This is a genomic window from Hydrogenophaga sp. UC242_53 (assembly GCF_042696965.1).
Taxonomy (GTDB): Bacteria; Pseudomonadota; Gammaproteobacteria; order Burkholderiales; family Burkholderiaceae_C; genus Hydrogenophaga.
In genome coordinates this window covers 2296065-2519822 of sequence record NZ_CP170552.1, presented here as the reverse complement: position 1 = coordinate 2519822, position 223758 = coordinate 2296065, and the positions used below count along the sequence as shown (strand labels likewise).

At 67.2% G+C, this 223758-nt stretch carries 198 protein-coding genes, 5 tRNA genes, 1 other RNA gene and 32 pseudogenes (1 of these 236 cut by a window edge); 130 read left to right on the top strand and 106 right to left on the bottom strand.

The window, feature by feature from the left end; genetic code table 11:
- The first annotated feature begins 65 nt into the window (after positions 1-65).
- On the top strand, positions 66-311 hold the full coding sequence (locus ACFJI0_RS12625; protein WP_382325289.1) for a TIGR04438 family Trp-rich protein: 246 nt from the start codon (positions 66-68) through the stop codon (positions 309-311).
- Positions 312-329: 18 nt separating this feature from the next.
- Here the strand turns inward: ACFJI0_RS12625 and ilvD are convergent.
- A pseudogene (gene ilvD, locus ACFJI0_RS12620) lies at positions 330-2038 on the bottom strand (dihydroxy-acid dehydratase).
- Positions 2039-2143: 105 nt separating this feature from the next.
- On the opposite strand from ilvD, the gene ACFJI0_RS12615 reads away from it, so the two are divergent.
- Positions 2144-3064 (top strand): LysR family transcriptional regulator, encoded by a 921-nt coding sequence (locus ACFJI0_RS12615; RefSeq protein ID WP_382325287.1) that lies wholly within the window; start codon positions 2144-2146, stop codon positions 3062-3064.
- 4 nt (positions 3065-3068) lie between these two features.
- Positions 3069-3872, top strand: a complete 804-nt coding sequence (lgt, locus tag ACFJI0_RS12610; protein WP_382325285.1) for a prolipoprotein diacylglyceryl transferase — start codon at positions 3069-3071, stop codon at positions 3870-3872.
- Positions 3873-3880: 8 nt separating this feature from the next.
- Here the strand turns inward: lgt and ACFJI0_RS12605 are convergent, their stop codons facing one another.
- From ACFJI0_RS12605 to ACFJI0_RS12570, 8 genes are read right to left on the bottom strand one after another with little or no spacing between them, the layout of a single operon-like run.
- Positions 3881-4063: a hypothetical protein gene (locus ACFJI0_RS12605; RefSeq protein ID WP_382325283.1), complete on the bottom strand. Its 183-nt coding sequence runs from the start codon at positions 4061-4063 to the stop codon at positions 3881-3883.
- Between the two features lies 1 nt (position 4064).
- Positions 4065-5057 (bottom strand): hypothetical protein, encoded by a 993-nt coding sequence (locus ACFJI0_RS12600; protein WP_382325281.1) that lies wholly within the window; start codon positions 5055-5057, stop codon positions 4065-4067.
- On the bottom strand, positions 5039-5968 hold the full coding sequence (locus ACFJI0_RS12595; RefSeq protein WP_382325279.1) for a TadG family pilus assembly protein: 930 nt from the start codon (positions 5966-5968) through the stop codon (positions 5039-5041). The genes ACFJI0_RS12600 and ACFJI0_RS12595 overlap by 19 nt, the downstream gene beginning before the upstream one ends.
- 2 nt (positions 5969-5970) lie before the next feature.
- Positions 5971-6435: a TadE/TadG family type IV pilus assembly protein gene (locus ACFJI0_RS12590; protein ID WP_382325277.1), complete on the bottom strand. Its 465-nt coding sequence runs from the start codon at positions 6433-6435 to the stop codon at positions 5971-5973.
- Positions 6432-6926 carry a TadE/TadG family type IV pilus assembly protein gene (locus tag ACFJI0_RS12585; RefSeq protein ID WP_382325275.1) on the bottom strand — a complete coding sequence of 165 codons (495 nt, stop codon included), beginning with the start codon at positions 6924-6926 and terminating at the stop codon, positions 6432-6434. Before ACFJI0_RS12585 ends, ACFJI0_RS12590 begins: the two co-directional genes overlap by 4 nt.
- A gap of 18 nt (positions 6927-6944) precedes the next feature.
- Complete coding sequence (locus tag ACFJI0_RS12580; protein WP_382325273.1) at positions 6945-8072, bottom strand: DUF3613 domain-containing protein; 1128 nt, start codon at positions 8070-8072, stop codon at positions 6945-6947.
- Complete coding sequence (locus tag ACFJI0_RS12575; RefSeq protein WP_382325271.1) at positions 8069-8998, bottom strand: type II secretion system F family protein; 930 nt, start codon at positions 8996-8998, stop codon at positions 8069-8071. Before ACFJI0_RS12575 ends, ACFJI0_RS12580 begins: the two co-directional genes overlap by 4 nt.
- A gap of 16 nt (positions 8999-9014) precedes the next feature.
- Positions 9015-9410, bottom strand: a complete 396-nt coding sequence (locus ACFJI0_RS12570; protein ID WP_382325269.1) for a type II secretion system F family protein — start codon at positions 9408-9410, stop codon at positions 9015-9017.
- On the opposite strand from ACFJI0_RS12570, the gene ACFJI0_RS12565 reads away from it, so the two are divergent.
- On the top strand, positions 9409-9981 hold the full coding sequence (locus ACFJI0_RS12565) for a hypothetical protein (RefSeq protein ID WP_382325268.1): 573 nt from the start codon (positions 9409-9411) through the stop codon (positions 9979-9981). The genes ACFJI0_RS12570 and ACFJI0_RS12565 overlap by 2 nt on opposite strands.
- On the opposite strand, the gene ACFJI0_RS12560 is transcribed toward ACFJI0_RS12565, so the two are convergent.
- The 6 genes from ACFJI0_RS12560 to ACFJI0_RS12535 form a co-directional block, all read right to left on the bottom strand.
- Positions 9959-11275 (bottom strand): CpaF family protein, encoded by a 1317-nt coding sequence (locus ACFJI0_RS12560; protein WP_382325266.1) that lies wholly within the window; start codon positions 11273-11275, stop codon positions 9959-9961. The two genes, ACFJI0_RS12565 and ACFJI0_RS12560, sit on opposite strands and share 23 nt — an antisense overlap.
- Positions 11276-11281: 6 nt before the next feature.
- On the bottom strand, positions 11282-12571 hold the full coding sequence (locus tag ACFJI0_RS12555) for a CpaE family protein (protein ID WP_382325264.1): 1290 nt from the start codon (positions 12569-12571) through the stop codon (positions 11282-11284).
- Positions 12572-12587: 16 nt separating this feature from the next.
- Positions 12588-13964: a type II and III secretion system protein family protein gene (locus ACFJI0_RS12550; protein WP_382325262.1), complete on the bottom strand. Its 1377-nt coding sequence runs from the start codon at positions 13962-13964 to the stop codon at positions 12588-12590.
- Between the two features lie 32 nt (positions 13965-13996).
- Entirely contained in the window at positions 13997-14902 is a 906-nt protein-coding gene (gene cpaB / locus ACFJI0_RS12545) for a Flp pilus assembly protein CpaB (RefSeq protein ID WP_382325260.1), read from the bottom strand.
- A gap of 106 nt (positions 14903-15008) precedes the next feature.
- Positions 15009-15491: a prepilin peptidase gene (locus ACFJI0_RS12540; RefSeq protein WP_382325259.1), complete on the bottom strand. Its 483-nt coding sequence runs from the start codon at positions 15489-15491 to the stop codon at positions 15009-15011.
- On the bottom strand, positions 15488-15712 hold the full coding sequence (locus ACFJI0_RS12535) for a Flp family type IVb pilin (protein WP_382325257.1): 225 nt from the start codon (positions 15710-15712) through the stop codon (positions 15488-15490). Before ACFJI0_RS12535 ends, ACFJI0_RS12540 begins: the two co-directional genes overlap by 4 nt.
- Before the next feature lie 658 nt (positions 15713-16370).
- Here ACFJI0_RS12535 and ACFJI0_RS12530 point away from each other — a divergent pair.
- The 5 genes and pseudogenes from ACFJI0_RS12530 (at position 16371) to ACFJI0_RS12510 (ending at position 21723) form a co-directional block, all read left to right on the top strand.
- Entirely contained in the window at positions 16371-17030 is a 660-nt protein-coding gene (locus tag ACFJI0_RS12530) for a GntR family transcriptional regulator (protein WP_382325255.1), read from the top strand.
- Positions 17027-18358 carry a malonyl-CoA decarboxylase domain-containing protein gene (locus ACFJI0_RS12525; protein ID WP_382157302.1) on the top strand — a complete coding sequence of 444 codons (1332 nt, stop codon included), beginning with the start codon at positions 17027-17029 and terminating at the stop codon, positions 18356-18358. The genes ACFJI0_RS12530 and ACFJI0_RS12525 overlap by 4 nt, the downstream gene beginning before the upstream one ends.
- 32 nt (positions 18359-18390) lie before the next feature.
- The gene (locus tag ACFJI0_RS12520; RefSeq protein ID WP_382325253.1) at positions 18391-19377 is read left to right on the top strand and encodes a Bug family tripartite tricarboxylate transporter substrate binding protein; all 987 of its coding nucleotides are present in this window, start codon (positions 18391-18393) and stop codon (positions 19375-19377) included.
- Positions 19374-20141 (top strand): enoyl-CoA hydratase/isomerase family protein, encoded by a 768-nt coding sequence (locus ACFJI0_RS12515; RefSeq protein ID WP_382325250.1) that lies wholly within the window; start codon positions 19374-19376, stop codon positions 20139-20141. The genes ACFJI0_RS12520 and ACFJI0_RS12515 overlap by 4 nt, the downstream gene beginning before the upstream one ends.
- A gap of 30 nt (positions 20142-20171) precedes the next feature.
- Positions 20172-21723: pseudogene (locus ACFJI0_RS12510) on the top strand (malonyl-CoA synthase).
- A 288-nt stretch (positions 21724-22011) separates the two neighbouring features.
- On the opposite strand, the gene ACFJI0_RS12505 reads toward ACFJI0_RS12510, so the two are convergent.
- Positions 22012-22455: a universal stress protein gene (locus ACFJI0_RS12505; RefSeq protein WP_291118227.1), complete on the bottom strand. Its 444-nt coding sequence runs from the start codon at positions 22453-22455 to the stop codon at positions 22012-22014.
- A 111-nt stretch (positions 22456-22566) separates the two neighbouring features.
- Here ACFJI0_RS12505 and ACFJI0_RS12500 point away from each other — a divergent pair, with 111 nt between their 5' ends.
- The 9 genes from ACFJI0_RS12500 (at position 22567) to ACFJI0_RS12460 (ending at position 30378) form a co-directional block, all read left to right on the top strand.
- Positions 22567-24939, top strand: a complete 2373-nt coding sequence (locus tag ACFJI0_RS12500) for a heavy metal translocating P-type ATPase (RefSeq protein WP_382325248.1) — start codon at positions 22567-22569, stop codon at positions 24937-24939.
- Positions 24940-24948: 9 nt separating this feature from the next.
- Positions 24949-25086, top strand: coding sequence for a cbb3-type cytochrome oxidase assembly protein CcoS (gene ccoS, locus ACFJI0_RS12495; protein WP_204735344.1), 138 nt, complete (start codon positions 24949-24951; stop codon positions 25084-25086).
- 81 nt (positions 25087-25167) lie between these two features.
- Positions 25168-26613 carry a cytochrome-c oxidase, cbb3-type subunit I gene (gene ccoN, locus ACFJI0_RS12490; RefSeq protein WP_382325246.1) on the top strand — a complete coding sequence of 482 codons (1446 nt, stop codon included), beginning with the start codon at positions 25168-25170 and terminating at the stop codon, positions 26611-26613.
- Positions 26614-26625: 12 nt separating this feature from the next.
- A complete protein-coding gene (gene ccoO / locus ACFJI0_RS12485; protein ID WP_291118216.1) occupies positions 26626-27252 on the top strand; it encodes a cytochrome-c oxidase, cbb3-type subunit II in 627 nt (208 codons plus the stop codon).
- A gap of 19 nt (positions 27253-27271) precedes the next feature.
- Positions 27272-27439, top strand: a complete 168-nt coding sequence (locus tag ACFJI0_RS12480) for a cbb3-type cytochrome oxidase subunit 3 (RefSeq protein ID WP_382157313.1) — start codon at positions 27272-27274, stop codon at positions 27437-27439.
- The gene (ccoP, locus tag ACFJI0_RS12475) at positions 27436-28362 is read left to right on the top strand and encodes a cytochrome-c oxidase, cbb3-type subunit III (RefSeq protein ID WP_382325244.1); all 927 of its coding nucleotides are present in this window, start codon (positions 27436-27438) and stop codon (positions 28360-28362) included. The genes ACFJI0_RS12480 and ccoP overlap by 4 nt, the downstream gene beginning before the upstream one ends.
- A gap of 77 nt (positions 28363-28439) precedes the next feature.
- Positions 28440-29813: a cytochrome c oxidase accessory protein CcoG gene (ccoG, locus tag ACFJI0_RS12470; protein ID WP_382325633.1), complete on the top strand. Its 1374-nt coding sequence runs from the start codon at positions 28440-28442 to the stop codon at positions 29811-29813.
- A gap of 30 nt (positions 29814-29843) precedes the next feature.
- Entirely contained in the window at positions 29844-30146 is a 303-nt protein-coding gene (locus tag ACFJI0_RS12465) for a nitrogen fixation protein FixH (protein ID WP_382325242.1), read from the top strand.
- A gap of 19 nt (positions 30147-30165) precedes the next feature.
- Positions 30166-30378, top strand: coding sequence for a hypothetical protein (locus tag ACFJI0_RS12460; RefSeq protein WP_382325631.1), 213 nt, complete (start codon positions 30166-30168; stop codon positions 30376-30378).
- Here ACFJI0_RS12460 and fnr read toward each other — a convergent pair.
- A pseudogene (fnr, locus tag ACFJI0_RS12455) lies at positions 30356-31076 on the bottom strand (fumarate/nitrate reduction transcriptional regulator Fnr). The gene ACFJI0_RS12460 and the pseudogene fnr overlap by 23 nt on opposite strands.
- A 152-nt stretch (positions 31077-31228) precedes the next feature.
- Here fnr and hemN point away from each other — a divergent pair.
- Positions 31229-32608: an oxygen-independent coproporphyrinogen III oxidase gene (gene hemN, locus ACFJI0_RS12450; RefSeq protein ID WP_382325240.1), complete on the top strand. Its 1380-nt coding sequence runs from the start codon at positions 31229-31231 to the stop codon at positions 32606-32608.
- Positions 32609-32695: 87 nt separating this feature from the next.
- Positions 32696-33301, top strand: a complete 606-nt coding sequence (locus tag ACFJI0_RS12445; RefSeq protein ID WP_382325629.1) for a sulfite exporter TauE/SafE family protein — start codon at positions 32696-32698, stop codon at positions 33299-33301.
- A gap of 104 nt (positions 33302-33405) precedes the next feature.
- Here the strand turns inward: ACFJI0_RS12445 and ACFJI0_RS12440 are convergent.
- Positions 33406-34194: pseudogene (locus ACFJI0_RS12440) on the bottom strand (DMT family transporter); the annotation flags it as partial.
- A 364-nt stretch (positions 34195-34558) separates the two neighbouring features.
- On the opposite strand from ACFJI0_RS12440, the gene aceA reads away from it, so the two are divergent.
- Complete coding sequence (gene aceA, locus ACFJI0_RS12435; RefSeq protein WP_382325238.1) at positions 34559-35890, top strand: isocitrate lyase; 1332 nt, start codon at positions 34559-34561, stop codon at positions 35888-35890.
- Positions 35891-36007: 117 nt separating this feature from the next.
- On the opposite strand, the gene ACFJI0_RS12430 is transcribed toward aceA, so the two are convergent.
- Complete coding sequence (locus tag ACFJI0_RS12430) at positions 36008-36820, bottom strand: hypothetical protein (RefSeq protein WP_382325236.1); 813 nt, start codon at positions 36818-36820, stop codon at positions 36008-36010.
- A gap of 535 nt (positions 36821-37355) precedes the next feature.
- Here ACFJI0_RS12430 and ACFJI0_RS12425 point away from each other — a divergent pair.
- The 3 genes from ACFJI0_RS12425 (at position 37356) to ACFJI0_RS12415 (ending at position 39254) form a co-directional block, all read left to right on the top strand.
- Positions 37356-37496, top strand: a complete 141-nt coding sequence (locus ACFJI0_RS12425) for a hypothetical protein (RefSeq protein ID WP_382325234.1) — start codon at positions 37356-37358, stop codon at positions 37494-37496.
- Entirely contained in the window at positions 37475-38296 is an 822-nt protein-coding gene (locus tag ACFJI0_RS12420; RefSeq protein ID WP_382325232.1) for a hypothetical protein, read from the top strand. The genes ACFJI0_RS12425 and ACFJI0_RS12420 overlap by 22 nt, the downstream gene beginning before the upstream one ends.
- 160 nt (positions 38297-38456) lie before the next feature.
- On the top strand, positions 38457-39254 hold the full coding sequence (locus tag ACFJI0_RS12415) for a hypothetical protein (RefSeq protein WP_382325230.1): 798 nt from the start codon (positions 38457-38459) through the stop codon (positions 39252-39254).
- A gap of 7 nt (positions 39255-39261) precedes the next feature.
- Here ACFJI0_RS12415 and ACFJI0_RS12410 read toward each other — a convergent pair whose 3' ends face one another.
- From ACFJI0_RS12410 to ACFJI0_RS12400, 3 genes are all read right to left on the bottom strand, one after another.
- Entirely contained in the window at positions 39262-39555 is a 294-nt protein-coding gene (locus ACFJI0_RS12410) for a hypothetical protein (protein ID WP_382325228.1), read from the bottom strand.
- A gap of 787 nt (positions 39556-40342) precedes the next feature.
- Entirely contained in the window at positions 40343-40582 is a 240-nt protein-coding gene (locus tag ACFJI0_RS12405; RefSeq protein WP_382325226.1) for a helix-turn-helix domain-containing protein, read from the bottom strand.
- Positions 40583-40609: 27 nt separating this feature from the next.
- Positions 40610-40936, bottom strand: coding sequence for a helix-turn-helix domain-containing protein (locus ACFJI0_RS12400; RefSeq protein WP_382325224.1), 327 nt, complete (start codon positions 40934-40936; stop codon positions 40610-40612).
- 94 nt (positions 40937-41030) lie between these two features.
- On the opposite strand from ACFJI0_RS12400, the gene ACFJI0_RS12395 reads away from it, so the two are divergent.
- The 16 genes and pseudogenes from ACFJI0_RS12395 (at position 41031) to ACFJI0_RS12320 (ending at position 54766) form a co-directional block, all read left to right on the top strand.
- Positions 41031-41303, top strand: a complete 273-nt coding sequence (locus ACFJI0_RS12395) for a hypothetical protein (protein WP_382325223.1) — start codon at positions 41031-41033, stop codon at positions 41301-41303.
- A gap of 244 nt (positions 41304-41547) precedes the next feature.
- The gene (gene thrS / locus ACFJI0_RS12390) at positions 41548-43455 is read left to right on the top strand and encodes a threonine--tRNA ligase (protein WP_382325221.1); all 1908 of its coding nucleotides are present in this window, start codon (positions 41548-41550) and stop codon (positions 43453-43455) included.
- Between the two features lie 108 nt (positions 43456-43563).
- The gene (infC, locus tag ACFJI0_RS12385) at positions 43564-44178 is read left to right on the top strand and encodes a translation initiation factor IF-3 (protein ID WP_291112966.1); all 615 of its coding nucleotides are present in this window, start codon (positions 43564-43566) and stop codon (positions 44176-44178) included.
- 185 nt (positions 44179-44363) lie between these two features.
- On the top strand, positions 44364-44567 hold the full coding sequence (rpmI, locus tag ACFJI0_RS12380) for a 50S ribosomal protein L35 (protein ID WP_159596967.1): 204 nt from the start codon (positions 44364-44366) through the stop codon (positions 44565-44567).
- Between the two features lie 25 nt (positions 44568-44592).
- Entirely contained in the window at positions 44593-44952 is a 360-nt protein-coding gene (gene rplT, locus ACFJI0_RS12375; RefSeq protein ID WP_086120609.1) for a 50S ribosomal protein L20, read from the top strand.
- A 120-nt stretch (positions 44953-45072) separates the two neighbouring features.
- The gene (pheS, locus tag ACFJI0_RS12370) at positions 45073-46125 is read left to right on the top strand and encodes a phenylalanine--tRNA ligase subunit alpha (RefSeq protein ID WP_291112888.1); all 1053 of its coding nucleotides are present in this window, start codon (positions 45073-45075) and stop codon (positions 46123-46125) included.
- 9 nt (positions 46126-46134) lie between these two features.
- A pseudogene (pheT, locus tag ACFJI0_RS12365) lies at positions 46135-48569 on the top strand (phenylalanine--tRNA ligase subunit beta).
- 25 nt (positions 48570-48594) lie between these two features.
- Positions 48595-48921 carry an integration host factor subunit alpha gene (locus ACFJI0_RS12360; protein WP_297402608.1) on the top strand — a complete coding sequence of 109 codons (327 nt, stop codon included), beginning with the start codon at positions 48595-48597 and terminating at the stop codon, positions 48919-48921.
- A gap of 191 nt (positions 48922-49112) precedes the next feature.
- Positions 49113-49565: a MerR family transcriptional regulator gene (locus ACFJI0_RS12355; RefSeq protein ID WP_382325218.1), complete on the top strand. Its 453-nt coding sequence runs from the start codon at positions 49113-49115 to the stop codon at positions 49563-49565.
- A gap of 36 nt (positions 49566-49601) precedes the next feature.
- Positions 49602-49678 (top strand) — tRNA-Pro (locus ACFJI0_RS12350).
- 304 nt (positions 49679-49982) lie between these two features.
- The gene (locus ACFJI0_RS12345) at positions 49983-50570 is read left to right on the top strand and encodes a hypothetical protein (protein ID WP_291112896.1); all 588 of its coding nucleotides are present in this window, start codon (positions 49983-49985) and stop codon (positions 50568-50570) included.
- Positions 50567-50860, top strand: coding sequence for an HPr-rel-A system PqqD family peptide chaperone (locus tag ACFJI0_RS12340; protein WP_291112898.1), 294 nt, complete (start codon positions 50567-50569; stop codon positions 50858-50860). Before ACFJI0_RS12345 ends, ACFJI0_RS12340 begins: the two co-directional genes overlap by 4 nt.
- On the top strand, positions 50845-51777 hold the full coding sequence (locus ACFJI0_RS12335) for an HprK-related kinase A (RefSeq protein ID WP_382325215.1): 933 nt from the start codon (positions 50845-50847) through the stop codon (positions 51775-51777). The genes ACFJI0_RS12340 and ACFJI0_RS12335 overlap by 16 nt, the downstream gene beginning before the upstream one ends.
- Positions 51774-52880: a nucleotidyltransferase family protein gene (locus tag ACFJI0_RS12330; RefSeq protein WP_382325213.1), complete on the top strand. Its 1107-nt coding sequence runs from the start codon at positions 51774-51776 to the stop codon at positions 52878-52880. Before ACFJI0_RS12335 ends, ACFJI0_RS12330 begins: the two co-directional genes overlap by 4 nt.
- Before the next feature lie 32 nt (positions 52881-52912).
- The gene (locus ACFJI0_RS12325) at positions 52913-53638 is read left to right on the top strand and encodes a S1C family serine protease (RefSeq protein WP_382157355.1); all 726 of its coding nucleotides are present in this window, start codon (positions 52913-52915) and stop codon (positions 53636-53638) included.
- 9 nt (positions 53639-53647) lie between these two features.
- Complete coding sequence (locus ACFJI0_RS12320) at positions 53648-54766, top strand: NAD(P)/FAD-dependent oxidoreductase (protein ID WP_382325211.1); 1119 nt, start codon at positions 53648-53650, stop codon at positions 54764-54766.
- Here ACFJI0_RS12320 and ACFJI0_RS12315 read toward each other — a convergent pair whose 3' ends face one another.
- Positions 54767-55852, bottom strand: coding sequence for a quinone-dependent dihydroorotate dehydrogenase (locus ACFJI0_RS12315; RefSeq protein WP_382325209.1), 1086 nt, complete (start codon positions 55850-55852; stop codon positions 54767-54769).
- 38 nt (positions 55853-55890) lie between these two features.
- Between ACFJI0_RS12315 and rpiA the strand changes: the two genes are divergently transcribed.
- Positions 55891-56562 (top strand): ribose-5-phosphate isomerase RpiA, encoded by a 672-nt coding sequence (gene rpiA / locus ACFJI0_RS12310; RefSeq protein WP_382325207.1) that lies wholly within the window; start codon positions 55891-55893, stop codon positions 56560-56562.
- A gap of 33 nt (positions 56563-56595) precedes the next feature.
- On the opposite strand, the gene ACFJI0_RS12305 is transcribed toward rpiA, so the two are convergent.
- The 3 genes and pseudogenes from ACFJI0_RS12305 to ACFJI0_RS12295 form a co-directional block, all read right to left on the bottom strand.
- Positions 56596-57255, bottom strand: a complete 660-nt coding sequence (locus tag ACFJI0_RS12305; protein ID WP_382325205.1) for a DUF4124 domain-containing protein — start codon at positions 57253-57255, stop codon at positions 56596-56598.
- Positions 57256-57286: 31 nt separating this feature from the next.
- Positions 57287-59369 (bottom strand): annotated as a pseudogene (locus ACFJI0_RS12300) (M3 family metallopeptidase).
- Positions 59370-59445: 76 nt separating this feature from the next.
- Positions 59446-59922 carry a YhbY family RNA-binding protein gene (locus ACFJI0_RS12295; protein WP_291112915.1) on the bottom strand — a complete coding sequence of 159 codons (477 nt, stop codon included), beginning with the start codon at positions 59920-59922 and terminating at the stop codon, positions 59446-59448.
- A 44-nt stretch (positions 59923-59966) separates the two neighbouring features.
- Here ACFJI0_RS12295 and ACFJI0_RS12290 point away from each other — a divergent pair, with 44 nt between their 5' ends.
- From ACFJI0_RS12290 to ACFJI0_RS12270, 5 genes are all read left to right on the top strand, one after another.
- Positions 59967-60638 (top strand): RlmE family RNA methyltransferase, encoded by a 672-nt coding sequence (locus tag ACFJI0_RS12290; RefSeq protein ID WP_382325203.1) that lies wholly within the window; start codon positions 59967-59969, stop codon positions 60636-60638.
- A 144-nt stretch (positions 60639-60782) separates the two neighbouring features.
- Positions 60783-62702 carry an ATP-dependent zinc metalloprotease FtsH gene (gene ftsH, locus ACFJI0_RS12285; protein WP_382325201.1) on the top strand — a complete coding sequence of 640 codons (1920 nt, stop codon included), beginning with the start codon at positions 60783-60785 and terminating at the stop codon, positions 62700-62702.
- A gap of 71 nt (positions 62703-62773) precedes the next feature.
- Positions 62774-63604, top strand: coding sequence for a dihydropteroate synthase (gene folP, locus ACFJI0_RS12280; RefSeq protein WP_382325199.1), 831 nt, complete (start codon positions 62774-62776; stop codon positions 63602-63604).
- Positions 63605-63670: 66 nt separating this feature from the next.
- Positions 63671-65014, top strand: coding sequence for a phosphoglucosamine mutase (gene glmM / locus ACFJI0_RS12275; protein ID WP_382325197.1), 1344 nt, complete (start codon positions 63671-63673; stop codon positions 65012-65014).
- Positions 65011-65502: a GNAT family N-acetyltransferase gene (locus ACFJI0_RS12270; protein WP_382325195.1), complete on the top strand. Its 492-nt coding sequence runs from the start codon at positions 65011-65013 to the stop codon at positions 65500-65502. Before glmM ends, ACFJI0_RS12270 begins: the two co-directional genes overlap by 4 nt.
- 4 nt (positions 65503-65506) lie before the next feature.
- On the opposite strand, the gene ACFJI0_RS12265 is transcribed toward ACFJI0_RS12270, so the two are convergent.
- Complete coding sequence (locus ACFJI0_RS12265; protein WP_382325193.1) at positions 65507-66709, bottom strand: exo-beta-N-acetylmuramidase NamZ domain-containing protein; 1203 nt, start codon at positions 66707-66709, stop codon at positions 65507-65509.
- A 747-nt stretch (positions 66710-67456) separates the two neighbouring features.
- On the opposite strand from ACFJI0_RS12265, the gene ACFJI0_RS12260 reads away from it, so the two are divergent.
- The 5 genes from ACFJI0_RS12260 (at position 67457) to ACFJI0_RS12240 (ending at position 73001) form a co-directional block, all read left to right on the top strand.
- Positions 67457-68299, top strand: coding sequence for a GNAT family N-acetyltransferase (locus ACFJI0_RS12260; RefSeq protein WP_382157380.1), 843 nt, complete (start codon positions 67457-67459; stop codon positions 68297-68299).
- A complete protein-coding gene (locus ACFJI0_RS12255) occupies positions 68299-69213 on the top strand; it encodes a UDP-2,3-diacylglucosamine diphosphatase (protein ID WP_382157382.1) in 915 nt (304 codons plus the stop codon). The genes ACFJI0_RS12260 and ACFJI0_RS12255 overlap by 1 nt, the downstream gene beginning before the upstream one ends.
- 30 nt (positions 69214-69243) lie before the next feature.
- Positions 69244-70344 carry a glycosyltransferase family 4 protein gene (locus tag ACFJI0_RS12250; protein ID WP_382325191.1) on the top strand — a complete coding sequence of 367 codons (1101 nt, stop codon included), beginning with the start codon at positions 69244-69246 and terminating at the stop codon, positions 70342-70344.
- A gap of 76 nt (positions 70345-70420) precedes the next feature.
- Positions 70421-72499, top strand: coding sequence for a polyphosphate kinase 1 (ppk1, locus tag ACFJI0_RS12245; RefSeq protein WP_382325189.1), 2079 nt, complete (start codon positions 70421-70423; stop codon positions 72497-72499).
- Between the two features lie 19 nt (positions 72500-72518).
- Positions 72519-73001 carry a SixA phosphatase family protein gene (locus tag ACFJI0_RS12240; RefSeq protein ID WP_382325187.1) on the top strand — a complete coding sequence of 161 codons (483 nt, stop codon included), beginning with the start codon at positions 72519-72521 and terminating at the stop codon, positions 72999-73001.
- On the opposite strand, the gene ACFJI0_RS12235 is transcribed toward ACFJI0_RS12240, so the two are convergent.
- Entirely contained in the window at positions 73002-73493 is a 492-nt protein-coding gene (locus ACFJI0_RS12235) for a hypothetical protein (RefSeq protein ID WP_382325186.1), read from the bottom strand.
- A 99-nt stretch (positions 73494-73592) separates the two neighbouring features.
- Positions 73593-75077 (bottom strand): exopolyphosphatase, encoded by a 1485-nt coding sequence (ppx, locus tag ACFJI0_RS12230; protein ID WP_382325184.1) that lies wholly within the window; start codon positions 75075-75077, stop codon positions 73593-73595.
- A gap of 210 nt (positions 75078-75287) precedes the next feature.
- On the opposite strand from ppx, the gene pstS reads away from it, so the two are divergent.
- The 7 genes and pseudogenes from pstS to phoR all read left to right on the top strand — a co-directional run bounded on the left by pstS (position 75288) and on the right by phoR (position 81891).
- Entirely contained in the window at positions 75288-76319 is a 1032-nt protein-coding gene (gene pstS, locus ACFJI0_RS12225; RefSeq protein WP_382157395.1) for a phosphate ABC transporter substrate-binding protein PstS, read from the top strand.
- Positions 76320-76427: 108 nt separating this feature from the next.
- Complete coding sequence (gene pstC / locus ACFJI0_RS12220; protein ID WP_382157397.1) at positions 76428-77408, top strand: phosphate ABC transporter permease subunit PstC; 981 nt, start codon at positions 76428-76430, stop codon at positions 77406-77408.
- A gap of 11 nt (positions 77409-77419) precedes the next feature.
- Positions 77420-78274 (top strand): annotated as a pseudogene (pstA, locus tag ACFJI0_RS12215) (phosphate ABC transporter permease PstA).
- Positions 78275-78316: 42 nt separating this feature from the next.
- On the top strand, positions 78317-79111 hold the full coding sequence (pstB, locus tag ACFJI0_RS12210; protein ID WP_382157401.1) for a phosphate ABC transporter ATP-binding protein PstB: 795 nt from the start codon (positions 78317-78319) through the stop codon (positions 79109-79111).
- A gap of 33 nt (positions 79112-79144) precedes the next feature.
- Positions 79145-79846 carry a phosphate signaling complex protein PhoU gene (gene phoU, locus ACFJI0_RS12205; protein WP_382325182.1) on the top strand — a complete coding sequence of 234 codons (702 nt, stop codon included), beginning with the start codon at positions 79145-79147 and terminating at the stop codon, positions 79844-79846.
- Complete coding sequence (gene phoB, locus ACFJI0_RS12200; protein ID WP_382157405.1) at positions 79843-80574, top strand: phosphate regulon transcriptional regulator PhoB; 732 nt, start codon at positions 79843-79845, stop codon at positions 80572-80574. Before phoU ends, phoB begins: the two co-directional genes overlap by 4 nt.
- Positions 80571-81891, top strand: a pseudogene (gene phoR / locus ACFJI0_RS12195) (phosphate regulon sensor histidine kinase PhoR). Before phoB ends, phoR begins: the two are co-directional and overlap by 4 nt.
- On the opposite strand, the gene ACFJI0_RS12190 reads toward phoR, so the two are convergent.
- The 4 genes from ACFJI0_RS12190 to trxA form a co-directional block, all read right to left on the bottom strand.
- Positions 81881-83614 (bottom strand): ArnT family glycosyltransferase, encoded by a 1734-nt coding sequence (locus ACFJI0_RS12190; protein ID WP_382325180.1) that lies wholly within the window; start codon positions 83612-83614, stop codon positions 81881-81883. The pseudogene phoR and the gene ACFJI0_RS12190 overlap by 11 nt on opposite strands.
- 96 nt (positions 83615-83710) lie before the next feature.
- A complete protein-coding gene (locus ACFJI0_RS12185; RefSeq protein WP_382157412.1) occupies positions 83711-83965 on the bottom strand; it encodes a type B 50S ribosomal protein L31 in 255 nt (84 codons plus the stop codon).
- Positions 83966-84051: 86 nt separating this feature from the next.
- Positions 84052-85314 (bottom strand): transcription termination factor Rho, encoded by a 1263-nt coding sequence (gene rho / locus ACFJI0_RS12180; protein ID WP_159594444.1) that lies wholly within the window; start codon positions 85312-85314, stop codon positions 84052-84054.
- 184 nt (positions 85315-85498) lie between these two features.
- Complete coding sequence (gene trxA / locus ACFJI0_RS12175; protein ID WP_291120781.1) at positions 85499-85831, bottom strand: thioredoxin TrxA; 333 nt, start codon at positions 85829-85831, stop codon at positions 85499-85501.
- A gap of 230 nt (positions 85832-86061) precedes the next feature.
- Here trxA and ACFJI0_RS12170 point away from each other — a divergent pair, with 230 nt between their 5' ends.
- The 3 genes and pseudogenes from ACFJI0_RS12170 to ACFJI0_RS12160 form a co-directional block, all read left to right on the top strand.
- A complete protein-coding gene (locus ACFJI0_RS12170) occupies positions 86062-88584 on the top strand; it encodes a PD-(D/E)XK nuclease family protein (RefSeq protein WP_382325178.1) in 2523 nt (840 codons plus the stop codon).
- Positions 88581-91931 (top strand): UvrD-helicase domain-containing protein, encoded by a 3351-nt coding sequence (locus ACFJI0_RS12165; RefSeq protein WP_382325176.1) that lies wholly within the window; start codon positions 88581-88583, stop codon positions 91929-91931. The genes ACFJI0_RS12170 and ACFJI0_RS12165 overlap by 4 nt, the downstream gene beginning before the upstream one ends.
- Positions 91928-93182, top strand: a pseudogene (locus ACFJI0_RS12160) (TIGR03862 family flavoprotein); the annotation flags it as partial. The gene ACFJI0_RS12165 and the pseudogene ACFJI0_RS12160, both read left to right, overlap by 4 nt.
- Positions 93183-93193: 11 nt before the next feature.
- Here the strand turns inward: ACFJI0_RS12160 and ACFJI0_RS12155 are convergent.
- The 3 genes from ACFJI0_RS12155 to ffs all read right to left on the bottom strand — a co-directional run bounded on the left by ACFJI0_RS12155 (position 93194) and on the right by ffs (position 94003).
- Positions 93194-93526: an SMR family transporter gene (locus tag ACFJI0_RS12155; protein ID WP_382325174.1), complete on the bottom strand. Its 333-nt coding sequence runs from the start codon at positions 93524-93526 to the stop codon at positions 93194-93196.
- A gap of 10 nt (positions 93527-93536) precedes the next feature.
- Positions 93537-93890: a DOPA 4,5-dioxygenase family protein gene (locus tag ACFJI0_RS12150; protein WP_382325172.1), complete on the bottom strand. Its 354-nt coding sequence runs from the start codon at positions 93888-93890 to the stop codon at positions 93537-93539.
- 16 nt (positions 93891-93906) lie between these two features.
- Positions 93907-94003: signal recognition particle sRNA small type (ffs, locus tag ACFJI0_RS12145), an RNA gene on the bottom strand.
- 74 nt (positions 94004-94077) lie between these two features.
- Here ffs and dnaX point away from each other — a divergent pair.
- From dnaX to ACFJI0_RS12115, 6 genes and pseudogenes are all read left to right on the top strand, one after another.
- Positions 94078-95992, top strand: a pseudogene (gene dnaX, locus ACFJI0_RS12140) (DNA polymerase III subunit gamma/tau).
- A 38-nt stretch (positions 95993-96030) separates the two neighbouring features.
- The gene (locus ACFJI0_RS12135; RefSeq protein WP_066266019.1) at positions 96031-96363 is read left to right on the top strand and encodes a YbaB/EbfC family nucleoid-associated protein; all 333 of its coding nucleotides are present in this window, start codon (positions 96031-96033) and stop codon (positions 96361-96363) included.
- Between the two features lie 30 nt (positions 96364-96393).
- Complete coding sequence (gene recR, locus ACFJI0_RS12130) at positions 96394-97005, top strand: recombination mediator RecR (protein ID WP_291120795.1); 612 nt, start codon at positions 96394-96396, stop codon at positions 97003-97005.
- A 32-nt stretch (positions 97006-97037) separates the two neighbouring features.
- Positions 97038-97443: pseudogene (locus ACFJI0_RS12125) on the top strand (MAPEG family protein).
- A 185-nt stretch (positions 97444-97628) separates the two neighbouring features.
- Entirely contained in the window at positions 97629-98174 is a 546-nt protein-coding gene (locus ACFJI0_RS12120; RefSeq protein WP_382325170.1) for an ABC transporter substrate-binding protein, read from the top strand.
- Complete coding sequence (locus ACFJI0_RS12115) at positions 98083-98652, top strand: ABC transporter substrate-binding protein (RefSeq protein WP_382325168.1); 570 nt, start codon at positions 98083-98085, stop codon at positions 98650-98652. The genes ACFJI0_RS12120 and ACFJI0_RS12115 overlap by 92 nt, the downstream gene beginning before the upstream one ends.
- A 23-nt stretch (positions 98653-98675) precedes the next feature.
- Here ACFJI0_RS12115 and ACFJI0_RS12110 read toward each other — a convergent pair whose 3' ends face one another.
- A complete protein-coding gene (locus ACFJI0_RS12110; protein WP_382325166.1) occupies positions 98676-100343 on the bottom strand; it encodes a transglycosylase SLT domain-containing protein in 1668 nt (555 codons plus the stop codon).
- A complete protein-coding gene (gene gloB, locus ACFJI0_RS12105) occupies positions 100340-101113 on the bottom strand; it encodes a hydroxyacylglutathione hydrolase (protein WP_382325164.1) in 774 nt (257 codons plus the stop codon). Before gloB ends, ACFJI0_RS12110 begins: the two co-directional genes overlap by 4 nt.
- Before the next feature lie 102 nt (positions 101114-101215).
- Here gloB and ACFJI0_RS12100 point away from each other — a divergent pair, with 102 nt between their 5' ends.
- The 4 genes from ACFJI0_RS12100 to ACFJI0_RS12085 all read left to right on the top strand — a co-directional run bounded on the left by ACFJI0_RS12100 (position 101216) and on the right by ACFJI0_RS12085 (position 106850).
- Positions 101216-101995, top strand: a complete 780-nt coding sequence (locus ACFJI0_RS12100; protein ID WP_382325162.1) for a class I SAM-dependent methyltransferase — start codon at positions 101216-101218, stop codon at positions 101993-101995.
- 41 nt (positions 101996-102036) lie between these two features.
- A complete protein-coding gene (rnhA, locus tag ACFJI0_RS12095; RefSeq protein WP_382157435.1) occupies positions 102037-102471 on the top strand; it encodes a ribonuclease HI in 435 nt (144 codons plus the stop codon).
- A gap of 115 nt (positions 102472-102586) precedes the next feature.
- Entirely contained in the window at positions 102587-103744 is a 1158-nt protein-coding gene (locus ACFJI0_RS12090; protein ID WP_382325160.1) for an efflux RND transporter periplasmic adaptor subunit, read from the top strand.
- A gap of 16 nt (positions 103745-103760) precedes the next feature.
- On the top strand, positions 103761-106850 hold the full coding sequence (locus ACFJI0_RS12085) for an efflux RND transporter permease subunit (RefSeq protein WP_382325158.1): 3090 nt from the start codon (positions 103761-103763) through the stop codon (positions 106848-106850).
- Between the two features lie 6 nt (positions 106851-106856).
- Here the strand turns inward: ACFJI0_RS12085 and glp are convergent, their stop codons facing one another.
- The 4 genes from glp to ACFJI0_RS12065 all read right to left on the bottom strand — a co-directional run bounded on the left by glp (position 106857) and on the right by ACFJI0_RS12065 (position 110833).
- Positions 106857-108134: a gephyrin-like molybdotransferase Glp gene (gene glp / locus ACFJI0_RS12080; protein WP_382325156.1), complete on the bottom strand. Its 1278-nt coding sequence runs from the start codon at positions 108132-108134 to the stop codon at positions 106857-106859.
- Positions 108135-108160: 26 nt separating this feature from the next.
- Complete coding sequence (gene mobA, locus ACFJI0_RS12075; RefSeq protein ID WP_291118881.1) at positions 108161-108784, bottom strand: molybdenum cofactor guanylyltransferase MobA; 624 nt, start codon at positions 108782-108784, stop codon at positions 108161-108163.
- A gap of 9 nt (positions 108785-108793) precedes the next feature.
- Positions 108794-109909, bottom strand: coding sequence for a GTP 3',8-cyclase MoaA (moaA, locus tag ACFJI0_RS12070; RefSeq protein WP_382325154.1), 1116 nt, complete (start codon positions 109907-109909; stop codon positions 108794-108796).
- 93 nt (positions 109910-110002) lie between these two features.
- Positions 110003-110833 (bottom strand): metal-dependent hydrolase, encoded by an 831-nt coding sequence (locus ACFJI0_RS12065; protein ID WP_382325152.1) that lies wholly within the window; start codon positions 110831-110833, stop codon positions 110003-110005.
- A gap of 119 nt (positions 110834-110952) precedes the next feature.
- On the opposite strand from ACFJI0_RS12065, the gene ACFJI0_RS12060 reads away from it, so the two are divergent.
- Positions 110953-111576, top strand: a complete 624-nt coding sequence (locus tag ACFJI0_RS12060; RefSeq protein WP_382325150.1) for a TetR/AcrR family transcriptional regulator — start codon at positions 110953-110955, stop codon at positions 111574-111576.
- Between the two features lie 16 nt (positions 111577-111592).
- Here ACFJI0_RS12060 and ACFJI0_RS12055 read toward each other — a convergent pair whose 3' ends face one another.
- Complete coding sequence (locus ACFJI0_RS12055; protein WP_382325148.1) at positions 111593-113656, bottom strand: sodium-translocating pyrophosphatase; 2064 nt, start codon at positions 113654-113656, stop codon at positions 111593-111595.
- A 302-nt stretch (positions 113657-113958) separates the two neighbouring features.
- On the opposite strand from ACFJI0_RS12055, the gene ppa reads away from it, so the two are divergent.
- Positions 113959-114498, top strand: a complete 540-nt coding sequence (ppa, locus tag ACFJI0_RS12050) for an inorganic diphosphatase (protein WP_382157451.1) — start codon at positions 113959-113961, stop codon at positions 114496-114498.
- 11 nt (positions 114499-114509) lie between these two features.
- On the opposite strand, the gene ACFJI0_RS12045 is transcribed toward ppa, so the two are convergent.
- The gene (locus tag ACFJI0_RS12045) at positions 114510-115679 is read right to left on the bottom strand and encodes a GNAT family N-acetyltransferase (protein WP_382325146.1); all 1170 of its coding nucleotides are present in this window, start codon (positions 115677-115679) and stop codon (positions 114510-114512) included.
- Positions 115680-115735: 56 nt separating this feature from the next.
- Here ACFJI0_RS12045 and ACFJI0_RS12040 point away from each other — a divergent pair.
- Positions 115736-117416, top strand: a pseudogene (locus tag ACFJI0_RS12040) (NAD+ synthase).
- Here the strand turns inward: ACFJI0_RS12040 and ACFJI0_RS12035 are convergent.
- Complete coding sequence (locus ACFJI0_RS12035) at positions 117413-118435, bottom strand: asparaginase (protein WP_382325144.1); 1023 nt, start codon at positions 118433-118435, stop codon at positions 117413-117415. The pseudogene ACFJI0_RS12040 and the gene ACFJI0_RS12035 overlap by 4 nt on opposite strands.
- 105 nt (positions 118436-118540) lie before the next feature.
- Here ACFJI0_RS12035 and ACFJI0_RS12030 point away from each other — a divergent pair, with 105 nt between their 5' ends.
- Complete coding sequence (locus tag ACFJI0_RS12030; protein ID WP_066265986.1) at positions 118541-118879, top strand: P-II family nitrogen regulator; 339 nt, start codon at positions 118541-118543, stop codon at positions 118877-118879.
- 18 nt (positions 118880-118897) lie between these two features.
- Here ACFJI0_RS12030 and ACFJI0_RS12025 read toward each other — a convergent pair whose 3' ends face one another.
- The 3 genes from ACFJI0_RS12025 to ACFJI0_RS12015 are packed head-to-tail and all read right to left on the bottom strand — an operon-like array spanning position 118898 to position 120462.
- Entirely contained in the window at positions 118898-119485 is a 588-nt protein-coding gene (locus tag ACFJI0_RS12025) for a TIGR00730 family Rossman fold protein (protein ID WP_382325142.1), read from the bottom strand.
- A gap of 19 nt (positions 119486-119504) precedes the next feature.
- Positions 119505-119894: a diacylglycerol kinase gene (locus ACFJI0_RS12020; protein ID WP_382157461.1), complete on the bottom strand. Its 390-nt coding sequence runs from the start codon at positions 119892-119894 to the stop codon at positions 119505-119507.
- Between the two features lie 13 nt (positions 119895-119907).
- Positions 119908-120462 carry an RDD family protein gene (locus ACFJI0_RS12015; RefSeq protein WP_382325140.1) on the bottom strand — a complete coding sequence of 185 codons (555 nt, stop codon included), beginning with the start codon at positions 120460-120462 and terminating at the stop codon, positions 119908-119910.
- A 279-nt stretch (positions 120463-120741) separates the two neighbouring features.
- Here ACFJI0_RS12015 and ACFJI0_RS12010 point away from each other — a divergent pair, with 279 nt between their 5' ends.
- From ACFJI0_RS12010 to ACFJI0_RS11980, 7 genes and pseudogenes are all read left to right on the top strand, one after another.
- On the top strand, positions 120742-122517 hold the full coding sequence (locus tag ACFJI0_RS12010) for an acetolactate synthase 3 catalytic subunit (protein WP_291118916.1): 1776 nt from the start codon (positions 120742-120744) through the stop codon (positions 122515-122517).
- A 117-nt stretch (positions 122518-122634) separates the two neighbouring features.
- Complete coding sequence (ilvN, locus tag ACFJI0_RS12005; protein WP_291118919.1) at positions 122635-123126, top strand: acetolactate synthase small subunit; 492 nt, start codon at positions 122635-122637, stop codon at positions 123124-123126.
- A 142-nt stretch (positions 123127-123268) separates the two neighbouring features.
- On the top strand, positions 123269-124285 hold the full coding sequence (gene ilvC / locus ACFJI0_RS12000) for a ketol-acid reductoisomerase (protein WP_291118923.1): 1017 nt from the start codon (positions 123269-123271) through the stop codon (positions 124283-124285).
- 165 nt (positions 124286-124450) lie between these two features.
- Positions 124451-125264: pseudogene (gene pssA / locus ACFJI0_RS11995) on the top strand (CDP-diacylglycerol--serine O-phosphatidyltransferase).
- 173 nt (positions 125265-125437) lie between these two features.
- Positions 125438-127126, top strand: coding sequence for a 2-isopropylmalate synthase (gene leuA, locus ACFJI0_RS11990; RefSeq protein ID WP_382325139.1), 1689 nt, complete (start codon positions 125438-125440; stop codon positions 127124-127126).
- A 44-nt stretch (positions 127127-127170) separates the two neighbouring features.
- On the top strand, positions 127171-128712 hold the full coding sequence (locus tag ACFJI0_RS11985; protein WP_382157471.1) for a 2-isopropylmalate synthase: 1542 nt from the start codon (positions 127171-127173) through the stop codon (positions 128710-128712).
- Positions 128713-128890: 178 nt separating this feature from the next.
- Complete coding sequence (locus tag ACFJI0_RS11980; RefSeq protein ID WP_382157473.1) at positions 128891-130051, top strand: serine hydrolase; 1161 nt, start codon at positions 128891-128893, stop codon at positions 130049-130051.
- A gap of 61 nt (positions 130052-130112) precedes the next feature.
- On the opposite strand, the gene ACFJI0_RS11975 is transcribed toward ACFJI0_RS11980, so the two are convergent.
- From ACFJI0_RS11975 to ACFJI0_RS11960, 4 genes are all read right to left on the bottom strand, one after another.
- Positions 130113-130913 carry an IclR family transcriptional regulator gene (locus ACFJI0_RS11975; protein ID WP_382157475.1) on the bottom strand — a complete coding sequence of 267 codons (801 nt, stop codon included), beginning with the start codon at positions 130911-130913 and terminating at the stop codon, positions 130113-130115.
- A gap of 103 nt (positions 130914-131016) precedes the next feature.
- On the bottom strand, positions 131017-131754 hold the full coding sequence (locus ACFJI0_RS11970) for an arginyltransferase (RefSeq protein ID WP_382157477.1): 738 nt from the start codon (positions 131752-131754) through the stop codon (positions 131017-131019).
- Entirely contained in the window at positions 131751-132521 is a 771-nt protein-coding gene (aat, locus tag ACFJI0_RS11965; protein ID WP_382325138.1) for a leucyl/phenylalanyl-tRNA--protein transferase, read from the bottom strand. The genes ACFJI0_RS11970 and aat overlap by 4 nt, the downstream gene beginning before the upstream one ends.
- A 30-nt stretch (positions 132522-132551) precedes the next feature.
- Positions 132552-132908 (bottom strand): VanZ family protein, encoded by a 357-nt coding sequence (locus ACFJI0_RS11960; protein WP_382325136.1) that lies wholly within the window; start codon positions 132906-132908, stop codon positions 132552-132554.
- A 38-nt stretch (positions 132909-132946) separates the two neighbouring features.
- Here ACFJI0_RS11960 and ACFJI0_RS11955 point away from each other — a divergent pair.
- A tRNA-Asn gene (locus ACFJI0_RS11955) sits at positions 132947-133022 on the top strand.
- Positions 133023-133101: 79 nt separating this feature from the next.
- Here the strand turns inward: ACFJI0_RS11955 and ACFJI0_RS11950 are convergent.
- From ACFJI0_RS11950 to ACFJI0_RS11915, 8 genes and pseudogenes are all read right to left on the bottom strand, one after another.
- On the bottom strand, positions 133102-134175 hold the full coding sequence (locus tag ACFJI0_RS11950) for an NAD(P)/FAD-dependent oxidoreductase (protein ID WP_382325134.1): 1074 nt from the start codon (positions 134173-134175) through the stop codon (positions 133102-133104).
- 7 nt (positions 134176-134182) lie between these two features.
- Entirely contained in the window at positions 134183-134512 is a 330-nt protein-coding gene (fdxA, locus tag ACFJI0_RS11945) for a ferredoxin FdxA (protein ID WP_382157485.1), read from the bottom strand.
- A 102-nt stretch (positions 134513-134614) separates the two neighbouring features.
- A pseudogene (locus ACFJI0_RS11940) lies at positions 134615-135926 on the bottom strand (sulfate adenylyltransferase subunit 1).
- Positions 135927-136038: 112 nt separating this feature from the next.
- Positions 136039-136998: a sulfate adenylyltransferase subunit CysD gene (gene cysD, locus ACFJI0_RS11935; RefSeq protein ID WP_382325132.1), complete on the bottom strand. Its 960-nt coding sequence runs from the start codon at positions 136996-136998 to the stop codon at positions 136039-136041.
- Complete coding sequence (locus tag ACFJI0_RS11930) at positions 136995-137744, bottom strand: phosphoadenylyl-sulfate reductase (protein ID WP_382325130.1); 750 nt, start codon at positions 137742-137744, stop codon at positions 136995-136997. Before ACFJI0_RS11930 ends, cysD begins: the two co-directional genes overlap by 4 nt.
- A gap of 19 nt (positions 137745-137763) precedes the next feature.
- The gene (locus tag ACFJI0_RS11925; protein ID WP_382325129.1) at positions 137764-138156 is read right to left on the bottom strand and encodes a DUF934 domain-containing protein; all 393 of its coding nucleotides are present in this window, start codon (positions 138154-138156) and stop codon (positions 137764-137766) included.
- Positions 138157-138167: 11 nt separating this feature from the next.
- Positions 138168-139945: pseudogene (locus ACFJI0_RS11920) on the bottom strand (nitrite/sulfite reductase).
- Between the two features lie 22 nt (positions 139946-139967).
- Positions 139968-140761: pseudogene (locus tag ACFJI0_RS11915) on the bottom strand (sulfite exporter TauE/SafE family protein).
- A gap of 166 nt (positions 140762-140927) precedes the next feature.
- Here ACFJI0_RS11915 and ACFJI0_RS11910 point away from each other — a divergent pair.
- On the top strand, positions 140928-141740 hold the full coding sequence (locus ACFJI0_RS11910; protein WP_382325127.1) for a hypothetical protein: 813 nt from the start codon (positions 140928-140930) through the stop codon (positions 141738-141740).
- Position 141741: 1 nt separating this feature from the next.
- Here ACFJI0_RS11910 and ACFJI0_RS11905 read toward each other — a convergent pair whose 3' ends face one another.
- Positions 141742-142875, bottom strand: a complete 1134-nt coding sequence (locus ACFJI0_RS11905) for an FAD-dependent oxidoreductase (RefSeq protein ID WP_382325125.1) — start codon at positions 142873-142875, stop codon at positions 141742-141744.
- A gap of 42 nt (positions 142876-142917) precedes the next feature.
- Positions 142918-143199 carry an oxidative damage protection protein gene (locus tag ACFJI0_RS11900; protein WP_291118974.1) on the bottom strand — a complete coding sequence of 94 codons (282 nt, stop codon included), beginning with the start codon at positions 143197-143199 and terminating at the stop codon, positions 142918-142920.
- A 278-nt stretch (positions 143200-143477) separates the two neighbouring features.
- Here ACFJI0_RS11900 and ACFJI0_RS11895 point away from each other — a divergent pair, with 278 nt between their 5' ends.
- Positions 143478-144248 (top strand): ferredoxin--NADP reductase, encoded by a 771-nt coding sequence (locus ACFJI0_RS11895; protein WP_291118977.1) that lies wholly within the window; start codon positions 143478-143480, stop codon positions 144246-144248.
- 91 nt (positions 144249-144339) lie between these two features.
- The gene (locus ACFJI0_RS11890; RefSeq protein WP_382325626.1) at positions 144340-144855 is read left to right on the top strand and encodes a disulfide bond formation protein B; all 516 of its coding nucleotides are present in this window, start codon (positions 144340-144342) and stop codon (positions 144853-144855) included.
- A gap of 24 nt (positions 144856-144879) precedes the next feature.
- On the opposite strand, the gene argA is transcribed toward ACFJI0_RS11890, so the two are convergent.
- The gene (argA, locus tag ACFJI0_RS11885; RefSeq protein ID WP_382325123.1) at positions 144880-146220 is read right to left on the bottom strand and encodes an amino-acid N-acetyltransferase; all 1341 of its coding nucleotides are present in this window, start codon (positions 146218-146220) and stop codon (positions 144880-144882) included.
- Between the two features lie 10 nt (positions 146221-146230).
- Positions 146231-146455 (bottom strand): hypothetical protein, encoded by a 225-nt coding sequence (locus ACFJI0_RS11880; RefSeq protein ID WP_382325121.1) that lies wholly within the window; start codon positions 146453-146455, stop codon positions 146231-146233.
- A gap of 131 nt (positions 146456-146586) precedes the next feature.
- Between ACFJI0_RS11880 and hrpA the strand changes: the two genes are divergently transcribed.
- The gene (gene hrpA, locus ACFJI0_RS11875) at positions 146587-150174 is read left to right on the top strand and encodes an ATP-dependent RNA helicase HrpA (protein ID WP_382325120.1); all 3588 of its coding nucleotides are present in this window, start codon (positions 146587-146589) and stop codon (positions 150172-150174) included.
- A 22-nt stretch (positions 150175-150196) separates the two neighbouring features.
- Here the strand turns inward: hrpA and ACFJI0_RS11870 are convergent, their stop codons facing one another.
- Complete coding sequence (locus ACFJI0_RS11870) at positions 150197-151138, bottom strand: FecR domain-containing protein (protein ID WP_382325118.1); 942 nt, start codon at positions 151136-151138, stop codon at positions 150197-150199.
- 199 nt (positions 151139-151337) lie between these two features.
- Here ACFJI0_RS11870 and ACFJI0_RS11865 point away from each other — a divergent pair, with 199 nt between their 5' ends.
- Positions 151338-152054 (top strand): (2Fe-2S)-binding protein, encoded by a 717-nt coding sequence (locus ACFJI0_RS11865; RefSeq protein WP_382325116.1) that lies wholly within the window; start codon positions 151338-151340, stop codon positions 152052-152054.
- Between the two features lie 3 nt (positions 152055-152057).
- On the opposite strand, the pseudogene ACFJI0_RS11860 reads toward ACFJI0_RS11865, so the two are convergent.
- From ACFJI0_RS11860 to lptF, 5 genes and pseudogenes are all read right to left on the bottom strand, one after another.
- Positions 152058-153162, bottom strand: a pseudogene (locus ACFJI0_RS11860) (pyridoxal phosphate-dependent aminotransferase).
- Positions 153163-153242: 80 nt separating this feature from the next.
- Positions 153243-154187: a CysB family HTH-type transcriptional regulator gene (locus tag ACFJI0_RS11855; protein ID WP_382325115.1), complete on the bottom strand. Its 945-nt coding sequence runs from the start codon at positions 154185-154187 to the stop codon at positions 153243-153245.
- Positions 154184-154549 carry a sirohydrochlorin chelatase gene (locus tag ACFJI0_RS11850; RefSeq protein WP_382157513.1) on the bottom strand — a complete coding sequence of 122 codons (366 nt, stop codon included), beginning with the start codon at positions 154547-154549 and terminating at the stop codon, positions 154184-154186. The genes ACFJI0_RS11855 and ACFJI0_RS11850 overlap by 4 nt, the downstream gene beginning before the upstream one ends.
- 5 nt (positions 154550-154554) lie before the next feature.
- Complete coding sequence (gene lptG / locus ACFJI0_RS11845; RefSeq protein ID WP_382157515.1) at positions 154555-155673, bottom strand: LPS export ABC transporter permease LptG; 1119 nt, start codon at positions 155671-155673, stop codon at positions 154555-154557.
- A 201-nt stretch (positions 155674-155874) separates the two neighbouring features.
- Positions 155875-156792 (bottom strand): annotated as a pseudogene (lptF, locus tag ACFJI0_RS11840) (LPS export ABC transporter permease LptF); the annotation flags it as partial.
- Positions 156793-156817: 25 nt separating this feature from the next.
- Between lptF and ACFJI0_RS11835 the strand changes: the two are divergent.
- From ACFJI0_RS11835 to ACFJI0_RS11805, 7 genes and pseudogenes are all read left to right on the top strand, one after another.
- Positions 156818-158309 (top strand): annotated as a pseudogene (locus tag ACFJI0_RS11835) (leucyl aminopeptidase).
- 14 nt (positions 158310-158323) lie between these two features.
- Complete coding sequence (locus ACFJI0_RS11830; RefSeq protein WP_382325113.1) at positions 158324-158758, top strand: DNA polymerase III subunit chi; 435 nt, start codon at positions 158324-158326, stop codon at positions 158756-158758.
- A 200-nt stretch (positions 158759-158958) separates the two neighbouring features.
- The gene (locus ACFJI0_RS11825) at positions 158959-160143 is read left to right on the top strand and encodes a branched-chain amino acid ABC transporter substrate-binding protein (protein WP_382157523.1); all 1185 of its coding nucleotides are present in this window, start codon (positions 158959-158961) and stop codon (positions 160141-160143) included.
- Positions 160144-160354: 211 nt separating this feature from the next.
- A complete protein-coding gene (locus tag ACFJI0_RS11820; RefSeq protein WP_291119007.1) occupies positions 160355-160621 on the top strand; it encodes a hypothetical protein in 267 nt (88 codons plus the stop codon).
- Between the two features lie 56 nt (positions 160622-160677).
- A complete protein-coding gene (locus tag ACFJI0_RS11815; RefSeq protein WP_382325111.1) occupies positions 160678-161127 on the top strand; it encodes a hemerythrin domain-containing protein in 450 nt (149 codons plus the stop codon).
- A 60-nt stretch (positions 161128-161187) separates the two neighbouring features.
- Positions 161188-161611, top strand: a pseudogene (locus ACFJI0_RS11810) (MFS transporter); the annotation flags it as partial.
- 107 nt (positions 161612-161718) lie between these two features.
- Positions 161719-161976: pseudogene (locus ACFJI0_RS11805) on the top strand (IS21 family transposase); the annotation flags it as partial.
- A gap of 258 nt (positions 161977-162234) precedes the next feature.
- Here ACFJI0_RS11805 and ACFJI0_RS11800 read toward each other — a convergent pair.
- The 4 genes from ACFJI0_RS11800 to ACFJI0_RS11785 all read right to left on the bottom strand — a co-directional run bounded on the left by ACFJI0_RS11800 (position 162235) and on the right by ACFJI0_RS11785 (position 164193).
- Positions 162235-162324 (bottom strand) — tRNA-Ser (locus tag ACFJI0_RS11800).
- A 35-nt stretch (positions 162325-162359) separates the two neighbouring features.
- Positions 162360-162755 (bottom strand): DUF2237 family protein, encoded by a 396-nt coding sequence (locus ACFJI0_RS11795; protein WP_382325109.1) that lies wholly within the window; start codon positions 162753-162755, stop codon positions 162360-162362.
- 32 nt (positions 162756-162787) lie between these two features.
- Positions 162788-163708, bottom strand: a complete 921-nt coding sequence (locus ACFJI0_RS11790) for an SPFH domain-containing protein (RefSeq protein WP_382325108.1) — start codon at positions 163706-163708, stop codon at positions 162788-162790.
- A 59-nt stretch (positions 163709-163767) separates the two neighbouring features.
- Positions 163768-164193 (bottom strand): NfeD family protein, encoded by a 426-nt coding sequence (locus ACFJI0_RS11785; protein ID WP_382325107.1) that lies wholly within the window; start codon positions 164191-164193, stop codon positions 163768-163770.
- 221 nt (positions 164194-164414) lie between these two features.
- Between ACFJI0_RS11785 and ACFJI0_RS11780 the strand changes: the two genes are divergently transcribed.
- Positions 164415-166691, top strand: a complete 2277-nt coding sequence (locus ACFJI0_RS11780) for an Orn/Lys/Arg decarboxylase N-terminal domain-containing protein (RefSeq protein ID WP_382157553.1) — start codon at positions 164415-164417, stop codon at positions 166689-166691.
- Positions 166692-166755: 64 nt separating this feature from the next.
- Here the strand turns inward: ACFJI0_RS11780 and fabI are convergent, their stop codons facing one another.
- A complete protein-coding gene (gene fabI, locus ACFJI0_RS11775; RefSeq protein ID WP_291115724.1) occupies positions 166756-167553 on the bottom strand; it encodes an enoyl-ACP reductase FabI in 798 nt (265 codons plus the stop codon).
- 38 nt (positions 167554-167591) lie between these two features.
- Between fabI and ACFJI0_RS11770 the strand changes: the two genes are divergently transcribed.
- The 15 genes and pseudogenes from ACFJI0_RS11770 (at position 167592) to ACFJI0_RS11700 (ending at position 184740) form a co-directional block, all read left to right on the top strand.
- Positions 167592-169427 carry an extracellular solute-binding protein gene (locus tag ACFJI0_RS11770; protein ID WP_382325106.1) on the top strand — a complete coding sequence of 612 codons (1836 nt, stop codon included), beginning with the start codon at positions 167592-167594 and terminating at the stop codon, positions 169425-169427.
- A gap of 17 nt (positions 169428-169444) precedes the next feature.
- Positions 169445-170477: pseudogene (locus tag ACFJI0_RS11765) on the top strand (microcin C ABC transporter permease YejB).
- Between the two features lie 15 nt (positions 170478-170492).
- Complete coding sequence (locus tag ACFJI0_RS11760) at positions 170493-171512, top strand: ABC transporter permease (RefSeq protein WP_382325104.1); 1020 nt, start codon at positions 170493-170495, stop codon at positions 171510-171512.
- Positions 171509-173116: an ABC transporter ATP-binding protein gene (locus ACFJI0_RS11755; RefSeq protein WP_382325102.1), complete on the top strand. Its 1608-nt coding sequence runs from the start codon at positions 171509-171511 to the stop codon at positions 173114-173116. Before ACFJI0_RS11760 ends, ACFJI0_RS11755 begins: the two co-directional genes overlap by 4 nt.
- Positions 173117-173178: 62 nt before the next feature.
- Positions 173179-173664, top strand: a pseudogene (locus ACFJI0_RS11750) (DUF2189 domain-containing protein); the annotation flags it as partial.
- A 142-nt stretch (positions 173665-173806) separates the two neighbouring features.
- Positions 173807-173938: a hypothetical protein gene (locus ACFJI0_RS11745; RefSeq protein ID WP_382325100.1), complete on the top strand. Its 132-nt coding sequence runs from the start codon at positions 173807-173809 to the stop codon at positions 173936-173938.
- 3 nt (positions 173939-173941) lie between these two features.
- Positions 173942-174163, top strand: a complete 222-nt coding sequence (locus ACFJI0_RS11740) for a DUF2788 domain-containing protein (RefSeq protein ID WP_382325098.1) — start codon at positions 173942-173944, stop codon at positions 174161-174163.
- A 146-nt stretch (positions 174164-174309) separates the two neighbouring features.
- Positions 174310-174909 (top strand): ribosome maturation factor RimP, encoded by a 600-nt coding sequence (gene rimP, locus ACFJI0_RS11735; protein WP_382325096.1) that lies wholly within the window; start codon positions 174310-174312, stop codon positions 174907-174909.
- A gap of 51 nt (positions 174910-174960) precedes the next feature.
- Positions 174961-176460: a transcription termination factor NusA gene (nusA, locus tag ACFJI0_RS11730; protein ID WP_382325094.1), complete on the top strand. Its 1500-nt coding sequence runs from the start codon at positions 174961-174963 to the stop codon at positions 176458-176460.
- A gap of 31 nt (positions 176461-176491) precedes the next feature.
- Positions 176492-179359 carry a translation initiation factor IF-2 gene (gene infB, locus ACFJI0_RS11725; protein WP_382325092.1) on the top strand — a complete coding sequence of 956 codons (2868 nt, stop codon included), beginning with the start codon at positions 176492-176494 and terminating at the stop codon, positions 179357-179359.
- A gap of 3 nt (positions 179360-179362) precedes the next feature.
- Positions 179363-179734, top strand: a complete 372-nt coding sequence (gene rbfA, locus ACFJI0_RS11720) for a 30S ribosome-binding factor RbfA (protein WP_291115695.1) — start codon at positions 179363-179365, stop codon at positions 179732-179734.
- 2 nt (positions 179735-179736) lie between these two features.
- Complete coding sequence (truB, locus tag ACFJI0_RS11715) at positions 179737-180732, top strand: tRNA pseudouridine(55) synthase TruB (RefSeq protein WP_382325090.1); 996 nt, start codon at positions 179737-179739, stop codon at positions 180730-180732.
- Positions 180729-182555, top strand: a complete 1827-nt coding sequence (gene typA, locus ACFJI0_RS11710) for a translational GTPase TypA (protein ID WP_382157572.1) — start codon at positions 180729-180731, stop codon at positions 182553-182555. Before truB ends, typA begins: the two co-directional genes overlap by 4 nt.
- A gap of 54 nt (positions 182556-182609) precedes the next feature.
- Complete coding sequence (locus tag ACFJI0_RS11705) at positions 182610-183617, top strand: DMT family transporter (protein ID WP_382325088.1); 1008 nt, start codon at positions 182610-182612, stop codon at positions 183615-183617.
- 22 nt (positions 183618-183639) lie between these two features.
- Positions 183640-184740: an enoyl-CoA hydratase/isomerase family protein gene (locus ACFJI0_RS11700; RefSeq protein ID WP_382325086.1), complete on the top strand. Its 1101-nt coding sequence runs from the start codon at positions 183640-183642 to the stop codon at positions 184738-184740.
- Positions 184741-184749: 9 nt separating this feature from the next.
- Here the strand turns inward: ACFJI0_RS11700 and ACFJI0_RS11695 are convergent, their stop codons facing one another.
- From ACFJI0_RS11695 to smpB, 4 genes and pseudogenes are all read right to left on the bottom strand, one after another.
- Positions 184750-185154, bottom strand: a complete 405-nt coding sequence (locus ACFJI0_RS11695; RefSeq protein ID WP_382325084.1) for an anti-sigma factor family protein — start codon at positions 185152-185154, stop codon at positions 184750-184752.
- 428 nt (positions 185155-185582) lie between these two features.
- Positions 185583-186116: a sigma-70 family RNA polymerase sigma factor gene (locus ACFJI0_RS11690; protein ID WP_382325082.1), complete on the bottom strand. Its 534-nt coding sequence runs from the start codon at positions 186114-186116 to the stop codon at positions 185583-185585.
- Between the two features lie 46 nt (positions 186117-186162).
- Positions 186163-186534, bottom strand: a pseudogene (locus tag ACFJI0_RS11685) (hypothetical protein); the annotation flags it as partial.
- A 90-nt stretch (positions 186535-186624) separates the two neighbouring features.
- Positions 186625-187119 carry an SsrA-binding protein SmpB gene (gene smpB, locus ACFJI0_RS11680; protein WP_382325080.1) on the bottom strand — a complete coding sequence of 165 codons (495 nt, stop codon included), beginning with the start codon at positions 187117-187119 and terminating at the stop codon, positions 186625-186627.
- Positions 187120-187167: 48 nt separating this feature from the next.
- Between smpB and ACFJI0_RS11675 the strand changes: the two genes are divergently transcribed.
- Both ACFJI0_RS11675 and ACFJI0_RS11670 read left to right on the top strand, forming a co-directional pair.
- Complete coding sequence (locus ACFJI0_RS11675) at positions 187168-187614, top strand: type II toxin-antitoxin system RatA family toxin (RefSeq protein ID WP_382325078.1); 447 nt, start codon at positions 187168-187170, stop codon at positions 187612-187614.
- Positions 187615-187624: 10 nt separating this feature from the next.
- Complete coding sequence (locus ACFJI0_RS11670) at positions 187625-187954, top strand: RnfH family protein (protein WP_382325076.1); 330 nt, start codon at positions 187625-187627, stop codon at positions 187952-187954.
- Here the strand turns inward: ACFJI0_RS11670 and ACFJI0_RS11665 are convergent.
- A complete protein-coding gene (locus ACFJI0_RS11665; protein WP_382325074.1) occupies positions 187948-188520 on the bottom strand; it encodes a DUF4124 domain-containing protein in 573 nt (190 codons plus the stop codon). The genes ACFJI0_RS11670 and ACFJI0_RS11665 overlap by 7 nt on opposite strands.
- 172 nt (positions 188521-188692) lie before the next feature.
- On the opposite strand from ACFJI0_RS11665, the gene guaB reads away from it, so the two are divergent.
- Together guaB and guaA are read left to right on the top strand one after the other, a co-directional pair.
- A complete protein-coding gene (guaB, locus tag ACFJI0_RS11660; RefSeq protein WP_291115661.1) occupies positions 188693-190162 on the top strand; it encodes an IMP dehydrogenase in 1470 nt (489 codons plus the stop codon).
- Between the two features lie 69 nt (positions 190163-190231).
- The gene (guaA, locus tag ACFJI0_RS11655) at positions 190232-191848 is read left to right on the top strand and encodes a glutamine-hydrolyzing GMP synthase (protein WP_382157590.1); all 1617 of its coding nucleotides are present in this window, start codon (positions 190232-190234) and stop codon (positions 191846-191848) included.
- 54 nt (positions 191849-191902) lie between these two features.
- Here the strand turns inward: guaA and ACFJI0_RS11650 are convergent, their stop codons facing one another.
- Entirely contained in the window at positions 191903-193096 is a 1194-nt protein-coding gene (locus tag ACFJI0_RS11650; RefSeq protein WP_382325072.1) for an FAD-dependent monooxygenase, read from the bottom strand.
- 11 nt (positions 193097-193107) lie between these two features.
- Positions 193108-193992 (bottom strand): tripartite tricarboxylate transporter substrate binding protein, encoded by an 885-nt coding sequence (locus ACFJI0_RS11645; RefSeq protein ID WP_382157593.1) that lies wholly within the window; start codon positions 193990-193992, stop codon positions 193108-193110.
- A 217-nt stretch (positions 193993-194209) separates the two neighbouring features.
- Between ACFJI0_RS11645 and ACFJI0_RS11640 the strand changes: the two genes are divergently transcribed.
- A complete protein-coding gene (locus ACFJI0_RS11640; protein ID WP_382325070.1) occupies positions 194210-194989 on the top strand; it encodes an IclR family transcriptional regulator C-terminal domain-containing protein in 780 nt (259 codons plus the stop codon).
- A gap of 11 nt (positions 194990-195000) precedes the next feature.
- Here the strand turns inward: ACFJI0_RS11640 and ACFJI0_RS11635 are convergent, their stop codons facing one another.
- The 5 genes and pseudogenes from ACFJI0_RS11635 to ACFJI0_RS11615 form a co-directional block, all read right to left on the bottom strand.
- On the bottom strand, positions 195001-195561 hold the full coding sequence (locus ACFJI0_RS11635; RefSeq protein WP_382325068.1) for a TetR/AcrR family transcriptional regulator: 561 nt from the start codon (positions 195559-195561) through the stop codon (positions 195001-195003).
- A pseudogene (locus ACFJI0_RS11630) lies at positions 195558-196095 on the bottom strand (dihydrofolate reductase family protein). The gene ACFJI0_RS11635 and the pseudogene ACFJI0_RS11630 overlap by 4 nt, the downstream one beginning before the upstream one ends.
- Positions 196096-196159: 64 nt before the next feature.
- Positions 196160-197449 carry a hypothetical protein gene (locus tag ACFJI0_RS11625; protein WP_382325066.1) on the bottom strand — a complete coding sequence of 430 codons (1290 nt, stop codon included), beginning with the start codon at positions 197447-197449 and terminating at the stop codon, positions 196160-196162.
- 148 nt (positions 197450-197597) lie between these two features.
- Positions 197598-198044: pseudogene (locus ACFJI0_RS11620) on the bottom strand (tripartite tricarboxylate transporter substrate-binding protein); the annotation flags it as partial.
- A pseudogene (locus ACFJI0_RS11615) lies at positions 198040-198435 on the bottom strand (Bug family tripartite tricarboxylate transporter substrate binding protein); the annotation flags it as partial. The pseudogenes ACFJI0_RS11615 and ACFJI0_RS11620, both read right to left, overlap by 5 nt.
- 131 nt (positions 198436-198566) lie before the next feature.
- Between ACFJI0_RS11615 and ACFJI0_RS11610 the strand changes: the two are divergent.
- The gene (locus ACFJI0_RS11610) at positions 198567-199469 is read left to right on the top strand and encodes a LysR substrate-binding domain-containing protein (RefSeq protein ID WP_382325064.1); all 903 of its coding nucleotides are present in this window, start codon (positions 198567-198569) and stop codon (positions 199467-199469) included.
- Between the two features lie 8 nt (positions 199470-199477).
- On the opposite strand, the gene ACFJI0_RS11605 is transcribed toward ACFJI0_RS11610, so the two are convergent.
- The gene (locus tag ACFJI0_RS11605) at positions 199478-200524 is read right to left on the bottom strand and encodes a LacI family DNA-binding transcriptional regulator (protein ID WP_382325062.1); all 1047 of its coding nucleotides are present in this window, start codon (positions 200522-200524) and stop codon (positions 199478-199480) included.
- A 49-nt stretch (positions 200525-200573) separates the two neighbouring features.
- Between ACFJI0_RS11605 and ACFJI0_RS11600 the strand changes: the two genes are divergently transcribed.
- The 4 genes from ACFJI0_RS11600 (at position 200574) to ACFJI0_RS11585 (ending at position 204054) form a co-directional block, all read left to right on the top strand.
- A complete protein-coding gene (locus ACFJI0_RS11600; protein ID WP_382325060.1) occupies positions 200574-201563 on the top strand; it encodes a Bug family tripartite tricarboxylate transporter substrate binding protein in 990 nt (329 codons plus the stop codon).
- 149 nt (positions 201564-201712) lie between these two features.
- Positions 201713-202243 carry a hypothetical protein gene (locus tag ACFJI0_RS11595; protein ID WP_382325058.1) on the top strand — a complete coding sequence of 177 codons (531 nt, stop codon included), beginning with the start codon at positions 201713-201715 and terminating at the stop codon, positions 202241-202243.
- Positions 202244-202249: 6 nt separating this feature from the next.
- Positions 202250-203299 carry an OmpA family protein gene (locus ACFJI0_RS11590; protein ID WP_291117181.1) on the top strand — a complete coding sequence of 350 codons (1050 nt, stop codon included), beginning with the start codon at positions 202250-202252 and terminating at the stop codon, positions 203297-203299.
- Positions 203296-204054, top strand: coding sequence for an FkbM family methyltransferase (locus tag ACFJI0_RS11585; protein ID WP_382325055.1), 759 nt, complete (start codon positions 203296-203298; stop codon positions 204052-204054). The genes ACFJI0_RS11590 and ACFJI0_RS11585 overlap by 4 nt, the downstream gene beginning before the upstream one ends.
- A 6-nt stretch (positions 204055-204060) precedes the next feature.
- Here the strand turns inward: ACFJI0_RS11585 and ACFJI0_RS11580 are convergent, their stop codons facing one another.
- The 7 genes and pseudogenes from ACFJI0_RS11580 to ACFJI0_RS11550 form a co-directional block, all read right to left on the bottom strand.
- Positions 204061-205731 carry a sulfatase-like hydrolase/transferase gene (locus tag ACFJI0_RS11580; protein WP_382325053.1) on the bottom strand — a complete coding sequence of 557 codons (1671 nt, stop codon included), beginning with the start codon at positions 205729-205731 and terminating at the stop codon, positions 204061-204063.
- A 29-nt stretch (positions 205732-205760) separates the two neighbouring features.
- The gene (locus tag ACFJI0_RS11575) at positions 205761-206378 is read right to left on the bottom strand and encodes a YceI family protein (protein ID WP_291117172.1); all 618 of its coding nucleotides are present in this window, start codon (positions 206376-206378) and stop codon (positions 205761-205763) included.
- A gap of 3 nt (positions 206379-206381) precedes the next feature.
- A complete protein-coding gene (locus tag ACFJI0_RS11570) occupies positions 206382-207161 on the bottom strand; it encodes a CDP-alcohol phosphatidyltransferase family protein (RefSeq protein ID WP_382325051.1) in 780 nt (259 codons plus the stop codon).
- An 84-nt stretch (positions 207162-207245) separates the two neighbouring features.
- Positions 207246-207965, bottom strand: a complete 720-nt coding sequence (arsH, locus tag ACFJI0_RS11565; protein WP_382325049.1) for an arsenical resistance protein ArsH — start codon at positions 207963-207965, stop codon at positions 207246-207248.
- Between the two features lie 16 nt (positions 207966-207981).
- Positions 207982-209269 (bottom strand): annotated as a pseudogene (locus tag ACFJI0_RS11560) (arsenic transporter).
- Positions 209270-209275: 6 nt separating this feature from the next.
- Positions 209276-209779: an arsenate reductase ArsC gene (locus tag ACFJI0_RS11555; protein ID WP_382325047.1), complete on the bottom strand. Its 504-nt coding sequence runs from the start codon at positions 209777-209779 to the stop codon at positions 209276-209278.
- Between the two features lie 19 nt (positions 209780-209798).
- The gene (locus ACFJI0_RS11550) at positions 209799-210122 is read right to left on the bottom strand and encodes an ArsR/SmtB family transcription factor (RefSeq protein ID WP_382325045.1); all 324 of its coding nucleotides are present in this window, start codon (positions 210120-210122) and stop codon (positions 209799-209801) included.
- A gap of 94 nt (positions 210123-210216) precedes the next feature.
- Here ACFJI0_RS11550 and ACFJI0_RS11545 point away from each other — a divergent pair, with 94 nt between their 5' ends.
- From ACFJI0_RS11545 to ACFJI0_RS11505, 9 genes and pseudogenes are all read left to right on the top strand, one after another.
- Complete coding sequence (locus ACFJI0_RS11545) at positions 210217-211221, top strand: zinc-binding alcohol dehydrogenase (protein WP_382325043.1); 1005 nt, start codon at positions 210217-210219, stop codon at positions 211219-211221.
- A 31-nt stretch (positions 211222-211252) separates the two neighbouring features.
- Positions 211253-211675, top strand: a complete 423-nt coding sequence (locus tag ACFJI0_RS11540) for a 6-carboxytetrahydropterin synthase (RefSeq protein WP_291117163.1) — start codon at positions 211253-211255, stop codon at positions 211673-211675.
- A gap of 3 nt (positions 211676-211678) precedes the next feature.
- Positions 211679-212152: pseudogene (locus ACFJI0_RS11535) on the top strand (glycosyltransferase family 4 protein); the annotation flags it as partial.
- A gap of 34 nt (positions 212153-212186) precedes the next feature.
- A pseudogene (locus ACFJI0_RS11530) lies at positions 212187-212735 on the top strand (glycosyltransferase family 4 protein); the annotation flags it as partial.
- 58 nt (positions 212736-212793) lie between these two features.
- Complete coding sequence (locus ACFJI0_RS11525; RefSeq protein WP_382325041.1) at positions 212794-213174, top strand: hypothetical protein; 381 nt, start codon at positions 212794-212796, stop codon at positions 213172-213174.
- A complete protein-coding gene (locus tag ACFJI0_RS11520) occupies positions 213167-213628 on the top strand; it encodes a hypothetical protein (protein WP_382325040.1) in 462 nt (153 codons plus the stop codon). Before ACFJI0_RS11525 ends, ACFJI0_RS11520 begins: the two co-directional genes overlap by 8 nt.
- 193 nt (positions 213629-213821) lie before the next feature.
- Positions 213822-214466 carry a LysE family translocator gene (locus ACFJI0_RS11515; protein WP_382325038.1) on the top strand — a complete coding sequence of 215 codons (645 nt, stop codon included), beginning with the start codon at positions 213822-213824 and terminating at the stop codon, positions 214464-214466.
- Positions 214467-214485: 19 nt separating this feature from the next.
- A complete protein-coding gene (locus ACFJI0_RS11510; protein WP_382325036.1) occupies positions 214486-214845 on the top strand; it encodes a hypothetical protein in 360 nt (119 codons plus the stop codon).
- The gene (locus ACFJI0_RS11505) at positions 214842-215135 is read left to right on the top strand and encodes a hypothetical protein (RefSeq protein ID WP_382325035.1); all 294 of its coding nucleotides are present in this window, start codon (positions 214842-214844) and stop codon (positions 215133-215135) included. Before ACFJI0_RS11510 ends, ACFJI0_RS11505 begins: the two co-directional genes overlap by 4 nt.
- A gap of 20 nt (positions 215136-215155) precedes the next feature.
- On the opposite strand, the gene ACFJI0_RS11500 is transcribed toward ACFJI0_RS11505, so the two are convergent.
- The 11 genes and pseudogenes from ACFJI0_RS11500 to ACFJI0_RS11450 form a co-directional block, all read right to left on the bottom strand.
- On the bottom strand, positions 215156-215866 hold the full coding sequence (locus tag ACFJI0_RS11500) for an ABC transporter ATP-binding protein (protein ID WP_382325033.1): 711 nt from the start codon (positions 215864-215866) through the stop codon (positions 215156-215158).
- Positions 215863-216627, bottom strand: a complete 765-nt coding sequence (locus tag ACFJI0_RS11495) for an ABC transporter ATP-binding protein (RefSeq protein WP_382157653.1) — start codon at positions 216625-216627, stop codon at positions 215863-215865. Before ACFJI0_RS11495 ends, ACFJI0_RS11500 begins: the two co-directional genes overlap by 4 nt.
- Positions 216624-217616: a branched-chain amino acid ABC transporter permease gene (locus ACFJI0_RS11490; protein WP_382325031.1), complete on the bottom strand. Its 993-nt coding sequence runs from the start codon at positions 217614-217616 to the stop codon at positions 216624-216626. The genes ACFJI0_RS11495 and ACFJI0_RS11490 overlap by 4 nt, the downstream gene beginning before the upstream one ends.
- A complete protein-coding gene (locus tag ACFJI0_RS11485; RefSeq protein WP_382325029.1) occupies positions 217613-218476 on the bottom strand; it encodes a branched-chain amino acid ABC transporter permease in 864 nt (287 codons plus the stop codon). The genes ACFJI0_RS11490 and ACFJI0_RS11485 overlap by 4 nt, the downstream gene beginning before the upstream one ends.
- Positions 218477-218573: 97 nt before the next feature.
- Positions 218574-219762: pseudogene (locus tag ACFJI0_RS11480) on the bottom strand (ABC transporter substrate-binding protein).
- A 110-nt stretch (positions 219763-219872) separates the two neighbouring features.
- On the bottom strand, positions 219873-220349 hold the full coding sequence (locus tag ACFJI0_RS11475) for a flavodoxin domain-containing protein (protein WP_382325027.1): 477 nt from the start codon (positions 220347-220349) through the stop codon (positions 219873-219875).
- 88 nt (positions 220350-220437) lie between these two features.
- Positions 220438-220514 (bottom strand) — tRNA-Arg (locus ACFJI0_RS11470).
- Between the two features lie 59 nt (positions 220515-220573).
- Positions 220574-220650 (bottom strand) — tRNA-Pro (locus ACFJI0_RS11465).
- A 47-nt stretch (positions 220651-220697) separates the two neighbouring features.
- Positions 220698-221402 carry a glutathione binding-like protein gene (locus tag ACFJI0_RS11460; RefSeq protein WP_382157664.1) on the bottom strand — a complete coding sequence of 235 codons (705 nt, stop codon included), beginning with the start codon at positions 221400-221402 and terminating at the stop codon, positions 220698-220700.
- Positions 221403-221492: 90 nt separating this feature from the next.
- Positions 221493-222753: pseudogene (locus ACFJI0_RS11455) on the bottom strand (acyl-CoA dehydrogenase family protein).
- Positions 222754-222792: 39 nt separating this feature from the next.
- Positions 222793-223758, bottom strand: the 3' portion of a protein-coding gene (locus ACFJI0_RS11450; RefSeq protein WP_382325025.1) for a phosphotransferase family protein. It continues 120 nt past the right edge of the window; 966 of the gene's 1086 nt are visible here — the last part of the coding sequence; its start codon lies beyond the right edge, outside the window; it ends in the stop codon at positions 222793-222795.

Genomic DNA, 223758 nt, shown 5'->3' with positions numbered 1-223758 from the left:
ACCCGCCCAGAAACGAACGCTTACAGTTTCTTGCCCGCTTCACGGGGCCTTTACCGGAGTTTGTGATGTATTTGCTGATCGCAGGCGTCGTGCTGTCGTTGTTGAAGTACCTGGAGTTCGGCGTGGTGGCCGAATGGTCCTGGTGGTGGGTGCTGTCGCCGTTCGCCCTGGCCGTGGCCTGGTGGGCCTGGGCCGACGCCACCGGCTACACCAAGCGCAAGGCGATGGAGAAGATGGATCAGAAGAAGAAGGACCGCATCGACAAGCAGCGCGAGGCGCTGGGCATCAAGCCCAAGCGCCGCTCGCGCTGACCGATCCGCGCGGGCGGATCAGTAGTTGTCGAGCACGGCGCCCTTGCTGGCGCTGGCCGCGTTGAACGCGAACTTGGCCTGCACGCCGCGCGTGTAGCGCGGTGCCGGGGGCGTCCAGCCTTCACGGCGCTTGGCGATCTCCGCTTCGGGCACGTTGAGTTCCAGCACCAGTTGGTGGGCATCGATGGTGATGGAGTCGCCTTCCTTCACGAAGGCGATCGTGCCACCTGCGGCGGCTTCGGGCGCCACGTGGCCCACCACCATGCCCCAGGTGCCGCCGGAGAAGCGGCCGTCGGTGATCAGGCCCACGCTCTCGCCCAGGCCCGCGCCGATCAGCGCACCGGTGGGGGCGAGCATCTCGGGCATGCCGGGGCCGCCCTTGGGGCCCAGGTAGCGCAGCACCATCACGTCGCCCGCGACGATCTTGCCGTCCAGGATCGCCTGGAGCGCGGACTGTTCGTCGTCGAACACGCGCGCCGGGCCGGTGATGACGGGGTTCTTCAGACCGGTGATCTTGGCCACCGCGCCTTCGGGCGACAGGTTGCCCTTGAGGATGGCCAGGTGGCCTTCCGCGTACATGGGGTTGTCGATGGGGCGGATCACGTCCTGGTCGGCGCGCGGCGCATCGGGCACGTCCTTGAGCACCTCGGCCACGGTCTGGCCGGTGATGGTGAGGCAGTCGCCGTGCAGCAGGCCGGCCTTGAGCAGCACCTTCATGACCTGCGGGATGCCGCCGGCCTGGTGCAGGTCGACCGCGAGGTACTTGCCCGAGGGCTTGAGGTCGCACAGCACGGGGGTCTTCTTGCGGATGCGCTCGAAATCGTCGATGGACCATTCCACGCCGGCCGCGTGCGCGATGGCCAGGAAGTGCAGCACCGCGTTGGTGGAGCCGCCGGTCGGCGATGATCACGGCCACGGCGTTTTCCAGCGACTTCTTGGTCACGATGTCGCGCGGCTTGATGTCCTTCTTGATCGCCTCGATCAGCACCTTGGCCGATTCCTTGGCCGAGTTCTGCTTCTCGTCGTGCGGGTTGGCCATGGTGCTGGAGTACGCCAGCGACAGGCCCAGGGCCTCGAAGGACGAGGACATGGTGTTGGCGGTGTACATGCCGCCGCACGAGCCGGAGCCGGGGATGGCGCGCATCTCGATCTCGCGCAGGTCTTCGTCGCTCAGGTTGCCGGCGGCGTTCTGGCCCACGGCCTCGAACACGCTGACGATGTTGAGGTCCTGGCCCTTGTAGCGGCCGGGCAGGATGGTGCCGCCGTACACGTAGATGGCCGGCACGTTGGCGCGCAGCATGCCCATCATGCCGCCGGGCATGTTCTTGTCGCAGCCGCCGACCACGACCACGCCGTCCATCCACTGGCCCTGCACGCAGGTCTCGATGCAGTCGGAGATCACCTCGCGGCTGACCAGCGAGTACTTCATGCCTTCGGTGCCCATGGCCATGCCGTCGGAGATGGTGGGCGTGCCGAAGATCTGGGCGTTGCCGCCGGCTTCCTCGATGCCGGCCACCGCCGCGTCGGCCAGCTTCTGCAGGCCGCTGTTGCAGGGGGTGATGGTGCTGTGGCCGTTTGCGCACGCCCACCATGGGCTTCTTGAAGTCGCTTTCCTCGTAGCCCATGGCGTAGTACATGGAGCGGTTGGGCGCGCGCGACTTGCCTTGCGTGATGTTGGCGCTGCGGCTGTTGATGGGCTTGATGGAGATGGTTTTGTTGTCGGCCATGGAGGTCTCTTCGTGGGGAGGGTGCGGGAAGTATGCGTCAGGCCGGCGGCCGTTTCCAATTGCTTTGGCGGCTTCCATTAATATGCTGGACATATGAGTGATGCCATGAAAACGCTGCGCATTGAATTGCGCCAGTGGCGCCAATTCGCGGCGCTGGCCGAAGAGCTGCACTTCGGCCGGGCCGCCGCGCGCCTGCACATGACGCAGCCGCCGCTCACCCAGGCCATTGCGGGGCTGGAGCAGGCGCTGGGCGTGCGCCTGTTCGACCGCACCAAGCGCAGCGTGGCGCTCACGCCCGCGGGCCGGGCCTTGCTGCCCGAGGTGCGCGACCTGCTGGGCCGGGCGCAGGCGCTGCCCGAGCTGGCGCGCGCGGCCGCCGCGGGTGAACTGGGCCGGTTGCGGCTGGCCTTCGTATCCACCGTGGGATTCGAATTGCTGCCGCGCTGGGTGCGCGCCTTTCGCCAGCGCTGGCCGCAGGTGGCGCTGGAGCTGATCGAGGCCACGGGCGACGTGCAGCTGGAGCTGCTCGCGCGGGGCGAGGTGGACGCGGGCATGGTGCTGCATTCCCCGGGGTTCCAGGCGCCGGGCCTGGCGCACGCGCGCATCGCCAGCGAGCCCTTCGTGGTCGCGCTGCCCGAGTCGCACCCGCTGGCCGCGCGGGACCACCCGGGGTTGGCGGCGCTGCTGGCCGAGCCGCTGGTGATCTTTCCGCGGCGCATCCTGCCGACCTTGCACGACGCCATCTTCGCGCTGTACCACGCGGCGGGGCGCGCGCCGCAGGTGGCGCAGGAGGCGATCCAGATGCAGACCATCGTCAACCTGGTGTCGGCCGGGCTGGGGCTGGCCTGGGTGCCGCAGAGCGTGCGGCAGTTCCAGCGCCCTGGCGTGGTCTACCGCAGCCCCAGGCCCTCGCGGGGGCGGGCCGCGCCGGCGTGCGAGACCAGCCTGGTCTGGCGCGCCGACGCGGTCACGCCGGCGCTGGCCCACTTCATCGAATTCGCCCGCACACAAGCTGGACCACAATAGAACCATGCTTCAACATCCCCAGATCGACCCCGTCGCCCTCCAGATCGGCCCGCTGGCCATCCACTGGTATGGCCTGACCTACCTGCTGGCCTTCGGCCTGTTCCTGCTGCTGGCCAACGCGCGCCTGCGCCATCCCCCGTTCGCCAGCGTGACCCAGCCGCCCTGGACGCGCCGCGACGTGGAGGACATCCTGTTCCTCGGCGTGCTGGGCGTGGTGGCCGGCGGGCGCATCGGCTACTGCCTGTTCTACAAACCCGCGTACTACCTCGCCAACCCATTGGAGATCTTCGCGGTGTGGCAGGGCGGCATGAGCTTCCACGGCGGCCTGCTGGGCGTGATGCTGGCCATGGTCTGGTACGCGCGCAGCCGCCGGCGGCCCTTCATGCAGGTGATGGACTTCGTGGCGCCCTGCGTGCCCACGGGCCTGGCCGCGGGGCGCCTGGGCAACTTCATCAATGGCGAGCTCTGGGGCCGCGTGGCCGACCCCTCGCTGCCCTGGGGCATGGTGTTCCGCGGCGCGGGCGATCTGCCGCGCCACCCCTCGCAGGTGTACCAGTTCCTGCTCGAAGGCCTGCTGCTGTTCGTGCTGCTGTGGTTCTACGCGCGCAAGGAGCATGCGCGTGGCCAGGTGTCGGCCGTGTTCCTGTTCGGCTACGGCGTGTTCCGTTTCATCGCCGAGTTCTTCCGTGAGCCCGACGCCCACCTGGGCCTGCTCTCGCTGGGCATGAGCATGGGCCAGTGGCTGTGCGTGCCCATGATTCTGGCCGGCGCGTTCATGTGGTGGTGGTTCGGTCAGCGCAAGACCTGAACGGTCGGTCAATACACGAGGTGCGCGCGCGCCTGGCAGTTGAGGGTCCGCAGGTGCACGTCGATCTGGCCCAGGTGCAGGCCCAGCACGTCGTGCAGGATGGGGGTGAGCACGCTGCTCCCGATGCCGTCGAGCAAGGGCCGCAGCACCTGCAGCAGGTAGCCCGTGAGCGCGGTGATGGCGTTGGGCACGCTATCGCCGCCGCCGGACGAGTTGCCGTTCAGGCTGTTGGCGATCTCGTTGACGCAGGCCGCGTCGTTGGAGCCGATGAGCGCGCTGCAACCTCCGATCACGCCGCCGAGCACGGCCCCCAGGATGTCGCCCACGCTGGTCAGCAGCCCGCCGACCAGGTTGCCCACCCCGGTCAGCAGGCCTTGCAGGTTGAGTGTCAGGGTGTGGCTCAGCAGGGCCAGCACGTCGCTGCTCAGTCCGCCCAGGAATCCACCGAGGCCGTTGGTGGTGTTCTCGATGCCGGCCTTGACGTTGGTCAGGCGGGTCACGCGGCAGGCCCGGCTGCCCGCAGGCCGCGCCTTGCGCGTTCCACAGGTTCTGCGCTGAGGCCTGGCGCTGCGCCAGGGTCAGGGCCGGCCCCCGATCGAGCGTTTCCACCAGCAGGGTGCGCAGCAGCGCGTCGGTGATGTTCTTGACGGTGCTGCCCAGCAGCAGGTCGTTGCCCACCGTGCCGGTTTCGCCAGCCGCCAGGGTCACGCTCGCCTGCAGCGGCAGCGCGTCCATCTTGAGGTGCGTGCGCAGGCTCACCAGGTTCACGGGCCCCAGGCCCAGGCGCAGCAGGTCTTCGTCGGCCAGGTTCTGGTCGCAGCTCGCGCTGGTGGAGAAGATTTCATTTTCATTGGCCGGGTTGGCGCCCGGCCGGCCCACGCAGACCTTGACGATGGAGGCGTTCACCGCGATGGATGCGCGCTCCGTGCCGTCGGGTTTGCGCAGCGCGGGTGTGCACATCTCGGTGAGCGTGCCCCGGCCGTTGACCAGGTCGACCATGATGGGCAGCTTGATCTGCGCGAACTGGTTGATCACCGGCAGGTTGCTGGTGCTGATCTCGATCCAGGTGCGCAACTGGGCGGTGTAGGCCGTGGCGCCCACGCCGCCGATGGCCACGGAGGGCGGCTCGATCAGCACGGTCTTCGCGCTCACCAGGCCGGCCAGGCTCAGGCCGTTGACGGCCACCGCGTGCTTCTGCGTTGCGCACACCGATGGCCGAGTACAGCAGGTCCAGCGCGTTCACGCCCACGTTGAGCGCCGAGGCGGCGTTGGCGCCGGGGGCGATGATCTCGGCGAACAGGCCCGAGGGCCCGCTGGCCAGGCTGCCGAGCTGCACTTCCAGGTTGGGCACGCCCAGGCGGGTTGCGCACGGCGTTGAGCAGCGCGGCGTTGCTCGCCAGCAGCGTGTCCTGCCCACCGGCCGTGACGATGGCGTTGAGCAACGGCCCCAGCTGCACGGTCTCGGCCGCGAGCAGGGTGTTGAGTTCGCCCACGCCGATGTCGGTGGCGACCGGGATGCCCAGGGCTTGCAGCAGCCCGGCGGGGGTGATCTGCACCTGCGCCAGGCCGTCGTAACCCACCAGCGAGGTGCCGGTGAGGTCGAGCCCGATGCCCTTGAGCAGGTCGCCCAGCACCGAGTCTCCGGTGCGCAGCAGGGTGCTGCCCACCGAGAACGAAGCCAGCGGGTCGGTGGCGGCGGCGATCGCTTCGGCCCGCAGGCTGCGCTCGCCCGGAAAGAAGGCGAGCAGGGGCGGTGGCGTGCCTTCGATCACCACGTGCATGGCGTTGAAGGCGGTCTGACCAGCGGTGAAGTGGCGTTCCGTGCCCTGCGCCGGGTCCCAGCGGCCGCAGGCCACCACGGGCGTGAAGCCGGCGAGGTTCTGGCCGGCGTTGGTGAGAGCCGCCGCGCGGGCCGCGGTGCAATCGGCCGGCAGCACGGCCGAGGCGCCGGCGATGGCCGCCAGGTCGGCCGTCTTCTGCAGCTCGCGCTTCATGAAAAACAGGTAGCCCAGTTCGGTGCCCACGAGCGCGATCACGATCAGGCTGAGCGCGATGGCCGTGTTGATGACGATCGAACCGGACTGGCGGCGTGACATGGTCAGAGCGCGGCGATGGCGCGGCTGGTGAGCGTGCCGGGCAGCCACTGGCTGGTGTCGAGCAGCGGCACCCAGGGCAGCAGGCGGCCGGCGGTGTAGGGGAAGGACACCGTCACGGTGAGCGTGGTGTTGGGGGTGGCGACGTTCACGCTCGCGGTCTGCGTGAGCCAGGCGCGGCGCGTGGCCGGCGTGTTGCTGTGCGCCAGCGGCACGATCACCGAGCCGCTCAGCGAGTCCCAGACCACGCTCTCGATGTGCGACTTGGCCGTGGCGAGCTCGGGGCCGGTGGCGGTGCGCAACTGGGGAAACATCTGCGCCGCGCGCGCACCGTCCGCCGCCGCGCGCGACAAGGCCTGCTGTGTGTAGAGCACGACGCCGAAGGTGGCGATGCCGTAGAACGCCAGCAGCAGGCCCAGCAGCACGAAGGCGAATTCGATCGCCGCCACGCCGCGCTGCCGGCGGTTCACAGCGCGCTCCCGTCGAGCAGCACGCTGGCCCGGCCCACCAGTTCGTTGGGCAGGGCAAAGGACGGGAAGGGTGGCAGCACCTGGTGCAGGTCGCCCAGCCGCACGGTGACGCTCACCTGGCAGCGCAGCGCCCACGAGGTGCCGCAGGGCAGTGTGCCGGCGGGCTGCAGGCAGGTGCCGGTGGCGGTCTGGCAGACCTCGGGCAGCGGGATGGTGAGCACCGCGGCCGTGGGCTTCCAGCCCAGGGAGCGGTCTTCGGCCACCTGCTGTGCCTTGAGCTGCCGCGCGGCCAGGCTGTTCTGGTGCCGCAGGGCCGCGCGCGCGCCGTCTTCGGCCGCGTTCTGCAGCCCGAAGCGGAAGGTGAACAGGATGCTGTAGCAGACGATCGAATAGACCACGCCGAAGAAGAGCAGGAAGGCCATGGCGTACTCGATGGCGTACACACCGCGCTGGCGCCGGTGTCGGCGAAGGAGGGCCTGGGCCGGGCGCATGGCCGTGAACCGCTGGCCTTACTTGGTCTGCAGCCGCGAACCGAACCAGACCGGCAGTGGCTGCTCGAAGCTCTTCATGTAGCGCTGGTGGCTGGCCTCGGCCACCGCACCGTCGATGGGCCGTGGCGTGGCCGAGGTCTCGCGCCCCTCGCGCTGGCGCTGCAGCAGCTCGTGGGTGGCGTCCCCCACGCGCGCGGAAGGCGCGGCCGGGGTGGCTGGCGCCGGGGCCGATTGCGCCCACAGCGGCGGCGCCACCGCGAGCGCGGCCCACAGGGCCAGGCATCGCAGCGGGTGTGGGTGGTGCGTTCTTGTTTTCATGGAACCTCCTGAGGGTGTGACAGCGTGAGAGATCAGGGCGTCGCGCAGGGCCGGGGGCGTGGCGAGCATCGGGCTCAACCGCAGGCCGGTCTGCACCGCCAGGGTGCCCGCCTGCGGGCGTTGCGGCGCGAGTTCCTGGGCCAGTTGTTCGATCGCCTGGCGCGTGGCGCCGCTGAAGCGGGCTTCGTCCATCACCTGGCGGGCCTGCTCGGTCTGGCCCTGCGTGAGCAGGTACAGCGCGAGGTTGCTGCGCACCCTGGGGTGGGTGGGCAGCAGCTGCGCGGCCTGTTGCACCGGCAGGCGCGCGGCGTCGAAGCGCTGCGCGCGCAGCAGGGCGTAACCCAGGTCGCTGAGCAGCAGGCCGTCGGCCGGCAGCACCTGGCGCGCGCGCTCGAACATCTCGGCCGCGCGCGTGTAGTCGTCGCTGGCGCCGGCGAGCAGGCCCAGGCCCCGGTAGGCGGCGGCGCGCTCGGGGGTGTCGAGCAGCTTGTCGTACAGCGCCGCGCTGGGCGCGGGCTGGCCGGTCTGGCGCAGGGCGTCGGCGCGCAGCAGGCGGGTTTCGGAACTGACCCCCCAGCGCTGCTCCAGCGCGTCGATGTGGGCGAGCGAGGCGAACCACATGCCGTTGCCCTGCATCTGGCGCACCAGCGACAGGTAGGTGGGCCGGTTGTCCAGCGTGGGTTCGCGGGCGGCGGCCTGCGCGGCTTCGAGCTGCGCCGCGTCGGGCAGCGAGGCGCAGGCGCCCAGCGCCAGGGCGCCGGCACCGAGCAGCAGGCTGCCGCAGGCGCGGCCGAGCGAAGAGAGGCGGGTGGAGGCGGTGGTGTTCATGATCCGGTCATGCTCCCGACGGAGCGGATGATGGCGAGGAAACCGGGACCCGCGGTGATGATCACCAGCGCGGGCAGGAGGGTGGTGACCATCACGACGGTCATCTTCACGGTGATCTTTCCGATAAGCGCCTTCATGCCGGCCTTGCGGTGCACGCGCAGGCGCTCGCTGAACTGGCGGATCGGTTCCTGGATGGCACCGCCGTGTTTGTCGACCTGGTTGATCAGGGCGACGAAGTCCATCAGGTGCTGGTTGTCGTGCAGTCCGGCCATGCGCTGGTAGGCCTGCTCGCGCGTGCGGCCCTGGCTGTACTGGCGGTTGGCCTGCGCCACTTCCGCGCCGAGCACCGGCAGCACGTGCTGGAAGTCGCTGGCGATCACCTGCAGGCTCTGGTCCAGGCTCAGGCCCACGCTCTGCAGCAGGCCCAGCATGTCCACGAACAGGGGCAGTTCGTGCGCCACGCGCTCGCGGCGCTGGCCGGCGCGGTGCTTGAGCAGCCACTTGGGGCCCATGAAGCCGACGGCGAAGGCCGCCGCGGACCACAACAAGGCGTTGCCCGAATGGCCCCAGGCCAGGTGGACCAGCACGGGCAGGCCCAGCGCCAGCACGGCGCGCGAGATCAGCAGGGTGAGCTGGGCGCGCACCGGCGGCAGGCCGCATTGCTGGATGAGGCGGCGGTCTTCATCGGCCACGAGCAGCCGGCCCAGGCGGCTTTCCAGCCAGCGCGCGGGCCAGTGGCTGCCTTGCAGGAAGGCCAGTTCGTCGGGCAGGGCATGGGCCGGTGTGGCGTTCTCGCCCAGGGCCCGCTGGATGACCTGCGCCGTGGTCTGGCGCTGCGCGTGCTGGTGCAGCAGCAGGCCGGCGGCCATCGCCAGGGCCAGGGCCAGCAGCAGCACGGCCAGGATGGACAGGGGCAGGGCGCTCATGGTGGGTTGCCTCGGATCAGGACAGCCGCGCCAGCCGGTAGAGCAGCAGCGCGCCGAATGCCTGCAGGCCGATGGCGCCGAACACCATGGCCTGCCCCGTGGGATCGCTCCACATGCGCGCGAAGTAGTCGCCGTTGGTGGTGACGATCGCCCCCCCGACCACCACCGGCAGCAGACCCAGGATCCAGGCCGAGAAGCGCGTTTCGGCCGACATCGCCACCAGCTCCTGTTCGGCCTCCTCGTGGTCGCGCATGAAGTGGGCGACGCGTTCGAGCAGCACATCGGATCGGCCGCCGTAGCGCATGCCCAGGCCGAGGATGGAGGCCAGCAGGAAGATCTCTTCGATGTGCACCTTGCGCGCGATCTGCAGCAGCGCCTGGTCGATGTTCACGCCGGCCTTGATCAGGCCCATGGCGTTGTCCATGTGGCCGCGCAGCGGCTGCTTGGTGGTGCGCGACGGCGGTCTGGAACGCGGCCTGGGTGGAGTGGCCCATCACGATCAGGCGCACGATCACGTCGAGAAAGCCGGGCAGTTGCCGGATGATCTGGCGCCGCATGCGCTGCACCCGAAGCCAGATGAAGAAGGCGCCACCGATGAGCAGCACCGCGAGCAGGCCCAGCGCGCTCACGGCGCCCGAGCTCAGCGCGGTGACGCCGACCGAGACGGTGGTGGCGGCCAGCCCGCCCAGCAGCGCGCCGGGCGGCACCGCGCCCAGCAGCCAGCCCGGCAGGCGCACGGCGGGCTTGCGGGCGGTGGTCGAGGAGGGCAGCGGCACCACCGGTGGGGGCGCGCCAAACCGAAGCGAACCCGAGGGCAGCGGGTTGGCGGCCACCGGGTCGATGCGGTCGGCCAGGTGGCGCTGGGCCAGCTGGCGGCGCTGGCGCCGCACCGAAGCGGCCCACAGCAGCACGCCGACGGCGGCCAGCAGCAGGGCCACGGCGAGGGCGACGGCGCTGCGTTCAGGCATGGCCGTGCTCCGTGAGCTGGGCCTGCAGGCTCTGGCGCAGGCGCGCGATCTTGGGGGAGTGCGGCACCACGCCCATGGCGATCCAGCGATCGCCCTCCTGGCCATCGGGCTGCGTCACCGGTTCGTGGCGGAACAGCTCCTGCATCGCGACCACGCTGTCGTTCAGGCCGGTGATCTCGCTGATGGAGAGGATGCGGCGCGTGCCGTTGGGCAGGCGGCCGATCTGCACGATGAAGTCGATCGCGTTGGCGATCTGGCGGCGCAGGCTGAGTTCGCTGCCCTGGTAACCCCCGAAGCCCGCGAGCATCTCCAGGCGGTACAGGCATTCGCGCGGCGAACTGGCGTGGATGGTGCCCATGGAGCCGTCGTGCCCGGTGTTCATGGCCTGCAGCATTTCGATCACCTCGCCGCCACGCACCTCGCCCACGATGATGCGGTCGGGCCGCATGCGCAGGCTGTTGCGCAGCAGGTCGCGGATCGCCACGCTGCCCGAGCCGTCGTAGCCGCCGGGGCGGCTCTCCAGCCGCACCACGTGCGGGTGGTTGAGGGCGAGTTCGGCGGTGTCCTCGATGGTGACCACGCGCTCGGTGTCGGGCGCGAAGTTGGCCAGCGCGTTGAGCAGCGAGGTCTTGCCCGAGCTGGTGCCGCCGCTGACCAGGATGTTGCAGCGCGAGCGCACCGCCATCTCCAGCAGGTGGCCCATGGCCTGGTCGAAGGTGCCGAGCTCGAACAGCTCCTCGGGGCTCAGCGGGTCCTTGCGGAACTTGCGGATTGACACCGCCGGGCCGTTGATCACCAGGGGCTCGATCACCACGTTGATGCGGCCGCCGTCGCTCAGGCGCGCGTCGACCATGGGGTTGGACTCGTCGAGCCGGCGGCCGATGGGCGCGAGGATGCGGCGGATGATGCGCATCAGGTGCTCGTTGTCGGTGAAGGCCACGTGCTCCTTCTGCAGCATGCCGCGGCGCGATACGTAGACCAGCTTGCTGCCGTTGATGAGGATGTCCTCCACGCTCGGGTCGTTCAACAGGTCTTCCAGCGGGCCGAAGCCGGCGAATTCCTTGGTGAGGGCATCGGCGAGCAGTTGGGTTTCGCGCGCGTTGATCGGCACGCGGTGCAGGCGCACCTGGCTCTCGCATTCGAGGTTGACGAATTGCTGCACCGAGCTGCGCGACCAGCGCCCGAACTCGGCTCCGAGTTCCTCGATGCGGTTGAGCAGGTGTTCGTGGATGAAGGTCTTGACGGTCTGGAACTCGTTGGAGTTCAGGAAGGCCTGCTGGTTGTCGGAAAACTCGACGTGGTTCGTCATGGCCTGTTACCTCCGGTGGATCCACTTGTTGAGCATCTGCGCCACGCGCGGCGTCCACGGTGGGGGCTCGCCGCCGTCGGGCGGCGCGCTGCCATCGATCCACGGCAGCAGGCCGCGCACCATCTGGCCGACCGCCTGCACGTAGGGGTCGTTGCGCGCGGATCGCGCCAGCAGCTGGCCCTGGCACGAGGCCGCCAGCAGGGCGCTGGCGCGCGCCGGCAGCACGTGGCTCAAGGGCAGGCCGAGCTGGTGGGCGATGTCCAGCGCGGGCAGGTTCACGAACGGCTCGAACTTGTTGACCACCAGCGAGAGCCGCTGCATGTTGACGTCGTGCTCGCGCAGTTCGCGCAGCAGCGAGGCGGTGGAGACGATGCCGCCGATGCTCTGGTCGCAGACCACCCAGACCTGGTCGGCGTTGCGCGCGACCTGGGCCACGAAGTCGATCGACGAGAAGCCGCCGAGGTCGGCGATCTGCACGTCGAAGAAATCGGTCAGGCGCTGGACCAGCGAGACCGACTCGGCGTGCGAGATCTCGCGGATCTGCGCCAGGCTGGCCGGCAGGGGCAGCACCGCCGCGCCGCTGGCGTGCTGCACCAGCGCGGTCTGCAGCAGGGTCGGGTCCAGGCGGTGCAGGTTGTGCACGCCGTCCACGAAGCTGAACTCGCTCTTGAGCCCGAGGTAGAGCAGGGCGTCGCGCGCGGGCAGCCCCAGGTCGAGCAGGGCCACGCCCTGGCGGTGGACCACGCGCCCGGGCACGCGGGCCAGGGCGGCCGCGCGCTGCTCCTGCAGCATCGCGGCGAGGTTGCAGGCCAGCGTGCTGACGCCCAGGCCGACGCGCGCGCCGAGCAGGGCGATGCTGCGGCCCTTGGCCTGCGGTGAGCGCTGGCCCTGGCGCCGCGCCATCAGGTCCTGCAGCACCGCCAGCACCTCGGTGGTCGGGCCGTCGAGGTCGAGGAAGTCGTCCACGCCCGCGCGCAGGGCGGCGAGCGTGGTGTTGGTTTCGTTCGCGTGGCCGGTGCCGATCAGCAGCAGCTCCGGCCAGTCGCGCCGCAGGGCGGTGGCCAGGCGCGTGCTGCGCAGGGCCTGGGCGCCCGAGAAGTCCAGGAACAGGGTGCGGGGCTGGGCCGTGGCGATGCGTTCGCCCAGCGCGGCTTCGTCGAGCGTGACCACCGTGACCTGGCCGAGGTGCCCCAAGGCCGCGTTCAGCCAGCCTGTGTGTTCGCCGTTGTCCGACGCGTACAGGTAGACGTTGCGGCTCTGGACCGTGGTGTGCAGGGGGGTGGGCATGGTGCTCATGGCGGGTGGCCGGGCGTCACCGGGAAAAACCGGGCAGGGCGTCGTCGGCGCCGTTGCCCACGAGGAAACCGCGCCAGAAGGCGGGGTCGCGCTGCTCGGTGCGACCGGGCAGGGCCGCATCCACCTGGGTGCCCTGTGCGAGCGGCTTGACGAGGTGGGGCGTGACCACGATCACCAGCTCGCGTTCGTTCTGCTGGTAGTCCTGGCGCTTGAACATCGTGCCCAGCACCGGCAGGTCGCCGAGCATGGGCACCTTGTCCACGCTGGAGGTGGTGGTGCGGCTGACCAGGCCGCCGATCACGAAGCTTTCGCCGTCGCCGAGTTCGACCGTGGTGTCGGCGCGGCGCGTGGTGATCGCGGGCACGGCGACACCGCTGAGCGTGACGGCGTTGGTGTAGTCGAGGTCGCTGGCCTCGGGCGCCACCTTGAGCACGATGCGCTGGTTGGACAGCACGGTGGGCGAGACGGTCAGTCCGATGCCGAAGGGCTTGTATTCGATGCTGGTGGTGCCCAGGCCTTGCGCCACGGGCACCGGAATCTCGCCCCCGGCGAGGAAGTTCGCGCTCTGGCCCGAGAGCGCGACCAGCGTGGGTTCGGCCAGCACGCGGGCCAGGCCGTTGCCTTCGAGCAGGCCCAGGTTCACGCCGATGTTGGCCTTGCCGAAGCTCAGCAGCAGGCCGAAGGCCTGCGCGAGAGGCGAGGTTATCTCGCCTTTGATCACACCGTCGCGCTCGAACCCGAAGGACTGGAGCGAGCTGGGCGAGAACACGCCGAAGCTGAAGCCGTGCTTGTTCGGTGCGGTGCTGAAGATGTTCAGCCCGGCCTGTTTGAGCACGCGCTTGTTGAATTCCACGATCTTGACTTCGACCTGCACGGTCTGGCTTTTCACGCTCAGGGTGGAGCGGTCGGCCAGCGGTGCCTTGTCGGGCTGCTGCGCCAGGGCCGCCTCGCGCGCCTGCTGGTGCTCGGCGGCCGTCGGGAAGGCGCCTTGCAGCACCGCGCCGTCGCGCTGCACGTGCAGGGTGTAGGTGGTGGCGGCGTCGCTGCCCCGCTCCCACACCAGCAGCGAGGTGCTGCCCGGGGCCTTGCCGGTGATGATGAGGCGGGCGCCCGGTGCACCCGATGCCGCGCGCGCCTTGCGCGTGACCATGACCGAGGCGACCTGCTCGTTGGCGATGGCGATGCGGTCCACACCCTTGTCGATCACCAGTTCCTGCTGCGTGCCCGCGGTCAGCCGCAGGAGCCGGTCGGTGCTCGCGCTGGCCGATGCGTCGCTCGCCGGTTGCGCGAACAGGCCACCCGAGGTGGCGGTGATCAACAGGCCGGCCAGCAGCGCCAGGCGGGGCCAGCGCGACGGCCGGGGAAGGGAGCGGGGTGTGGGCTTGAACATCATGCGGAGCACCTGGTGGGTTGACGCGCGTGGTCTCAATAGCGCACGGTGTCGCGGCGGTCGCCGCGGATGATCTCGACCTCGTGGCCCGTGGGGGCCGCGGTCGCCAGCACCGCGCGGGGCGCGGCGCCCGGCTGTGCCGGCCGGCGGGTGCCCGCCGCGCCGCCACCGGCCGCGAGGTCCTGGGTGGTCAGGCCGGCGAGCGCGCGGTCCATGCCGGTGAGCGCGCCGCCGCTGCGGCGGGCCGGCTGCAAGGCGGTCTGCAGCTCGGCGAACAGGGTGGGATCGGGTTCGGCGGTGTCGTTCGGGTGGCGCAGCGCCAGCAGCAGGCGGCCGTTGGCCTCGCCCAATGCGAGCCGGTTGACGTCTTCCACCGGCACGGCGAGCACGGCGGTGCGCGCGGGTTGCTGGTTGCCTGCCTGGGGTTTCTGGTTGCCGCGGCCCTCGCCGCTGGTGGGCATGCCGTCCACCGAGGCCGTGCCGAAGGCCAGCACGCGCTTGCGCGCCAGCAGCAGGCGCGACTGGCTGCGGTCCACGTCCCGGCCGTCGGCCTTGAGGGCGAAAAACACATCGACGAAATCGCCCGGGCGCACGCTGTTCGCCACGCCCATGACCTCGTCGGCCTTCACGGCCACGGCGCGTTCGCCGGGCTCCAGGCGCAGGGCCAGGCCGGACACCAGCTGGTTCTCGAGCAGCGGGGCGCCGGTGCCCAGGTCGAACACCGGCACGCGGCCGACCGCCTCGGCCACCGTCATGAAGGCGCCAGCCGGGTTGATGGGAAGTTGCGCCACGCGCAGCGCGCCGGCTTCGATGGCCTGGCCCGCTGGCAGCGGTTTGGTGCGCCACCACCACCGGGAAAGTGGCCTCGGCCGGCGCGAGCTGCGCAACCGGCTGCGGGGCGGCCACCGGCGGGGGTGGTTTGCGGCTGAGCATCCACGCATAGCCGATCAGCAGGAGCGCCAGCAACACCAGGACGCCAGCGATGATTTGGGTGAATCGGATCATGGTGTCGGGCCTTTGAAGGGATGGGTCGGTGTCCGCGGCGCTTCAGCCGCCAGCGCGCCAGGCCATGAAGGCGATGGTCGAGACGGCGAGATAGGCCGCCAGGGGGATCGGGCGTGTGCGCGACCCGGTGCCACGCGGCCGGCCCGAGAGCGCCAGCGCCAGGCGCGGCGCCAGGGGCCAGCGCTGCAGCGCGAGCCAGAGCAGGCCGTGCAGCCCGGCCAGCAGGCTGGCGGCGACCCAGATGGGCAGCAGCGGCTGCAGACCCACCCACAGGCCCAGGGCGCCCGCGAACTTGACGTCGCCCGCACCCATGAGTCCGAAGGCATAGAAACAGAGCAGGCCGCCGAACGCGGTGGCACCGCCCAGCAGGGCCTGCGGCCAAGTCAGGCCGAAGGGCTGCAGGTCCAGGGCCAGGGCGGCCAGCGCCAGTGCGATGCCCGCCAGCACCAGCCCGTTGCGCACCCGGCGCTCGAGGCCATCGTGAACGATGGCGATCAGCAGCCAGAGCAGCAGGACCAGTTTCATGGCGGGCAACCTCGGCCAGGGGGTGAGGTCAGGGGGTGGCCGCGCCGGTGGTGGCGCACCGTTTTCACGTGCGCAAAGATGGCGTTCAGCGTGCCCTTGACGCCGGCGTCGCTGTTGAAAACGGCGAGCAGGATGACCGCCATCAGGCCGGCGATGATGCCGTATTCGATTGCGGTGGCGCCTTCTTCGTCGCGCAGGAAACGGGTGATAGCTGCTTTCATGATGAACTCCTGTAGGGAAAACTGGATTGAGAACTTTGGATCGACTATCAATTGATCGGTCTTGCCGATCGGCTGGAAATGAGGCCCTTGGTTTTCATCACCGAGCGGTTAATCGGTGAGGGCAGATGGGTGGTTTCGATAATTCAACCTCCTTGCATGAAAGCCAATCCGATGCGACACCGGAAAGGCAATCCAACATTCCCTACACGCTTTGGGTTGTTGGCCCGAGAGCGCGCTGTGGTACTGCGTTTCCGCGGTGTTCAGCCCGTTGAGGTGATTTCCAGACGGATTCGCTTCGATCTGGCAATCGTATCGACGGGGCGATTGGATAATGAAGGGAAGTTAGGGGTTTGCACCGCCTATTAATTCGGTTTGATGCAATTGCCGTGAGGTATTTCGCAGGCAATGCAAAGTAATTGGGTCTTGTATTTTGACCAAATGGTCTTGTTTTTAAACAGGAAGTAGGGCGGCATGCAAAGATTTGCATGGGGACGGGCATTCGATTGCATCGATGGGCGAAATGGCTGGCAACCCGGGATGCCGATCCGCAGCCGCCCATGCCCGGCCTCGGCGGTACTTCGGGTAAGTCCGGGGTGTCGGGGGCGGGATGGGTGGTCTTAGAATTACGCGTAATTACAGATAATTTTGCAAACGACCGATGCTCAACTCCCTGCATGACGAAGTGCGCACGAAGCTGCGCGAGCGCATCTTCGCGGGGGTGCTCGCCCCCGGCAGCTTCGTCGACGAACCTGCGCTGTGCGCGGAACTGGCGATCTCGCGCACGCCGCTGCGCGAAGCCCTGAAGGTGCTGACCGCCGAAGGCCTGGTGCGGCACGAACCCCGCCGCGGCTGTTTCGTGAGCGAGGTCACCGAGCGCGATCTCGACGAGATCTTTCCCGTCATCGCGCTGCTCGAAGGGCGTTGCGCCTTCGAGGCCGCGAACAACGCGAGCGATGCCGACCTCGCGGCCCTGGAGCAACTGCACGACCGGCTCAACCGCAGCGCCCGGGCCCGGCTCATCAACGAGTACTACGACGCCAACTTCAAGATCCACGAGGCCATCATCACGCTGGCGAACAACCGCTGGCTGGCCCAGGTGATCGGCGACCTGCGCAAGATCGTCAAGCTCGCGCGCCTGCAGCAGCTGCACGCGCCGGGGCGGCTGGACCAGAGCCTGTCCGAGCACATGGCGGTGTTCGCCGCGCTCAAGGCGCGCGACGCCGAGGGCGCCGAAGCCGCCATGCGCACCCACCTCACGCGACAGCGCGTGGCCTTGCGGGAACTGGCCCGCAATCAGACATCGAGGCTTTCGGCATGACCCCACCCGACTGGTTGGCGCAAGGCGTCTCCCTTCTGCGCCCGACGGCGAAAGCCGCTGGCCCACGCTCGACCCAGGAGCGGCTCGATGCCACCTTGCGGCAGGACGAAGAGGCCATGTCGCCGCGCATGCTGCGCCAGTCCCTCCGGGACCTGCAGGCCATCGTGGACCCGTTGGTGAGCGAGGTCGAGGGCGGGCGCCGCGCGCAGGCCATGATGGACTGGTACGCCAGCGCTTCGCCGCCGCACCGGCGCGACCTCTGGCTGCTCATGAGCGAGCGCTTCGTGGCCGACCCCCAGCGCGTCAAGAAGGCGCAGGCCCAGTTCGCCGCCGCCGTGGGCACGCCCGACGAGGCCGCGGCCGAGGTGCTCTACCGGCGCGCCACCGTCTCGCCCCGGCGCCGCCTGCTGCAGCGCTTCAGCGCCAACCCCGAGGGCGTGCGCTTCCTGGTGGACATGCGCGCCGAGCTGCAGCCGCAGCTGCGCAGCGACAAGCGCCTGTTCGCGCTGGACGTGGAGATGGAGTACATGTTCTCCACCTGGTTCGACGTGGGCTTTCTCGACCTGCGCCGCATCACCTGGGACTCGCCGGCCTCGCTGGTGGAAAAGCTCATCAAGTACGAGGCGGTGCACGACATCCGCAGCTGGGCCGACGTGAAGAACCGGCTCGACAGCGACCGCCGCTGCTACGGCTTCTTCCACCCGCGCCTGCCCGAGGAGCCGCTGATCTTCGTCGAGGTGGCGCTGATGAACGAGATCGCCGCCAGCATCACGCCGCTGCTCGACGAGGCGGCCGCGCCGGCCGACCTGGGCAAGGCCACCACCGCCATCTTCTATTCGATCAGCAACACGCAGACCGGCCTCAAGGGCGTGAGCTTCGGGGACTCGCTCATCAAGCGCGTGGTCGAGACGCTCAAGCAGGAGTTCCCCCGCCTCAAGACCTTTGCCACCCTCTCGCCCATTCCGGCCCTGCGCGGCTGGCTCACGAAGAACGCCCCGGCCGAGATGCTCAAGGCCTGGGAGCGTGTGGACGAGCTGGCCGAAAACGCGCCCGAGCGCCGCGCGCTCATGGGCTGGGCCGCGCGTTACCTGGGCGACGAGTTGAACGAGGGCAAGCCGCTGGACCCGGTGGCGCGCTTCCACCTGGGCAACGGCGCGCGGGTCGAGCGCCTGAACTGGGCCGCCGATCCGTCGGCCAAGGGGCTGAAACAGTCCTACGGCCTGATGGTGAACTACCTCTACGATCTCAAGCGACTGGACAAGCACCGCGCCTCGCTCGCGCAGGGAAAGATCCCGATAGCCGCGGCCATCAAGGACCTCTATCTTTGAAGCCGCCATTTCAACCACAAGGAGACAACAGCATGACCGAGAGCCTGAATCGACGAGACATCCTGCGCGCGGCCGTGGCCGGCGCCACCCTCTATGCCACGGCGGGCCATGCCCAGTCGACCTGGCCCACCAAGCCGGTGACCCTGATCGTGCCGTTCCCGGCAGGGGGTGGCACCGATGCGTTTGCCCGGCCCATGGCCGCGCAGTTCGCGCGGCTCTCGGGCAAGAGCCTGGTGATCGACAACCGGGGCGGTGCGGGTGGCACGCTGGGCGCCAGCATCGCGGCCAAGGCCGCGCCCGACGGCTACACCCTCTTCATGGGCGCGGTGCACCACGCCATCGCGCCCAGCATGTACCCCAAGCTCGACTACGACATCGACAAGGACCTGGTGCCGCTGATCCTGGTGGCCAGCGTGCCGCAGGTGGTGGTGGTCAACCCCAAGCGCGTGACCTCCGCCAACTTCAAGGAGTTCCTCGCCATCGCCAAGGCCAACCCGGGCAAGCTCAACTACGCCTCGGCCGGCAGCGGCACCTCGCACCACCTCGCGGGCGAACTCTTCAAGCAGCAGACCAAGACCTTCATCACCCACATTCCCTACCGCGGCGCGGGCCCGGCGCTCAACGACCTGATCGCCGGCCAGGTGGACGTGATGTTCGACGGCCTGGGCTCGTCGGCCGCGCACATCAAGGGCGGGCGCATCAAGGCACTGATGGTGTCGGGCAAGCAGCGCAGCCCGGCCTTGCCGGACGTGCCCTGCGCGGCCGAGATGGGCCTGCCGGACTACAACGTGACCACCTGGTACGGCGTGTGGGCGCCCAAGGGCACGCCGGCGGACGCGCAGAAAGGCGCGATCGATGAAATCCGCAAGGCCGTGAGCACGGATGAAGCGAAAGCGGTCTGGGCCAACCAGGGTGCGGAATTCGCCAACGTGAGTGGCCCGCAGTTCGATGCCTTCGTCAAGGGCGAAATCCAGAAGTGGGCGCAGGTGGTCAAGGCCTCGGGCGCCACGCTCGAATGAGCGGCCGGGTTCACCTGGCCATCGATCACGCGCTGGCGCGCGTGACGCTGTCCCACCCGGGCAAGTTCAACGCCATGTCGCGCGCGATGTGGCGCGAGCTGAAGTCGGTCTTCACCGAGCTGCAGGCGCGCACCGAGTTGCGCGGCGTGATCGTGGCGGGCGAGGGCGGGCACTTCTGCGCCGGTGGCGACATCGCCGAGTACCCGGGCTTTCGCTTCGATGCCGACGCGCTGCGCGACTTCCACGAGAACGACGTGTGGGGCGGCCTGGGCGCCATGCTGGCCTGCGACCTGCCGCTGCTGGCGCAGATCGAGGGCAACTGCATGGGCGCGGGCGTGGAGATCGCCAGCTGCTGCGACATCCGCGTGGCCGGCGAGGGCGCGCGCTTCGGCGCGCCCATCGCCCGCCTGGGTTTTCCCATGGCCCCGCGCGAAGCCCAGTTGGTGGCGCGCGAGGCCGGCCTGGCGACCGCGCGCGAGATGCTGCTGGAAGCCGCCGTGCTCGATGCGCACGAGATGAAGGCGCGCGGTTTCCTGCAGGCGGTGCGGCCCGATGCCGAGCTGAGCGCCGAAGTGCAGGCCCGCGCGCAGCGCATCGCGCGCCTGGCGCCGCAGGCCGCGCGGCAGAACAAGCAGACCCTGCGCGCGCTCGGCGCGGGCCAGCCGGTGCAGGCCGTGGTCGAGCAGGCCTACCATTACGCCGCCCAGGCCGAACACCGCGAAGGCATCGCCGCCTTCCTGGCCAAGCGCCAACCCGTTTTCTGAATCCCTTTTCCTCCGTTGCGTTCCCACACCATGAACCACAACCTGTACGCCGCGTTGCGCGCGGCCTTTCCCGCCGATCTGGACAGCACCGCCGTGGAGACGGTGGGCGGCGCCCATGCCGGCCTGCGCTACTCCTGGCGCGACCTGGACCGCGCCAGCGCCATGATGGCCAACCTGCTCGATTCGATGAAGCTGCCCGAAGGCTCGCGCATCGCGGTGCAGGTGGAGAAGTCGGTCGAGGCCCTGGTGCTGTACCTCGCCACCTTGCGCGCGGGCCACGTGTTCCTGCCGCTCAACACGGCCTACCAGGCCGGTGAGATCGAGTACTTCATCGGCAACGCCGAACCCGCCGTGGTGGTCTGCAGCCCGGCCAACTTCGGCTGGGTCTCCAAGATCGCCTTCAAGGCCGGCACGCGCCACGTCTTCACGCTGGGCGACGACCGCACCGGCAGCCTGCTGGAGCGTGCCGCGCACCACAGCGCCGAGCACACCCCGGCGCACAGCCGCGCCGAAGACCTGGGCGTGATCATCTACACCAGCGGCACCACCGGCCGCAGCAAAGGGGCGATGCTGTCGCACGGCAACATGCTGAGCAACGCGCAAGTGCTGCGCGAATACTGGGGCTGGAAACCGGGCGACGTGCTGATCCACGCGCTGCCGATCTTCCACGTGCACGGCCTGTTCGTGGCGCATCCACGGCGCGCTGATCAATGGCAGCCCGATGTTGTGGCTCAACAAGTTCGAGCCGCGCGCGGTGCTGGAGCTGTTCCCGCGCGCCACGGTGTTCATGGGTGTGCCCACGCTGTACGTGCGCCTGCTCGCCGAACCGGGCCTCACGAAACAGCAGGTGGCCCACATGCGCCTGTTCATCTCGGGCTCCGCGCCCTTGCTGATCGAGACCTTCGAGGAGTGGAAGACCCGCACGGGTCACACCATCCTGGAGCGCTACGGCATGAGCGAGACGGTGATGATCACCTCCAACCCCTATGCGGCGGACGCGCGCTTCGGTGGCGAGAGCGAGCGGCGCGGCGGCACCGTGGGCTTTCCCCTGCCGGGCAACGAGTTGCGGGTGGTGGACGAGGACACGAAGGCGGTGCCGGTGGGCGAGATCGGTGCGATCCAGGTGCGCGGGCCCAATGTGTTCAAGGGTTATTGGCGCATGCCGGAGAAGACGGCCGAGGAGTTCACCGCCGATGGGTTCTTCAAGACGGGCGATGTGGGGCGCATCGACGAGCGGGGCTATGTGAGCATCGTCGGGCGCAGCAAGGACCTGATCATTTCCGGGGGGTACAACGTCTACCCGGCCGAGATCGAGGGCTACATCAACGAGATGCCGGGCGTGGCCGAGAGCGCGGTGGTGGGTGTGCCGCACCCGGACTTCGGCGAGGTGGGGGTGGCGGTGGTGATCACCAAGCCCGGGGCTTCGGTGAAGCCCGATGAGGTGGTGTCCGCGCTCAAGGCGCGGCTGGCCAACTTCAAGATTCCCAAGCGCTGTGTGGTGGTGGCGGAGTTGCCGCGCAACACCATGGGGAAGGTGCAGAAAAACCTGCTTCGGGATCAGTACAAGGGCTTGTTCGCCTGACTGTTTTCTCCGGCCACAGCGGTCCTCGGTGATCGGGGTGGCCGGCTCCGCTCATGTCCCCCGAACCGGCTTCGCCGGTTCTCCTCCTTTACTTCGCTGCGCCGGCCACCCCGATCACCGAGGACCTGCGGGTGGTTCGGAACGTTGGCCGCCGATGCTTTTGCGGAGTCAGGGGCAGTGGGCTCTGCGCAGCGGGGTAAAGGAGGCGGCGGCACCAGCCGCCGGGGGACACCCGCGGAGCAGAGCCCGCTGCCCCTGACTCCCGCGAGGTATCACCCCAAAAAAACGTCAGCGCAGAACAAGCACAGGAATGTGCGAATGCGTCAGCACCTGCTGCGTCTCACTGCCCAGCAAAAGACGCTTGATGCCCCGACGCCCATGCGAAGCCATCACGATCAGATCGCACTTGTTGCGCTTGGCCGCCGCGATGATCGCCTCGGCCACCAGATCGGACTTCACCGTCACCGGCTTCACCTTCACCTCACGCAACTGCCCGGCCGACTTCACCGCATTCACCGCCACCAGCGCCTCTTCCTGCCATTGTTTCTCGATGCGGGCCACCTCGGCCGCCGCCAACGCCACACCACCCTCGAAATAGGTTTGCGGGTAACGCGGAATCACCTTGAGCGCCACCACCTCGGCACCCGTCAGATCGGCCAGATTCAGACCATGCTCCACCGCCTTCTGCGACAGCTTCGAACCATCGGTCGCCACGAGAATTCGCTTGTACATTGTTGATCTCCTTGTGTGGTTGAACTCGGAACCCTCAGGGTAACAAAGCAGGGGCCTCAGGTGTTGACCTATGTCAATGGCCCGAAGCACGGCGTGGAATACGCTCCCACCATGAACCCGGCCGCCTCCGCGCTCGTGGCAAGCCACGTGCCTGCCCCTCCCGCGCCCGCCGTCCCGCCCCCTGCGGCAGGCGAGGCCACGCCATCGCCACCGCGCGCCGACTGGCTGGGCACCCACCGCGGCTCCCTCACGGTCACCGACGACTTCGCCGTCCTGGACGACCCCGTCGAACAGGAGACCTTCACGCGCGCCCTCGCGCCCGATGGCGAGGGCGCCGGTGCCGAATCCGTGCTGGTGGTGCAGGGCATGTACTGCGCCGCCTGCGCCGACACGGTCGAGTCGGTGCTGCAGCACCTGCCCGGCGTGCAACGCGCCCAGGTGCACGCCGCCACGCGGCGCCTCACGCTGCGCTGGGACCCGACGCGCACGCGCCTCTCCAGCCTGGCCCGCGCGCTGGGCGACACCGGCTACCGCCTGCTGCCCATGCAGCACGCGCTCTCGGTCAGCGAACGCCTGCGCGAAACCCGCCAGGCGCTGTGGCGCCTCTTCGTGGCCGGCTTCTGCATGATGCAGGTGATGATGTACGCGTGGCCCGCGTACGTGACCGCGCCCGGCGAGATCCCGCCCGACATCAACCAGCTGCTGCGCTGGGCCAGCTGGGTGATCAGCCTGCCCGTGGTGTTCTTCGCCAGCGGCCCCTTCTTCGCCAGCGCCTGGCGCGACCTGAAGCACGGCCGCGTGGGAATGGACACGCCGGTGTCCATCGGCATCCTCGTGACCTTCCTCGTCAGCTCGGCCGCCACCTTCGACCCCACCGGCCCCTGGGGCGCCGAGGTCTGGTTCGACTCGCTGACCATGTTCGTGTTCTTCCTGCTGGGCGGGCGCTACCTGGAGCACAAGGCGCGCGACCGCACGGCCGGCGCGCTCGACGGCCTCATGAACCGGCTGCCCGAGGTCTGCGAGCGGCAGAAGCCCGACGGCGGCTATGAGTCCGTCTCGCTGCGCCGCCTGCGCGTGGGCGACACCGTGCGCGTGCAGGCCGGCCAGGCCTTCCCGGCCGACGGTGAATTGCTCGATGGCCTGGCCGTGGTGGACGAAGCCCTGCTGACCGGCGAGTCGCACCCGTTGTCGCTCCAGGCAGGGCAGGGCGTGGTGGCCGGCAGCTTCAACCTCGGCGGCCCGGTGCGGGTGCGCATCGACCGCCTCGGCGCCGACACGCGCTTCGCGCAGATCGTCCAGCTGATGGAACGGGCCTCGACCGAGAAGCCCCGCCTGGCCGTGCTGGCCGACCGCGTCGCGGCGCCTTTCCTCGTCTTCGTGCTGCTCGCGGCCACCGTGGCCGGCTTCTACTGGTGGCAGATCGACCACACGCAGGCCCTCGCGGTGGCGGTGGCCGTGCTCATCGTCACCTGCCCCTGCGCGCTGTCGCTGGCCACGCCGACGGCCATGCTGGCCTCGGCCGGCGCGCTGGCGCGGCGCGGCGTGCTGGTGCGTCGGCTGCAGGCCTTCGAGGCGCTGGCGGGCATCGACGCGGTGGTGTTCGACAAGACCGGCACGCTCACGCACGACCGCCTGGCGCTGCAGAAGGTCACCCTCCGGGAAGGTGCAAGCCTCTCGGACGCGTGGGCGCTGGCGGGCGCCCTCGCCGAAGGCTCGCTGCACCCCGTGTCCCGGATGATCGCGCGCGAGGCCATGGCGTGCCAGCCCGACCTGGCTCCACTGGCAGGGCATACCGAGCGGGCAGGGCAGGGCATGCAGGCCTTGCGGCCCGACGGAAGCTGGGTGCGCCTGGGCTCGGCCGGGTACTGCGGCCTCCCGCCCTCGGTGGCCGGTGAGCACCTGCCTGCCGTTCACCTGAGCGACGCCCGCGGCTGGATCGCGAGCTTTGTTCTGCAGGAAAGTTTGCGCGACGACGCAGTGGCCGCCGTGGCCGCGCTGCGCGCGCTCGGTGTGCGCACCTGGCTGCTGTCGGGCGACCGCGAGACCGCCGCGCGGCAGGTGGCCCAGGTGGTGGGCGTGGACCACGTGATCGCGGGCGCCTCGCCCGAGCAGAAACTGGCCGAGATCGCGGCGCTGCAGGCGCGTGGCCTGAAAGTGGCGATGGTGGGCGACGGCCTCAACGACGGGCCCGTGCTCGCGCGCGCCGACACCTCCTTCGCGCTCGGCCACGCGGCACCGCTGGCGCAGTCGCAGTCGGACTTCATCGTGCAGGGGGGCCAGGTCATGGACGTGGTCAACACCCTCACCCAGGCGCGCGCCACGCTGCGCACCGTGCGGCAGAACCTGGCCTGGGCCGCGGCCTACAACGTGGTCAGCGTGCCGCTCGCGCTGGCCGGCTACATGCCGCCCTGGCTGGCCGGCCTGGGCATGGCGGCGAGTTCGCTGCTGGTGATCGGCAACGCCCTGCGCCTGGCGCGGCACTGAAGGCTTTCGATGGACATCCTCTACCTCCTGATCCCGCTGTCCGTGCTGCTCGTGTTCGGCATCATCGGCGTGTTCTGGTGGGCGCTCCAGGCGGGGCAGTTCGACAACATCGAACGCGAAGGCGAGCGCATCCTCAAGGGCGATTGAGGGCGCGCTTGACCTAGGTCAAGGCCAAACAGGAACTCCCTGCGCACACTGTCGGCAGTGACATTGGCAAGGAGTATGTGTATGTCCGTGACCAACAGGGCCAGCCAGTCGGCGGTCTACAACGACAAAGTCGTTCGGCAGTTCGCCATCATGACGGTGGTCTGGGGCGTGGTGGGGATGCTGGTGGGCGTGATCATCGCCGCGCAGCTGACCTGGCCGGCGCTCAACCTGGGCGTCGAGTGGCTGTCCTACGGCCGCCTGCGGCCGCTGCACACCAACGCGGTGATCTTCGCCTTCGGCGGTTGCGGCTTGTTCGCCGCCAGCTACTACGTGGTGCAGCGCACCTGCCAGGTGCGGCTGTTCGGCGGGCAGCTCGCCGCCTTCACCTTCTGGGGCTGGCAGGCCGTGATCCTGCTGGCCGTGGTCTCGCTGCCCATGGGCATGACCTCCGGCAAGGAATACGCCGAACTGGAGTGGCCGATCGACGTGCTCATCACCCTCGTGTGGGTGGCCTACGCCATCGTGTTCTTCGGCACCATCGGCCTGCGCAAGGTGCGCCACATCTACGTGGCCAACTGGTTCTTCGGCGCCTTCATCCTGGCCGTGGCCGTGCTGCACATCGTCAACAGCGCCGCGCTGCCGGTGGACCTCTTCAAGAGCTACTCGGCCTACGCCGGCGTGCAGGACGCGATGGTGCAGTGGTGGTACGGCCACAACGCCGTGGGCTTCTTCCTCACCGCCGGCTTCCTCGGGATGATGTATTACTTCATTCCGAAGCAGGCCGAGCGCCCGGTGTACTCGTACCGCCTGTCCATCGTGCACTTCTGGGCGCTGATCTTCACCTACATGTGGGCCGGCCCGCACCACCTGCACTACACCGCGCTGCCGGACTGGACGCAATCGGTGGGCATGGTGTTTTCGCTCATCCTGCTCGCGCCCAGCTGGGGCGGCATGATCAACGGCATCATGACGCTCTCGGGCGCCTGGCACAAACTGCGCGACGACCCCATCCTGCGTTTCCTGATCGTCTCGCTCTCGTTCTACGGCATGTCGACCTTCGAGGGTCCGATGATGTCGATCAAGACGGTCAACGCGCTCTCGCACTACACCGACTGGACCGTGGGCCACGTGCACTCCGGCGCGCTCGGCTGGGTGGGCCTGGTGACCATGGGTTCCATGTACTACCTGATTCCGCGCCTGTACGGCCAGAAGAAGATGTACTCGGTGCCCGCCATCGAGCTGCACTTCTGGATCGCCACCCTGGGCATCGTGCTCTACATCGCCGCGATGTGGATCGCCGGTGTGATGCAGGGCCTGATGTGGCGCGCCATCAACCCCGACGGCAGCCTGACCTACACCTTCGTCGAATCGGTCAAGGCCACCTTCCCGTTCTACGTCATCCGCCTGCTCGGTGGCGTGCTCTACCTGGCCGGCATGGGCGTGATGCTGTGGAACACGGTGATGACCGCGCGCAACGGCCGCGTGGAAGACGTCCGCATTCCCGCTCTCAACCCCGCCCACGCCTGAGGAGCCACAACCATGGCCGACAACAACAAGCCCCAGGGTTTCACCCACGAGCGGATCGAGACCAACAACTTCCTGATGATCGTGCTCATCGTGCTGGTGATCGCGGTCGGTGGTCTGGTCGAGATCGTTCCGCTGTTCTTCCAGAAGTCCACCACGCAGCCGGTGGAGGGCCTCAAGCCCTACAGCGCGCTGCAGATCGCCGGGCGCGACGTGTATGTGCGCGAGGGTTGCTACAACTGCCACTCGCAGATGATCCGCCCCTTCCAGGCCGAGACGCTGCGCTACGGCCACTACTCGGTGGCCGGCGAATTCGTCTACGACCGGCCCTTCCAGTGGGGCAGCAAGCGCACCGGCCCCGACCTGGCGCGCGTGGGCGGGCGCTACAGCGACGAATGGCACCGCATCCACCTGAACAACCCGCGTGACCTCGTGCCCGAGTCCAACATGCCGGCTTACCCCTGGCTGGAGAAGAAGACCGTGAACGAGGCCGGCCTGCCCAAGCGCATGGAAGTGCTGCGCACCCTGGGCGCGCCCTACACCGACGAAGAGATCGCCGCATCCCAGGCCGACGTGAAGGGCAAGACCGAGATGGAAGCCCTCATCGCCTACCTGCAGGTGCTGGGCACCGCCATCAAGTGAGTGCCAAGGAGAACATCACATGGACATCAATGACCTGCGCAGCGCCGTCACCGTGATCAGCCTGATGACCTTCCTGGGCATCGTGGCCTGGGCCTGGGCCCGGCGCAACCAGTCCCGCTTCGACGAGGCAGCGATGCTGCCGTTCCAGGACGAAGCCACCACCGACAGCACGAAAGAACCGTCATGAGCGACTTCACCAGCGAATTCTGGAACTGGTACGTGGCCGTGCTGACCGTGGTCAGCATCATCGCCTGCCTGGTCCTGCTCTGGATCAGCGGCACCACCAAGGTCAAGGCCACGGCCGACAACACCACCGGCCACGTGTGGGACGGCGACCTGCGCGAGATGAACAACCCGCTGCCCAAGTGGTGGGTCTACCTCTTCATCATCACCTGCGTGTTCTCGATCGCCTACGGCCTGCTGTACCCGACCTTCGGCAAGTACCAGGGCCTGCTGGGCTGGTCGTCCGACGGCCAGCACAAGGCCGAGGCGGCCAAGGTCGAGAAGGCCATCGCGCCGATCTACGCGCAGTTCAATGGCATGACGCCGCAACAGCTCGCGGGCGATGCCTCGGCCATCGCCATCGGCGAGCGCCTGTTCATGAACAACTGCGCCCAGTGCCACGGCTCGGACGCGCGCGGCGCGCGCAGCTTCCCCAACCTGACCGACCGCGACTGGCTCTGGGGCGGTGAGCCGGAGGCGATCAAGGCCACCATCACCCAGGGCCGCAACGGCGTCATGCCGCCCATGGCCGCCGCCGTCGGCACGCCGGACGACGTGCGCAACGTCGCCCACTTCGTGCTCAGCCTCTCGGGCAGCCCGCACGACTCGGTGCGCGCCGCGCTGGGCCGCGCCGGCTTTGCGGCCTGTGCCGCCTGCCACGGTGCGGACGGCAAAGGCAACACCGCCATGGGCGCGCCCAACCTGAGCGACAACACCTGGCTGCACGGCTGGGGCGAAGACGCCGTGGTGCGCGCCATCACCAAGGGCTTCAACAACCAGATGCCGGCACAGGCCGGCAAGCTCAACGCGGACCAGATCCATGTGCTGAGCGCCTACGTCTGGGGCCTGTCCAACAAGGGCGGCGCGGCGGCAGCGGCCGGCAACTGATCGATTTGCACCACGTGACCAGTCCGTCCAGCAAGCCCAGAGCCCCCATTCCCATCGTCCCCGTCGATGACGAGACGATGGTGTCCCTGTACGCCGCGCGCGAGAAGATCCAGCCGAGATCGGTCCAGGGCCTGTTTGCCAACTGGCGCTGGGTCATGGTCTGGATCACGCAGCTCGTTTTCTACGGGCTGCCCTGGCTGGAGTGGAACGCGCGCCAGGCCGTGCTGTTCGACCTGGAGGCGCGCCGCTTCTACATCTTCGGGCTGGTGCTCTACCCGCAGGACTTCATCTACCTCACCGGCCTGCTGGTCATCTGCGCCTTCGCGCTGTTCCTGTTCACCGCCGTGGCCGGCCGCCTGTGGTGCGGCTTCGCCTGCCCGCAGACGGTCTACACCGAAATCTTCCTGTGGATCGAGAAGAAGGTGGAGGGCGAACGCTCGGCCCGCCTGCGGCTGGACCAGTCCGCCCTGTCCGCCAGCAAGCTGGGCAAGCGCTCGCTCAAGCACGCGCTGTGGATCGCTTTCTCGCTCTGGACCGGCTTCACCTTCGTCGGCTACTTCACGCCCATCCGCGAACTGGGCGCGCTCTCGGTGGCCGCCGCGCTCGGGCCCTGGCAACTGTTCTGGATCTTCTTCTACGGCTTCGCCACCTACGGCAACGCCGGCTTCCTGCGCGAGCAGGTCTGCAAGTACATGTGCCCCTACGCGCGCTTCCAGAGCGCGATGTTCGACCGGGACACCATGATCGTCACCTACGACACGCGGCGCGGTGAACCGCGCGGCCCGCGCTCGAAGAAGGCCGACCCCAAGGCCCTGGGGCTGGGCTCGTGCGTGGACTGCACGCTGTGCGTGCAGGTGTGCCCCACCGGCATCGACATCCGCAACGGCCTGCAGTCCGACTGCATCGGCTGCGCGGCCTGCATCGACGTGTGCGACGACGTGATGGACAAGGTGGGCTACCCACGCGGGCTGATCCGCTTCTCCACCGAGAACGGCCTGGACAACGGCTGGACCACGCGGCAGATGCTGCGGCGCGCCTTGCGCCCGCGCGTGCTGATCTACACCGCGATCCTCGGCGCCATCACCCTGGCCGTGGGCCTGAGCCTTTACATGCGCACGCCACTCAAGGTGGACGTGATCCGCGACCGCGGCGCCCTGGCCCGCATGGTGGAGCAGGGCCGCATCGAGAACGTGTTCCGCCTGCAGATCATGAACGCCACCGAGTCGCCGCAGCGCTACGCCATCGGTGTCTCCGGCCTGCCCGGCATCGCACTGGATTCCAGCGCCGAGGTGGAGGTGCTCTCCACCGAGGTGCGTGCGGTGGCGGTGCGGGTGCAGATCCCGCCCGATGCCGCGAGCCCCGGCTCGCACCCGATCCGTTTCGACATCCGCGCCATCGGCGACGAATCGATCCACGTCTCCGAAAAGGCGGCCTTCCTCGTGCCGCGCTGATCCGATCCATCTTCCCGAAGGAGCTCTCTCATGAACCCATCCAGCTCTCCCGCCGTGGCGGCCTCCGTGCCGCCGGTGTCCTGGTGGCGCGTCCCACACATGTGGCTGGTGGTGGGTGGCCCGCTGGTGGTGGTGGTGGCCAGCCTCATCACCGCCTTCATCGCCGTCCACAACGCCGACCCGGTGCTCGACAAGGCCGTGTTCGAGCGCGACCGCGAAGCCGCGCTGGCGCTGGAAGGGCAGGCGAAGGCCGAGGCGCTGATCAAGCTGCAGCCCGCGCACCAGGCGCGCAACCACGCGGCTTCGCCGGTGGTGCCTCAACCGGAGCGCTGAGGTGCAGGCGCGCCACTGGATGGGCATCGCCTGGCCGGCTTTCCTGCTCGCGGCGGTGCTGGAAATGCTGGTCTTCGCGATGGTGGACCCGGGCGACCTGCACTGGTTCGGCCAGCCGCTGGACTGGTCGCGCCAGGCGGTCTACACCGTGGCCTTCTTCGTCTTCTGGGGGGTGACGGCGGTGTCGAGCGCGCTGACCGCGCTGCTCGTCATCCGCAAGTCTGAGGATTGACGATGCGGCGCAGGCCGTCGGTGTTCTTGATGTGCACGTAGCGCTGCTTCACATCGATGATGCCGTCCTCCACGAACTTGGAGAAGGTGCGGCTCACCGTCTCGAGCTTCATGCCGAGGTAGCTGCCGATCTCTTCGCGCGTCATGCGCAGCACCAGCTCGGACTGCGAGAAGCCGCGCGCATGCAGGCGCTGCACCAGGTTGAGCAGGAAGGCCGCCAGGCGCTCTTCGGCGCGCATGCTGCCCAGCAGCAGCATCACGCCGTGGTCGCGCACGATCTCGCGGCTCATGATCTTGTGCACGTGGTGCTGCAGGGTGGTGAATTCGCGCGACAGCTCTTCGACCTGGTCGAACGGCATCACGCAGACCTCGGCATCTTCCAGCGCCACCGCGTTGCAGGAATGGTGGTCGCTCACGATGCCGTCCAGGCCGATGATCTCGCCCGTCATCTGGAAGCCGGTCACCTGATCGCGGCCGTCCGCCGTGGTCACGCAGGTCTTGAAGAAGCCCGAGCGCACGGCGTACAGCGACGTGAACTTGTCCCCCCACGCTGAACAACGCCGTGCCGCGCTTGATGCGGCGGCGCTTGGAGATCACCTTGTCCAGCTTGTCCATCTCGTCGGGGTTCAAGCCCATGGGCAAGCACAGCTCGCGCAGGTTGCAGCTCGAGCAGGCGACTTTGATGCTTTGAGCGTCCATTAGAAAAGTCCGGATTCGCAAAAGGTTACAGCATACCCCCCACGGTGTCGACTTCACGCCCCGGCATCGGATCAGTTCACCACCTTTTGACCAGGATCAAGGGAATTCCAGACACTCTGTCGCACAGTGAGGGCCTTGATGGAGATTCGATCTTGAGCCACGCCATTTCCGAGGAGCTGCTGAAGCGTTTTGACGTGCCGGGGCCGCGCTACACCTCTTACCCCACCGCCGACCGGTTCGTGGAGGCGTTCACCGAAAACGACTACATCCAGGCGCTGCAACAGCGCCGCGCGGGCTCGATGGCCCTGCCGCTGTCCCTGTACGTGCACATCCCGTTCTGCGAATCGGTCTGCTACTACTGCGCCTGCAACAAGGTCATCACCAAACACCATTCGCGCGCGGCCGAGTACCTGCGCTACCTGGCGCGCGAGGTGGAGCTGCAGGTGGCGCACCTGGGCCAGGGCCACAGCGTGTCGCAACTGCACCTGGGCGGCGGCACGCCCACCTTCCTCTCCGATGCCGAGCTCGAAGAACTTATGGCCATGCTGCGGCGCCACTTCACGCTCGCGCCCGGCGGCGAGTACTCGGTGGAGGTGGACCCGCGCACCGTGACCGAGGACCGCCTGAGGACCCTGGCCCGCCTGGGCTTCAACCGCCTGAGCTTCGGCGTGCAGGACTTCGACCCCGCGGTGCAGAAGGCCGTGCACCGCGTGCAGCCCGCCGAGCAGGTGTTCGCGCTGGTGGCCGCGGCGCGCCGCATCGGCTTCGAGTCGGTCAACGTGGACCTGATCTACGGCCTGCCGCTGCAGACCCCCGCGTCCTTCGCGCGCACGCTGGCGCAGGTGAACGAGCTGCGGCCCGACCGCATCGCGCTCTACGCCTACGCCCACCTGCCGTCGCGCTTCAAACCGCAGCGGCGCATCTCGGCGGCCGAGCTGCCCAGCGCGGGCGACAAGCTCGGCATGTTGTCGATGTCGCTCGATGCGCTGATCGACGCCGGCTATGTCTACGTGGGCATGGACCACTTCGCGCTGCCCAACGACGCGCTCGCGGTCGCCAAGCGCCAGGGGCGCCTGCACCGCAACTTCCAGGGCTACAGCACGCAGCCCGACTGCGACCTGATCGCGCTCGGCGTGTCCGCCATCGGGCGCATCGGTGCCACCTACAGCCAGAACGCCAAGACGCTGGAGGAATACCGCGACCTGCTCGACCAGGGCCGCCTGCCCATCGTGCGCGGGCTCGCGCTCACGCGCGACGACCTCTTGCGCCGCGCGGTGATCATGGCGCTCATGTGCCAGGGCGAGGTGCAGTTCGAGTCGATCGAACTCGGCCACCTGATCAGCTTCAAGAGCCACTTCGCGCGCGAACTCGAGGTGCTCGAAGGCCTGGCCGCAGAGGGCCTGGTGTGCCTGAGCCCGACCGGCATCCAGGTCACCGAGGCCGGCTGGTTCCTGGTGCGCGCCATCGCCATGGTGTTCGACAAGAACCTGCAGGTCGACCTCGACCGAGCGCGCTTCTCGCGCATCATCTGAGGCCGGCGCGGGCGCCCACCATGCAAACCTCCATGGCGATCACGGCGCTCTTCATGGGCCTGGTGGGCGGCCCGCACTGCGTTGCGCATGTGCGGCGCGGCCTGCGCCGGCATCGGTCGCGCGGCCGGCGCGCGCAGCACGCAGGCCCTGCTGGGTTTTCAGGCGAGCCGTATGCTGGGTTACGCGCTGTTCGGCGCCTTCGCGGCCGGCTCGGTGCAAGGCCTGGCCTGGCTGGGCACGAACACCGCGGTGCTGCGGCCGGTGTGGACCATGTTCCATGTGGCCGCGCTGCTCCTGGGCGCGGCGCTGCTCTGGCGCGCGCGCCAACCGGCCTGGATCGAGAACCTCGGGCAGCAGGTGTGGCGCCGCGCCCGGCCCGCCATGGTGAAACTGGGGCCGCGCGCGCCGGTGGTGCTGGGCGTGGCCTGGGCGCTCATGCCTTGTGGCCTGCTGTACTCGGCGCTGCTGGTGGCCTCGCTCTCGGCCAACGCGCTGGAAGGCGCGGCCATCATGGCCCTGTTCTCCATCGGAACCTCGGTCTCGCTCACCGCCGGGCCGTGGCTGCTGCTGCGCCTGCGCGGCGCGCGTTCGGGTGGCTGGGGCATCCGCCTGGCCGGGCTGGCCCTGGCCGTCACTTCGGGCTGGGCGCTGTGGATGGGCATCACCCAGCCCACCGGCCTCTGGTGTCTCTGAAAAACGCTCAGGCCTTGGGCGCGGCGCGGCCGGGCAGGGTGCGCCAGCACCAGGCCGAGCAGGGCGATGCCGAACGCCACGCCCTGCAGGAGCGACAACCGCTCGCCCATGAACAACACGCCGATGGCCGCCGCGCTGATCGGCAGCATCACGGTGAACACACCAGCCTGCGAAGCGGGCACCGTCTTGAGCCCGGTCATCCACAGCCACACCGTCCACACGCTCGCGGCCAGCGCGTAGAACACCAGCAGGCCCCAGACGGGCAGGGCGACGGTGGAGAAGTCGAACGTCCACGCCGCCCACAGGCCGAACGGCGTGACCAGCGCGAAACCCCAGAGGTTGATGATGGCCGAGATGCGCTTGGGCCCCAGGCCCTCGGTGAGGTGCTTGCCGATCACCACATAAGAGGCCTCGCACACCACGGCGGCGAACACCAGCAGGTTGCCCAGCAGCGCCTTGCTGATGCCGAACGGGCCGCTGGTGTCGGCCACCACCGCGCCGGCGTCCACCTTCTGCAGCGAGAACAGGCCGATGCCCAGCGCCGCGCAGGCAATGCCGGCCGCGCTGCGCCAGCCGATGCGCTCGCGCAGGAACAGCCAGCTCAGCAAGGCCACCACGGCCGGGATGGACGACATCACCACGCCCGCGGCCACAGCGGTGGTCAGGCTCACGCCGAACAGCATGCAGATGGAGAACAGGAAGTTGCCCAGGAACGATTCGAGGAACAGCAGGCCGCGCGTGCGTGGCGACATCGGCGGTTCGTCGGCCGGCCTCTTCAACCAGTTCCACATCGCCAGGCCGCCGATGCCAAAGCGCAGCCAGGCCAGCAGGAACACAGGGAACACCAGCACCAGGGGCTTGGAGAGGGCCACATAGCTGCCCACCAGCGACATGCTCAAGGCCAGGCACGCATAGGCCCACCAACGGTTCGGGGAAGTCACGGTTTTTGACGGGTGTGCACGAAAGTGGGTCGCATCATGCCTGAAGCGTTTCAGGGTATTCCGGGATGAGAGATGTTTGTTTTGCAATATGAAAACATAAAATGTTGCGGCGCAAGAAAATTTCTCAATGCAAGAAACGGATTTCTACATCGAGAAATTTGAGAAATAGTTCTTTGAAAAACAACAAGAAATTTTTTATCTTATATAAGACATAAGAGCTTCCAAAACTCTTCTATAAGACTTAAAGTCTTCTCAACGGCACCGCGTTTGCATGCAAGCCAGCCGCCCCGATCCATCAACCTCACGGAGTATTCAAATGCCGCAATCCCTGACCGAGCAACTGAGCCGCGCCCAACAGATCGAAGCCCTGGAGAAAGACTGGGCGACCAACCCGCGCTGGAAGGGTGTGAAGCGCGGCTACAGCGCCGCCGACGTCGTGCGCCTGCGCGGCAGCATGCAGATCGAGCACACGCTGGCCAAGCGCGGCGCCGAGAAACTTTGGGACAAGGTCAACGGTGGCGCCAAGAAGGGCTACGTGAACGCCTTCGGCGCCATCTCCGCCGGCCAGGCCATGCAACAGGCCAAGGCCGGCCTGGAAGCCGTGTACCTCTCGGGCTGGCAAGTCGCCGCCGACGGCAACACCTCGGAAACCATGTACCCCGACCAGTCGCTCTACGCCTACGACTCGGTGCCCACCATGGTCCGCCGCATCAACAACACCTTCAAGCGCGCCGACGAAATCCAGTGGGGCCGTGGCATCGAGCCGGGCAGCCCTGAGTTCATCGACTACTTCCTGCCCATCGTGGCCGATGCGGAAGCCGGCTTCGGCGGCGTGCTCAACGCCTTCGAACTCATGAAGAACATGATCGCCGCCGGTGCTGCGGGCGTGCACTTCGAAGACCAGCTGGCCGCCGTGAAGAAATGCGGCCACATGGGCGGCAAAGTGCTCGTGCCCACGCAAGAGGCTTGCGAGAAGCTGATCGCCGCGCGCTTCGCCGCCGACGTGATGGGTGTGTCCACCATCGTGCTGGCCCGAACCGATGCCGAAGCCGCCAACCTGATCACCAGCGACCACGACGCCAACGACAAGCCCTTCCTCACCGGCGAGCGCACGCAGGAAGGCTTCTACCGCGTGAAGAACGGCCTGGAGCAAGCCATCAGCCGTGGCGTGGCCTACGCCCCGTACGCCGACCTCGTGTGGTGCGAAACCGGCGTGCCCGACATCGGCTTCGCCCGCGAATTCGCGCAAGCCGTGCAAGCCGCCTGCCCCGGCAAGCTGCTGTCGTACAACTGCTCGCCCTCGTTCAACTGGAAGAAGAACCTCAACGACAAGCAGATCGCCTCGTTCCAGGAAGACCTGGCCGCGCTGGGCTACAAGTACCAGTTCATCACGCTGGCCGGCATCCACATCAACTGGTTCAACACCTTCCAGTTCGCCCATGCGTACGCCCGCGGCGAAGGCATGAAGCACTACACGGAAATGGTGCAGGAACCCGAATTCGCCGCACGCGACAAGGGCTACACCTTCGTGTCGCACCAGCAGGAAGTGGGCGCGGGTTACTTCGACGACGTGACCACGGTTATTCAGGGTGGTTCTTCTAGCGTGAAGGCGCTGACGGGGTCCACCGAGGAAGAGCAGTTCCACTGAGCTGACTCCCCGGATCCGAGGAGACAGGCCGCCCTTCGGGGCGGCTTTTTTGTTGGTGTGGTGGAAGAGGGCAGGAAGATCTCAGCCCAATCACGAATACGCGAGGCAGGTATGGGGCTACTTATCCGCGTTGACTTGCCCCGCCCCGCCTGCTCTACCGACAGTTGCACTACTCGTCTTCGCAACAGGTGCCTTTGGAGGGAAATCGATGGGATGTGACAAGATGCCCCCAATCACCCCGTTGATGGTTTCTTGATTGCCCCCGAGTGTGTTGTAGATTCCCAAAACGCGTGGTGTTGGTTCAGCCGCGTCATAGACTTTGGTCTTGATGGATGCGAGTGAAATGATGGCTTGTTGGATAGACGCATCGCTGATGGCGTTGGGCATCGGAAGCAAGTCTGTCGCCTCTTTCGAGCCAATTCCCATGTTTTGCACTATCAACGTGCCGGTAATTTGATTGGCCTTCGCTGCGGCTCCGAGACCAAACAGACTGCCGAGATCGACCTCGCCGCTCACCACATAAATGCTTGCTGTCATTCGCAGGCCGATGCCAACGTAGAGCGGAATAATCGCGTTGGCGGCGGTGCCATCCTGAACGACTGAAGCCGTTCTCGCACCATCCTTGTCAGGTGCAGAAATTTTTGCTGGAAGTATCTGTGTCGTGTACTTCATGTAGTCGACGATCACCACGTAACTTCTCGATGCCGCGCCAACTCGTGTCGCACCAAACGAGATACCACCATCGGACTTCACCTCGCCTATTGCCATTCTGATGGTCTCATCAGGTAAGGCTTTCAGAATTTTGGCTTTGTCCATGCTGGAATCAACCTGCAAAGGAAGCGGGTCGAGTGGGTAGTAGCCGTAGCCGATGCCTGTCTCTCCCGGGCGGCCGCCGTTTAAGAGAGGCTTACCGTACGGCAGGTTCGTCATGCTCTGACATCCGGTTAGCGCCACGGCTACAAAAACCAAACACCAGTTCTTCATGGGTGCTCCTTGAGGCGCAAAGAGATGCACGGCCGCCAGACAATGACGACACGGCTTGTTACCTTCATGACAATGATCCTCCCGGGCAATTGCAGCCATCCCAAATATTTGGGAAAGCGACGGACGGCGTGAGGGGCGTCGCTCAGATACTGAGCAGGTGTTTCCCTCTCATTGGGTGGCTGCGGGGGCTTCAGTCAACAAATTGCGGCTGATGCGGTTTTGAGTCTGAGGCTCGGCCCGTAGCCAAGGGCTACACCTTCGTGTCGCACCAGGAGGAAGCGAGCGCGGGTGTGTGCGGTTGTGGCTAGGGGGTGGTCGCTCTTGCACATTGCAAAATGTGTCTAAATGTTTTTTTTGCATGTTTCATCGACACCACATGTCGCCTAAATGGGTGTGCCGGTCGGCGGGTGATTGAGTACGTTGGTCTGCCGGCTAGCATTTCTTCATCTGGTCGCTGTTAAGGCCAGGACAGAGAACAACCATGAGCATTGATTTTCAAAACTTGGCGGCACTCATCGCCACGATGGACAAGCATCCCACCGGATCCGCCCTGTTCGTAGTGGGGCTGTTTGTGTGCGCGGCTGCGGCGGTGGCGCTTGCATGGTCAAGGAAAAGCTCGTGACGTCAGTACTCTCTACCGCCACTGGTGGTGCACTTCGACTGAAGTGGGCGATAGAAGTGCAGGGCACACAGCTTGAACGCAGGAATCTCGCGGATCTGCTCAATGAGCTTGGCTTCGAACTCGTAGACGAGGCACCACATGTTGCTTTCTCATCGCCTGGGATCAATGACTGTTCCACAGCAACTGAGGTCTACGACATCGGCAAAAAGGTGCGCAGTTCCTTTGTCGGCGGGATCGACGCCTCCTTCGCACTGGGTTCCGTCATCGACTACTCCAGAAATCCCGCAACCCGCCACGCGTTCCTGGAAGTTCAGGATGTACTTCATACCCACACAACCTTTTTCGACGCCACGCTGACGGTAAGCCCTCGGACCGGGTTGTCAGAAGATGAACTGAGGGCGTGGCATGAGGAGAGGGCCGAGGCCGAGTACCAAGCGAAATTGGATTCGCAACTGTCTCAACTCGTACCCGCCTACTTCAACCCCAAGGCTGCGAAGGTCTTGGAGTTGCTTGCCATCGAGGCGCAGACAGGCGTAACGCTGTTCAAAATTTATGAGCTGATGCGCGGGCCGAACTCAAACGCCAAGGCCTTCGGTCAGCAGTTCGGCATTTCTGACAATCAGTACCATCGATTTGCGGAGGCGGTGCATCTTGATTCAGTGTCTGGTGACTGGGCGAGGCATGCGCATGGAGAGGCAGCCAAGTTGGGCAACCCTATGTCCAAAGGAGAGGCAGAGTCTTTTGTGCGCAGCGTTGCCAAGAGGTGGCTTCAGTACATCCGTTCAAACGAAGGTCAGTAGGTGAACCTGCCGTAATAGTGACTTCGTATCGCGGCTGCTGACCGCATCCCTATTCACTCTCCGTCTACGCCCAATGCCTGCTCGCACAAATGCATTCCAGCGCTTGGTCGTACTTCTCACAGCAACACTGGCCGGACAAGCGAAGGTTGCTGAATCCGCCATGTTGCTTGATCGTGTGACGGGCGAGTCGCGTGAGGTCGATGTCATTATCATTTCCAACACCGCGAGCTATCAAGTTCACTTGAGCTTGGAAGTGGTTGCTTGGAGCCGGCCTGCGGACACACCTTGGATCGAGAAGATGTATGCGAAGCACCAGAACCTCGCAACAGACAAGCTGATCCTTGTGTCTGAAAGTGGCTTCTCAAAGCCGGCTCTCCGAAAGGCCGAGTTCCTTGGCATCGAAACCCTTACGGTTGAAGAGGCTTGCGGCGCCGACTGGCCCATGATCGCTGCTCTAGAAGGGTCGGGAGTGTTCGATGTAGTAACGATGAACTTTGACGTCGCTGCTGTGTGTCAGTTTTCGTGCGGCACAAAGGAGCAACTGCCTATTCCTGCGACGGACATTGTTCCCACCCGCCTTGGCCCAATGTCTATGGACGCTTTCGTGCGTCGCCTGCTGAATACAGACCTAGTACAAGATACGGTCCGCGCGCACGTGAAGGGCGGCGAGGAGCGCAGTTGCCACCTCAGCTACACCGATGCCAACGGCTTGTGGAAGATTGACGATGGTGCGCGATCGGGAGAGATTCTTGAGCTTCTCGTCGGCCTGAAGGTCGTGCGAACTACGTCCCCTGTGCGCTACGCGGCTGGGAAATTTCGATCAGTGCCATTCGTATCCGGCATGTCTACAGAGCCTGCCGGGCTGCTCCAGTTTGTACTTGCGCGCAACCCTGACGGAAGCTCATCTGGGTACTTGATTGATTCGAGCGGACTGCGGTCGTTGTCTTCCTCTGCGTAGATCTGGGCTACGGATATCGACGATGCGCGGCCACCAACGGCTTTCGGCGGTTGATGTAGAGCATCACCAGCCCGACCTCCACCGCCATGGCCAGTAGGCCCACACCCCAATGGATCAGAAAGAAGGGTGTGATCGGCAGCAGTACGAACGACCAGAACCAGACGCCCATGCCGGCCTGGTAGAAGATTTCCCGGCATCGCGCGCACCGTAGACCCTTCATGTATGAGCTGTTGGCTACGGCCCAGCGGCTGTGTCCATGGTCGGCGCTGCAGGACGGGCAGGGGCGGGCTTTGAAGAGCATGTAGGCGTGCAGGGTGCTTGCGTCTCTCGATCGTAGACCAAGATCCCACGCCCAAGAACTGGCCGCAGGTGCCGCGCAGCCGCGAGCCATGGGGGTGGTTATCCCCGAGTACCAACGGCGTCACCACGGACCAACTTGGGGCACCGCGTGCCATCGCCGGGGCCGCCACCCGCCAGTGGCCCGTTGCGCCCTGACCCACATGCGCAATCCTCCCCTACCGCCTCCGGCGTCCATTACTTCAAAGCCTTCAGCACCACCGCTGCGGCGAGTAGGGTGGTCGGCAAGAACATGATTGCCCAAGCGGCGAGCTTCCACTTCGGCGGTTCCTTGGACCAATCGAACTTAGGCATGTGCTTTCTCCAGTTCATGCGCCCAATTGTCCCGTCACGACTTATGCACCTCGCCGGAAAGTGATTGCTTTGCCGTGGGCAACCCAAGAACTACGCAGTCACTTTCCGGCGTGTGTGCAAGAAAACGACACCGTTTTCGCAGGTGTAGTCGCCGAGCTTTTCTGGATGTTCTTGACGTTGAGCTTCTTATGCCCTTTGCCGGGACGTCGTGCCACTGGGTGTCTTCAGCGTCTCATTACAAGCGCAGGTTGTAGTCGTAGCGTTGGAGTCGTGGTACCCGTTTGACGGCAACGATGCCCACCGTGTTCTTCGTGAGGTCGTCGAAGCAAAAGGCGGGGTATAGAACTGCCCATCCGCTTGGTGAACTTACCGGCCAGGCGGTCGTACAGAGTGTCGTAGCCATACTTGAGATGGCCGGAGGACCTGCAACGTCGTGCTTAGCGCGGGCCCTGCACCCGCATGCGCCTCTCGATGTCCTTCACGAGGTCCGAGGGCGCTACGTCGAGCGCGTCACACAGCTTGAATATGAGACGCAGGCTCGGACTATTCCGCCCCAGCTCGATTTCCGAGATGTGACGTCGGTCCACGTCGGAGCGAAGTGCGAGCTCGGTCTGGCTCCACTTACGACGTGTTCGCAGGCTGCGCAATGCCTGCCCGAATGCCTGATCTTGTTCCACTCGGCTGCTCGCGCTGTGAGGCTCAGGCTAGGCGAGCTCATTCATCCAAGTCGAGATCAGTGTCCCACGTTGCTTTACGGGCACTTTCTTGAGCGCCATCAGCAAGCTCGCTACATCGTTCTCCTCGCAGTAGAGATACGCCAGCGGCACACCGAGCGCCTTCGCGATATTGCGTGCAGTGTCCAACGGGGGCTCATGGTTTCCCAGCTCATAGCGGCTGATCCGCGCCCGGCTCGACGACTCGTCGATGCCTATCAGCACACCTAACTTCTCTTGAGACCACCCCAATTCTTCTCGTCGAGAGCGGATGCGCTGCCCGACGAGATTTGTGGTGTGACCAGACTCTGAAACCATGTCACGAGTCTCGTAACTTGGTAATATTCTGTCGTCACGAAAAACGTGACATTTTTATGGCTTTGTTTTTTCCAAAGTGCAAGGGACCTCCAGAATGGCCATCAAACTTTTCCTCCGCAACGCATTCACGCGCCAGCGCAACCGCAAAGACTTTCCTGTTCGCATGTCCGTCCTCGCCTCTCGGGCGCTCGACCGGCTCAATCAGTTTGCCGTCTCGGTGGAGCGCCAAACGGATCAAGAGAAAGGGCTCGCGTTCAGGTCGGAGAGCCCGAAGGCGCTCCGCGACGAGGTGGAGCAGCGGTTCGAGGCGCTTTGCGAGACGCTCGGCGAGCTGCAAGCCGTGGCGAACCAGCACTGCAAGCGCTGAGCCTTGCGCCGCAAGCCTGCTCTGGCGGGCGAGGGCAGACCCTAGCCGGCGTTTTGTGGGAAAATGCCTGTTCTTCTTCTGAATCAGCAAGAGCGAGAAAGGCAATCTGGTTATGACACCGCGAACTATGGAGACCACCTCCACGGCCCTCTGAGGCCTGCAGTTCGCGCCTGCCCGATTGATTGCCTTTTCTCCCCACACCAGCGCGGCCCCTGCCGCGCTTTTTTGTTTTCTGGACCTCCCCATGTTGCACATCACGCTCCCCGACGGCTCCCAACGCGAATACCCCGGCCCGGTCACGGTCGCCGACGTGGCGGCCTCCATCGGCACCGGCCTGGCCAAGGCCGCCCTGGCCGGCAAGATCGGCGACAAGGTGGTGGACACCAGCTACCTCATCACGCAGGACAGCCCGTTGTCCATCGTCACGGCCAAGGACGCCGACGGCCTGGAGGTGATCCGCCACTCCACGGCGCACTTGCTGGCCTACGCCGTCAAGGAGCTGTTTCCCGATGCGCAGGTGACCATTGGCCCGGTGATCGAGCACGGTTTCTTCTACGACTTTTCGTACAAGCGCCCCTTCACGCCCGAAGACCTGGTGGCGATTGAAAAGCGCATGGCCCAGCTGGCCGCCAAGGACGAGCCGGTGGTGCGCCGCGTGCTGCCGCGCGACGAGGCCGTGGCCTACTTCAAGGGCCTGGGCGAGCACTACAAGGCGGAAATCATCGCCAGCATCCCCAGCAATGAAGACGTGTCGCTGTACCGCGAAGGCGCTTTTGAAGACTTGTGCCGAGGCCCGCACGTGCCCAGCACCGGCAAGCTCAAGCATTTCAAGCTGATGAAGGTGGCCGGCGCCTACTGGCGCGGCGACCACCGCAACGAGATGCTGCAGCGCATCTACGGCACGGCCTGGGCCACCAAGGAAGAGCTGCAGCAGTACCTGACGATGCTGGAAGAGGCCGAGAAGCGCGACCACCGCAAGCTGGGCCGCGAGCTGGACCTGTTCCACATCGACGAGCACTCGCCCGGCACCGTGTTCTGGCACCCCAAGGGCTGGACGGTGTGGCAGGAGGTGGAGCAGTACATGCGCCGCGTGTACCGCGACAACGGCTACCAGGAGGTGAAGGGCCCGCAGATCCTGGACCAGGGCCTGTGGGAGAAAACCGGCCACTGGGACAAGTACCGCGAAAACATGTTCGTGACGGAGTCGGAGAAGCGGGACTACGCGCTCAAGCCGATGAACTGTCCCGGGCACATCCTGATCTTCAAGCAAGGCATCAAGAGCTACCGCGACCTGCCGCTGCGCTTTGGTGAGTTCGGCCAGTGCCACCGCAACGAGCCTTCGGGCGGGCTGCACGGCATCATGCGGGTGCGCGCCTTCACGCAGGACGATGGCCACATCTTCTGCACGGAAGACCAGATCCAGGCGGAGGTGGTGGCCTTCACCACGCTGCTGCAGAAGGTCTACAAGGACTTCGGCTTCAACGACATCATCTACAAGCTCTCCACCCGCCCGGAAAAGCGCATTGGCACGGAAGAGAGCTGGGACCGGGCAGAGAACGCGCTGGCCGAGGGCCTGCGCGCCTCGGGCTGCGATTTTGAGTACCTGCCGGGCGAAGGCGCCTTCTACGGCCCGAAGATCGAATACACCCTCAAGGACGCGCTGGGCCGCCCCTGGCAGTGCGGAACGATCCAGGTCGATCCGAACCTGCCGGAGCGCCTGGGCGCGGAATACGTGGGGGAAGATGGCTCGCGCCACACGCCCATCGTGCTGCACCGCGCCATCGTGGGCAGCCTGGAGCGTTTCATCGGCATTCTGATCGAGCAGCACGCCGGGGCCTTGCCCACCTGGCTCTCGCCGGTGCAGGTGGCGGTGCTCAACATCACCGATTCCCAGGCCGAATACTGTCTGGAAATCGCGAAAACTCTGCAGAATCAAGGGCTTAGGGTGACGACGGACCTGCGCAACGAGAAAATTACGTATAAAATACGGGAGCACGCGTTGCAAAAGCTGCCTTTTATCCTTGTCGTGGGCGACAAAGAGAAAGAAGCTGGTGCCGTGGCTGTGCGGGCGCGAGGGAACAAAGACCTCGGTGTCATGCCGCTGGAAGCCTTTTCCAAATTGATCGCGGCTGACGTTTCATCCAAAGTTTGATTTCAAACATCTGGCTGGATGCCCCTGCTGCCATGGCGCACTTCGTGTGCGTGAGGCGGCCGGGTGGCCGCCAATTTGCCTGAACCGGCCCACACAAAGGAACTCACCATAGCTACCAACTTTCGCGACCGCCGCCAACGTGAAGAGCGCGCACACAGACTGAACCGGGAAATCATGGCCCCTGAGGTTCGCCTCAACGGCCCCGAGAACGAGCCCTTGGGCATCGTCAGTTTGCAGGAAGCGCTGCGCATGGCCGGTGAGCTGGATGTGGACCTGGTCGAAATCGCGGCCACTGCCGTCCCTCCGGTGTGTCGCCTGATGGACTACGGCAAGTTCAAGTACCAGGAGCAGAAGAAGGCGGCGGAAGCCAAGGCCAAGCAGACGGTCATCGAGATCAAGGAAATCAAGTTCCGGCCCGGTACCGACGACGGCGACTACAACATCAAGATGCGCAACATCCGGCGCTTTCTGGACGATGGTGACAAGTGCAAGATCACGCTGCGGTTCCGCGGCCGTGAGATCACCCACCAGGATCTGGGGCTGGCCCTGTTGAACCGCATCCGCGATGAGTTGGCCGATTCGATCGTGGTGGAACAGTTTCCCAAGCTCGAAGGGCGCCAGATGATCATGATGATTGCGCCCGGCCGCAAGAAGGCCGGTGGAGCGGCCAAACCCGCTGAGGCCGCTGCAGCGGCTCCTGCGGCAAGCCAGTCGGCCGCCTGAGGGCGGTTGGCGGCCAAGAACAGCATTGGACGGGCAGGGTAGTCTCCTGCCGGTCCGAGGCGCTGGCTGAAAAGCCTGACGCCGAATCGGGGAGCCGAAAGGCTGCCCATAAAAGTGGCTCGGGGCCAACAAGTCCGCGGAAGGTTCGCGGCGCCTCACGAGCACAAATGAAAAGGAGCATGAAGATGCCCAAAATGAAGACCAAGAGCAGCGCGAAAAAGCGTTTTCGCGTTCGTCCCGGTGGCACCGTCAAGCGCGGTCAAGCCTTCAAGCGTCACATCCTGACCAAGAAGACCACCAAGAACAAGCGCCACCTGCGTGGAGCAGTCACCGTGCATGAGACCAACATGGGTCACATGGCACAGATGCTGCCCGGCACGGGCATTTGATCAACGACGAACAAGGAGAACACACATGCCTCGCGTCAAACGTGGTGTAACGGCTCGCGCCCGACACAAAAAGGTTCTGGCTCTGGCGAAAGGTTTCCGCGGCCGCCGCGGCAACGTCTTCCGCATCGCCAAACAGGCGGTGATGAAGGCTGGGCAATATGCCTACCGCGATCGCCGCACGAAAAAGCGCGTCTTCCGTCAACTGTGGATCGCCCGTATCAACGCTGGCGCCCGTGCTTGCGGCCTGACGTACAGCCAATTCGCCAACGGCCTGAAGAAGGCCCAGATCGAAATCGACCGCAAGGTGCTGGCCGATCTGGCGGTGAACGATCCGGCTGCCTTTGGCAGCATCGTGGAGCAAGTCAAAGCCAAGCTGGCCGCTTGATTCACGGCAGGAGCACGCCGCCTCACGGCGGCGCGCCCCGTCGCTCAAAGGGGTTGAGGCTTGAGGGATTCCCTCGCTGGCTTCAACCCCTTTTTATTTCCCAACGATTCAAGCACACACATGAACGAGTTGGACGCATTGGTCGAGAGCGCCCGTGCCGGGTTTGTTCAAGCCGCCACGCCGGCCGATCTGGAAAACGCCAAGGCGCAGTACCTGGGCAAGTCGGGCCGCATCACCGAGCTGATGAAGGGCCTGGGCGCCCTCTCCGTGGAAGAGAAGAAGACCCGTGGCGCGGCCATCAACCAGGCCAAGCAGGCGATCGAAGGCGCGCTGACCGAGCGGCGCCAGGCTTTGGCCGATGCCGAGTTGCAGGCGCAACTCAAGGCCGAGGCGCTGGACGTGACCTTGCCCGGTCGCCAGCGCGGCCAGGGTGGCCTCCACCCGGTGAGCCTGACGCTGGAGCGCATCGAAGCGATCTTCGGCTCCATGGGCTTCGAGGTGGCCGATGGCCCCGAGATCGAATCCGACTGGTTCAACTTCACCGCCCTGAACACGCCGGAAGACCATCCCGCGCGCTCGATGCACGACACGTTCTACGTGGAGGGGGGCAGCGAGAAGGCGCCCAACCTCCTGCGCACGCACACCAGCCCGATGCAGATCCGCCACGCGGTGCAGCACGTCAAGCGCCACCGCGCCGACCTGGATGCCGGGCGCCCGATGCCCGAGATCCGCGTGATCGCGCCCGGTCGCACCTACCGGGTGGACAGCGACGCGACGCACTCGCCGATGTTCCACCAGTGCGAAGGCCTGTGGGTGGGCGAGAACGTCAGCTTCAAGGACCTGAAGTACGTCTTCACGGATTTCTGCCGCACCTTCTTCGAGTCCGATGATCTGGTGCTGCGCTTCCGCCCCAGCTTCTTTCCGTTCACCGAGCCCAGCGCCGAGATCGACATCCAATTCCAGCACGGCCCCCTGGCGGGGCGCTGGCTGGAGGTGGCGGGCTCGGGCCAGGTGCACCCGAACGTGGTGCGCAACATGGGCCTGGATCCTGAGCGCTACATCGGTTTCGCTTTCGGCATGGGGCCGGACCGCCTGACCATGCTGCGCTACGGGGTCAACGACCTGCGTCTGTTCTTCGACGGTGACGTCCGTTTTCTCGCCCAGTTCCGCTGAGACCACGACATGCAATTTCCCGAATCCTGGCTGCGTGCCTTCTGCAATCCACCCCTGACCAGCCAGCAACTGGCCGACACCCTGACCATGGCGGGTCTGGAGGTCGAAGAGCTGGAGCCGGTGGCGCCACCGTTCACCAAGGTGGTGGTGGGCGAGATCAAGGACGCCGTGCAACACCCCAATGCCGATCGCCTGCGCGTGTGCCAGGTGGACGTGGGGCAGGGCAGTCTGCTCAACATCGTCTGTGGTGCACCCAATGCCCGCGTGGGCATCAAGGTGCCCTGCGCGCTGGTGGGGGCCGGCTGCCACCCGGTGAAGACGGCAAGCCGTTCCAGATCAAGCTGGGCAAGCTGCGCGGCGTGGAGAGCCAGGGCATGCTGTGCTCGGCGCGCGAGCTCAAGCTGTCCGAAGACCATGGCGGTCTGCTGGAGCTGCCGGCCGACGCGCCCGTGGGGCGTGACATCCGCGAACAGCTCTCGCTGGACGACATGCTGTTCACGCTCAAGCTCACGCCCAACCTCGCGCATTGCCTGAGCGTGTACGGCATTGCCCGCGAGGTGTCGGCGCTCACCGGCTCGCCTCTGATCGAGCCGGCGTTTCCGGCGGTGGCGGCACCGCTGCAGGATCGCCTGCCGGTGCGCGTGGAAGCCCCCGACCTGTGTGGCCGTTTCACCGGGCGCATCGTGCGTGGCGTGAACACCCGAGCCACCACGCCGGCCTGGATGGTCGAGCGGCTGGCGCGTTGCGGCCAGCGCAGCGTCTCGCCGCTGGTGGACATCTCCAACTACGTGATGTTCGAACTGGGCCGCCCGTCCCACATCTTCGATCTCGACAAGATCCATGGTGGGCTGCAGGTGCGTTGGGGTCGGGAAGGCGAATCGCTCAAGCTGCTCAATGGCAACACGGTCGCGGTGGACGCGCAGGTTGGTGTGATCGCGGACGATCAAAGCGTTGAATCGCTGGCCGGCATCATGGGCGGCGACTCCACGGCGGTGTCGGACGACACGCAGAACATCTACATCGAAGCCGCCTTCTGGTGGCCCAAGTCCATTGCGGGCCGGTCACGCCGCTACAACTTCTCCACCGACGCCGGTCACCGGTTCGAGCGGGGTGTGGACCCGTCCACCACGCGCGAGCACGTGGAGCGCATCACGCAGCTGGTGCTGGACATCTGCGGTGGTCAGGCCGCCGTGCTGGACGACCACGTGGTGCAACTGCCCACGCCGCAACCCGTGAGCCTGCGGGTGGCGCGCGCGGCCAAGGTCATCGGCATGCCGGTCGACCAGGCCCAGTGCGCGGGTGCCCTGCGCCGCCTGGGCTTGCCAGTGGAAGAGGGCGATGGCGTGCTCACGGTCATGCCGCCCGCCTACCGTTTCGACCTGCAGATCGAAGAAGACCTGATCGAAGAGGTCGCCCGCATCGTCGGCTACGAGAAGTTGCCCGACACGCCGCCGCTGGCGCCCATCACGGCCAAGATCCGCACCGAGGCGCGCCGCGGTCCGTTTGCGGTTCGCCGCAGCCTGGCGCAGCTGGGCTATCAGGAAACCATCAATTTCAGCTTCGTGGAAGAGCGTTGGGAGCGCGAACTGGCCGGCAATGCCGATCCGATCCGCCTGCTGAACCCGATCGCCAGCCAGATGAGCGTGATGCGCTCGTCTTTGCTCGGCAGCTTGCTGTCGGTCCTCAAATTCAACCTGGATCGGCGGACCGATCGCGTGCGCCTGTTCGAAGTTGGGCGTGTGTTCTTCAAGGACGCCTCCATCGTCGAGAGCGACACGACCGTGGCCGGCTTCCGCCAGCCCATGCGCGTGGCTGGCCTGGCCTACGGTGCCACCGACACGCTTCAATGGGGCACCGCCGAACGCGCCGTGGACTTCTTCGACGTGAAGGGCGATGTGCAGGCCTTGCTGGCCCCGCGCCGGCCTGAGTTCAAGGTGGCCGAACACCCGGCGATGCACCCGGGGCGCTGCGCCAGCGTCTGGCTGGACGACCGCTGCATCGGCCATGTCGGTGAACTGCACCCCCGCTGGCGCCAGGGCTACGAGGTGGCGCAGGCTCCGGTGCTGTTCGAGCTGGAGCTCGATGCCGTGCTGGACCGCCCCGTGCCGGCCTACCAGGCGGTGAGCCGCCACCAGGCGGTGGAGCGCGATCTGGCCATCGTGGTCAAGGAGTCGGTGACCCACGCCGCCGTGCTGGAGGCGATCCGCGCGCCGGCGAGCCCCTGGTTGCGCGACGTCGTGCTGTTCGACGTGTACCGGCCCAAGAAGCAAACGTCGACCGAGAGCACGCCCGCGGGGTCGCTTGCCGCGGATGAAAAAAGCCTGGCGGTGCGGCTGGTGCTCAACCGCGACGACGCTACACTGACCGAAGAGGACATCGACGCGACCGTCAACGCCGCTGTTGAGGCGGTGGCCAAGCGAGTGGCTGGCCGGTTGCGCGCTTGATACGAACAAAATGGAGAATGCCCGCATGGAACTCGCTGTGGAAAGCCTGGAAACGCCCGCCCTGACCAAGGCACAGCTCGCGGAGCTGCTGTTCGACCAGATTGGCCTGAACAAGCGCGAATCCAAGGATATGATCGATGCCTTCTTCGATCTGATCACCGACAGCCTGGTGAACGGCACCGATGTGAAGATTTCGGGTTTCGGCAATTTCCAGATCCGCACCAAGGCGCCCAGGCCCGGGCGCAACCCGAGAACGGGTGAGCCCGTGGCGATCGAAGCGCGCCGCGTGGTGACCTTTCACGCCAGTCCCAAGCTCAAGGAACAGGTGCAGACCGCCATCATTGGGGGTTGAGCGCACCCTGGGACGGCAACGGCCGAGCGGCCGCCACTGCGGTCTTCACAACACAAAACGCCCCGATTTGGGGCGTTTTTGTTGGCGGGCGGGGCCGTTGCAACATTTCACACGGAAATGTTCACCATGCCGTGCACACACGCACCAGTTAGAGTAGATTTCAAGGTTCGGTCCGTACCGCCTTGATTTTCATGGAAAAAACGCTTCCACCCATTCCCGCCAAACGCTACTTCACCATTGGTGAAGTGGGCGAGCTGTGTGGCGTCAAGCCGCACGTGCTGCGGTACTGGGAGCAGGAGTTCACGCAGCTCAGACCCATGAAGCGGCGCGGCAATCGCCGTTATTACCAGCACCATGAGGTGTTGATGATCCGCCGCATCCGCGAGCTTCTGTACGACCAGGGGTTCACCATCAGCGGTGCACGCAACAAGCTGCAGGAAATCGTTCAGGCCGAGCGCGACAAGCGCCGCAACGAGGAAGATGAAGCCATCGATGTGATCGACCTCGATGAAGTCGTTCATGGTGACGTGGTGATCCCCTTGATCGAAGCCGAGTACCCCGTGCACACCGGTTCAGGCGGCCTCCTGCACGACGTTCGGCGTGAACTGCTTGAAATTCGTGAGCTTCTGAGGCCCTCTGCCTGATTTGCCCTCATTTGGACGCTATAATTTGAGGCTTGTCGGCGTGTAGCGCAGCCTGGTAGCGCACTTGCATGGGGTGCAAGGGGTCGCGAGTTCGAATCCCGCCACGCCGACCATTTTTACGAAAGCCCGGAATCGAAAGATTCCGGGCTTTTCTGTTTTTTGTCCCTGCGGAAAAACCGAATCCCAAGAAAATCAAAACGCTTTGCGCGCTTGTTGAGAAAGTGCTGTCAAATCGTCACACGGGTCTGACAGAATTCTCCCCATTTTGAGGGAGCGCCAAACCGGCAATATGTCCGCTTTTGACCCGTATTTGCTTACTTTTTGTTGCGCGTGGTCTATACTTACGCTACCAAAGGCTCAAGCACCCATTGGGCTTCCATCCGCACCTGGGCCTGTCTTGCAAGAGAGGTAAACAAGATGATCGATTCTTCCACTCCGTCTCAGCAACCCGCTTCTGGCGTGTCGCGTCGCCGTCTGGTGCGCGCAGGCCTGTCGGCTGCTCCTGTGATGGCCGCCTTGAAGAGCAACAGCGTGCTGGCTGGTGACCATACCTGCATCCGCCCGTCGTCGTTCTCGTCGCTGGCCGCTGCGCACATGAAGGTCAGCCAGGGGCGCGCGATCAAGACCGACTACGAATGCAAGTCGCATGGCTACTGGAAGAACAGCGAAGCGGGCCTGGCCACGAAGTTCAAGGAAACGAAGTTCCTGTCCACGACCACGGGCTTCACGCGCGATCCCGGCAACGTCTACGGCAAGATGACGATCCAGGAAGTGCTCGACCAGGGCGGCAACCGCAACAACGCGGCATTGGCGCGCCATGTGGCGGCCGCTTTCCTGACGGCCACCGCATTCAACAACGACTCGACGCGCGTGCTCTTGACCAAGAGCCAGTGCCGCGCGATCTGGAATGGTCAAGGTGTGTGGTCGCCCTTTGCGGGGACGACCTGGACGCTGTCGCAGACGATGGCCTACTTTGACATGATCTACGGTCCAGCCTTCCTGTGACCCTGGCTCAGGCTCAGGTCAACTTCGGTTGTGCCCGGGCCGATCATTTCGCGATTCAGCATTGGCCGGATGGTGTGGTCGTGTACGACGACGCCAGCGGCAGTCTCCACGCGCTGACGCCCATCGCTGGCGAGGCGTTTGGCCTGATCCAGGCTGGGCAGGCCCGCGATGCCCAAAGCCTCGCCCAAGCCATGGGCCTTGTCGAGCCCGCGGCCGAGGAACTGGACATGCTGCAGTCCTTGCTTGTGCAATTCGAGTCCATGGGTCTGGTCGAGTGCACGCAGGGGTAAGGTCCACGCAGGCGCTGGCCGCACTCCCTCCAGCGGAACTGGCGCACCGCCTGTGTTCCGACGGTCTCTTTCTGCGCGTCCCCCCCTTTGTCATGCACATCCGCAGCCCCATTCCGGTGGTCGCGCAGGGCTTGCAGGCGCTCTATCCCGACCATGAGGTGTTGACGGGGGAAGACGTTTTTGCCGACTTCCACGTGAAGGTGAAGCCCAAGCGCCACCTGCTCAAGACGGTCTGTGTGTTCGAGATGGACGGCTTCCAGCCGTTCACGCCCCTGGCGTACGGCGAGGCGTTCGCGTTTCTGGAGTGGGGCATGAACTGGTGCGTGACCAGTTATTGCCACACCTGGATCACGATCCATTCGGCGGTGCTGGAGCGGGGCGGGCGGGTGCTCGTCCTGCCAGCGCCACCGGGCTCGGGCAAGAGCACGCTGTGCGCGGCCCTCATGCTGAGTGGCTGGCGTCTGTTGTCCGACGAAATGGCCTTGCTCGATCCGGCGTCGGGCCTGGTGACTCCGTCGCCGCGCCCGGTGAGCCTGAAGAACGAGTCGATCGAGGTCATCCGGCAACGGGCGCCCAATGCGAACTTCGGCCCCGTGGCCCGGGACACGATGAAGGGCACGGTGGCCCACATGCGCATTTCACCGGACAGCCTCGCGCGCGCAGACCAGCCGGCCCGGCCGGCCTGGGTGATCTTCCCCCAGTTCAAGCGAGAGGCCCCGCTGACCGTGGAAGCGCGTCCCAAGCCCAGCGCGCTGGTGGAGCTCGCGTCCAACAGTTTCAACCACCACGTGCATGGGCGTGCTGGCTTTCAAGCCTTGGCGGCGCTGGTGGACGAGTGCGGCTGCCATGACTTGCAATACGGCCACCTCGACGAGGCCATCGCCTGGTTCGAGGCCCTCGCCGCCACACCCGCATGACGCTGCCCCGCATCGATACCCTCGTGGCGGCCCTGAAACGGCCGGACAGCCTGGGCGCCTTGGGCCCAGGCGCCTGGGATCTGCTCATTCGTCAGGCCCGTCAGGCCGACGTGCTCGCCCGCATCGGCAGCGGTGCCCAGGCCTCGGGCGACTGGGATGATTTGCCGGCGGCGCCCCGACGGCATCTTGGCTCGGCCATGGCGCTGGCGGCCCGACAGCACACCGAGCTGCGCTACGAGGTGGTCGAGATTGCGCGCGCGCTGGAGCCCATGGGTTTGCCGGCGGTGCTGCTCAAGGGCGCGGCCTACACCATGGCCGGGCTGGATGCCTCGCGGGGCCGCATGGTGTCGGACGTGGACATCCTGGTGCCCAGGCAGCGCCTGGCGGAGGTGGAGTCGGCGCTGATGATGGGTGGATGGGTGTCCATGAACCGAGACGCCTACGACCAGCGCTACTACCGCACCTGGATGCACGAGCTGCCGCCGCTCAAGCACATGAAGCGTGGCACGGTGCTCGATGTCCACCACGCCATCATGCCGCTGACGGCTCGGCTCAAGCCCGACTCCGGCCTTCTGCTGGCCAGTGCCCGGCCGGTGGGTGACGATCCGCGGATCCAGGTGCTGTGCCCGGCCGACATGGTGCTGCACAGCGCGGCGCACCTGTTCCACGAGGGCGATCTGGAGCTGGGTCTTCGGGGTCTGGTCGATCTGGAGGCGTTGCTGCGTGAGTTCGCCGCGAATCCGGACTTCTGGCCCGAATTGCTTGCGCGGGCTCGCGCCTTGCAACTGGAATGGCCGCTGCACCAGGCCTTGCGCTATGTCGGCCTGCTGCTCGATGCGCCCATCCCCCCGGCGGTGACCGAGGCGCTGCGCGCCAGCCCCGGTGTGCGCATGGCGCCCTGGCGCCAGCGCATGATGGATGCGCTCTTCCTGCGCGCCTTGCGCCCCGCCCATGCGTCGGCATCGGATGCATGGACGCCCACCGCCCGGTTCGTCCTGTACCTGCGCGGTCATTGGCTGCGCATGCCGCCGGTCATGTTGATATGGCATCTGTTGCGCAAGCTGGTCAAATCGATGCGGGCCGAGCCCGTGGACGCGAAATGAAACGACGCCTTTTCCATGCTTTGGGCCTCGGGATGATCGCTCTCCTGGGCGGGGCCGGCGCCTGGGCGGGGTTGGCCGACACGGTGGTGCGCGTGAAGCCGTCGGTGGTGCTGGTCGGCACGTTCAGGACCACGGACAACCCGCGGTTTCAACTGCGGGGCGCGGGCTTTCTGGTCGCGCGCGGTGATCTGGTGGTGACCAATGCCCATGTGCTGCCGTCGGAGGCCGACGAGGCGTCGCTGGTGGTCCAGGTGCGCGTGGGGCAAGGCGATTGGCAGATGCGCACGGCCACGGTGCTGGAGACCGATGTGGCGCGCGACCTGACGCTGCTGCGCGTGTCGGGCGCGCCCGGGCCCGCGCTCAAGATCGGCGATTCCCGGCGCGTGAGAGAGGGCGATGACCTGGCCTTCATGGGTTTTCCGATTGGAGGCTCATTGGGGTTCTCGCACGTCACGCACCGCGCGACCGTGTCCACCATCACCTCGGCGGCGTTGCCCAGCCCGTCGGCAGAGCGGCTGCGCGAGCAAGCCATCCGCAGCCTGCGCAATGGCACTTTCGACATCTTCCAGCTCGACGCCACGGCCTACCCGGGCAACAGCGGCGGGCCTTTGTTCGATCCGGACACGGGCGAGGTGATGGGGGTGATGAACATGGTGCTCATCAAGAACACGCGCGAGTCGGCGCTGAGCCAGCCCTCCGGCATCTCGTATGCCATTCCCGCGCGTTATGTGCAGGAACTGGTGGATCGCCACCGCTGAGGCCTTCCCATGAGCGCTGCGATCGAACAGGTCGATGCCCTGGTGGTGGGCGCCGGTGTGGTGGGGCTCGCCGTGGCGCGTGCCCTGGCGCTGGCGGGGCGCGAGGTGATGGTGCTCGAGAGCGAGGCCGACATCGGCACGGGCACGAGTTCGCGCAACAGCGAGGTCATTCACGCCGGTATCTACTACCCGGCGGGCTCGCTCAAGGCGCAACTCTGCGTTCAGGGCAAGCAGGCCCTGTACGCCTATTGCGCGGAGCGGGGCATTGCCCATCAGCGTTGCGGAAAGCTGATCGTGGCCAACACGGCTTCGCAGCTGGCGGCGTTGCCATCGATCATCGAGAAGGCCCGCGCGAACGGGGTGCACGACCTGCGGCTGCTCAACCGCGAGCAGGCGCGTGAACTCGAACCAGAACTGGAGTGCCTGGGCGCGGTGCATTCACCTTCCACGGGCATCGTGGACAGCCATGGCCTCATGCTCTCGCTGCAAGGCGATCTGGAGCACGCGGGCGGCATGGTGGTGTGCCACGCGCAGGTGGATCTCCTTGCCGCGACCGATGTCGGCATCGACGTGCAGACCCGCGACGGCACGCGCCTGCGGGCGCGCACGGTGATCAATGCCGCCGGGCTCGGCGCCTGCGATCTGGCCCTGCGCGTCCGCGGACTGGCGGCCGACCACGTGCCCAGGGCCTGGTTCGCCAAGGGAAACTACTTCACCTTGTCGGGCCGATCCCCTTTTGAGCATCTGATCTACCCCGCGCCCGAGCCGGACAAGCACCTGGCCGGTCTGGGCGTGCACCTCACGCTGGATCTGGGTGGACAGGCCAAGTTCGGGCCGGACGTGCAGTGGGTCGATCGGGCCGACGACCTGCAGGTGGACCCGGCCCGGGGTGAGGCGTTCTATGCGGAGGTCCGCCGCTACTGGCCCGGCCTGCCCGAAGGTGCCTTGCAGCCGGGCTATGCGGGCATGCGGCCCAAGATCAGCGGGCCGCATGAGCCGGCGGCCGACTTCGTGATCCAGGGGCCGGCGGTGCATGGGGTGCCGGGGCTGGTCAACCTGTTCGGCATCGAGTCCCCGGGCCTGACCAGTTGCCTGGCCATCGCGGACCAGGTGGTTGCGTTGGCCTGATCAGCTGTCGGCCAGGGCCTGGATTGCCCGCGCCGATTCCCAGACCAGGGAGGGGCCCTGGTAGATCAGGCCGGTGTAGATCTGCACGATGTTGGCACCCGACTGGATCTTGCTCACCGCATCGTCCGCGCTCATCACGCCGCCCACGCCCACGATGGGAAAGCTCTTGCCCAGGCAGGCGCGCAGCTGGCGGATCACGCGGTTGCTGGCCTGCAGCACGGGGGCGCCCGACAGGCCCCCGGTTTCCTGGGCGTGCGGCAGGCCCGCGACCGCTTCGCGGCTCAATGTGGTGTTGGTCGCGATCACGCCGAAGGCGCTGGTGCGCACGCCATCGCTGTCGGCGCCGTAGCGCATCAGCGTGGTGGCGATGATCTCGACCTGCGTTTCGTCCAGGTCCGGCGCGATCTTCACGAACACCGGGATGCGGCGTCCATGGCGCTGTGCCAGCAGCTCGCGCCGCTCCGCGACGGCGCCGAGCAGGGCGTCCAGGGCCTCATCGCTCTGCAGGCTGCGCAGGTTCTGCGTGTTGGGGCTGGAGATGTTGACGGTGACGTAGTCGGCGTGGGGGTAGACCCCATCGAGGCAGATCAGGTAGTCGTCGATCGCGCGCTCGATCGGCGTGCTGGCGTTCTTGCCGATGTTCAGGCCCAGCAGCATGGGGCTCACGCCCTTCTGTTGGCGAAAGCGCGCCTGTTTCACGTTGGCGATGAACGCGTCCAAGCCTTCGTTGTTGAAACCCAGGCGGTTGATCAGCGCCTGGGCCTTGGGCAGGCGGAACATGCGGGGCTTGGGGTTGCCGGCCTGGGCCTTGGGCGTGACGGTGCCCACCTCCACGAAGCCGAAACCCATGGCGGCCAGGCCGTCGATGCAGCGCGCGTTCTTGTCCAGCCCGGCGGCCAGTCCCACGCGGTTGGGGAACTGCAGACCTGCCAGCGTGTACGGGTCGTGCACCCGAGGTTCGCCATACAGGCAGGTCAGCGGCGAATGCTGCAGCCGGGCGATGGAGCCCAGGGTGAGTTCGTGGGCGGCTTCGGGGTCCAGACCGAACAGAAAGGGGCGTGCGACAGCGTAGGGAAGAAGCGACATTGGATAATCCGACTTGTTGTTCCAACCGATTGTCTCAAATGACCCAAGACGAACTCAAAGCCCTGGTGGGCCAGGCCGCCCTGCAATACGTGACCCCGGGCGACATCGTGGGGGTCGGCACCGGCTCGACCGTCAACAAGTTCATCGACGCGCTGGCCGGCATGAAGGACCAGATCCCGGGCGCCGTGTCGAGCTCGGAGGCGTCCACCGCGCGCCTGAAGGCGCTGGGCATCCCGGTCTTCGAGGCCAATGCCGTGGGCGAACTCTCGGTCTACATCGACGGCGCGGACGAGATCGACGGCCAGGGCCACATGGTCAAAGGCGGCGGCGCCGCGCTCACGCGGGAGAAGATCGTGGCCGCGCAATCGCGCCGCTTCGTCTGCATCGCCGACGACTCCAAGCTGGTGAAGGTGCTGGGCCGCTTCCCCTTGCCGGTGGAGGTGATTCCCATGGCGACGGCCCGGGTGGTGCGCCAGTTCGCGCAGATGAGCGGTACCGCCCAGGTGCGGATGAAGGATGGCGCTCCCCTGGTCACCGACAACGGCCAGCACATCCTGGATGTGACCGGCCTGCAGATCACCGACCCGCTGGCGTTCGAGAGCCAGGTCAACCAATGGCCGGGCGTGGTGACGGTGGGGGTGTTCGCCCACCAGAAGGCAGGCGTGTGCCTGCTGGGCACGCCGGATGGCGTGAAGACGCTGACGTTCTGAGAGAGTGGGCCGCCGCCGAAGGCGGCCCGGTGATCAGAAACGGATGCCGGCGGGGTTCTGCGGGGGCGGCGTCACGGGCACTTCGGCCGGTGCGGAGGGCGCTGCGGGTTGCTCGCGCGTGGCAGAAGACGCACCTGCCGCTTCAGCAGGCCGCGCCGTTGCCACCAGAGGCGTGGCGGCCGGGCGGCGGTAGCTGGAGGGCAGGGCGGATTGCTTGGGGTAACCGGCGGCGTCCAGGAACTGCGACCACTCGGTGTCCGAATAGCCCTTGATCTGCTGGCTGCCGATGGTCAGGAACGGCAGAGAGGCCTCGCCGCTGAGCCGCTTGAGCGCTTCAGCATCCTGTGGCGTCTCGACCGTCTTCTCGCTGTAGGGAATGCCACGCGCATTGAGCAGGTTGCGCCCGCTGTTGCACGGTGCGCAGTCGCGACCGGTGTAGAGCGTGACCGGGTAGCGGCTGCTGGTCTGGCGCAGTTCAAAGGGCAATTGGGCGCTTGCGCCGGCGGAGACGCCCGCCGCCGTGCCGCCCACGGGCCGTGCCGGGGTGGTCGCCGGCGGTGGTTGGTCGGAGTAGGTGACCTTGCCATCCGGCCCCACGATCCGGTAGACGCCTTGCGCGAGCACGGGTGCGGCGAGCAGGCCGTACAGCACGGCCAGGGCAAGCAGTCGGGGCGCGGGGCAACGGGCGTTCATGGCGGTTCCTATCGGCAGGCCACGGGACAAATCAAGCCATGCCCTGGTGGCGCAGCAGGGCGTCGATGCTCGGCTCGCGGCCTCGGAAGGCCTTGAACGATTCCATGGCCGGGCGGCTGCCGCCGGCTTCCAGGATCGCCTGACGATAGCGGCGCCCCGTGGCGACGTCCAGCGTGCTGTGCGCGATTTTGCAGCGCCGCTTCCTCGAAGGCGGCGTAGGCATCGGCCGACAGCACTTCGGCCCATTTGTAGCTGTAGTAGCCTGCGGAGTAACCGCCGGCGAAGATGTGGCTGAAGGTGTGCGGCGTGCGGCTGTAGGCCGGCGGTTGCAGCACGGCCACTTCGTCGCGCACCTGTTGCTGCAGCGCCAGAATGGCCGCACCACTGGCGGCGGGCTCGGGCAGGCTGTGCAGCAGCATGTCGAACAGCGAGAACTCCACCTGGCGCAGCGTCTGCAGGCCGCTCTGGTAGTTCTTGGCGGCCAGCATCTTGTCGAACAGCGCGCGCGGCAGCGGCTCGCCGGTGTCCACGTGGGCCGTCATGTGCTTGAGCACATCCCACTCCCAGCAGAAGTTCTCCATGAACTGGCTGGGCAGCTCGACCGCGTCCCACTCAACGCCGCTGATGCCGGAGACATCGCGCTCGTTCACTTTCGTGAGCATGTGGTGCAGGCCGTGGCCGAACTCGTGGAACAGGGTGATGACGTCGTCGTGCGTGAGCAGCGCGGGCTTGCCGTTCACCCCCTCGGCGAAGTTGCAGACCAGGTGCGCCACCGGCGTTTGCAGCACGCCCGTGTCGGGTCGCAGCCAGCGCGCGCGCACATCGTCCATCCAGGCGCCGCCCCGCTTGCCGGTGCGGGCGGCCGGGTCCAGGTAGAACTGCCCGACCAGCTCGGTGCCCTGAGGCCCCGAGCGCTCGATGCGGTAGAACGCCACGCCCGGGTTCCACACGGGTGCCTGGTCGGGGCGGATCGCCACCTCGAACAGGGTCTCGACGATCTGGAACAGACCGGCCAGCACCTTGGGGGCGGTGAAATAGGGTTTGACTTCCTGCTCGCTGAAGGCGTAGCGCGCTTCCTTGAGCTTCTCGCCGATGTAGGGCCAGTCCCAGGCCTGGGGATCGTTCAGGCCGAGTTCGGTGGCCGCGAATTCGCGCAGGTCGGCCAGGTCTTTCTCGGCGTGGGGCCGGGCCTTAGCGGCGAGGTCGCGCAGGAAGGCGATCACCTGCTCGGGCGATTCGGCCATCTTGGGCACCAGCGACACGTCGGCGTAATGGCGGTAGCCCAGCAGGCGGGCCTCTTCGTGGCGCAAGGCGAGCAGCTCGCCCATGATCGCGGTGTTGTCGAACTTGGTCGCCTCGCCAGCGGCCTGATCGCTGGCGCGGGTGGCGTAGGCGCGGTAGAGCTTCTCGCGCAGCGGGCTGCTGTGGGCGAACTGCATCACCGGCAGGTAGCAGGGCATCTTCAGCGTGAGCTTGTGGCCGGTCTTGCCGTCGGCCTGGGCCGCCGCGGCGGTGGCCTGGAGCACGTCGTCGGGCACGCCGGCCATCTCGTCGGCCGTGGCGATCAGCGAAAAGGCGTCGGTGGCGTCCAATGCGTTTTCGCTGAACTTCTGGGCCAGTTCGGCCTGGCGTTCCTGCAGCCAGGCAAAGCGGGCCTTGGCCTCACCTTCCAGGGCCGCGCCACCCAGCACGAAGCCGCGCATGGCGTTGTGGTGGGCCTGGGCCTGTTCGGCATTGAGGGTGGCGGGGTCCATGGCCTTGTACTTGGCGTACAGGCGCTCGTCGGCACCCAACCGCGTCCAGAACTCGGTGACCTTGGGCAGCGCCTCGTTGTAGGCGGCTCGCAACTCGGGGGTGTCGGCCACGCTGTTGAGGTGGCTCACCGCGCCCCAGGCGCGCGACAGGCGCTCCGCAGGCACGTCCAGCGTGAGGGAAATCCGGGCCCAATCGTTGGGAAAACTGGGTGCCGTGACCTCTTCCAGCGCGGTGCTCGCCGCCTGCAGCAGCAGGTCCATCGCGGGCCCCACCGCCGCGGGCGTGATCGCATCGAAGCAGGGCAGGTCGCTGAAGTCGAGCAGGGGATTGAGGGTGGCTGGGGCGGTTCGGTCGTTCATGCGTTCTCAGATGTGGCGGTATGAGGGAAGTTCAAGGCGCGGCCCTGCACGAACGGGGAGCCAGAGGCTATCGCGCCTATTGGGATTGCGCGCTCTTCTTCACGCTCTTTTTCATGACCTTGGCGCGCTTGACCTGGCCACCGGGCGTGAGGCGCTGGTTGCCCAGCACGCGCACCACCTTGACCTCGGGGCGCTGGCCGCCGCGCTTGCTGAATTTCAGCACCTTGACGTCGCGCGGGCCCGGCTTGCGGTCCTCGTCGACGACTTTTTCCTTTTCCGGCATGGGGCGCCAGAGCACCAGCAGCTTGCCGATGTGCTGGATCGGCGCAGCGTCCAGCTCGTCGGCCAGGGTCTGGAGCATGGCTTCGCGGGCGGTGCGGTCGTCGTTGAGCACCCGGATCTTGATCAGGCCGTGGGCCTTGAGCGCGGCATCGGCTTCTTTCTTCACCGAGGCGCTCAGACCGTCACCCCCGATGTGGACGACGGGATCGAGGTGGTGGGCCTCGGCTCGGTGGACTTTGCGCTGGGCGGGGGTGAGTGTGATCTGGGGCATGGGACAATTATCGTTTACACAGACCCCAGGCGTCCCTCATGGGCATGAAAGTCAAAACACAGAGCAAGAAGGTCAACAAGGCCTGGCTCAACCAGCACGTTAACGACCCGTACGTGCGCCTGGCGCAGAAGGATGGCTACCGTGCGCGGGCGGCCTACAAGCTGCAGGAAATCGATGAAACGCTGGGGCTGGTGCGGCCCGGACAGGCGGTTGTCGATCTGGGCTCCACGCCCGGGGCCTGGAGCCAATACCTGCGCCGCCGGCTCAGCCCGAACGGGGCGGCCGTGGGCGAATTGCACGGCACCATCGTCGCGCTGGACATGCTGCCCATGGACGCGGTGGAAGGCGTGCACTTCATCCAGGGCGATTTTCGCGAGGCGGCGGTGCTGGCTGAGCTGGAGCAGTCCCTGGTGGACCGGGGTGTGCAGCAGGTCGATCTGGTGGTGTCGGACATGGCGCCCAACCTCTCGGGCATCGGCATGACCGACGCCGCCCGGATCTCCGATCTGGTCGAACTCGCGGTGGATTTTGCCGTTCATCACCTCAAACCCGACGGTGCGCTGGTGGTCAAACTGTTCCATGGCGGGGCCTATGACCCCATGGTGGCGCTGTTTCGCGAGACCTTTCGCACGGTCAAGGCGGTCAAACCCAAGGCCTCCCGGGACAAATCCTCGGAAACCTTCCTGGTGGGACTGGGTCTCAAAAAGGTCGGTTGAGGGGCTTGACGCCCTGGCGCCATTGAAAAATGCCAACCCTTTGATTGACATTGCCACGTCATGCCCCAGGGGCATGGGGGCTTGAAAGTCCTAGAATGGGAAACATATGAGCTTGTCAGTCACTATCGTCTCCAGGAGCTGCACTTGAACAACCAGTGGTTTTCGAAAATCGCCGTGTGGATGGTCATCGCCATGGTGCTTTTCACCGTCTTCAAGCAGTTCGACACGCGCTCCGCGGCGGGTTCGGGTTACATGGGGTATTCCGAGTTCCTCGACGAGGTCAAAGCCCAGCGCATCAAGAGCGCCACCATCCAGGAAGGCCAGGGCGGCACCGAAATCGTGGCCATCACGCAGGACGACCGTCGCGTGCGCACCACCGCCACCTACCTCGACCGCGGCCTGGTGGGCGACCTGATCAACAACAACGTCAAGTTCGACGTGCGTCCGCGCGAAGAGAGTTCGCTGCTCATGACCCTGCTGGTCAGCTGGGGACCGATGCTGCTGCTGATCGGCGTCTGGATCTACTTCATGCGACAGATGCAGGGCGGCGGCAAGGGCGGGGCGTTCAGCTTCGGCAAGAGCAAGGCCCGCATGCTCGACGAGAACAACAACACCGTGACCTTCGCCGACGTGGCGGGTTGCGACGAGGCCAAGGAAGAAGTCAAGGAAGTCGTGGACTTCCTGAAAGACCCGGCCAAGTTCCAGAAGCTGGGTGGGCGCATTCCGCGTGGTCTGTTGCTGGTCGGCCCGCCGGGCACCGGCAAGACGCTGCTGGCCAAGGGCATTGCCGGTGAAGCCAAGGTGCCGTTCTTCAGCATCTCGGGTTCCGACTTCGTGGAAATGTTCGTCGGCGTGGGCGCGGCCCGCGTGCGCGACATGTTCGAGAACGCCAAGAAGAACGCGCCCTGCATCATCTTCATCGATGAAATCGACGCCGTGGGCCGCCAGCGTGGCGCGGGCCTGGGCGGTGGCAACGACGAACGCGAACAGACCCTCAACCAGATGCTGGTGGAGATGGACGGTTTCGAGACCAACCTGGGCGTGATCGTGGTCGCCGCGACCAACCGCCCGGACATTCTGGACGCCGCCTTGCTGCGCCCGGGCCGCTTCGACCGCCAGGTCTATGTGACGCTGCCCGACATCCGCGGCCGCGAGCAGATCCTGAACGTGCACATGCGCAAGGTGCCGCTGGGCACCGACGTGAACGCCAGCGTGATCGCGCGTGGCACGCCGGGCATGAGCGGTGCCGATCTGGCCAATCTCTGCAACGAAGCCGCCCTGATGGCCGCGCGCCGCAACGCGCGCGTGGTGGAGATGCAGGACTTCGAGAAGGCCAAGGACAAGATCTTCATGGGCCCCGAGCGCAAGAGCATGGTCATGCCCGAGGAAGAGCGCCGCAACACGGCGTACCACGAGTCGGGCCACGCGCTGATCGGCAAGCTGCTGCCCAAGTGCGACCCGGTGCACAAGGTCACCATCATCCCGCGCGGCCGCGCGCTGGGCGTGACCATGAGCCTGCCCGCGCAGGACCGCTACAGCTACGACAAGGACTACATGCTGAACCAGATCAGCATGCTGTTCGGTGGCCGCATCGCCGAAGAAGTGTTCATGAACCAGATGACCACCGGCGCTTCGAACGACTTCGAGCGCGCGACCACCATCGCCCGCGACATGGTGATGCGCTACGGCATGACCGACGCGCTGGGCCCGATGGTCTACGCCGAGAACGAAGGCGAAGTGTTCCTGGGCCGTTCGGTGACCAAGACCACCAACATGAGCGAGTCCACCATGCAGAAGGTGGACGCCGAGGTGCGCCGCATCATCGACGCCCAGTACAAGCTGGCGCGCGACCTGATCGAGCAGCACAGCGACAAGATGCACGCCATCGCCACCGCGCTGCTGGAATGGGAAACCATCGACGCCGACCAGATCGACGACATCATGGCCGGCAAGCCACCGCGCCCGCCGAAGGACTGGACGCCGCGCAACCCCTCGGTGGGTGGTGGTGGTGGCAGCGGAGGCACCCCGGCGGTGACCACCGACCCCACACCCTCGGCCGCCTGAGCGGCGCGGATTCTTCATGCACATACGGGGCTTCGGCCCCGTTGTCGTTTCTACCGTTCTTTTGTTTTCCCATGCGCTGGCAAACCACCCGTTTCGATATCGACCTCACGAGCCCGCGCGTCATGGGCATCGTCAACGTCACGCCCGATTCGTTTTCCGATGGCGGGCTGCATGCCGGCACAGCCGCTGCGCTGCGGCATTGCGAGCAGTTGCTGAAGGAGGGCGCCCACATCCTGGACATCGGCGGTGAATCGACGCGCCCGGGCAGCCCGGCGGTGCCGCTGGAGGAGGAACTGGCGCGCGTGCTGCCCGTGGTCCGGGAGGCGGTGCGCCTGGACGTGCCGGTCTCGGTGGACACCTACAAGCCCGAGGTGATGCGGGCGGTGCTCGACGCGGGGGCTGACATCGTCAACGACATCTGGGCCCTGCGGCGCGGTGATGCGCTGCAGGCGGTGGCGGCGCACCCGCGCTGCGGCGTTTGCCTGATGCACATGCACCGCGATCCCCAGACCATGCAGGTGGCCCCCATGGACGGCGACGTGTTGCCCGACGTGCTCGCCTTCCTGGCCGAACGAGCCGGCGCGCTGATAGCGAACGGCGTGGCGCGCGAGCGCATCGTGCTCGACCCCGGCATCGGTTTTGGCAAGACCGTGGCCCAGAACCTGAGCCTGCTGGCCCGCCAGGCGGAGTTGCTGCCCCTGGGTTATGCCCTGCTGGCCGGCTGGTCGCGCAAGTCCACACTGGGTGCGGTCACCGGCCACGAGCGGCCCGCCGACCGCGCGGCAGCCAGTGTGGCTGCGGCCTTGCTGGCGGTGGAGCGCGGTGCGCGCGTGGTGCGTGTGCACGACGTGCGTGACACGGTGGACGCGCTCAAGGTCTGGCAGGCATTGCAAATCAGCTGACCGTCAGGGCCGCCCGCGATAATGCGGGGACCCGAATCCCACAACAAGAGAGAGGACAGGAGCAACATGGCCCGCAAATACTTTGGCACCGACGGCATCCGAGGCACCGTCGGGCAGGCCCCCATCACCCCCGATTTTGTGTTGCGCCTGGCGCATGCCGTGGGACGCGTGTTGCGGCGCACCGAGGCACACCCCACCGTGCTGATCGGCAAGGACACGCGCATTTCCGGCTACATGCTGGAGTCGGCGCTCGAATCGGGTTTCAACTCGGCGGGGGTGGACGTGGTGCTGCTCGGCCCGGTGCCCACGCCCGCGGTGGCTTACCTCACGCGGGCGCAGCGCGCCAGCCTGGGGGTGGTCATTTCGGCCAGCCACAACCCGTTTGCCGACAACGGCATCAAGTTCTTCAGCGCCCAGGGCGCCAAGCTGCCGGACGACTGGGAGCTGGCGGTCGAGGCCGCGCTGGAAGAGCCACCTGTGTGGGTGGAATCGGCCTTGCTGGGCAAGGCGCGCCGGCTGGACGACGCGGCCGGCCGCTACATCGAATTCTGCAAGAGCACCTGCGCCTACCACCTCACGCTCAAGGGCCTAAAGATCGTGGTGGATGGCGCCAATGGGGCGGCTTACCAGATCGCGCCCGCCGTGTTCCACGAGCTGGGTGCCGAGGTCATCAAGATCGGTTGTTCTCCCGATGGCCTGAACATCAACCACCACGTGGGTGCCACCCACCCGCAGGCCTTGCTGGAGGCCGTGAAGGCCCACGGCGCCGACTACGGCATCGCGCTCGATGGCGATGCCGACCGCATCCAGATGGTCGATGCCCAGGGCCGCCTCTACAACGGCGACGAGCTGCTGTACCTGATCGTGGCGGACCGCATCGCGCGCGACCAAGACGTGCCGGGTGTGGTGGGCACGCTCATGACCAACATGGCGGTGGAGGTCGCGCTCAAGTCGCGCGGCGTGAAGTTCGTGCGCGCCAAGGTGGGCGACCGGTACGTGCTGGAAGAACTCGAGCGCCATGGCTGGATCCTGGGCGGCGAAGGATCCGGCCACCTGCTGGTGCTGGACCGCCACACCACCGGCGACGGCCTGGTGTCGGCCCTGCAGGTGCTGCACGCCTGCGTCGACAGCGGCAAGACCATGGCCCAGTTGCTGGCCGACGTGACGCTGTTCCCGCAGACCCTGATCAACGTGCGGCTCAAGCCCGGTCAGGACTGGAAGACCAACACCTTCCTGGACGAGGAGACGCGCGCGGTGGAGGCCGAACTGGCCGACAGCGGCCGCGTGCTGATCCGCGCCAGTGGCACCGAGCCCCTGCTGCGCGTGATGGTGGAAGCGCGCGACGCCAAGCAGGCCCAGGCCTGCGCGGAGCGTCTGGCCGCCGCGGTGCAGGCACAGGTGCCGGCGTGACCACGGCCGACATCACCACGCTGCGCGCCGACTACGCCAACCCCGCGCACGCGGCGGCGCTGGTCCTGCTGCTCGATGCCTACGCCAGCGATCCTGCGGGTGGTGGGCAGGGGTTGTCGGCCTTTGCCAAAGCGAACCTGGTGGCCAGCCTGGCGGCGCGGCCGCAGGCCTACAGCGTGCTGGCCTTTGACGGCGGGCAAGCGGTGGGCCTGGTGAATTGCATCGAAGGCTTTTCCACCTTCGCCTGCAAGCCGCTGGTGAACGTGCACGACGTGGCCGTGCTGGCCAGCCACCGGGGTCGCGGCATTGCCGAGCAGATGCTGGCCCAGGCCGAGTTGATCGCGCGCGAGCGCGGCGCGGTGAAGCTCACGCTGGAGGTGCTGTCCGGCAACCAGCCCGCCATGCGCCTCTACGAGCGCATCGGTTTTGCCGGTTACCAGCTCGACCCGGCCATGGGCAGCGCCCAGTTCCTGCAGAAATGGCTCTGAGCGCTCAGTAGAGCAGGTGGGGCCGGCGCGCGTCGGCCCAGGCGGCTTCGTCGGCCGCCGCCGTGGCGTCCAGCACATCGGGCGCTGCCGACACATCGTCCACCCACTCGCGCAACAGCGGCCCGCCGTTGATGAGGTCGATCGCCAGCCGGTCGTGCTCGTACTCGTAGGCGAAATCCCGCCACAGCGGGTAGTCCGGCGCCTGCAGCCGCAAAGCCCGGAACGCCAGCGCCTGCAGGCGCCAGGGCTTGAAGGCCGCGTGGTCGTAGTGCGTCGGGTCCTCCACATGGATCTGCACGCCCGCGCACAGCTGGCCCACGTGCTTGTGGAAGGTGGGCTCGAAGAAACACTCGCGCAAGACGCAGCCCCTGATCCACTGCGGAGCCAGGCCCTGCATGTCGGAGACCAGGCGGCGGGTGTCGATGCCGGGCGCACCGAAGAGCTCCAGGGGCCGCGTGGTGCCCCGGCCCTCGCTGAGCGTGGTGCCCTCGAGCATCACGGTGCCGGCGTAGGCGCGCGCCATCGACAGGTTGGCCGCGTTCGGGCTGGGGTTGACCCAGGTGCGGCCTTCGGGCCAGCCGAACTCCGGTGCCGCCTCGGGCTGCCAGCCGGCCATGGTGATCACGCGGTACTCCAGCTGCAGGCCGAGCGTGGCGATGAACCAGTGGCCCAGCTCGCCCATGGTCATGCCATGGCGCATGGGCATGGGACCGGCGCCCACGAAGCTTTCCCAGCCTTCGCGCAGCGTGAGGCCTTCGATGGGGCGGCCCGCCGGGTTGGGGCGGTCGAGCACCCACACCGCCTTGCCGTGCCGCGCGGCGGCCTCCAGCACATAGCGCAGCGTGGTGATGAAGGTGTAGATGCGGCAGCCGAGGTCCTGCAGGTCGACCAGCAGCACGTCGAAGTTGTCCATCATGGCGTCGGTTGGCCGCCGCACCGTGCCGTAGAGGCTGAACACCGGGATGCCCAGCCGGGGGTCGTTGAAGTCGGGCGACTCGACCATGTTGTCCTGCTTGTCGCCGCGCAGGCCGTGTTGCGGGCCGAAGGCGGCGCTGAGCCGGACGTCGGGCAGGGCGGCCAGGGCGTCCAGCGAATGCGTCAGGTCGCGCGTGACCGAGGCCGGGTGCGCGAGCAGGGCCACGCGCCGGTCTTTCAAGGGGGCGCGCAGGGCAGGGTCTTGCAGGAAACGTTCGATGCCGAATTGCATGGGGTCTTGGTTCAGGGCAGGGGTGCGGCCAGCCGCAGGGCGCGGCCGTCGGGGTGGTGGAAGTCGGGGCGTTCGTTCGGGTGGTGCAGCGCCCGAGTAGCTCAGATTGCGCATTGCGCTCCTCGATCACGGCGCACAGGCCCAGGCACAGCGCGGAAGGGCTGCGGGGCAGGGCGGCGGCCGGCAGGCGCGCGGTGAGCGTGAGGGCGCGCGGCGTGGTGTGGGCCAGGGGGGGGCGCAGCAACGCGCGGTCGCGGGCTTCGGCCGCCTCATCGCGCTGGCGTTCGGATGAAAACCGGTAGGCGGCCCACTCGCTCGACGGCGAGAAATTGAACTCGCGGTAGGCGGCCTCGCCGTCGGCGGCCACGAAGGCCTCCAGGCAGGTGTGCCGCCACAGGCCGTCGGTGGGCACGGGCGCGGCTGGTGCCGGGATGCGCAAGGCCGTGGTGTCCCCCCGCAGCGCGTAGCGCAGCCGCAAGCCATCGGCGTGGACGCGGACCTCCACCGACACCGTCAGCACCACACCACTGGGCGTGGCGGGGTGGCAGCGCAACTGCGCACGGAGGGGGGCGGGGTTGGGGTTCACAGCTCCGTATTCTGGCAGGCCCTCTGGGGGTGGGCCGTTGTCACCAAAACTTCATGCGATTGCCATGCGGGAGACACCCGTGGTTCGCACACTGCCTGTTCATGACCACAGCTTCACTCAACTCCGCGCCCCTGGTGGGCGCACTGACCCAGGAGCCCGCCATGAAAGAACTGCCCACCCCCACGCTGGACCTTTCGCCGGTCTCGTTGCCACGGGGGTCACTTCATCCCCGCCCGCTTTTCTCGCCAGCGCCGCAGCCCGTCAGCGGTGGCATCGCCGTCTCCTGGGCGCGGCATCTGGACGAGGTTCGTGAAGCGCAAAGGCTGAGGTTCGACGTGTTCGCCACCGAGATGGGCGCGCGCCTGCCGCAGCAGGTGCCCGGCCACGACGTGGACCTGTTCGACGATTTCTGCGAACACCTGCTGGTGCGCGATGCCACCACCCAGCGCGTGATCGGCACCTACCGCGTGCTGACCCCGGCCCAGGCCAAGCGCGTGGGCAGCACCTACAGCGACACCGAATTCGACCTGACCCGCCTGCGCGCCGTGCGCGAGCGCATGGTCGAACTGGGCCGCAGCTGCGTGCACCCCGATCACCGCCACGGTGGCGTGATCATGGCGCTGTGGGGCGCGCTGGCCGAGTTCATGGTGCGCAACCAGCTCGACACCATGATCGGCTGCGCCAGCATCCCGATGCAGCACGAAGGCCCGCACGGCATGGTGGGCGGGGGCCATGCGGCGGCCAGCATCTGGCGGCAGGTGAAGGCGACGCACCTGGCCCCCATCGACTGCCACGTGCGGCCCCGCCTGCCACTGCCGATCGAGCAGCTCGACGACACACTCGACGTGGAGCCGCCCGCGCTGATCAAGGGCTACCTGCGCCTGGGCGCCAAGGTGCTGGGCCCTCCAGCCTGGGACCCGGACTTCAACGCGGCCGATCTGCCCATGCTGATGCGCATCTCGGACCTGCCGGCGCGCTACCGCAAGCATTTCCTGGGGGCCTGATGCGAGCCGCGCTCGACGTTCTGGGCGGTTGGGCGGTGAAGTCCGGCCTGCCGCAGGCGGGCGGCGTCTGGGCCGCCGGTGGCGGCAGCGACGACGACGCTCAGGAGCCTTCCGAACGTGCCCGCTACCGGGCCGTTTTCATTTCCGACCTGCACCTGGGCACCGCGGGTTGCCAGGCGCGGCCTCTGCTCGATTTCCTCAAGCACCACCCCAGCCACACCCTGTATCTGGTGGGCGACATCATCGACGGCTGGCAACTGCGCCGCAAATGGTATTGGCCGCAGGCGCACAACGACGTGGTGCAGAAGCTGCTGCGGCGCTCGCGCAAGGGCTGCCGGGTGGTGTTCGTGCCGGGCAACCACGACGAATTCGCGCGCCAGTTCGATGGCCACAACTTCGGCGGCATCGAGGTCGCGAACGAGGCGGTTCACACCACGGCCGACGGCCAGCGCCTGTGGGTGGTGCACGGTGACCACTTCGACGGCGTGATCCAGTGCGCCAAGTGGCTGGCCTACCTGGGCGACAACGCCTACGAACTCACGCTGCGCCTGAACCGCCACCTCAATTCGCTGCGCGCGCGCCTGGGCCTGCCCTACTGGTCGCTCTCGCAGTACCTCAAGCACAAGGTCAAGAGCGCGCTGAACTACGTGACCGACTTCGAGCGCGCGGTGGCGGCCGAAGCCCGCTCGCGCGGCTACCAGGGCGTCGTCTGCGGCCACATCCACCGGGCGGAAATGCGGCACATCGACGGCACGCTGTACTGCAACGACGGTGACTGGGTGGAGAGCCTGACCGCGCTGGTGGAGCATCTGGATGGCCGCCTCGAGCTGGTGCACTGGAGCGAGCAGGCCACAACGCCGCTGTCCCACGAGGAGCGGTCGCCAGAACCGCAGACCGAGGGCCAACCGTCCTGAGTCGGCTTGCGCCAGGGGGAGACGCATCGCATGAAAATCCTGATCGTGACCGACGCCTGGCAACCCCAGGTCAACGGCGTGGTGACCACGCTTGTGGAACTGGCGCGGCAGCTGCAGGCCAGCGACCACGAGGTGGTGGTGATCCACCCGGGCCAGTTCCGCACGCGGCCTTGCCCTGGTTATGCAGGCATCGACGTCGCGCTGTTTCCCGGCCGCCGCATGCGCGAATTGATCAACGCGGCCGAACCGGACGCGATCCACATCGCCACCGAAGGCCCGCTGGGCTGGGCCGCGCGGCGCCACTGCCTGCGGCGCAAACTGGCGTTCACCACCGCCTTCCACACCAAGTTTCCCGAGATCCTGCACGCGGCCCTGGGCGTCCCCGTGTCGTGGGGGTACGCGCTGTGTCGCCGCTTTCACCGCCCCAGCAGCGGCGTGATGGTGCCCACGCAGGGCGTGCTCGACATGCTCAAGGCGCGGGGTTTTCGCGAATTGCGCGCCTGGACGCACGGCGTGGACACGCGCCTTTTTTCGCTGACGGACCCTCCCACCAGCTATGCGCCGCTGGGGCCGCTGGCGCACCCCGTCAGCCTGTTCGTGGGCCGCCTGTCCTACGAGAAGAACATCGATGCCTTCCTGCGCATGGACCTGCCGGGCAGCAAGGTGGTGTGCGGTGTGGGGCCGTTGACCTCGGCGTTGCGCCAGCGCTACCCGAATGTGCATTGGCTCGGGGTGCTGCCCCGCCATGAGCTGGCGCAGGTGTACGCCGCGGCGGACGTGTTCGTGTTTCCCAGTCGCAGCGAGACCTTTGGCCTGGTGATGCTCGAGGCCATGGCTTGTGGCGTGCCGGTGGCCGCCTACCCGGTGGACGGCCCCCTGCAGGTGATTGGCAACAGCGGGGCCGGTGCCCTGCGCGACGATCTGCGCGAGGCCTGGAAGGACGCGCTCAAGGTCAAACGCCACGAAGCGCGGGATCGCGCCCTCCAGTTCGGATGGGGGCGGGCGGCGACGCTGTTCGTGTCCCACCTCAGCGTCCTGCCCCGGCCCCGCCGACCGAGGTCCGCGGTTCGCGCCATGAAGGAGGTGGATGGCACGGTACTGTCACACAAACGTCATCCAATCGTTGAATAATCGACACATGGTGCGCCAGGGATCACCGGCCGGGAGCGGCGGGCAGCAGGCGAACCCTTCGATTCCAGCGGCATCCATGAGCGGCAACACCCTGCATCAGAAGCTACCCCTCCTCGATCGCGATCACAGCATCCTCGCCTTCAACGAACGCGTGATGGACTGGGCGCGCCGGGCCGACGTGCCGTTGCTGGAGCGCCTGCGCTACTTGAGCATCGTCTCCAGCAACCTGGACGAGTTCTTCGAAGTCCGCGTGGCGCCCCACCTGACGGCGGCCCGGGCCAACGAACAGCGCGGCCCCTTCACCTCGCTGTCCTACGAACAGCTCTCGGACAAGGTGCATTCGCTGGTCGCCCAGCAATACGCCATCTACAACGACGAGTTGCTGCCGCTGCTGGAGAAGAAGGGCATCAAGCTGATCTCGCACGGCGAGCGCAATCCGCGCCAGCGCCGCTGGGTCAAGGAGTTCTTCATCAAGGAAGTGCAGCCGCTGCTGATGCCGGTGGGGCTGGACCCGGCCCATCCGTTCCCGCAGGTGGCGAACAAGTCGCTCAACTTCATCGTGCGCCTCACGGGCAAGGACGCTTTCGGCCGCGAGAACGAGATCGCCATCGTGAAGGTGCCGCGCATCCTGCCGCGCTTCTTCCGCATGCCTCCGGTCAAGGGCTCCAAGCAGACGCACTTCGTCTCCATCTCCAGCCTGATCCGTTCGCACCTGAACGACCTGTTTCCCGGGCGCCAGGTCACCGAGTTTTCCCAGTTCCGTGTCACCCGCCATTCCGATCTGGCGGTGGACGAGGAAGAAGTGAAGAACCTGCGCACCGCTTTGCGCAAGGGCTTGCAGCAGCGCCACTATGGCCAGGCCCTGCGGCTGGAGGTCTCGGCCGGCTGCTCGATCCACCTCTCCAACTTCCTGCTGGAGCAGTTCGCGCTGACCGAGCGGGCGCTGTACCGCGTGCCCGGCCCGGTCAACCTCGTGCGGCTGAACCAGCTGATCGACCAGGTCGAAGCACCCGCGCTGCGCTTCGAGACCTACAGCGCGGGCTGGCCGGCCCAGCTCACACCCGGGCAGTCGTACTTCGAGCGCCTGCGGCAGGGCGACGTGCTCATCCACCAGCCCTTCGAGAGTTTCGATGCGGTGCTGGGCTTCCTGCGCGAAGCGGTGGAAGACCCCGACGTGCTGGCCATCAAGCAGACCATCTACCGCACGGGCGCCAAGTCGGAGCTGATGAACCTGCTGCGCGAAGCCGTGCGCCGTGGCAAGGAAGTGACGGCGGTGGTGGAACTCAAGGCGCGCTTCGACGAAGAGGCCAACATCAACTACGCCGAACGGCTGGAGTCGGTGGGTGCCCAGGTGGTCTATGGCGTGGTGGGCCTCAAGACGCACGCCAAGATGCTGCTGGTCACGCGCCGCGAGGCCACGGGCCTGCGCCGCTACGCGCACCTGTCCACCGGCAACTACAACCCCGGCACGGCGCGCCTCTACACCGACCTGAGCTACCTCACGGCCGATGACGCGCTCACCGCCGACCTGGAGCAGATCTTTCTGCACCTGGCGAGCCAGAACCGCCTGCCCAAGCTCAACAAGGCCCTGATCGCGCCGTTCCATCTTCACAAGGCCATGCTCGACAAGGTGGAGGCCGCAGGTGCCGCCGCCAAGGCCGGGCAGGACGCGCGCATCGTTCTGAAGATGAACGCCCTGACCGACGAGCCGATGGCGCGTGCGTTGGCCGTGGCCTCCCAGCAGGGTGTGAAGATCGACCTGATCGTGCGCGGCGCCTGCATCCTGCCCGCGCAGGTGCCGGGCTTCACCGACAACGTGCACGTGCGCTCGGTGATCGGGCGCCTGCTGGAGCATTCCCGGGTGTTCTACTTCCGCACCGGCGAGGTGGAGGAGCTCTGGCTCTCCAGCGCCGACTGGATGAACCGCAACATGCTGCGGCGCATCGAACTCGCGTGGCCCGTGACCGACAGCGCGCTGCGCCATCGCATCATCGACGAGTGCCTGCAGGCCTACCTGCACGACACCAAGGACGCCTGGCTGCTGCGGCCGGACGGCAGCTACGTGCCGGCCGGGGCCAACGGCAACGGCCGGGGCCGCATCACCTTGCATTCGGCGCAGGCCAGCCTGATGGCCCTGTATGGCAGCAAAGGCTGACGACATGGAAAACCGGACCATGGACCTGATTCTGTGGCGGCATGCCGAGGCGCACGACCACCCCGAGCCATTGACCGGGCGACCCGGTGATCCCCAGGATCTGGCGCGCCGGCTGACCCCGCGCGGCGAAAAACAGGCCACCCGCATGGCCGCCTGGCTGGATCGGCAACTGCCCGATGGCGCCCGCATCTGGAGCAGCCCGGCGGTGCGCTGTGAAGAGACGGTGCTGGCGCTGGGCCGCAAGTACAAGCTGCGCGACGACCTCTCACCCGACGGCGACCCGCTGGCCTTGCTGGAGCTGGTGCAATGGCCCTACGGCAAGTCGCCGGTGGTGGTGGTCGGCCATCAGCCCACGCTGGGGCGCGTGGTGGCCCGCCTGCTGGGCCTGACCGAAGAGGCCTGTTCGGTGAAGAAGGGCGCCGTGTGGTGGCTGCGCCACCGCGAGCGCGATGGCGTGGGCCAGACCGTGGTGGTCACGGTGCAGACGCCCGAGCTGATCTGATCAGACGGCTTTTTTGGCGGGTGCCGCGCGGCGGACCACCGGGCGCTTGACGGCGGCCTTGGGTGCGGGGGCCGATTTTTTTGCGCTTGCTTTCTTGGCCACGGGCTTGGCGGCAGGGGATGCCGCCTTGGCCGCAGGCTGGGCGACGGCGGGTGCGGCCGGCTTGGCAATCGCCTTGGTCGCGGGTTTCGCGGCCTTTTTGGCGGTGGGCTTTGCCGCGGGCTTGGTGGCGGCCGGCTTGTCGGTCACCGTCGGGCGGCCCGTCTTGAGCGTGGGCACGGCAGCGAGGGCCACCTTGTAGGCCGCGTCGTTCAGGCCTTGCAACACCATCAACCCAGCGCGCAGCAGTTCGCTTTTCTTGACGCTGGAGCCCAGTGCGATCGCACGGGTCTTGAGCTGGTCGATGGCGGCGAACTCGGTCTTGGGGATGGTGAAGCTGTCGCGCACCAGCTTGGGTTTCTTGGGGCTGGTTTTGTTGCTCTGACTGGCCATGAATGCACTCCGGGGATGACAAAAGGGGCCGGAGTATAAACCGTATATACCGTTTCCCGTCTACCTCGGAACAGTGACAGCTGTGTGACAGTGTGGGCGCTACCGGATGTCCGCCGTGAACTTCCAGGCCGACTTCTGCCAGGCCACCACCTCTTCCCCCAGCAGCCAGGCCGACTGCGGGTAGCGTTTGGCCCATCCCGGGTTGGTCGAGAGCTTGAAGGCGCGCGACTTGTAGCTCAGCTTGACCGATTGGTACTCCGGCATCTGGCGCGCGTGGCAGAGCAGCACGGCCAGGCGCAGCGCCATGAGCTGCTTGGCGAACAGCTCGTCCATCAGGGCGTCTTCGAGTTTGCGCAGCTTGCCGCGTTGGCCCATCACCAGCTGGCTCATGCGGTGCAGTTCGGGCAGGGAAAAGCCCGGGGCATCCATGTTGTCCAGGATGTACGCGCCGTGGTGGTGGGAGCGTTCGTGCGAGATGTGCGTGCCGATCTCGTGCAGGCGTGCCGCCCACGCCAGTTTCTGCGAGTAGCGCTCGTTCTGTGCGTCGAGCGCCGCGATCTGGGCGAAGAGGGCGGTGCTGACCTCGCTGACCCGCTGGGCCTGCACATCGTCGGCCGAGAAACGGTGGGCCAGCCAGCGCACGGTGCGCTCGCGCACGTCGCCGCCGTCGGTGTCGCGATCAATCAGGTCGTAGAGCGCACCGTGGCGCAGCGCGCCCTGGGCCGGCACCATCTGCTCGATGCCGAAGAGGTCGAAGATGGCGCGCAGCACGCTCACGCCGCCACCGATCACCGGGCGGCGGTCGTCTTTCAGGCCCTCCAGGCGCAACTGGTCGGCGCTGCCGGCCTTGATCATCCGCTCGGTCAGCCAGTCCAGCCCGGCGCGCGTGACCACGCCGGAGGCCCAGCCATTGGCCGCGAGCATGTCGGCCACCGCCCCCACGGTGCCCGAGGAGCCGTAGGCGATGGTCCATTCGGGCGGGGGGAATTTGTCCAGCGCCTCGTCGATCACGGCCTTGGCCGCCACTTCAGCGGTCTTGAAGGCCGATGCGGTGAACTGGCCGCGCGGAAAATAACGCGTGGACCAGGCCACGCTGCCCAGCCGGTACGACTCCATGGCGCGCGCCGTGTAGCCCTGGCCCAGGATCATCTCGGTCGAGCGCCCGCCGATGTCCACCACCAGGCGCTTTTCGTCCGAGTGGGGCAGCAGGCGGGACACGCCCTGGTAGATCAGGCGGGCTTCTTCATGGCCCGACACCACGTCGATCGAGAACCCCAGGATGGCCTGGGCGTTGCGCAGGAACTCGTCGCGGTTTTTCGCTTCGCGCAGGGTCTGAGTCGCCACGGCCCGGACCTGCTGTTTCTTGAAGCCGTGCAGCCGCTCGGCGAACCGTGCCAGGCACTCCCAGCCGCGCTCCATGGCGGCCTGGCTGAGGTTCTTTTCCTCGTCCAGCCCGGTGCCCTGGCGCACGGTTTCCTTCAGGTATTCGATGCGCTCGATGTGGCCCGAGTGGTAACGGCCGATCTCCAGCCGGAAACTGTTGGAGCCGAGGTCGATGGCGGCGAGGAGGGTTCCGTTTTGCATGCGAGACGACGGCGCGGGGCCGAGGGGTGGCCCCAGGGGCTGGATTGAGCGGGAAAACCCGGATTGTGACGCATGGCCGTGAAGCGCCGCCTGTCGGTGGTCTCAGGAATGATCGCCTGTTGTGTGACAAGCGTTCGATGTCACATGGATGTCATATTGCCTGCCTAAAGTCCTCCTTGTTCTGAATCCCCAACCGCTAGGAGTCACTTCATGATCAACAAACGAATTTTCCTCAAGACCGTGGCCGCAGCCGCCATGGCGACCGCTGGCATGGGTTCCGCACTGGCCGCCGACATCACCGGCGCAGGCGCTTCTTTCCCCTACCCGATCTATGGCAAGTGGGCTGAGGCCTACAAGAAGGAAACCAACGTTGGCCTGAACTACCAGTCCATCGGTTCTTCGGGTGGCATCCGCCAGATCAAGGCCAAAACTGTGGCCTTTGGTGCTACCGATGCCCCTGTCTCCGGTGAAGACCTCGACAAAGACGGCATGGTGCAATTCCCCGCCATCATTGGTGGCACGGTGCCCGTGATCAACCTCGAAGGCTTCAAGCCGGGCGAACTGCGCGTGACCGGCCCCGTGCTGGCCGACATGTTCCTGGGCACCATCACCAAGTGGAACGACCCCAAGCTGGCCGCCCTGAACCCCGGCAAAGCGCTGCCTGACCAGGCCATCACCGTCATCCACCGCTCGGACGGCTCGGGCACCACCTTCAACTTCACCGACTACCTGTCCACCGTCAGCAAGGACTGGGCCGACAAGGTGGGCAAGGGCGCCGCCGTGAAATGGCCGGCCGCTTCCTCCGTCGGCGGCAAGGGCAACGAAGGCGTGGCCGCCAACGTGACCCGTGTGAAGGGTTCGCTGGGTTACGTGGAATACGCGTACACCAAGAAGAACAACATGCCTTTCCTGCAACTGCAGAACAAGGACGGCAAGTACGTGAGCCCGGACGACAAGTCGTTCGCCGCCGCGGCTGCTGGCGTGAACTGGTTCAGCGTGCCGGGCATGGGCGTGTCCATGGTCGATGCCAAGGGCGCCGACAGCTGGCCCATCAGCACCGCCTCGTTCATCCTGATGTACAAGCAGCCGACCGACAAGGCCCAGTCCGCCGAAGTGCTGAAGTTCTTCGACTGGTCCTTCAAGAGCGGCAAGCAGATGGCCGCCGACCTGGACTACGTGGCCCTGCCCGACAGCCTGACGAACGAGATCCGTTCCAAGGTCTGGTCGCAGATCCAGAAGTAATCAGCAACCGACTTGTCCGATGACATCCGCCGGCTGGAAAGGGCTGGCCGGCGGATCCCGTTGTTCTCAGGATCACAATACGGAGTCAACATGAGCGTGGGAACAACCATGAGTTCGAAATCTGCGCCGGCAGCGTCCGGCAACCCCAGCATGGTGTCGATTGCCAAACGGCAACGCATCGAAGACATCTTCTTTCACCGGGTCACCCAGGGCTTCTCGCTGCTGGTGCTGGTGGCCCTGATGGGCATCATCATTTCCCTGTTTGTCAATGCCTGGCCGGCTTTCCAGAAGTTCGGCCTGGGTTTCGTCTGGCGTGTCGAATGGGACGTCGTCAACGAGGAGTTCGGCGCCGCGATCGCCATCGTGGGCACGCTGGCCAGCGCCGGCATCGCCTTGCTGATTGCCGTTCCCCTGGCCTTCGGCATCGCGCTTTTCCTGACCGAAAACTGCCCCGTCTGGCTGCGCCGCCCCCTGGGCACGGCCGTTGAGCTGCTGGCGGCCGTGCCGTCCATCATCTACGGCATGTTCGGTCTGTTCGTCTTCGCACCCCTGTTCGCCGACTACGTGCAGCCCGGCATGCAAGGCCTGCTGGGCTCGATGCCGCTGATCGGGCCCCTGTTCGGTGGTGCCACCAACGGCATCGGCATCCTGGCCGCCGGCATCGTGCTGGCCTTCATGGTGCTGCCCTTCATTGCCGCGGTGATGCGCGACGTGTTCGAGATCGTGCCGCCCATCCTGCGTGAATCGGCCTATGGCCTGGGTTGCACGACCTGGGAGGTGGTGCGCCGCGTGGTGCTGCCCTACACGCAAAAAGGCGTGATCGGCGGGATCATGCTGGGCCTGGGCCGCGCACTGGGGGAGACCATGGCCGTGACCTTCGTGATCGGCAACGCCAACCGCCTACCGACTTCGCTGTTCTCGCCCGGCACCTCGATCGCCTCGACGCTGGCCAACGAGTTCGGTGAAGCGGCCGACTTCCACCTCTCTACCCTGTTCGCCCTCGGTTTCCTGCTCTTCGTCATCACCTTCATCGTGCTGTCAGCTGCCAAGATCATGCTGCTGCGCGCTGAAAAGGCCAAAGGTCTCTGAGACACCACACCATGGAATTCAACCACCGCCTCTACAAGCGCCGCCAGCGCGCCAATGCCATCGGCCTGACCCTGTCCATGGGCGCCATGGTGCTGGGCCTGTTCGTGCTGCTCTGGATCCTCAGCGTGCTGTTCAGCAACGGCCTGGCCGCGCTGGACTGGAACATGTTCACCCAGTCCACGCCGGCGCCGGGCACGGATGGCGGCGGCCTGGCCAACGCCATCGTCGGCAGCCTGATGATGGTGGGCTTCTCGGTGCTGGTTTCCACGCCCATCGGCATCTTTGCCGGCGTGTACCTGGCCGAGTACGGCGATACCAGCAAGACCGCCGAGCTCACGCGTTTCGTGACCGACATCATGCTGTCGGCCCCTTCCATCGTGCTGGGCTTGTTCGTGTACGCCATCGCCGTCGCACGCTGGGCAACTTCTCCGGCTGGGCCGGCAGCCTGGCGCTGTCGCTGATCGCGGTGCCTGTGGTGGTTCGCACCACCGAGAACATGCTGCGCCTGGTGCCGGGCAGCCTGCGCGAAGCGGCTTTCGCCCTGGGCGCGCCGCGCTGGAAAGTTGCGCACGCTGGTGACGCTGCGCGCGGCCAAGAGCGGCGTGATGACCGGTTTGTTGCTGGCCGTGGCCCGCATCAGCGGCGAAACCGCGCCGCTGCTGTTCACCGCCCTGAACAACCAGTTCTTCAGCACCGATATGGGTGCGCCCATGGCGGACCTGCCAGTGGTGATCTTCCAGTTCGCCCTGAGCCCTTACGACAACTGGATTCGACTGGCCTGGGGGGGCGCGTTGCTGATCACCCTCTCGGTGCTGGCCCTCAACATCGTGGCGCGGGTCTTCCTGCGCGAAAAGAAGGCGGGCTGAGCCCCGTCCCCGCACAACCGAATACCCGACACGGAACCGACCATGCCCAACACCGCCACTGCCTCGGCCGCCACGGCCACCGCCAAGAATGCGCTGGAGCTGCGCAACCTGAACTTCTTCTACGGCAAGTTCCAGGGCCTGAAGAACGTCAACATGAACATCGAGGAGCGCAAGGTCACCGCCTTCATCGGCCCCTCGGGTTGCGGCAAGTCCACGCTGCTGCGCACGCTCAACCGCATGTACAGCCTGTACCCCGGCCAGCGCGCCGAGGGCGAAATCAATTTCTACGGCCAGAACATCCTGGACTCCAAGCAGGACATCAACCTGCTGCGCGCGCGCATCGGCATGGTGTTCCAGAAGCCCACGCCGTTCCCGATGTCGATCTACGACAACATCGCCTTCGGCGTGAAGCTGTACGAAGATCTCAGCCGCGGCGAGATGGACGATCGGGTGGAATGGGCGCTGTCCAAGGCGGCCCTTTGGAACGAGGTCAAGGACAAGCTCAACCAGAGCGGCCTGTCGCTCTCCGGCGGCCAGCAGCAACGCCTGTGCATCGCGCGCAGCGTGGCCGTGAAGCCCTCGGTGCTGCTGCTCGACGAACCCACGTCCGCGCTGGATCCGATCTCCACCGGCAAGGTGGAAGAATTGGTGCACGAGCTCAAGCAGGACTACACCATCGCCATCGTCACGCACAACATGCAGCAGGCTGCCCGCTGCAGCGATTACACCGCCTACATGTACCTGGGCGAGCTGATCGAATTCGGTTCGACCGAGCAGATCTTCTTCAAGCCGAACAAGACGGAGACGGAAGACTACATCACGGGCCGTTTCGGCTGAGCCCGCTCATTCAGCGACCCAAGGAGGCCCTACATGACCGACAAACACATCTCCAGCCAGTTCGACGCCGAGCTGAACTCCATTTCCACGCACGTGCTCGAAATGGGCGGCCTGGTCGAGTCCCAGCTGCACCAGGCGGTCTATGCGCTGATCCACATGAGCCTGGAATCGGCCGAGCAGGTGATGGAGAACGAAAACCGCATCAACCAGATGGAAGTGCAGATCGATCACGAGATCATCTCCACCATCGGCCGTCGCCAGCCCACCGCCCGCGACCTGCGTTTCCTGATTGCCATTTCCCGCACCACGCAGAACCTGGAGCGTGCCGGTGACGAGGTGGCCCGCATCGCCCGCATGGTCAAGTCCATCATCCAGAATGGCTCGCCGCGCAACCTGCCAAGCTCGGAGCTGCGCATGGCCGCCGACCTGGCCGCCGCGCTGCTGCGCAAGTCGCTCGATTCGTTCGCGCGCCTCGACACCGCCATGGCGGTGGCCATCATCAAGGGCGACGACGCGATCGACCACGAGTACAACGGCTTCCTGCGCAAGCTCATCACCTACATGATGGAAGACCCCCGCACCATCTCGCCCAGCCTGGATCTGCTGTTCCTGGCCAAGTCGATCGAGCGTGTGGGCGACCATGCCAAGAACATCGCGGAACAGATCATCTTCATCGTCAAGGGTGAAGACGTGCGGCACGTGCCCATGTCGGCCGTGGAGTCGGTGGTCGGATGAGAAAGCTGCCACGCGTTCTCGTGGTCGAGGACGAACCCTCCATCGCCGAACTGATCGCGGTCAACCTGCGCCACAACGGGTTCGCGCCCACTGTGGTGTTCGATGGCGCCGCTGCCCAGCGCGAGGTGGATGCGGTGCTGCCCGACGTGATCCTGCTCGACTGGATGTTGCCTGGCGAAAGCGGCGCCGTGCTGGCGCGCCAGTGGCGCAAGAACGAACGCACCAAGACCGTGCCCATCCTCATGCTCACCGCGCGCAGCGACGAGAGCGACAAGGTGCAGGGCCTGGATGCCGGTGCCGATGACTACATCACCAAGCCCTTCTCCACCCAGGAGCTGCTCGCGCGCATCCGCGCCGTGCTGCGCCGCCGGGCCCCCGAGATCGTGAACGACTCGGTGCAGGTGGGTGAACTGGCGCTGGATGCCGCCACCTACCGCGTGACCTTCCGGGGTGTGGAACTCAAGGTCGGGCCCACGGAATTCAAGCTGCTGCACTATCTGATGAAACACGCCGAGCGGGTGCACACCCGTGGTACGCTGCTCGACAAGGTCTGGGGAGACCATGTGTTCATCGAGGAGCGTACCGTGGACGTGCACGTCAAGCGATTGAGAGAGTCATTGGGTGAAGCGTCCGGCATGGTGGAAACGGTGCGCGGCGCGGGCTACCGCCTCACGGCGATGAATCACACCGGAAAACCGGCTCAAGGCGCCCCGATCCCGGCCGCATGACCCGTCGTGCCATTGAATTGCTGCTCCTGGTCGCCCTGGGAGCGGTCTGGGGCTGGGCCCATGAGTCGCCCGGTATCACCTTCGCTGGCGGCCTCGTGGGCGCTCTGGTGTGGTCTTTCGTGGATGGCCTGAGGGCACGGCGCGTGATGCGCTGGCTCAACAAGGGCGAGGCGACCCGGGCCCCCAATCTCAGCGGCGCATGGGGCGAGCTCGTGGAGCGCTGCCGCAAGGTCATCAAGAAGCTGGAGAAAAAGGCGCAGAGCAGCGACGCGCGCCTGGAAGATTTCCTGGCCGCCATCCAGGCTTCGCCCAATGGCGTGGTGCTGCTCGATTCTTCCGGACGCATCGAGTGGTCCAACCTCACCGCCGCCAACCACCTCGGCTTCGACCCCCAGCGCGATCTCGGGCAGTACGTGAGGAATCTGGTGCGCAACCCGGCCTTCACCGCTTACTTGGCGGGGGGCGATTTCGGCCACGAGATCCAGATCGACGGGCCTGGCCCACGGCCGTCGCAGCCCACCAAGATTTCGCTGCAGATCCACCCCTATGGCAAGAAGCGCAAGCTGATGATCACGCGCGATGTGACCGCCGTGCAGCTGGCCGAGACGATGCGGCGCGACTTCGTGGCGAACGTGTCGCACGAGATCCGCACGCCGCTCACGGTGCTCAGCGGCTTCGTGGAGACCATGCAGAGCATCCCGCTGGAAGAGGCGGACCGCACGCGTTACCTCGATCTCATGAGCCAGCAGGCCCACCGCATGCAGACCCTGGTGAGCGATTTGCTGACCCTCTCCCGGCTCGAAGGCAGTCCCGCACCCGGGCCGGGCGAGTGGATCGATGCCGACGAGCTGCTGAACCACGTGGTGGCCGAGGCGAGGGGGCTGACGCACGCGATTGCCGCCACGCCGCACGACATCGAACCGTTGGATGGCCCCGATCTCTGGGTCTCGGGTGCCCGCACGGAGTTGCTGAGCGCGATGTCGAACCTGATGAGCAATGCGGTGCGCTACACGCCGGGCGGCGGACGCATCCGCTCGGGCTGGCGGCGGCGTGCAGACGGTTGGGTGGAGTTCTTCGTCAACGACACGGGGCCGGGCGTGGCCGCAGAACACCTGCCGCGCCTGACCGAGCGCTTCTACCGTGTGGACCGCAGCCGTTCGAGGGAAACCGGCGGCACCGGCCTGGGGCTGGCCGATCGTCAAGCACGTGGCGCAGCGCCATGGCGGCCACATCGAGGTGCAGAGTGTCCTGGGTGAAGGCTCGACTTTCGCGATTGCCTTGCCCCCTTCGCGGGTGCGCGAGCGCGTCAGCGGCTGACGCGCTGGTAGACCAGCAGGCTTTCCTTGTTGTCGGTCAGCCGACGCACCGTGGCCTTGAAAGCCCATTGTGTGAGGTCGACGCGCTGGTCCAGTGAGCGTTGGTTCTCGGGATCCACCACCAGGCTGCGGCACCGGTTTTCATCCGAGGCACCTGTGCGCACCAACTCCAGGCGGCCGTGGTACTGCAAGGCCGCGATCTGCGCCTGACTCAGGCCATCGACCAGCACACAACTCTGGGGCGAGACCAGGCGCGCGATGCTCCGCGAGATCGGGCCGTAGCTGCGGCCGAAATCCAGCAGAGGCAGCCAGAGCGTCATCAACAACAGCCAGCACAACGTGCTGCCGGCCGCGGGCAGCACCAGGCTCTTCCACAGCGCCTGGCGGTGACGGCCGACGCGCCAGGCCACGAGCCAGAGCCAGGCGGCCGTCGCGATCGCACCGGCGGCGAAAAGCAGGAAGGAGAACTCGGGCACGAACCCGGGCGCCAGGCGGGCGACGTTGGCGGCGGGCTTGGCGGGAACGCCGGTCTGCATGGCCAGCCAGATCACCCAGATCACCAGCGCACAGCCCGAGAAGAACACCAGCGTGAACCAGTCCACCAGCGCGGCCACGCTGCGGCGCAGGGTGGGCAGGGCGAAGGCGGCCAGCGAAGCCAGCGCAGGAAGGCCCAGCAGCAGGGCGCGGTCGCGTTCGTCCGACAGCGCGCTGTCCGCGACGCTCACCAGCGCCGCCCACAGCGGCAGCGCCACATGGGGCCGCAGCAACTGATGGCGCCAGCGCCACAAGGTCCAGAGCACGAGCGGCCAGGCGGGCCAGGTGAACCACACCAGCAGCTTGCCCCAGCTGCGCCACTGCACTTCGGCCCAAGGCGTTTGCAGGGCAGGGGCGGGCACTTGACCGAGGTAAATCGCCACAGCGAACACCACCACCAGCAACAGCGCAGCCGACAGCAACGGGTCGCGCCCCGAGGCAGGCGTCTCCAGCAACCAATCGGTCTGCGGAACGGATGAGAGGGGCGCGCGGCGCGAGAGCCACAGGATCAGGAGCAATCCACTGGCCAGCAGCACGGCGATCCAGGGAGCACCGCTGAAGACCAGCCCGAGCACCGCGACCCCCCAGGCGAACACGCTGCGCAGCGGCCGGCGGCTGCCCGCGTGCGCGAGCCGCGACGCGGCGAACAGCAGCAGCGACACCCAGGCCAGGCGAGCCAGGTCGGGCGTGGTTTCGTGCGAAAGCTGGGCCAGGCCGAGGCAGGCCATGAGTGCCAGCAGGCCTGCATCGGCCAAGGCGCGCGCGTAGTCGGTGGGTTGTGCTTCGCCACCGAAGGCGAAGGCCACCGGTTGCGCGGCGGGTTGGCGTGCCAGGTGGTACACCGTGTACCAGGTGCAGATCAACGTGAGGGCCAGCAGCAAGGCAAACGGGATGCGGACCGCGAAATCGGGTGAGACGAAGGGCAGCAGCCGGATGAAGGCCGCGCCCAGCCAGTAGGGCAGGGGACCGGCTTCTTCGACCGCCAGACCCAGCACCTGGGGACTCCACCAGCCGCTGTGGCCGGCGGCCATTTCCAGCATCACGCCAAATGCGGATACGTCGGCGTTCTTCCAGGGCTCGCGGCCGAGGAAACCGGGCAGCACATAGGCCACGCAGAACAGAATGAGCGCGAGCCGCGGCAGACGGCGCACGGCCGACTGGGTGACGATGGCGGGGGTGGGCTGGTTCACTGCGGCGAATATACAGGGGCGAAAAAAAAGCAGCCGGATCGGGCTGCTTTTCTGAGCAAGGTGCGGACACCCGGGAAAAGCCCGGGCACACGCCGCTTACTTGGCGGTCTTGGCGTAACGGTTGCGGAAGCGCTCGACGCGGCCACCCATGTTGTCCACGCTTTTTTGCGTGCCGGTGTAGAAGGGGTGCGATTCGCTGGAGGTGTCCAGCTTGTACAGCGGCAGCTCGCGGCCGTCTTCCATCTTGATGGTCTCTTTCGTGTTCGCGCAGGAGCGGGTCACGAATTTGAAACCGTTGGAGAGGTCCTGGAAGCAGACTTCGCGGTAGTTGGGGTGGATACCGTCTTTCATGGCGTTTCTTTCAGTTCAGGTGCCGCAGCCGCAACGAAACCGTTTCGTTGTACTTGCCGCAATTAGCAAAGCCTTGGATTATAGCCTTAACCGCCCCGACGCATCATGTCGAAGAATTCGGAGTTGTTCTTGGTCGATTTCATGCTCTTGAGCACCATCTCCATCGCCTCGATTTCGTCCATGTTGTACATGAATTGACGCAGGATGCGGGTTTTTTGCAGAATTTCGGGCTGAAGCAGCAATTCCTCGCGGCGCGTGCCGCTGCGGTTGAGCTGGATCGAGGGGAACACGCGTTTTTCGTACAGGCGGCGGTCCAGGTGGATTTCGCAGTTGCCGGTGCCCTTGAATTCTTCAAAGATCACTTCGTCCATCCGGCTGCCGGTGTCGACCAGGGCCGTGGCGATGATGGTCAGCGAACCACCTTCTTCGATCTTGCGGGCCGCGCCGAAGAAGCGCTTAGGCCGCTGCAGGGCGTTGGCGTCCACGCCGCCGGTGAGCACCTTGCCGCTGGAGGGCAGCACGTTGTTGTAGGCACGGGCCAGGCGGGTGATGGAGTCGAGCATGATCACGACGTCCTTGCCCAGCTCCACCAGGCGCTTGGCGCGCTCGATCACCATCTCGGCCACGTGCACGTGGCGGGCCGCCGGTTCGTCGAACGTGGAGGCAATGACCTCGCCGCGCACGGTGCGCTGCATCTCGGTCACTTCCTCGGGGCGCTCGTCGACCAGCAGCACCATGAGCACCACCTCGGGGTGGTTGGCCGTGATGGCGTGGCACAGGTGCTGCATCATCACCGTCTTGCCGCTCTTGGGCGGCGCCACGATCAGCGCGCGCTGGCCGCGGCCGATGGGGGCGATGATGTCGATCACGCGGCCGGTGATGTTCTCTTCGCTCTTGATGTCGCGTTCCAGTCGCATCTGTTCCTTGGGGAACAGGGGCGTCAGGTTCTCGAACATGATCTTGTGCTTGTTGTCCTCGGGGGGCAGGCTGTTGATCTTGTCGAGCTTGTTGAGGGCGAAGTAGCGTTCGCCGTCCTTGGGGATGCGCACCTCGCCCTCGATCATGTCGCCGGTGTGCAGGTTGAAGCGGCGGATCTGGCTGGGCGAGATGTAGATGTCGTCGGTGCTCGCCGTGTAGCTGGTGTCCGGGGCCCGCAGGAAGCCGAAACCGTCGGGCAGCACTTCCAGCACGCCGTCCGCATACACCAGTTCACCGCCCTTGGCGCGCTTCTTGATGATGGCGAACATCAGCTCCTGCTTGCGCATGCGGCCAGGGTTTTCGATCTCAAGCGCTTCGGCCTGCTTGAGGACTTCAGACACGTGCAGTGCCTTGAGTTCGTTAAGGTGCATGGAATTCACTCCGAAAGGGAGTTGAGTCAAAACCGGGGGAGGGGGCGCCGGCGTCCGGATGGCGGACGGTGCGCGGAAAGAAGGGCGGGCGTCTGTCAGGCCCGCTGAAGCAAATTATGACAGGAAATAGGGGGCCGGGGAAACCGTGCCCGGGCGTTGCACCCGGGCACCCTTCAGCAAGGCATCAGGCCAGTTGCTGGTCGATGAAGGCGGTGAGCTGCGCCTTGCTCACGGCGCCGACCTTGGTGGCGGCCAGCTGGCCATCCTTGAACAGCATCAGCGTGGGGATGCCGCGGATGCCGAACTTGGCGGGCACGTCGCGGTTGTCGTCCACGTTGAGCTTGGCGATCTTGAGCTTGCCGTTGTACGAGCCGGCCACTTCATCGAGGATCGGCGCAATCATCTTGCAAGGGCCGCACCATTCGGCCCAGAAGTCCACCAGCACCGGCGCTCCGGCCTCCAGCACATCAGCCTGGAAGCTGGCATCGGAAACGTGTTTGATCAGGTCGCTGGCCATGATTCATCCTAAAAGTCGTTGAACGGGGAGGGGTTACAGTTTGGGTCACATGCCAGCAGTTCAAGGTGTTCTCACACCCTCTGAGCGCACGGTCCGCATCATTGTGACAGAAACACCCATTTCCATGACGCCTGTAAGCTCGATCCCGAGAGGCCGGTTCGCCGGCCGCGGGAGAGGGCCATCCATCGATGCGCCAATGGGCGCGCTGGATCGCGCACATCGATCAGGCCATGCAGGACCGTGCCGTGCCCGCCAGCCGTGTGGTGGTGCTGGTGCCCTATGCCCAATTGATGGACGCCGGGCGCAAGGCCTGGGCGGCGTCGCACCCGAGCGGGTTTGCCCCGCGTTTCGAATCCAGCCGCAACTGGGCCGCCAGCCTGCGGCCCTTCCTGCCGGGTCCGGGCGATCTGAGCATGGACATGGCACGCGACAGCCTGATGGCCGCGGCCCTGATCGAACGCGTGGCACCCGCGCGTGCCGATGCCGCCTTGCGCGCCATCATGGTGGGCCGCCTCGTGGAGGCCGCGCGACAGCTGGCCCCTTTGGCCGCCGCGTTGCCGCCCGAGGAAAGGCTGGCCTGGGCTGAACCGCTGCGCGCGTCGCTGGCGCCCGCCGCTTCCTCGTTGTACTGGGAGGGGCTGTTGCGCACGCTGGCGCTGACCTGGGTGAGCGCCTCCGCCTATGCCACCGATGTGCTGTGGGCACCGATGGCGCAGCCCGGCGTCCACGCCGATCTGTTGGTGGTGCTGCAGGGCTTTCAGGAAGACCCGTTGGCCATGGCCTTGGCCGCGCGTTGGGGTGAACAATCGCTGGTGTTGTCGCTCGGCGAAATGGACGATGGCGCCAGCGGTGTGCCGGGTCTGCACGCCTGCGGCGACGCGGAAGACGAAGCCCAGCGCGCCGCGGCCTGTGTGATCGCGCAGGTCAACCACGGACACGTGCCGGTGGCGCTGGTGGCGAACGACCGACTGCTCACCCGGCGCGTCAGCGCCATGCTGCACCGTGTGGGTGTGTCGGTGCGCGACGAGACCGGTTGGAAGCTCTCCACCACCCACGCGGCCGCACAACTCATGAGCGTGCTGCGCGCGGTCGATGCGCGCGCCTCGATGGACGATGTGCTGGACCTGCTCAAGCAGGCCAAGGCCTGGCCCGAGGCGCAGGTGCAGCAACTGGAACAGCTCGCGCGCGAAGCGGGTGTGTCGCGCTGGAAGGCAGCGCTGCAGCACGAGCGGCTTGCCGCGGTGATTCCCGAAGGCCTGCCCGCCTGGCTCGAGGGCTTGCAGGTGGGAAGACCCTTGACGATGTGGCTGGGCGACCTGGCCGCGGCGCTCAAGGCCTGTGGCCTGTGGACCTCGTTCGAGAGCGATCCCGCCGGACAACAACTGGTGCAGACCTTGCGTCTGGGCGAAGGCGCGGCCATGGAGCTGGCCGGCGTGACCCAGGCGGTGGAAGGGTCCACGCGCGGTGGTGCGCGCCTGTCCCTCAGCGCCTTCACCGCCTGGGTGCGCGATGTGCTGGAGGGGGCGAGCTTCATGCCCCGCAGCGCGGGCGACGCGGCCGTGGTGGTTCTGCCCATGGCGCAGCTGCTGGGGCGGCCTTTCGCCGCCACCGTGGTGCCGGGTTGCGACGAGACGCACCTGAGTCCCAGCCCAGAGCCACCCGGCGACTGGACGACGGCGCAGCGCGAGTTGCTGGGCCTGTCGTCCCGCGAGGCCTTGGCCCAGGCCTCGGCCAGTGCCTGGCGGGCCACGCTCGCCTTGCCGCATCTGGATCTGCTGTGGCGCACGCAGGAGCGCGGCGAGGCCGTGCTGCCGAGTGCCTGGGTACAGGCGTTGCCGGTGCAACCAGGGGTGGATCCACGTGACCTGCGCCCGCTCACGCCAGCGACCCAACCGAGGCCCACGCCTTCCGCCAGCGATGTGTTGCCCGAGTCGCTCTCGGCCAGCGCCTACCAGGACTTGCGCGATTGCCCCTACCGTTTCTTCGCGCTGCGCCAGCTGCGCCTGGTCGAGGCCGCCGAGCTCGAAGCCGAGCCGGATCAGCGCGACATGGGCAACTGGTTGCACGCGGTGTTGCGCGCCTTCCATGAGCAGCGCGGCGACGCCCGCCCGGGACGCGACGTGGACCAGGCCTGGCTTGACCGGCTGGCCGACGAGACCGCCACCGCCATGGGCTTGAACGCGGGCGAGGGTGGGGCCGGTTTCCTGCCTTACCAGGCGGTGTGGCCCGCGCTGCGCGAGGGCTATCTGGACTGGCTGGCCGGTTTCGAAGCCACCGACGACCGGCCGGGCCCGCGCTTCGTCCAGGCCGAGGCCGAACGCGTCGCGAACGCAGGGCCCTGGAAGCTCTACGGCAAGCTGGACCGCATCGATGCGCAGCACAGCCCCGAAGGACCGATTCCCTTCGTGATCGACTACAAGACCGAAAGCCGCAGCAAGACCCACGACCGCGTGAAAGAGCCACTGGAAGACACCCAGCTGGCCTTCTACGCGGCCCTGCTGCCCGACGACAACCTGCGCGCCGCCTACCTCAGCATCACCGACAAACGCGGCGACGGTGGCAAGGACGGCCCCACCTGGCTCGTGGAGCAACCGGACGTGCTGATGGCGCGTGAGCACCTGCAGGCCGGCCTTGCACACGACATGGCGCGCGTGGCCGCCGGCCAGCCCATGCCGGCGCTCGGCGAAGGCCGCGTGTGCGACTTCTGCGCCGCACGGGGCCTGTGCCGCAAAGATTTCTGGACGCCCGCATGACGGCACCCGCCTACCGCATCAACGGCGCGCCCGCCGCGCGCGAAGCCTTCTATGCGCTGGCCTGCGATCCCGCGCGCAGCATTGCCGTGGAAGCCTGTGCCGGCGCGGGCAAGACCTGGATGCTGGTCTCGCGCATCCTGCGCGCGATGCTCGACGGCTGTGCGCCGCAGGACATCCTCGCGATCACTTTCACCAAGAAGGCGGCCGGTGAAATGCGCGACCGGCTCAACGCCGAGCTGCGCCGTTGGGCCACGCTGGCCGACGACGCCTTCGCCAATGAGTTGCGCGCGCGTGGTCTGAGCGAGACCGATGCCCGGCGGCGCGTGCCCGAGGCCCGAGGCCTGCATGCGCGCGTCACCGCCATCGGTCGTCCCGTTCAGGTGCGCACCTTCCACAGCTGGTTCGCCGCGTTGCTGCGCGGAGCACCGCTGTCGGTGCTGCAGGAACTGCAGTTGCCGGTGCAGTACGAGTTGCTCGAAGACGACGCGCGCGCGGTGGCCCAGGTCTGGCCGCGTTTCTACGCGGCGCTCGCCGCCAGTCCCGTCGAGCGAGAGGACTTCATGGCCAGCGTGGCCGAACATGGCCGCCACCAGACACTGGTGGCGCTGAAGAAGACCCTCGACAAGCGCGTGGAGTTCGCGCTGGCCGATGCGGCGGGTGTGGTCGAGGCATCGGTCGAGCCGATGGCGCAGCGCTACCCGGAGTTCGCGGGTTTCGACGAGCCGGCGCAATGGCTGGTGCAGGACGCCCGCGCCGTCACGCTGCTGCGCGAAGCCGCTCACGCCCTGGGGCGCGCGAGCGCGCCGACCTTCTCCGCCAAGGGCGTCGAGCTGGAGCAGGCGCTGGGCCAGGCCGATGGCACGGGGGTGCTCACGGCCTTGCTCACGCAGAAGGACGAGCCGCGCAAGTTCAGCGACAAGCTCACCGGCATCGAGGCCGTGCGCGCCGCGCAGCAACTGGCGCTGCGAACGCTCGAAGCCATGCGCCAGCACCGCGCCTGGTTGCACCACCAGCGCCTCTCGCGCCTGGCCCGCGTGTTGCTCATGAGCTTTGCCGCTTTCAAGCGCGAACGCGGCTGGGTCGACATGAACGACGTGGAGGGTGCGGCGCGTCGCCTGCTGGGCGATGCCGAGCTCTCGGGTTGGCTCCAGCAGCGGCTGGACGCGCGCGTGCGCCACGTGCTGATCGACGAATTCCAGGACACCAACCCGCTGCAATGGCAGGCCCTCTACGGCTGGCTCTCGGCCTATGCGGGCGCAGGCCCGGGCGAGGCGCCCTGCGTGTTCCTGGTCGGCGACCCCAAGCAATCGATCTACCGCTTTCGCCGTGCCGAGCCGCAGGTGTTCAAGGCGGCGCAGGCCTTCGTGGTGCAAGGCCTGGCCGGTGCGCTGCTCAGTTGCGATCACACGCGCCGCTGTGCGCCTGCGGTGGTGGACGCGCTCAACGCCGCCATGGGGGCGGCGGTGCAGGCCGGCGAATACGGCAGCGACTACCGTCCCCACACCACCGAAAGCACCGCGCAAGGCGAGGTGTTGTGTCTGCCGCAGCTGCCACGCAGCCTGCTGGAGCGAAGCCAATCGGGGAACGATGGCGAGCCCGTGTGGCGCGACAGCCTGACCACGCCGCGCGTGCTGCCCGAAGACAGCCTGGCCGCGCTGGAAGCCGGGCAGGCCGCCGACTGGATCGCCACCGAGGTGGCCGACGGGCGCCTGCTGCCCGACGACATCATGGTGCTGTCGCGCCGCCGCGAGCGCCTGGCCCGGATGCACGAGGCGCTGCTCGACCGCGGCCTGGCCAGCGAACAACCCGAAAAGTTGGAGCTCGGCGAAGCGCCCGCGGTGCAGGACGTGGTGGCGTTGCTGGACGCCCTGGTCTCGACCCGGCACGACCTGAGCCTGGCGCGGGCCCTCAAGTCGCCGCTGTGTGGCTGGAGCGACGACGACCTGGCCCAGCTCGCGCGCCTGCGCCAGCGCTGGACGCCGCCGCGCACCGATGGCGCGAGCTCACCAACCCCTCGGCCTTCGTGGTGGGAGGTGCTGCAGCGTTTCGGCGCCTTGCCCTCCGATGAACAAGCGGCGGCCGCCTCCACCCCGGCGCAGGCTGCGCAGTTCCAGGACACCGCGCAGCGCCTCGCGCTCTACCGGGGTTGGCTGCTCAGCTTGCCGCCGCACGATGCGCTGTCCGCCCTCTACGACCATGGGGACGTGCTCGCGCGCTTCGCGCAAGCCGTGCCCGCGAGCCAGCGCGCCGCCGTGCTCGCCCAACTGCGCGACCTGCTGACCCAGTCGCTCGCGCAGGATGGCGGCCGCTTCCTCACCCCGTACCGCTTCGTGCGCGCGCTCAAGGCGGGTGGCATCAAGGCCACGGCGGTGCAGACGCCCGGCGCTGTGCGCCTGCTCACCATCCACGGGGCCAAGGGCCTGGAAGCCCACACCGTGCTCATGCTCGACACCGATTCCGGCTCCGCCCGGCCCGAGAGCATGGGCGTGCTGGTGGACTGGCCGGGCGAAGACCCGCTGCCGCGCCGCTTCGTGTTTCTGGCCAGCGAAAAATCGCCACCCGACTGCGCGGTGGACGCCTTACAGCAGGAGCAGCAGGCGCGCTCGCTGGAGGAACTCAACGCCCTCTATGTGGCCCTGACGCGCGCCGAGTCGCGGCTGGTGATCTCCAGCTTCGAACCGCACAAGCGCGGCACCACCACCTGGTACGCACGCTTGCAGCCGCTGGCCGCGCCGCTGGAGGCACCGTTGCCCGCGGCCGATGCCGATGGCCCCCCTTCGGTGCAAGCCCAGGTCTTCCACTTGCCGAGCTTGCCTCCTCTGACTGTGGAGACCGCCTCCGTGGTGAATGCGGAAGTCGCACCGCCCGTGGACGACACCGCCAACCGCATCGGCCTGGCGCTGCACCGCCTGCTGGAATGGCGGCCCACGCCGGCCCAGGGTTTCGATTGGGCACCCGAACACACGCAGGCCGTGGCGCGCGAGTTCGCGCTCGACCCGGCCCAGGCGCGCGATGTGCTCGCCATGGCCCAACGCATCGTGAGCGGCGAGGCCGCCTGGGCCTGGGACGCGGAGGCGCTCAACCACTGGGGCAACGAGGTCGAGCTTTTCCACCAGGGGGAGCTGCTGCGGCTGGACCGCCTGGTGCGCCGCCGCGACAGCGGCGACTGGTGGGTGCTGGACTACAAGAGCGCTGCCCATCCCGAGCGCCAGCCCGAACTGCTCGCGCAGATGGAGGGCTACCGCCAGGCCATGGCGCAGGCCCGGCCGGGTGAAGCCGTGCGGCTCGCCTTCATCAACGCTCAGGGCCGGCTCATCGAGCTGGTCGCTGCATCAAGTTCTTCATGACCGATTCGAGTTCTTTTCTGCCTGTCGATGTGGCTGTCATCGGCGGCGGCCCCGCCGGCCTGATGGCCGCCGAAGTCATGGGCCGCGCCGGCCTCAACGTGCACCTGTTCGACGCCATGCCTTCGGTGGGCCGCAAGTTCCTGCTCGCGGGCAAGGGCGGCATGAACCTCACGCACGCCGAAACGCTGCCGGCCTTCGTGGGCCGCTACGGCGCGCAGGCAGACCACCTGCGCCCGCTGCTCGAGACCTTCGGGCCGCAGGCCGTGCGCGACTGGGCCACCGGCCTGGGCATCAGCACGTTCGTGGGCAGCTCGCAGCGCGTCTTTCCCACCGACATGAAGGCCGCGCCGCTGCTTCGGGCCTGGCTGCACCGGCTGCGCCATCCCGAGTCCGGTGGCACGCCGGTGGGCTTCCACATGCGCCACCGCTGGACGGGCTGGGACGGCACAGCCCTGGTGTTCGACACGCCGCAGGGGCCGCTGCGGGTGCAGTCCCGCGCCACCGTGCTTGCGCTGGGCGGCGCGAGCTGGGCGCGCCTGGGCTCCGACGGTGCCTGGGTGCCCCGGCTGCAAGCCGAGGGCGTTGACGTGGCGCCGCTGCAGCCCAGCAACTGCGGCTTCGACGTGGCGGGCGGCTGGAGCCCTTTCTTCCTGGAGCGTTTCGCGGGCCAGCCTTTCAAGTCGGTGGCCGTGCGGTTCACGGACAGCCTGGGGAACGGTTTTCAGCGCAAGGGCGAATTCGTCGCCACGGCCACCGGTGTCGAAGGCAGCCTGATCTATGCCGTGTCGGGCCTGTTGCGCGATCAGATCGCGCGCGAGGGCCGGGCCACGTTCGAACTGGACCTGCTGCCCGACCGCACGGCCGAACAGGTGCTGGCCCAGGTGGCGCATCCGCGCGGTTCGCGCAGCCTCTCGAGCCACCTCAAGAGCCGGCTCGGCTTGGAGGGCATCAAGATCGGCCATCGTCAATGAAATGTTGAGCAAGGACGCGATGCACGAGCCCGCCCGACTGGCCGCCGCGCTCAAGGCCTTGCCCATCACGCTGGCCGCCGCGCGACCCATCGACGAAGCCATCAGCAGCGCCGGTGGCGTGCGCTGGGAGGGGCTGGACGATGGCCTGATGGTGCGGTCGCGACCGGGCCTGTTCTGTGCGGGTGAAATGCTCGACTGGGAAGCGCCCACCGGGGGCTATCTGCTGACGGCCTGCCTGGCCAGTGGGGTGGCGGCCGGTGAGGGCGTGCGCCGCTGGCTGCGCCACCTGATTCAGTGGGCCGAGCTTTTCGAGAGCAGGTTGAGCACCAGGACGCCCGCCACGATCAGGCCCATGCCCAGCATGCCGGCGGCATCGAGCTTCTGGCCGAACGCCAGCCAGCCGATCAATGCGATGAGCACCACGCCCACGCCCGACCAGACGGCGTAGGCGATGCCCACGGGAATGGTGCGCAGGGTCAGCGACAGCAGGTAGAACGCCGCGCCGTAGGACACCACGACGATCGCCGAAGGCCAGAGCTTGCTGAAGCCCTCGCTGGCTTTCAGGGCGGAGGTGCCGACGACTTCGGCGGCAATGCGCAGCCCGAGCAGGATCCAGGGGTTCATCGCCGGCCGTTCAGTCCACCAGGGCCTGCAGGTTCAAGGGATAGGACTTGCCCAGCCACAGCGCGCCGTCGCGGTGATCGCTCAGCGCGTCGCCGGTGTTGGGGTGGATGAGCACATCCAGCGCAGCGTGGTTCAGGGCGAGCCAGCTCACCACGTGAGCGAACTCGGGGGCATCGAAAGCCACCTGGTAGGTCCAGGCCGGATGCGGCCCGACCGGTTTTTCGTGGAACCGCCCGATCTGCACGTGGGCGGCGAGTTCGGCGGCGATGACTTCGCGCAAAGCCCAGGCGGCATCGCGCGTGTCCGTACCAAAGTACACGTGGGCATGCCAGCTGGCAATGGAGGCGGGATCGCGCACGGACATGGTGGGATGAGAAGAAGGTGACGAGCCTTGACCCCGGCACTGGATTCACAGTTAGGGCTGCTTGGTTCCCCACCTGACCCGGTTGGCCGCTTCACCATGCGGGAAGGCCCGTCGAGGTCGATTGTAGGCGATGGGGTGTGTCGATGTCGGATCACCTTGCAATACCCCGCCGCTTAGAATCGTCGCCATGTCCTATGTCGTCCTGGCCCGCAAATACCGCCCGCGCAATTTCACCGAAATGGTGGGGCAGGGCCATGTGGTGCAAGCGCTCTCGAATGCCTTGACGACCCAGCGCCTGCACCACGCCTACCTGTTCACCGGGACACGTGGCGTGGGCAAGACCACGGTCTCGCGCATCCTGGCCAAGTCACTCAACTGCCTGGGTGCCGACGGGCAGGGCGGCATCACCGCCGAGCCTTGCGGCGTGTGCCAGGCCTGCACCGACATCGACAGTGGCCGTTTCGTCGATTACACCGAGCTCGATGCCGCTTCCAACCGGGGCGTGGACGAAGTTCAGGCCCTGCTGGAGCAGGCGGTCTACAAGCCGGTGCAGGGGCGCTTCAAGGTCTTCATGATCGACGAGGTGCACATGCTGACCAACACGGCGTTCAACGCCATGTTGAAGACGCTGGAAGAGCCGCCCGAGTACCTCAAGTTCGTGCTGGCCACGACGGATCCGCAGAAGGTGCCGGTGACCGTGCTGTCGCGCTGCCTGCAGTTCAACCTGCGGCCCATGGCGCCCGAGACCGTGCTGGAGCATTTGCAACAGGTGTTGCAAGCCGAAAACGTGCCTGCCGAGGTGCAGGCGCTGCGCCTGCTGTCGCGCGCCGCTCGCGGCTCCATGCGCGACGCGCTTTCGCTCACCGACCAGGCGATTGCGTTTGGCGGCGGCCAGTTGCAGGAGGCCACGGTGCGCCAGATGTTGGGCGCGGTGGACCGCTCCTATGTGCTGCGCCTGATCGATGCGCTGGCCCGCGCCGATGGCGCCACGGTGGTCGATACCGTGGACGCGCTGCGCGTGAATGGCCTGAACGCCGCGTCGACGCTGGAAGAGATGACCGGCGTGCTGCAGCGCATGGCCGTGCTGCAGGCCGTGCCCGACCGCGCCCAGGCCGAAGGCCTGGACGACCCCGATGAAGCGCAGATCGCGCGGCTGGCGCAAAGCCTGCCGGCCGACGAGACGCAACTGCTCTACAGCCTGTGCCTGCATGGGCGCGGCGAGCTGGGCCTGGCCCCCGACGAGTACGCCGCGCTCACCATGGTGCTGCTGCGGCTGATGGCCTTCAAACCCGCCAACACGGCCGCTGTCAGCGCCGCGGCGGAAAAAAAAACACTGAAAACGGCTGAAGCGCCTGTTGCGGAGGTGGCCGCACCCGCGGCTGCGTTGGCGCCCACGCCGGTGCCGATGGTGCGTTTGCCGGTGGTGAACCCGCCGCCGGCCGTCGCTCCACCCGCGCCCGTGAGGGCGCCGCAGCCCTCCGCGGTGGCTGTGTCGGCACCCGCCGCCGCGCCGCAGATGCCCGCCGAGCCGGTGGACGATGCGCCCTGGCCCGAGGACGATGGCCCTCCCTGGGAAGAGGCCGAACCGGCGCCACCCCGTGTCATGGCCGATCCCGGTGCGCGATGCCGGTGAACCCGGCCCGGCGGATCAGCCTCAGGCCCGCGACGAACACGGCACACAAACGGTGTTGCCCGCCGCGCCCGGTGGCAGCGTCGAAGGCGATTTCTGGTTCGAGACCGTGATGCAGCTCGTGCGCGCGGAAGCCATCACCGCGCTGGTGCGCGAGCTGGGCTTGCAATCGCAACTGATCGCGCGCGACACGGACCAGTGGATGCTGCGCGTGGAGCGCAGCTCGCTCAACCAGGGCAATACGCGCGAACGCCTGGCCACGGCGCTGAAGACCATCGGCCACGAGGTGCGCCTCTCGGTGGAGATTGGCAGCGTTTCGGACTCGCCCGCGCGCCGCGTGGCAGCGGAAGCGGCGCGCCGCCAGCGCGAGGCTGAGGCGCACATCCTGAACGACCCCTTTGTCCAGACCATGATGCGCGACTTTGGCGGCAAAATCGTGCCCGGTACCCTCAAGGCCATCACCACGGCCTGAGCCTCTTTTCTTTTTTCACTCGGAACGTTAGGAAGACCATGTTCAACAAAGGACAACTCGCCGGCCTCATGAAGCAGGCCCAGGCCATGCAGGACAACCTGAAGAAAGCCCAGGACGAGCTGGCCTTCATCGAGGTCACGGGCGAATCGGGCGCGGGCCTGGTGAAGGTGCTTATGACCTGCAAGCACGACGTCAAGCGCGTCACCATCGACCCCAGCCTGCTGGCCGACGACAAGGACATGCTGGAAGACCTCGTGGCCGCCGCGTTCAACGCCGCGGTGCGCAAGGCCGAAGAAACCTCGGCCGAGAAAATGGGCAAGCTCACGGCCGGCATGCCCGGCCTGCCGGGCGGCATGAAGTTCCCGTTCTGATCCCCATCGCGCGGGCTCCTTCGCTCATCGATGGCTGAAAACCACTCGCTCGAACTGCTGGTGCAGGCGCTGCGCCGCCTGCCTGGCGTGGGGGTGAAGTCGGCACAGCGCATGGCCTTCCATCTGCTGCAGCATGACCGCGACGGCGCCGTGCAGCTTGCCCGCGCGCTGGAGCACGCGGCCAGCTCGGTGAAGCACTGCAGCCTGTGCCACACCTTCACCGAAGACGACATCTGCCCCACCTGCCGCGATCCCCGGCGCGACCGCAGCCAGCTCTGCGTGGTGGAGACACCCGCCGATCAGGCAGCGATGGAGCGCACCGGTGCCTACAAAGGCCTGTTCTTCGTGCTCATGGGCAAGCTCAGCCCGCTCGATGGCGTGGGCCCGCGCGACATCGGTCTGCAGAAACTCTTTGACCGCATCAGCGCGCCGGCCGAACAAGGGGAGCCCGAGGTGCGGGAAGTCATCCTGGCCACGAACTTCACCGCCGAAGGTGAGACCACGGCCCACGTGATCGCGCAGGCGCTCAAGGGCCGCACGGACGTGCAGGTGACCCGCCTGGCCCGGGGTGTGCCGGTAGGCAGCGAGCTGGAGTACGTGGACCTGGGCACGATCGCCCATGCCCTGGTGGACCGGCGCTGACCGGCGCCATTTCTTCTCGAAAGCGCTTCATCATGAAACTGGCAGGATTGACCGTGGCGTATTGGGCGGTGGTGGTGGCTTCGCTGTTGCCGATCGGCTGCGCGTGGCTCGCCAAATCGGGCACGTTCTCCAAGCCGCGCCGCGATGGTGGTTTCGACAACCAGCACCCGCGCGAATGGCTGGCGCGCCAGAGCGACTGGCGGGCCCGCGCGAACGCCGCGCAGGCCAACAGTTTCGAGGCGCTGCCGTTCTTCATTGGCGCCGTGATCATCGCGCACCAGCTCGGCGCTTCACAGGTTCGCCTGGACGTTCTCGCCTTTCTGTTTGTCGTGCTGCGGGTGCTTTACATCATGATGTACGTGGCGCAACCTCGCCACGGCGCGCAGCCTCGCGTGGACCCTGGCACTGATCGTCAATCTCGCGATCCTTTTCGTTTGACGCGCGCTTGCGTTCGACGCCGTTACATCAGCTTGCAAGTGCTCGGTACAAACCCGCTCGGGATTGGTCCTGATGCGGGTTTGCGGCCCGCCCCCTAGTCTCAAGGCTCATCCAAAGAATGTGCCGAGAGAGGAAACCGGGTCATGTGGAGTCGCCGAAACTGGGGACGTGTCTGTGCGTTGAGCGTGGCGTCGGTCGCCGTACCGTCCTTGCGCGCGCAGCCGGCGCCGGCCTCTGCGGCGCCACCCACACCTCGACCCGGTGCGCCCAAACTGGCGATTGCGGTCGATAGCCGCTCCTCGTTCTGCTACCTCCCACTGACCATCGCGGAACGCCTCGGGTACTTTGCCCAGGAAGGCATCGATGTGGAGGTGCGCGAGTTTCCCGATGTGGCGCAGTCGCTGCACGCCTTGCAGAGCGGTGCGGCCCATGTGCTGTCCGGCCCGTACCCGAACACGATCGCACTGCAGGCGCGCGGCCAGAACCTCCAGTCCTTCGTGTTGCAGGGGCGAGCGCCGCAGGTGGTGGTGGGGGTGTCGCTGGAGACCATGGGCCACAACGGCGGGGTGGCCGACCTGCGCGGCCGCCGCGTGGGGGTGATGGCCAGCGAGTGCCGCCTCGCACCGCGTGGCGAGCCTGGTGCTGGGCAAGGTCGGGCTGCGCGCCGCCGATGTGCGCTACGTGCCGTTGGCGAATGCCGCGGCGGCGGTTCAGGCGTTTCGCCGCGGTGAGCTCGATGCGATCAGCTACACCGACCCGACCGTGACGCAACTGGAGCAGATGGGTGCGCTCAAGGTGGTGGCCGACACGCGCAGCACGCGCGGCACGGCCGAGGTCTTTGGCGGTCCTTTGCCCTCCGGCTGTCTGTGCGCGCCGGGGAGCTTTCTGACGCAGTACCCCAAGGCCAGCCAGGCGATGGCCGATGCGATGGTGCACGCGCTCAAATGGCTGCAGACGGCGGGCCCATCCGACATCATCAAGGTGGTGCCCGAGCGCTACTTTCAGGGTGACCGCGCGCTGTACCTGGCGGCCTTCGCCCGCGTGCGCGAGGCCTGGACGGTCGACGGCATGATGCCCGAGACCGGGCCGGCCACGGCGGCGCGCATGTTGGCGCAGTTCGAGGAGCCCGGCTCGCTGCAGCGTGTGGATCTGGCGCTTACCTTCACCAACGACTTCGCACGCAAGGCCAAGGCCCGGTTCCGGGCCTGATTCTGGCGCGAGCGCCCGGTCGCTCAGTTCTTCTTGTCGGACTTGCCGCTGGACGCCACGCGCGTCTTGCTCGCGCTGGTGGCGGTCTTGGACTTGGTCTTCACCGGCTTGCTCGCGGTGGGCGAGGCCTTGCGCGCCGGTGTGGCCGTGGCCGACTTCTTGGCCGGGGCCTTGCTCGGCGGGGCGGCCTTGGCGACCGCGACCCGCTGCGGCAGCATGAGCGTGATGCGCTGGCCCGGTTTGAGCGCCGCGTTCACGGCCAGCTTGTTCCAGCCCGCCACGCTCACCGGGCTCACGCCATAGCGCTGGGCCAGGCGCGTCAGGTTCTCGCCCTTGCGCGCCTTGACGGTGGTGCGCTTGAGGATGACCTCCGGCTGGAAGCTGATCTGGCCGTTGTCGGCCACGTGCACCGGCACGTCGCCGTTGCGCTTGTCGGTGCGTGGCACGAGCAGGCTGGAGCCGGCGCGCACCTGCATGCGAGGCGGAATGTTGTTGACCGCGCGCAACTCGGCTTCGCTCATGCCCGCCCGGTCGGCGGCCTGGGCCACGGACATGGTGGTGGGCACGACCCAGGCCGTCCAGCTGGCCAGGGGGCCGGTGTGGGATTGCAGGTTGCGCTGGAAGATCAACGCGTTGTCCCAGGGCAGCAGCACATGCGGCGTGCCGGCGGCCATCACGATGGGCTGGCGCAGCGAGGGGTTGAGCGCGCGGAAGTCTTTTTCCGCCACCTCGGCCAGGCGGGCGATGAGGGCGACATCCATGTCGCGCTCCAGCGCGACGGTGTCGAAGAAGGGGTGGTTGCCGATCAGGGGCAGGGTGGTGTTGTAGGCCTCGGGCCGCGCCAGGATGTTCTCCACCGCCTGCAGCTTGGGCACGTACAGGCGCGTTTCCGCCGGCATGTTGAGGTCGGTGTAACCGGTGGGCTTGCCCAGGCGCTGGTTGTTGGTGATGGCGCGGTTGACGTTGCCCTGGCCCCAGTTGTACGCCGCCAGCGCGAGGTGCCAGTCCCCGAAGCGACCGTACAGCTGCTGCAGGTAGTCGAGCGCGGCCCGCGTGGAGGCGAGCACGTCGCGCCGATCGTCGCGGAAGGCGTTCTGCTTGAGGTCGAACGACTGGCCGGTGGCGGGCATGAACTGCCACATGCCTGCGGCGCGCGCGCTGGAGACGGCCTGTGGGTTGAAGGCGCTTTCGATGAAGGGCAGCAGGGCCAGCTCCATGGGCATGTTGCGGCGCTCGATCTCCTCCACGATGTGGAACAGATAGCGGCTGGAGCGCTCCGTCATGCGCTGCATGTAGTCGGGCCGGGTGGCGTACCACTGCTCGCGGTCGCGCACCAGGTCGCCTTCGAGGTCGGGCATGGCGAAGCCACGGCGGATGCGGTCCCAGAGGTCGGCGGGGGCGTCCAGCGTCGTCACGCTGGAGAGCGCGGTTTCGGCCGTGCCGATGGTGCTCAGGGGCACATCGCTGGGCAGGCGGTACGAGGGCAGGCGCGGCGCGTTGGCGGCGACGGGTGGCGTGGCGTTGGGCGCGCCGGTGGCGCCGCTGCCGGCCTCGGGCAGCGCCGTGGTGGCGCAGCCGGACACCAGCAGCACCAGGGCCGTGCCGGCCAGCGTCAGCCAGCGGCGGGCGGGACCGGTGGACAGGGGAGCAAAGGCGGGAGCGGGAAGGGCGGTCGGGAAGGCAGGGGTCATCTGAAAACGTTTTTCCATTCGCGAAGCGTGGCGAAAACCGACACGGCATCGGTGGCAATGCCCGGCTCGTGGGCCTGGGCGGAGCGCACGACGGCGGTTTCGCCGGTGCGCAAGAAAGGATTGATCTGTTTTTCCAGCCCGATGGAGCTGGGCAGCGTGGGAAAGTTCTGCGCGCGTTGCGCCTGGCAGTGGGCGGTGTAGGCCGCCAGCTCGGCATTGCCGGGCTCCACCGCCTGCGCGAACTTGAGATTGGACAGCGTGTACTCGTGGGTGCAGCACACGCGGGTGGAGGCGGGCAGGGCGGCCAGCCGGGTGAGCGAGTCCAGCATCTGGGCCGGCGTGCCCTCGAACAGGCGGCCGCAGCCGCCGGAGAACAGCGTGTCGCCACAGAACAGCAGCGGGGCGCCGTCCAGGGCGGGCGTGTAGTAGGCGATGTGGCCGGCGGTGTGCCCCGGCACCTCGATCACCTCGAAGCGCAGGCCGAGCACCTCCACCGACTCGCCTTCGCCGACGCGCTGCAGCGGCTCGGGCATGGGCTCGAAGGCCGGGCCGATCACGCGCGCGCCAGTGGCCTCGCGCAGTTCGGCCACGCCGCCGGTGTGGTCGGCGTGGTGGTGGGTGATCAGGATGGTGTCCAGCCGCAGGCCTTCCTGTACCAGCCACCGGGCCACGCCCGCGGCTTCGCCAGGGTCCACGACCAGCGCCTGGGCGCCGTCGTGCAGGGCCCAGATGTAGTTGTCGCTGAAGGCCGGGATCGGAATGAGGTGCATGGGACGGATGTCGGGTAGGGCGTGTAGAGTGCGGGGCTGGCCTTCCCGGTGGTTTGCAGTGTCGCAGACTTCCTGCCGGAACCGGCTTCGGCCCCACCGCACATGACCGCAAAAATTATAGGGTTGACCGATTGGTTTTCGACCGCGCCCGGCCAGTACCTGCTGGCGTGGGAGCAGGCCCAGTTCGACCTGGCGGTGGCCGACCTCTTTGGCTACAACGCCTTGCAGCTCGGTTTGCCCGAGCTGGAGGGCCTGCAGGCCAACCGCATGCCGCACCGCTGGCTGGCGCTGCCCGAGGTGCTGCCGGCCAGGGCCGAGGGCCGCGCCCCGCGCGTGGCCCTGATCACCGACGCGGCCGCCCTGCCGTTCCCCGAGGCCAGCCTGGACCTGGTGGTGCTGCCCCACACGCTGGAGTTCAGCGCCGACCCGCACCACGTGCTGCGCGAGGTCGAGCGCGTGCTGGTGCCCGAAGGCCGGGTGGTGATCTCGGGCTTCAACCCCACGAGCCTGTGGGGCCTGCGCCAGGGGCGCGGCCGGTTCTGCGCCCGGGTGGGCCTCAACGCCTTCGGTGCCTCCAGCCTGTACCTGCCTGAAGCAGGGGATTTCATCGGTCCCTGGCGCCTGCGCGACTGGCTGAGGCTGCTCAGTTTTGAAGTAGAGTCGGACCGCTTTGGCTGCTACCGCCCGGCGATGCGCACCGACACCTGGTTGCAGCGCTACGCCTGGCTGGACCGCGCCGGTGCCCGCTGGTGGCCCATCTTTGGCGCGGTGTATTTCGTGGTGGCGGTCAAGCGCGTGCGCGGCATGCGCCTGCTGGGCCCGGCCTGGAAGCCCAGGCGCGCCACTTCGGCCGCCCCGGTGTCGGTGACCCACCGGCACTGAACGCCGCCGCGCCTCTCCCTTTTTGTATTCAGGAGCTTTTTTTGAACCATGTGGTGATCTACACCGACGGTGCCTGCAAGGGCAACCCTGGGCCTGGCGGCTGGGGCGTTTACCTCAAGTCAGAGGGTTTCGAGAAGGAGTTGTGGGGCGGCGAGCGCGAAACCACCAACAACCGCATGGAACTCACCGCGGTGATCGAAGGCCTGGCCGCGCTCAAGCGCCCCTGCCGGGTCTCGCTGTACCTCGACAGCCAGTACGTGCGCCAGGGCATCACCGAGTGGATCCACGGCTGGAAGCGCAAGGGCTGGGTCACGGCGGCCAAGCAGCCGGTGAAGAACGCCGACCTCTGGCGCAAGCTCGATGGCCTGGTGCACGCCGGGCCCCACCAGATCGAATGGCACTGGGTCAAAGGTCACGCCGGCGACCCTGGCAACGAACGGGCCGACGCCCTGGCGAACCGGGGCGTGCCGGCCTGAGTCCTACAGGGGAAATCCCGTCACCGGCGGCTCCCACCCACTGCTACATTTCGTTTCATCGATCTGTGCCATGCCCCACGGGGGTAGGGCGTCCTTTTCCCCGGCAGTGGAATCCATGGCGAACAAAGCGCTTTACGTGGTGGTGGCCGTCGTTGGCATCGGTCTGGCCTCCGGTGCAGCCTGGTGGCTGCAGAACCGGGATGCCATCACCCCGCCGGTGGCCGGCACCGGACCGGGCGCTTCCGGTGCAGCGGCCGGTGGCGCACCCGGTGTGGAGGTGACGCGGGTGAAGGCCATCCGGCTGCAGGACGACGCCCAGGCCGTGGGCACCCTGCGCTCCCGCCAGAGCGTGACGCTCAAGCCCGAGACCAGTGGCCGGGTGGCCCGGATCGTCTTCGCGGACGGCGCCCGGGTCAAGGCGGGCCAGTTGCTGGTGCAACTCGACGACACCTTGCAGCGCGCCGAATTGAGCCAGGCCCAGGCCCAGCTGTCCATCGCGCGCGCCAACCTCAAGCGCAACCAGGATCTGGTGGCGCAGAACTTCGTGGCCCAGCGCGTGGTGGAGGAAAGCCAGGCCAACCTGCAGGTGGCCGAAGCCCAGGTGGCGCTGGCCGACGCGCGGCTGCAGCGCATGCGCATCACCGCCCCGTTCGCGGGCACCGTGGGCCTGCGCAGCATCAACCTGGGGGCCTACGTGAAGGACGGCGACAACCTCGTGAACCTCGAGGACACGTCCATGCTCACGGTGGACTTCCGCTTGCCGGAGCGCTACCAGACCCAGCTCGCCCCGGGCCAGGTGGTGCAGGTGCAGCTCGATGCCTTGCCGAACCGCTCGTTCGAAGCCAAGGTGCTGGCCGTGGACCCGCTGCTCGACGCCAATGGCCGCTCCATCTCCGTGCGGGCCGTCATGCCCCCTGCGGCCGACAACGTGTTGCGTCCCGGCATGTTCGCGCGCGTGCTGATCGTCTTCTCGGTCAACGAGCGCGCGTTGGTGGTGCCCGAGGAAGCCCTGGTGCCCCAGGCCGGCAAGCAGTACGCCTACGTGCTCGACGAACAGGGCGAGGGCGACGCGAAGAAGCGCCACTCGCGCCGGGTGGAAGTGGCCCTGGGCGCGCGCCGGGGTTCGGATGTCGAGGTGGTCAGCGGCCTGCGGCAGGGCGACACCGTGGTGATCGCCGGCCAGCAGCGGCTGCAGCGCGATGGCACCGCGGTGCGGGTCGTGAACATGGCTGCGCCTGCCGCCGCTGAAACGGCCCCGGCGCCGGCGCGCTGAACCCTCAGGAACTCGCATGCAACTGCCTGAGATCTCGATCCGGCGCCCGGTGTTCGCCTCGGTGCTGTCCCTGCTCATCCTGCTGGTGGGCATCGTGTCGTTCAACGGCCTGACGGTGCGCGAGTACCCCAAGATCGATGAGCCCACCGTCACGGTCTCCACGCGCTTCGGCGGGGCGTCCAGCGAGGTGATCGAGTCGCAGGTCACCAAGCCGCTGGAAGACTCGCTCGCGGGCATCGAGGGGCTGGACGTGATCACCTCGATCAGCCGCCAGGAACAGAGCCAGATCACGGTGCGCTTCAAGCTCGAGCGCGACCCCGACTCGGCCGCCGCCGATGTGCGCGACAAGGTCAGCCGCGTGCGCCAGCGTCTGCCGCAGGACGTGGACGAGCCGGTGATCGCCAAGGTGGAGGCCGACGCCTCGCCCGTGATCTGGCTGGCCCTTACCTCCGACACCCACAGCGCGCTGCAGCTCAGCGATTTCGCCAACCGCCTGGCCAAGCCCGTGCTGCAAACGGCGCCCGGCGCGGCCGAGGTGCGCGTGTACGGCGAGCGCCGCTATTCCATGCGCATCTGGATGGACCCGGACCGCCTGGCCGCCTACGCGCTGACCGTGCAGGACGTGGAAGACGCCCTGCGCCGCTCCAACCTGGAAGTGCCGGCCGGCCGCATCGAGAGCACGCTGCGCGAGTTCAACGTGACCGCCGCCACCGACCTGCAGACGCCCGAGCAGTTTTCGGCGGTGGCGATCCGCAACGTCAACGGCCAGACCATCCGCATCGCCGACGTCGCGCGCGTGGTGCAGGCGCCGCAGGACGAACGCACCTCGGTGCGGCTCAATGGCCGCGACGCGGTCTCGCTCGGCGTGATCCGGCAGGCGACCGCCAACCCGCTGGAGCTCTCGGCCGCCGTGCGGCAGATGCTGGAGAAGGTCAAGCAGGACCTGCCCGCCGGCGTGAACGTGGACATCGCCAACGACAACTCGGTCTTCATCGACCGCTCGATCAAGGCGGTCTACACCACCATCGCCGAAGCCGTGGTGCTGGTGGCGCTGGTCATCTTCGTGTTCCTGCGCACGCTGCGCGCCTCGATCATTCCGCTCATGACCATCCCGGTCAGCCTGATCGGCGCGTTCGCGCTGATGGCGATGTTCGGTTTCTCCATCAACACGCTCACGCTGCTGGCCCTGGTGCTGGCCATCGGCCTGGTGGTGGACGACGCCATCGTGATGCTGGAGAACATCTACCGGCACATCGAGGAGGGCATGAAGCCCTTCGACGCGGCGATCCAGGGCGCGCGCGAAATCGGCTTTGCCATCGTGGCGATGACGCTCACGCTGGCGGCGGTGTATGCGCCGCTGGCCTTCACGCCCGGCCGCACCGGCCGTCTGTTCGCCGAGTTCGCGCTGGCGCTGGCCGGGGCGGTGGTGGTTTCCGGCTTCGTGGCGCTCACGCTTTCGCCCATGCTGTGCTCCAAGCTGCTGCGGCACAACCCCAACCCGGGCCGGTTCGACCGCGGCATGGAGCGCGTGCTCAATGCGGTCACGCGCGGCTTCAGCCGGGTGCTGGGCGCCTCGCTGCGGGTTCGCTGGCTGGTGGTGGCGGTCATGGCCGGCAGCGCGCTGGCCAGCGCGTGGATGCTGCAGACCATGCGCCAGGAGCTCGCGCCGATCGAGGACCGCGGCGTGATCCTGGCCAACATCAACGGCCCGGATGGCGCCACGCTGGCCTACACCCGCAAGTACGCGGAGGCGATCGAGAACATCGCCCAGGACTACCCCGAATTCGACCGCATCTTCGTCAACGTGGGCAACCCCTCGGTGGCGCAGGGCGTGGTGTTCATGCGCGCGCTGCCCTGGGAAGAGCGCGAGCGCTCCACGCAGCGCATCGCGCGCGAGATCACGCCGCGCCTGGCGTCGCTGCCGGGCATCAGCGCCTTTCCCATCACGCCGCCCTCGCTCGGGCAGGGCTTTCGCGAGCGCCCGATCAACTACGTGATCGTCACCTCCGACAGCTACGAGAACCTGGCGCAAACCGTGCGCCGCTTCCAGGACGAGCTGAGCAAGAACCCGGGCCTGGTGCAGATCGACACCGACCTGCGCCTGAACAAGCCCGAGATCCGCATGGACGTGGACCGCGAGCGCGCGGCCGACATGGGTGTGAACGTGGATGCCATCGCGCGCACCGTCGAGACCATGCTGGGCGGCCGCATCGTCACGCGCTACAAGCGCGACGGTGAACAGTACGACGTGGTGGTACAGACCGTCTCGGGCAACCGCAGCACGCCCGAGGACATCGACCGCCTGTTCGTGCGCGGCCGCAACGACGCCATGATTCCCCTGGCCTCGCTGGTCAAGATCAGCGAGGTGGTGGTGCCGCGCGAGCTCAACCACTTCGGCCAGCGCCGCAGCGCGTCCCTCACCGCCAACCTGGCGCCCGACTACTCGCTGGGCGAGGCCCTGCAGTTCATGGACAAGACCGCGCGCGAGGTGCTGCCCGCCGGCTACACCACCGACCTGAACGGCCAGAGCCGCGAGTTCCGCAACGCCTCGGGCTCGCTGGCCATCGTCTTCGCGCTCTCGCTGCTGTTCATCTACCTCGTGCTCGCGGCGCAGTTCGAGAGCTTTGTCGATCCGTTCATCATCATGCTCAGCGTGCCGCTGTCCATGATGGGCGCGCTGCTGGCGCTCAAGCTGACGGGCGGCACCATCAACGTGTTCAGCCAGATCGGGCTCATCACGCTGGTGGGGCTGATCACCAAGCACGGCATTTTGATCGTGGAGTTCTCCAACCAGCTGCGCGACCAGGGCCTGGAGAAGTTCGAGGCCGTCAGACAGTCGGCCGCGCTGCGCCTGCGGCCCATCCTGATGACCACGGGCGCCATGGTGCTGGGCGCCATTCCGCTGGCGCTGGCATCTGGCGCGGGGGCCGAGAGCCGGCAGCAGATCGGCTGGGTGATCGTGGGCGGCATGAGCGTGGGCACGCTGCTGACCATCTTCGTGGTGCCCACCATGTACACGCTGCTCTCGCGCGACAAGTCCCATTCGAAGGCGAAGGCCGCGCAGCACGAGGGCGGCCACGCGGACGCCGCCATCCCGGCCAAGTGAGCCGGGTCAGATCGCGCCGTCGAACATCATCACGTCCACCGGGTCGCCCGCGGCCACGTTGCCCTGGCGGTGGTGCAGCACGATCAGGCCGTTGGCCTCCACCATCGAGCTGAGCACGCCCGAACCCTGGTTGCCCGTGGTGCGCACGCTGAGCGCGCCGTCGGGCGTGCGGGTGACGATGCCGCGCTGGTACTCGGTGCGGCCCGGCTTCTTGCGCAGGGCTTCGCCGCTGTGGGCTTGCAGCAGCACGGGTTCGCTGGGTGAAGCGCCCATAAGGCGCTGCAGGGCCGGGCGCACGAAGGCCAGGAAGGTGACCATCACCGCCACCGGGTTGCCTGGCAGCCCGAACAGCACGGCGCTCTTGCCGGCCTCGTCGATGCGGCCCACCGCCATGGGGCGGCCCGGGCGCATCGCGATGCGCCAGAAGGCCACGTCGCCGAGCTGCTTCATCATGGCCTTGGTGTGGTCGGCCTCGCCCATGCTCACACCACCGCTGGTGATGATGGCGTCGGCCTTGAGGGCGGCGGTGCGGAAGGCCGCTTCCAGCTCGGCGGGCTCGTCGCGCACCACGCCCATGTCGACCACCTCCACGCCCAGGCGCGTGAGCAGGCCGAAGATGGTGTAGCGGTTGCTGTCGTACACCGCGCCTTCGCGCGGCGTTTCGCCCAGGCTCAGGATCTCGTCGCCGGTGGAGAAGTACGCCACCTTCACGCGGCGGAACACCTTCACGGTGGGCAGGCCCAGGCTGGCCAGCAGGCCCAGCGCCGCCGGGCCGAGTGTCTGGCCTTGGTGCAGAGCGGCTTCGCCGGCCATGAGGTCTTCGCCCAGCAGGCGGCGGTTGTCGCCCGCGCTCACCACGTTGGGTGGCACCACGACGCGATCACCTTCTGCTTTCACGAATTCGAGCGGCACCACGGTGTCCAGCCCGGGCGGCATGATGGCGCCCGTCATGATCTTCAGGCACTCGCCCGCGCCCACGGTGCCGGCCCAGGCCTTGCCCGCGAAGGCCGTGCCCGTCACGCGCAGGCCCAGCGGCTCGCCCGGGCGCAGCTGCCCGCTGTCGAAGGCGAAGCCGTCCATGGCGGAGTTGTCGTGCGGCGGCACGCTGATGGGCGAGACCACGTCCTGCGCCAGCACGCGGCCCAGCGCGTCGAACACGCCCAGGTCTTCGGTGGCGGTGACCGGCTCGACCAGGCGGGCGAGGAAGTCGTTGACGCGTTCGGCGCTGATGGCCTGCGGGTCGTAGCCCTGCAATTCGGCCGCGATCTGCTCGATGGATTTCATGGACAAACGAACGGAGGGCCGAGCGCTCAGCCCTTTTCGAGGGCGTGCAGTTCGGCCAGGGTGTTGGTGTTGAAGAAGGCCTTGGGGTCGTCGCCCGGCCGGTCGAAGGGCACGATCACCGTGCGGTGCTGGTCGGTCCAGCGGTCGATCTTGCGCCCGCCGGCCTGGGTGAAGACCAGCAGGCTTTCCATGAGCTCCACCCGAATGAGGCAGAACACCGGCTGGGGCCGCAACTGGCCGTCTTCCTCCAGGGCGCCGGCCATGGCGATTTCGGTGGTCTCGTCTTCGAACGCCTGAGCCAGCCGCTGGGCGAGGTCGAGCGGGAAGAGGGGCGTGTCGCAGGGCACCGTGAGCAGGTAGGGCGTTTCGCAGCGCTCCAGGCCGGTCATGAAGCCGGCCAGGGGACCCGCGTAGCCGTCCAGGGTGTCGGGCCACACCGGCACGCCGAAGGCCTCGTAGGCCGCCAGATTGCGGTTGGCGTTGACCATCTGACCGCCGACCAGCCCGCCTTCCTGCATCTGCAGGCGCAGCAAGGCGTGCAGCGCCAGCGGCGTGCCGTTGAAGTTCTGCAGGCCCTTGTCGACGCCGCCCATGCGCGAGCCGCGGCCGCCGGCGAGCACGAGGCCCGTGATTTGATGGGAATGGATCATCTGTTTTGCTTAACCGCCGATGTAGCTCATCTCGACGCGACGTGCGCCTGCACCGGCTTCGGGCGGAAGGCTGGCGCGCAGTTCGGAGTACCGGTCGCTGCGGCCTTGCCAGATCGCCGCGATCGCGCTGGCGAGCTGCTCGTCGGTGGCATCGCCGCGGATCAGGTGGCGCAGGTCGTGGCCCTGGCTGGCGAAGAGGCAGAGGTAGAGCTGGCCTTCGGTGGACAGACGGGCGCGGTTGCAGTCGCTGCAGAAGGCCTGCGTCACGCTGCTGATCACGCCGATCTCGCCCGAGCCGTCGGCATAGGCCCAGCGCTCGGCGGTTTCGCCGGGGGCCGATGCGCCGAGTTGCACCAGCGGCAGTTCGCGGTGGATGCGTTGCACCACCTCCGCGCTGGGCAGCACCTCGTCCATGCGCCAGCCGTTGGTGGCGCCCACGTCCATGTACTCGATGAAGCGCAGCACGATGCCCGTGCCCTTGAAGTGGCGCGCCATGGGCAGGATCTCGTGGTCGTTGGTGCCGCGCTTGACCACCATGTTGACCTTGATCGGGCCCAGTCCCGCGGCCTGCGCTGCGGCAATGCCGTCGAGCACATCGGCCACGGGGAAGTCCACGTCGTTCATGGCGCGGAAGATGGTGTCGTCCAGGCCGTCCAGGCTGACCGTGACACGTTGCAGGCCGGCGGCCTTGAGGGCGTGCGCCTTGCGCGCGAGCAGCGAGCCGTTGGTGGTCAGCGTGATGTCCAGCGGCTGGCCTTCCACCGTGCGCAGCGCGGCCAGCTGTTCGATCAGGATTTCGAGGTTCTTGCGCAGCAGCGGCTCGCCGCCGGTGAGGCGGATCTTCTGCACCCCGTGCGCGACGAACTGGCGCGCCACGCGCGTGATTTCCTCGAAGGTCAGCAGCGAGCTGTGCGGCAGGTAGGGGTAGTCCTTGTCGAAGATGTCCTTCGGCATGCAATAGCTGCAGCGGAAGTTGCAACGGTCGGTCACGCTGATGCGCAGATCGCGCAGCGGGCGGCCCAGCGCGTCGCCGAGCAGGCCGGTCGGGGCCGTGCCGACCTGAGGGACGCGCGCGGCCACGGAGACCAGGCGCTGGTCGATCAGGGGAATGACGCGTTCGGACATGGGCCGATTATGGGCGAGTGACCGCCGGACCGCACGGGAACACCCGGGGGTACCGGTGTTGCCGCGAGGGCATTTCCGCCTGAGCGGGCCGGGTCAGGCCGGCTCGGCGCGGCCCACCCGGGTGTATTGCGTGGCGTTGTCGCGCAGCCATTGGGCGGAGAGCTCGCTGGACTGCTGATCCGGGTGGAAGTCGCGGCGGAAGTAGGCGCGCCAGGGCTTGAAGGTCTGGCGCAGCAGGCCGTCGCGGCCAAGCATGTGGCGGGCGGCGCTGCGCCACGTGCTCCAGCGCCAGAGCGTGCCATCGCGCCTGAGGTTGTTCACCGTCTGGCGCAAGGTGTCGGTGAGAAAGACCAGCGTGATGCGGCGCATCCAGGTCGTGCGCCAGGTGTGGCTGCCGCCCAGTGCCTGGTACAGGTCGAAAGCGGTGCACTTGTGCTCGGCCTCTTCGGCGCTGTGCCAGAGCCAAAGGGTTTTCAATCGCGGCTCGCTGCCGTCCAGCAGTTGGGGGTGAGACAGCATCCACTCGGCGAAGAGGGCGGTGAAATGTTCGTTGGCGGCGGTGATGGCCAGGCCGTGGCGCGGGTCCGTGCCCTCCAGCAGTTGGAGGCGGTCACGTGCGCGGGGTTCCCAGTCGTTCACCAGGCCGTGTTTCTCGATCTGCGCGTTGAACAGCGCGTGGATGCGCCGGTGGGTGGCTTCCTGGCCCACGAAACCCTGGACTTCGGCTTGCAGCTCGGCTTGGCGCTCGGGCGGCAGGGCCTTGAAGCCGTTGCGCACCGAGTCGATGAAGAACTGCTCGCCGATGGGAAAGCTCATCGACAGCGCGTTGAACCACGCGGTCAGAAAGGCGTCGCCGCCGCACCAGTGGCGGGCCACGGGTTGTTCCAGATCGATCAGCAGGCGGCGGACAACGAGTTCGGTCATGGTGGGGCGTGGGTGGAAAAACGGATTGGTACCGTGTCGTACCAAGTCGTGATGGTGCGTGTTTCGATTCGCCCTGTCAAGCGGAGAAGAATGGGGTGCAGGCCCTAAGATGCCCGTCCATGAAGCCGAAAAACACCCGCAGCGCCGACGCCACCGTGCCGAACGAACACCGTGGTCGCCTGCTGCAAGCCATCGCCACGGTCGCTGCGGCCCAGGGTCTGGCGGCCACGTCGATCGCGGCCGTGGTGGCCGAGGCGGGGGTGTCCAAACGCACGTTCTACGAGCATTTCGCGGACAAGGACGCCTGCTTTCTCGAGCTGTACCGGGCGGCCAGCGCCTCCGCGCTGCGCACCCTGCGCGAGGCCGTGCAGCCCGAACGCCCCTGGCAGGACCAGGTCGAACATGCCTTGGGTGCGTACCTGGCGCACCTGGCCAGCGGGCCGCAGCTGATCCGCATGCTGTTCGTGGAAATCCACCATCTCGGGCCAGCCGGTGCCCTGGTGCGCCGCGAGGTGATGCAGCACCTGGCCGACTTCATGCTCGAGACCATCAACGCCGAGCGTGAGGTGCTCACGCCCACCATGGCGGTGGCGGCCGTGGGCGGCATCCAGGAGCTGGTGCTGCAAGCGATCGAGCGGGGCGAGGCGGCCCAGCTCGATCGCCTCACCCCCAGTGCCAGCGCGGTGGTCCGCCTACTGGCGGGGGCGGCCCAGAAAAAAGGCCCGCCGAAGCGGGCCCTTTGAACCTTCGAGAACGGGATCAGGCCGCCAGCGGCAGCAGCGGCACGATCAGCAGCGCCACGATGTTGATGATCTTGATCAGCGGGTTGACGGCAGGGCCTGCCGTGTCCTTGTAGGGGTCGCCCACGGTGTCGCCGGTCACGGCGGCCTTGTGCGCCTCGCTGCCCTTGCCGCCATGGTGGCCGTCTTCGATGTACTTCTTGGCGTTGTCCCAGGCCCCACCGCCGGTGCACATGGAGATGGCCACGAACAGGCCGGTGACGATGGTGCCCATCAGCAGGCCGCCCAGCGCTTTCGGGCCCAGGAACACGCCCACCAGGATGGGGACCACCACCGGCAGCAGCGAGGGGATCACCATCTCCTTGATGGCCGCCGTGGTCAACATGTCGACCGCCTTGCCGTACTCGGGCTTGGCCGTGCCTTCCATGATGCCGGGGATCTCCTTGAACTGCCGGCGCACCTCCACAACCACCGAACCGGCGGCACGGCCCACGGCCTCCATCGCCATGGCACCGAAGAGGTAGGGGATCATGCCGCCGATGAACAGGCCGATGATCACCATCGGGTCGCTCAGGTCGAACTTGATCTGGTGGCCGTAGGTTTCCAGCTTGTGGGTGTAGTCGGCGAAAAGCACCAGCGCGGCCAGGCCGGCGGAGCCGATGGCGTAGCCCTTGGTCACGGCCTTGGTGGTGTTGCCCACCGCGTCCAGCGGGTCGGTGATGTCGCGCACGCTGCTGGGCAGCTCGGCCATTTCGGCGATGCCGCCGGCGTTGTCGGTGATGGGACCGTACGCGTCCAGCGCGACCACGATGCCGGCCATGCTCAGCATGGCGGTGGCGGCGATGGCGATGCCGTACAGGCCCGCCAGCGTGTAGGAGGCCACGATGCCGACGCAGACGAACAGCACCGGCCAGGCGGTGGAGCGCATGGACACGCCCAGGCCGGCAATGATGTTGGTGCCGTGGCCGGTGGTCGAGGCTTGCGCGATGTGCTTGACCGGCGAGTACTGCGTGCCGGTGTAGAACTCGGTGATCCAGACCAGCGCGGCGGTCAGCACCAGGCCCACGGCGCAGGCACCGAAGAGGCGCAGCTGGCTGCCTGTGGCGGTGATGGCGTTGTCCGGCATGATCCAGGCGGTGACGAACCAGAAGGCGATCAGCGAGAGCACGCCTGCGATCGCCAGGCCCTTGTACAGCGCGGGCATCACGTTCTTCATGCCCGGGCTGGCCTTCACGAAGAAGCAGCCGACGATGGACGCCAGGATGGATACGCCACCGAGCACCAGCGGATAGAGCACGGCCTGCATGGGCGCGGCCGCGACCATGAGGGCGCCCAGCACCATGGTGGCGATCAGCGTGACCGCGTAGGTCTCGAACAGGTCGGCTGCCATGCCGGCGCAGTCGCCCACGTTGTCGCCCACGTTGTCGGCGATCACCGCCGGGTTGCGCGGGTCGTCTTCCGGAATGCCAGCCTCGACCTTGCCCACCAGATCGGCGCCCACGTCGGCACCTTTGGTGAAGATGCCGCCGCCCAGGCGCGCGAAGATGGAGATCAGCGAGGAGCCGAAGGCAAAGCCGATCAGCGGGTTCAGCAGCTTGGCCAGATCGGCCGCTGGCGTGAGGTTGCCGTTGCCGACCAGGAACCAGAAGAAGCCGGACACGCCCAGCAGGCCCAGGCCCACGACCAGCATGCCGGTGATGGCGCCGCCGCGGAAGGCCACGTCCAGCGCCGGGCCGATGCCCTTGGTGGCCGCTTGCGCGGTGCGCACGTTGGCGCGCACCGAGATGTTCATGCCGATGAAGCCGCAGGCGCCCGAGAGCACGGCACCGAGCACGAAGCCGATGGCGGTGGGGCCGTCGAGGAAGACGCCGATGAGGATCGCCAGCACCACCCCGACGATGCCGATCGTCTTGTACTGCCGCGCGAGGTAGGCCGCGGCGCCGGTCTGAATGGCCCCGGCGATTTCCTGCATGCGGGCGTTGCCCGCGTCCTGAGAAAGAATCCAGCTGCGGGACCAGAAGCCGTAGATGACGGCCACCAGCCCGCAGACCAACGCAAAGATCAGCGCAGATTGTCCAACCATGAGAATTACTCCTGCTTGTTTCGACTTGGAGGGGGCAACGCCTCCGGGGCTGCCCCCGCTGCGTTGCTTCCTCGCTGCCGGTTTGCGCTGCGTTGCACAGCGTTGAAACAGGGCGATTGGCGAACCCCTTGAATTTAGCGGGGAAATGCCACTTCGCCGCTCCTTGTGGCCAGGTTTGTCAGCCTGGAGTCGGTAAAATCAGGGTAAATCCTAGGCGCGCCGGGCCGAATCCGGGCGCGCCTTTGTTCGCCGGCAGGCCTGCCGGACCGAAAAGCCCCTTTTCAAACCACGACCTTATCAACATGTCCCTTGACAACGTCACCCCAGGCAAAAACGTTCCCGAATCGTTCAACGTGATCATCGAGATCCCGATGAACGCCGACCCGATCAAGTACGAGGTGGACAAGGAAACCGGCGCGATCTTCGTGGACCGCTTCATGAGCACGGCCATGCACTACCCGACCAACTACGGTTATGTGCCGCAGACGATCTCTGGCGATGGCGACCCGGTCGACGTGCTCGTGATCACGCCCGTGCCCCTCATTCCCGGTGTGGTCGTGCCCTGCCGCGCGATCGGCATCCTGAAGATGCAGGACGAGGCCGGCGAAGACGGCAAGGTGCTGGCCGTGCCGACCGACAAGATCCTGTCGATCTACACCCAGTGGCAGAAGCCCGAAGACCTGAACCCGATGCGCCTGAACACCATCCAGCACTTCTTCGAGCACTACAAGGACCTGGAGCCCGGCAAGTGGGTGAAGGTGATCGGCTGGGAAGGCAAGGACGCCGCCCACCAGGAAATCCTGGACGGTATCGCGAACTACAACAAGGCCAAGCAGGCCTGATCAACCCAGGCTCAAGGCGCTGCCTTGAGCGGATTTCGCAGGGCCAGGTGATCGAGGTACTCCCCGATCCCCTGGCCTTCGCGTTCCAGGAAGCGTTCCACCGCGTCCGCGAACGCGGGATGTGCCAGCCAGTGGGCGCTGGTCGTCTTCACCGGCAGCAGGGCGCGCGCCATCTTGTGTTCGCCCTGGGCGCCCCCTTCAAAACGGACGAAGCCGTGTGACATGCACCAGGCCAATGGCTGGTAGTAGCAGGCCTCGAAGTGCAGGCAGTCCACGCGCTCCAGTGCACCCCAGTAGCGCCCGTAGGCCACGCGGGTGTGGTCGTCGATGCCGATCAGGCTGCAGGCCATGGGCCGGCCTTCGCGTTCGGCGATGAACAGCAGCCAGTGTTGCGGCATGGTGGTCGCCATGCGGCGGAAAAAATCCCGGCTCAGGTAGGGCGCGTTGCCGTGCTCGAGGTAGGTGCGCTCGTAGCAGCGGTAGAAGAAGTCCCAGTCGGCCTCCGAAATGTCGGCGCCGCGCGACCAGCGGAAGCGCACGCCCGCATCGGCCACCTTGCGCCGCTCCTGCCGGATTTTCTTGCGTTTTTCCTGCTGCAGGCTGGCCAGGAAATGTTCGAAATCGTCAAAGGGCTGGCCCCTCGCATCCTGATTGCTCCAATGGAACTGGACGGTGTGCCTGAGCATCAGGCCGGCGGCATGGCACGCGTCGATGTCGTGGGGTTGCGCGAAGAGCAGGTGCAGCGACGACAGCTGTTCCTCTCGGGTGTGCGCGATCAAGGCCTCTACCAGCGCCGCGCGCGAGGCCGGGTCGCGGGCCAGCAGGCGCGCGCCCGGCACCGGGGTGAACGGCACGGCCACCAGTGCCTTGGGGTAGTAGTCCAGCCCATGCTGAGCGTATGCATTGGCCCAGGCCCAGTCGAACACGTACTCGCCGTAGGAGTGGCTCTTCAGGTACATCGGGCAGGCCGCGTGCAGCACATCGCCGCGCCACAGCGTCACGAACTGGGCTTGCCAGCCGGTGGCCTCTCGCGCGCTGCCGCTTTCGTGCAGCGCCGACAGGTACTCATGGCGCATGAAGGGGCTGGGGTCGGGCTCGTTGTCCAGCAACGCGTTCCAGGCGCCGGCATCGATCGCCTGCGGCGAGGCAAAGACCCGGGTGACATAATCGATTTCAGACAAACACGGCTCCCGCCCACCGCGTTTTCGCGGTCTCTCCAGCAAGGTTTCCAGACCCCATGACTCTCTCCATTTGCGTGGCCCAGCTCAACTTCGTGGTGGGCGACATGGTGGGCAACGCCCGGAAAATCGTCGACGCCGCCACCCAGGCCCATGCCCGTGGCGCGCGCCTGCTGCTCACGCCCGAGTTGGCCCTCTGCGGTTACGCGGCCGAGGACCTTTTCCTGCGGCCGGCGTTCATCGATGCGTGTGATGATGCCCTCAAAGTCATCGCGGCCGGGACGACCCACCTCAAAGGCCTGCACATCGTGGTGGGACATCCGGCGCGGGCGCCTGGGGCCACGATCGAACGGCGCGAACGCAGCGTGGCCGTGGCTTACCTGCACAACGCGGCGAGCGTGTTGCGCGAGGGCCTGGTGACCCACACCTACGCCAAGCGCGAGCTGCCCAACTACCAGGTGTTCGATGAGCGCCGCTACTTCGTGCCGGGCCACGCGCCCTGCGTGATCGAGGTGGAAGGCGTGCGCGTGGGCCTGCTGATCTGTGAAGACGCCTGGTTCGACGCCCCTGCCGCCGACGCCCGGGCCGCCGGCGCCGACCTGCTGGCCGTCATCAATGCTTCGCCGTTCCATGCCGGCAAGGGCGGCGAGCGCGAAGCCACCATGCGCGAGCGGGTGCGCTCCACCGGTCTGCCGCTGGTCTACGCGCACCTGGTGGGCGGACAGGACGAGATCGTCTTCGAGGGGCGCAGCTTCGTGCTCGGTGCCGACGGCGCCCTGGCTGGTCGCGCGGTGAGCTTCGAGGAGACGCTGTTCGATGTGGCCTTCACGCGGGATGGAGCTGGCTGGCAGATCACCGCCGAGACCGACCGCGCCCACAGCCCGGAGGCCGACCTGTGGCATGCGCTGGTGCTGGGCGTGCGCGACTACCTGGGCAAGAACGGATTCCCAGGCGCCATCCTGGGCCTGTCGGGCGGCATCGACTCGGCGCTGGTGCTGGCCATCGCGGTCGACGCGCTGGGCAAGGACCGTGTGCGCACGGTGATGATGCCGTCGCCGTACACGGCCGACATTTCCTGGATCGATGCGCGCGACATGGCTGCGCGCATGGGCGTGCGCTACGACGAGATCGCCATTGCGCCCCAGTTCGAAGCCTTCAAGGCCAGCCTGGCCAGCGAGTTCGCCGGCCTGTCCGAAGACACGACGGAAGAGAACCTGCAGGCGCGCATCCGCGGCACCCTGCTCATGGCCTTGTCCAACAAGTTCGGCAGCATCGTGCTGACCACCGGCAACAAGAGCGAGATCGCCACGGGCTATTGCACGCTGTATGGCGACATGGCCGGCGGTTTTGCCGTCATCAAGGACGCTGCGCAAAACCATGGTCTTCAAGCTGGCCCGCTGGCGCAACGCGCACGATCCCTACGGCACGGGTGCGAACCCGATCCCGGAACGCATCATCACGCGCCCACCCAGCGCCGAGCTGCGACCCGATCAGAAGGACCAGGACAGCCTGCCGGAATACCCGGTCCTGGACGCGATCATCGAGCGCTACATGGAGAACGACCAGAGCCCCGAGAGCATCGTGGCCGCCGGCTTCGAGCGGGCCGACGTGGACAAGGTGGTGCGCCTGATCCGCATCAACGAATACAAGCGCCGCCAGGCACCCGTGGGCATCCGCGTGACCCACCGCAGCTTCGGCAAGGACTGGCGCTACCCGATCACCAGCAAGTACCGCGCTTAAACGCTGCGCAGCGCCAGCACCGCGCGCATCTCACCCACCTCGATGCCCGCCGCGTTCTTCAATGGCGGGGGAATCAGGCTGGCGAGGGCGGCCCGGCTGGATTCGTCGAGCCAGCCGAGTTGTTCCAGGGCCGACACGAAGGCCACCATCAACGGGGCCAACTGACCATCGCCGACTTTGGCGGCGATGCCGATGCCGCGGCTGAAACTCGCCAAGGCCTGAACGCCGTCGGCGCCGACCTTGCTCACCCAGTCGCCGCGGCCTGCCTGCATCAGGGCCAGGTCGTTGCGGCCTTGCCCGCTCACGCGTTCGGGGTGGCGGCTCATGGCGCGGGCGATGCGCTGTGGTGCCTGGCGATAGATCGGGTCGGGCTCGGCCAGCGTCAGGCGGGCAAACGCGTGCGCCAGCGAGCGCAAGGGCAGGGCGTAGTTGGGCGCGCTGCAGCCATCGGTGCCGCGCACCAGTTGGTCGACGGGCACGCCGGAAAAATGGCTCACGCTGGCCGCAATCTGCTGTTGCACCGGGTGGTCGATGTCAAGGTAGTTGCCGGACGAGGCGCCGAGCGCGTGGGCGAGCAACAGCATGCCGGTGTGCTTGCCCGAGCAGTTGTGGTGCAGCCGGGTGAAGCGCGCGCCCGGTGCCGGCGTGGCGCCCGTGGCCCCGAAGAAGAAGGGCACGTGGGTGCCGCAGGCCAGCGCCGATTCGTCTGCGCCCAGCTTGCCCAGCAGCGCGGCGACACCGTCGACGTGCAGGGATTCGCCGCTGTGGCTGGCGCAGAGCAGCGCAATGTCGGTGTCGCTCAGCCGGTAGCGCTCCGCGGCCTGGGCGATCAAGGGCATGGCCTGGAATGGCTTGAGCGAAGAGCGCGTGAACATCGGGGACGCCACGTCGCCCACGGCCGCCAGCAGCCTGCCCTGCGCATCCACCACCGCCATGGAGCCGTGGTGGACGTTCTCGGGATGGCCTCCCCGGTAGGCCACGGTGAGGGGAACGTGTCGGGGCAGGGCGTGTGCGGACATGGTGGCGCGAGAAGGGTTGAGCCCGCAGTGTACGAACGTTGCGCGATGCGTTGGGCATAATGAAATGCAGACAAGCTTTTCCCGCAACGCCCCCGGAGCCTCCGAATGAAACAAATCACCGCCGTCATCAAACCGTTCAAGCTCGAGGAAGTGCGCGAGGCCCTGGCCGAGCAGGGCGTGACCGGCTTGACCGTGACCGAGGTGAAAGGATTTGGCCGGCAGAAGGGCCACACCGAGCTCTACCGCGGTGCCGAGTACGTGGTGGACTTCCTGCCCAAGGTCAAGGTGGAAGTCGTGGTCAAGACCGACGACGTCGATCGCTGTGTGGACGCGATCATCCGCGCCGCCCGCACCGGCAAGATCGGTGACGGCAAGATCTTCGTGACCTCGGTCGAGCGCGTGGTGCGCATCCGCACCGGCGAAGAGGACGAAACCGCGGTCTGAGACCCGGTTCCGCGAGGCTCAGATGGCCTCGATGCGCGGCTCGGGCGCCAGCCCGGCGGACTGCACCAGTTCAGGCAGCAGGCTGGCCGGATCGCGGCCCACGCGGATCAGGTCCATCTGCCAGGCGTTCATGAACTGCTGCTCGACGCCGGTGCGCAAAAAGGTTTCCAGGCCGTCGTAGTAGCCACCCACGTTGAGCAGGCCCACGGGCTTGTCGTGGTAACCCAGCTGGCGCCAGGTCCAGACCTCGAAGAACTCCTCGAAGGTACCGATGCCACCCGGCAGAGCCACGAAGGCATCGGCGCGTTCGGCCATCATGCGCTTGCGCTCGTGCATGGTGTCCACCACGTGCAGCTCGGTGCAGCCGTGGTGCGCCCATTCCTTTTCCACCAGGGCCTTCGGGATGATGCCCACCACGCGGCCCCCGGCGGCGAGCGTGGCTTCGGCGACCACGCCCATCAGGCCGTTGCGGCCACCCCCGTAGACGAGTTGGCCGCCCCGGCTGCCGATCCATTCGCCCACGGCGCGGGCGGTGTCGGTGAAGGCTGGGTGCGCGCCGGGGCGCGAGCCGCAGTAGACGCAGAGGGAGAAGGTGGGAGAAGTCATGAGGGTGAGGAAAAAATGGTCAGGCCCAGCGGGTCCACAGGGCGGCGATCCAGATGCCGGCGCACAGCAGCAGGCTCAGCAGCACCGCCGCGCTGCCCATGTCCTTGGCGCGTTTGGACAGGTCGTGCCATTCGGGACCGATGCGGTCAATGGCGGTTTCGATGCCGGTGTTGAGGAGTTCGACCACCATCACCAGCAACACCGAGGCGGCGAGCAGGGCCGTCTCGACCCAGTTTCGGCCGAGCCAGAACGCTGCGGGAATCATCACCAGGGCGGCCAGGGCTTCCTGGCGAAAAGCCGTTTCGCCCCAGCCGGCGCGCAGGCCGGCCAGGGAATAGCGGAACGCATGAGCCATGCGCGTGAGGCCGGTGCGGCGCTTCTGGGCGTCAACGGGTTCTTGGTTGTTCATTGGAGACTGGTTTTCAGCGCTTGGCACGTGGCGGTGTTGGGGGCGGGGCCTGGCGCACGAGGCGGGTGCCGGCGAGCGCATCGTGCAGAAACTGGCGCTGCGGATGGAAGCGCGAGAGCAGGGCCCAGACGACGATCCAGCCGCACAGCAGCACCGCCAACTCGCCCCCAGGCAAGCCCATGAGGCCAGAGACCGCCAGCGGTGGCAGCAACCACAGCCAGGACAACAGGTAGCGCAGCAGGGCGCGAGCCTGGGTGAGCGCGCGCCCATGGCGGTCCACGACGCGGATGTGCCAGGTCTTCATGGCCAGCGTCTGGCCCTTGGCCCAGAACCAGGCGAAGTAGATGCCGAACACCACGAACAGGAAAGCCTGCTGGGCATGCCGGTTGTCCAGAGCGTGCCGGGTTTGGGTGAGCGTGGAAAACAGGTAACCGGCGAGGAACACGACGCCGAACATCAGCATGCCCTCATACAGCCAGCAGGCCATGCGGCGGCGCAGCGAGGGCGCCATCAGGTTGGGTTCGGCGCTGGAAGGGGGCGTGGTCGAGGCAGGCGGGGAAGCGGGCATGAGGCAGGCGGCGGGCGCGAAGGCGGCAAGGAAGACGGGAATTGTCGCATTGCGGCACATGCGGGCGCCTTTTTGGGGTAGCTTCCGACGCCCCGGCTGGAAAAACCTTGTTGCGGTGCGATAATGCCGGCTGCAATTCAAAACAAGGCAAACGGATCAGGGTCCGGCGGGGTATGTGCCCGCTCATGGCCATTGGTCTCAAGTCTCGAAACCGCTCCACAAGAGTGAGTCAAGAGGCACCCAAGGTTTTTCGTCAGAGAAATTCTCGAAAGGTTCATCATGGAAATCAGCAAGGCCGAACTGGCCTCGGCTGCCGCCGCCAAAGGCGCAGCCCCTCAAGACCTCCGCGGCGCAGAAATCCTCATCAAGGCCCTCCAGGCCGAAGGTGTGAAGTACGTCTGGGGCTACCCCGGCGGTGCTGTGCTGCACATCTACGACGCTTTCTACAAGCAGAACACGATCCAGCATGTGCTGGTGCGCCATGAGCAGGCCGCCGTGCACGCGGCCGACGGCTACGCGCGCGCCACCGGTGACGTGGGCGTGGCCCTGGTCACCTCCGGGCCGGGCGTGACCAATGCCATCACGGGCATCGCCACGGCCTACATGGACAGCATTCCCATGGTCATCGTGACCGGTCAGGTGCCCACCGCTGCGATCGGCCTGGACGCCTTCCAGGAGTGCGACACCGTGGGCATCACCCGCCCCATCGTCAAGCACAACTTCCTGGTCAAGGACGCGCGCGACATGGCGATGGTCATGAAGAAGGCCTTCCACATCGCCCGCAGCGGCCGGCCCGGCCCGGTGGTGGTGGACATCCCGAAGGACGTGTCCTTCAACAAGGTGCCCTACAACGGCTACCCCGACTCGGTGGAGATGCGTTCCTACAACCCGGTGCGCAAGGGCCATGGCGGCCAGATCCGCAAGGCGCTGCAACTGCTGATGACGGCCAAGCGGCCCTACATCTACACCGGTGGCGGCGTGCTGCTGGGCAACGCCACCAACGAGCTGCGCACGCTGGTGGACATGCTGGGCTACCCGGTCACCAACACGCTGATGGGCCTGGGCGCCTACCCGGCTTCCGACCGCAAGTTCCTGGGCATGCTGGGCATGCACGGCACGATCGAGGCCAACAACGCCATGCAGAACTGCGACGTGCTGCTGGCCGTGGGGGCACGTTTCGACGACCGCGTGATCGGCAACCCCAAGCACTTCGCGCAGAACGAACGCAAGATCATCCACATCGACATCGACCCGTCGAGCATCTCCAAGCGCGTCAAGGTCGACATTCCCATCGTGGGCGACGTCAAGGACGTGCTGACCGAGCTGATCAGTATGGTGCGCGAGAGCACCGCGCGGCCCGATGACAAGGCCCTGGCCGAGTGGTGGAAGACCATCGAGGCTTGGCGTTCGCGCGACTGCCTGAAGTACGACCGTGGCAACAAGGACGTGATCAAGCCGCAGTACGTGCTGGAAACGCTGTGGAACATGACCAAGGATGCCGACACCTACATCACGTCGGACGTGGGGCAGCACCAGATGTGGGCGGCCCAGTACTATCGCTTCGACGAGCCGCGCCGCTGGATCAACTCCGGTGGCCTGGGCACCATGGGTGTGGGCATTCCCTATGCCATGGGCATCAAGCTGGCCAAGCCCGACAGCGAGGTGTTCTGCGTGACGGGTGAAGGCTCGGTGCAGATGTGCATCCAGGAGCTGTCCACCTGCCTGCAGTACAACACGCCCATCAAGGTCGTGGCCTTGAACAACCGCTACCTGGGCATGGTCCGGCAGTGGCAGGAGATCGACTATGAAGGTCGCTACAGCCACAGCTACATGGACGCGTTGCCGAACTTCGTCAAGCTTGCCGAGGCCTATGGCCACGTGGGCATGCTGATCGAGCGTCCCGAGGACGTCGAACCGGCGTTGCGCGAAGCGCGCAAGCTCAAGGACCGCACGGTCTTCATGGACTTCCGCACCGACCCCACCGAGAACGTGTTCCCGATGGTTCAGGCCGGCAAGGGCATCACCGAGATGCTGCTGGGTTCCGAAGACCTGTAATCCCCGAAGCGAGGCGGCGAAAAGCCTTCGCCGCTTCATCCCCTCAGACGAATCTATTGTCCGCCAAGCCTGCGCATTACCGTGCGCAGGGGAGGGCGGCGAAAAGAGGAATCGCACATGAAACACATCATCGCTGTCCTGCTGGAAAACGAACCCGGCGCCCTCTCGCGCGTGGTGGGCCTGTTCTCGGCCCGTGGCTACAACATCGAATCGCTCACGGTGGCGCCCACCGAGGACCCCAGCCTCTCGCGCATGACGATCCAGACCACAGGGTCGGACGACGTCATCGAGCAAATCACCAAGCACCTGAACCGCCTCATCGAGGTCGTCAAGGTGGTCGACCTCACCGAGGGGGCCTACACCGAGCGCGAGCTCATGATGGTGAAGGTCCGCGCGGTGGGCAAGGAGCGCGAGGAAATGAAGCGCATGGCCGACATCTTCCGCGGCCGCATCATCGATGTGACCGAGAAGAGCTACACCATCGAACTCACCGGCGACCAGGGCAAGAACGACGCCTTCCTGGAGGCGATCGATCGCTCGTCCATTCTGGAGACCGTGCGCACGGGCGCCAGCGGCATCGGCCGGGGTGAGAGAATCCTGCGCGTCTGACTGTTTCGGGGCTCAGCCATTTGCCCGTTCGCGCTGAGCCTGTCGAAGCCCGGGCCCGCCTTTGTGGCGGGCCGGGGTACCGAGAGCCCTTCGACAGGCTCGCGAAGAACGGCACAACCCATCAAATCCATTGGAGCAAAGCATGAAAGTTTTCTACGACAAAGACTGTGACCTGTCCCTGATCAAGGGCAAGACCGTGGCCATCATCGGCTACGGCAGCCAGGGCCACGCACACGCACAGAACCTCAACGACAGCGGCGTGAAGGTCGTGGTTGGCCTGCGCAAGGGCGGTGCTTCCTGGGACAAGGTCGGCAAGGCCGGCCTGAACGTCCTGGAAGTGAACGAGGCGGTCAAGGCCGCCGACGTGGTCATGATCCTTCTGCCCGACGAGCAGATCGGCGAGGTCTACAAGAACAACGTCGAACCCAACATCAAGCAAGGCGGCTCGCTGGCCTTCGCCCACGGTTTCAACGTGCACTACAACCAGGTCGTGCCCCGCGCGGATCTGGACGTGTGGATGGTGGCGCCAAAGGCCCCCGGCCACACCGTGCGCAACACCTACACCCAGGGTGGCGGCGTGCCTCACCTCGTGGCTGTGCACCAGGACAAGAGCGGCAAGGCGCGTGATCTGGCGCTGAGCTACGCCATGGCCAACGGTGGCGGCAAGGCCGGCATCATCGAGACCAACTTCAAGGAAGAGACCGAGACCGACCTGTTCGGTGAACAGGCCGTGCTGTGCGGCGGTGCCGTCGAGCTGATCAAGATGGGCTACGAAACCCTGGTCGAAGCCGGCTACGCGCCCGAGATGGCCTACTTCGAATGCCTGCACGAGCTCAAGCTCATCGTGGACCTGATCTACGAAGGCGGCATCGCCAACATGAACTACTCGATCTCGAACAACGCCGAATATGGCGAGTACGTGACCGGTCCGGAAGTGATCAACGAGCAGTCGCGCGTGGCGATGCGCAACGCGCTCAAGCGCATCCAGAACGGCGACTACGCCAAGATGTTCATTCAGGAAGGCCGCCTGAACTACCCGTCGATGACGGCTCGCCGCCGCAACACCGCCGACCACAGCATCGAAGTGGTGGGTGCCCAGCTGCGCGCCATGATGCCCTGGATCGCCAAGAACAAGCTGGTGGACCAGACCCGCAACTGATCGTCCAGCCGCGCCGCCTGCCGGCGCGCATCGACCGCAAAGGCCACTTCGGTGGCCTTTGTCGTCTTTTCCTACAGACACACTGCTTTACACTGGGGCATTCTGTGCAGGAGGTCTGCTCCAGGAACCGAGGGTTTCTGGGCGCAGCGACGCACGGAGGCCCGAATGCACGACGGAACCGAAACCACTATGACGCCAAGCGACGAACGCCCCAGGCGCCCCAAGGGCATCTACATGGTGCCCAACATGATCACGCTTGCGGCCCTGTTCGGCGGCTTCTACTCGGTCGTCATCGCCATGAACGGCCGCTACGATCTGGCCGACCGTGGGCATCTTCGTGGCGATGGTGCTGGACAGCCTGGATGGCCGCGTCGCGCGCCTCACGAACACGCAGAGCGCGTTCGGTGAGCAGATGGACTCGCTGTCCGACATGGTGTCCTTTGGTGCGGCCCCGGCGCTCATCGCCTACGAATGGACCTTGCGCGACATCGGCCGCTGGGGCTGGATCGCGGCCTTCGTGTACTGCGCGTGTGCGGCCTTGAGGCTGGCGCGTTTCAACGTCAACACCGCCGTGGTCGACAAGCGCTATTTCCAGGGCCTGCCGTCTCCCGCAGCCGCCGCGTTGGTGGCGGGGTTCATCTGGCTCATGACCGAGTTGGAGATTCCCGCGCAGGACGTGACCTGGCCCATGTTCGTCATCACGCTCTACACGGGCCTGACCATGGTGACCAACGTGCCTTTCTACAGCTTCAAGGACCTGAGCCTGAAGAAGAGCGTGCCGTTCGCGGCCATCGTGCTGGTGGCCCTGGGCATCGCGGTCATCAACATCCACCCACCGACCGTGCTGTTCGCGCTCTTCGTCGTGTACGGGCTGTCCGGGTATGCGGTGTACTTCTGGCGCAAGGCCAAGGGCCGACCGACCAGCGTGATCAGCACCTCCACCGACGAGCCCGACGAGCGCGGCCTGCACGACGATTGAGCTTTGTGATACAGTTTGAGCCATGATTTTTCGCGCTTTCGCCCTACTACTGGATGTCCGACACGGGCAGGCTTGGTAGCGCACGCGCATTCCATTCAAAACGGCCCGTTTGCACCTGCAGCGGGCCGTTTGTGTTTTGGGGCTGCGGGTTTCAGTAACATCGAAAGAGCACCATGTTGAAACACCCTGCCAGCAAGTACCCTGCCTTCAAGCCGATCGGTCTCAAGGACCGCACCTGGCCCGACGCCGTCCTCACCCAGGCCCCCATCTGGCTGAGCACCGACCTGCGCGACGGCAACCAGGCCCTGATCGAGCCCATGGATGTGGAGCGCAAGCTGCGCATGTTCGAGTTGCTGGTGAAGATCGGCTTCAAGGAGATCGAGGTCGGATTCCCATCGGCTTCGCAGACCGAATTCGATTTCCTGCGTCGCCTGATTGACGAGCGCCTCATTCCCGAGGACGTCACCATCCAGGTGCTGACCCAGGCGCGCGAACCGCTGATCCGGCGCACCTTCGAGGCCTTGCAGGGCGCGCCGCGCGCCATCGTGCATCTCTACAACGCCGTGGCCCCCGTCATGCGGCGCGTGGTGCTTGGCATGAACGAAGACGAGATCGTCGAACTGGCCACCTCACAGGCCCGCCTTTTCAGCGAGCTCGCCGCCTTGCAGCCTGCCACTCAGTGGACTTTCCAGTACTCGCCCGAAATGTTCTCCGGCACCGAGCTCGCCTTCTCCAAGCGCGTGGTGGATGCCGTCACCGAGGTCTGGCAGCCGACGGCCGAACACAAGTGCATCATCAACCTGCCGTCCACGGTGGAGCACAGCACGCCCAACATCTTTGCCGACATGATCGAGTGGATGCACCGCCATCTCGCGCGGCGCGATGCGATCGTGCTGTCCGTGCATCCGCACAACGACCGCGGCACCGGAACGGCTGCGGGTGAGTTCGCCTTGATGGCGGGCGCCGATCGCATCGAAGGCTGTCTGTTCGGCAACGGCGAGCGCACTGGCAACCTCGATCTGGTCAACGTGGCGCTCAACCTCTACACACAAGGTGTCTCGCCCGGCCTGGACTTCTCCGACATCGACGAGATCCGACGCACCGTCGAGCACTGCAACCAGTTGCCGGTGCACCCACGCCATCCTTACGTAGGCGATCTGGTCTACACCTCGTTCTCCGGCTCTCACCAGGACGCGATCCGCAAGGCATTTGCCGCGCGCCGGGAAGACGACGCCTGGAACATCCCCTACCTGCCTGTGGACCCCAAGGATCTGGGGCGCAGCTATGAGGCTGTGATCCGCGTCAACAGCCAGTCAGGCAAAGGCGGCATCGCCTACCTGCTGGAAAACGAATACGGCCTGGAATTGCCGCGCCGCTTGCAGATCGAGTTCAGCCAGGTGGTGCAGGAGGTCATGGATGCCAACGGCAAGGAGCTGGCCGCCGCCGACCTGTGGGACATCTTCGAGCGCGAGTACGGCCTGTCCCAGGCCCGCGCGCCGCTGCAGCCCGTGATGGAGGACATCTCGGGCCAGAGCGTGCGCGTGGCGGCCCAGGTGGAGATCGGCGGTGAGCCGGTGGTGGTGGACGGGCAGGGCAACGGCCCCATCGACGCCTTCGTCAACGGCCTCAACGCAGCGATCGACCGCCAGGTGCGGGTGCTTGACTACCACGAGCACGCCATCGGCTCGGGCGCGCAGGCGCGCGCAGTGGCCTATGTGGAGATGCGCATCGACGAGACGCGCACGGTGTTCGGGGTGGGCATCGACGCCAACATTGTCTCTGCGTCCTTCAAGGCCATCCTGTCCGGCCTGCACCGGGTGACGAGGCCCCACACCAGCGAATCCGAAGCCCAGGCGGTCTGATCCCGACCTGGGTGGATAAAAACAACTTTGAATGGAGTTTCCCCATGAGCGACAAACTGATCATTTTCGACACCACCCTGCGCGACGGTGAGCAATCGCCCGGTGCGTCCATGACCAAGGACGAGAAGCTGCGCATTGCGCGCCAGCTGGAGCGCCTGAAGGTGGATGTGATCGAGGCCGGCTTTGCGGCCAGCTCGAACGGGGACTTCGACTGCGTGCAGGCCATCGCCAACACCATCAAGGAGTCCACGGTGTGCTCGCTGGCGCGGGCCAACGACCGGGACATCGCGCGGGCTGCGGAAGCCCTCAAGGGCGCTCAGCGCGCGCGCATCCACACCTTCATCGCAACCAGTGCCCTGCACATGGAGAAGAAGCTGCGCATGACGCCCGAGCAGGTGCTGGAGCAGGCAGTGCAATCGGTGCGCTTCGCCCGCAACCTGGTGGACGACATCGAGTTCAGCCCGGAAGACGGCTACCGCAGCGACGTTGATTTCCTCTGCCGCGTGCTGGAGGCCGTGATCAAGGAAGGCGCGACGACGCTGAACATCCCGGACACGGTGGGCTACGCGATCCCGGAGCTCTACGGCGATTTCATCCGCACGCTGCGCGAGCGCGTGCCCAACTCCGACAAGGCCATCTGGTCAGTGCATTGCCACAACGACCTCGGCATGGCCGTGGCGAACTCGCTGGCCGGCGTGAAGATCGGTGGCGCGCGCCAGGTGGAGTGCACCATCAACGGCCTGGGCGAGCGCGCGGGCAACTGCTCGCTGGAAGAGATCGTGATGGCGGTGCGCACACGGCGCGACTACTTCGGCCTGGACGTGGGCGTGGACGCCACGCAGATCGTGCCGGCCAGCCGCATGGTGAGCCAGACCACCGGGTTCGTGGTGCAGCCCAACAAGGCGGTGGTGGGTGCCAACGCGTTTGCCCATGCCAGCGGGATTCACCAGGACGGCGTTCTCAAGGCGCGCGACACCTATGAAATCATGCGCGCGGAGGACGTGGGCTGGAGTGCCAACAAGATCGTGCTGGGCAAGCTCAGCGGCCGCAATGCGTTCAAGCAGCGCTTGCAGGATCTGGGCATCGAGATGGAGTCCGAGAGCGAGATCAACACCGCGTTTGCGGCGTTCAAGGAACTGGCCGACCGCAAGAGCGAGATCTTCGACGAGGACATCCTGGCCCTGTGCAGCGACGAAAGCGTGACCGCCGAGAAGGAGCAGTACGGCCTGGTCTCGCTGAAGCAGCGCAGCGAGACCGGCGAGCGCCCGCACGCCAGCGTGGTGTTCACCGTGGACGGCAAGGAAATTCAGGGCGAGAGCGACGGCAACGGCCCCGTGGACGCGTCCCTGAAAGCGATCGAGAACCACGTGAAGAGCGGCGCCGAGTTGCTGCTGTATTCGGTCAACGCCATCACCAGCGGTTCCACCGAGAGCCAGGGTGAGGTGACGGTGCGCCTTCAACACGGTGGCCGCGTCGTCAACGGCGTGGGTGCCGACCCAGACATCGTCGTGGCCTCGGCCAAGGCGTACCTGAGTGCCTTGAACAAACTGCACAGCAAATCGGACCGGGTCGCCGCGCAGGGATAAAACCCCAATGAAATCAAAGGCTTGATGAATTGTGTTTCGTGAGACGCAGAAAAGACACCAAAAGTAGCACTTGTTCTACCGATCACTGAAGACAGTTTCCCAAGCTTTTGATATTGCTAGTTTTTTTCCGAATGCCTATACTTCACCCCTGCGCAGTTCCTGTTGCTGGAGTGGAGTCATGGTCATCGGCGTCGATCGTTTTCGCAAAATTTTGCTGGTTGCGGCTGTTGCCGGTTGGGTAGCGCTTTCCTTCGCGCCCTTGCAAGCCCAGGCCGCCAGCAACGCGAAAACCGCCAAGAAGACGGTGACGGCCAAGGCCACTCCCAAGCGCACGGTCGCGACCTCCAAGAAGGCCCAACCCAAGGTGGCGCAGGCCCCGGCACGCAAGACCGTTCGCGTGGCCAGCAAGCCCCAGGGCCGTGTGAAGGTTCAGATGGCGGCGGGCAAGACGACCTCGCTGCACAAGGTGGCCGTTCAACGCAAACCCGCAGCCACCCAGGCGGTGATGCGCGCGGCCGTGGCGCCCCGTCTTTCCGAAGGCTCGCGCCTGGGCCTGCGTTCGATGGACGATCCGCTCGAACTCAATTCCAGCGTGGCCCTGGTGATCGATCAGGAAACCAACGAAGTGCTGTTCAGCAAGAACGACGCGGCCGTGCTGCCGATCGCCTCGCTGACCAAGCTCATGACCGGCCTGGTGGTGGCAGACGCCCACCTGAACATGCAGGAAATGATCACCATCACGCAGGACGACGTGGACACCTACAAGGGCAGCAGTTCGCGCCTGGCCGTGGGCACCACGCTCAGCCGTGGCGAGCTGATGCACCTGGCGCTGATGTCCAGCGAAAACCGGGCCGCCCATGCACTCGGTCGCACCTACCCGGGCGGTCTTGCCGAGTTCGTGCGCCTGATGAACAAGAAGGCGCTGGAACTGGGCATGGCGGACACCCGTTACGTCGAGCCCACCGGCCTGTCCAGCTCCAACCAGTCGAGCGCGCGCGATCTCGCGACCCTGGTGTCCGTGGCCTACCAGCGCCCCATCCTGCGCGATTTGTCCACGTCGCCCAGTTACGAGGTCGACCTCGGTCGTCGCACGCTGCACTACAACAACTCGAATGGCCTGATCAAGAACCCGTCGTGGGACATCGGCCTTCAGAAGACGGGCTACATCTCCGAAGCCGGCCGTTGCCTCGTCATGCAGGCCAAGGTGGCGGGCCGCCAGTTGATCATGGTGTTTCTGGACGCCACGGGCAAAGTGGGGCGCATGCAGGACGCCGAACGCGTGCGGCGCTGGGTCGAAGTGCAGACCGATGCGCGCGTGATGCCTCGCCCTCAAGGCTGACCCTTTCCCAGCCCCCATGAAAAACGGCCCGTCAGGGCCGTTTTTCATGGGGGTGACGCGCTCAGCGGGCGGATGCCGGCATCGGCACCTTGGGGCAGCCCAGCGCGGATGAAATCTCGGCAGCGGTGGAGCGCAGCTTGGGCACCCAGCTCTCGTCGATGCGGTCCGCGGGGGCGGAGATCGACAGCCCAGCCACCAGCTTGCTCTGGTCGTCGTAGATGCCGGCGGCCATGCACCTCACGCCCAGCTCCAATTCCTCGTTGTCCCGTGCGAGGCCGGCTTGACGGCACTGCGCCAGTTCGCGTTCCAGGGTGGCGAGCTGGGTCAGGCTGTTGCGCGTGTTGCCGGCCAGCCCGGTGCGGGTGGCGTAGGCGCGCACCCGTTGCGGCTCGTCATCGGCCAGGAAGAGCTTGCCCACCGAGGTGAGGTGCAGGGGCGCGCGGCCACCAATGGCGCGCACCACTTGCATGCCGGAGCGTTCGCTGTACGCCCGCTCCACATAGACGATTTCGTCGCCCTGGCGCACGCTCAGGTTGACTGGCTGCTGGATCATCTTGTGCAGCTCGCGCATGGGCAGCAGGGCGGCATCCCGCACGCTCAGCCGTGCCTTGACCAAGTTGCCCAGTTCCAGCAACCGCATGCCGAGCCGGTAGCTGCCTGCCTCGGGCCGATCGACAAACCGGCCGATGGTCAGGTCGTTGAGGATGCGGTGCGCGGTCGAGGGATGCAGGCCGGTCTTCTCGCTGATTTCCTTCAGCGACACCGGTTCCTCGCGCGATGCTAGCACTTCCAGCAGGTTGAACATGCGTTCGATCACCTGGACAGTGGGCGTGCTGGGAAGGGTCTCGGAGCGTTTGGTCATGAGAGGTCAGAGGTTGTTCTTGATTTTACAAGATGAAATCCACTTCCTCCAACCGGTGCCGGAACACGCTGGCAGCGAACGCCGCCCTCGGTCAGGCCACGCCTCAGGGCGCCGTGATCCAGCGGCCCTCGAGCAGCAACTCGTGCGGCTGGAAGCCCGCCTTGTAGTTCATCTTGCTGCTCTGCCCGATCCAGTAGCCCAGGTACACATGGGGCAACTCCAGCGCGCGGGCCTGATCGATCTGCCAGAGCACGCTGTACGTGCCGTAGCTGGCCTTTTCATCGGGTTCGTAGAAGGTGTAGACCGCCGAGAGGCCATCGTTCAGCACGTCGACGATCGAGACCATCTTGAGCCGGGAAGGGCCACCGTCGGTGCCGGGCTGATGGAACTCCACCAGCCGCGAATTGACCCGGCTCTGCAGAAGGAACTGCGTGTATTGGTCGATGCTGTCGTGGTCCATGCCGCCGCCGGCGTGGCGGCTGTTCTGGTAGCGCAGGTAGAGCTGGTAGTGCTCGGGGATGAAGCAGAGCTTGAGCACGCGCGTCTGCAGCATGCCGTGCTGCTTCGCCGATCGCCGCTGGCTCCGGTTGGGTGTGAACGAAGCGACCGGCACGCGCAGCGGCACGCAGGCCTGGCAGCCATCGCAATACGGGCGGTAGGTGAACATGCCACTGCGGCGGAAGCCGTGCGTGACCAGATCCGAGTAAGCATCGTTGTGGATGAGGTGGCTGGGGGTGGCGACTTGCGAGCGCGCCTGACGGTCCGGCAGGTAGCTGCACGGGTAAGGTGCCGTGGCGTAAAACTGCAGCGCCTGAAGCGGGAGTTCTTTGAGGTGGGTCACGCGCGAGGACCGTCGTCAGAGAGGATGTGCTGCCAGTATACGGGCTCGAATTCCCAGCGTGGGGCAGGGTGGGGCAGGGCCATTCGAACGTGTCGGCAGAACTCGTCGCGGGCCATGAGCTGGCCGCCCAGCGATGCCAGGTGCGTGGTGTTCTGCTGGCAGTCGATCAGGGGCATGGCGTGGGCGCGGCAGAAGGCGATCAGCGCCGCCAGGGCGATCTTGGAGGCATCGCTGCGGCGGCTGAACATCGACTCGCCGTACACCATGGCGCCGAGATTGACGCAATACAGCCCACCGGCCAGCTCGCCGTCGAACCAGGCCTCCACACTGTGTGCGAGGCCTGCGTGATGGAGTCGGACGTAAGCTTCCACCATGGCGGGCAGGATCCAGGTGCCAGTCTGGCCGTCGCGCGGCGTGTGCGCGCAGGCGCGGATGACACGTTCGAAGTCGTGGTCGAAGCGCACTTCCAGCCGCTGCTCGCGCAGCAGCCGGGTGAGTGTCTTGCGCAGCGAGCGGTGCAGGCGGAACTGGCGGGTCTCCAGCACCATGCGAGGGTCGGTGCTCCACCACAGGATGGGTTGGCCCGCGCTGTACCAGGGGAAGATGCCACGGGAGTACGCGGCGACCAGTGTCGGCACATCCAGCACCCCGCCTGCGGCGAGCAGACCGGGCGCGGGGTCCGTGGCACTCCAGGCCGTTTCCACGGACGGAAACGCTTGGCCGGGCTCGAGCCACGGCAATGCTCGGTTGGGCGGGGTGTGTGACATGCCACTATTGTGCGCGGCGGCCCCGCGGTTTCAAGCGGCGGGGCGGGCGATCCGACGAAGAAGCCACCAGGCCAGGGCGCCCAGCAGGATGCCCACGCCATCGGCCGCGAGATCCGACCATTCGCCGTAGCGCCACCCCGTGGCCGCCTGGGCCAGTTCGATGGCGCCGCCATAGGCCAGCAGAGACGCAGCCACCGCGTTGGGCCGACGTGGATAGGCGAGCAGGCCCAGGAACGCCAGCCAGGCGAATCCGAACGCGTGCTGGGCCTTGTCCCATATGTCGAGGCTCTGGGGTGGAAGCAGGACCACGGGCACGAGCGAGGCGACGGTGAGCACCGCGACACTGAGCCAGAAAAGCGGTTTGATGATGAAGATGAAGCGGGTCATGGAAAAACGCGAAAAACGACGCTATAATTCGAGGCTGTTCCCTGATAGCTCAGTCGGTAGAGCGACGGACTGTTAATCCGCAGGTCCCTGGTTCGAGTCCAGGTCGGGGAGCCAGACAGACAAAAGACAAAGGCCTTCTTCGGAAGGCCTTTGTCTTTTCTGCGTCTTGTCACTGCGCACAACACGGCCTGGCTCAATCCAGCACCGGCGAGTCCACGCCCAACACCTTGTGCAGCTTGGTGCTGCTGGTGGTGTATTGCAGCGTCACCTTCTTGTCGGGAAAGATGAAGGGCGCGGCGCCGAAGGCGGCCAAGGCGCACTCATGGAAACCGGAGAGGATGAGCTTCTTCTTGCCCGGGTAGGTGTTGATGTCACCCACCGCGAAGATGCCTGGCACGCTGGTGGAGAACTTTTCGGTGTCGACCACCAGCTGCTTGCGTTCGATGTCCAGGCCCCAGTCTGCGATCGGGCCGAGCTTGGGCGAGAGACCGAAGAACACCAGCAAGGCGTCCAGAGGCACGACTCGGGTCACGGCGTCGGGGCCGGTGACTTTCAGGCCTGTGAGGCGGCCATCGCTTTCCTCGAAGCCGGTGGTCTGGCCGACGATGAACTGCATCTCGTGGCGTTCGCAGAGTTCGCGCATCTTTGCCACGTTCGCGGGCGCGGCTTGAAAGCCGTCGCGGCGGTGGATGAGGATCACGCTGGCGGCCCGGTGCGGGCCCTCGGCCGCGAAGGTCAGGGCCCAGTCGAGCGCCGAATCACCTCCACCAATGATGACCAGGTGCCTGCCCGCGAAATCGGCCGGGCTCCTGACCCGGTAGAACAGCTGGGTGTCCTCGAATCGGTCCAGCCCCTCGACATTGAGCTTGCGCGGCTGGAAAGCGCCCACGCCAGCGGCGATGAACAAGGTCTTGGTGAGGAACCGCGCGCCCTTGGAGGTGGCGACGAAGAAGCGGCCATCCGCCTGCTGTTGCACGCTGGTGACTTCCTGGCCAAGGTGGAAGCTGGCACCGAAAGGCTTGATCTGCGAGAGCAGGCGATCCACGAGCTCCTGCCCGGTGCACACCGGGATGGCGGGGATGTCGTAGATGGGCTTGTCCGGGTACAGCTCGACCGGCTGACCGCCGGGGTAGGCGAGTGAGTCGATCACGTGCGCCTTGATCTCCAGCAGGCCCAGTTCAAAAACCTGAAAGAGGCCGACCGGGCCCGCGCCCACGATGACGGCATCGGTTTCGATGGGGCCGTCGGGCGTGTTGGCGAAGGTCATGCCAGGTTCAGCGAATCAGCTCCGACAACTTGTCGCTGCGGTCTTTCCACTCGTCGTGGTCGGGCAAGGGATCCTTGCGCTTGGTGATGCTCTTCCAGCCCGGCAGGCGGGCGAGCTCGGCGTTGAGCTCGGTCATGTGCTGCTGGTCCTTGGGCAGGTCTTCCTCGGCGTAGATCGCGCTCACCGGGCATTCGGGAATGCACACCGCGCAGTCGATGCATTCATCCGGGTCGATCGTCAGGAAGTTCGGGCCTTCGCGGAAACAGTCCACGGGACAGACGTCCACACAATCGGTGTATTTGCAGCGGATGCAGGCTTCGGTGACAACGTGGGTCATGGTGATGATGGGAATCGGTAGAACCCCGGATTTTAGGGTTTCCCTGAACCCCAGGCAGGCGCAAGCCCCTTGCCTGGGTACGCGTTAAGGACGGAGGGTCTTTCAGAGCACCAGCAAGGCGCCCGAGGTGCGGTGGCTGGCGGTGTCCACCAGCACCAGGGACCCGAGGGTGCGCGAGCGCTCGAAGGGCAGGGTGGCCAGCGGTTCCTGCAGCGCCAGCTCGATGTGGCCGATGGCGTTGGGCTCGAGCTGGCTGGCCTCTTCCTCGGCCAGTGTGTGGATGTCCAGGCGGTGCACGATGCGCTTGATCTTGGCCTTGACCCAGCGGTGGCGCATGCAGCGCCCAGTACACGCGGCCGGGCACCAGGGTCTCGTCGTCGAGCCAGGCCACGGTGGCGCGGATCTCGCGGCTGCCGGTCAGGGTGTCCTGCGCTTCACCATCCTCGACGGCCAGCAGCCAGTCGCCGCGCGAGACATCGACCTCGCGGTCGAGCACGATGCCGGCGCTGTGGCCGGCCAGCACGGCCTGGGGCTGGCGCACGTGGTTGAGCACCTGCGCGACCACGGCGGTCTGACCGTTGGGCATGATGCGCACCGCCTGACCCGGCTGCACGCCACCCGTCGCAGCACGGCCCCAGAAGACGCGGCGGCCTTGCGAGGTGTCGGACGAGCTGCTGAATTTCTCCACCCATTGCACGGCGAAGGCGAAGGGCAGCGTGTTGTCGGCCGGCGTGACGGGCAGGCCTTCGAGGATCTCCAGCAGCGTCGGGCCGCTGTAGCCGCACCAGCCGGCCTGCTCGCTGGCGTCCACCACGTTCCAGCCCTTGAGAGCCGACACCGGCACGGTGGCCGTGACCGGGATGCCGGCCTGCGCGGCGAACTGCCGCAGCGCCGCGGCGATGTGGGCGAAGGCCGTGCGGCTGTCCTCGACGGCGTCGAGCTTGTTGATGGCGAACACCACCGAGGGCACGCGCAGCAGCTTGAGCAGCAGGCTGTGGCGGCGGGTCTGCGGGAGCAGTTGCAGCGCGGCGTCGGCCCAGTTCAGCTTGGTGGCGTCCACCAGCACCACGGCCGCGTCGGCGCTGGAGGCCGCCGTGACCATGTTGCGCGTGTACTGCTCATGGCCCGGGGCGTCGCCGATGATGAACTTGCGCGCTTCGGTGCTGAAGTAGCGGTAGGCCACGTCGATGGTGATGCCTTGTTCGCGCTCGGCCGACAGGCCGTCGGTCAGCAGGGCGAGGTCGGTCTGGCCGTGGCGCTGCACGCCGGCCAGGTGGTCCTGCAGCACGGCCTTGCTGTCGACCAGCAGGCGGCCGATCAGCGTGCTCTTGCCATCGTCCACGCTGCCGCAGGTGATGAGGCGCAGGGCGGAGCGGGTGTCTTGGGCAATGGGAGCGAGTTCAGCGGTGGTCATGGCGATCTTTCTGCGAGAGATATCTGTTCAAGGGTGTCGCGGGTCCGGCTTCGCCGGCCCGCAGACACCGCCCCCAGTGGGGGTGACGCGCCACGGGCGCGGCGCGGGGGCGTCAAAAGTACCCGTCTTTCTTGCGCTTCTCCATCGAGGCGTCGGACGTCTTGTCGTCCATGCGCGTGGCGCCGCGTTCGCTGACCTCGGCGGCCAGCGTCTCGATCACGATGTCGTCGGCCGTGGCGGCCAGGCTCTCCACCGGGCAGGTGCAGGTGATGTCGCCCACGGTGCGGAAGCGCACGTCGCGCACTTCCACGGTTTCGCCGTCGCGCGGCGGCGTGAGTTCGGTCACCGGCACGAGCAGGCCGCGGCGGTCCACCACTTCGCGCTGGTGCGTGTAGTAGATCGAGGGCAGGGCGATGTTTTCGCGCGCGATGTACTGCCACACGTCCAGCTCGGTCCAGTTGCTGATGGGGAACACGCGGAAGTGCTCGCCGGGCTGGATCCGGGTGTTGAACAGCGTCCAGAGTTCGGGGCGTTGCGCCTTGGGTTGCCACTGGCCGAAGCTGTCGCGGTGGCTGAAGATGCGCTCCTTGGCGCGGGCCTTCTCCTCGTCGCGCCGTGCGCCGCCGATCAGCGCATCGAAGCGGAATTCCTCGATGGCTTCCAGCAGCGTGACCGACTGGTGCACGTTGCGGCTCTCGCCTGGATGGGCCAGGCGCACGGTGCCACGCGCCATCGAGTCCTCGACGCTGCGCACGATCAGTTCGGCGCCGAGTTCCTTGGCGCGCAGGTCGCGGAAATCGGTCACTTCTGGGAAGTTGTGGCCGGTGTCGATCATCAGCAGCGGGTAGGGGATGCGGCCGGCGCCGAAGGCCTTCTCGGCGCACTTGAGCATGACCAGCGAGTCCTTGCCACCCGAGAACAGCAGCGCGGGGCGCTCGAAGGCGGCAGCCACCTCGCGCAGGATGAAGATGGTTTCCTCTTCCAGGGCATCCAGGTGGGCGTTGCTCAGGTGGTGATCGCTGGCGTGTTGCAGCGCGGTCTGGATCACGGCGGTTTCGGTGCGGGCGTTCATGCGTGGGTCCGTTCGAGAGGCGATACGAGGGGTTCGGCGGCGGGCTGCACATGCAGGCCGCATTCCTTGGCGCTTTCCTGCTCCCACCACCAGCGGCCGGCGCGGAAGTCCTCGCCGACGCTGATGGCGCGCGTGCAGGGCGCGCAGCCGATGCTGGGGAAGAACTGGTCGTGCAGCGCGTTGTAGTCGAGCTGGTGTTCGGCAATGAAGTGCCAGACATCGCCCCAGGTCCATTCGACGATGGGGCTGACCTTGATGCGCTCGGGCTCCTGCACGATCTCGCCCACTTCGGCGCGCGCGTTGGATTGTTCGCGGCGCAGGCCGGTGATCCAGCCGTCCTGGCCGGCCAGGGCGCGCGCCAGAGGCTCCATCTTGCGGATGTCGCAGCAGGCCTTGCGCAGTTCGATGCTCTGGTACATCGCCTCTTCGCCGTTCTTGCGCACGAAGTGGATGACCGATTCCTGCCTGGGCCGGAACACCTGCACGCTGATGCCGTAACGCTGCTCGATCTTCGGGATCAGCGCGAGCGTCTCGGCGTGCAGCTTGCCGGTCTCCAACACGAAGACGCTGGCCTCGATGCCGGCCAGGTGCATCAGGTGCGTGACCACCATGTCTTCCGCGCCCAGGCTGGAGGCTTGCGTGAGCCTGGGGTGGTTGGCGGCCGTCTCGCGCAGCAGTGCGATGCTGCGCTCGACCTTGGCGGCGAAGTCGGGCGAGGGGCGGTTGTAGAGAGCGATGGCGGTCATGGCGGTGGCTGTGAGACGCTCAGGCGGTGGCGGCGAAATGCGGCGCGGTGTGCACCGCATCGCCCTGGTAGAAGGCGGGGTAGTGCTTCAACAGCGCTTCACCATGGGCGAGGTTCTGGTCGGCGCGCAGCACGGCCTGGCTGAAGCCGCTGCGCTGCATCTGCACCAGCTGGTCGATCAGTACGTCGCCCGTGGCGCGGATCTGGCCCGTGAAGCCCAGGCGGCGGCGCAGCAGGAAGGCCTGGCTGAAGGCTCGGCCGTCGCTGAACTTGGGGAAGTGCAGTTCCACCACGCCAATGCCGCTCAGGTCGGCCTCGCGGGGATCGGCGTCGTTGGCGATCGAGAGGCGTTGTGCCTCGGCTTCGGTGGCAGCGAAGGTGTCGGCGCTGAAGAGTTGAAGGTTCTGGCTCATGCGGTCTCTCCTCAGGCGGCGGCGCGGGCCGTGCTCGTGCGCACCGCGTTGGCGGCGGTCTTGAACGGGTCGGCACCGGTGCGGCGCAGGGTGTTCACGAAGGTCTCCTGGCCCGTGCGCTGGGCGCGGTAGGTGTCGAGCAGGGCTTCGATCACGTCGGGCACTTCGCTGGCGGCGAAGGACGGGCCGATCACCTTGCCCGGCGTGGCGTCGCCGGAGAGGCGCGTGCCGTCCGAGCCGCCGAGCGTGACCTGGTACCACTCCTGGCCGTCCTTGTCGACGCCCAGGATGCCGATGTGGCCGCTGTGGTGGTGGCCGCAGGAGTTGATGCAGCCGCTGATGTGCAGGTCGATCTCGCCCAGGTCGTGCAGCTCGTCGAGGTCCTTGTAGCGGCCCAGGATGGCCTGTGCCAGCGGCAGCGAGCGCGCGTTGGCGAGGTCGCAGAAGTCGCCGCCGGGGCAGGCGATCATGTCGGTGAGCAGGCCGATGTTGGGCTTGGCCAGGCCCAGGCGGCGCGCCTCGCGCCACAGCTCGGGCAACTGGTCGCAGCGCACCCAGGGCAGCAGCAGGTTCTGTTCGTGCGTCACGCGGGCTTCGCCGGCCGAGAAGCGCTCGGCCAGTTCGGCGGCGCGCTCGAGCTGTTCGGCCGTGGCATCGCCGGGGGCCTGGCCGAAGCGCTTGAAGGACAGTGTGACGGCGCGCAGGTCGGGGGTTCTGGTGCGGCTTCACGTTCTGCTGCAGCCAGCGGCTGAATTCCAGGTCGTCCTCGGCCGCGGCCTTGAGGATGTGCGCGATCTTGGCGTCGGCGCTCTTGCGGTCGCAGTTGAGTTGCGGCGGCACGAAGAAGGCGCTCACGCGGTCCAGTTCGGCCTGGCTGATGGTGTGCGGCGCGCCGTCCTTCTCGAGGATGTCCTGGTACTCGGCTTCCACCTGGTCGGTGAAGGCCTGGCCTTCGGCCTTCACCAGGATCTTGATGCGGGCCTTGTAGATGTTGTCGCGGCGGCCGAAGCGGTTGTAGGCGCGCACCACGGCTTCGAGGTAGTTGAGGATCTGGTTCCAGGGCAGGAACTCGCGGATCACGCTGCCGATGATGGGCGTGCGGCCCATGCCACCGCCCACGCGCACCTGGAAGCCCAGGTCGCCGTCGACGTTGCGCAGCAGGCGCAGGCCCACGTCGTGCCAGGGGGTGGCGGCGCGGTCTTCGCGCGCGCCGGTGATCGCCAGCCTTGAACTTGCGCGGCAGGAAGGCGAACTCGGGGTGCAGCGTGCTCCACTGGCGCAGGATTTCGGCGAAGGGCCGCGGATCGGCCACCTCGTCGATCGCGATGCCGGCAAGCGCGTCGGTGGTGATGTTGCGGATGCAGTTGCCGCTGGTCTGGATGCCGTGCAGGCCCACGCTGGCCAGCAGGTCCATCACATCGGCCGAGCGCGAGAGCGGGATCCAGTTGTACTGCACGTTCTGGCGCGTGGTGAAGTGGCCGCAGCGGTCGGGCAGCGTGGGCACTTCGGACAGGCCGGCGTTGGCCTTGCTGACGTCGTGCTCTTCCTTGTGGTCGAAGTCGCGCGCGATCTTTGCCAGCACGCGCAGCTGCGGCGCGGAGATCTCGCCGTAGGGCACGGCCACGCGCAGCATGGGCGCGAAGCGCTGCACGTACCAGCCGTTCTGCAGGCGCAGCGGCTTGAACTCGTCGTCGCCCAGCGTGCCGGCTTGCCAGCGGGTCAGCTGGTCCCGGTACTGGGCGGCGCGCAGGTGCACGAACTGGCGGTCAAAGTCGGAATATTGGTACATCGTCTTCGTGGGTCTTCAGGAATCAAAAAGCGATCAGCTTCGTGCCGGCATAGGCCAGCAGCAGCGACAGCGCCGAGCGCACCAGGCGCTCAGGGGTGTGGCGCATCAGACGCGTGCCCAGCCAGATGCCGGGCAGCGAACCGGCGAGCAGCTTGGCCAGCAGCGGCCAGTCGACCGAGCCCAGGCTCGCGTGGCCCAGGCCGGCGACCAGCGTGAGCGGCACGGCGTAAGCGATGTCGGCGGCCACGATGCGGGGCAGCGGCAACAGGGGAAACAGCAACAGCAGCACGGAGACACCGATGGCGCCCGCACCGACCGAGGTGAGCGTGACGAGGGTGCCGATCACCGCACCGAACAGCACCGGCAGGCTCCAGTGGCGCGCATGCGTGGCCTGGGCCAGCTGGCCTTCGGGCAATTGGCGGGGCAGCTGTTTGCCGCGCGCCGCCTTGTAGAGCATTGCGCAGCTGCCGTCAGCAACAGCGCCACGCCCAGGGTGTTCGTCATCAGCGATTGCACCGTTGCGCTCGTGGGGCCGAGCTGGCGCAGCACCAGCAACGTCAACAGCGCCGCCGGCAGGCTGCCGGCGCTCAGCTGGCCGACCACCCGCCACGGCACCAGCTTCTGCCGCGCCAGGCTGACCGTGCCGCCCATCTTGGTGAAGGCGGCGAACAGCAGGTCGGTGCCGACCGCCAGGTACGGTTTGACGCCGAAAAAGAAGATCAGGATGGGCGTCATGAGCGAGCCGCCACCTACCCCCGTGAGACCCACGATGAGTCCCACGGCGAATCCGGCCAGGATGATGGCGATGTTAGGCATGGGCGAGACTGTAGAGAGACATCGATATATCCCAAACGATTTTTTGTTCATGGGTATATGCCACCCTGGAATAAACAAATGAGCGATGTGCCGAATCGCACACGAGATGGCCGCTCGTCGTACAACTCCGACCGCACATCGGTCTGCTGGGCGTAACATCCGCGCCATGCAAAAGCAGCGCATCCTGGTCAGCGTGGTCGGTTTTTCCGACGTGGAACGCCATGCGCTGAACACCGTGTTCCGGCTGTCGCAGGAACGCGAGCTGTCTTACGCCCCCTGGGTGCCCATGGCGCCGCCGGGCGCGGTGATCCCTTCCGGCGTGGCCCAGGTGGCCTTGGTGGATGGCGAAAGCCTGGAGGCCGTGCTGTCGCACGCCAAGGAGATGCCACCCGGGCAGCGCCTGATCTGGGTCGGCCCGGACGCCCCCGATCACGCCTGGCGGGTGCTGGACCGGCCGATCGAATGGGCCGCCGTGCTGCACGACCTGGATCTGGTGTTCGCCGCCCGGCAGGCCGATTCGGGCCTGCTCGATCTGGACGTGACCGCGCCGGCGCCGCTGGACATCGACCTCGAGATGGACACCGGCGAACCCACCGACATGACCCGGCGCGCCCTGGTGGTGGGGGCCGAGGATCAGGAAGGCACCTACCTGCGCACCCGCCTGGCCCTGGCGGGCGTGGGCCATGTGGACGAGGTGGTCGACACCGAGACCGCGCTGGAACTCATGGAGCGCAACCGCTATGTGTGCGGCGTGTTCAACCTGGACGACCATCGCATCGACGTGTGGGCGCTGATGCGCCACTTCGTCGCCCGCAATCCCCAGGCGCTGACCTTGGCGACGACCGAGCTGGCCGGCCCGCTGGCGGGTTGGTGGCGCCGCCGCAGGGTGCGGCGCGACGCGCACCGCGTGGGCATCACGGCCCTGCTGGAGCGGCCGTTCCAGCCGCGCCAGGTGTCCGAGTGGCTGGACCTGATCTGAGCTACTGACGGCGCGCCTGTTTCCAGGCGAAGCGCGCGGGATCGATCGCCCGCAGCAGGTCCTCTTCCACGTCGGGCGTGGCCTCACCCTCCATCTGGGCGGCCAGCTGGTTCGCGCACCAGGCGGCCAAGGTGATGCCGCGCGAGCCCAGCGCGGCCAGCAGGTAGAGCCCAGGCCGGCGAGGGGTGTCCGCCAAGGGCACACGGCCCCGCCGGACACCGGCCGCCGCCATATGGGCCTTCAGCGCCTCGCCGTCGGGCACCGCACCCACCAGCGGCAGGCGGTCCAATGAGGCGCAGCGCACCTGCGCCCAACCCAGCAGCTCGCCTCGCTGCCAGACCTGCCGCAGGTCCAGCGCCGCGCTCGGGCAGATGGCCTCCAGGCTCTCGGCGTTGCGCTCGTGCGCCTGCTCGCTCAGCTGCGTGCTGTTCTCGCCGCGTTCGTAGGTGGAGCCCATGGCCCAGACGCGCGCCGGCCAGGCGGGCGGCAACCCGGTGTCTTCATAGAGGGGCACGTACACGCCGTTGTCGCGTTGCGGCCGCTCGGCCAGCGGGTCGCCGCTCTGGGCGGCCAGGCTCATCTGGCCCTTGACCGGGCGCAGGGGCAGGGCGTCGGCGTCCATCCAACTGGCGGGGCCGGTCAGCAGGGCATGGCTGCCATAGGCCGCGGCGACCACGGCCATTGGGGCTTCGGCCACGCAGCGGCCCTGGGCATCCAGCGCCTGCCAGCCCACGGCGGAGGAGGCCAGCGTCTGCACCGGGGTTTGCCACACGCACGCCAACGTGCCCAGGTTCGCCGCTTCGTCGAGCCAGGCCCGCACCAGGGCGGCCGGGCGCACCAGCGCGGCGGGCCAGCGGCCCGGATCGTGTCCCAGGTTGTCCACCTCGCAGGCTTGCCAGCCCTGGCCTGGTGGAACCAGCCGCTGCAGCTCGGCCAGGGTGGTCGCCACGCCCAGTGCGGACAGCCGCGACAGCGGAGTGGGCGCGCGGGTGACATGGGGGCTCAGCATGCCCACCGGCAGGGCCGAGGCGCCTTGCGCCGGGCCGCTGGCGGCATCGACCAGCGTGAGCCGCCAGCCGCGCCGCGCCAGCACCGCGCAGACCGCGGCGCCCGCCAGGCCGGCGCCGATCACCACGGCATGGCGGGCTGGGGGTGGGGGGCACGGCCCGGGCGGCGGTCAGTTGCCTTCGGGCGGCGGCGGCACGAAACCGGCGGCGGCGTCGGCGCCCTCGCCGAAGAAGTGCTTTTCCATCTGGCGCGCGAGGTACTGGCGCGCGCGCGCGTCGGCCAGGTTCAGGCGGTTTTCGTTGAGCAGCATGGTCTGGTGCTTGAGCCAGGCGGCCCAGGCCTCCTTGCTCACGTTCTCGTACAGGCGCTTGCCCATTTCGCCCGGGTAGGGCGGAAAGTCCAGGCCTTCGGCTTCCTTGCCGAGCTTGATGCAATGAACGGTGCGTGCCATGAGAAACGTCCTAGGAGGTGTGGGTTAGATGGATTGGTTATAACGAACTGAAGAAATAATTCGTTCCCGGACAGGCCAATCGTCGGCATGATCCGGGACTCTTTGTTCGTCGGCGCAGTTCGCCGTGGTGGGCGCAAGGCCCCGGGTATCCCGGGCAGCCCGTCACTGTAGCAAGGTTTCGGTGTCCGTCCCGCGAGTGGGGCCGGCCGATCACCCCGCCAGCCGCACGGCCGGCCCGACTTTTTACAATACGGGGTTCGACCCCATCAGGATCTCTCATGAGTGCATTTCTGGAAGAGCGCGTGCTCAGCGTTCACCATTGGACCGACCGGCTGTTCAGCTTCACCACCACGCGCGACACCTCGCTGCGGTTTTCCAACGGCCACTTCACCATGATCGGCCTGCGGGTGAACGACAAGCCCCTGCTGCGCGCCTACAGCATCGTCAGCCCGAACTGGGCCGACCACCTCGAGTTCCTCAGCATCAAGGTGCAGGACGGCCCGCTGACCTCGCGCCTGCAGCACATCCAGGTGGGCGACAGCATCGTCGTCGGCCGCAAGCCCACGGGCACCCTGCTGATCGACTACCTGTTGCCGGCCAAGCGCCTGTACCTGCTGGGCACGGGCACCGGCCTGGCGCCCTTCATGAGCGTCATCCGCGATCCGGAAACCTACGAGCGCTTCGAGCAGGTCGTGCTGGTGCACGGCGTGCGCCAGGTCAAGGAACTGGCCTACCGCGAACTGATCACCGAGCAGCTCAAGCAGGACGAGTTCCTGGGCGAAGCCGTGCAGCAGAAGCTGCTGTACTACCCCACCGTCACGCGCGAGCCCTTCATGCACCAGGGCCGCATTCCTCAGCTGCTGGGCGACGGCGTGATCGCCAAGGACCTGGGTATTCCGCCCCTGAACCCGGCCGAAGACCGTGTGATGATCTGCGGCAGCCCCGAGATGCTGCGCGACCTCAAGGCCCTGTGCGAGAAGCGCGGCTTCAAGGAAGGCAACACCACGACGCCGGGCGATTTCGTCATCGAACGCGCCTTCGTGAGCTGAAGCGGGGGAACTTGCGGTGGATCGCCGGGCTCAGTGATCTGTCCCGCCCGGCGGCCGCCTTCTCCCAACTTCAGGATTTCCCTTGATCGCCATCCTTTCCCCTGGCCAACCGTCTCCCCTGACCCAGCACCCCCGCCGCATCCTGGGGCTGGTGGCCGCCGCTTGCGCCGCCATGCTGGCCTTCGGCCTGTACCTGCAGCACGTCGTGGGCCTGGAGCCTTGCCCCATGTGCATCGTGCAGCGCTACGCCCTGGTGGCGGTGGCGCTGGTGGCCGGCGTCTCGGCCCTGTTGAAGGGCCGCGCGGCGCGGCAGGCCGGCATCGCGCTGATGGGCCTGCTCGCGGTCTTCGGTGCTTTCACGGCCGCGCGCCAGAGCTGGCTGCAATGGAACCCACCCGAGATCATGAGCTGCGGGCGCGACTTCTTCGGCATGATCGAAGCCTTCCCGCTGCGCAGGGCCATTCCCATGATCTTTCGCGGCAGCGGCGACTGCTCGGTGATCGACTGGACCTTCCTCGGCCTGTCGATCGCGAACTGGTCCTTCCTGTGCTTCTCGGCCATCGTCGCGCTGGCCGTGGCCCTCTGGGTGAAGCGCCCGGCCGCCTGAGGCCGTCCGGGCCGGCGCCGGCCCTCAGCTCAGCTTCTTCACCAGCACCTGGCTCTTGCGGTCCCAGTTGTACTTGCGCTTGCGCGCCTCCGGCAGCCAGTCCGCGCTGACCTGCACGAAGCCGCGCTTGACGAACCAGTGCATGGTGCGCGTGGTGAGCACGAAGATGCTTTGCAGGCCTTGCGCCTTGGCCCGGGCCTCGATGCGCTTGAGCAGCCGTTCGCCGTCGCCCTGGCTCTGCGTGTGAGGTGAGACAGTGAGCGCGGCCATTTCGCCGGTGCGCTCTTCCGGGTAGGGGTAGAGCGCCGCGCAGCCGAAGATCACGCCGTCGTGCTCGATGATGGTGTAGTTGCCCGCGTCGCGTTCGATCTCGGTGCGGTCGCGCTTGACCAGGGTGCCGTCCTTCTCGAACGGCTCGATCAGCGCCACGATGCCGCTCACGTCGTCCATGGTGGCCTCGCGCACGCTCTCGAGTTTTTCGTCCACCACCATGGTGCCGATGCCGTCGTGGGTGTAGATCTCCAGCAGCAGCGCTCCGTCCACCGAGAACGGCAGGATGTGGCTGCGGTCCACGCCGCCTTCGCAGGCGCGGATGCAGTGCTGCAGATAGAACGCGGTGTCGGTGGGCTGGGTGGCCGGGGGCAGGGCGGCCAGCATCTTCTTCGCGTCGGCCAGCGGCAGTTCGGTGTCGATGTCGCTTTCCGGGTCGGCCTGATCGACGCGGATGCCCGGCACCTCGGTCAGGAACATCAGCTTGTCGGCCTGCAGCGCGACGGCCACCGAGGTCGCCACGTCTTCCATGGTGAGGTTGAAGGCCTCGCCGGTGGGCGAGAAGCCGAAGGGCGAGAGCAGCACCATCGCGCCCATGTCGAGCGTGCGCTGGATGCCGTCGGTGTCCACCTTGCGCACCAGGCCCGAGTGGATGAAGTCCACGCCGTCGATCAGGCCCACGGGCCGCGCGGTGATGAAGTTGCCGGAGATCACGCGCACCGTGGCGCCCGCCATGGGCGTGTTGGGCAGGCCCTGGCTGAAGGCGGCCTCGATCTCGTAGCGCAGCTGGCCGGCGGCTTCCTGGGCGCAGTCCAGCGCCACCTCGTCGGTGATGCGCATGCCGTGCGAGTACTTCGCCTCATGGCCCTTGAGCCGCAGCTGTTCGTTCACCTGCGGCCGGAAGCCGTGCACCAGCACGATGTCCACGCCCATGCTCTGGATCAGCGCCAGGTCCTGCGCCAGCTTCTCCAGCTTGCCGGCCGCGATGGCCTCGCCCGCGATGCCGACCACGATGGTGTTGCCTCGGTGCTTGTGGATGTAAGGCGCGACCGAGCGGAACCAGGGGACGAAGGTGAAGTTGAAGACAGTGGACATGGGGCGGTGGTCAGGCGGGCATGGGGCCGGGCGCGGATAATGGCCGGTTGCCCGATTTTGACCGAAGTTCCCACTTGTCCTCCACGCCGCTGCACATCGAATTCCCGGAAAGCCTGCCCGTCTCTGCGCGCCGCCATGAGATCGAGGCCGCGATGCGCGACCACCAGGTCGTCATCGTCTGCGGCGAAACAGGCTCGGGCAAGACCACGCAGCTGCCCAAGATCGCGCTGGCCATGGGGCGGGGCAAGTGCAACGCGAAACCGGGCCAGCGCGGCCAGCTGATCGGCCACACCCAGCCGCGGCGCATCGCCGCCTCCAGCGCTGCGCAAGCGCATCGCCGAGGAACTCAAGACACCGCTGGGCGATGTGGTGGGCTACAAGGTGCGCTTCCAGGACCGCCTGTCCAAGGACGCCTCCGTCAAGCTGATGACCGACGGCATCCTGCTCGCCGAAACGCAGACCGATCCCGACCTGCGCGCCTACGACACCATCATCATCGACGAGGCGCACGAGCGCAGCCTCAACATCGACTTCCTGCTCGGCTACCTGCGCCAGCTGCTGCCGCGCCGGCCCGACCTCAAGGTGGTGGTGACCTCCGCCACCATCGACGCCGACCGTTTCGCGCGCTACTTCGCCTCGGCCAAGGGCCCGGCGCCGGTGCTCATGGTCTCGGGCCGCACCTTTCCGGTGGAGGTGCGCTGGCGCCCGTTCGAGGAAAGCCGCGACTACGACCTGAACAACGCCATCGCCGACGCGGTGGACGAACTCTGGCGCGGCCCGGCCGGCGGCGACATCCTGGTGTTCCTGCCGGGCGAGCGCGAGATCCGCGAGGCGGCCGACCACCTGCGCAAACACCTGAGCCACATTCCCACGCTGCGCAACGCCGAGGTGCTGCCGCTGTTCGCGCGCCTGTCGCAGGCCGAGCAGGACCGCATCTTCCAGGACCACAGCGGGCGGCGCATCGTGCTCTCGACCAACGTGGCCGAGACCTCGCTCACGGTGCCCGGCATCCGCTTCGTGATCGATGCCGGCACCGCCCGCGTGAAGCGCTACAGCTTCCGCCAGAAGGTGGAGCAGCTCATGGTGGAGCCCATCAGCCAGGCCGCGGCCAACCAGCGCGCCGGCCGCTGCGGCCGCGTGGCCGACGGCATCGCGATCCGGCTCTACGACGAAGCCGGCTTCGGCGCGCGCCCAGCGTTCACCGACCCCGAGATCCTGCGCAGCTCGCTCGCGGGCGTGATCCTGCGCATGAAGGCCTTGCGCCTGGGCGCGGTGGAAGACTTCGCCTTCATCGAGGCGCCGCAGAAGCGCGCCATCGTCGACGGCTACCAGTTGCTGGCCGAACTCAACGCGGTGGACGAGGCCAACGAGCTCACACCCATCGGTCAGACGCTCTCGCGCCTCCCGCTGGACCCGCGCGTGGGCCGCATGATTCTGGAGGCGCAGCAGCGCGGTGCGCTCGACGAGGTGCTGGTGATCGCCTCGGCCCTGAGCGTGCAGGATGTGCGCGACCGCCCGCTGGACAAACAGGCGCAGGCGGACCAGGCGCACGCCAAGTTCGACGACGAGAAGAGCGAATTCAGCGGCACGCTCAAGCTCTGGAAATGGCTGGAGGACACCAAGGGTGCGCCACGGCAAGGACCACAAGCTCAGCCACCGGCAGTACGAGAGCGTGCTGCGCGAGAACTTCGTCAATGTGCGGCGCGTGCGCGAGTGGCGCGACATCCACAGCCAGCTGCACACCGTGGTGGCCGAGCACCAGTGGAGGCTCAACGACAAGCCCGCCAGCTACGAGCAACTGCACCTGGCATGCTGGCCGGGCTGCTGGGCAACGTGGGCCAGAAGCACGAAACCGAAGACTGGTACCTGGGCGCGCGCGGCATCAAGTTCCACCGCCACCCGGGCGCGAACCTGAGCAAGCGCCCGGGGCGCTGGATCGTGTGTGCCGAACTGGTAGAGACCACACGCCTGTTCGGGCGCGGCATCGCCGGCATCGAGCCGCTGTGGCTGGAGCAGGTGGGTGGGCACCTGATCAAGAAACAGCTGCTCGACCCGCACTGGGAGAAAAAAGCCGCGCAGGTCACGGCGCTGGAGCGCGCCACGCTCTACGGTCTGGTGATCTACAGCAACCGCCGCACCGACTACGGCAAGGTGGACCCGGCCGGCGCGCGCGAGATCTTCATTCGCGAGGCGCTGGTGGCCGGCGAGTGGGAGACGCGCCTGCCGTTCCTGGCGGCCAACCAGAAGCTGGTGCGCCAGGTGGCCGAGCTGGAGCACAAGTCGCGCCGGCAGGACGTGCTGGTGGACGACGAGCTGATCTACGCCTTCTACGACCAGCAACTGCCCGCGCACATCTGCAACGGCGCGGCCATGGAGCGCTGGTACCGCGACGCCGTGCGCGAGAACCCCAAGCTCCTGCTGCTCACGCGCGAGGAACTGATGCGGCACGAGGCCGCCGGCATCACCACGCAGACCTTCCCCAAGACACTGCGCCTGGGCGGCGTGGACTGCGCCTGCAGCTACCTGCACGAGCCTGGCGACCCGCGCGACGGCCTGTCGGTCACGCTGCCGATCTTCGCGCTCAACCAGGCCAGCGAAGACCGCTGCGACTGGCTGGTGCCCGGCATGCTCAAGGAAAAGGTGCTGGCCCTGCTCAAGACCCTGCACCAGCGCCCGCGCTCGCGCCTGGTGCCCTTGCCGGCGACCGCCGAGCGTTTCGCGCAGGCGCTGTGCGAGCCCGCCACCTTCGGCGCCGGCAACCTGATGGACGCGGTGCTCAAGCTGGTGCGCGAGGCCACGCAGCTCGATATCCAGCGCAACGACATCAAGGTCGACATGCTCAGCGCGCACCACTTCATGCACCTGCGCGTGGTCGACGAACACGGCCGCCAGTTGGGCCAGGGCCGCAACCTGGCGGCGCTCAAGGCCGAGCTGGGCGCGCAGGCGCGCGGTGCCTTCCAGGCCCTGGCCTCGCTCAAGATGGAAGGGTTGCGCGCGGCGCCTGCGCCCGCCGCGCCCGTCAAGGGCGGCCCGGCGCCGGTGGCGGCCAAGGCGGCCGCCGCCAAGGCCCCGGCCGTGAGCGCGGCCCAGCGCCATACCGCCTGGGATTTCGGCGAGCTGCCCGAGCTGATGGAAATCCGCCAGGGCCAGCAGACCCTGATTGGCTTCCCGGCGCTGGTGGACGACGGCGAGGCGGTGCGCATCGAGGTGTTCGACGAACCCGAGGTGGCCCAGGCGCGGCACCGCGAAGGCCTGCGCCGCCTGTGCGCGCTGCAGATCCGCGACGCGCTGAAGTACCTGGAGAAGAACCTGCCCGGCCTGCAGGCCATGGGCGTGGCCTACATGCAGGTGGGCAAGGAAGCGGGCGGTGGTGGCACGCTGGAAGAGTTGCGCTCGCAGATCCTGGAACTCGCGCTGGACCGCGCCTTCCTCGGCGACCCGCTGCCCACCGACGAAGCTGCCTTCAAGCGGCGCGTGGAAGAGGGGCGGGGGCGCCTCACGCTGATCGCCAACGAGATCGCCCGCACGGCCGGCACCGTGCTCACGGAGTACGCCGCCGCCGCGCGCAAGCTCAAGGACAGCAAACCGCCGGCGGACGTCGCCACCGACATCGCGCAGCAGCTGCAACGCCTGGTGCCCAAGCGCTTTCTCCTGCAGACGCCGTACGCGCAGTTGCAGCACCTGCCGCGGTATCTCAAGGCGGTGCAGTTGCGGCTGGACAAGCTGCGCGCCGATCCGGCGCGCGACGCCGCCAAGCTGGCCGAGCTGCGGCCGCAGGATCAGCGCTTCTGGCGGTTGGTGGCCGAGCGCAAGGGCGTGCAGGACGCCCGCCTCCAGGAGCTGCGCTGGCTGCTGGAGGAACTGCGGGTGAGTTTCTTCGCGCAGGAGCTGCGCACCCCCCAGCCGGTGAGCGTGAAGCGGCTGGAGAAGGCCTGGACCCAGCTCAACGCCTGAGCCTGGGCCTCGGGCGAACGGCTCAGTTCGCGGTGAGCGCCACGCGGCCTTCGCTCACGCCCAGGGCGGTGTCGGCGCGCAGCCGCTGCAAGACGGCTTCGGCGTCCTCGCGCGTGGCGAACTGGTTGATGCGCACCTCGTGGCGCCCATCCTTGGCCAGGGTTTGCGCCGGGTAGCCCGCGGTCTGCAGCCGGGTGCGCAGCGCGGCGGCATCGGCCGCGCTGTTGAAGGTGGCCGCCACGGTGCGCCAGCGCCCGCCTTGCAGCAGCACACCGCTGCCGGGCTGCATTTCGGCCTGGCCGATGAATTTGGCCAGCTGGGCCGGCGTGGCCTGGTCGGCCGGTTTTTCCGGCTGGCCGGTAAACACCACCCAGAATGCGCCGGGCTTGTCGAGCTCGATGCCCGGCTTGGCCTCGCGCACCACCTCGACCTTACCCTCGAACACACACACGGCGTCGTGGGCCGCATCGGTCATGGTCCAGAAGTCGGTGCCGCGGATGCCCACCGTGGCCGTGGCCAGCTCGACGTTGAGTTCGCGTTTGTTGCCCAGGGCCTTGCTGGTGTAGTCGGTGGCGTAGCGGAACACGCCGCTCACGAGTTTGAAGGCGCTCTTCTGCTCGCTGGGCGCCGTGGCGCTGCTGCGGCTGGTGTCCAGCGACTGGATCAGGAACTCGGTCTGCTCCCCCAGCTTGATGGTGCTGCGGTCGTCCATGCGCAGCAGCATGCGCGAGCCGTTGGCGGTGATGGCCTTGTCGTTGGCGCGCAGTTGGGCCCCGGGCTCGGCCGGGCGGCGCTGGCCGTTGCGCTCCACCCAGGCGGGCAGTTGAACGGCTTCGACCACGGTCGTGCTGGGGGTGGCGTGGGCCGGGCTGCTCAAGCCCCAGGCGACAGCGGCGCAGGCCTGCCAAAGCACCGCACGGCGGCTCAGGTTCTTGAGGCGATGGAAAGGGTGGAGGGGGGTCACGGGGAAAGGTCCTTCAGCGATGCGCGAAAAAAAAGCCTGTCCGACAGGCCGCTCGGTGTCCCAAGTTACGTCCATATCGGCGTGCCGGATGCACTTCTTGACGCCGGCATGTGAGAAAAACACGGGTTGACACCGGCGGATGCATGCGTTTCACTGCCCCAAGGTGGCCGGCACAACGGCCTTTCATCGGAGATGGGCGATGGATCGACGCGAATTCGTGGAAGTGTGCGCGCTCGGCGGTGGCTCGCTGGCGGCGGCGTTGGCGCAGACCGCCTGGGCCGCGGATGCCAGACCGCGTTCGTACGGCCGGGTTCAATTGCTCGACGATGTGGGCAAACCGCTCAAGGCGTCGAACCTGAAACCACAGACCAACTACGTTTTTCACTACCCCTTCGAAGCGACACCGGTGTTCCTGCTCGACCTGGGCAAACCGGCGGCGGCGACCCAGCTGCAGACCCGCGACAAGCAGAGCTACCAGTGGCCGGGGGGCATCGGCCCGCGCAGGAGCCTGGTCGCGTTCTCGGCCATCTGCGCGCACAAGCTGGTGTACCCGACCAAGGACCTGAGCTTCATCAGCTTCCGCAAGGGCGCGGCCACGAATCCGCAGACGCCGAGCAAGGGCAACGACCTGATCCACTGCTGCGCCGACCACAGCCAGTACGACCCGGCGCGTGGCGCCCAGGTGCTCAACGGCCCGGCCGAACAACCCCTGTGCGCGGTGCTGATCGAGCACGATGCGAAGAGCGACACGCTCACCGCCACCGGCACTCTGGGCGGCGAACTGTTCGACGACTTCTTCAAGAAGTACGAGATGAAGCTCAGCCTGGAGGTGGGGCCGAACGCGAAGCAGGCCGTGGCCCGCCAGGCCACGGTGGTCGAACTGGAGCGCTACTGCCGCAACCCCGTGCGGTGCTGAGCCTTACAGGCGCGCCAGGCGTGTGAGGGCTTCGCGCAAGGTGTCGTCCTTCTTCGCGAAGCAGAAACGCACCACGCGCTGGTCGAAACCGTCGCCATAGAAGGCCGAGAGCGGGATGGCGGCCACGCCGATCTCCTTCGTGAGCCACTGGCAGAAGTCGCCCTCGGGCAGGTCGCGCTCTGGCACGGCCAGGGCCGAAATGTCCACGCACTGGAAGTAGGTGCCTTCACCAGGCAACAGGCGAAAGCGCGTGGCGGCCAGGCCTTCGCGGAACAGGTCGCGCTTGCGCTGGTAGAACGCGGCCAGCTCCAGATAGGGCGCCGGGTTGCCCATGTAGGTGGCGCAGCGCGTGCTGCACCGGGGTGTTCACCGTGAACACGTTGAACTGGTGCACCTTGCGGAACTCGGCCGTGAGCGCGGCTGGGGCCACCACCGTGCCGACCTTCCAGCCGGTCACGTGGTAGGTCTTGCCGAAGCTGCTGACGATGAAGGCGCGCGCGGCCAGGCCGGGGAAGCGCGCCGCGCTCTGGTGCGCCTGGCCATCGAACACCATGTGCTCGTACACCTCGTCGCTGATCAGCAGCACGTCGGTGGGCGCGAGAAGCGCCTGCAGGCGCTGCATGTCGGCCTCGCTCCAGACCATGCCGCTGGGGTTGTGCGGGCTGTTGATGATCAGGGCGCGCGTGCGCGGCGTGATGGCGGCAGCGATGCGGTCGAAGTCGGGCCGGAAGGTGCCGGGCGTGAGCGGCACGCGCACCGCGACGCCGCCGGCCAGCTCGATGTTGGGCACGTAGCTGTCGTAGCAGGGTTCGAGCACGATCACTTCGTCGCCGGGTTGCACCACGGCGAGGATGGCGGTCAGGATGGCCTGCGTGGCGCCCGCCGTCACGGTGATCTCGGTGGCCGGGTCGCAGGCCAGGCCGTAGAGGGCCTGCATCTTGGCGGCCATGGCCTGGCGCAGCGCGAGCGCGCCAGGCATGGGCGGGTACTGGTTGTGGCCGGCCTGCATGGCCCGCGTGACCGCTTCCACCAGGGCTGGGTCGCAGTCGAAATCGGGGAAGCCCTGGCCCAGGTTCACCGCGCCGTGCTCGGCGGCGAGCGAGGACATGACGGTGAAGATGGTGGTGCCGACCTTGGGCAGGCGGGAGGCGAGGGCGGGGGTGCGGGGCGGGGAGGGAACTCATGGGGTCACAGCTCGTAGTCGTCCGGGGTGCCGCTCATGGCGCGCAGGATGAGGTCGCGCGAGAGGCGGTCGCTCAGCAGTTCGGCGAAGCGCAGCACGAAGTGGCGCAGGTAGGTGCCGCGCTTGAAGGCCACGCGCGCGAGGTTGTGGCGAAACAGTTGCGCGGCGGGGCGGGCCACCAGGTCGGGGGTCTGGTTCTCGCCCTGCATTGCCGTCTCGGCCACGATGCCCACGCCCATGCCCAGCTTCACATAGGTCTTGATCACGTCCGAGTCGATCGCCTCGAGCACGATGTTGGGTTGCAGGTGGCGCAGGGCGAAGGCCTGGTCGATCCGGGTGCGGCCGGTGAAGCTGGGGTGGTAGGTCACCAGCGGCACCTGGGCCAGGTCGTCGAGCGTGATGCGCTCGCGCTCCAGCAAGGGGTGGTCGAACGGCAGCACCAGCACGTGCTGCCACTCGTAGCAGGGCAGCGTGACCAGCTCGGGGTAGTTCACCAGCGATTCGGTTGCGATGCCGATCTCGGCCACTTCCTCCATCAGCATCTTGGCCACCTGGTCGGGCGAGCCCTGGTGCAGGCTGATGCCGACCTTGGGGTAGGCCTGGCGCAGCGCGGCCACCGGCCCGGGCAGCACGTAGCGCGCCTGGGTGTGGGTGGTGGCGATGGACAGCGTGCCGCTGTCCTGGGCCGAGTACTGCTCGCCGATGCGCTTGAGGTTGTTGACCTCGCGCAGGATGATGTCGATGCTCTTGAGCACCTGCTGGCCCGGCTCGGTCACGCGTTTGATGCGCTTGCCGTGGCGCGCGAAGATCTCGATGCCGAGCTCGTCTTCCAGCTCGATGATGGCCTTGGAGACGCCGGGCTGCGAGGTGTGCAGGGCCTTGGCGGCCTCGGTGAGGTTCAGGTTGCGGCGCACCGCCTCCTGCACGAAACGGAACTGGTGCAGGTTCATGCGGCGGTCTCCAGCGCGATTTGGGCGAGCAGGGCGGTCAGACGGGGGTCTTCGCCAGCGGCGGGCAATTGTTCGAAGGTCACGGCGGGGTGTGTGGCGGCCAGCTGGGCCATCAGCACCGGCAGGTCTTCACGGGCGTGCTTGCCCATGCCGAAGAAGAGGGGCAGCACGCGCACCCGCGTCACACCCTGGGCCACCAGCTGGCGCGCCGCCGTGGCGATGTCGGGTTCGCTGAGTTCGAGGTAGGCGCAGGACACCACGGCCGAAGCATCGCGGCGCGCGATCTGCTGCGCCACCGACTCGACCGGCTGGCGCCACAGGGGGTCGCGCGACCCATGGGCGAAAACAATCACACCGAGCATGGCCGCTACCTCCGAAGCACCAGCCACCCGAAGGCGCCGAGCGAGAACACGGAGTAGATCAAGGCCGGCGAGGCCGCGGCCAGCCAGGGTTGCCACTGGTTGAGGTTGCCGATGTAGCCGAACACGTTGTTCAGCAGGAAGAAGCTGATGCCGATCATCACGCCGCCGAAGACGTAGCCGGTGATGCTGCCCGAGCGGAAGTGCAGGTAGGCGAAGGGCAGCGCGAGCACCACCATCACCAGACAGCTCAAGGGGTAGAACACCTTGCGCCAGAACTCGATCTCGTAGCGCTGTGCCGTCTGACCGTTGGCCTCCAGGTGGCGGATATAGCCGAACAGGTCGGCCGTGCGCATGCGCTCGGGCTTAAGCAGCGCCACGGACACCATCTCGGCGTTGATGCCGCTGGGCCAGCGCAGGGTCTCGAGCGCTTCGCGCTGGATGCGGCCGGAGGCCTGCCCGGCGGTGTCGAATTCGCGGCGCTGCACCTGCCGCAGGGTCCAGGAGTCGTCCACCTCGATCTGCCCGGTCTGGGCGTGCAGCGTGGAGACCAGGAAGCCCTGGTTGTTGAACTCGAAGATGCGCACATTGCCCAGCTCGCCCTGCGGCGACATGGAGCCCACATTGACCGAGAAGTTGCTGTAGGGCTGCTTTTCCTTGAGCCAGGCGCCGGTCTGGCCCAGGCTGATGTTGCCTTGGTAACGCGCCTTGAGCAGCTGGGCCGTCTTGTCCGAAAGCGGCGCCAGGTAGTCGCCGATGGCGAAGGTGAGCACCACAAACACCGCGCCCAGGCCCAGCAGCATCCGCAGTGCCCGCCACGGGCCCAGTCCGCTGGTGCGCAGGATGGTGTATTCCGAGCCCTGGGCCAGGCGCGCGAGCACGAAGACGGAGCCGATCAACACGGCAATCGGCAGCAGCTCGTAGATCCGGCTGGGCATGAGCAACCCCACGTAGAGCAGGGCATGCGGCACTTCGTAGACCAGCGAGGGGTCGAGCGCCGAGGGCTTGCCCAGCGCGGGCAACTCGTCGACGAAGTCGAAGAAGAAGAACAGCGAGAGGAAAGCCAGCAGCACGAAAGTCACGGCCGCGAACACTTCGCCATAGATGAGACGGCGGATGGTTTTCATGCGCCCGCTCCCACGGCGGCGCTGCGCGCCGTGCGCCGGGCGCTGAGCCAGCCGCGCACGCTCAGGTTGTAGTGGCGTTTGAAGAACCACAGCACGGTCAGCACGAACACGCCGCCATGCAGGCCGACCATGTAGCCGCCCAGGCTGAAGAGGCCGCTGCGCAGCCCAGCTCTGGCCCAGGTTGAGCAGGTTGTAATAGAACACGAAGGCGAACAGGGTGAAGAACAGGTTGCCGCCGCGACCGGCGCGCGGGTTGCCGGTGGTGGTGGCCACGGCGATCAGCACGAAGTTCATGGCGGTCAAGGCCATGCCGATGCGCCAGCCCAGTTCGCCGAGGTTGGCGCGGGTGGGGTCGCGGATCAGGTCCCAGCTGTTGCGGGCCTTGAGGGCTTCGCCGCGCTGGCTGATGGCGGAGGAGCCGATCTGGGTGCCGTATTCCTCGAACTCGCTCACTTTCAGGCTGCTCTGGTCGGCCGGCGTTTCCAGGCGCTGGCCGTTGTTGAGCATCAGGATCTGCTGTTCGTTGAGCCACTCGATGCGGCCCGAACGCGCCGAGGTCACGGTCTCGCGGCCGTCGTTTTCGGTGCTGGAGATGAAGATGTTGCGGCCCTCGGTGCCGTCCGCCGTGTCCTTGTCGATGAAGAACACGCGGCGCCCGCTCGACGATTCCTGGAACTGTCCGGGCGCCACGCGCTCCAGGTCACCCCGGCGCTCGAAGCGGTCGCGCAACTGGTCGGTCTGCGCATTGGCCCAGGGCCAGACGAAGAACACCATCAGCGTGATGACCACCAGGATCGGCCACGAGAAGCGCATCACCGGCCGCAGAAAGCCCCCGAGCGAGCGGCCACTGGAGAACCAGATGATCATTTCGCTGTCGCGGTACATGCGCGAGAGCGTGAAGACGATGGCGATGAAGAGCGCCAGCGTGAGGATGGTGGGCATGCGGCCGATGACGGTGTAGCCCAGCACCAGCGCGATCTCCTGCGGGTCGACGCTGCCTTTCGAGGCCAGGCCCAGCGTGCGGATCAGCAACATCGTCAACACGATGGTGAACAGCACCACCAGCGTGGCCCCGAAGCTGCGTGCCAGCTCTTTGCGGATGGAAGAATGGAATAACATCGATCGAGAACAGGAAAACACGATTATGGACTTCGAACTCAAATCCCTTTCGCCCACCCAGGCCGCCCAACTGAGCGCCGACGCGCTGCTGGTGCTGGTGCCCGACACCGCGGCCCCCGGCAAGGCTGCCGGCGGCGCCCTGCAGGAGCTCGTGGCCAGCGCCACGAAACTGGGCGACCTGGACGCGGGTGCTGCGCAAGCAACTGGCCTGCTACCGCCCTGTGGGCATCAAGGCCCCGCGGGTGGTGCTGGTGCGGGTGGGCGACGGTTCGGCCGCCTCGGTGCGCAAGGCCGTGGGCGCGGGCATGGGCTCGCTCAAGCAGCCCGGCATCAAGAAGCTGGGCCTGGTGCTCAGCCTGTTCGATGCGAACGACGACGCCGTGCGCGCCGCCGTGCAGACCTGTGCGGACGCGACCTACACCTACACCACCACCAAGCCCTCGGCCAAGGCCCGCACGGTGCAACAGGTGGTCGTGGGTGTGGAGAACGCGGCGGCCGTGCGCGGTGGTTTCGAGACCGGCCGCGCGCTGGTGACCGGGGTGGAGTTCGCCAAGGAATGGGCCAACCGCCCGGCCAACCACGCCACGCCCACCATGTTGGCCGAGGCGGCCCGCAAGCTGGGCCGCAAGCCCGGCCTCAAGGTGGATGTGCTCGGCCCGAAACAGGTCGAAGCCTTGGGCATGGGCTCCTTTCTCGCCGTCGCCAAGGGCTCGGCCGAACCGCTGCGCTTCATCGTCCTGCACTACAACGGTGCGGCCAAGACCAGCGCCCCCGTGGTGCTGGTGGGCAAAGGCATCACCTTCGACACCGGCGGCATCTCCATCAAGCCGGCGGCGGAGATGGACGAAATGAAGTTCGACATGGGAGGCGCGGCCAGCGTGCTCGGCACCTTCGCCGCCCTGGCCGAGCTCAAGCCCGCCATCAATGTGGTGGGCCTCATCCCCAGCTGCGAGAACATGCCCGACGGCATGGCCGTGAAACCGGGCGACGTGGTCACCAGCATGAGCGGGCAGACCATCGAGATCCTCAACACCGATGCGGAAGGCCGCCTGATCCTTTGCGATGCGCTCACCTACGCCGCGCGTTTCAAGCCCCACAGCGTGATCGACATCGCCACCCTCACCGGTGCCTGCGTGATCGCCCTCGGGGGCGTGCGCTCGGGGTTGTTCTCGACCCGCGACGACCTGGCCCAGGCCCTGCAGAAGGCCGGCGACACCGCGCAGGACCTGTGCTGGCGCCTGCCGCTGGACGATGAGTACGCCGAAGGCCTCAAATCGAACTTCGCCGACATGGGCAACGTGGCCGGGCGCGCGGGTGGCGCCATCACCGCCGCCAAGTTCCTGCAGAAGTTCACCGCCGAGCTGCCCTGGGCCCACCTGGACATCGCCGGCACCGCGTGGAAGAGCGGGGCGGCCAAGGGCTCCACGGGGCGGCCGGTGCCGCTGCTGTTGCAGTACCTGATCGACCAGGCCGCGGCGGTGGCGCCGAAGAAGGCCCCCAGAACCCGCAAGGCCTGAACACGGCGCGCAGCATGACCGAGGTGGCCTTCCATTTCAACGCACCCGACAAGCTGGGTTACGCCTGTCGCCTGCTGCGCAAGGCCTACCTGCGTGGCGCGCGGGTGATGGTGCTCGTGGAAGAGCGGGAGCGGGCGGCGCTGGATGTGGCGCTCTGGACCATGGCCAACGGCGAGTTCATCCCCCACAGCGGGCCGATGGACCCCGCGCATGTGAAGTCCCGCTCGCCCATCCACCTCGCCAGCGAGGTCTCGGCCGCCAACGGGGCCACGGTGCTGGTGAACCTGCGCCTGGGCATGCCGGCCGGCTACGAAGGCTTTGCGCGCGTCATCGAGGTGGTGACCGGGGATCAGGAAGACCGCGGACACGCGCGCGACCGCTGGAAGCTTTACAAGGCGCAGGGCATCGAGCCCCAGCGGCACGATCTCCAGCTGGCGCCCCAGGACTGACGCCCGCGCACCTGCGCCAGAGCAGCATGCGCCGGCCTTATGGGCCATTCAACGGCGTGATGCGACTTTGGGAAAACCCTCGTTCCTTCCCACAGGCGCTGCGCGATGCGAAATCCGCTGGTTTTTTGGAGTATCTTTATGGGCGTGGAGAAAAAAAGTTCCCTCCGCATTCCAACTTCCATCCTTTTCCGAGGAAAACCATGCAACTGAACACCAAACTGGCCGTCATCGCGGCGGCTGTCGCACTTGCCGCTTGCGGCAAAAAAGAAGAGGCCGCACCCGCAGCCGCTCCTGCCGCTGCCCCCGCTGCCGCCGCTCAGGTCATCAAGATCGGTCACGTTGGTCCCACCAGCGGCGCCATCGCCCACCTCGGCAAGGACAACGAGAACGGCGCCCGCATGGCGATCGAGGAGCTCAACGCCGCTGGCCTGACCATCGGTGGCAACCCGGTCAAGTTCGAACTGCTGGCGGAAGACGACGCAGCAGATCCGAAGCAAGGCACCGCCGCCGCCACCAAGCTGGTGGATGCCAAGGTCGCTGGCGTGATCGGCCACCTGAACTCCGGCACGACCATCCCGGCCTCGCAGATCTACAACGACGCTGGCATTCCCCAGATCTCTCCCTCCGCCACCAACCCCAAGTACACCCGCCAGGGTTACGCTGGCGCGTTCCGCGTGGTGGCTGACGACGTGCACCTGGGTGGCACGCTGGGCAAGTACGCCGTGGAATCGCTCAAGGCCAAGAGCGTGGCCGTGATCGACGACCGCACCGCGTATGGCCAGGGTGTGGCCGACGAGTTCGAAAAGGGCGTGGCTGCTGCGGGCGGCAAGGTGGTGGGCCGTGAGTTCACCAACGACAAGGCGACCGACTTCAACGCCATCCTGACCACCCTGAAGGCCAAGAAGCCCGACGTGGTGTTCTTCGGCGGCATGGACGCCGTGGCCGGCCCGATGCTCAAGCAGATGAAGCAGCTCGGCATCAACGCCAAGTTCATGGGTGGCGACGGCATCTGCTCGACCGAGCTGCCGAAGCTGGCCGCCGACGGCCTGGCCGACGACCAGGTGTTCTGCGCTGAAGCCGGTGGTGTGGAAGGCGAACAGAAGGAAGGCATGGAGAAGTTCCGCGCCGACTTCAAGGCCAAGTTCAACGCCGACGTGCAGGTCTATGCCCCGTACGTGTACGACGCCACGAAGGTGCTGGTCAACGCCATGGTCACCGCCGGCTCGGCCGACCCCAAGGTCTACCTGCCCGCGCTCAAGGCCACCAACTACAAGGGCGTGACCGGCAACATCGCCTTCGACGAAAAGGGCGACATCAAGAACGGTGCCCTGACGCTCATGACCTACAAGGGCGGCAACCGCACCACCTTGGCCGTGATCCGCTGATCGGCCAGTGCCCCGGACGGGACGGCCTCTTCGGAGGCCTCCTGTGACAAAAAGCCACCGCATGCGGTGGCTTTTTTTCGTCTGCGCCCGGCGTGGGTGCAGTCCTACAGGGAAGGGGGGCCTCAGCCGACACCCGGGCCGCACGGGGATTTTTAGACTGGTTGTGCGTGGCGATCCTGCCCGCAACCCGTTTCTTTTCTGGAGATTTCGCATGAGCAACCAAGGCAAGTCCAACCAGCAGCAACAGCAGAACCCGAACCAGCAACAGCCTGGCAGCCAGAACAACCCCAATCAGCAGCAACAGCAGCCGAACCCCAATCAGCAGCAACCCGGCAGCCAGAACAAGCCGGGCCAGCAGCAACAGGCACAACCCGGCCGCGATGACAACCGCAAGTCGCCGCAGCAAGGCGGCAACCAGGCGGACAACAACGATCCGTCGCGCAAGCAGCAAGGCAGCAACAACCCGCAACGTGGTTGATCGGCTGAGACGAGGAATGCCCGGCCTCGGCCGGGTTTTTTATGCAGGAGATCCCCATGGACAACATCTACGAAGCCCTCCGCGAAAGCCACGAGACGCAGCGCACGCTGTGCCGGCGGCTGGTGCGCACCAAGCCCGAGGATCCCCGCGCCCAAGAGATTTTCAAGGCGCTGCGCATCGAACTGGCCGCCCACGCGGCCGCCGAAGAGCGCTATCTGTACGCCCAGATCCTGTTTGACGACATGGGGCTGGATTCGTCGCGCCACGCTTTGCACGAGCACCATGAGATCGATGAATGTGTCGAAGCCCTGGAAGAGGCGCGAAACAAGCCCGAGGCCTGGCCGGAGCTGGCGAAGAAGCTGTCCCACGAAGTGCACCACCACCTGCGGGAAGAAGAGCGCAAGTTCTTCCAGCTCTCCGGCAAGATCCTGAGCGACAGGCAAAAAGTCAGCCTGGCCGCGCAGTACCGGTCCGACCTCGACCGGATGCGTGACGTGGTGGCCTGATCCCGAAGGGGTAAAACCCCCAGCCTGCGTGGAATGCTGCGTTGCAGCAAGATCGAGGGAATGTCCGCCACATCCTCCCAGGCCCCCACGGGCGACCCCGCCACCCATCCTGCTTTCCGCTCCACCGTTTGGGCCCTCGGGCTCGGCGGTTTTGCCATTGGCACCGGCGAGTTCGTCATCATGGGCCTGCTGCCCGAAGTTGCGCACCACGCTGCAGGTCAGCATCCCGCAGGCCGGCCATGTGATCAGCGCCTACGCGCTGGGTGTGGTTGTCGGGGCGCCTTTGCTGGCCGTGCTCACCGCCCATTGGCCCCGGCGCATGCTGCTCGTCGTGCTGATGGTGCTGTTCGCCCTCGGCAACCTGGCCAGCGCGGCGGCCCCCGGTTATTGGAGCCTGAACCTGCTGCGCTTCATGGCCGGCATGCCGCACGGCACCTATTTCGGCGTGGCATCCCTCGTGGCCGCCTCGCTGGTGCCACCGGGCTGTTGTCTTCCACTGAAAACTGACCCAGTTAGAGCATCAATTTCCATTGAAAGCTGACCCACGTAAGAACCCTATCCTGCTGCTTTTGGCAGCAGGAGATTTCAGGAGTGATAGACGTGGCGACACTGAGTGTCATAAGACGCTGGGCACTGCGCGAGCAGATGTCCATCCGCGAGATCTCCAGGCGTACAGGCCTGGCTCGCAACACCGTTAAGAAGTACCTGCGGGCGGGCGATGAAGAGCCCCGCTACGCCAGGCGTGCGAGCTCCAGCAAGCTCGATCCATTCGCCGACAAACTTTCAACATGGCTGTCGATCGAGGCAACAAAGTCGCGCAAACAGCGGCGCACTTTGCTGCAGCTCCACACACCCTAGATCTGAAAAGGAGAAAACGAAGCACTTATCCACACCGTGAGCTTCTTTGCTCACACAACGGGTGGGTCAGTATTCGATGGAAATCTCGGGTCAGAGATCAGTGAAATTCAACAAAAAGTGTTTCTAAAAACCAGAGATAGCAGTAAACGTCATGAAAACTGCATAGACAAAAAAGCCCCGATCTCCAATGAAGAACGGGGCTTTTAGGGTGTTGTCTGAGATCCTTTGAAAGGGTCCGAGACTCATTAATGGCGGAGAGGGCGGGATTCGAACCCGCGGTGGGGATTAGCCCACACACGCTTTCCAGGCGTGCGACTTAAACCACTCATCCACCTCTCCGCGAAGCCTGCGATTGTAGCAGGCCGTTGCGCCCTTTATCCCGCCCGGCTGCCGTCGGCGGTCTTGTTGTGCCAAGCGTGCTGCAGCAACACGTCCAGCGACACATATTCCAGGGCCGCCGCGTGGGTGCTGTCCAGCACCACCGGTGGCGCCACGCCCGCCTGCAGGGCTTCCAGCCAGCGTTGCACGCAGAGGCACCAGCGGTCGCCGGGCTGGAGGCCGGCGAAGCGCCATTGCGGGCGCGGGGTGCTCAGGTCGTTGCCGTTCTCTCGCGAGAAGTCCAGAAACGCCGCCGTGACACGGGCGCACACCACGTGTGTGCCATGGTCTTCGGCGTCGGTCTCGCAGCAGCCGTCGCGGTAGAAGCCGGTGAGCGGGTCGTAGGAGCAGGGCACCAGCGGGCCGCCCAGCACGTTGCGCGACAAGGTCATGGTGGCGGCTCCGTGGTGAGGCTGGTGTTGCGTCAGGCGTTGGTCTTGCCGCCCACACCCACCATCTTCATGGCCGAGGTGATGAGCGCCGACACCTCGGTCATGTTGCTGGGCACGATGAGCGTGGTGGTGGCGTCGGCGGCGACCTTGCCGTAGGCCTCCACGGCTTTCTCGGCCACCTTGAGCTGCACGGCTTCCTGGCCGCCCGGCTGGCGGATGGCTTCGGCCACCTTGCGAATGGCTTCGGCGTTGGCCTCGGCCACCGCGAGGATGGCGGCGGCTTCACCTTGCGCGTTGTTGATCTCGGCCTGCTTTTCGCCTTCGGAGCGGGCAATGAAGGCTTCGCGCTCGCCGGTGGCGATGTTGATCTGTTCCTGGCGGCGGCCTTCGGACGCCGCGATCAGCGCGCGCTTCTCGCGCTCGGCGGTGATCTGCGACTGCATGGCGCGCAGGATGGCCTCGGGCGGCGTGAGGTCCTTGATTTCGTAGCGCAGCACCTTCACGCCCCAGTTCAGCGCGGCTTCGTCGATGGCCGAGACCACCTGCGCATTGATCACGTCGCGCTCTTCGAAGGTCTTGTCGAGTTCCAGCTTGCCGATGACCGAGCGCAGCGAGGTCTGTGCCAGCTGGGTCACGGCCACGATGTAGTTGGACGAGCCGTAGCTCGCGCGCATCGGGTCGGTGACCTGGAAGTACAGGATGCCGTCCACTTGCAGCTGGGTGTTGTCGCGCGTGATGCAGACCTGGCTGGGCACGTCCAGCGGAATTTCCTTCAGGCTGTGCTTGTAGGCCACCTTGTCGACGAAGGGCACCAGGAAGTTCAGGCCCGGCGCGAGCGAAGAGTGGTACTTGCCCAGGCGCTCCACCACCCACGCGTTCTGCTGCGGCACGACCTTGATGGACCGTGTGATGAAGATGACGGCGATGATGAAGAGGAGGATGGCAATTTCCATGGCAATGGCTTCTCAGAAAGGTTTCAGGAGGGGCGAGGGTAGCGCATGCGTGTTCGCGCTCAGACCTTGTCGACCAGCAGGCGGTTGCCCACGAGCTCGGCCACGCGGTAGGCGCCTGGGGTGGGCGGGTTGCCCGGGCGCTGGATCACGGTCCATTGCGCGCCACGGTATTTCACGCTCGCGGTGCCGTCGGCGTGCCATTCGTCGATCTGCAGCACCTCGCCGATGTCGAGGTTGACGCTGCGCATGGCGCGCACCGAGGGGTCGCCGGCACCGCGTTTCTTGATGAAGTACCAGCCCACCACGGCGGCAGAGCCGACCACCGCCGCCGCGATCAGCTCCATGGTGGTGCCCAGGCCTGCGTGTGCCGCGAGCGCGCCGGCGGCCAGGCCCACGGCGAGCATCAGCAGGTAAAAGGTGCCTGTGAAAAGCTCCAGCGCGACAGCAGCGCCGGCCAGCAGCCACCACACGGTTGAGTCCGACATGAATACTCCTGTCTTCAGAATGCCAAGGGAACCCGGGCGCGGCCCAAGGGTCTGGCCAGAAGGAATGTCTGGCTTGCGCCACATTCTGCGACAAAAGGCCGGCGCGTTCCGCAGGGAGACACGCGATTTCCGTACACTTCGCGCCTGCTTTGCCACCGTTGGGGTCCCCGCCGATGGTGCCCTTCCCCCGTAGCCGGCTGAACACGGCTGGAGAATCTCACATGAAATTCCGCTTTCCCATCGTCATCATCGATGAGGACTTCCGCTCGGAGAACACTTCGGGCCTGGGCATCCGCGCGCTGGCACAGGCCATCGAAGTCGAAGGCTTCGAGGTGGTGGGCGTGACGAGCTATGGCGACATGAGCCAGTTCGCGCAGCAGCAGAGCCGGGCGAGTGCCTTCATCCTGTCGATCGACGACGAGGAGTTCAGCCACGGCGACGACATCGACCCCGTGGTGCTGAACCTGCGCAGCTTCATCGACGAGGTGCGCCGCAAGAACGCCGACGTGCCGATCTACATCTACGGCGAGACCAAGACCAGCCGGCACCTGCCCAACGACGTGCTGCGCGAGCTGCATGGCTTCATCCACATGTTCGAGGACACGCCGGAGTTCGTGGCGCGCCACATCATCCGCGAGGCCAAGAGCTACCTCGAAGGCATCCAGCCGCCGTTCTTCAAGGCCTTGCTGGACTACGCGGAAGACGGTTCCTATTCGTGGCACTGCCCGGGGCACTCGGGTGGCGTGGCCTTCCTGAAGAGCCCCGTGGGCCAGATGTTCCACCAGTTCTTCGGCGAGAACATGCTGCGCGCCGACGTGTGCAACGCGGTGGAGGAGCTGGGCCAGCTGCTGGACCACAACGGCGCCATCGGCGCGAGCGAGCGCAATGCGGCGCGCATCTTCAATGCCGACCACTGCTTCTTTGTCACCAACGGCACGTCCACCTCCAACAAGATGGTGTGGCACCACACGGTGGCGCCGGGCGACGTGGTGGTGGTGGACCGCAATTGCCACAAGTCCATCCTGCACAGCATCATCATGACGGGCGCGATCCCCGTCTTCCTCAAGCCCACGCGCAACCACTACGGCATCATCGGCCCGATCCCGCAGAGCGAATTCGAGATCGAGGCGATCCAGGCCAAGATCCGCGCCAACCCGCTGCTGGCCGGCGTGGACGCCGCCACCGTGAAGCCGCGCGTGCTCACGCTGACGCAGTCCACCTACGACGGCGTGCTCTACAACACCGAGGCCATCAAGCAGATGCTGGACGGCTACGTGGCCAACCTGCATTTCGACGAAGCCTGGCTGCCGCACGCGGCCTTCCACCCGTTCTACGGCAACTTCCACGCCATGGGCAAAAAGCGCGCGCGGCCGATGGAGTCGGTGGTGTACGCGACGCAGTCCATTCACAAGCTGCTTGCCGGCATCAGCCAGGCCAGCCACGTGCTCGTGCAGGATTCGCAGAACGTCAAGCTGGACCGCCACCTCTTCAACGAGGCTTACCTGATGCACACCAGCACCAGCCCGCAGTACGCGATCATCGCGAGTTGCGACGTGGCTGCGGCCATGATGGAGCCGCCCGGCGGCCGTGCGCTGGTGGAAGAGAGCATCTTCGAAGCGCTCGATTTCCGCCGCGCCATGCGCAAGGTGGAAGCCGAGTTCGGTGAGGACGACTGGTGGTTCAAGGTCTGGGGGCCGGACGACCTGGCCGACGAAGGCATGGGCGAGACCGGCGACTGGGTGCTCAAGCAGAAGGACGTGTCTTTCAGCGAGAAGGACTGGCACGGCTTCGGCGACATGGCGCCTGGCTTCAACATGCTGGACCCGATCAAGGCGACCATCGTCACCCCGGGCCTGAACCTGGACGGCCGTTTCGAAACCAACGGCATTCCGGCGTCCATCGTCACCAAGTTCCTGGCCGAGCACGGCGTGGTGGTGGAGAAGACGGGCCTGTACAGCTTCTTCATCATGTTCACCATCGGCATCACCAAGGGCCGCTGGAACACGCTGCTGACCGCGCTGCAGCAGTTCAAGGACGACTACGCCAAGAACCAGCCGATGTGGCGCATCCTGCCGGAGTTCTGCCAGAAGCACCCGCGCTACGAGCAGATGGGCCTGCGCGACCTGTGCCAGCACGTGCACGAGCTGTACGCCCGCTACGACATCGCGCGCCTCACGACCGAGATGTACCTGAGCGACCTCACGCCGGCGATGAAGCCCACCGATGCCTTCGCGCACATCGCGCAACGCACCACCGAGCGGGTGCCGATCGACGCGCTGGAAGGCCGCATCACCACCAGCCTGGTGACGCCGTACCCGCCGGGCATCCCGCTGCTGATCCCGGGTGAGGTGTTCAACAAGAAGATCGTGGACTACCTGAAGTTCGCGCGCGAGTTCAACCTGCAGTGCCCGGGCTTCGAGACCGACATCCACGGCCTAGTGGAAGTGGTGGGCGACGACGGCCGCAAGAGCTATTTCGCGGACTGCGTGAAGGCCTGAGGCCTGCGGGCTTCCGTGCCGCCAAGCGCCCCGGCCACGTCAGTGGCGCGGGGCGTTTTCCATTTCAGAGCATGGCCTGGCTGTCGCGGCTCACGCCCGTGGTCTGGGCGTAGCCGCCATCCACGTAGGTGATCTCCGCCGACACGCCGGAGGCGAGGTCGGAGAGCAGGAATGCGGCCACGTTGCCCACTTCCTCGATGGTGATGTTGCGGCGAATCGGCGCGGCGGAAGCCACCAGGTTGAGCAGCTTGCCGAAGTCCTTGATGCCGCTGGCCGCCAGCGTCTTGATCGGGCCGGCGCTGATGCCGTTGACGCGCATGCCCTTGGGGCCGAGCGATTCGGCGAGGTAGCGCACGGATGCTTCCAGGCTGGCCTTGGCCAGGCCCATGGTGTTGTAGTTGGGCACCGCGCGGATCGCGCCCATGTAGCTCAGCGTGAGCAGCGAGGCCTTGTCGTTCAGGTAGGGCAGGGCCGCCTTGGCCATGCCGGGGAAGCTGTAGGCGCTGATGTCGTGAGCGATGCGGAAGGCTTCGCGCGAGAGGCCTTCGAGGAAGTCGCCGGTGATGGCCTCGCGCGGGGCGAAGCCGATGCTGTGCACGAAGCCGTCGAACTTGGGCCAGGCCTGCGACAGGTCGGCGAACATCTTGTCGATCTGGGCGTCGTCGCTCACGTCGCAATCGAAGATGAGCTTGGAATCGAAGTCGGCCGCGAACTCGGTGATGCGGTCCTTGAAACGGTCACCGACGTAGCTGAACGCCAGCTCGGCGCCTTGTTGGTGGCAGGCCTTGGCAATGCCGTAGGCGATGGATCGGTTGGACAGCACGCCCGTGATCAGCAGTTTCTTGCCAGCGAGAAAACCCATTTTTCAGTCTCCAGAGAAAAATCCTTCAGAATTGTCTCATGCGTCGTTCCGCCCCTTGCCTCCACAGCCGTCTCGCGACGCTGTGCGCGGCCGTGGCCCTGGTGGCGTGGAGCCCGGCCAGTTGGGCGGCCCATGGCTATGCGCTGTGGGGCGACCTGAAGTACCCGGCGGGTTTCACGAACTTCGACTACGTGAACCCGAACGCGCCGCAGGGTGGCGAGCTGCGGCTGGTGAGCAACCAGCGGGTGTCCACCTTCGACAAGTACAACCCGTTCACCATCCGGGGTTCGGCACCGGCCTACCTCGCCGCCTTGGTGTTCGACACCTTGCTCACACCCTCGCTGGACGAGACCGCGTCGGCCTACGGGCTGCTCGCCAGCGATGTCTCGGTGGCCGACGATGGCCTGTCGGCCACGTTCAAGCTGCGTGCCGAGGCGCGCTTTCACAACGGCGACCCCGTGCTGGCCGCCGACGTGCGCCACAGCTACGACACGCTGATGAGCCCGCAGACCATGCCGGCCTACAAGACGCTGCTGGAGGAGGTGGCGGGGCTGGACGTGATCGACGAACGCACGGTGCGCTTCCGCTTCAAGCGGCCGAACCGCGAACTGCCGCTGACGGTGGGCACCATTCCCGTCTTCAGCCGCAAGTGGGGCATGGTGGACGGCAAGGCCAAGCCGTTCGATCAGGTGGTCATGGACGTGCCGATCGGCAGCGGGCGCTACAAGATCGGCCCCGTGGTGTTCGGGCGCGACATCACCTACGTGCGCGACCCGAACTACTGGGCCCGCGATCTCAACGTCAAGCGCGGCACGGACAACTTCGACCGCATCACGGTCAAGATCTACAAGGACAACACGGCCCGCCTCGAGGGCTTCAAGGCAGGCGAATACGACCTGCTGCAGGTGTTTTCCGCGGGAGACTGGGCCCGCCGCGTGAACGGGCGCCGCTTTGACAGCGGTGAGCTGGTCAAGGGCGAATTCGCCCATCGGCTGCCCTCGGGTTTCCAGAGCTACGTGCTCAACACGCGCAACCCCAAGCTGGCCGATGTGCGGGTGCGCGAGGCGCTGGGCCTGGCCATTGACTACGAGTGGATGAACCGCCAGATGTTCTACAGCTCGTACCACCGTGTGAATGGCTTGTTCGGCAACACCGATTGCGAAACCACGGGCCTGCCCACGGCGGAGGAACTGGCGCTGCTGGAGCCCTGGCGCGGCAAGGTGCCTGACGCGGTCTTCGGCCCCATGACCGTGCCCCCGCGCACCGATGGGGACTCCTCGCTGCGGGCGAACCTGCGCAAGGCCCGCACCCTCCTGAGCGAGGCGGGCTGGGAGGTGCGCGACGGCGCGCTGCGCAATGCCAAGGGCGAGCCCATGGTGCTGGAGTACCTGGACAGCCGCGAGGGCGGCGTGCGCACTGTCGGCCCGTGGATCCGCAACCTGGAGAAATTGGGCATTCGCCTGAACTTCCGTTCCGTGGACTACGCCCTCTACCAGCAACGGGTCGATCGTTTCGAGTACGAGATGATTTCGATCGCCTTTCCCGGCACCAACAACCCGGGGCAGGAGTACGTCGAGATCTTCGGCAGCAAGGCGGCAGACATGCCGAGTTCGGGCAATTTCGCGGGCGTCAAGAGCCCGGCGGTCGATGCCCTGTTGCGCCGCATGACCAGTTCCAGGACCAAGGCCGAGCTGCTGCCGGCCTGCCATGCGCTGGAGCGCGTGATCGCGCACAGCCACTACCTGATCCCGCAATGGACGGTCAACGAACACCGCATGGCCTACAACGCCACGCGGCTGGACAAGCCGGCCAGCATGCCGCCCTACACCCAGGCCGAGACCTGGGCCATGACCACCTGGTGGGCCAGAAAATGACCTTCCGCTGACGCCCTATGTTGTCTTACATCCTCAAACGCCTGCTGCTCATGCTGCCCACGTTGTTCGGCGTGCTGCTGCTGACGTTTGTGGTGATCCAGTTCGTGCCCGGTGGCCCGGTGGAACAGTACCTGGCCGACGCGCGCGCGGGCGGGCGGGCCCGGCGGCGCGGAGGGCAGCGGCATGACCTACCGGGGCGCGCAGGGCGTGGACCCGCAGCGCCTGGAGCAGATCAAGGCGCTCTACGGTTTCGACAAACCCGCGCACACGCGTTTCGTCGAGATGCTGGGCCGTTTCGCGCGCTTCGACCTGGGCAACAGCTTCTTCCAGAACAAGCCGGTGAGCCAGCTCATTGCCGAGAAGCTGCCGGTGTCCATCAGCCTGGGTTTGTGGACCTTTCTCATCAGCTACGGCGTGGCCGTGCCGCTGGGCGTCGCCAAGGCCGTGCGGGCCGGCACGCGCTTCGATCTGGTCAGCACCTTGCTCGTGCTCGTGGGCTATGCCATCCCGGGCTTCGTGCTGGGCGTCGCGCTGCTGGTGATCTTCGGCGGGCAGCTGCAGTGGTTCCCGCTGCGTGGGCTTACCTCCGCCAACTGGGAGGAGCTGAGCTGGGGCGCGCGCATCATCGACTACCTCTGGCACATCACGCTGCCCGTCACGGCCATGGTGCTGGGCAGCTTCGCCGTCACGTCCATGCTGACGAAGAACGCCTTCCTGGAGGAAATCCGCAAACAGTACGTGATGACGGCGCTGGCCAAGGGGCTGTCGGAGCGGCAGGTGTTGTGGAAACACGTGTTCCGCAACGCGCTCATCCCCATCGTCACCGGTTTTCCGGCGGCCTTCATCGGCGCCTTCTTCACGGGGGCGCTGCTCATTGAAACCCTGTTCTCGCTGGATGGCCTGGGTCTGCTGAGCTACGAGAGCGTGATCCGGCGCGACTACCCGGTCGTCATGGGCACGCTGTTCCTGTTCACCCTGATCGGACTGGTCACCAAGCTGATCTCCGACCTTTGCTACGTGTGGGTGGACCCCCGCGTGAAGTTCGACTGATGGCCAGCGGTGTCCATGAGCCCCAGCCGGCGCGCCTGGCTGCGCTTCAAGCGCAACCGGCTCGGCTACTGGAGCCTGGTGATTTTCTGTGCGCTGGTGGTGGCCAGCCTCTTCGCCGAGGTGCTGTCCAACGACCGGCCGCTGATCGTGCGCTACGAGGGCAAGACCTATTTCCCGGTGGTGCAGGACCATGCGGAGACCGTCTTCGGGGGCGACTTCGAGACGCCCACCGACTACCTCGACCCCTTCATCCGCGAGCAGATCACCCGGGGCGACAACTGGGCCCTCTACGCACCCAACCCCTATGGTGCGCAAACCATCAACTACTTCGCCAAATCGCCCAATCCGTCGGCGCCCACGTGGGACAACTGGCTGGGCACCGACGACCGGGGGCGCGACCTGCTGGCGCAGCTGATCTACGGCTTTCGCGTGAGCGTGCTGTTCGCGCTGGCGCTCACAGCCATCGGCGTGGTGCTGGGCGTCATCACCGGCGCGATCCAGGGCTTCTTTGGTGGCAAGACCGACCTGGCCTTCCAGCGCTTCATCGAGATCTGGAGCTCCATGCCGGAGCTGTACCTGCTCATCATCTTCTCGGCCGTGTTCTCGCCCAGCCTGGGCTTGCTGCTGATCCTGCTCAGCCTGTTCGGCTGGATGGGCCTGTCCGACTACGTGCGCGCTGAGTTCCTGCGCAACCGCCAGCTCGACTACGTGCGCGCGGCGCGCGCCATGGGCCTGTCGAACGGGCAGATCATCTGGCGCCACGTGCTGCCCAACAGCCTGACGCCCGTGGTCACCTTCCTGCCGTTCCGCATGAGCGCGGCCATCCTGGCGCTGACCTCGCTGGACTTCCTCGGCCTGGGGGTGCCGCCGGGCACGCCGTCACTGGGCGAGTTGCTCAGCCAGGGCAAGAACAGCATCGACGCCTGGTGGATTTCCCTTTCCACGTTCGCCGTGCTGGTGATCACGCTGCTGCTGCTCACCTTCATGGGCGATGCGCTGCGCGACGCGCTGGACCCCCGAAAGGCCGACAAATGACGGCGCCCATGCTGCTCGAAGTCAGGGATCTGCGCGTGGCGTTCGCCGGCCAGGAGGTCGTGCATGGCATCGATTTCTCGATCCGGGCCGGCGAGAAGCTCGCGCTGGTGGGCGAATCGGGTTCTGGCAAGACGGTGTCGGCGCTCTCGCTGCTGCGATTGGTGCACAACGCGGACGTGTCCGGCCGTGCGCTGCTGCAGGGCAAGGACCTGCTCGCCATGACCGAGCGCCAGCTGCGTGGCGTTCGGGGCGACGAGGTGGCGGTCGTGTTCCAGGAGCCGATGAGCGCGCTCAACCCGCTCTACACCGTGGGCGATCAGATCCGCGAGGTGCTGCAGCTCAAGAAGGGCCTCACGCTCCGCCAGGCGGTGGTGGCGTCCCACGAGCTGCTGGCCTCCACCGGCATTCCCGAGCCGGCGCGCCGCGCCAACGCCTTTCCGCACCAGCTCAGCGGCGGCCAGCGCCAGCGCGCCATGATCGCCATGGCCCTGGCCAGCGCGCCCAAGCTGCTGCTGGCCGACGAACCCACCACCGCGCTGGACGTGACCCTGCGCGTGCAGATCCTCGACCTGCTCGCGGACCTGCAGCGGCAGCACGGCATGGCGGTGCTGCTGATCACGCACGACCTGAACCTCGTGCGCCGCTTCGCCGACCGCGTGGCCGTGATGGAACGTGCGCACCTGGTGGAGCAGGGCGGGGTGGGCGACGTGTTCGCCGCGCCCCAGCACCCCTACACGCGCAAGCTGCTGGCCAGCAAGCCCGAGCGCGACGTGGCCGAGCCGGTGGTGCGGGCCGATGCGGCGCCTGTGTTGAAGTCCCAGCGTCTGCGCGTGAGCTATCCCGTGCGGCTGCCAGGTTTCAAGGGGTGGTTCAGAAAGGGCGAGTTCGTGGCGGTGCACGGCGCCGACATGGTGATCGCCCCGGGGCAGACGCTGGGTGTGATCGGCGAGTCCGGCTCGGGCAAGTCCACCCTGGCGCTGGCCGCGCTCGGCTTGCTGCCGCACCAGGGCAGCCTGCAGATCGATGGCACCGACTGGACGCAGGCGAAAAAGGCCGGCCGGGACCGCGCCCTGCGCCAGCGCGTCCAGGTGGTGTTCCAGGACCCGTTTTCCTCGCTCTCGCCGCGCCTGACCGTCGAGCAGATCGTGGGCGAGGGCCTGCAGGTGCACCAGCCGGGGCTGTCGGTGGCTCAGCGGCGCGAGCGGGTGGTGACCGCGCTGGCCGACGTAGGACTGGTTGACGACCCCGAGCACGGCAGCGACTGGCTGCAGCGGTACCCGCACGAGTTCTCGGGCGGTCAGCGGCAGCGGCTGGCGATCGCCCGTGCCTTGATCGTCGATCCGCAACTGCTGGTGCTCGACGAGCCCACCAGCGCACTCGACGTGACGGTGCAGAAGCAGGTGCTGTCGCTGCTGCAGCGCCTGCAGCGAGAGCGGGGCCTGAGCTACCTGCTGATCACCCACGACGTGGACGTGATCCACGCCATGGCGCACGACGTGATGGTGATGAAGGACGGTGTGGTGGTGGAGCATGGGCCGGTGGACCGGGTCCTGCAGGCGCCCGAGCACCCCTACACGCGCGCACTGGTGCAGGCCGCCGCCTGAACCCACACCGTTCTTGATCTGCGTCAGTCGCTGGCGCGGGCGCTGAGGCTATAACGCGCTCAATGGATGTGGATCGCATGCCTTCGTCGCCAGTCACGCTGACCTCGCCCGCGCGCTGGGTGGCGGCGGGCTGGGCCGACCTCTGTCGCAACCCCGTGCCGGGTCTGGTGCATGGCCTGCTGGTCACCGCCTTCGGCGCCTGGCTGCTGTGGATCGCGCGCGATCGCTTCTGGCTGCTGGCCGGCGCCTTCTCGGGTTTTCTCATCGTCGCGCCCATCCTGGCCACCGGCCTGTACGCGGTCAGCCGGGGGCTGGAACGCGGGCAGCGCATCGGCATGGCCGAGGTGTGGGCGCTCTGGCGCTCGGGCGACGCCCGGCTGGTGCGCTTTGGTCTGCTGCTGGGGCTGGCGGGCACCGGCTGGGTGCTGACCTCGGCGGCGCTGATCACCCTGTGGTCGCCCGTGCCCATTCACAAGCCGATGGATTTTCTGCGCCACGTGGTGCTGGTGCGCGAGATCGGCCTGTTCGAGGTCTGGCTGCTGCTGGGCGCGCTGCTGGCCGCCCCGGTCTTCGCGTCCACCCTGGTGGCGCTGCCCATGCTGGTGGATCGGCCGGTGGCGGTGAGCGCGGCGGTGTTCCGCAGCTGGCGCGCCGTGCGCCAGCCACCCGGGCCCGGCCACGCTGTGGGCGGTGTGCATCGCGCTGCTCGCCGGCCTGGGCATGGCGTCGGGCCTGCTGGGCCTGATCGTGCTCATTCCACTGATGGGCCACGCCAGCTGGCACGCCTACCGCGATCTGACCGCCGGGGACGGGCAGGGCTGAGCGATGGAAGCCACCGTCCTGGGCTTCACCGAGGGCCAGATCGCGCAGTTCGGGCTGACCTTCGGTGTCGGTGCCTTCATCCTCTACATGCTGTTCATCGTGCTCAACCTCGCGCGCGAGTCCAAGGCGGGGAAATTTGGTACTTTTGTCCTCTTCCTGGTGCTTTCTTTCGGCATGTTGGGCTTTCTGCGCAAGAACCTCATCCAATGGGTGCTGGGCATCTGAGCGAGGTTGCCAGATAGCGCACAGAAGCGTTACAATGCTGGCTTCACGACCAAATGGGCGGGTAACTACCGGCCCATTTTTTTTGGCCGAACGCTTTTGGCCCCACGGACCGCCGGGGGGCGAACCCTGGGCAGACACCACACGCAATGGCTTGGCAAGACACCGTAGAGCAGACCGTCACCGGACTGGGCTTTGACCTGGTGGAACTCGAACGCTCCGCTGGCGGTCTGTTGCGCGTGACGATCGACTGGCCCTGGCAGGCGCCCGTGGAGGGGCAGCCGATGCCCGCCGAGCGCTTTGTGACGGTGGAAGATTGCGAGAAGGTCACGCGCCAGCTGCAGTACCTGCTGGAAGTGGAAGGTCTGGAGTACCGGCGCCTCGAAGTGGGTTCGCCGGGCATCGATCGCCCGCTCAAGCGCGAGATCGATTACGTGCGGTTTGAAGGCCACGTGGTGGACCTGACCCTAAAGGCGCCGATCGGCGCCACGGGGACCGATGTGGCGGCGAACCGCAAGAAATTTCGCGGCACGCTCGAACGTGCCGACGACGGTGTGCAGTGGCAGGTGGTCTGGAGCGATGCGCCCGAACCCAAGCCGGGGCAGCGCGTGAGCAAGAAGCGCGCGCCCGTGCCGCTGCAGGCCCTGGCTTTTGGGCTGGCGGATGTCCAGCAGGCGCGGCTCGCGCCGATCGTGAATTTCAAGGGCCGGCAGGCCCCTGGCGCGGCCGCTGCGCCGGGCGATGAATGAGAGAAAACGTTGTGATTACGGAAAAGCTATTCGGAAAGGTGGGCGAGTGAAATGAACCGCGAAATGTTGATGCTGATCGATGCGATCTCCCGCGAGAAGAACGTCGAGCGCGACGTGGTGCTCGGCGCCGTGGAGCTCGCACTGGCCTCGGCCACCAAGAAACTCTACAAAGGCGATGTCGACATCCGCGTCGCGATGGACCCGGACACCGGCGCCTACGAAACTTTCCGCCGCTGGCTGGTCGTGCCCGATGAGGCCGGCCTGCAGAACCCGGATGCCGAAGAAATGCTCAGCGATGCGCGCGATGAACTCGCCGACATCGAGGAGGGCGACTACATCGAGAAGCCGGTGGAAAGCGTGCCGATCGGACGCATCGGCGCAATGGCCGCCAAGCAGGTGATCCTGCAGAAGATCCGCGACGCCGAGCGCGAGATGCTGCTCAACGACTTCATGTCGCGCGGCGACAAGATCTTCGTGGGCACCGTCAAGCGCATGGACAAGGGCGACCTGATCGTCGAGAGCGGCCGGGTTGAAGGCCGCCTCAAGCGCGGCGAGATGATCCCCAAGGAAAACTTCCGCACCGGCGACCGCGTGCGCGCCATGATCATGGAAGTGGACCTGACGCTGCGCGGCGCGCCCATCCTGCTGTCGCGCTCGGCACCTTCCTTCATGATCGAGCTCTTCCGCCAGGAAGTGCCCGAGATCGAGCAAGGCCTGCTGGAGATCAAGACCTGCGCCCGCGACCCGGGTTCGCGCGCCAAGATCGCCGTGCACAGCTTCGACAAGCGCATCGACCCCATCGGCACCTGCGTCGGTGTGCGCGGTTCGCGCGTCAACGGCGTGACCAACGAGCTCGCCGGCGAGCGCGTGGACATCGTGCTGTGGTCGGAAGACCCGGCGCAGTTCGTGATCGGCGCGCTGGCCCCGGCCAACGTGGTCTCTATCGTGGTGGACGAAGAGCGCCACGCGATGGACGTGGTGGTCGACGAGGAAAACCTCGCGATCGCGATCGGCCGTGGCGGCCAGAACGTGCGCCTGGCTTCGGAACTGACCGGCTGGCGCATCAACATCATGACCGCCGACGAATCGGCGCAAAAGCAGGCCGAAGAGGCCGACGGCATCCGCAAGGTGTTCATGGCCAAGCTGGACGTGGACCAGGAAATTGCCGACATCCTGATCGAGGAAGGTTTCACCAGCCTCGAGGAAGTGGCCTACGTGCCGCTGCAGGAAATGCTTGAGATCGAATCTTTCGACGAAGACACCGTCAACGAGTTGCGCACGCGCGCCAAGGACGCCCTGCTGACGATGGAAATCGCGCGGGAAGAAAGCGTCGAGGAAGTCTCGCAGGACCTGCGCGACCTCGAAGGCGTGACGCCCGAGCTGATCGCCAAGTTGGCCGACGCCGGTGTCCACACCCGCGACGAGCTGGCCGACCTGGCCGCCGACGAACTCACCGACATCACCGCACAGACGCCTGAAGAGGCCACGGCGCTGATCATGCTGGCACGCGCGCACTGGTTCACCGGTGACGAAGCGCAATCCACGAACTGACCAGCGGAGGCCCCAGCGGAGAAAAGAACCCATGACCAGTACCACCGTCGCCGAATTGGCTGCCGAGCTGAACAAGCCCACTTCCGTCCTGCTGGAGCAACTCACAGCAGCCGGAGTGCCCAAGACTTCCGGGACCGATGCGGTCACCGAATCCGACAAGCAGTCGCTGCTCGGCCACCTCAAGGCCAGCCACGGCACGGCGGGCGGTGAACGCAAGAAGATCACCCTCGTCAAGAAATCGACCTCCGAGATCAAGCAGGCCGATGCGACCGGGCGCGCCCGCACCATCCAGGTGGAAGTGCGCAAGAAGCGCACCTTCATCAAGCGCGACGACGAGGTCGCGGTGCCCGAGGCCGTGGCCGAAGCCGCGCCGGCCGCACCCGCGATCGACACCGAGGAACTGGCCCGGCGCGAGGAAGACGCGCGCCGCCAGGCCGAGTTGCTGCGCCGCCAGGAAGAAGAACTGACGCAGAAGCGCCAGGCCCGCGAGGCCGAGGAAGCCCGCCAGGCCAAGGCCGAGCAGGAGCGTGCCGCCGCGGCCGAAGCCGCTGAGGCGGCCGCGCGCGTCGCCGCCGAGGCCGCCGCGCCGGTGTCGGTGGACGAGGCTGCCGCCGCCAAGGCGAGCAAGGACGCCCAGGCCAAGACGGCTTCGCTGGAGCGCGAGTCCGCTGCCCGCGTGCTGGCCGACAAGAACGCCGAGGCCAAGAAGGCCGAGGAACTGCGCGCACAAGATTTGCTGGAGCGCCGCCGCAAGGCCGAGGCCGAAGCCGCGAACATCCGCGCGATGATGTCCGCTCCCGCCAGGACCCTGGTGGCGAAGAAGCCGGAGCCGGCGCCTGTCGCCGACCCGAAGGCGGGCATCAAGGGCACGCTGCACAAGCCAGCCGGCACGCCGGGCAAGGCACCCGCCACGGCCGGCGCCACGGCGGCCGCTCCGGGCGGTGCCGCGGGCAAGAAGGAAGTCAAGTCCGAGAACCTGTCCTCCACCTGGAAGGACGACGCGGCCAAGAAGAAGGAAATCAAGACCCGTGGCGACACCAGCGCCGGGCGTTCCAACTGGCGTGGCGGCCCGCGTGGCCGCCGCAACGACCGCGATTCGCGCGATGCCGGCCAGAGCAGCTTCGTGGCACCGACCGAGTTCAAGGTGATCGAAGTGCACGTGCCCGAGACCATCACCGTGGCCGAGCTCGCGCACAAGATGAGCCTGAAGTCGTCCGAGGTCATCAAGCAGTTGATGAAGCTGGGCCAGATGGTCACCATCAACCAGCCGCTGGATCAGGACACCGCCATGATCGTGGTGGAAGAGCTGGGTCACAAGGCCGTCGTGGCCGCGTTGGACGACCCCGAGGCCTTCACCGACGAGGAAGCCACGCAACAGGACGCCGAGGCCTTGCCTCGCGCGCCGGTGGTCACCGTCATGGGCCACGTCGACCACGGCAAGACCTCGCTGCTCGACTACATCCGCCGTGCGAAGGTGGCTGCGGGCGAAGCCGGCGGTATCACGCAGCACATTGGTGCGTACCACGTGGAAACCGAGCGCGGCATGATCTCGTTCCTCGACACCCCGGGCCACGAGGCGTTCACCGCCATGCGTGCCCGTGGTGCCCAGGCCACCGACATCGTGATCCTGGTCTGCGCGGCCGACGACGGCGTCATGCCGCAGACCAAGGAAGCCATCAAGCACGCGAAAGCGGCGGGTGTGCCGATGGTCGTGGCCTTGACCAAGATCGACAAGCCGGGCATCAACCTCGAGAAGGTGCGCTCGGAACTGATCGCCGAAGAAGTGGTGCCGGAAGAGTTTGGCGGTGACACGCCGTTCGTGGGCGTGTCGGCCAAGACCGGTGCGGGCGTGGACGCGCTGCTTGAACAGGTGCTGTTGCAGGCTGAAGTGCTGGAGCTCAAGGCGCCGGTGGACACCATCGCCAAGGGCCTGGTGATCGAAGCGCGCCTGGACAAGGGCCGCGGCGCGGTGGCCACGGTGCTGGTGCAGAGCGGCACGCTCAAGACCGGCGACGTGATCCTGGTCGGTCAGACCTCGGGCCGCGTGCGCGCCATGCTCGACGAGAACGGCAAGCCCATCAAGGCGGCCGGCCCGTCGATTCCGGTGGAAATCCAGGGCCTGTCCGAAGTGCCTCAGGCTGGCGACGACTTCATGGTGATGACCGACGAGCGCCGTGCGCGCGAAATCGCCACCTACCGCGCCGGCAAGTTCCGCAACACCAAGCTGGCCAAGCAACAGGCCGCCAAGCTGGAGAACATGTTCTCCGACATGACGGCGGGCGAGGTCAAGCTGCTGCCCATCATCGTCAAGGCCGATGTGCAGGGTTCGCAGGAAGCGCTGTCGGCCTCGCTGCTCAAGCTCTCGACCGAAGAGGTCAAGGTGCAGCTGGTGTTCGCCGGGGTCGGTGGCATCAGCGAATCGGACGTCAACCTGGCCATCGCCTCCAAGGCGGTGATCATCGGCTTCAACGTGCGTGCCGACGTGGGCGCGCGCAAGCTGGCCGAAGGCAACGACGTGGACCTGCGCTACTACAACATCATCTACGACGCCGTGGACGATCTGAAGGCGGCCATGTCCGGCATGCTGGCGCCCGAGAAGCGCGAAGAGGTCATCGGCTCGGCCGAGATCCGCACCGTGTTCGTGGCCTCCAAGATCGGCACGGTCGCTGGCTGTATGGTCACTTCCGGCATGGTCACCCGCAGCGCGCATTTCCGCCTGCTGCGCGACAACGTGGTGGTCTACACCGGCGAGATCGACACGCTCAAGCGCCTCAAGGACGATGTGCGCGAAGTCAAGGAAGGCTTCGAGTGCGGTATCAAGCTGAAGAACTACAACGACATCAAGGAAGGCGACCAGCTCGAATTCTTCGAAGTCAAGGAAGTGGCTCGCACGCTGTAAACCATGCCCCGCAAAGCATCATCCACCCCCAACCGCGGTTTCCGCGTGGCCGACCAGATCCAGCGGGATCTGGCCGAGCTGATCGCGCGCGAGCTCAAGGACCCGCGGGTGGGCATGGTCACGATCAATGCGGTGGAGGTCACGCCCGACTACGCGCACGCCAAGGTGTTCTTCAGCCTGTTGACCGGCAACCCCGATGAGACCCTGCAAGGCCTCAACGCGGCGGCCGGTTTCCTGCGCAATGGCCTGTTCAAGCGCCTGCACATCCACACCGTGCCGACGCTGCATTTCGTGTTCGACCGCACCACCGAGCGCGCGGCCGACATGAACGCCTTGATTTCCAAGGCCGTTTCTTCTCGTTCAAAGGAAGAATGAGCATGCACGCGCCACGCACACGGGTGCAGCGGCGCCCTGTGCATGGGGTGCTGCTGCTCGACAAACCGCTGGGTCTCTCCAGCAACCAGGCTTTGCAGAAGGCCAAGTGGTTGCTGCGCGCGGAAAAAGCGGGCCACACCGGCACGCTCGACCCGCTGGCCAGCGGGGTGTTGCCGCTGTGTTTCGGTGCCGCCACCAAATTCAGCCAGATCCACCTGGACGCGGACAAGACCTACGAGACCACCGTGCGCCTGGGCGTGAAGACCCGCACCGGCGATGCCGAGGGCGACGTCATCGAGTCGCGCCCCGTGACGTGCACGGCGGGGCAGGTGGTCGAGGTGCTCGACCGCTTCACCGGCCCCATTGCCCAGGTGCCGCCCATGCACAGTGCCTTGAAGAAGGATGGCAAGGCGCTCTACGAGTACGCGCGGGACGGCGAGACGGTGGAGCGCGAAGCGCGCCACGTCGTCATCCGCGATCTGGAGCTGCTGGACATGCAGCTGCAGGGCGAGGCCCCGCAATTGCGCCTGCGGGTGCGCTGCAGCAAGGGCACCTACATCCGCACCTTGGGTGAAGACATTGGCGAAGCCCTGGGTTGCGGCGGCCATCTCATCGCGCTGCGGCGCATCGCCACCGGCCCATTCGACGTCTCGCAGTGCATCGCACTGGATGCGCTGGAAGCCTTGAGCGAAGAGGACCGGCTGGCGCGGCTGCTGCCGGTGCAGTCCCTGCTGGAAGGTCATGACCCTGTCACGCTCGGCGCCGACGATGCCGGGCGCTTTCTCAGCGGCGTGCGCCGCCGGGGCGGGTGGGCTGACAGCGCCCGCGTGGCGGTCTTCGGTCCCGTGCCCCACACGACTTCCGACCCATCCTCCCTCCCATCTTCCGTGCTGCTGGGCAGTGCCCACACCCAGGCCGGGGAGTTGATCCCGGGGCGACTGCTGAGCCCCTCCGAAATACAGCAAATCCTGGAAACCTCACCGGAACTCACATCATGAGCAAACAAATCCGCAACATCGCCATCATTGCCCACGTTGACCATGGCAAGACCACCATGGTGGACCAACTGCTGCGCCAGTCGGGCACCTTCGCCGAGCACGAGAAGGTGGTCGACACGGTGATGGACAACAACGCCATCGAGCGCGAGCGCGGCATCACCATCCTGGCCAAGAACTGCGCGGTGAGCTGGGAAGGCACGCACATCAACATCGTCGACACCCCCGGCCACGCGGACTTCGGTGGTGAGGTGGAGCGCGCCCTGTCCATGGTGGACGGTGTGGTGCTGCTGATCGACGCGCAGGAAGGCCCGATGCCGCAGACGCGCTTCGTGACCAAGAAAGCGCTGGCCCTGGGCCTCAAGCCCATCGTGGTGGTCAACAAGGTGGACAAGCCGGGTGCCAACCCCGACAAGGTGATCAACGCCGCCTTCGACCTGTTCGACAAGCTGGGCGCCAACGACGAGCAGCTCGACTTCCCCGTGGTCTACGCCTCGGGCATCAACGGCTGGACCTCGCTGGTCGAGGGCGCGCCCGGCGAGCAGTGGGGCCCGGACATGTCGGCCCTGTTCAACACCGTGCTCAAGCACGTGCCGTCGCAGAAGGGTGACCCGAGCGCACCGCTGCAGCTGCAGATTTCCGCACTCGACTTCTCGACCTTCGTGGGCCGCATCGGCGTGGGCCGCGTCAGCGCCGGTATCGTCAAGCCCGGCATGGACGTGGCGGTGATGGAAGGCCCCGATGGCAAGACCATCAAGGGCCGCGTCAACCAGGTGCTGACCTTCCAGGGTCTGGACCGCGTGCAGGTGACCGAAGCCGGCCCGGGCGACATCGTGCTGATCAACGGCATTGCCGACATCGGCATCGGCGTGACCATCACCGACCCGCTCAACCCGGCGCCGCTGCCCATGCTCAAGATCGACGAGCCGACGCTGACCATGAACTTCTGCGTCAACACCAGCCCGCTGGCCGGCCGCGAAGGCAAGTACGTGACCAGCCGCCAGGTCTGGGACCGCCTGCAGAAGGAACTGCAAAGCAACGTCGCGCTGCGCGTCAAGGAAACCAGCGAAGACGGCATTTTCGAAGTGATGGGCCGGGGCGAACTGCACCTGACCATCCTGCTGGAGAACATGCGCCGCGAAGGCTACGAACTGGCCGTGTCCAAGCCGCGCGTGGTGTTCCGCGAGATCAACGGCGAGCGCCACGAGCCGATCGAAATGGTGACGGCCGACATCGAAGAGCAGCACCAGGGCGGCGTGATGCAGGCCCTGGGCGAGCGCAAGGGCGAGCTGGTGAACATGGAACCCGATGGCCGCGGCCGCGTGCGCCTGGAGTACCGCATCCCGGCCCGTGGCCTGATCGGTTTCACCAACGAGTTCCTGAACCTGACGCGCGGTTCGGGCCTGATCGCCAACATCTTCGACGGCTACGAGCCGCACAAGGGCGACATCGCCAGCCGCAAGAACGGCGTGCTGATCTCCATGGACGACGGTGAAATCTTCACCTACGCCCTGGGCAAGCTGGACGACCGCGGCCGCATGTTCGTGCGCGCTGGCGACCCGGTGTACGAAGGCATGATCGTCGGCATCCACAACCGCGACAACGACCTGGTGGTGAATGCCACGCGCACCAAGCAGCTGACCAACTTCCGTGTCAGCGGCAAGGAAGACGCGATCAAGATCACGCCGCCCATCGAGTGCACGCTGGAGTACGGCGTGGAGTTCATCGAGGACGACGAGCTGGTGGAGATCACGCCCAAGAGCATCCGCCTGCGCAAGCGCCACCTGAAGGAGCACGACCGCAAGCGCGCCAGCCGCGAAGGCTGATCGCTCCGCACAGGCCGTTGTCTCCCGGGACGCGGCCTTTTTTACGAACAGACCATGCCCTTTCGTGCCCTCAGTCGCCTGACGCACACCCAGGCGGTGTTCATGATGATCGTGGTGACCCTGATGTGGTCGATCGCGGGGGTGGTCTCGCGCCAGCTCGAATCGGCGGCGCGCTTCGAGGTCACGTTCTGGCGCAGCGCCTTCACCACGCTGTCGCTGCTGGTGATCCTGCCCTGGTGGCGCGCCGCCGACCGCGCGGCGGGGCAGATCGCCGACGACCCCGGGCAGGGAATGCTCGAGCGCCATTGGGGCGTGCTGGCGCGCTCCAAGGCGTTCTGGATTTCGGGCGTCTGCTGGAGCGTGATGTTCACCGCCTTCATGCTGGCGCTGACCTTCACCACCGTGGCGAACGTGCTCATCATCATGTCGGTGGGCCCGCTGTTCACCGCGCTGGTGGCGCGCGCGGTGCTCGGCCAGCGGCTCGCGCTGCGCACCTGGCTGGCCATCGTGGCGGCCGGCGCGGGCATCGTGTACATGTACGGCAGCCAGTTCCTGCAAGCCTTCAGCGACCCCGCCACGCAGACCGGTGGCCTGGTGGCCGGCTCGCTGGCGGCACTGTGCGTGCCGGTGGCCGCTGCCATCAACTGGACCGTGGTGCAACGCGGCCAGACCCATGGCGAAAAGATCGACCTCGTGCCCTCGGTGCTGCTGGGTGGCCTCCTGTCCTCGCTGGCGACGCTGCCCCTGGCGCTGCCATTCGAGGCCACGGGCACCGACGTGGCCTGGCTGGCCCTGCTTGGCCTGGTGCAGCTGGCCATTCCCTGCGCGCTGGCCGTTGTGTGCGCCCGTTCGCTCAAGGCGCCCGAGGTGTCGTTGCTCGCGCTGCTGGAGGTGATCTTCGGCATCCTGCTGGCCTGGGCCGGCGCGGGCGAAGTGCCCGGCCCGGAGGTGCTGACCGGCGGCTCGCTGGTCATTGGCGCGCTGGTGCTCAACGAACTGCTTGGCTGGCGTTCGCGCGCTGGCACCCCGCGTATCCAGACGGTGGACAAACAGCCACAATGATCGACTGACCGGAAGAACAAAGATGACTTCTCTGACACCCGAAACCCATGTCGTTGCCGAAATCCGGGGGCGCGTGGGCTGCATCACCCTGAACCGCCCCAAGGCCCTCAACGCGCTCTCGCTCGACATGCTTCGCAGCCTCACGCAGACCTTGCAGGCCTGGCGCGACGATGACGCGGTGCTCGCGGTGGTGGTGCGCGGGGTCAACAAGGAAGGCCCGTTCGGCGCGTTCTGCGCGGGCGGCGACATCCGCTTCTTCCACCAGGCGGCCCTGGCCGGTGATGCAGCGCTGGAAGACTTCTTCACCGAGGAGTACGCGCTCAACCACCTGATCCACACCTACCCCAAGCCCTACATCGCGCTGATGGACGGCATCGTGATGGGCGGTGGCATGGGCATCAGCCAGGGCGCGAGCCTGCGCATCGTCACCGAGCGCAGCAAGCTGGCCATGCCCGAAACCAACATCGGCCTGTTTCCTGATGTGGGCGGGGGCTACTTCCTGAGCCGCTGCGCGGGCCGCCTGGGCGAGTACCTGGCGCTCACGGGCCTGGTGCTGACCGGCCGCGAGGCCATCACGGCGGGCCTGGCCGATGGCTTCATCGACGCCGGCCGCTTGCCCGGCCTGTGGGCCTCGCTCGAGCGCACGCCGTTCGAAAACGGCGCGTCGGTGGAACGCTGGTGCACGAGCCACCTCAGCACCACCGCAGCGCCCGCCCCGTGGCCGGCGAAAGAGGTGGACCGGATCTTCGGCCTGCCCGATGTCCCGAAGATCATCGCCGCGCTCGAAGCGACCGACAGCGACTGGGCCCGCCAGACCGCCACCACCCTGCGCCAGCGCTCGCCCTTGATGCTGCACGTGGTGCTCGACCAGATCCGACGCGCGCGTGGCATGGGCCTGGCCGACGACCTGCGCATGGAGCGCGACATGGTGCATCGCTGTTTCCACCTGCGCCCCGGCGCCGCCAGCGAAACGGTGGAAGGCATCCGCGCCCTGGCGGTGGACAAGGACCATGCGCCTCGGTGGAACCCGGCCCGCATCGAAGACGTGACGCCAGCGGAGGTCGCGGCTTTCTTCGAGAGCCCCTGGCCGGTGGACGAGCACCCGCTGCGGCGGTTGGGCTGAGGCCGCAGCTTAGAGCTGGCGGTACACCGCCTCGGCCAAGGCCATGAGTGCGTCGCGGCTCAGCGGCCCACTCAGGGCGTAGCCGAACCCCTGGTCCACCCAGTAGAAGCCGGGCACCGGGCCCTCCTGCGCGAAGCGGAAGGCGGTTTCGCCGCTGGCCTCGGCAGGTTCCGTGGTGGGGGCGAGGGCGCCAAGATACAAGGTGATGCGCACGCCCTGGGCGTTCTGGAACATGAACTGCGCGCGCGCACCCACGTCGCCCGGCAGCAGGCGGCCACCCACGAGTTCGTAGCCCAAGGCATCGAGGCGCGGCACCTTGAGCGCCTTGCCGGTGCGGCGCGACAGCCATTGCACCAGGTGCTCCTGATCCACCGCGCCCACCTCCACAGGGTGCCGCTTCTCGGGGGAGTACACCGCGTGGGCGACCGATGCGTCGCGCGCGAAGGCGGGCAGGGTCGGCCAAGGGGGCAGAACCTGGCGCGGGCCCGCTCGGCCATTCGTGGTTCGACAAACGACCGACGCCGAAGGCCAGCACGATGCCGGCCGCCATGCCGCCCCAGCGCCACCAGCCTGACACGCGGGCCTGTGCATCGCTGGCGCGGTGCGCGGCTTCCCGCATGCCGGGCGGCACGGGTGCCTGCAGCAGGTCGGTATGCAACTGTCGGATGGCGTCGCGCTGGGTCTGCCAGTGGGCCAGGCGCTCGCGGCCGTGCGGATCGCCCTGCAGCCGTTGCAACAGCGCGTCCCGCTCGGCACCCTGCACCTCGCCATCGAGCAGGCGATTGATCTCGGCGTCGGTCAGCGGCTGGGTGAGGGGGGTGTCCATGGCTTTGCGGGCGGTGCTATTTCAGCCGCCTCAGATGGGGAAGAGCGTAGGCATCGGGCGGCACGCTCTGGGCCGCCGCGTTCATCAGCGCCTGCAGGCGGGTGCGGGCGCGCGAGAGCCGCGACATGACGGTGCCGATCGGGCTCCCGGTGATGCGGGCCACCTGCTCGTAGCTCATGTCCTCCAGGCTCACCAGCAGCAACACCACGCGCTGTTCTTCGGGCAGGCGCAGCAGGCAGCGCTGCAGGTCCATGGCCAGGTCCTGCGCGGCGTCGGGCGCCACCAGCTCGGCCGCCACGTCGTCCGGGTCCACCGGCAGGCCGCTGCCTTCGCGGCGTTGCACCCGGCGCAGGCCGCTGACGTGCAGGTTGTGCATGAGCGTGAAGAGCCAGGCCCGCAGATCCGTACCGGCCGTCCAGAGCCGCCACTTGGCGCAGGCCCGCTCCAGCGTGTCCTGCACCAGGTCATCGGCCGCCCAGGGGTCGCCGGTGAGCGCGCGCGCATAGCGGCGCAGACCGGGAATCTGGTCGATCAGCTCGGCGCGTCTCATGTCTCGGCGTGGCAGTGGCCGTGGTGGGCTGGGGGCGGCTCAGGGCTTGCGCGACGCGCCAGACGTTGTTGAAGCCGTCACCGGTCTTGTCGCCGGGCTTGGTGTCCTTGGCCCAGTAGTACAGCGGCTTGCCCTTCAGGGCCCACTGCTTCTGGCCGTCGTCGCGCGTGATGACGGTGTAGTCGCCGTTGCCCTTGTCGTTTCCACCGGCCATCAGCGGCGGCCAGTTGGTGGCGCAGGGCCCGTTGCAGACCGACTTGCCACTGCCCGCCACGTCGCGGTCGAAGGTGTAGAGGGTCATGCGGTTGGGGCCGACCAGCACGCCATCGCTGGCCATGGCAGGGGCCGGGGCGGACGACATCGAGGCGCAGCCACCCAGCAGGGCCGCTGCCAGGGTCAGGGGAATCAGGAATTTCATGGCGTTCTCCGTTGAAGGTATGGGCAGACAGGCTCTGCACAGGGATGAACGCCGGCTGTGGCGGGTTTATTCCCGCGCCACGAAAAAACCTCAGCGGCTGCGCGACTTCATCGCACGCTCGACCTCGCGCTTGCCTTCGCGGTCCTTGATGGTGTCGCGTTTGTCGTGTTCGGCCTTGCCCCTGCCCAGCGCGATCTCGCATTTCACCTTGCCGGTCTTCCAGTGCAGGTTCAACGGCACCAGGGCATAGCCCTTCTGTTCGACCTTGCCGACCAGGCGGCGGATCTGCTCCTTGTGCAGCAGCAGCTTCTTGGTCCGCACCGCGTCCGGGCTCACGTGGGAGGAGGCGGTGTGCAGCGGGTTGATCTGGCAGCCGATGAGGAACATCTCGCCCTCGCGGATCACCACATAACCGTCGGTGAGCTGCACCTTGCCCTCGCGCAGGGCCTTGACCTCCCAGCCTTCCAGCACCATGCCCGCTTCGAAGCGTTCTTCGATCGCGTAGTTGAAGAGCGCCTTGCGGTTCTCGGCGATGCGGCTGTCAACGCCTTTGGTGGAAGATTCTTTGCTGCTTTTGGTGGACATGAAGCGGAAGGTGCGGCCGTTTCAGGCCAATACAATGAGTTGGATTGTATGAAAACCATTCACAAGTCCGTTTTGCTCTGGCACAGCGCACACGAAATGTTCGCGCTGGTCACCGACATCGAGCGTTACCCCGAGTTCCTGCCCTGGTGCGATCAGGGCCAGGTGCTGGAAAAAAACGAGGCGGGCATGGTGGCCCGCGTGGGCATCGCCATCAGCGGCCTGCGCCAGAGCTTCACCACCCGCAACACGCACGAGGCCGACCGCAGGGTGCACATGGAGCTGGTCGACGGGCCATTCTCCCAGCTTGATGGCGTGTGGGAGTTCACCCCTCTGGGTGAGGGTGACCAGCGTGCCTGCAAGGTCGATTTCAAGCTGAGCTACGGCTTCGCCAGTTCGGCCCTGGCGGCCCTGGTCGGCCCGGTGTTCGACAAGATCGCCGGCAGCCTGGTGGACGCTTTCGTGAAGCGGGCCGACCAGGTGTACGGCGCGGACTGATCACCACCCCATGAAGATCACACTGATGCACGCTCCGGCACCCCGCGAGGTGGTGGAAGAGGTGCTCGATGTGCCCGAGGGGTGCACGCTGCGCCAGGCGCTCGATCAGGCGGGTTGGCTGCGGCGCTTTCCCGACATCGAGGCCGAACCGCTGGCGCTCGGCATCTGGGGGCGCAAGGCCGGTTGGGACCGGATGTTGCGCGAGGGTGATCGGGTGGAGGTGGTGCGTGGGTTGCGGGTGGACCCGAAGGTGGCGCGCCGCGAACGCTTCATGGGGCAGGGCGCGCGCTCCACGGGGCTGTTCGCCCGCCGGCGCCCGGGGTCGAAGGCCGGTTACTGAGGGCCGGACTTGGGCATCGGCCCGCAGTTGCCGCGCATCACGTCATCCAGCCGCTTGGCCTCGGCGGTGCGGGCCTTGTCGTCCATGATCTCGCGCTCGCCCTTGGCGTTGGTGGTGGCCAGGCGCACGCCGGAATCCAGGGTGGCCTTGGCCTGTTTGGCGCGGTTGCAACTCTCGGTGCGCGCCTGCGCGACGCGCTGCTCCTCGGCCTTCTGGCGAGCGGCCTCGGTCTGTTCGGTCTGTTTCTTCTTGGCCTCGAGTTCCTTGTCGACCGTGGGCAGTTGAGGGGCTGCCGCCTGAGGCGCCGCACCCGCGGGGGACGCTGCGCCGGTCTCGGTGCTGGCGGGCGCGACCGCGGCCGGCGCGGGCATCGGGGCGCTGCCGCCGCCGGGGCGCTTGAGGATGTTCTTGTCGGGCACGCTGGCGGGGGGCGCGGTGTCGCTGAACACCTTGCGATCACCTTCCTTCCAGACCCATTGCGCGGAGGCGATCGAGCAGGCCAGCAGCAGGAATCCCGCCGCCAGAGGGGCTCGCCAGGACGGCTTCGAAGGGCGTTTTTGAGGCATTGGCGGAGTTTAGCGGCGGGCCCCTGCGCGCATGGTGGCATCTGCGGTTTTATCGGCCACAAGCCGCAGGAGCGGTAGCTTTTCGAGCCTGAGCGGTACCCGGGGTGGGACGGGGTGTGCGGGTTTGCCCGAAGGTCGGCCGGCTACAATCGACGCTTTTGGAGCTTTACCCATGCGCCTCCTCGGCAAAGCGCTCACCTTCGACGACGTGTTGCTGGTGCCAGCGTACTCCCAGGTCCTGCCCAAGGACGCCTCGCTTGCCACCCAGTTCTCCCGCAACATCCAGCTGAACCTGCCCCTGGTCTCCGCGGCCATGGACACCGTCACCGAAGCCCGTCTGGCGATCGCGATCGCCCAGGAAGGCGGCATCGGCATCGTGCACAAGAACCTCACGGCGCAGGAACAGGCGGCCCACGTGGCCAAGGTCAAGCGCTACGAATCGGGCGTGCTGCGCGACCCGGTGGTGATTTCTCCCCAGACCACGATCCGCCAGGTCATGAAGCTCTCGGACGACCTGGGCGTCTCCGGCTTCCCGGTGGTCGACGCCGGCAAGGTGGTGGGCATCGTCACCGGCCGTGACCTGCGCTTCGAGACCCGCTACGACCTGCCGGTGAGCGAGATCATGACGCCGCGCGAGCGCCTGGTCACCATGCCCGACGGCACCACGCCCGCCGAGGCCAAGAAACTGCTCAACAAGCACAAGCTGGAACGCCTGCTGCTGGTGAACGACGCCTTCGAGCTCAAGGGCCTGATCACGGTGAAGGACATCACCAAGCAGCTCAACTTCCCCAACGCCGCGCGCGACGCCGCCGGCCGCCTGCGCGTGGGCGCGGCGGTGGGCGTGGGCGAGGGCACCGAGGAACGTGTGGAAGCGCTGGTCAAGGCCGGCGTGGACGCCATCGTGGTCGACACCGCCCACGGCCACAGCAAGGGCGTGCTCGACCGCGTGCGCTGGGTCAAGCAGAACTACCCGCAGATCGACGTGATCGGCGGCAACATCGCCACCGGCGCCGCCGCGCTGGCCCTGGTGGAAGCCGGTGCCGACGCGGTCAAGGTCGGCATCGGCCCGGGCTCGATCTGCACTACCCGCATCGTGGCCGGCGTGGGCGTGCCGCAGATCATGGCGATCGACAACGTGGCCACCGCGTTGCGGGGCACCGGCGTGCCGATGATCGCCGACGGCGGCATCCGCTACAGCGGTGACATCGCCAAGGCCATCGCGGCCGGCGCCAACACCGTGATGATGGGCGGCATGTTCGCCGGCACCGAAGAGGCGCCGGGCGAGATCGTGCTGTACCAGGGCCGCAGCTACAAGAGCTACCGAGGCATGGGCTCGATCGGCGCCATGCAGCAGGGCAGCGCCGACCGCTACTTCCAGGAAAGCAGCACCGGCAACCCCAATGCCGACAAGCTGGTGCCCGAGGGCATCGAAGGCCGTGTGCCCTACAAGGGCTCGGTGGTCTCCATCATCTTCCAGATGGCCGGCGGCCTGCGCGCGGCCATGGGCTACTGCGGTTGCCCGAGCATCGAGGACATGCGCGACAAGGCCGAATTCGTCGAGATCACCTCGGCCGGCATCCGCGAAAGCCACGTGCACGACGTGCAGATCACCAAGGAAGCCCCGAACTACCGGGCGGAGTGAAACCCACCGCCCAGCAGGCCGTCCAGCGAGACGGCCTTTTTCTTTTCTCGCCGCACCCACTTACACCCCATGCAGCACCAGAAAATCCTCATCCTCGATTTCGGTTCCCAGGTCACCCAGCTGATTGCCCGCCGCGTGCGCGAAGCCCACGTGTACTGCGAAGTGCACCCCTGCGACGTCAGCAGCGAGTGGGTGCGCGAGTTCGCCGCCGACGGCCAGCTCAAGGGCGTGATCCTCTCCGGCAGCCACGCCAGCGTGTACGAGGTGGACGACAAGGCGCCCGAGGCGGTGTACGAGCTGGGCATTCCCGTGCTGGGCATCTGCTACGGCATGCAGACCATGGCGCAGCAGCTGGGTGGCAAGGTGGAAGGCTCGCACACGCGCGAGTTCGGCTACGCCGAAGTGCGCGCCCGGGGCCACACGGCGCTGCTCAAGAACATCGCCGACTTCACCACCCCCGAAGGCCACGGCATGCTCAAGGTGTGGATGAGCCACGGCGACAAGGTCACCGAGCTGCCCCCGGGCTTCAAGCTCATGGCCAGCACGGCGAGCTGCCCGATCGCCGGCATGGCCGACGAGGAGCGCCGCTTCTACGCGGTGCAGTTCCACCCCGAGGTCACGCACACCGTGCAGGGCCGGGCGCTGCTGGAGCGCTTCGTGCTCGAGATCTGCGGCACCAACCCCGACTGGGTGATGCGCGACCACATCGCCGAGGCGGTGGAGAAAATCCGCCAGCAGGTGGGCGACGAAGAGGTCATTCTGGGCCTGTCCGGCGGCGTCGATTCCTCCGTGGCGGCTGCGCTGATCCACCGCGCCATCGGCGACCAGCTCACCTGCGTCTTCGTCGACCACGGCCTGCTGCGCCTGAACGAAGGGGACATGGTGATGGACATGTTCGTCGGCAAGCTGCACGCCAAGGTGATCCGGGTGGACGCGGCCGACCAGTTCCTCGGCCACCTCGCCGGCGTGAGCGATCCGGAGGCCAAGCGCAAGATCATCGGCCGCGAATTCGTCGAGGTGTTCAAGGCGGAAGCCGCCAAACTCATTTCAAGTGGTGCTTCAACAAAAGGCGCCAAGTGGTTGGCACAAGGCACTATTTACCCGGATGTGATCGAATCCGGTGGGGCCAAGAGCAAGAAGGCCGTGACCATCAAGAGCCACCACAACGTGGGTGGCCTGCCCGAGCAACTGGGCCTGAAACTGCTCGAACCCCTGCGCGACCTGTTCAAGGACGAGGTGCGCGAATTGGGCGTGGCGCTGGGCCTGCCGCACGACATGGTCTACCGCCACCCGTTCCCGGGGCCGGGCCTGGGCGTGCGCATCCTGGGCGAAGTCAAGAAGGATTACGCCGACCTGCTGCGCCGGGCCGACGCCATCTTCATCGAGGAACTGCGCTCCACCGTCGACCCGCACAGCGGCAAGACCTGGTACGAGCTCACCAGCCAGGCCTTCACCGTGTTCCTGCCGGTCAAGAGCGTGGGCGTGATGGGCGATGGCCGCACCTACGACTACGTGGTGGCGCTGCGCGCGGTGCAGACCAGCGACTTCATGACCGCCGACTGGGCCGAGCTGCCCTACGCGCTGCTCAAGAAGGTCAGCGGCCGCATCATCAACGAGGTGCGCGGCATCAACCGCGTGACCTACGACGTGAGCTCCAAACCGCCAGCGACCATCGAGTGGGAGTAAGCGTCGTCGCCAACGCCGCCCCCGAATGGAGGCGGCGATGCGACGCCTGGGTGCTCAGGCCGACACCCCATCGAGGCTCAGGGACTCGAGGGCTTCCTTCTCGATGTCGTGGTCGTAGAGCGATTTGCGCAGCGTGGCGGAGTTCGCGATCTCCCGATCGCGCTGGCCCAGGTCCGCGTACTTGGAGTCGTAGCGCATGCCGTTCTTGCGGGCCTCCGCCTGCACCATGGACGTGCGCGGGCGGCGCAGCGCCTCGTAGCGCTTGAGCGCGTCCTTCACGGAGCGGCCTTCGGCGCAGGTCTGCAGCAGAACGGCCAAGGCCGTGCCGTCTTCGATGGCCTGGTTCGCGCCCTGGCCCAGGTGGGGCAGCATGGGGTGGGCGGCATCGCCCAGCAGTGCCAGGCGTCCGTTCACCCATTGGCCTAGCGGCTTGCGGTCGTAGAGGCCCCACCAGAAGCAGGTCTCCACCTTGTCCAGCAGGCCGGTCACGCGGGGATCCCAGCCGGTGAACGAGGCGGCGAGTTCGTCGCGGTCGCCGATGGCGGACCAGGACTCGGCGGTCTCGCTGGTCGTCGGCACGAAGCCGACGTAGTTCACCAGTTCGCCACCGCGGACGGGAAACACCATGAAGTGCTTGCCATCGCCCATCCAGACCTGGTGCGCCTCGCGCCGCCACTCGGGGAGCTTGTCCGCGGAGATCAGGCCCCGGTACGCCCGGAAGCCGGCGTACTCTGGGGCGGACGGCTCGACGACGTGCTTCTGCAAGACCGAGTTGATGCCGTCGGCGGCGATCACCACATCGGCGTTCGCCACATGGCCGTTCTCGAAGACCAGGCGGGCGCCGTGCTCGTCCTGGCTGAAGTCGACGCACCGATGGCCGGTGTGGATCGAGCTGGGTGGGAGCGCGTCCGCCAGCACCTTCAGGATGTCGGCCCTGTGCATGCCGTACATGCCGCTCCAGCCACTGGAGTCGGTGGTCAGGATCTTGCCCACGACCGTGCCGTCCATGCGGTAGTACTCGGACCCGGCGCCGACCTTGGCGCCCACGCGGGCGAGGGCATCGCCCAGGCCCATGCGCTCCAGTTGCCTCAGGCTGTTGGGGTAGACGAAGATGCCCGCACCGACCTCTCGCAACACGCCCGACTGTTCGTACACCGCGACGCTGATCCCCCGATGGCGCAACGCGACCGCGGCGGCGAGACCGCCGATGCCACCGCCCACGATCGCCACATGAATACCCTTTGACATCACAACCGCTTTCATTTGGTGTTCTTGGACGCCGGGCCGAGCAACTCGCTGACGGCCCGGTACTCGTTGGTGATTTCTTCGGAAAGGGCCCTGGCGGAGCCCCATTCCTGCACGATCCCCGCCGGCAGCAGCTGCGCCGAGATGCTGGCGTTGCGGGCGACCTCTTCCAGGGCGGGGACGATCTTGTCGAGCACGTCCTTGGGAACACCGGCGGGCATGAAGAAGCCGAACCACACGCCCAGAAGGTCGGCCTTGTAGCCCGCCTGGCGCAGCGTGGGCACGTTGGGGAACTCGGGGAAGGGCGAAGAGATGGCCAGGGCGCGCAACGCGCCGGTGCGCATGTGGGCGCTGACCGCCCCCAGCGCGAGAACGACGGCATCGATGTGGCCGCCGAGCAGGTCGGTGACGGCGGGTGCCGCGCCCTTGTAGTTCACGGAGCTCAACGAGGCGCCGGTGGCCGCGTTCATCAACTGCACGCTGATTTCGCCGACGGAGCCGGGACCGGCGTTGCCGATGCGGATGCCGTGGGCGCTCTTGGGCGCCTGCTCGATCATTTCCTTCACGGTCTTGAAGGGCGCGTCCTTGTAGGTCACCAGCACCGAAGGGCTTCGGGTGGTCAAGGCCAGAGGCACGAGGTCCTTCAAGGGATCGTAGTTGGCGGCATCCGGTTCGATCACGCGCCGGATGGTCAGCGGGCTGTTCTGCGCGTAGAGCAGGGTGTAGCCGTCCTTGGGCGCGCGGATGACGGATTGGGTGCCCAGGGAGCCACCGGCACCGGGGCGGTTCGCCACCGTCACGGCGGTGCCCAGCAACCTCGAAAGCTCCTGCCCCATCAGGCGCGCGGCCCGGTCCGCCGCATCGCCCGCGGCCAGCGGCGTCACCAGGTTGATGGGCATGCGGGGATAGTCGTTCGCACGCGCGAGGAGGGGGACCGCCAGCAGCGGTGCGATGCCTAGAAGTTGTCGTCTCTTGATCATGGTTGGGCGCTCTGAAAGTTGGGGGAGCCTGCCCGGTGCCCACCTGGTCGGGCGAGGCATCGGAACAGCCAGCGAATTCTGTCGACAGGGTCGTTCTGAAGCAATGCGGTTTTGCGCATTGCGCAATAATGCGACCATGATCGACGCCCAACGATCGCACCCGCGCGATTTCATCGCGTCCCTGGAGAAGGGGCTGAAGGTCCTGCTCTGCTTCGAGCGCAAGCACGCCAAGCTGAACCTGTCCGAAGTGGCGCGCCTGACGGGTTACACACCGGCCACGGCGCGCCGGCTTCTGCTGACGCTGCACGAACTCGACTACCTGCACAGCGATGGCAAACGCTTCTGGGTGGCGCCGCGCACCTTGCTGCTGGCCAGGTCGTACCTCATGTCGAGACCGGCGCCCCAGGTGGCGCAGCCGGTGCTCGACAAGCTGGCCGATCGCACGCGCCAGTCCGCCTCGCTGGGCTTGCTGCTGGACCACGAGGTCCTCATCATTGCCAGGTCCACGGGCCGGCGCACGCTGTCGACCGGGCTGGGCATCGGGTCGCGCCTGCCGGCTTTCTGCTCCGCGCTGGGCCGGGCGGTGCTGTCGACGCTGCCCCGCGAGGACGTGGTGAGCTACCTCGCGACCACCCCCCTGGACCCCTGGACGCCGAAGACGGTGCAGGACATCGCCTCCGCGACGGGCCAGGTGGAGCATTGCCGGACCTTCGGATGGGCCGAGTGCGACGAAGAGCTGGAGCTGGGCGTGCGCTCCATCGCGGTGCCGATCTCCAGCAACTCGGACAAGACGATCGCCGCGGTGAGCCTGTCGGTGCGCGCGGAGCGGATGTCGATGGAAGCCTTTCGGGCCGCGCACCTGGCCGCGATCCGGGAAGCCAGGGACGAGCTGAGGGCGACGGTGACCTTCGATTGAGCCCGGCGCCGTCAGGGCGCCGTCAAACGGTCCAGCAGGCGGTCGAGGGCCAGTCGGTAGTCCGCCTGCAGGGCCTGGGCCCGCTTCGGATCGCCGTGGGCCGAGGCCAGGGCCAGGCCGCTGCCGTGGGCATGGTCCACCAGCACGTCGCGCCACAGGTCGGGCTCGGCCGTGATCTGCGCCAGCAGCAGGCCCAGGCGATCGGTGATCTGGCGCGTCACCCCGGCGAAGGCCTCCGGCGTGGCGAAGATGGCCAGCGTCAGTTGCGGATGGCGGCCCACGGCGCCGTGGTAGCGGGTCAGGATCGCCTGCAGGTCTGCCCGAGGGGCGGCCAGCCCTGGCGCACCCTCCAGCACCTCGGCATACACGCGATCCGACAGCGCCCGCAGCAGCCCGGCGTGGTTCTCCACGTGGTGGTAGAGGCTCATCGGCGTGACGCCCAGCCGCGTGGCCAGGGCGCGCATCGTCAAGCCTTGCCCACCGCTTTCATCCAGCAGCGCCAGCGCCGCCGTCAGGATGTCGTCGCGGGCCACCCCCGTCCCCTGGGCCGGGCGCCCCCGTGGTCGGTTCATGGGGCGAGCCGGTAGGTGGATTGCACCAGGCCGGAAGGAAAGCTGCGGCTGGCGCACCAGGCGCCAGGCCACGTCCTGTGCCAACGCGCCGAACAGCGGCCTTCCCGACCCGATCAGCACAGGGACCGTGGTGACCACCATGTCGGCGATCAAACCCTCGCGCAGGAAGGACTGCACCACCTGCCCTCCATCCACATAGACCCGGCGCACGTTCTGTTCGGCCAGGTGCTCCATCGCGTCCCGGGGCGCGAGGCTGGAGAAGCGGACCTTGCCCTTCAGCGCTTCGGGCACGGGCGCGTCGGCCAACTGCCTGGAGAGCACCATGACGGGCCGGTCGTAGGGCCAGGTGTCGAAGCTCAGTGCCTTTTCGAAGCTGCCCCGGCCCATCACGATCATCTCCTTGTCGGCGATGAACGCGGTGTAGCCGTGGTCCTCGGCGGGATCGTCGCGTTGCAGCAGCCAGTCGATGTCGCCGTCCTGGCGCGCGATGAAGCCGTCCAGGCTGGTGGCGATGAAAACGTGTGCGGTGGTCATTCGGTGTCCTTATTTATACGTCGTATATTATTGTCCGGACACGGATCGGACACAAGGCACACCCTCACCGGTCTGGGCCCACCCCCGTCAGGTGACCGACGTCCACGATGTACATCTGCCGACCTTCCCCGTGCACCGAGTCGATGCAGACCTGGCGGCCGTCCCGGCTCCAGCGCGGATGCAGGTCGCAGCGGTTCTCCTTGCTCAGGGCCGGGTCCGCGTGGAACGAGCCCAGGTCGTGGCGCGCGCCGGTCTGCATGTCGTAGAGGAACAGGATCCGCTCGTGCGTGCGCGCGTCCGGGTAGGTGTCGCTCAACAACCAGCGGTCGTCCACCGGCGAGAAGGTCATGTGGCCGTTCTCCGTCAGCACGTCGCGCCCGACCACCTGCACCGCACCGCCCTCGGCGTCGTCGTACAGGTGGTAGTGGATCTCGCCGGCATGCGGCCCCCACACGATGACCTGGCGGTCGTTGCGCCACAGCGGGTGCGAGATCTGGTACTCGGACTTCTCGTAGTCGAAGGTGCCCACGGCGCTGGGGTCGAAGGCTTCGTCCAGTTGCGGCAGCGGGTGGTCCGAGCACTCCAGCAGCCGCATGCCGCTGCCGTCGGGGTTCATGGTGATCAGGCGGTGGAGGAAGCAGGTCTCGTCCTTGATCCGCTCGGTCCAGCGGTGCAAGAAGAGCACGCGCGTGGACGAGGGATTGACCTCGATGTGGCTGACCCAGTGGATGGCCTTGTCCATCGATGGCTTCGGATGGAAGTCGCGCAGCTGACGGTAGCTCACCAGCAGGCGCGATTCGCCCGTCGCCAGATCCATGCGGTGGATGCCATCCTCGGCCGGAGCCCGTGGCAGTTCGAAGGGGGCGCCCGGCTCGCTGTAGCCGATGGTCTCGTGGGTGAGGTAGAGCCGGCGGTAGTCCACGCACAGGGCGTAGCGGCTGTCCGGCGCCACGACGTAGACCGGCAGCGGCAGGCTGCGCCGCTCGCCGGTGTCGGCATCGAGGATGATGGCGCCGAAGTGGGGGTAGCGGGCCTCGGCCTCGGTGGTCCTCACGTTGTAGATCAGCTGGCGCCCGCCCAGGCCATCCAGCCATTGCAGCTGGCTGCCCATCTGCCAGTTCCAGGCGCGGGTGCGATCGAGCTCGCGGAATCGCGCCCCCTCCTGCAGATCGAAATAGCCGATCCCGGCCTCCAGCGTGGGCGTGAGCGGTGCGTCCTTGAACGGCACCTGCTGCGCCAGCAGGTAGCGGCCGCCGCGGTGCCAGTTGCTCTTGTTGTAGTAGCCGAAAAAGTAATGCTGGTCGGTCGATCCGACCCGGCGCACCGCGCAGGGTGCCTGCGGATGGCTCGTCATTCGGCCACCAGCTTCGCTTTGTCGATGATGCCGTCCCAGCGCTGTTTCTCGGCCGCGACGAAGCGGGTGGCCGCCTCGCGGGGTGTTGGCGCACGGGCGTCATGCCTTGCGCGGCCAGCGCCTGCGTGAACGCCGGCGAGGAGACGATGGCCCGGATGTCGTTGCTCAGCTTGTTCGCCAGCGCATCCGGCACCTGGGCACCGACGGCCACCGTGGTCCAGGAGGTCGCGAGAAACCCCGGGATGGCGGCTTCCGCCACGGTGGGCACGTCAGGCAGGGCCGGGGAACGGGTCTTGCCCGTGACGGCCAGCGCCTTCAGCCGGCCGTTGCGCACATGGGCCAGCACGGTGGGCGGGTTTTCGAACATGAGCTGGATCTGCCCGCCCATCAGGTCGTTCAACGCGGCGGAACTCCCCTTGTAGGCGACGTGGGTCATGGGCACCTCGGCCGAGGCCTTGAACAGCTCGCCGATCATGTGCACGGACGACCCCACGCCCGCCGAGCCGAAGTTCAGCGCGTCGGGCGACTTGCGGCCCAGGGCGATCAGCGACTTCAGGTCCGTCACGGCCAGCGCCTCGTTGCGCCACCACCACATGCGGCATTTCCGCCAGGATGGTCAGCACCTTGAAGTCGGTGGCGGGGTTGTAGGGCAGCTTCCTGTACACGCCATAGGTGGCATGCAGGCCAATGGAGCCGAGCATCAGCGTGTAGCCATCGGGGGAAGCGTCGACCACCGCCTTGCCGCCGATGTGTCCGCCGGCACCGGGCCGGTTTTCCACGACCACGGACTGCTTGTAGAGCTTGCCCAGGTGGTCGGCGAGCAGCCGCCCCTGCACGTCGGAACTGCCGCCGGCCGTGAACGGCACGATGATGCGGATGGGGCGGTTCGGGAAGTCCTGTGCCCCGGCGGTGCCGGCCAGCGGGCCGAGGGCCAGGGCCGCCAGGCCGGCGGCGGCGAGGGTGCGGCGGGGAATGCGGGTGGTCATGGATGGTGCTCCTGTGAGGGCCCTCGGGGTGGGGCCTGGGAGAAAGTCTAGGGATCGGGCATCATTCCGAATAATTCATTCTTGCGAGCACCCTATGCACTGCTGGTATAGGGTGGATCTGACGCCCCGCCATGCCAAGACCCCTCAATTTCCGCGAAATCGAAGCCTTCCGCGCCGTCATGCAGACCGGCACCACCACGGCCGCGGCCGCCGTGCTCAACACCACCCAGCCCTCGGTCAGCCGCCTGTTGTCCCAGGTCGGCATGGCCACCGGCCTCAAGCTGTTCGACCACACCAAGGGCCGGCTGGTGCCCACCAAGGAGGCGAGGGAGCTGTTCGACTTCGTGCAGCGCCAGTTCCTGGGCCTGGACCGGGTGGAGCAGCATGTGGCCCAGCTGCGCAAGTCCGGCTCCGGTTCGCTGCGCATCGGCTGCACGCCCGCGCTGGGCCTCAGCGTTCTGCCGCGCGTCATCGGCGAGTTCTGCCGGCGCCACCCGCACGCGCATGTGGACCTGCAGACCACCAGCGCCCACCAGCTGCGCGAGGGCCTGCTGCACGGGAATTTCGATGCCGTGCTGTCCACGGCCGCCCAGGCCCACCCCGAGCTGGACGGCACCGTGCTGCATCAGGCCCCGATGGTGTGCGTGATGCCGCCGGGCCATGCGCTGGCCCAGCGGCCGCGCGTGCATGTGCGCGACCTGAAAGGGCAATCCTTGCTCACCCTGAACGCCGACGACGAATCGCAGGTCCAGGTCCAGCGCCTGCTGCAGGCGCACGGGGTGGACGTCGCCGCGCGGGTGCGCACCAGCTACTCGTTCACCATCTGCCTGATGGCCGCCGAGGGGGCGGGCATCGGCATCGTGAACCCCTATGTGGCTTCGGTGTTCGCGCGGGACTTGCACGTGGCGCCCCTCGCGCCGCGTTGCCCTGTGCAGGTGCTCATGGCTTACCCGCAGCACGTCAGCCGCTCTCGGATGACCGAAGAGTTCACGGGCCTGATGGTGGCCGATCTGCAGAAATTTCCTCGTGGTTGATGCCGGCCTCAGGCCGAGTCGCGCAGCACGAGTTCGAAAGGCAATTCGACATTGCGGCCCCCCTCGGCCGCCTCGGCACCGTTCAGCCGGCCGATGAGCAGCTCGGCGGCCATGCGGCCGATCGACAGCTCGGATCGGCGCACCGTGGTCAAGGGCGGCTGCAGCAACTGGGCCGCGGGAATGTCATCGAAGCCCGCCACGGCCACGTCCTCGGGAATGCGCCGCCCCGCCGCGCGCAGGGCCGACATGGCGCCGATGGCCAGCAGGTCGTTGGCGGCGAAGACGGCGCTGCAGCGGAAGTCGCCGCCCGCCAGTTCGGCCACCATCGCGCGCGCACCGGCGGCCTGGGTGAAGTCGTCGGCGGCGATGGTGCGGGCCGTCAGCCCCGCCTGCCGCATGGCGGCCCGAAAGCCGCGCTGCCGCTGCGCGCCCGGGCCCAGCGGGGCGGACAGCAGGGCGATGCGCCGGTGGCCCTTGTCGATCAGGGTCTGCGTCATGGCCTGCGCCGCCGCCGCGTTGTTGATGTAGAGCTTGTCGATGGTGCGCGATGGTTTGTGCGCCTGGCTTTCGATCTGCACCACGGCCAGGCGTCCCCGCGTGGCCTTCAGCAGCTCGGTTTCCTGCACGTGGAAGAACACTGCCATCACGCCGTCCACATGCCCCTGCGACAGCCATTGCAGCGCCCGCTGCTCGCGCTCGGGCGTGCCGTCGGTGTCGAAGATCATGGTGTCGTAGCCCGCCGCATCGGCGGCGGACTGGAAGCCGCGGATCAGGGCTGGATAGGTCGGGTTCGTGATGTCGGGAACGATGCAGGCCAGCGTGAGCGTGCGCGCGGACTGCAGGTTGCGGGCCATGCGGTTGGGCACGTAGCCGAGCCGCCTGGCCGCTTCCTGGATGCGTTCGCGCGCCTCCGCCGACACGGTGGACGGCTCCACGCCGTTGAGCACCAGGGACACGGAGGTTTGCGACAGGCCGGTGGCCTGCGCAATGTCGCGCTGCGTCGGCCGTTTCTGGGGAGCCGCAGGCGCTGACGGGCCGTTCTTGGGCTTCTTCATGTTGGGTTGCCATCCATAATGCTCGTAGCCATTTTTGCACGCCATTCCCATGAACCTTTCGCGCCGCGCATTCGCTCTTTCGGGCATGGGCGCGGCTTCGCTCGCCGCGATGCCGCGCGGGGTGGCTCAGGCGCGCGCGCACCCGCTCTCCGTGCTGGTGGCGCAACCCGCCGGCGGCGTGACCGATGCCTTCGCCCGCGCCGTGGCCCCCGCGCTGGGCCGGGGGCTAGGGCGCGCCGCGGTGGTGGAGAACGTCACCGGCGCCAGTGGCTCCATCGCCGCCAACCGCCTGCTGGCGGCCGCGCGCGACGGCTCCACGCTCTTCATCGGGTCGCCCTCCGAGACCGTGCTGGCGCCGCTCACGCTGCGCGCCGTCCGCTACAAGCCTTCGGACTTTCGCCTGCTGGGCCTGGTCAACGATTCGCCGCTGGCGCTGTACGCGCGCACCGACCTGCCGGCCAGCAACCTGGACGAGCTCGTGGCCCTGGCGCGCCAGGGTGGCGAGCGGCCCATGAGCTATGGCAGCACGGGGCAGGGCTCGCTGTTCCACCTCGTGACGGAGCGGCTGTTGTCCAGCGCTGGCATCCAGGCCACGCACGTGCCTTACCGCGGCGGCATGCCCATGCTGGCCGATCTGCGCAGCGGCGCCATCGATTTCACGGTGCTGCCCGTGGACGCCTTGCTGGGCAGCCTGGTGGCCGATGGCCGCATGAAGGTGCTGGGTGTGTTGTCCGCGCAGCGGCTGGACCGGTTCCCCACCGCCGCGACCTTCGACGAGAGCCGGCTGGCGCCCGACGTGGGCCATCCCAGCATCTGGGTGGGCGTGCTCGTGCCCGCCGCGATGGATGAAGACCTCAGCGCGCGCCTGCACCGCGTCGTCGTGGAGGCGCTGGGCAGCGCGGACGTGGGCCAGGCCGTGCGGGCCGTCGGCGGGCGTGTGCCACCCCGCATGTCGCTGCCGGAGGCCGCGCGCTTCTACGCGGCCGACACCGTGAAGTTGCAGGCCCTGGCCCAGGCCGCGCGCGTGAAGCCCCTGTAACGGTCGAGAACCCGCTTCGGTTGGCCTGGGGCCGCCGCCCGCCCTGGATGGGCATTTGCAAACGAAGGTGATATTCTGCGACAGGCTGTGTCAGGGGACCCCGGCGGCCGGGATCCCCGTGACTTCCAGTGCCTGAGGAGGGACGCGGAATGTCGATCGAATACACCTTCACACCGTACGGCACGATCCAGATCCAGTGTGGACAGGACTGGATCGAAGTGAAGCTCCCCGGTGGCGGCGATGGCGGGGGCAGCGCCAAACCCAGCCCTGCCGCCAGCCCGGCCCCCGCGCCCTCGCCGGTGGCATCCCCCTCGCCACCACCGCCCCGACCGCCCGCGCCCGAACCGGCCACGCCGCCGGGGGTGATGTTCATCGAATCCAGCACGCAAGAGCCGTTTGACGCCCGCGAACTCTTCGTGGTCGAGGTCGCCGGCATCGAGCGCTGGAAGCTTGCCGAATTCAAGGGCCTGGACCCGGAGAGCCTGCAGCGCCTGGTGCGCCAGCGGGTGACGCGCGTGAAGCCCCTGCGCTTCGGCGCGATCACGGTGCTGGACGTGGACGTCGGCACCCTGTCGTCGCCCGACGCCAGCCATGAACTGGGCCGGCTGCAGAAGCTGCTGAAGGAGCCGGACCTGGGCCTGGACGTGCTGCGCTTCTGGCACAACGATCCGCTGGAGTAGGGCGCCATGGCCGCCGCCGATCCCTATGTCGTCGCCAAGGCCAGCCTGCGCGACAACGTCAAGACGCTGATCGCTGTGTTCGGCGGCATCGCCGGCGTGCTGCTGGCCGGTGCGCCGTTTTCCGGCTACGGCTCGCTCGAACTGTTCAGCCCGCGCTGGATCGTGGCCTCGCTGGCCTTGCTCGTGTCGTTGCTGCTGCTGGGCTGGTCCGTGCGCCGCCTGCTGTTCGTGCTCACGCCCGATCTGGCGTACACCAACCTGCTGATCGACACCACCCAGGACCCCGAGATCCTCGCCGTGCAGGCCGAGTTCGCGCGGCGCAAGGACGAGCTGCTGCCCAAGCGCAACCCCAACGACCCGAACAGCCCGCGCATCGATTCGGTGAGCCGCCTGATCGAAGAGAAGCGCATGGCCTGGGAGCACTACCAGGCCGACACCACGAAGGTCGATCGCAAGGAGGAGTACGACCGCCTGGCCGACGCGCTGGCGGCCGTCAACCACTGGAGCGCGTTCACGCGCCTGCATGTGCGCGTGTCCAGAGGCATCGATACCGTCTTCTGGGCCGGCCTGGCGGCGATCATCTCCATCGCCGTGTTCGCGGTGGCCTCCAACGCGCCGAAGAAGGAGGCGGCCAGCGCGCCCACGGTCTACGTGGTGCTGCCGTCGAGCCCCTCGCCGGTGGGGGCGGCCGACCCCTTGCCGGTGCTGCCGCCGGTGCTCTTCGCGACCGGCAAGGCCGAGCTCTCGCGGCAGGCCGTGGCGGACATCGACAAGGCCCGCGACCACCTGCGTGCGCACCCCGACGTGGGTGTCCTGATCGTGGCCCACACCGACACGGTCGGGGGCGATGCGCTCAACGACGCGCTCGCGATGCGCCGCGCCCGCAGCGTGGCCGAGCTGCTGCGCGAGCAGGGCGGCATTGGCGCGGCCCGCATCTTCGTGGCCCCGCTGGCGAAGAAGGACCTTCCGGCGCTGACGGCGCAGGACACCGAGAACCCGGCCAACCGGACCGTCCAGATGATCCTCATCCCCTTGCCCCCCCAGCGCCCGCGATGAGCCGCGCGATCGACCGTCCGCTCGGCCTGCTGCGCTCCTTCCTCGTATACCGCGCCATCCCCTGGCGCGGCGCGCAGCTGCGGCGCTTCTACCGCCGCTTCCTGCCGGTGGGTGGCCTGGCGTTCGACGTCGGCGCCCATGCCGGCAACCGCGTGGCGGCGTTCCGCCAGCTCGGCGCGCGCGTGGTCGCGCTGGAGCCGCAGCCCGATTTCGTGCGGCTGCTCGGGCGCCGCTTCGGTCACGATGCGCAGGTGGCGCTGCTGCCGCAGGCCCTGGGTCGCGCGCCCGGCGAAGCCCGCCTGATGGCCAGCCCGCGCACGCCCACCGTGGCAGCGCTCTCCACCGATTTCGTGCGGCGCGCGGGCGCGGCACCGTCGTTCCGCGGTGTGCGCTGGGAAGCCGGGCCACTCGTGCCCGTGACCACGCTGGACGCGCTGATCGCCACGCACGGGCGGCCCGATTTCGTGAAGATCGATGTAGAGGGTTTCGAGCTGGAGGTGCTCATGGGCCTGAGCCAGCCCCTGCCGGCGCTGTCCTTCGAGTTCGTGCCGGCCGTGCGCGACGTGGCGCTGGGCTGCATCGACCGGCTCGAAGCCCTGGCCGGGCCCGGGCGCTACCGTTATGCGGTGTCGCTGGGCGAGCGGCAGCACCTGCTCCTGCCCGAAGGCGAGGTTGCCGAGGCGATGCGCGGCTGGCTGTGCGCCTTGCCGGCGGACGCGCCCTCGGGCGACGTGCACGCCTGGCTCGTGGCCTGAGCCGCCTCAGGACCCGGTGTGCGGCGCGCTGCTCGCGGGCGCGCCCACGTGCTCGAAGCCTTGCACCTCGTGTGCCCCGGGCGCGTTGAACACCGCCAGCAGCACCTCGGTCAGCCGCTGCATCGGCCCCAGCGCCTCCGCCGGCGGCGTGAGGCCGGGCGCGAAGCCGTTGCCCAGCAGGCGCTGCAGCAGGGCGCGGTCCTCGCTGATCACGTGCACTGGCACGTCCCACGACACCGCGGGCCCGCTCACCAGCGCGGGCGGCTGGTGGTCGCCCACCACCACCATCACCAGCGGTCGCGCCGAGCGCTGCTTCAGGTAGTCCGCCAGCCAGGCGTGCTGGTAGCGCAGGCTCTCCAGGTAGGGCGGCAGGGGCTCGCGCACCGCCAGCGGCGCCGCCTGCGCGGCCAGGGCCTGCGCTGCGCCGTAGGTCTGGGGGCCGGTGCGCAGCGAGCCGCCCGGCACGAAGGGCGCGAGCGGGTGAAACGGCGCGTGCGTGCTGGTGGTCGGAAACACCACGAAGCGCGGCGCGCGATCCGTGGTGGGCGCGAGTTCCTGCGTGTGCAGCAGCGCCAGCGCCGCCTGGTCGGGAATGCGCCAGTAGCCGAAGTCGGGCCCGGTGTAGCCCATGTCGGCGTCCTTCGCGAGGCGGTCGAAGCCGTAGAAGGCGCCCTCGGGCCAGGGGCGCTTGAGGCCGGGCATCCAGCCCACGGTGCGGTAGCCATGGCGCGCGAAATGGCGCACCAGCGTGGGCCGGTCGCTGGCGAGCAGCAGGTCGTGGTCGCCCGGGTCGCTGGTGTCCACGCCGGCCAGCAGCGCGGCGTGCGACAGCCACGAGGCACCGCCGAAGGTGGGCGCGGTGACGCGCGCGCTGACCACGGTGCGGCCGCCGGCGTGGATGGCTCCGTCCAGCGCTGCGCGCGCCGCCACCAGCCCGGCGGCCTGCTCGGGCCGGTCGAAGCTCACCGTGCCATAGGACTCGGCGAACACCAGCAGCACGTCCGCCGGGCCGCGTGGCCCCATCAGGCCGGAGAGATCGCCGTCGAAGGCCGGGCCCGCGCCCAGCACCGACTCGGCCGAGGCCGGCCGGGCCACGCGCGCCAGCAACTGGCTCTGGTGCACGAGCGTGGGTGTGAGCGGCAGCGAGAAGAACCAGCGGGTGTCGCGCTCACCGGGCACGTAGGCGGCGAAACTGAGCGTGCACGCGGCCACGGCGGCCAGCAGCCAGGGCCGGGGGCGCTCCCAAGCCAGGCACCGCGCCAGCACCAAGATCGCGTGGCGCACCAGGCCCACCAGCAGCACCGCGCCCAGCAGCAGCGCCAGCGCCAGGCCCAGCAGCTGCCAAGCGGGCAGGGTCTGGGCGGCCAGCCGCAGCAGTTCGGCGGCGTGGCGCCCGTCCCAATACACATTGACCGGTCGGCCCAGCACGGCCGGGGCCGTCACGTCCGCGTAACGCACCAGCACCAGGAAGACGAAGCCAAGGGACAACGCGGTGGCCGCGCGCGCCGAGAGCCGGCCGCGCCAGAGCACCCAGCCCATCAGCGCCACCACGGCCAGGCACAGCTCGAACGACAGGCGCGGCATGGTGCGCACGCCGAAACCCGGCCAGCGGTTCTCGAAGGTCCACAGCGCGTTGAGCAGCGCGAACGCCAGGCCGAAGCGCAGCAGCCACGGCAACCACCGCGGCGGCGCGGCGCGCGCGCCGCTCACTGGCGCACCGCTTCGAACTCGATGATCAGCGGCACCTCGTCACCGACCCAGCCGTTGGACACCGCGTAGTTCATGCCGTAGGCGCTGCGCTTGAAGCTGCCGCGCGCGGACACGCCCATGGTGTAGGGCTTGCGCAGCGGGCCGCCCATGGGCGACTCGGCGCTCTTGTTCCAGGTGGCCTGCAGCGTGAGGGGTTGCGACTTGCCCAGCAGCTCCAGTTGGCCGCTGATCTCGAAGTTGCGCTCGCTGGTGCGTTTGGCGCTGCTGGCGGTGAACACCATGCGCGGGAACTCGCCGCTGTTCAGGAAGTCGGGGCCCTTCAGATGCTCGTCGCGCTTGCGCTGGTTGCTGAAGACGCTGGCCGTCTCCACCTCGATGCGCACGTCCGACAACGTGGCCGTGGCCTCGTCGAAGCGGTAGCTGCCGCGCGCCGAGCGGAACATGCCCAGCACCTTGGCGTAGCCGATGTGGTCCACCAGGAACGCGATGGTGATGTGGTCCGGGTCCAGCTCGTACTTGGCCGCCTGGGCGTGCGCGGGCGCGGCGGCCAGCAGCTGGGCGCACAGCGCCAGTGGCAGGAGGAGGGAAGAAAAGGAGAAAGCAGAAGTGCGCATGGCTCAGGTCTCCGTGAGGGTGGGGCGCTGCCGCGCCAGGGTCCGGATGTCGACGGCGAACGAAAGGCTCAGCAAGGCCAGGCTGAAAGCGGCCAGCGAGGCCGCCAGCCAGGGTGGCACGATGGGCCCCAGGCAGATGATGAGCGCGGTGATCTGCACCACGCACACCGTCTGGCGGCGCTTGCTCGGCGGCAGGGCGCCGGCCAGCCAGGGCCAGGGCTTCGAGGCGCCCACGAAGGCATAGCGCATCAACCCCGACGCCAGCACCCAGGGCCCGGCCTGGCCGGCCTGCAGCACCAGCGCGCACAGCACCAGGGTGAACGCCGCGTCGGTCTCCATGTCGAAACGGGCGCCGAAGGCGCTGGCCAGGCCGCTGCGCCGGGCCAGCGCGCCGTCCACCGCATCGAGCAGGGCCGTGGTGGTGGCGATCACCACCAGCCACCAGGCCGCTGGGGCCATTGAAGCCAGGGGCGGGCGGGGCAGGGCCTCGCCCACCAGGGCCGCGAGCAGGGCCATTGAGCCCAGCCGCACCAGGGTCACGCGATTGGCGGGGCCGAAACGCGGATGCGGGTGGTGGGCCAGGGCGCGCCACACCAGCCAGGCGCCCAGGCCATACACCAGCCAGGTCTTGACCATGTAGTCCAGGCCCAGCCCGCCCGCCGCGCCCAGCGCGCTGGCGAGCACGCCCACCAGGGCCGCCACCACCGCCAGATCGCGCGCGGCGTCACGCCGCAGGACTGCAAGGCCCGGGGCTGAGGAGAGGGAGGCTCCGGTGGTCTTCATGGTGGGCGGTTCTGGCGATCATGGCACGCGCCTCCTTCCGACACCACATTCGCCGATTCGTTCACCCGGGCCGGGCGGCCGCTTTCAGATGCTGCGCAGCTGCACCCGCCGGGACAGGGCTTCGGCGTTCTCCCGCCGCTCGCTGTAGCGGTCCACCAGATAGGGCGCGCTGTCGCGCGTGAGCACGGTGAACTTCACCAGCTCCTCCATCACGTCCACGACGCGCTCGTGGTACGACGACGGCTTCATCCGGCCGTTCTCCTCGAACTCCTGGTAGGCCTTGCGCACCGAAGACTGGTTCGGAATCGTCAGCATGCGCATCCAGCGGCCCAACACGCGCAGCTGGTTCACCGCGTTGAAGGACTGCGAGCCGCCTGAGACCTGCATCACCGCCAGGGTCTTGCCCTGTGTCGGCCGCACCGAGCCCTCCGACAGCGGAATCCAGTCGATTTGCGCTTTCAGGATGCCGGTCATGGCACCGTGGCGTTCCGGCGAACACCAGACCATGCCCTCGGACCATCGGGCCAGTTCGCGCAGCTCGCGCACCTTCGGGTGGTCCTCCGGCGCCGCGTCGGGCAGCGGCAAGTCCCTGGGGTCGAAGATGCGCGTGTCGGCGCCCATGGCTTGCAGGAGGCGGGCGGCTTCCTCGGTGAGCAGGCGGCTGTAGGACCGCTCTCGGAGCGAGCCGTACAGCAGCAGGATGCGCGGCGCATGGGTCGCCCGCTTCCTGGGAAACAGGCGCTCGACATCCAGGGGCTGAAACGCGGCAGGGTCGAGCTGGGGCAGATCGCTTTCGAGGGTCATGTGATAAGGCCGGTTGTCAGCTTGCGCCCAGGCGGAGGGCCAAGGCCGCCAGCGTGACCGCGAGAACGGGCAGCGTCAGCACGACGCCGACCCGGAAGTAATAGCCCCAGGCGATGGTGGTGCCCTTGCGGGCCAGCACGTGAAGCCACAGCAGCGTAGCAAGGCTGCCGATGGGCGTGATCTTGGGGCCCAGGTCGCAGCCAATGAGGTTGGCGTAGACCATGGCCTCCTTCACCACGCCGGTGGCCGTGGACTGCTCGATCGACAGCGCACCGACCAGCACCGTGGGCATGTTGTTCATCACCGACGACAGCGCGGCTGCCAGGAAACCCGTGCCCATGGCCGCGCCCCAGACGCCGCCCTGGGCGAACCTGTCCAGCAACGCGGCGAGGTGGCCCGTCAACCCCGCGTTGCGCAGGCCGTAGACCACCAGGTACATGCCCAGCGAGAAGACCACGATCTGCCAGGGCGCTTCTTTCAGCACCTTGCGGGTGCCGATGACGTGGCCCCGGGCCGCGACGGCGAGGAGCAGGGCCGCGCCCGCCGCCGCCACCGCGCTCACGGGAACGCCCAGCGGCTCCAACCCGAAGAAGCCCACCAGCAGCAGGCCCAGCACCCCCCAGCCGGCGCGGAACGTGTTCAGGTCGCGGATGGCGGCGGCGGGTGCCTTCAGCTGGCGCAGATCGTAGGTCGCCGGCAGGTCGCGGCGGAAGTACAGGTAGAGCACCACCAGGCTGGCGGCCACGGACGCGAGGTTCACCGGCACCATGACGGCGGCGTAGCGGTTGAAGCCGATGCCGAAGAAATCGGCCGAGACGATGTTCACGAGGTTGGACACCACCAGGGGCAGGCTGGCGGTGTCGGCGATGAAGCCCGCCGCCATGACGAAGGCCAGCGTGGTGGCGGGCGAGAAGCCCAGCGCGATCAGCATCGGCCATGACGATGGGCGTGAGGATGAGGGCCGCCCCGTCGTTGGCGAAGAGCGCGGCCACCACCGCCCCCAGCAGCACGATGAGGGCGAACAACCGGTGGCCGTGGCCACGGCCCCAGCGCGCGAAGTGCAGGGCGGCCCATTCGAAAAAGCCCGCCTCGTCCAGCACCAGACTGATGACGATGACCGCCACGAAGGTGGCGGTGGCGTTCCAGACGATGTGCCAGACCACCGGGATGTCGGACAGCTGGACCACACCCGCCAGCAGTGCCACCACCGCGCCAAGCAGCGCGCTCCAGCCGATCCCCAGCCCCCGGGGTTGCCAGATGACGAGCAGCAGCGTGAACGCAAAAATCAGGAAGGCCGCGAACATGCCGGCTCAGCGCTGGGCCAGTTCGCGTGCCGTGTTCTGGAGCGCCAGCCGGTCCACGCTGGTCGGTGGCAGGCTGACCAGGAACTCCAGGCGCCGGCGGATGGCGAGCAGGGTTTCGCGGAAAGCCTCCAGCTGTTGCTCGGGCGTGCCCTTGACCTCGGACGGGTCGGCATAGCCCCAATGGGCCGTGGCGGGCTGGCCGGGCCAGTAGGGGCAGGTCTCACCGGCAGCGTTGTCGCACACCGTGATGACCAGGTCCATGTGGGGCGCGTCTGGCCGGCCGAATTCGTCCCAGTTCTTGCTGCGCAGTCCATCGGTGGACATGCCGGCGCGCTGCAACACCTCCAGAGCGAGCGGGTGGGGCTGCTGGTTCTCGCGCGGGCTGCTGCCGGCGGAGAAGGCTTTGAAGCGGCCTCGGCCCAGGTGGTTCAGCGTGGCTTCGGCCAGGATGCTGCGGGCCGAGTTGTGGGTGCACAGGAAGAGCACGTTCAGGGGCGTTTGGGTGGTCATGTTGGAGGGCACTCAAGGGTCAGCATTGGCAAGAGGAGGGGCTGTCCACGGCGCATTCCGTACCTTGGCAGCAGTTGTCGGTGAGGTAACCGAGCAGCCCGTTCATCTGCTCGTAGGCGGCGCGATAGACCAGGTGCCGGCTGGACCGCTCCTGCGTCACCAGGCCCGCCGAAGCCAGCTCCTTCAAGTGGAACGACAGGGTGGTGTTGGGGATCTCCAGGGCCTCGCTCATCACGCCGGGTGTGAGGCCTGCCTGCCCATTGACCACCAGGGCGCGGAACACCCGCAAGCGAAGGGGGTGGGCCAGGGCGCCGAGCGCGCGGACGACATCGGTTTCGTTCATGCATCAGATCATACGATATTTCGATTAATGTGGAAATATTGGCCATGGGTCACACTACGCCCACCCCGCCGACACCGCGTTCCGCCCTTCGCCCATGCCCATCGCCTCCGATCCGTCCGCCGCCGTTTCCGCCCAGGCTTGCTGGGTGGTCAGCCCCGGCCTCGCCGAGATCCGCGACGAAACCCTGCCACCGCTTCCCGAAGGCTTCGCCCGCGTGCGCACCCTGCACACCGGCGTGAGCCGGGGCACCGAGGGCCTGGTGTTCCGGGGCGAGGTGCCCGCCAGCGAGGCGCAGCGCATGCGCGCGCCGTTCCAGGCGGGCGATTTCCCCGGCCCGGTGAAATACGGTTACGTGAACGTGGGTGTGGTCGAAGCCGGGCCGCCCGAGCTGCTCGGGCGCGAGGTGTTCTGCCTCTATCCGCACCAGACGGTGTTCCAGGTGCCCGCGTCCGTGCTGGTGCCGCTGCCCGCCGGGGTGCCCGCCGCGCGCGCCGTGCTGGCCGCGAACCTGGAAACCGCCATCAACGCCCTGTGGGACGGCCAGCCCAACCCAGGCGAGCACATCGCCGTGGTGGGCGGGGGCACGCTTGGCCTGCTGGTGGCCTGGCTCGCGGCGCGCCTGCCCCAAGGCAGCGTGCAGGTGGTGGACACGAACCCCGCGCGCGCGGGCATCGCGGCCACGCTCGGTGCCGGTTTTGCCCTGCCCGAAGCGGCGCAAGCCCAGGCCGATCTGGTCATCCACACCAGCGGCCAGTCGGCCGGGCTGGCCACCGCGCTGCGGCTTGCGGCCTTCGAGGCCACGGTGCTCGAACTCAGCTGGTACGGCAGCCGCCCGGTCAGCGTGCCGCTGGGCGAGGCCTTCCATTCGCAGCGGCTCACGCTCAAGAGCTCGCAGGTAGGCCATGTCGCCAAGCGCCAGCGCGACCGCTGGAGCCACCGCCAGCGCCTGGAACTCGCGCTCTCGCTGCTCACCGAGCCGGCGCTGGACGCGCTGGTCACCCACAGCGCACCCTTCGCCGAGCTGCCTCAGGTGCTCGCGCGGCTGGCCGGCCCCGATGCGCCCGACACCCTGTGCCAGCGCATCGACTACCCTGCGTGATCCTTCCCGCCTTTCAAAGGACCCCCGACCGATGTACGCCGTCAACGTCAGAGACCATTTCATGATCGCCCACAGCTTCCAGGGCGCGGTGTTCGGGCCGGCCCAACGCATGCACGGCGCCACCTACGTGGTGGACCTCGAACTGCGCCGCGAGGCGCTGGATGCCGACGGCATCGTGGTCGACATCGGCCTGGCCACGCAGGTGCTGCGCGAGACCCTGGCCGTGCTCAACTTCCAGAACCTGGACGAGATGCCCGAGTTCAAGGGCCGCAACACCACCACCGAGTTCCTGGCGCGCGTGATCTTCGACCACATCGCCGTGCGCATCGCGGCCGGCGCGCTCGGTGCGCAGGCGCTGCCCACCGCGCAGTCGGCCGGCCTGCGGCAGATGAAGGTGACCCTGCACGAATCGCACGTGGCCTGGGCCTCGTACGAAGGCCCGCTGCCGGTCTGAGCCATGCCCGGCCAGCGCGTCTGCCACTTCCTGCTGCCGGGCGACTGGCACATCCCCACGGGCGGCTACACCTACGACCGCCGGCTCTCGCTCGCCCTGCGCGAGCAGGGGTGGACGGTGCTGCCTGAGGTGCTGGAAGGCGCCTGGCCCTGGCCCGACGACAGCGACCTCTCGGCCGCCCTGGCCCGCATCGCGGCCCTGCCCGATGGCGCGCTGGTGATCGCCGACGGCCTGGCCTTCGGCGCCCTGGCGCGCGTGGTGCGGCCGCATGCCCAGCGCCTGCGCTGGGTTGCCCATGTGCACCATCCGCTGCACCTGGAAACGGGCCTGAGCGCTGCGGACAGCGCACACCTGCGCACGGCCGAGGCGCAAGCCCTGCAACTGGTGCGGCAGGTGGTGGTGCCCAGCCGCCGCACGCTCGACGACGTGGCCGCCCTGGGCGTCCCGCCCGAGCGCATCGCCGTGGTGGAGCCGGGCACCGACCCGTCGCTTCCACCACCGCCGACCCCCCGGCGCGACGGCCCGGTGCAACTGCTCTGCGTGCGCAGCGCTCACGCCGCGCAAGGGCCATGCCCTGCTGTTGCAGGCGCTTGCCAGCCTCACGCAACTGCCGTGGGTGCTGCACCTGGTGGGCAGCGCCGAGCGCGACCCCGGCACCGCCGCGCGCCTGCAGGCCCTGGCCACGCCGCTGGGCGAGCGCGTCGTCTGGCACGGCGAGCTGCCGGGCCCAGCGCTGCGCGCGCACTACCTGGCGGCCGATGTGTTCGTGCTGCCCTCGCTCTACGAGGGCTACGGCATGGTGATCGCCGAGGCCATCGCCCACGGCCTGCCGGTGGTCACCACCGACGGCGGGGCGCTGGCCCACACGCTGCCGCCCGGCGCTGGTCTGCAGGTGCCCGCCGGTGATGTGGCCGCGCTGCAGGCTGCGCTGGAGCGCGTGCTGGCCGATGCCGGGCTGCGCGAGCGCCTGGGCGCTGGCGCGCGCGAAGCCGCCGCTGCGCTGCCCACCTGGCCGCAGCAGGCCGCGCGCTACGCGGCCGTGCTGGAGGCCATGGCATGAGCGCCGCGCCGGGCCGCCCCAGCAAGCTCGCACCGCAGGCGAAGCCGAAGGTACACCCGTGAGCGGCGCCCACTTCAGCGCCGACTGGCTGCAACAGCGCGAACCCTTCGACACCGCGGCGCGCGACGAGGCCGCCAGGCACCTGCAACTGGCCGCGCGGTTCCATGCCATGGCCCCACCGGCGGGCACACCCTGGCGCGTGATCGACCTGGGCTGCGGCACCGGCGCGAACCAGCGCTGGCTCGCGCCCCGGCTGGGCGGACCGCAGCAATGGCTGGTGGTGGACCACGACGCCGCACTGCTGCGCGGCTGCGCAACCCGGCGCCAGCGGCCCGGGTTTCGAGGCGTCCATTGTCTGCCGGCAGCTGGACCTCGCGCGGCATCTGGACACGCTGCCCTGGCACGCGGCCCATCTCGTCACCGCGTCGGCCTTGCTTGATCTCGTGAGCGCCGACTGGCTGCAACGGCTGGTGTCGCACGCCGTGGCCGCGCGCGCGGCCATGCTCTTCACGCTCAGCGTGGACGGCCGCCACGACTGGGAGCCCGGCGACCCGCTGGACTCGACCGTGGGCCGGCTCTTCGCCCGGCACCAGCGGCGCGACAAGGGCTTTGGCCCCGCGCTCGGTGCGGCTGCCTTGCCGGCCTTGCGCCGCGCGCTGCAGGGCAGCGGCTACCGCGTGTTCAGCGCGGCCAGCGACTGGCGCATCCACAGCCTGGAAAGCGCACAGGCCGGCGCGCTGCACCACGCGCTGGTCGACGGCATCGCCCACGCCGCGTGCGAGCAGGAGCCCGCGTCCCTCGCCGCGCTGGAAGCGTGGCGGCAACGGCGGCACGCGAATGCCACTGCGGGCAGCCTGCGCGTGGGCCATGTGGACCTGCTCGCCTTGCCCTGACCGGCCCTCAACCCGCCGCTGCGCGCGCGAGCCCCTGGCCTCGATCGGGCGAGCGTTCAAAAGCGGTGATGGTGGGGTCCATGAGAAAGTTTTCTGCTTTCACGGTCCCGACGTTCGAGGCCGGCGTCCATCGACATCCTCGAGTTTTTTCCGGGCTGCGGCGATACTGGCGATCCCGATTTCTGGAGTTCCCATGCTTCCCGACACGCCTCTGCTTCTGGCTTTCGTGGGCGCCAGCCTGGTGCTGGCCCTGACCCCCGGTCCCGCCGTCGTCTACATCGTGGCCCGCACCCTGGCGCAAGGGCGCGCCTGCGGTCTTTCGTCCGTGCTGGGCGTGGCCCTCGGCAACCTCGCCAACGCCCTCGGCGCCGCGCTCGGGTTGGCCGCCTTGTTCGCCGTGTCGTCGGTGGCCTTCACGGTGGTGAAGTGGGCCGGCGCGGCCTACCTCGTGTACCTGGGCATCCGCCTGTGGATGGCGGCGTCGCCACTGGCCGACGGCGCCGCGCCCCAGGTGCCGGCGCAGTCCTTGCGGCGCGTCTTCCGCGATGGCTTCCTGGTGGCGCTGCTGAACCCGAAAACCACCCTGTTCTTCGCCGCCTTCCTGCCGCAGTTCATGGACGCGCACGGCGCCAACCCCTTGCTGCAGACCCTGGCGCTCGGCGGCGTGTTCGTGGCGATCGCGTGCTGTACCGACATCCTCTACGTGCTCACCGCCAGCCTGGTCGCGCCGCGCCTGGGCCGCGCGGCACGGCACGGTGTCTGGGGCAACCGGCTCGCCGGCACGTCCTTCATCGGCCTGGGCGTGCTCACGGCGATGGGGTCGCGGCCTTCGCGTTGATGAGGGATCGACGCGCTGCATGATGAACCTCTACGAAGTCATCCGCTGGGGCAACGACTCGGACGACGTCTTCACCGGCGGTCCCAACGGCCCCGACACCTGCTTCCTCGTTCGCGCCGGCTCGGTGGAGCAGGCGGCCAGCCTGGCCGACGCCGAGTTGGCCAGGCGACCATCGCAGGTGGTTGAAAACTGGGCCGGCGCCGTCCACCTCCTGGGCGTCGAGCAGGCGAGGGAAGACGTCCCTCGGGTGCTGCGAGGACCCTACATTCAGCACGCCTACACCCATGGCTGGCGCTGCTGGCACCGGGACGCTCCCTCGGACCCCTGGGTCGAACACCAGGTCGCTGCCGCTGACGTGGCGCCCACCGGGCCCACATGAAGCGCTTGTCGTGCAGCCGCTGCCAGCGGCCAGTTTCTTTCACGCCCACCAGACAGGAGGAGCTGCGGCGGTGCCGGCAGTTCCTGGCATTCGCCGCGGTCCTGGCCGCCGTTGCCGTTGGGCTGTCCCTGGCCGGCGTGCCGCTGTGGCCCTGGTGGGTCGGTGGGATGGCGGTCTTTGTGTTGAGCCAGGCTGCGCTCAAATGGCAGGCCAGCCGATGGGCCTTCTGCGATCCCTGCCAGCACGGCCGTTATGTCTACCGGCGCGCGGCGAGCCCGGACGATGAATAGGGCCGGGTCGTTGCCGCGTCTCAGACACCCAGGTACTGTTCCAGCAACTCCGGCTGCGCGTGCAGCTGTTCCGAGCTGCCTTCGAAGACCACCTCACCTTTGACGAGGATCACGTTGCGGTCGGTGATCTGGGTGACGTGCTTCCAGTTCTTGTCCACGATCACGCTGCTGATGCCGCTCTCCCGGATCAGGCCGCAGATGCGCCAGATCTCGCGCGCGATCAGGGGCGCCAGGCCCTCGGTGGCCTCGTCGAGGATGAGCAGGTCGGGGTTGGTCATGAGCGCGCGGCCGATGGTGAGCATCTGCTGCTCGCCGCCGCTGAGCTGCTGCCCGCCGTGGTTCAGGCGCTCGGCCAGGCGCGGGAAGGTGTCGAGCACACGCTCGTAGGTCCAGTCGCGCTGGCCCTGTGTGCCGGCGCGCGCCGACATCACCAGGTTCTCGCGCACGCTCAGGTTGCCGAAGATGCCGCGGCCTTCGGGCACATAGGCGATGCCCAGGCGGGCGATCTCGAAGGTGGGGGCGCCGGTCATGTCCTGGCCCTTCACATGCACCTTGCCACCGCTGGGTTTGACGATGCCCATGATCGACTTGAGCAAGGTCGTCTTGCCCATGCCGTTGCGGCCCATCAGGCCGATGGTCTGGCCCTTGTCGACGGTGAAGTCCACGCCGCGCAGGATGTGGCTGGCGCCGTAGTGGGTGTGAAGGCCTCTGGCCTGGATCAGCGCGCTCATTCGTGCTCCTCGCCGAGGTAGGCCGCCTGCACGCCTGCGTCGGCGCGGACTTCGGCCGGCGTGCCGCTGGCGATCACCTGGCCGTTGACCATGACGGTGAGCCGGTCGGCCAGGGTGAACACGGCATCCATGTCGTGCTCCACGAGCATCATGGCGTGGTCCTTCTTGATTTTGAGCAGCAGCTCGACCATGCGCTCGGCCTCGGCGTGGCCCATGCCGGCCAGAGGCTCGTCGAGCAGCAGCACGGTGGGTTCGGTGGCCAGGGTCATGGCAATCTCCAGCTGGCGCTGCTCGCCGTGGCTGGTGGTGCCCGCGATGGTGCCCACGCGGGCCGTGAGGCCGGCGAGTTCGATGGCGCGTTCGCAGCGGCGGTTGACTTCGGTCATCGCACTGGCCGCCGAGAGCCAGCGCAGCGGGTTCCACGGGCCATGCCGTTCACGCGACTGGGCGGCCAGGCGCACGTTGTCCCACACGCTGAAGGGCAGGAAGATGTTGGTCTTCTGGTAGCTGCGGCCCAGGCCCAGGCGCGAGATGCGTTCGGGGTTCTTGCCGGCCGTTTCGGTGCCGTTGAGCGTGATGCGGCCGGAGGTGGGGGGCAGGTCGCCCGAGAGCAGGTTGGTCAAGGTGGACTTGCCCGCGCCGTTGGGGCCGATCACCGCGTGGATGCGGTCGCGGTGCAGATCCACCGACACGTCGTTGACGGCGGCCAGGCCGCCGAAGCGCTTGGTGAGGCTTTTCGCCGAGAGCAGGAGCTCGCTCATGGGGCACCCCGCTTGCGGGAGAACTGCGCCACCAGGCCCAGCAAGCCGCGCGGCGCGAACACCACGATCAGCACGATGAAGCTGCCCATCAGCAACTGCCAGTGCTTGGTGAGGTCCTTGAAGAAGTGCATGACGTACTCGAACGCGAAGGCCCCCACGATGGCGCCCGCGAAGTTGCCCATGCCGCCGAGGATGACCATCATGATGGCGTGCGCGCTCATGTGAAAGCCCATGAGTTCGGGGTTCACGTAGCCGGTCTGCGCGGCCCACAGGAACCCCGCCACGCCGGCCAGCGCGCCGGCCAGGGTGAAGGCGGCGAGCTTGTAGCCGAAGGTGCCGTAGCCCACCGCGCGCATGCGGTGCTCGTTCACGCGGATGCCGGCGAGCACGCGGCCGAAGGGCGAGAACAGCAGGCGCCGCAGGAAGGCATAGACCAGCACCAGCAGCAGCAGGGTGAAGTAATAGAAGGTGGTTTTGTTGTCCAGGTCGATGCCGGCCCAGCCGAACAGCGAGGCGTCGGGCCGGAAGTTCACGTACAGGCCGTCGGAGCCGCCGAGCGCCTTGTTGTCGAAGAACAGGAAGAACACCATCTGCGCGAAGGCCATGGTGACCATGATGAAGTAGATGCCGTGCGTGCGCACCACGAAGAAGCCGATGATCAGCGCCGCCAGGCCCGCGCCCAGGGCCGAGACGGGCAGCGCCCACCACAGGCTGATGGGCGTGTCGGCCGGTGTGAGGAAGGCCAGGGCGTAACCCGCCAGACCGAAGTAGGCGGCGTGGCCGAGCGAGACCAGGCCGGTCACGCCCTGCAGCAGATCGAGGCTCATCGCGAAGATCGCCAGGATCATCATCTGCGAGAGCATCTGCAGGTAGAAGTCGACACCCGTCAGGGGCATGAGCGGGAAGGCGGCGAGGGCGATGGCGCCCAGCAGCAGGATCACCTGCATGCTGCGCGGCAGCTTTTCCAGCTGGGCTTTGGGCGAACTCATTGTTTGAACAGCCCTTCAGGCTTGTAAAGCAGCACGGCGGCCATGAGCATGTAGACGGCCATGCCGGCGATCTGCGGCACCAGCACCTTGCCGAAGGTGTCGACCAGGCCCACCAGCAGCGCGGCCACGAGGGCCCCGCGCACCGAGCCGATGCCACCGATGACGACCACCACGAAGCACATGATCAGCACCGAGCTGCCCATGCCGGGGTACACGCTGGAAACGGGCGAGGCGATCATGCCGGCGATGGCCGCCAGGGCCACGCCCAGCGCGAACACCACGCCATGGATGAGCCGGATGTTGATGCCGAGCGACTCGGTCATCTCGCGGTTGAAGGCGCCCGCGCGGATCTTCATGCCCAGGCGGGTCCTGGAGATGAGCAGGTACAGGCCGAGGGCGAGCGCGATGCACACGCCCGACATCACCAGCCGGTAGACCGGGTAGGACAGGTTGTCCGTGAGCGGGATCGACCAGTTCAGCATCTCCGGCACCTGCACCGAGTGCACGTCGTCGCCCCAGAGAATGGAGCGCACTTCCTCGAAGATGTAGATCAGGCCGAAGGTCAGCAGCACCTGGTCCAGGTGGTCGCGGCGGTAGAAGTGGCGGAACAGCAGCCATTCGAGCAGCCAGCCCAGCACGACGGCGATGACCGAGCCCAGCACGATCGCCAGCACCAGGCTGTCGAGCTGCGACACCAGGAACCAGGCCAGGTAGGCGCCCAGCATGTAGAAGCTGCCATGCGCGAGGTTGACCACGCCCATGATGCCGAAGATCAGGGTGAGCCCGGCCGCCAGCATGAACAGCAACAGGCCGTACTGCAGGCTGTTGAGCAACTGGATCAGGAAGTTGGCGAAGTCCATGAAGCGGGGCGGTGAGGATCAGGCCAGGAAGGCGAGCAAAAACCAGACCAGCGCCTGTGGGCGCCGGTCTGTGGAGGCACGAGTGAGGCGGGGGCGATCAGCCCATGCGGCAGCCGGTGGCCGGGTCGGCCACGGCTTTCTGCGCGATGCCGATCACCTTGTTTTCCTTGTTCTCGACCTTGCGCATGTAGATGTCCTGGATCGGGTTGTGGGCCTTGCTCATGGTCCACTTGCCGCGCGGGCTGTCGATGGTGGCGCCTTCCATGGCGGCGTACAGCGCCTTCTTGTTGTTGAGGTCGCCCTTGACGGCGTTGGCGCCCTTGATCAGCAGCAGGCCGGTGTCGTAGCCCTGCACGGCGTACACGTCGGGCTGAAGGCGGAAGGCCTTGGCGTACTCCAGGCGGAACTGCTTGTCGCGCGGCGTGTTCAGCGAGTCGCCGTAGTGCATGGTGGTGAGCACGCCGTTGGCCGCAGGACCGGCCGCTTCCAGCACGCCCTCGGTCAGGAAGCCCGAGCCGTAGAGCTGGATGGTCTTGTTCAGGCCCGCCGCGGCGTAGTCGCTCATGAACTTGGCCGCGCCGCCGCCGGCGAAGAAGCAGGCCACGGCATCGGGCTTGAGCGAGGCGATCTCGGTCAGCAGCGCCTGGAATTCCACGTTCGGGAAGGGCAGGCCCAGCTTCTTCATGATGGTGCCGCCGGCCGCGGTGTAGCTCTGCTCGAAGCCTTCGAAGGCTTCGTCGCCGGCCGCGTAGTTCCAGGTGATCCACACCGCCTTCTTGTGGCCGTTCGCCACCATGGCCTTGCCCAGCGCCAGCGTGGGCTGAGAGTTGGTGAACGAGGTGCGGAACACGTTGGGGGCGCACTGGGCGCGGGTGCGCAGCGTGCACGCCTGCGTTGGGGATCAGGTTGAGCACGCCGGTGTCGCGCGCCACCTTGTGGATGCCCATCTGCACGCCCGAGTGCACGGTGCCCACGAGCACGTCCACCTTGTCGCGCTGCACCAGGCGGGTCGCGTTCTCGATGCCCTTGGCCGGGTTGGATTCGTCGTCCACCTTGAAGTACTCGACTTCACGGCCACCGAGCTTGCCGCCTTGCTCGTTGAGGGCCATGCGGAAACCGTTCTCGATCGCCACGCCGAGCTGGGCGAAGGTGCCGGTGTACGGCAGCATGAAACCCACGCGCACCTTGTCCGACTGCGCACGTGCCAACTCGGGCAGCAGCAGGCCGGTGGATGCGGCGCCGATCACGGCGGCGCTGCGGGTCAGGACGATTCGGCGGGTGGTCATGGAGTTCTCCTGTGGGTGGTTGCCGGAATGCGGTTCACTGTAGACGCGGGGTAGGGGATTGACGATCCAGAATTACCCGTACTTGAGGTCTAAAACATTTATGTCTGAATTTAAGAGGCGGGTTGCATGGCCAGCGCGAGCCACTCGCGGCACCAAGCCGCGCCGACCACCTCGGCCTCGGTGCCCGCCGACGCGTCATGGCAGAACACGTCTCCCACACGCACGGCGCCCAGATCGGCGAGACGCTCGTCGAACCGCCGACCACCCTGGCAGAACGTCTGCGGATGGGTGCCGTGGTCGCCCAGTGCGATCACGCCGTAGCGCACGTGGCCCAGAAACTTGGGCTCGTTGCCCAGGGATTCGTACAGCGCCCGGGCGTTGTCCGGCACGTCACCCGAGCCGTAGGTGGATGTACATATGAGATATAGTGCATCCCCGTCAAAAACTCGGATGTCCAATCCGTCCATCATGCGCACCTCGATCTCGGGGATCAGGTCGGCGCAATCCATCTCGATGGCCTGAGCCACGTACTCTGCGGTGTTGGTCATCGTGCCAACGAGGATGAGGAGTCTGGAGGGTGGGTTCATGATTCAGAAGCTGCAATATACTTCATGAATTCCCGATGAATCATCGGGTAAACCCTCGTTGATGCGCTGGGTCGCGTGGCCCCTTGGGTGGCCTGCCCGGAGGGACTCGAACCCCCGACCTGCTGCTTAGAAGGCAGCTGCTCTATCCGGTTGAGCTACGGGCAGACAGGGCGACTGGCGATGCAAAAAAGGCCCACACTGTGGGCCTTTTTGTTCTTGATGAATGGTCGGAGCGGCGGGATTCGAACTCGCGACCCTCTGCTCCCAAAGCAGATGCGCTACCAGGCTGCGCTACGCTCCGACTAAGCGGCGAATTGTACCTGCTGAAATGAGGTGTTCCGGCCGGGGTCAGCGTTTTTCGTACTGCGTCTTGCCAAACAGCACTTCGCGCGACTTGTCATCGGTGATCGGTTTGCGCGCGTCGGCCAGCACCGCCACGCCGCGTTGCACCGCGGGGCGGGCGGCAATGGTGTCGAACCACTGTTTCAGGTGCGGGAAGTCGGCCCAGTCGATGCCCTGGTTCTGCCAGTTGCGCAGCCAGGGGAAGATCGCGATGTCGGCGATGCTGTACTGGTTGCCCGCGATGAACTTCTGCGCCTCGAGTTGCCGGTCCATGACGCCGTAGAGCCGCCTGGCTTCGTTGGTGTAGCGATCGATGGCATAGCCGATCTTCTCGGGCGCGTACTGCCGGAAGTGGTGGTTCTGGCCGAGCATGGGGCCCACGCCGCCCATCTGGAACATCAGCCACTCCAGCACCTTGAACTTGGCGCGGTCGCTCTTGGGCAGGAACTTGCCGGTCTTGGCCGCGAGGTAGAGCAGGATCGCGCCCGACTCGAACAGGCTGATGGGCTGGCCATCGGGACCGTCGGGGTCGACCAGTGCCGGAATCTTGTTGTTCGGGCTGATCTTGAGAAAGGCCGGTTCGAACTGATCGCCCTTGCCGATGTTGACGGGATGGACCCGCCAGTCCCGGCCGAGCCGCAGTCCACACTCCTCCAGCATGATGTGGACCTTGTGTCCATTGGGGGTTGGCCAGGAGTGGACGTCGATCATGGGACTTGCCTTTCTTGCGGGAGGGTGGCTGAGGAGCAGGCCACTCTACGGGAATTCAAAAACCCGTGCTCACCCTCCCGGCATGCCGGCTCAGAAGCCGCGCGTGACGGGCATGTCCACCTCGGTCTTCACCAGCATGTGCTTCGCCAGTTCCAGCTTGGCGATGGACTGGCGGTGCACCTCGTCGGGGCCGTCGGCCAGGCGCAGGGTGCGCTGGCCAGCATAGGCGTAGGCCAGTGGGAAATCGTCGCTCACGCCGCCGCCGCCATGGGCCTGAAATGGCGATGTCGATGATGTCGCAGGCCATGTTGGGTGCCACCACCTTGATCATGGCGATCTCGGCCTTGGCGACCTTGTTGCCGACGGTGTCCATCATGTAGGCCGCCTTGAGCGTGAGCAGGCGCGCCATCTCGATGCGGCAGCGCGCATCGGCGATGCGCTCGTGCCAGACCGATTGGGCCGACACCGGCTTGCCGAAGGCCACGCGGCTGTTCAGGCGCTTGCACATCAACTCCAGCGCGCGCTCGGCCGCGCCGATGGAACGCATGCAGTGGTGGATGCGGCCCGGGCCCAAGCGGCCCTGCGCGATCTCGAACCCCCGGCCTTCGCCGAGCAGGATGTTGCCCACCGGCACGCGCACGTCCTTGAGCACCACTTCCATGTGGCCGTGCGGCGCGTCGTCGTAGCCGAACACCGACAGCGGTCGCACCACGGTGATGCCCTTGCTGTTGGCTGGCACGATGATCATGGACTGCTGCGAGTGGCGCGGCGCATCGGGGTTGGTCTTGCCCATCACGATGTAGACCGCGCAGCGCGGGTCACCGGCGCCGGAGGACCACCACTTGCGGCCGTTGATGACGTAGTGGTCGCCGTCGCGCTCGATGCGGCACTGGATGTTGGTGGCGTCCGACGAGGCGACCTCGGGTTCGGTCATCAGGAAGGCCGAGCGGATCTCGCCGCGCAGCAGCGGCTCGAGCCACTCGTCCTTGAGTTCCTCGCTGGCGTAGCGCTCGAAGGTTTCCATGTTGCCGGTGTCGGGGGCCGAGCAGTTGAAGACCTCGGCCGCGAACGGCACGCGGCCCATGATTTCGCACATGGGTGCGTACTCGAGGTTGGACAGACCCTGCGGCGCGCGCGGGCTGCGCGGCAGGAACAGGTTCCACAGGCCGGCCTTGAGCGCCTTGGGCTTGAGTTCCTCGATGATCGTGGTGGGCAGCCAGGGGTTGCCCTTGGCGCGGTTGGCGGCGATCTCGGCGAAGAAGCGCGCTTCGTTGGGGTAGATGTGCTCGTCCATGAACGCCAGCAAACGCTCGCGCATGTCCTTGACCTTGTCGGTGTAGTCGAAATTCATCTTGGCTCCAGTGGAAAAAGGGTGTGGGTGTGAAGAGGGTCAGCGGGCGCTGGCGAAGCCCCAGGCCATCTCGGCCAGGGGGCGGGCGCCGGCGGCGGATTTCACCGCCTGTTCGTTGGACGCGGTGCCGGTTTCCACCCGCTTGGCAATGCCCTGCAGGATGGCCGCGAGGCGGAACATGTTGTAGGCGAGGTAGAAGTTCCAGTCCGCTTTGAGTTGCTCGGGGCTGGCGATGCCGGTGCGTTCGCAGTAGCGCGAGATGTAGGCGTCTTCGGAAGGGATGCCCAGCTCGGCCAGGTCCAGTCCCTGGATGCCGCGGAACATGCCGGGCGGGATGTGCCAGGACATGCAGTGGTAGCTGAAATCGGCCAGCGGGTGGCCCAGCGTCGAGAGTTCCCAGTCGAGCACGGCGAGCACGCGCGGCTCGGTGGCGTGGAACATCAGGTTGTCGAGGCGGAAGTCGCCATGTACCACCGACACCATGGACTCGTCGCGCGCCATGGCCGGGATGTTCTGCGGCAGCCATTCCATGAGGCGGTCCATCTCCGGGATGGGCTGCGTGATGGAGGCCTGGTACTGCTTGCTCCAGCGGCCGATCTGGCGCTCGAAATAGTTGCCGGGCTTGCCATAGTCGGTCAGGCCGATCGCGTCGGGCTTGACGGTGTGCAGCGCCGCCATGACGCGGTTCATCTCGTCGTAGAGGGCAGCGCGTTGCGCGCGGTCCATGCCGGGCAGCGACTGTTCCCAGAGCACGCGCCCATCCACGCACTCCATGACATAGAAGGCCCGGCCGATCACCGATTCGTCTTCGCACAGCACGTGCATCCGCGCCACCGGCACACCCGTGCCGTGCAGCGCGCTCATCACACGGAACTCACGCTCGATCGCATGGGCCGAGGGCAGCAGCTTGGCCACGGGCCCGGGCTTGGCCCGCATCACGTAGGCGCGTTGCGGCGTGATGAGCTTGTAGGTGGGGTTGGACTGGCCGCCCTTGAACATCTCCAC

Bases quoted from the DNA above. Each gene is read 5' to 3' on its own strand.
- ACFJI0_RS12615 (WP_382325287.1), top strand. From the start codon at position 2,144: ATGAAAACGCTGCGCATTGAATTGCGCCAGTGGCGCCAATTCGCGGCG.
- ACFJI0_RS11515 (WP_382325038.1), top strand. From the start codon at position 213,822: ATGCTTCCCGACACGCCTCTGCTTCTGGCTTTCGTGGGCGCCAGCCTG.
- ccoP (WP_382325244.1), top strand. From the start codon at position 27,436: ATGAGCGACTTCACCAGCGAATTCTGGAACTGGTACGTGGCCGTGCTG.
- ACFJI0_RS12305 (WP_382325205.1), bottom strand. From the start codon at position 57,255: ATGAACGCCCGTTGCCCCGCGCCCCGACTGCTTGCCCTGGCCGTGCTG.
- ACFJI0_RS12500 (WP_382325248.1), top strand. From the start codon at position 22,567: ATGAACCCGGCCGCCTCCGCGCTCGTGGCAAGCCACGTGCCTGCCCCT.
- fdxA (WP_382157485.1), bottom strand. From the start codon at position 134,512: ATGACCCACGTTGTCACCGAAGCCTGCATCCGCTGCAAATACACCGAT.
- pstC (WP_382157397.1), top strand. From the start codon at position 76,428: ATGAGTTCGAAATCTGCGCCGGCAGCGTCCGGCAACCCCAGCATGGTG.
- ACFJI0_RS11825 (WP_382157523.1), top strand. From the start codon at position 158,959: ATGCAACTGAACACCAAACTGGCCGTCATCGCGGCGGCTGTCGCACTT.
- ACFJI0_RS11605 (WP_382325062.1), bottom strand. From the start codon at position 200,524: ATGAAGAAGCCCAAGAACGGCCCGTCAGCGCCTGCGGCTCCCCAGAAA.
- ACFJI0_RS12325 (WP_382157355.1), top strand. From the start codon at position 52,913: ATGATCGCTCTCCTGGGCGGGGCCGGCGCCTGGGCGGGGTTGGCCGAC.
- rpmI (WP_159596967.1), top strand. From the start codon at position 44,364: ATGCCCAAAATGAAGACCAAGAGCAGCGCGAAAAAGCGTTTTCGCGTT.
- ACFJI0_RS12290 (WP_382325203.1), top strand. From the start codon at position 59,967: ATGAAAGTCAAAACACAGAGCAAGAAGGTCAACAAGGCCTGGCTCAAC.
- ACFJI0_RS11790 (WP_382325108.1), bottom strand. From the start codon at position 163,708: ATGGAAATTGCCATCCTCCTCTTCATCATCGCCGTCATCTTCATCACA.
- ACFJI0_RS12595 (WP_382325279.1), bottom strand. From the start codon at position 5,968: ATGTCACGCCGCCAGTCCGGTTCGATCGTCATCAACACGGCCATCGCG.
- typA (WP_382157572.1), top strand. From the start codon at position 180,729: ATGAGCAAACAAATCCGCAACATCGCCATCATTGCCCACGTTGACCAT.
- ACFJI0_RS12565 (WP_382325268.1), top strand. From the start codon at position 9,409: ATGGCGTTGTCCATGTGGCCGCGCAGCGGCTGCTTGGTGGTGCGCGAC.
- ACFJI0_RS12260 (WP_382157380.1), top strand. From the start codon at position 67,457: ATGAAAGAACTGCCCACCCCCACGCTGGACCTTTCGCCGGTCTCGTTG.
- ACFJI0_RS12445 (WP_382325629.1), top strand. From the start codon at position 32,696: ATGTGCGGCGCGGCCTGCGCCGGCATCGGTCGCGCGGCCGGCGCGCGC.
- ACFJI0_RS11975 (WP_382157475.1), bottom strand. From the start codon at position 130,913: ATGACCAAACGCTCCGAGACCCTTCCCAGCACGCCCACTGTCCAGGTG.
- leuA (WP_382325139.1), top strand. From the start codon at position 125,438: ATGTTGAAACACCCTGCCAGCAAGTACCCTGCCTTCAAGCCGATCGGT.
- ACFJI0_RS11545 (WP_382325043.1), top strand. From the start codon at position 210,217: ATGCCCATCGCCTCCGATCCGTCCGCCGCCGTTTCCGCCCAGGCTTGC.
- ACFJI0_RS11490 (WP_382325031.1), bottom strand. From the start codon at position 217,616: ATGAGTTCGCCCAAAGCCCAGCTGGAAAAGCTGCCGCGCAGCATGCAG.
- infB (WP_382325092.1), top strand. From the start codon at position 176,492: ATGACCAGTACCACCGTCGCCGAATTGGCTGCCGAGCTGAACAAGCCC.
- ACFJI0_RS12065 (WP_382325152.1), bottom strand. From the start codon at position 110,833: ATGACCGAACTCGTTGTCCGCCGCCTGCTGATCGATCTGGAACAACCC.
- ACFJI0_RS11640 (WP_382325070.1), top strand. From the start codon at position 194,210: ATGATCGACGCCCAACGATCGCACCCGCGCGATTTCATCGCGTCCCTG.
- ACFJI0_RS12110 (WP_382325166.1), bottom strand. From the start codon at position 100,343: ATGACCCCTGCCTTCCCGACCGCCCTTCCCGCTCCCGCCTTTGCTCCC.
- ACFJI0_RS12265 (WP_382325193.1), bottom strand. From the start codon at position 66,709: ATGCAATTCGGCATCGAACGTTTCCTGCAAGACCCTGCCCTGCGCGCC.
- ACFJI0_RS11855 (WP_382325115.1), bottom strand. From the start codon at position 154,187: ATGAACCTGCACCAGTTCCGTTTCGTGCAGGAGGCGGTGCGCCGCAAC.
- ACFJI0_RS11610 (WP_382325064.1), top strand. From the start codon at position 198,567: ATGCCAAGACCCCTCAATTTCCGCGAAATCGAAGCCTTCCGCGCCGTC.
- ACFJI0_RS12480 (WP_382157313.1), top strand. From the start codon at position 27,272: ATGGACATCAATGACCTGCGCAGCGCCGTCACCGTGATCAGCCTGATG.
- ACFJI0_RS11760 (WP_382325104.1), top strand. From the start codon at position 170,493: ATGAGCCCCAGCCGGCGCGCCTGGCTGCGCTTCAAGCGCAACCGGCTC.
- ACFJI0_RS11930 (WP_382325130.1), bottom strand. From the start codon at position 137,744: ATGACCGCCATCGCTCTCTACAACCGCCCCTCGCCCGACTTCGCCGCC.
- ACFJI0_RS12100 (WP_382325162.1), top strand. From the start codon at position 101,216: ATGACCGCAAAAATTATAGGGTTGACCGATTGGTTTTCGACCGCGCCC.
- ACFJI0_RS11485 (WP_382325029.1), bottom strand. From the start codon at position 218,476: ATGGACTTCGCCAACTTCCTGATCCAGTTGCTCAACAGCCTGCAGTAC.
- thrS (WP_382325221.1), top strand. From the start codon at position 41,548: ATGTTGCACATCACGCTCCCCGACGGCTCCCAACGCGAATACCCCGGC.
- ACFJI0_RS12465 (WP_382325242.1), top strand. From the start codon at position 29,844: ATGAACCCATCCAGCTCTCCCGCCGTGGCGGCCTCCGTGCCGCCGGTG.
- ACFJI0_RS12575 (WP_382325271.1), bottom strand. From the start codon at position 8,998: ATGAGCGCCCTGCCCCTGTCCATCCTGGCCGTGCTGCTGCTGGCCCTG.
- ACFJI0_RS12395 (WP_382325223.1), top strand. From the start codon at position 41,031: ATGGCCATCAAACTTTTCCTCCGCAACGCATTCACGCGCCAGCGCAAC.
- ACFJI0_RS12170 (WP_382325178.1), top strand. From the start codon at position 86,062: ATGCAGGACCGTGCCGTGCCCGCCAGCCGTGTGGTGGTGCTGGTGCCC.
- ACFJI0_RS12585 (WP_382325275.1), bottom strand. From the start codon at position 6,926: ATGCGCCCGGCCCAGGCCCTCCTTCGCCGACACCGGCGCCAGCGCGGT.
- aat (WP_382325138.1), bottom strand. From the start codon at position 132,521: ATGTCACACACCCCGCCCAACCGAGCATTGCCGTGGCTCGAGCCCGGC.
- mobA (WP_291118881.1), bottom strand. From the start codon at position 108,784: ATGATCCATTCCCATCAAATCACGGGCCTCGTGCTCGCCGGCGGCCGC.
- ACFJI0_RS12295 (WP_291112915.1), bottom strand. From the start codon at position 59,922: ATGCCCCAGATCACACTCACCCCCGCCCAGCGCAAAGTCCACCGAGCC.
- ACFJI0_RS12135 (WP_066266019.1), top strand. From the start codon at position 96,031: ATGTTCAACAAAGGACAACTCGCCGGCCTCATGAAGCAGGCCCAGGCC.
- ACFJI0_RS12025 (WP_382325142.1), bottom strand. From the start codon at position 119,485: ATGACTTCTCCCACCTTCTCCCTCTGCGTCTACTGCGGCTCGCGCCCC.
- ACFJI0_RS12505 (WP_291118227.1), bottom strand. From the start codon at position 22,455: ATGTACAAGCGAATTCTCGTGGCGACCGATGGTTCGAAGCTGTCGCAG.
- ACFJI0_RS12625 (WP_382325289.1), top strand. From the start codon at position 66: ATGTATTTGCTGATCGCAGGCGTCGTGCTGTCGTTGTTGAAGTACCTG.
- ACFJI0_RS12345 (WP_291112896.1), top strand. From the start codon at position 49,983: ATGATCGATTCTTCCACTCCGTCTCAGCAACCCGCTTCTGGCGTGTCG.
- ACFJI0_RS11815 (WP_382325111.1), top strand. From the start codon at position 160,678: ATGGACAACATCTACGAAGCCCTCCGCGAAAGCCACGAGACGCAGCGC.
- cysD (WP_382325132.1), bottom strand. From the start codon at position 136,998: ATGAACGCCCGCACCGAAACCGCCGTGATCCAGACCGCGCTGCAACAC.
- ACFJI0_RS11950 (WP_382325134.1), bottom strand. From the start codon at position 134,175: ATGACCTTCGCCAACACGCCCGACGGCCCCATCGAAACCGATGCCGTC.
- ACFJI0_RS12535 (WP_382325257.1), bottom strand. From the start codon at position 15,712: ATGAAAGCAGCTATCACCCGTTTCCTGCGCGACGAAGAAGGCGCCACC.
- ACFJI0_RS11665 (WP_382325074.1), bottom strand. From the start codon at position 188,520: ATGCCTCAAAAACGCCCTTCGAAGCCGTCCTGGCGAGCCCCTCTGGCG.
- lptG (WP_382157515.1), bottom strand. From the start codon at position 155,673: ATGAAAACCATCCGCCGTCTCATCTATGGCGAAGTGTTCGCGGCCGTG.
- ACFJI0_RS11585 (WP_382325055.1), top strand. From the start codon at position 203,296: ATGAGCCGCGCGATCGACCGTCCGCTCGGCCTGCTGCGCTCCTTCCTC.
- ppk1 (WP_382325189.1), top strand. From the start codon at position 70,421: ATGAGCGGCAACACCCTGCATCAGAAGCTACCCCTCCTCGATCGCGAT.
- rimP (WP_382325096.1), top strand. From the start codon at position 174,310: ATGGCTTGGCAAGACACCGTAGAGCAGACCGTCACCGGACTGGGCTTT.
- ACFJI0_RS11690 (WP_382325082.1), bottom strand. From the start codon at position 186,116: ATGAGACGCGCCGAGCTGATCGACCAGATTCCCGGTCTGCGCCGCTAT.
- ACFJI0_RS11985 (WP_382157471.1), top strand. From the start codon at position 127,171: ATGAGCGACAAACTGATCATTTTCGACACCACCCTGCGCGACGGTGAG.
- ACFJI0_RS11600 (WP_382325060.1), top strand. From the start codon at position 200,574: ATGAACCTTTCGCGCCGCGCATTCGCTCTTTCGGGCATGGGCGCGGCT.
- ACFJI0_RS11755 (WP_382325102.1), top strand. From the start codon at position 171,509: ATGACGGCGCCCATGCTGCTCGAAGTCAGGGATCTGCGCGTGGCGTTC.
- ACFJI0_RS12315 (WP_382325209.1), bottom strand. From the start codon at position 55,852: ATGTCGCTTCTTCCCTACGCTGTCGCACGCCCCTTTCTGTTCGGTCTG.
- ACFJI0_RS12060 (WP_382325150.1), top strand. From the start codon at position 110,953: ATGAAGCCGAAAAACACCCGCAGCGCCGACGCCACCGTGCCGAACGAA.
- smpB (WP_382325080.1), bottom strand. From the start codon at position 187,119: ATGTCCACCAAAAGCAGCAAAGAATCTTCCACCAAAGGCGTTGACAGC.
- ACFJI0_RS12580 (WP_382325273.1), bottom strand. From the start codon at position 8,072: ATGAACACCACCGCCTCCACCCGCCTCTCTTCGCTCGGCCGCGCCTGC.
- ACFJI0_RS12550 (WP_382325262.1), bottom strand. From the start codon at position 13,964: ATGATGTTCAAGCCCACACCCCGCTCCCTTCCCCGGCCGTCGCGCTGG.
- ACFJI0_RS11645 (WP_382157593.1), bottom strand. From the start codon at position 193,992: ATGCCCATCAACCTGGTGACGCCGCTGGCCGCGGGCGATGCGGCGGAC.
- ACFJI0_RS12520 (WP_382325253.1), top strand. From the start codon at position 18,391: ATGACCGAGAGCCTGAATCGACGAGACATCCTGCGCGCGGCCGTGGCC.
- ACFJI0_RS11880 (WP_382325121.1), bottom strand. From the start codon at position 146,455: ATGGCCAGCGCGATCTTGGGCAGCTGCGTGGTCTTGCCCGAGCCTGTT.
- ACFJI0_RS11575 (WP_291117172.1), bottom strand. From the start codon at position 206,378: ATGCGCACTTCTGCTTTCTCCTTTTCTTCCCTCCTCCTGCCACTGGCG.
- ACFJI0_RS11570 (WP_382325051.1), bottom strand. From the start codon at position 207,161: ATGAAGACCACCGGAGCCTCCCTCTCCTCAGCCCCGGGCCTTGCAGTC.
- glp (WP_382325156.1), bottom strand. From the start codon at position 108,134: ATGAAATCCATCGAGCAGATCGCGGCCGAATTGCAGGGCTACGACCCG.
- ACFJI0_RS11910 (WP_382325127.1), top strand. From the start codon at position 140,928: ATGCAAAAGCAGCGCATCCTGGTCAGCGTGGTCGGTTTTTCCGACGTG.
- ccoG (WP_382325633.1), top strand. From the start codon at position 28,440: ATGGTGTCCCTGTACGCCGCGCGCGAGAAGATCCAGCCGAGATCGGTC.
- ACFJI0_RS11820 (WP_291119007.1), top strand. From the start codon at position 160,355: ATGAGCAACCAAGGCAAGTCCAACCAGCAGCAACAGCAGAACCCGAAC.
- ACFJI0_RS11635 (WP_382325068.1), bottom strand. From the start codon at position 195,561: ATGAACCGACCACGGGGGCGCCCGGCCCAGGGGACGGGGGTGGCCCGC.
- ACFJI0_RS11590 (WP_291117181.1), top strand. From the start codon at position 202,250: ATGGCCGCCGCCGATCCCTATGTCGTCGCCAAGGCCAGCCTGCGCGAC.
- ACFJI0_RS11475 (WP_382325027.1), bottom strand. From the start codon at position 220,349: ATGAACCCACCCTCCAGACTCCTCATCCTCGTTGGCACGATGACCAAC.
- ACFJI0_RS12020 (WP_382157461.1), bottom strand. From the start codon at position 119,894: ATGAACAACCAAGAACCCGTTGACGCCCAGAAGCGCCGCACCGGCCTC.
- ACFJI0_RS12155 (WP_382325174.1), bottom strand. From the start codon at position 93,526: ATGAACCCCTGGATCCTGCTCGGGCTGCGCATTGCCGCCGAAGTCGTC.
- ACFJI0_RS11675 (WP_382325078.1), top strand. From the start codon at position 187,168: ATGAAAACCATTCACAAGTCCGTTTTGCTCTGGCACAGCGCACACGAA.
- rho (WP_159594444.1), bottom strand. From the start codon at position 85,314: ATGCACCTTAACGAACTCAAGGCACTGCACGTGTCTGAAGTCCTCAAG.
- ACFJI0_RS12525 (WP_382157302.1), top strand. From the start codon at position 17,027: ATGACCCCACCCGACTGGTTGGCGCAAGGCGTCTCCCTTCTGCGCCCG.
- ACFJI0_RS12250 (WP_382325191.1), top strand. From the start codon at position 69,244: ATGAAAATCCTGATCGTGACCGACGCCTGGCAACCCCAGGTCAACGGC.
- ACFJI0_RS11795 (WP_382325109.1), bottom strand. From the start codon at position 162,755: ATGACCTTGTCGCGCAACGTGCTGGGCGGCCCGCTGGTGCCCTGCTCC.
- ACFJI0_RS12400 (WP_382325224.1), bottom strand. From the start codon at position 40,936: ATGGTTTCAGAGTCTGGTCACACCACAAATCTCGTCGGGCAGCGCATC.
- ACFJI0_RS12030 (WP_066265986.1), top strand. From the start codon at position 118,541: ATGAAACAAATCACCGCCGTCATCAAACCGTTCAAGCTCGAGGAAGTG.
- ACFJI0_RS11705 (WP_382325088.1), top strand. From the start codon at position 182,610: ATGCCCTTTCGTGCCCTCAGTCGCCTGACGCACACCCAGGCGGTGTTC.
- ACFJI0_RS12410 (WP_382325228.1), bottom strand. From the start codon at position 39,555: ATGCTCTTCAAAGCCCGCCCCTGCCCGTCCTGCAGCGCCGACCATGGA.
- ACFJI0_RS12035 (WP_382325144.1), bottom strand. From the start codon at position 118,435: ATGTCCGCACACGCCCTGCCCCGACACGTTCCCCTCACCGTGGCCTAC.
- ACFJI0_RS11595 (WP_382325058.1), top strand. From the start codon at position 201,713: ATGTCGATCGAATACACCTTCACACCGTACGGCACGATCCAGATCCAG.
- ACFJI0_RS12460 (WP_382325631.1), top strand. From the start codon at position 30,166: ATGGGCATCGCCTGGCCGGCTTTCCTGCTCGCGGCGGTGCTGGAAATG.
- ACFJI0_RS12055 (WP_382325148.1), bottom strand. From the start codon at position 113,656: ATGGTTGGACAATCTGCGCTGATCTTTGCGTTGGTCTGCGGGCTGGTG.
- ACFJI0_RS12420 (WP_382325232.1), top strand. From the start codon at position 37,475: ATGGTCAAGGAAAAGCTCGTGACGTCAGTACTCTCTACCGCCACTGGT.
- moaA (WP_382325154.1), bottom strand. From the start codon at position 109,909: ATGTCCGAACGCGTCATTCCCCTGATCGACCAGCGCCTGGTCTCCGTG.
- ACFJI0_RS11625 (WP_382325066.1), bottom strand. From the start codon at position 197,449: ATGACGAGCCATCCGCAGGCACCCTGCGCGGTGCGCCGGGTCGGATCG.
- ACFJI0_RS12330 (WP_382325213.1), top strand. From the start codon at position 51,774: ATGACGCTGCCCCGCATCGATACCCTCGTGGCGGCCCTGAAACGGCCG.
- ACFJI0_RS11740 (WP_382325098.1), top strand. From the start codon at position 173,942: ATGGAAGCCACCGTCCTGGGCTTCACCGAGGGCCAGATCGCGCAGTTC.
- lgt (WP_382325285.1), top strand. From the start codon at position 3,069: ATGCTTCAACATCCCCAGATCGACCCCGTCGCCCTCCAGATCGGCCCG.
- ACFJI0_RS12185 (WP_382157412.1), bottom strand. From the start codon at position 83,965: ATGAAAGACGGTATCCACCCCAACTACCGCGAAGTCTGCTTCCAGGAC.
- ACFJI0_RS11895 (WP_291118977.1), top strand. From the start codon at position 143,478: ATGAGTGCATTTCTGGAAGAGCGCGTGCTCAGCGTTCACCATTGGACC.
- ilvN (WP_291118919.1), top strand. From the start codon at position 122,635: ATGAAACACATCATCGCTGTCCTGCTGGAAAACGAACCCGGCGCCCTC.
- nusA (WP_382325094.1), top strand. From the start codon at position 174,961: ATGAACCGCGAAATGTTGATGCTGATCGATGCGATCTCCCGCGAGAAG.
- ACFJI0_RS11785 (WP_382325107.1), bottom strand. From the start codon at position 164,193: ATGTCGGACTCAACCGTGTGGTGGCTGCTGGCCGGCGCTGCTGTCGCG.
- ACFJI0_RS11960 (WP_382325136.1), bottom strand. From the start codon at position 132,908: ATGACCCGCTTCATCTTCATCATCAAACCGCTTTTCTGGCTCAGTGTC.
- ACFJI0_RS11555 (WP_382325047.1), bottom strand. From the start codon at position 209,779: ATGACCACCCAAACGCCCCTGAACGTGCTCTTCCTGTGCACCCACAAC.
- ACFJI0_RS11700 (WP_382325086.1), top strand. From the start codon at position 183,640: ATGACTTCTCTGACACCCGAAACCCATGTCGTTGCCGAAATCCGGGGG.
- gloB (WP_382325164.1), bottom strand. From the start codon at position 101,113: ATGCACCTCATTCCGATCCCGGCCTTCAGCGACAACTACATCTGGGCC.
- ACFJI0_RS12150 (WP_382325172.1), bottom strand. From the start codon at position 93,890: ATGTCCGTGCGCGATCCCGCCTCCATTGCCAGCTGGCATGCCCACGTG.
- ccoN (WP_382325246.1), top strand. From the start codon at position 25,168: ATGTCCGTGACCAACAGGGCCAGCCAGTCGGCGGTCTACAACGACAAA.
- ACFJI0_RS11510 (WP_382325036.1), top strand. From the start codon at position 214,486: ATGATGAACCTCTACGAAGTCATCCGCTGGGGCAACGACTCGGACGAC.
- ACFJI0_RS11650 (WP_382325072.1), bottom strand. From the start codon at position 193,096: ATGTCAAAGGGTATTCATGTGGCGATCGTGGGCGGTGGCATCGGCGGT.
- ACFJI0_RS12430 (WP_382325236.1), bottom strand. From the start codon at position 36,820: ATGACGAACCTGCCGTACGGTAAGCCTCTCTTAAACGGCGGCCGCCCG.
- ACFJI0_RS11670 (WP_382325076.1), top strand. From the start codon at position 187,625: ATGAAGATCACACTGATGCACGCTCCGGCACCCCGCGAGGTGGTGGAA.
- ACFJI0_RS11830 (WP_382325113.1), top strand. From the start codon at position 158,324: ATGACCGAGGTGGCCTTCCATTTCAACGCACCCGACAAGCTGGGTTAC.
- ACFJI0_RS11900 (WP_291118974.1), bottom strand. From the start codon at position 143,199: ATGGCACGCACCGTTCATTGCATCAAGCTCGGCAAGGAAGCCGAAGGC.
- ACFJI0_RS11865 (WP_382325116.1), top strand. From the start codon at position 151,338: ATGGATCGACGCGAATTCGTGGAAGTGTGCGCGCTCGGCGGTGGCTCG.
- ACFJI0_RS11980 (WP_382157473.1), top strand. From the start codon at position 128,891: ATGGTCATCGGCGTCGATCGTTTTCGCAAAATTTTGCTGGTTGCGGCT.
- arsH (WP_382325049.1), bottom strand. From the start codon at position 207,965: ATGACCCTCGAAAGCGATCTGCCCCAGCTCGACCCTGCCGCGTTTCAG.
- ACFJI0_RS11505 (WP_382325035.1), top strand. From the start codon at position 214,842: ATGAAGCGCTTGTCGTGCAGCCGCTGCCAGCGGCCAGTTTCTTTCACG.
- rpiA (WP_382325207.1), top strand. From the start codon at position 55,891: ATGACCCAAGACGAACTCAAAGCCCTGGTGGGCCAGGCCGCCCTGCAA.
- ACFJI0_RS12015 (WP_382325140.1), bottom strand. From the start codon at position 120,462: ATGCCCGCTTCCCCGCCTGCCTCGACCACGCCCCCTTCCAGCGCCGAA.
- ccoS (WP_204735344.1), top strand. From the start codon at position 24,949: ATGGACATCCTCTACCTCCTGATCCCGCTGTCCGTGCTGCTCGTGTTC.
- pstB (WP_382157401.1), top strand. From the start codon at position 78,317: ATGCCCAACACCGCCACTGCCTCGGCCGCCACGGCCACCGCCAAGAAT.
- ACFJI0_RS12425 (WP_382325234.1), top strand. From the start codon at position 37,356: ATGAGCATTGATTTTCAAAACTTGGCGGCACTCATCGCCACGATGGAC.
- rplT (WP_086120609.1), top strand. From the start codon at position 44,593: ATGCCTCGCGTCAAACGTGGTGTAACGGCTCGCGCCCGACACAAAAAG.
- trxA (WP_291120781.1), bottom strand. From the start codon at position 85,831: ATGGCCAGCGACCTGATCAAACACGTTTCCGATGCCAGCTTCCAGGCT.
- ACFJI0_RS12415 (WP_382325230.1), top strand. From the start codon at position 38,457: ATGTTGCTTGATCGTGTGACGGGCGAGTCGCGTGAGGTCGATGTCATT.
- ACFJI0_RS12515 (WP_382325250.1), top strand. From the start codon at position 19,374: ATGAGCGGCCGGGTTCACCTGGCCATCGATCACGCGCTGGCGCGCGTG.
- ACFJI0_RS12360 (WP_297402608.1), top strand. From the start codon at position 48,595: ATGGAACTCGCTGTGGAAAGCCTGGAAACGCCCGCCCTGACCAAGGCA.
- rbfA (WP_291115695.1), top strand. From the start codon at position 179,363: ATGCCCCGCAAAGCATCATCCACCCCCAACCGCGGTTTCCGCGTGGCC.
- ACFJI0_RS11780 (WP_382157553.1), top strand. From the start codon at position 164,415: ATGAAATTCCGCTTTCCCATCGTCATCATCGATGAGGACTTCCGCTCG.
- cpaB (WP_382325260.1), bottom strand. From the start codon at position 14,902: ATGCGTGGATGCTCAGCCGCAAACCACCCCCGCCGGTGGCCGCCCCGC.
- ACFJI0_RS12570 (WP_382325269.1), bottom strand. From the start codon at position 9,410: ATGGGCCTGATCAAGGCCGGCGTGAACATCGACCAGGCGCTGCTGCAG.
- argA (WP_382325123.1), bottom strand. From the start codon at position 146,220: ATGTCCACTGTCTTCAACTTCACCTTCGTCCCCTGGTTCCGCTCGGTC.
- phoU (WP_382325182.1), top strand. From the start codon at position 79,145: ATGACCGACAAACACATCTCCAGCCAGTTCGACGCCGAGCTGAACTCC.
- aceA (WP_382325238.1), top strand. From the start codon at position 34,559: ATGCCGCAATCCCTGACCGAGCAACTGAGCCGCGCCCAACAGATCGAA.
- ACFJI0_RS12555 (WP_382325264.1), bottom strand. From the start codon at position 12,571: ATGAGCACCATGCCCACCCCCCTGCACACCACGGTCCAGAGCCGCAAC.
- ACFJI0_RS11770 (WP_382325106.1), top strand. From the start codon at position 167,592: ATGCGTCGTTCCGCCCCTTGCCTCCACAGCCGTCTCGCGACGCTGTGC.
- glmM (WP_382325197.1), top strand. From the start codon at position 63,671: ATGGCCCGCAAATACTTTGGCACCGACGGCATCCGAGGCACCGTCGGG.
- ppa (WP_382157451.1), top strand. From the start codon at position 113,959: ATGTCCCTTGACAACGTCACCCCAGGCAAAAACGTTCCCGAATCGTTC.
- guaB (WP_291115661.1), top strand. From the start codon at position 188,693: ATGCGCCTCCTCGGCAAAGCGCTCACCTTCGACGACGTGTTGCTGGTG.
- phoB (WP_382157405.1), top strand. From the start codon at position 79,843: ATGAGAAAGCTGCCACGCGTTCTCGTGGTCGAGGACGAACCCTCCATC.
- ACFJI0_RS12255 (WP_382157382.1), top strand. From the start codon at position 68,299: ATGCGAGCCGCGCTCGACGTTCTGGGCGGTTGGGCGGTGAAGTCCGGC.
- ACFJI0_RS12165 (WP_382325176.1), top strand. From the start codon at position 88,581: ATGACGGCACCCGCCTACCGCATCAACGGCGCGCCCGCCGCGCGCGAA.
- folP (WP_382325199.1), top strand. From the start codon at position 62,774: ATGCGCTGGCAAACCACCCGTTTCGATATCGACCTCACGAGCCCGCGC.
- ccoO (WP_291118216.1), top strand. From the start codon at position 26,626: ATGGCCGACAACAACAAGCCCCAGGGTTTCACCCACGAGCGGATCGAG.
- ACFJI0_RS12540 (WP_382325259.1), bottom strand. From the start codon at position 15,491: ATGAAACTGGTCCTGCTGCTCTGGCTGCTGATCGCCATCGTTCACGAT.
- pstS (WP_382157395.1), top strand. From the start codon at position 75,288: ATGATCAACAAACGAATTTTCCTCAAGACCGTGGCCGCAGCCGCCATG.
- ACFJI0_RS12085 (WP_382325158.1), top strand. From the start codon at position 103,761: ATGCAACTGCCTGAGATCTCGATCCGGCGCCCGGTGTTCGCCTCGGTG.
- ACFJI0_RS11925 (WP_382325129.1), bottom strand. From the start codon at position 138,156: ATGAGCCAGAACCTTCAACTCTTCAGCGCCGACACCTTCGCTGCCACC.
- recR (WP_291120795.1), top strand. From the start codon at position 96,394: ATGGCTGAAAACCACTCGCTCGAACTGCTGGTGCAGGCGCTGCGCCGC.
- truB (WP_382325090.1), top strand. From the start codon at position 179,737: ATGCACGCGCCACGCACACGGGTGCAGCGGCGCCCTGTGCATGGGGTG.
- ACFJI0_RS12355 (WP_382325218.1), top strand. From the start codon at position 49,113: ATGGAAAAAACGCTTCCACCCATTCCCGCCAAACGCTACTTCACCATT.
- ACFJI0_RS11550 (WP_382325045.1), bottom strand. From the start codon at position 210,122: ATGAACGAAACCGATGTCGTCCGCGCGCTCGGCGCCCTGGCCCACCCC.
- guaA (WP_382157590.1), top strand. From the start codon at position 190,232: ATGCAGCACCAGAAAATCCTCATCCTCGATTTCGGTTCCCAGGTCACC.
- ACFJI0_RS12235 (WP_382325186.1), bottom strand. From the start codon at position 73,493: ATGGCCAGTCAGAGCAACAAAACCAGCCCCAAGAAACCCAAGCTGGTG.
- ACFJI0_RS11460 (WP_382157664.1), bottom strand. From the start codon at position 221,402: ATGATCGACGTCCACTCCTGGCCAACCCCCAATGGACACAAGGTCCAC.
- fabI (WP_291115724.1), bottom strand. From the start codon at position 167,553: ATGGGTTTTCTCGCTGGCAAGAAACTGCTGATCACGGGCGTGCTGTCC.
- ACFJI0_RS12320 (WP_382325211.1), top strand. From the start codon at position 53,648: ATGAGCGCTGCGATCGAACAGGTCGATGCCCTGGTGGTGGGCGCCGGT.
- ACFJI0_RS11495 (WP_382157653.1), bottom strand. From the start codon at position 216,627: ATGAGCGAGCTCCTGCTCTCGGCGAAAAGCCTCACCAAGCGCTTCGGC.
- ACFJI0_RS12530 (WP_382325255.1), top strand. From the start codon at position 16,371: ATGCTCAACTCCCTGCATGACGAAGTGCGCACGAAGCTGCGCGAGCGC.
- ACFJI0_RS11500 (WP_382325033.1), bottom strand. From the start codon at position 215,866: ATGAGCGCGCTGATCCAGGCCAGAGGCCTTCACACCCACTACGGCGCC.
- ACFJI0_RS12010 (WP_291118916.1), top strand. From the start codon at position 120,742: ATGGAAATCAGCAAGGCCGAACTGGCCTCGGCTGCCGCCGCCAAAGGC.
- pheS (WP_291112888.1), top strand. From the start codon at position 45,073: ATGAACGAGTTGGACGCATTGGTCGAGAGCGCCCGTGCCGGGTTTGTT.
- ACFJI0_RS11540 (WP_291117163.1), top strand. From the start codon at position 211,253: ATGTACGCCGTCAACGTCAGAGACCATTTCATGATCGCCCACAGCTTC.
- ACFJI0_RS12560 (WP_382325266.1), bottom strand. From the start codon at position 11,275: ATGACGAACCACGTCGAGTTTTCCGACAACCAGCAGGCCTTCCTGAAC.
- ppx (WP_382325184.1), bottom strand. From the start codon at position 75,077: ATGCAAAACGGAACCCTCCTCGCCGCCATCGACCTCGGCTCCAACAGT.
- ilvC (WP_291118923.1), top strand. From the start codon at position 123,269: ATGAAAGTTTTCTACGACAAAGACTGTGACCTGTCCCTGATCAAGGGC.
- ACFJI0_RS12090 (WP_382325160.1), top strand. From the start codon at position 102,587: ATGGCGAACAAAGCGCTTTACGTGGTGGTGGCCGTCGTTGGCATCGGT.
- ACFJI0_RS11850 (WP_382157513.1), bottom strand. From the start codon at position 154,549: ATGCTCGGTGTGATTGTTTTCGCCCATGGGTCGCGCGACCCCCTGTGG.
- ACFJI0_RS12240 (WP_382325187.1), top strand. From the start codon at position 72,519: ATGGACCTGATTCTGTGGCGGCATGCCGAGGCGCACGACCACCCCGAG.